This is a genomic window from Serratia sp. ID 25-353 (assembly GCF_054792795.1).
Window position 1 is genome coordinate 3,173,134 of sequence record NZ_CM139236.1, and the last position, 224,699, is coordinate 3,397,832.

General features: G+C 59.0%; 219 protein-coding genes, 9 tRNA genes, 3 rRNA genes, 1 pseudogene and 1 other annotated feature (2 of these 233 only partly in view). Of the genes and pseudogenes, 82 read left to right on the plus strand and 150 right to left on the minus strand.

Annotated elements, in window-relative coordinates; translation table 11 throughout:
* Window positions 1-289, plus strand: partial view of a 7-cyano-7-deazaguanine synthase QueC gene (gene queC / locus ACYF6X_RS15350; RefSeq protein WP_130018525.1) — the 3' portion only. The gene continues 410 nt to the left of window position 1, outside the view; only the last 289 of its 699 coding nucleotides appear in the window; the start codon falls outside the window, past its left edge; its stop codon occupies window positions 287-289.
* Window positions 290-324: 35 nt separating this feature from the next.
* Here queC and ACYF6X_RS15355 read toward each other — a convergent pair whose 3' ends face one another.
* The 9 genes from ACYF6X_RS15355 to bolA all read right to left on the minus strand — a co-directional run bounded on the left by ACYF6X_RS15355 (window position 325) and on the right by bolA (window position 10,972).
* On the minus strand, window positions 325-738 hold the full coding sequence (locus tag ACYF6X_RS15355) for an acyl-CoA thioesterase (RefSeq protein ID WP_063990977.1): 414 nt from the start codon (window positions 736-738) through the stop codon (window positions 325-327).
* Between the two features lie 154 nt (window positions 739-892).
* Window positions 893-1,270 carry a ComEA family DNA-binding protein gene (locus tag ACYF6X_RS15360; RefSeq protein WP_130018526.1) on the minus strand — a complete coding sequence of 126 codons (378 nt, stop codon included), beginning with the start codon at window positions 1,268-1,270 and terminating at the stop codon, window positions 893-895.
* Window positions 1,271-1,408: 138 nt separating this feature from the next.
* On the minus strand, window positions 1,409-3,292 hold the full coding sequence (gene ppiD, locus ACYF6X_RS15365) for a peptidylprolyl isomerase (protein ID WP_130018527.1): 1,884 nt from the start codon (window positions 3,290-3,292) through the stop codon (window positions 1,409-1,411).
* A 178-nt stretch (window positions 3,293-3,470) separates the two neighbouring features.
* A complete protein-coding gene (gene hupB, locus ACYF6X_RS15370; protein ID WP_004940351.1) occupies window positions 3,471-3,743 on the minus strand; it encodes a nucleoid-associated protein HU-beta in 273 nt (90 codons plus the stop codon).
* Window positions 3,744-3,959: 216 nt separating this feature from the next.
* Complete coding sequence (gene lon / locus ACYF6X_RS15375) at window positions 3,960-6,314, minus strand: endopeptidase La (protein WP_033647305.1); 2,355 nt, start codon at window positions 6,312-6,314, stop codon at window positions 3,960-3,962.
* A 194-nt stretch (window positions 6,315-6,508) separates the two neighbouring features.
* Complete coding sequence (gene clpX, locus ACYF6X_RS15380; protein ID WP_004940354.1) at window positions 6,509-7,780, minus strand: ATP-dependent protease ATP-binding subunit ClpX; 1,272 nt, start codon at window positions 7,778-7,780, stop codon at window positions 6,509-6,511.
* A gap of 143 nt (window positions 7,781-7,923) precedes the next feature.
* Window positions 7,924-8,547, minus strand: a complete 624-nt coding sequence (clpP, locus tag ACYF6X_RS15385; protein ID WP_016928858.1) for an ATP-dependent Clp endopeptidase proteolytic subunit ClpP — start codon at window positions 8,545-8,547, stop codon at window positions 7,924-7,926.
* 438 nt (window positions 8,548-8,985) lie between these two features.
* Window positions 8,986-10,290 carry a trigger factor gene (gene tig / locus ACYF6X_RS15390; protein WP_004940358.1) on the minus strand — a complete coding sequence of 435 codons (1,305 nt, stop codon included), beginning with the start codon at window positions 10,288-10,290 and terminating at the stop codon, window positions 8,986-8,988.
* 367 nt (window positions 10,291-10,657) lie between these two features.
* On the minus strand, window positions 10,658-10,972 hold the full coding sequence (gene bolA / locus ACYF6X_RS15395; RefSeq protein ID WP_004940361.1) for a transcriptional regulator BolA: 315 nt from the start codon (window positions 10,970-10,972) through the stop codon (window positions 10,658-10,660).
* A gap of 314 nt (window positions 10,973-11,286) precedes the next feature.
* On the opposite strand from bolA, the gene ACYF6X_RS15400 reads away from it, so the two are divergent.
* The 8 genes from ACYF6X_RS15400 (at window position 11,287) to ACYF6X_RS15435 (ending at window position 20,194) form a co-directional block, all read left to right on the plus strand.
* Entirely contained in the window at window positions 11,287-11,865 is a 579-nt protein-coding gene (locus tag ACYF6X_RS15400) for a lipoprotein (protein WP_004940363.1), read from the plus strand.
* A gap of 51 nt (window positions 11,866-11,916) precedes the next feature.
* Window positions 11,917-13,395, plus strand: a complete 1,479-nt coding sequence (gene ampG, locus ACYF6X_RS15405; RefSeq protein WP_130018528.1) for a muropeptide MFS transporter AmpG — start codon at window positions 11,917-11,919, stop codon at window positions 13,393-13,395.
* Window positions 13,396-13,835: 440 nt separating this feature from the next.
* Window positions 13,836-14,786 (plus strand): cytochrome o ubiquinol oxidase subunit II, encoded by a 951-nt coding sequence (gene cyoA, locus ACYF6X_RS15410; RefSeq protein ID WP_004940365.1) that lies wholly within the window; start codon window positions 13,836-13,838, stop codon window positions 14,784-14,786.
* 3 nt (window positions 14,787-14,789) lie between these two features.
* Window positions 14,790-16,781 carry a cytochrome o ubiquinol oxidase subunit I gene (gene cyoB, locus ACYF6X_RS15415; protein ID WP_063990972.1) on the plus strand — a complete coding sequence of 664 codons (1,992 nt, stop codon included), beginning with the start codon at window positions 14,790-14,792 and terminating at the stop codon, window positions 16,779-16,781.
* Window positions 16,771-17,385 (plus strand): cytochrome o ubiquinol oxidase subunit III, encoded by a 615-nt coding sequence (locus tag ACYF6X_RS15420; RefSeq protein WP_004940367.1) that lies wholly within the window; start codon window positions 16,771-16,773, stop codon window positions 17,383-17,385. The genes cyoB and ACYF6X_RS15420 overlap by 11 nt, the downstream gene beginning before the upstream one ends.
* Complete coding sequence (locus ACYF6X_RS15425) at window positions 17,385-17,723, plus strand: cytochrome o ubiquinol oxidase subunit IV (protein WP_063990971.1); 339 nt, start codon at window positions 17,385-17,387, stop codon at window positions 17,721-17,723. Before ACYF6X_RS15420 ends, ACYF6X_RS15425 begins: the two co-directional genes overlap by 1 nt.
* A gap of 17 nt (window positions 17,724-17,740) precedes the next feature.
* Window positions 17,741-18,631, plus strand: coding sequence for a heme o synthase (cyoE, locus tag ACYF6X_RS15430; protein WP_025301761.1), 891 nt, complete (start codon window positions 17,741-17,743; stop codon window positions 18,629-18,631).
* A gap of 198 nt (window positions 18,632-18,829) precedes the next feature.
* Entirely contained in the window at window positions 18,830-20,194 is a 1,365-nt protein-coding gene (locus ACYF6X_RS15435) for an MFS transporter (RefSeq protein WP_060423360.1), read from the plus strand.
* Window positions 20,195-20,228: 34 nt separating this feature from the next.
* Here ACYF6X_RS15435 and ACYF6X_RS15440 read toward each other — a convergent pair whose 3' ends face one another.
* On the minus strand, window positions 20,229-20,720 hold the full coding sequence (locus ACYF6X_RS15440; protein ID WP_033637310.1) for a YajQ family cyclic di-GMP-binding protein: 492 nt from the start codon (window positions 20,718-20,720) through the stop codon (window positions 20,229-20,231).
* A 182-nt stretch (window positions 20,721-20,902) separates the two neighbouring features.
* Between ACYF6X_RS15440 and panE the strand changes: the two genes are divergently transcribed.
* Window positions 20,903-21,814 (plus strand): 2-dehydropantoate 2-reductase, encoded by a 912-nt coding sequence (gene panE / locus ACYF6X_RS15445; RefSeq protein WP_033647309.1) that lies wholly within the window; start codon window positions 20,903-20,905, stop codon window positions 21,812-21,814.
* Complete coding sequence (gene yajL / locus ACYF6X_RS15450; RefSeq protein ID WP_063990970.1) at window positions 21,777-22,367, plus strand: protein deglycase YajL; 591 nt, start codon at window positions 21,777-21,779, stop codon at window positions 22,365-22,367. The genes panE and yajL overlap by 38 nt, the downstream gene beginning before the upstream one ends.
* Window positions 22,368-22,433: 66 nt before the next feature.
* On the opposite strand, the gene thiI is transcribed toward yajL, so the two are convergent.
* Window positions 22,434-23,882, minus strand: a complete 1,449-nt coding sequence (gene thiI, locus ACYF6X_RS15455; protein WP_130018529.1) for a tRNA uracil 4-sulfurtransferase ThiI — start codon at window positions 23,880-23,882, stop codon at window positions 22,434-22,436.
* Between the two features lie 160 nt (window positions 23,883-24,042).
* Here thiI and xseB point away from each other — a divergent pair, with 160 nt between their 5' ends.
* The 4 genes from xseB to ACYF6X_RS15475 all read left to right on the plus strand — a co-directional run bounded on the left by xseB (window position 24,043) and on the right by ACYF6X_RS15475 (window position 28,214).
* On the plus strand, window positions 24,043-24,306 hold the full coding sequence (gene xseB / locus ACYF6X_RS15460; protein WP_033642062.1) for an exodeoxyribonuclease VII small subunit: 264 nt from the start codon (window positions 24,043-24,045) through the stop codon (window positions 24,304-24,306).
* A 5-nt stretch (window positions 24,307-24,311) separates the two neighbouring features.
* Entirely contained in the window at window positions 24,312-25,232 is a 921-nt protein-coding gene (gene ispA / locus ACYF6X_RS15465) for a (2E,6E)-farnesyl diphosphate synthase (RefSeq protein WP_130018530.1), read from the plus strand.
* 34 nt (window positions 25,233-25,266) lie between these two features.
* The gene (gene dxs / locus ACYF6X_RS15470) at window positions 25,267-27,132 is read left to right on the plus strand and encodes a 1-deoxy-D-xylulose-5-phosphate synthase (RefSeq protein WP_063990967.1); all 1,866 of its coding nucleotides are present in this window, start codon (window positions 25,267-25,269) and stop codon (window positions 27,130-27,132) included.
* Between the two features lie 107 nt (window positions 27,133-27,239).
* Complete coding sequence (locus tag ACYF6X_RS15475; protein WP_130018531.1) at window positions 27,240-28,214, plus strand: aldo/keto reductase; 975 nt, start codon at window positions 27,240-27,242, stop codon at window positions 28,212-28,214.
* A gap of 33 nt (window positions 28,215-28,247) precedes the next feature.
* Here ACYF6X_RS15475 and pgpA read toward each other — a convergent pair whose 3' ends face one another.
* From pgpA to nrdR, 6 genes are all read right to left on the minus strand, one after another.
* Window positions 28,248-28,742 (minus strand): phosphatidylglycerophosphatase A, encoded by a 495-nt coding sequence (pgpA, locus tag ACYF6X_RS15480; protein WP_004940382.1) that lies wholly within the window; start codon window positions 28,740-28,742, stop codon window positions 28,248-28,250.
* The gene (gene thiL / locus ACYF6X_RS15485; protein WP_063990965.1) at window positions 28,735-29,727 is read right to left on the minus strand and encodes a thiamine-phosphate kinase; all 993 of its coding nucleotides are present in this window, start codon (window positions 29,725-29,727) and stop codon (window positions 28,735-28,737) included. Before thiL ends, pgpA begins: the two co-directional genes overlap by 8 nt.
* A gap of 51 nt (window positions 29,728-29,778) precedes the next feature.
* Entirely contained in the window at window positions 29,779-30,195 is a 417-nt protein-coding gene (gene nusB / locus ACYF6X_RS15490) for a transcription antitermination factor NusB (protein WP_004940384.1), read from the minus strand.
* A 20-nt stretch (window positions 30,196-30,215) separates the two neighbouring features.
* A complete protein-coding gene (gene ribH, locus ACYF6X_RS15495; protein ID WP_004940385.1) occupies window positions 30,216-30,686 on the minus strand; it encodes a 6,7-dimethyl-8-ribityllumazine synthase in 471 nt (156 codons plus the stop codon).
* Between the two features lie 107 nt (window positions 30,687-30,793).
* Entirely contained in the window at window positions 30,794-31,903 is a 1,110-nt protein-coding gene (gene ribD, locus ACYF6X_RS15500) for a bifunctional diaminohydroxyphosphoribosylaminopyrimidine deaminase/5-amino-6-(5-phosphoribosylamino)uracil reductase RibD (protein WP_063990964.1), read from the minus strand.
* Window positions 31,904-31,913: 10 nt separating this feature from the next.
* A complete protein-coding gene (gene nrdR / locus ACYF6X_RS15505; RefSeq protein ID WP_004940387.1) occupies window positions 31,914-32,363 on the minus strand; it encodes a transcriptional regulator NrdR in 450 nt (149 codons plus the stop codon).
* A gap of 176 nt (window positions 32,364-32,539) precedes the next feature.
* On the opposite strand from nrdR, the gene ACYF6X_RS15510 reads away from it, so the two are divergent.
* Window positions 32,540-33,100: a SadB/YajI family lipoprotein gene (locus tag ACYF6X_RS15510; protein ID WP_130018532.1), complete on the plus strand. Its 561-nt coding sequence runs from the start codon at window positions 32,540-32,542 to the stop codon at window positions 33,098-33,100.
* Window positions 33,101-33,164: 64 nt separating this feature from the next.
* Here the strand turns inward: ACYF6X_RS15510 and secF are convergent, their stop codons facing one another.
* The 5 genes from secF to queA all read right to left on the minus strand — a co-directional run bounded on the left by secF (window position 33,165) and on the right by queA (window position 38,649).
* The gene (secF, locus tag ACYF6X_RS15515) at window positions 33,165-34,133 is read right to left on the minus strand and encodes a protein translocase subunit SecF (RefSeq protein WP_004940389.1); all 969 of its coding nucleotides are present in this window, start codon (window positions 34,131-34,133) and stop codon (window positions 33,165-33,167) included.
* 10 nt (window positions 34,134-34,143) lie between these two features.
* A complete protein-coding gene (gene secD / locus ACYF6X_RS15520) occupies window positions 34,144-35,991 on the minus strand; it encodes a protein translocase subunit SecD (protein ID WP_071845295.1) in 1,848 nt (615 codons plus the stop codon).
* A gap of 24 nt (window positions 35,992-36,015) precedes the next feature.
* Window positions 36,016-36,348 (minus strand): preprotein translocase subunit YajC, encoded by a 333-nt coding sequence (gene yajC / locus ACYF6X_RS15525; protein ID WP_004940391.1) that lies wholly within the window; start codon window positions 36,346-36,348, stop codon window positions 36,016-36,018.
* A 33-nt stretch (window positions 36,349-36,381) separates the two neighbouring features.
* Complete coding sequence (gene tgt / locus ACYF6X_RS15530) at window positions 36,382-37,506, minus strand: tRNA guanosine(34) transglycosylase Tgt (protein ID WP_033647322.1); 1,125 nt, start codon at window positions 37,504-37,506, stop codon at window positions 36,382-36,384.
* A 72-nt stretch (window positions 37,507-37,578) separates the two neighbouring features.
* A complete protein-coding gene (gene queA / locus ACYF6X_RS15535; protein WP_016928878.1) occupies window positions 37,579-38,649 on the minus strand; it encodes a tRNA preQ1(34) S-adenosylmethionine ribosyltransferase-isomerase QueA in 1,071 nt (356 codons plus the stop codon).
* Between the two features lie 120 nt (window positions 38,650-38,769).
* Here queA and ACYF6X_RS15540 point away from each other — a divergent pair, with 120 nt between their 5' ends.
* The 3 genes from ACYF6X_RS15540 to ggt all read left to right on the plus strand — a co-directional run bounded on the left by ACYF6X_RS15540 (window position 38,770) and on the right by ggt (window position 42,181).
* Window positions 38,770-39,351 carry an ACP phosphodiesterase gene (locus tag ACYF6X_RS15540; protein WP_063990909.1) on the plus strand — a complete coding sequence of 194 codons (582 nt, stop codon included), beginning with the start codon at window positions 38,770-38,772 and terminating at the stop codon, window positions 39,349-39,351.
* A 229-nt stretch (window positions 39,352-39,580) separates the two neighbouring features.
* The gene (locus ACYF6X_RS15545; RefSeq protein WP_019454212.1) at window positions 39,581-40,183 is read left to right on the plus strand and encodes a peroxiredoxin C; all 603 of its coding nucleotides are present in this window, start codon (window positions 39,581-39,583) and stop codon (window positions 40,181-40,183) included.
* Between the two features lie 234 nt (window positions 40,184-40,417).
* A complete protein-coding gene (gene ggt, locus ACYF6X_RS15550) occupies window positions 40,418-42,181 on the plus strand; it encodes a gamma-glutamyltransferase (RefSeq protein ID WP_130018533.1) in 1,764 nt (587 codons plus the stop codon).
* A 53-nt stretch (window positions 42,182-42,234) separates the two neighbouring features.
* On the opposite strand, the gene malZ is transcribed toward ggt, so the two are convergent.
* Window positions 42,235-44,058 (minus strand): maltodextrin glucosidase, encoded by a 1,824-nt coding sequence (malZ, locus tag ACYF6X_RS15555; protein ID WP_130018534.1) that lies wholly within the window; start codon window positions 44,056-44,058, stop codon window positions 42,235-42,237.
* Window positions 44,059-44,305: 247 nt separating this feature from the next.
* Between malZ and ACYF6X_RS15560 the strand changes: the two genes are divergently transcribed.
* From ACYF6X_RS15560 to ACYF6X_RS15575, 4 genes are all read left to right on the plus strand, one after another.
* On the plus strand, window positions 44,306-45,562 hold the full coding sequence (locus ACYF6X_RS15560) for a mechanosensitive ion channel family protein (protein WP_063990906.1): 1,257 nt from the start codon (window positions 44,306-44,308) through the stop codon (window positions 45,560-45,562).
* A gap of 132 nt (window positions 45,563-45,694) precedes the next feature.
* Window positions 45,695-45,964: a hypothetical protein gene (locus tag ACYF6X_RS15565; protein ID WP_063990905.1), complete on the plus strand. Its 270-nt coding sequence runs from the start codon at window positions 45,695-45,697 to the stop codon at window positions 45,962-45,964.
* 85 nt (window positions 45,965-46,049) lie between these two features.
* Window positions 46,050-46,328, plus strand: a complete 279-nt coding sequence (locus ACYF6X_RS15570) for a type II toxin-antitoxin system RelE/ParE family toxin (protein WP_019454217.1) — start codon at window positions 46,050-46,052, stop codon at window positions 46,326-46,328.
* Window positions 46,328-46,615 (plus strand): HigA family addiction module antitoxin, encoded by a 288-nt coding sequence (locus ACYF6X_RS15575; protein ID WP_025160069.1) that lies wholly within the window; start codon window positions 46,328-46,330, stop codon window positions 46,613-46,615. The genes ACYF6X_RS15570 and ACYF6X_RS15575 overlap by 1 nt, the downstream gene beginning before the upstream one ends.
* Before the next feature lie 45 nt (window positions 46,616-46,660).
* Here the strand turns inward: ACYF6X_RS15575 and proY are convergent, their stop codons facing one another.
* From proY to phoB, 5 genes are all read right to left on the minus strand, one after another.
* Window positions 46,661-48,067: a proline-specific permease ProY gene (proY, locus tag ACYF6X_RS15580; protein ID WP_063991170.1), complete on the minus strand. Its 1,407-nt coding sequence runs from the start codon at window positions 48,065-48,067 to the stop codon at window positions 46,661-46,663.
* A 73-nt stretch (window positions 48,068-48,140) separates the two neighbouring features.
* Window positions 48,141-49,457, minus strand: coding sequence for a branched-chain amino acid transport system II carrier protein (brnQ, locus tag ACYF6X_RS15585; protein ID WP_038873241.1), 1,317 nt, complete (start codon window positions 49,455-49,457; stop codon window positions 48,141-48,143).
* A 486-nt stretch (window positions 49,458-49,943) separates the two neighbouring features.
* Entirely contained in the window at window positions 49,944-50,906 is a 963-nt protein-coding gene (locus ACYF6X_RS15590) for a PstS family phosphate ABC transporter substrate-binding protein (protein WP_107227177.1), read from the minus strand.
* Between the two features lie 14 nt (window positions 50,907-50,920).
* Window positions 50,921-52,237, minus strand: a complete 1,317-nt coding sequence (gene phoR, locus ACYF6X_RS15595) for a phosphate regulon sensor histidine kinase PhoR (RefSeq protein ID WP_038873234.1) — start codon at window positions 52,235-52,237, stop codon at window positions 50,921-50,923.
* 24 nt (window positions 52,238-52,261) lie between these two features.
* Window positions 52,262-52,951, minus strand: a complete 690-nt coding sequence (gene phoB / locus ACYF6X_RS15600) for a phosphate response regulator transcription factor PhoB (RefSeq protein WP_004940438.1) — start codon at window positions 52,949-52,951, stop codon at window positions 52,262-52,264.
* A 215-nt stretch (window positions 52,952-53,166) separates the two neighbouring features.
* On the opposite strand from phoB, the gene sbcD reads away from it, so the two are divergent.
* The 3 genes from sbcD to licT all read left to right on the plus strand — a co-directional run bounded on the left by sbcD (window position 53,167) and on the right by licT (window position 58,727).
* Window positions 53,167-54,399: an exonuclease subunit SbcD gene (sbcD, locus tag ACYF6X_RS15605; RefSeq protein ID WP_130018535.1), complete on the plus strand. Its 1,233-nt coding sequence runs from the start codon at window positions 53,167-53,169 to the stop codon at window positions 54,397-54,399.
* The gene (sbcC, locus tag ACYF6X_RS15610; RefSeq protein ID WP_130018536.1) at window positions 54,396-57,647 is read left to right on the plus strand and encodes an exonuclease subunit SbcC; all 3,252 of its coding nucleotides are present in this window, start codon (window positions 54,396-54,398) and stop codon (window positions 57,645-57,647) included. The genes sbcD and sbcC overlap by 4 nt, the downstream gene beginning before the upstream one ends.
* 231 nt (window positions 57,648-57,878) lie before the next feature.
* Window positions 57,879-58,727, plus strand: a complete 849-nt coding sequence (gene licT / locus ACYF6X_RS15615; RefSeq protein WP_049270780.1) for a BglG family transcription antiterminator LicT — start codon at window positions 57,879-57,881, stop codon at window positions 58,725-58,727.
* Here the strand turns inward: licT and ACYF6X_RS15620 are convergent.
* The 3 genes from ACYF6X_RS15620 to mak form a co-directional block, all read right to left on the minus strand.
* Entirely contained in the window at window positions 58,724-59,110 is a 387-nt protein-coding gene (locus ACYF6X_RS15620) for a type II toxin-antitoxin system VapC family toxin (protein ID WP_130018537.1), read from the minus strand. The two genes, licT and ACYF6X_RS15620, sit on opposite strands and share 4 nt — an antisense overlap.
* A complete protein-coding gene (locus ACYF6X_RS15625) occupies window positions 59,107-59,340 on the minus strand; it encodes a type II toxin-antitoxin system Phd/YefM family antitoxin (protein WP_130018538.1) in 234 nt (77 codons plus the stop codon). The genes ACYF6X_RS15620 and ACYF6X_RS15625 overlap by 4 nt, the downstream gene beginning before the upstream one ends.
* Before the next feature lie 102 nt (window positions 59,341-59,442).
* Complete coding sequence (mak, locus tag ACYF6X_RS15630) at window positions 59,443-60,357, minus strand: fructokinase (RefSeq protein WP_130018539.1); 915 nt, start codon at window positions 60,355-60,357, stop codon at window positions 59,443-59,445.
* A 215-nt stretch (window positions 60,358-60,572) separates the two neighbouring features.
* Between mak and rdgC the strand changes: the two genes are divergently transcribed.
* Window positions 60,573-61,484, plus strand: a complete 912-nt coding sequence (gene rdgC, locus ACYF6X_RS15635; RefSeq protein ID WP_004940461.1) for a recombination-associated protein RdgC — start codon at window positions 60,573-60,575, stop codon at window positions 61,482-61,484.
* A 64-nt stretch (window positions 61,485-61,548) separates the two neighbouring features.
* Here the strand turns inward: rdgC and ppnP are convergent, their stop codons facing one another.
* The 10 genes from ppnP to ACYF6X_RS15685 form a co-directional block, all read right to left on the minus strand.
* Window positions 61,549-61,839, minus strand: a complete 291-nt coding sequence (gene ppnP, locus ACYF6X_RS15640; protein WP_004940463.1) for a pyrimidine/purine nucleoside phosphorylase — start codon at window positions 61,837-61,839, stop codon at window positions 61,549-61,551.
* A 151-nt stretch (window positions 61,840-61,990) separates the two neighbouring features.
* A complete protein-coding gene (locus ACYF6X_RS15645) occupies window positions 61,991-62,779 on the minus strand; it encodes an energy transducer TonB (RefSeq protein ID WP_406880115.1) in 789 nt (262 codons plus the stop codon).
* A gap of 2 nt (window positions 62,780-62,781) precedes the next feature.
* Entirely contained in the window at window positions 62,782-64,113 is a 1,332-nt protein-coding gene (locus ACYF6X_RS15650; protein ID WP_107227171.1) for an HlyD family type I secretion periplasmic adaptor subunit, read from the minus strand.
* A complete protein-coding gene (locus tag ACYF6X_RS15655) occupies window positions 64,110-65,888 on the minus strand; it encodes a type I secretion system permease/ATPase (protein WP_063991169.1) in 1,779 nt (592 codons plus the stop codon). The genes ACYF6X_RS15650 and ACYF6X_RS15655 overlap by 4 nt, the downstream gene beginning before the upstream one ends.
* 72 nt (window positions 65,889-65,960) lie before the next feature.
* Entirely contained in the window at window positions 65,961-66,530 is a 570-nt protein-coding gene (locus tag ACYF6X_RS15660; protein WP_033647344.1) for a heme acquisition protein HasA, read from the minus strand.
* Between the two features lie 78 nt (window positions 66,531-66,608).
* On the minus strand, window positions 66,609-69,308 hold the full coding sequence (locus tag ACYF6X_RS15665; RefSeq protein WP_130018541.1) for a TonB-dependent receptor: 2,700 nt from the start codon (window positions 69,306-69,308) through the stop codon (window positions 66,609-66,611).
* A gap of 156 nt (window positions 69,309-69,464) precedes the next feature.
* A complete protein-coding gene (locus tag ACYF6X_RS15670; RefSeq protein WP_107227169.1) occupies window positions 69,465-70,418 on the minus strand; it encodes a FecR family protein in 954 nt (317 codons plus the stop codon).
* Window positions 70,419-70,494: 76 nt separating this feature from the next.
* Window positions 70,495-70,995 carry an RNA polymerase sigma factor gene (locus ACYF6X_RS15675; protein WP_063990895.1) on the minus strand — a complete coding sequence of 167 codons (501 nt, stop codon included), beginning with the start codon at window positions 70,993-70,995 and terminating at the stop codon, window positions 70,495-70,497.
* Between the two features lie 145 nt (window positions 70,996-71,140).
* Window positions 71,141-71,341 carry a YaiA family protein gene (locus ACYF6X_RS15680; RefSeq protein ID WP_004940491.1) on the minus strand — a complete coding sequence of 67 codons (201 nt, stop codon included), beginning with the start codon at window positions 71,339-71,341 and terminating at the stop codon, window positions 71,141-71,143.
* Between the two features lie 47 nt (window positions 71,342-71,388).
* Window positions 71,389-71,793, minus strand: coding sequence for a nuclear transport factor 2 family protein (locus ACYF6X_RS15685; protein WP_063990894.1), 405 nt, complete (start codon window positions 71,791-71,793; stop codon window positions 71,389-71,391).
* Window positions 71,794-71,889: 96 nt separating this feature from the next.
* Here ACYF6X_RS15685 and ACYF6X_RS15690 point away from each other — a divergent pair, with 96 nt between their 5' ends.
* The gene (locus tag ACYF6X_RS15690; RefSeq protein ID WP_130018542.1) at window positions 71,890-72,633 is read left to right on the plus strand and encodes a helix-turn-helix domain-containing protein; all 744 of its coding nucleotides are present in this window, start codon (window positions 71,890-71,892) and stop codon (window positions 72,631-72,633) included.
* A 36-nt stretch (window positions 72,634-72,669) separates the two neighbouring features.
* Here the strand turns inward: ACYF6X_RS15690 and aroL are convergent, their stop codons facing one another.
* The 4 genes from aroL to ACYF6X_RS15710 form a co-directional block, all read right to left on the minus strand.
* Window positions 72,670-73,194, minus strand: coding sequence for a shikimate kinase AroL (aroL, locus tag ACYF6X_RS15695; RefSeq protein WP_033637260.1), 525 nt, complete (start codon window positions 73,192-73,194; stop codon window positions 72,670-72,672).
* A gap of 109 nt (window positions 73,195-73,303) precedes the next feature.
* Entirely contained in the window at window positions 73,304-73,822 is a 519-nt protein-coding gene (locus ACYF6X_RS15700; protein ID WP_130018543.1) for a GNAT family N-acetyltransferase, read from the minus strand.
* A gap of 53 nt (window positions 73,823-73,875) precedes the next feature.
* The gene (locus ACYF6X_RS15705) at window positions 73,876-75,999 is read right to left on the minus strand and encodes a TonB-dependent siderophore receptor (RefSeq protein WP_130018544.1); all 2,124 of its coding nucleotides are present in this window, start codon (window positions 75,997-75,999) and stop codon (window positions 73,876-73,878) included.
* Window positions 75,992-77,107: an ABC transporter substrate-binding protein gene (locus ACYF6X_RS15710; protein WP_130018545.1), complete on the minus strand. Its 1,116-nt coding sequence runs from the start codon at window positions 77,105-77,107 to the stop codon at window positions 75,992-75,994. Before ACYF6X_RS15710 ends, ACYF6X_RS15705 begins: the two co-directional genes overlap by 8 nt.
* Before the next feature lie 219 nt (window positions 77,108-77,326).
* Here ACYF6X_RS15710 and ACYF6X_RS15715 point away from each other — a divergent pair, with 219 nt between their 5' ends.
* Window positions 77,327-77,788, plus strand: a complete 462-nt coding sequence (locus ACYF6X_RS15715; protein ID WP_063990889.1) for a GNAT family N-acetyltransferase — start codon at window positions 77,327-77,329, stop codon at window positions 77,786-77,788.
* On the opposite strand, the gene ACYF6X_RS15720 is transcribed toward ACYF6X_RS15715, so the two are convergent.
* Window positions 77,789-78,346, minus strand: a complete 558-nt coding sequence (locus tag ACYF6X_RS15720) for a class I SAM-dependent methyltransferase (RefSeq protein ID WP_130018546.1) — start codon at window positions 78,344-78,346, stop codon at window positions 77,789-77,791. It lies immediately after the preceding gene.
* Window positions 78,347-78,587: 241 nt separating this feature from the next.
* Window positions 78,588-78,872, minus strand: coding sequence for a YdgH/BhsA/McbA-like domain containing protein (locus ACYF6X_RS15725; RefSeq protein ID WP_063990888.1), 285 nt, complete (start codon window positions 78,870-78,872; stop codon window positions 78,588-78,590).
* 309 nt (window positions 78,873-79,181) lie between these two features.
* Here ACYF6X_RS15725 and ACYF6X_RS15730 point away from each other — a divergent pair, with 309 nt between their 5' ends.
* Window positions 79,182-80,357 carry a low temperature requirement protein A gene (locus tag ACYF6X_RS15730; RefSeq protein WP_063990887.1) on the plus strand — a complete coding sequence of 392 codons (1,176 nt, stop codon included), beginning with the start codon at window positions 79,182-79,184 and terminating at the stop codon, window positions 80,355-80,357.
* 200 nt (window positions 80,358-80,557) lie between these two features.
* Here ACYF6X_RS15730 and ACYF6X_RS15735 read toward each other — a convergent pair whose 3' ends face one another.
* Window positions 80,558-81,919 carry an esterase-like activity of phytase family protein gene (locus ACYF6X_RS15735; protein ID WP_063990886.1) on the minus strand — a complete coding sequence of 454 codons (1,362 nt, stop codon included), beginning with the start codon at window positions 81,917-81,919 and terminating at the stop codon, window positions 80,558-80,560.
* A gap of 426 nt (window positions 81,920-82,345) precedes the next feature.
* On the opposite strand from ACYF6X_RS15735, the gene aqpZ reads away from it, so the two are divergent.
* Entirely contained in the window at window positions 82,346-83,041 is a 696-nt protein-coding gene (aqpZ, locus tag ACYF6X_RS15740; RefSeq protein ID WP_025301712.1) for an aquaporin Z, read from the plus strand.
* A 56-nt stretch (window positions 83,042-83,097) separates the two neighbouring features.
* On the opposite strand, the gene ACYF6X_RS15745 is transcribed toward aqpZ, so the two are convergent.
* The gene (locus tag ACYF6X_RS15745; protein ID WP_130018548.1) at window positions 83,098-83,868 is read right to left on the minus strand and encodes a class I SAM-dependent methyltransferase; all 771 of its coding nucleotides are present in this window, start codon (window positions 83,866-83,868) and stop codon (window positions 83,098-83,100) included.
* Between the two features lie 117 nt (window positions 83,869-83,985).
* On the opposite strand from ACYF6X_RS15745, the gene ACYF6X_RS15750 reads away from it, so the two are divergent.
* From ACYF6X_RS15750 to ACYF6X_RS15760, 3 genes are all read left to right on the plus strand, one after another.
* A complete protein-coding gene (locus tag ACYF6X_RS15750) occupies window positions 83,986-84,771 on the plus strand; it encodes a helix-turn-helix transcriptional regulator (RefSeq protein WP_038873182.1) in 786 nt (261 codons plus the stop codon).
* A 125-nt stretch (window positions 84,772-84,896) separates the two neighbouring features.
* Window positions 84,897-85,643, plus strand: a complete 747-nt coding sequence (locus ACYF6X_RS15755) for a DUF2076 domain-containing protein (RefSeq protein ID WP_107227163.1) — start codon at window positions 84,897-84,899, stop codon at window positions 85,641-85,643.
* Window positions 85,644-85,738: 95 nt separating this feature from the next.
* Window positions 85,739-86,287: a GNAT family N-acetyltransferase gene (locus tag ACYF6X_RS15760; RefSeq protein WP_130018549.1), complete on the plus strand. Its 549-nt coding sequence runs from the start codon at window positions 85,739-85,741 to the stop codon at window positions 86,285-86,287.
* Here ACYF6X_RS15760 and ACYF6X_RS15765 read toward each other — a convergent pair.
* The 5 genes from ACYF6X_RS15765 to ACYF6X_RS15785 all read right to left on the minus strand — a co-directional run bounded on the left by ACYF6X_RS15765 (window position 86,278) and on the right by ACYF6X_RS15785 (window position 89,252).
* Window positions 86,278-86,529, minus strand: coding sequence for an ABC transporter ATP-binding protein (locus tag ACYF6X_RS15765; RefSeq protein WP_130018550.1), 252 nt, complete (start codon window positions 86,527-86,529; stop codon window positions 86,278-86,280). The genes ACYF6X_RS15760 and ACYF6X_RS15765 overlap by 10 nt on opposite strands.
* A gap of 86 nt (window positions 86,530-86,615) precedes the next feature.
* The gene (locus ACYF6X_RS15770) at window positions 86,616-87,068 is read right to left on the minus strand and encodes a thiol-disulfide oxidoreductase DCC family protein (RefSeq protein ID WP_107227161.1); all 453 of its coding nucleotides are present in this window, start codon (window positions 87,066-87,068) and stop codon (window positions 86,616-86,618) included.
* A gap of 73 nt (window positions 87,069-87,141) precedes the next feature.
* Window positions 87,142-87,471 (minus strand): hypothetical protein, encoded by a 330-nt coding sequence (locus ACYF6X_RS15775; RefSeq protein ID WP_063990881.1) that lies wholly within the window; start codon window positions 87,469-87,471, stop codon window positions 87,142-87,144.
* A 154-nt stretch (window positions 87,472-87,625) separates the two neighbouring features.
* Window positions 87,626-88,252 (minus strand): isochorismate family cysteine hydrolase YcaC, encoded by a 627-nt coding sequence (gene ycaC, locus ACYF6X_RS15780; protein WP_033653308.1) that lies wholly within the window; start codon window positions 88,250-88,252, stop codon window positions 87,626-87,628.
* Window positions 88,253-88,370: 118 nt separating this feature from the next.
* Window positions 88,371-89,252, minus strand: a complete 882-nt coding sequence (locus tag ACYF6X_RS15785) for a pirin family protein (RefSeq protein WP_107227160.1) — start codon at window positions 89,250-89,252, stop codon at window positions 88,371-88,373.
* 125 nt (window positions 89,253-89,377) lie between these two features.
* Here ACYF6X_RS15785 and ACYF6X_RS15790 point away from each other — a divergent pair, with 125 nt between their 5' ends.
* Entirely contained in the window at window positions 89,378-90,286 is a 909-nt protein-coding gene (locus ACYF6X_RS15790) for a LysR family transcriptional regulator (protein WP_063990879.1), read from the plus strand.
* Here ACYF6X_RS15790 and ACYF6X_RS15795 read toward each other — a convergent pair whose 3' ends face one another.
* Window positions 90,287-90,670: a VOC family protein gene (locus ACYF6X_RS15795; RefSeq protein ID WP_063990878.1), complete on the minus strand. Its 384-nt coding sequence runs from the start codon at window positions 90,668-90,670 to the stop codon at window positions 90,287-90,289. It lies immediately after the preceding gene.
* Between the two features lie 2 nt (window positions 90,671-90,672).
* Window positions 90,673-91,455 (minus strand): DeoR/GlpR family DNA-binding transcription regulator, encoded by a 783-nt coding sequence (locus tag ACYF6X_RS15800; RefSeq protein WP_063991168.1) that lies wholly within the window; start codon window positions 91,453-91,455, stop codon window positions 90,673-90,675.
* A gap of 33 nt (window positions 91,456-91,488) precedes the next feature.
* Here ACYF6X_RS15800 and ACYF6X_RS15805 point away from each other — a divergent pair, with 33 nt between their 5' ends.
* Window positions 91,489-91,779: a hypothetical protein gene (locus ACYF6X_RS15805; RefSeq protein WP_242512579.1), complete on the plus strand. Its 291-nt coding sequence runs from the start codon at window positions 91,489-91,491 to the stop codon at window positions 91,777-91,779.
* Complete coding sequence (locus ACYF6X_RS15810; protein ID WP_242512580.1) at window positions 91,721-92,245, plus strand: hypothetical protein; 525 nt, start codon at window positions 91,721-91,723, stop codon at window positions 92,243-92,245. The genes ACYF6X_RS15805 and ACYF6X_RS15810 overlap by 59 nt, the downstream gene beginning before the upstream one ends.
* A gap of 35 nt (window positions 92,246-92,280) precedes the next feature.
* Here the strand turns inward: ACYF6X_RS15810 and ACYF6X_RS15815 are convergent, their stop codons facing one another.
* The 4 genes from ACYF6X_RS15815 to ACYF6X_RS15830 form a co-directional block, all read right to left on the minus strand.
* Window positions 92,281-92,544 (minus strand): putative hemolysin, encoded by a 264-nt coding sequence (locus ACYF6X_RS15815; protein WP_130018552.1) that lies wholly within the window; start codon window positions 92,542-92,544, stop codon window positions 92,281-92,283.
* Window positions 92,545-92,593: 49 nt separating this feature from the next.
* A complete protein-coding gene (locus ACYF6X_RS15820) occupies window positions 92,594-93,082 on the minus strand; it encodes a YjjA family protein (RefSeq protein ID WP_015376789.1) in 489 nt (162 codons plus the stop codon).
* A 128-nt stretch (window positions 93,083-93,210) separates the two neighbouring features.
* Complete coding sequence (gene pagP / locus ACYF6X_RS15825) at window positions 93,211-93,801, minus strand: lipid IV(A) palmitoyltransferase PagP (RefSeq protein WP_049202316.1); 591 nt, start codon at window positions 93,799-93,801, stop codon at window positions 93,211-93,213.
* Between the two features lie 174 nt (window positions 93,802-93,975).
* Entirely contained in the window at window positions 93,976-94,437 is a 462-nt protein-coding gene (locus ACYF6X_RS15830; protein ID WP_107227156.1) for an adenine nucleotide alpha hydrolase family protein, read from the minus strand.
* A gap of 673 nt (window positions 94,438-95,110) precedes the next feature.
* Between ACYF6X_RS15830 and ACYF6X_RS15835 the strand changes: the two genes are divergently transcribed.
* On the plus strand, window positions 95,111-96,790 hold the full coding sequence (locus ACYF6X_RS15835) for an alpha-keto acid decarboxylase family protein (RefSeq protein ID WP_130018553.1): 1,680 nt from the start codon (window positions 95,111-95,113) through the stop codon (window positions 96,788-96,790).
* Window positions 96,791-96,842: 52 nt separating this feature from the next.
* Here the strand turns inward: ACYF6X_RS15835 and ACYF6X_RS15840 are convergent, their stop codons facing one another.
* On the minus strand, window positions 96,843-97,946 hold the full coding sequence (locus ACYF6X_RS15840; protein WP_063990874.1) for a DUF1615 domain-containing protein: 1,104 nt from the start codon (window positions 97,944-97,946) through the stop codon (window positions 96,843-96,845).
* 178 nt (window positions 97,947-98,124) lie between these two features.
* Between ACYF6X_RS15840 and tehB the strand changes: the two genes are divergently transcribed.
* Window positions 98,125-98,988 (plus strand): SAM-dependent methyltransferase TehB, encoded by an 864-nt coding sequence (gene tehB / locus ACYF6X_RS15845; RefSeq protein WP_130018554.1) that lies wholly within the window; start codon window positions 98,125-98,127, stop codon window positions 98,986-98,988.
* On the opposite strand, the gene ACYF6X_RS15850 is transcribed toward tehB, so the two are convergent.
* Both ACYF6X_RS15850 and ada read right to left on the minus strand, forming a co-directional pair.
* Window positions 98,983-99,696, minus strand: coding sequence for a 2OG-Fe(II) oxygenase (locus tag ACYF6X_RS15850; RefSeq protein WP_130018555.1), 714 nt, complete (start codon window positions 99,694-99,696; stop codon window positions 98,983-98,985). The two genes, tehB and ACYF6X_RS15850, sit on opposite strands and share 6 nt — an antisense overlap.
* A complete protein-coding gene (ada, locus tag ACYF6X_RS15855) occupies window positions 99,693-100,748 on the minus strand; it encodes a bifunctional DNA-binding transcriptional regulator/O6-methylguanine-DNA methyltransferase Ada (protein WP_063990871.1) in 1,056 nt (351 codons plus the stop codon). Before ada ends, ACYF6X_RS15850 begins: the two co-directional genes overlap by 4 nt.
* 237 nt (window positions 100,749-100,985) lie before the next feature.
* Here ada and leuE point away from each other — a divergent pair, with 237 nt between their 5' ends.
* Together leuE and ACYF6X_RS15865 are read left to right on the plus strand one after the other, a co-directional pair.
* The gene (leuE, locus tag ACYF6X_RS15860) at window positions 100,986-101,624 is read left to right on the plus strand and encodes a leucine efflux protein LeuE (RefSeq protein ID WP_016928933.1); all 639 of its coding nucleotides are present in this window, start codon (window positions 100,986-100,988) and stop codon (window positions 101,622-101,624) included.
* A 158-nt stretch (window positions 101,625-101,782) separates the two neighbouring features.
* Window positions 101,783-103,282: an aldehyde dehydrogenase family protein gene (locus ACYF6X_RS15865; RefSeq protein WP_060659902.1), complete on the plus strand. Its 1,500-nt coding sequence runs from the start codon at window positions 101,783-101,785 to the stop codon at window positions 103,280-103,282.
* A 33-nt stretch (window positions 103,283-103,315) separates the two neighbouring features.
* Here ACYF6X_RS15865 and feaR read toward each other — a convergent pair whose 3' ends face one another.
* From feaR to ACYF6X_RS15880, 3 genes are all read right to left on the minus strand, one after another.
* The gene (gene feaR / locus ACYF6X_RS15870) at window positions 103,316-104,215 is read right to left on the minus strand and encodes a transcriptional regulator FeaR (RefSeq protein WP_130018556.1); all 900 of its coding nucleotides are present in this window, start codon (window positions 104,213-104,215) and stop codon (window positions 103,316-103,318) included.
* A 138-nt stretch (window positions 104,216-104,353) separates the two neighbouring features.
* Window positions 104,354-104,995 carry a DsbA family protein gene (locus ACYF6X_RS15875; RefSeq protein WP_107227150.1) on the minus strand — a complete coding sequence of 214 codons (642 nt, stop codon included), beginning with the start codon at window positions 104,993-104,995 and terminating at the stop codon, window positions 104,354-104,356.
* Window positions 104,996-105,102: 107 nt separating this feature from the next.
* Window positions 105,103-105,507, minus strand: coding sequence for an Exc2 family lipoprotein (locus ACYF6X_RS15880; RefSeq protein ID WP_063990866.1), 405 nt, complete (start codon window positions 105,505-105,507; stop codon window positions 105,103-105,105).
* Window positions 105,508-105,699: 192 nt separating this feature from the next.
* On the opposite strand from ACYF6X_RS15880, the gene ACYF6X_RS15885 reads away from it, so the two are divergent.
* Window positions 105,700-105,948, plus strand: coding sequence for a hypothetical protein (locus ACYF6X_RS15885; protein WP_019454278.1), 249 nt, complete (start codon window positions 105,700-105,702; stop codon window positions 105,946-105,948).
* On the opposite strand, the gene ACYF6X_RS15890 is transcribed toward ACYF6X_RS15885, so the two are convergent.
* Entirely contained in the window at window positions 105,945-106,712 is a 768-nt protein-coding gene (locus tag ACYF6X_RS15890) for an NAD(P)H-dependent oxidoreductase (protein WP_130018557.1), read from the minus strand. The genes ACYF6X_RS15885 and ACYF6X_RS15890 overlap by 4 nt on opposite strands.
* 84 nt (window positions 106,713-106,796) lie before the next feature.
* Between ACYF6X_RS15890 and ACYF6X_RS15895 the strand changes: the two genes are divergently transcribed.
* On the plus strand, window positions 106,797-107,177 hold the full coding sequence (locus tag ACYF6X_RS15895; RefSeq protein ID WP_038873124.1) for a winged helix-turn-helix transcriptional regulator: 381 nt from the start codon (window positions 106,797-106,799) through the stop codon (window positions 107,175-107,177).
* On the opposite strand, the gene ACYF6X_RS15900 is transcribed toward ACYF6X_RS15895, so the two are convergent.
* Window positions 107,174-107,755, minus strand: coding sequence for a flavin reductase family protein (locus ACYF6X_RS15900; protein WP_063990864.1), 582 nt, complete (start codon window positions 107,753-107,755; stop codon window positions 107,174-107,176). The two genes, ACYF6X_RS15895 and ACYF6X_RS15900, sit on opposite strands and share 4 nt — an antisense overlap.
* Before the next feature lie 174 nt (window positions 107,756-107,929).
* Between ACYF6X_RS15900 and ACYF6X_RS15905 the strand changes: the two genes are divergently transcribed.
* From ACYF6X_RS15905 to ACYF6X_RS15925, 5 genes are all read left to right on the plus strand, one after another.
* Window positions 107,930-109,531, plus strand: coding sequence for an ABC transporter substrate-binding protein (locus ACYF6X_RS15905; protein WP_063990863.1), 1,602 nt, complete (start codon window positions 107,930-107,932; stop codon window positions 109,529-109,531).
* 230 nt (window positions 109,532-109,761) lie between these two features.
* Window positions 109,762-110,286: a cytochrome b561 gene (gene cybB / locus ACYF6X_RS15910; RefSeq protein ID WP_130018579.1), complete on the plus strand. Its 525-nt coding sequence runs from the start codon at window positions 109,762-109,764 to the stop codon at window positions 110,284-110,286.
* A gap of 53 nt (window positions 110,287-110,339) precedes the next feature.
* Window positions 110,340-111,626 (plus strand): hypothetical protein, encoded by a 1,287-nt coding sequence (locus tag ACYF6X_RS15915; protein WP_130018558.1) that lies wholly within the window; start codon window positions 110,340-110,342, stop codon window positions 111,624-111,626.
* Window positions 111,623-112,798, plus strand: coding sequence for a hypothetical protein (locus ACYF6X_RS15920; RefSeq protein ID WP_130018559.1), 1,176 nt, complete (start codon window positions 111,623-111,625; stop codon window positions 112,796-112,798). Before ACYF6X_RS15915 ends, ACYF6X_RS15920 begins: the two co-directional genes overlap by 4 nt.
* A 16-nt stretch (window positions 112,799-112,814) precedes the next feature.
* Window positions 112,815-113,519: a hypothetical protein gene (locus tag ACYF6X_RS15925; protein ID WP_130018560.1), complete on the plus strand. Its 705-nt coding sequence runs from the start codon at window positions 112,815-112,817 to the stop codon at window positions 113,517-113,519.
* 3 nt (window positions 113,520-113,522) lie between these two features.
* Here ACYF6X_RS15925 and ACYF6X_RS15930 read toward each other — a convergent pair whose 3' ends face one another.
* On the minus strand, window positions 113,523-114,638 hold the full coding sequence (locus tag ACYF6X_RS15930; RefSeq protein WP_242512581.1) for a hypothetical protein: 1,116 nt from the start codon (window positions 114,636-114,638) through the stop codon (window positions 113,523-113,525).
* A 484-nt stretch (window positions 114,639-115,122) separates the two neighbouring features.
* Here ACYF6X_RS15930 and ACYF6X_RS15935 point away from each other — a divergent pair, with 484 nt between their 5' ends.
* Window positions 115,123-115,653 carry a hypothetical protein gene (locus ACYF6X_RS15935; protein ID WP_130018561.1) on the plus strand — a complete coding sequence of 177 codons (531 nt, stop codon included), beginning with the start codon at window positions 115,123-115,125 and terminating at the stop codon, window positions 115,651-115,653.
* Window positions 115,654-115,703: 50 nt separating this feature from the next.
* On the opposite strand, the gene ACYF6X_RS15940 is transcribed toward ACYF6X_RS15935, so the two are convergent.
* The 8 genes and pseudogenes from ACYF6X_RS15940 to ACYF6X_RS15975 all read right to left on the minus strand — a co-directional run bounded on the left by ACYF6X_RS15940 (window position 115,704) and on the right by ACYF6X_RS15975 (window position 120,616).
* Window positions 115,704-115,922 carry a TM2 domain-containing protein gene (locus ACYF6X_RS15940; protein WP_015376761.1) on the minus strand — a complete coding sequence of 73 codons (219 nt, stop codon included), beginning with the start codon at window positions 115,920-115,922 and terminating at the stop codon, window positions 115,704-115,706.
* 700 nt (window positions 115,923-116,622) lie between these two features.
* A complete protein-coding gene (locus ACYF6X_RS15945; protein ID WP_406880118.1) occupies window positions 116,623-118,956 on the minus strand; it encodes a primase-helicase zinc-binding domain-containing protein in 2,334 nt (777 codons plus the stop codon).
* Window positions 118,957-118,967: 11 nt separating this feature from the next.
* On the minus strand, window positions 118,968-119,303 hold the full coding sequence (locus tag ACYF6X_RS15950) for a DUF5375 family protein (protein ID WP_076741054.1): 336 nt from the start codon (window positions 119,301-119,303) through the stop codon (window positions 118,968-118,970).
* On the minus strand, window positions 119,300-119,563 hold the full coding sequence (locus ACYF6X_RS15955) for a hypothetical protein (protein WP_016928972.1): 264 nt from the start codon (window positions 119,561-119,563) through the stop codon (window positions 119,300-119,302). The genes ACYF6X_RS15950 and ACYF6X_RS15955 overlap by 4 nt, the downstream gene beginning before the upstream one ends.
* A complete protein-coding gene (locus tag ACYF6X_RS15960) occupies window positions 119,560-119,751 on the minus strand; it encodes a host cell division inhibitor Icd-like protein (protein ID WP_047571706.1) in 192 nt (63 codons plus the stop codon). The genes ACYF6X_RS15955 and ACYF6X_RS15960 overlap by 4 nt, the downstream gene beginning before the upstream one ends.
* 24 nt (window positions 119,752-119,775) lie before the next feature.
* Window positions 119,776-120,105 (minus strand): annotated as a pseudogene (locus ACYF6X_RS15965) (ash family protein); the annotation flags it as partial.
* Between the two features lie 5 nt (window positions 120,106-120,110).
* Window positions 120,111-120,356, minus strand: a complete 246-nt coding sequence (locus ACYF6X_RS15970; protein WP_016929809.1) for a hypothetical protein — start codon at window positions 120,354-120,356, stop codon at window positions 120,111-120,113.
* Complete coding sequence (locus ACYF6X_RS15975; RefSeq protein WP_130054966.1) at window positions 120,353-120,616, minus strand: helix-turn-helix transcriptional regulator; 264 nt, start codon at window positions 120,614-120,616, stop codon at window positions 120,353-120,355. Before ACYF6X_RS15975 ends, ACYF6X_RS15970 begins: the two co-directional genes overlap by 4 nt.
* 531 nt (window positions 120,617-121,147) lie before the next feature.
* Here ACYF6X_RS15975 and ACYF6X_RS15980 point away from each other — a divergent pair.
* Both ACYF6X_RS15980 and ACYF6X_RS15985 read left to right on the plus strand, forming a co-directional pair.
* On the plus strand, window positions 121,148-121,873 hold the full coding sequence (locus ACYF6X_RS15980; RefSeq protein ID WP_406880119.1) for an NAD-dependent aldehyde dehydrogenase: 726 nt from the start codon (window positions 121,148-121,150) through the stop codon (window positions 121,871-121,873).
* The gene (locus tag ACYF6X_RS15985) at window positions 121,870-122,124 is read left to right on the plus strand and encodes an ogr/Delta-like zinc finger family protein (RefSeq protein WP_197765778.1); all 255 of its coding nucleotides are present in this window, start codon (window positions 121,870-121,872) and stop codon (window positions 122,122-122,124) included. The genes ACYF6X_RS15980 and ACYF6X_RS15985 overlap by 4 nt, the downstream gene beginning before the upstream one ends.
* Window positions 122,125-122,575: 451 nt before the next feature.
* On the opposite strand, the gene herA is transcribed toward ACYF6X_RS15985, so the two are convergent.
* The 9 genes from herA to gpt all read right to left on the minus strand — a co-directional run bounded on the left by herA (window position 122,576) and on the right by gpt (window position 132,140).
* The gene (gene herA, locus ACYF6X_RS15990) at window positions 122,576-124,366 is read right to left on the minus strand and encodes an anti-phage-associated helicase HerA (RefSeq protein WP_406880120.1); all 1,791 of its coding nucleotides are present in this window, start codon (window positions 124,364-124,366) and stop codon (window positions 122,576-122,578) included.
* A complete protein-coding gene (locus ACYF6X_RS15995; protein ID WP_406880121.1) occupies window positions 124,363-125,622 on the minus strand; it encodes a DUF4297 family anti-phage-associated protein in 1,260 nt (419 codons plus the stop codon). Before ACYF6X_RS15995 ends, herA begins: the two co-directional genes overlap by 4 nt.
* Before the next feature lie 2 nt (window positions 125,623-125,624).
* A complete protein-coding gene (locus tag ACYF6X_RS16000) occupies window positions 125,625-126,797 on the minus strand; it encodes a tyrosine-type recombinase/integrase (RefSeq protein WP_406880123.1) in 1,173 nt (390 codons plus the stop codon).
* A 164-nt stretch (window positions 126,798-126,961) separates the two neighbouring features.
* A tRNA-Thr gene (locus ACYF6X_RS16005) sits at window positions 126,962-127,037 on the minus strand.
* A gap of 187 nt (window positions 127,038-127,224) precedes the next feature.
* On the minus strand, window positions 127,225-128,478 hold the full coding sequence (gene proA / locus ACYF6X_RS16010; RefSeq protein WP_165384403.1) for a glutamate-5-semialdehyde dehydrogenase: 1,254 nt from the start codon (window positions 128,476-128,478) through the stop codon (window positions 127,225-127,227).
* A 9-nt stretch (window positions 128,479-128,487) separates the two neighbouring features.
* Window positions 128,488-129,591: a glutamate 5-kinase gene (gene proB, locus ACYF6X_RS16015; RefSeq protein WP_015376738.1), complete on the minus strand. Its 1,104-nt coding sequence runs from the start codon at window positions 129,589-129,591 to the stop codon at window positions 128,488-128,490.
* A 239-nt stretch (window positions 129,592-129,830) separates the two neighbouring features.
* A complete protein-coding gene (gene crl / locus ACYF6X_RS16020) occupies window positions 129,831-130,232 on the minus strand; it encodes a sigma factor-binding protein Crl (protein ID WP_033641981.1) in 402 nt (133 codons plus the stop codon).
* A gap of 60 nt (window positions 130,233-130,292) precedes the next feature.
* On the minus strand, window positions 130,293-131,540 hold the full coding sequence (gene frsA / locus ACYF6X_RS16025) for an esterase FrsA (protein ID WP_130018563.1): 1,248 nt from the start codon (window positions 131,538-131,540) through the stop codon (window positions 130,293-130,295).
* Window positions 131,541-131,681: 141 nt separating this feature from the next.
* Window positions 131,682-132,140: a xanthine phosphoribosyltransferase gene (gpt, locus tag ACYF6X_RS16030; protein WP_033637215.1), complete on the minus strand. Its 459-nt coding sequence runs from the start codon at window positions 132,138-132,140 to the stop codon at window positions 131,682-131,684.
* A gap of 339 nt (window positions 132,141-132,479) precedes the next feature.
* On the opposite strand from gpt, the gene pepD reads away from it, so the two are divergent.
* Window positions 132,480-133,940, plus strand: coding sequence for a beta-Ala-His dipeptidase (gene pepD / locus ACYF6X_RS16035; RefSeq protein WP_019454301.1), 1,461 nt, complete (start codon window positions 132,480-132,482; stop codon window positions 133,938-133,940).
* A 42-nt stretch (window positions 133,941-133,982) separates the two neighbouring features.
* Here the strand turns inward: pepD and dinB are convergent, their stop codons facing one another.
* Window positions 133,983-135,044, minus strand: coding sequence for a DNA polymerase IV (gene dinB, locus ACYF6X_RS16040; RefSeq protein ID WP_130018564.1), 1,062 nt, complete (start codon window positions 135,042-135,044; stop codon window positions 133,983-133,985).
* 182 nt (window positions 135,045-135,226) lie between these two features.
* Here dinB and ACYF6X_RS16045 point away from each other — a divergent pair, with 182 nt between their 5' ends.
* From ACYF6X_RS16045 to ACYF6X_RS16055, 3 genes are all read left to right on the plus strand, one after another.
* Window positions 135,227-136,123: a glycerophosphodiester phosphodiesterase family protein gene (locus ACYF6X_RS16045; protein ID WP_130018565.1), complete on the plus strand. Its 897-nt coding sequence runs from the start codon at window positions 135,227-135,229 to the stop codon at window positions 136,121-136,123.
* Between the two features lie 514 nt (window positions 136,124-136,637).
* Complete coding sequence (locus ACYF6X_RS16050) at window positions 136,638-137,030, plus strand: T6SS effector amidase Tae4 family protein (RefSeq protein WP_197817024.1); 393 nt, start codon at window positions 136,638-136,640, stop codon at window positions 137,028-137,030.
* Window positions 137,027-137,236 carry a hypothetical protein gene (locus ACYF6X_RS16055; RefSeq protein ID WP_033651022.1) on the plus strand — a complete coding sequence of 70 codons (210 nt, stop codon included), beginning with the start codon at window positions 137,027-137,029 and terminating at the stop codon, window positions 137,234-137,236. Before ACYF6X_RS16050 ends, ACYF6X_RS16055 begins: the two co-directional genes overlap by 4 nt.
* 149 nt (window positions 137,237-137,385) lie before the next feature.
* On the opposite strand, the gene ACYF6X_RS16060 is transcribed toward ACYF6X_RS16055, so the two are convergent.
* From ACYF6X_RS16060 to ACYF6X_RS16100, 9 genes are all read right to left on the minus strand, one after another.
* Window positions 137,386-137,805 carry a putative T6SS immunity periplasmic lipoprotein gene (locus ACYF6X_RS16060; protein ID WP_130018566.1) on the minus strand — a complete coding sequence of 140 codons (420 nt, stop codon included), beginning with the start codon at window positions 137,803-137,805 and terminating at the stop codon, window positions 137,386-137,388.
* Between the two features lie 176 nt (window positions 137,806-137,981).
* Window positions 137,982-138,209: a (Na+)-NQR maturation NqrM gene (gene nqrM, locus ACYF6X_RS16065; protein ID WP_004930244.1), complete on the minus strand. Its 228-nt coding sequence runs from the start codon at window positions 138,207-138,209 to the stop codon at window positions 137,982-137,984.
* A gap of 7 nt (window positions 138,210-138,216) precedes the next feature.
* Window positions 138,217-139,248, minus strand: coding sequence for an FAD:protein FMN transferase (locus tag ACYF6X_RS16070; protein ID WP_130018567.1), 1,032 nt, complete (start codon window positions 139,246-139,248; stop codon window positions 138,217-138,219).
* Window positions 139,249-140,472: an NADH:ubiquinone reductase (Na(+)-transporting) subunit F gene (gene nqrF / locus ACYF6X_RS16075; protein ID WP_033637209.1), complete on the minus strand. Its 1,224-nt coding sequence runs from the start codon at window positions 140,470-140,472 to the stop codon at window positions 139,249-139,251.
* 15 nt (window positions 140,473-140,487) lie between these two features.
* Entirely contained in the window at window positions 140,488-141,084 is a 597-nt protein-coding gene (gene nqrE, locus ACYF6X_RS16080; protein WP_004930235.1) for an NADH:ubiquinone reductase (Na(+)-transporting) subunit E, read from the minus strand.
* Between the two features lie 6 nt (window positions 141,085-141,090).
* A complete protein-coding gene (locus tag ACYF6X_RS16085; protein WP_004930232.1) occupies window positions 141,091-141,720 on the minus strand; it encodes an NADH:ubiquinone reductase (Na(+)-transporting) subunit D in 630 nt (209 codons plus the stop codon).
* Entirely contained in the window at window positions 141,713-142,507 is a 795-nt protein-coding gene (locus ACYF6X_RS16090; RefSeq protein ID WP_130018568.1) for a Na(+)-translocating NADH-quinone reductase subunit C, read from the minus strand. Before ACYF6X_RS16090 ends, ACYF6X_RS16085 begins: the two co-directional genes overlap by 8 nt.
* Window positions 142,497-143,738: an NADH:ubiquinone reductase (Na(+)-transporting) subunit B gene (locus tag ACYF6X_RS16095; protein WP_063990831.1), complete on the minus strand. Its 1,242-nt coding sequence runs from the start codon at window positions 143,736-143,738 to the stop codon at window positions 142,497-142,499. The genes ACYF6X_RS16090 and ACYF6X_RS16095 overlap by 11 nt, the downstream gene beginning before the upstream one ends.
* 3 nt (window positions 143,739-143,741) lie before the next feature.
* Window positions 143,742-145,091, minus strand: coding sequence for a Na(+)-translocating NADH-quinone reductase subunit A (locus tag ACYF6X_RS16100; protein ID WP_130018569.1), 1,350 nt, complete (start codon window positions 145,089-145,091; stop codon window positions 143,742-143,744).
* 555 nt (window positions 145,092-145,646) lie between these two features.
* On the opposite strand from ACYF6X_RS16100, the gene dpaA reads away from it, so the two are divergent.
* Window positions 145,647-146,417, plus strand: a complete 771-nt coding sequence (gene dpaA, locus ACYF6X_RS16105) for a peptidoglycan meso-diaminopimelic acid protein amidase (RefSeq protein ID WP_063990829.1) — start codon at window positions 145,647-145,649, stop codon at window positions 146,415-146,417.
* Here dpaA and ACYF6X_RS16110 read toward each other — a convergent pair.
* Together ACYF6X_RS16110 and lpcA are read right to left on the minus strand one after the other, a co-directional pair.
* Complete coding sequence (locus ACYF6X_RS16110; protein ID WP_004930222.1) at window positions 146,352-147,155, minus strand: class II glutamine amidotransferase; 804 nt, start codon at window positions 147,153-147,155, stop codon at window positions 146,352-146,354. The genes dpaA and ACYF6X_RS16110 overlap by 66 nt on opposite strands.
* A 93-nt stretch (window positions 147,156-147,248) precedes the next feature.
* Window positions 147,249-147,830 carry a D-sedoheptulose 7-phosphate isomerase gene (gene lpcA / locus ACYF6X_RS16115; protein ID WP_004930220.1) on the minus strand — a complete coding sequence of 194 codons (582 nt, stop codon included), beginning with the start codon at window positions 147,828-147,830 and terminating at the stop codon, window positions 147,249-147,251.
* A gap of 246 nt (window positions 147,831-148,076) precedes the next feature.
* On the opposite strand from lpcA, the gene fadE reads away from it, so the two are divergent.
* Window positions 148,077-150,533: an acyl-CoA dehydrogenase FadE gene (gene fadE / locus ACYF6X_RS16120; RefSeq protein ID WP_063990828.1), complete on the plus strand. Its 2,457-nt coding sequence runs from the start codon at window positions 148,077-148,079 to the stop codon at window positions 150,531-150,533.
* Between the two features lie 289 nt (window positions 150,534-150,822).
* Window positions 150,823-150,975 (plus strand): Hok/Gef family protein, encoded by a 153-nt coding sequence (locus ACYF6X_RS16125; RefSeq protein WP_063990827.1) that lies wholly within the window; start codon window positions 150,823-150,825, stop codon window positions 150,973-150,975.
* A gap of 73 nt (window positions 150,976-151,048) precedes the next feature.
* On the opposite strand, the gene mtnK is transcribed toward ACYF6X_RS16125, so the two are convergent.
* Window positions 151,049-152,248, minus strand: a complete 1,200-nt coding sequence (gene mtnK, locus ACYF6X_RS16130; protein WP_130018570.1) for an S-methyl-5-thioribose kinase — start codon at window positions 152,246-152,248, stop codon at window positions 151,049-151,051.
* A gap of 145 nt (window positions 152,249-152,393) precedes the next feature.
* On the opposite strand from mtnK, the gene mtnA reads away from it, so the two are divergent.
* Window positions 152,394-153,422, plus strand: coding sequence for an S-methyl-5-thioribose-1-phosphate isomerase (gene mtnA, locus ACYF6X_RS16135; protein ID WP_107228063.1), 1,029 nt, complete (start codon window positions 152,394-152,396; stop codon window positions 153,420-153,422).
* Between the two features lie 17 nt (window positions 153,423-153,439).
* Here the strand turns inward: mtnA and ACYF6X_RS16140 are convergent, their stop codons facing one another.
* From ACYF6X_RS16140 to ACYF6X_RS16150, 3 genes are read right to left on the minus strand one after another with little or no spacing between them, the layout of a single operon-like run.
* The gene (locus ACYF6X_RS16140) at window positions 153,440-153,982 is read right to left on the minus strand and encodes a 1,2-dihydroxy-3-keto-5-methylthiopentene dioxygenase (protein WP_063990824.1); all 543 of its coding nucleotides are present in this window, start codon (window positions 153,980-153,982) and stop codon (window positions 153,440-153,442) included.
* The gene (gene mtnC / locus ACYF6X_RS16145; RefSeq protein WP_063990823.1) at window positions 153,979-154,668 is read right to left on the minus strand and encodes an acireductone synthase; all 690 of its coding nucleotides are present in this window, start codon (window positions 154,666-154,668) and stop codon (window positions 153,979-153,981) included. The genes ACYF6X_RS16140 and mtnC overlap by 4 nt, the downstream gene beginning before the upstream one ends.
* The gene (locus ACYF6X_RS16150) at window positions 154,665-155,279 is read right to left on the minus strand and encodes a methylthioribulose 1-phosphate dehydratase (RefSeq protein WP_063990822.1); all 615 of its coding nucleotides are present in this window, start codon (window positions 155,277-155,279) and stop codon (window positions 154,665-154,667) included. Before ACYF6X_RS16150 ends, mtnC begins: the two co-directional genes overlap by 4 nt.
* Before the next feature lie 164 nt (window positions 155,280-155,443).
* On the opposite strand from ACYF6X_RS16150, the gene ACYF6X_RS16155 reads away from it, so the two are divergent.
* Window positions 155,444-156,604, plus strand: coding sequence for a pyridoxal phosphate-dependent aminotransferase (locus ACYF6X_RS16155; RefSeq protein ID WP_130018571.1), 1,161 nt, complete (start codon window positions 155,444-155,446; stop codon window positions 156,602-156,604).
* The gene (locus tag ACYF6X_RS16160; RefSeq protein WP_130018572.1) at window positions 156,592-157,365 is read left to right on the plus strand and encodes an amidohydrolase; all 774 of its coding nucleotides are present in this window, start codon (window positions 156,592-156,594) and stop codon (window positions 157,363-157,365) included. The genes ACYF6X_RS16155 and ACYF6X_RS16160 overlap by 13 nt, the downstream gene beginning before the upstream one ends.
* On the opposite strand, the gene hpxK is transcribed toward ACYF6X_RS16160, so the two are convergent.
* From hpxK to ACYF6X_RS16180, 4 genes are all read right to left on the minus strand, one after another.
* The gene (hpxK, locus tag ACYF6X_RS16165; protein ID WP_130018573.1) at window positions 157,357-158,610 is read right to left on the minus strand and encodes an allantoate amidohydrolase; all 1,254 of its coding nucleotides are present in this window, start codon (window positions 158,608-158,610) and stop codon (window positions 157,357-157,359) included. The genes ACYF6X_RS16160 and hpxK overlap by 9 nt on opposite strands.
* Complete coding sequence (locus ACYF6X_RS16170) at window positions 158,607-159,851, minus strand: pyridoxal-phosphate-dependent aminotransferase family protein (RefSeq protein WP_130018574.1); 1,245 nt, start codon at window positions 159,849-159,851, stop codon at window positions 158,607-158,609. Before ACYF6X_RS16170 ends, hpxK begins: the two co-directional genes overlap by 4 nt.
* Before the next feature lie 208 nt (window positions 159,852-160,059).
* Window positions 160,060-160,899, minus strand: a complete 840-nt coding sequence (locus tag ACYF6X_RS16175; RefSeq protein WP_107228057.1) for a MurR/RpiR family transcriptional regulator — start codon at window positions 160,897-160,899, stop codon at window positions 160,060-160,062.
* A 136-nt stretch (window positions 160,900-161,035) separates the two neighbouring features.
* Window positions 161,036-161,914 (minus strand): siderophore-interacting protein, encoded by an 879-nt coding sequence (locus ACYF6X_RS16180; protein WP_130018575.1) that lies wholly within the window; start codon window positions 161,912-161,914, stop codon window positions 161,036-161,038.
* A 229-nt stretch (window positions 161,915-162,143) separates the two neighbouring features.
* Between ACYF6X_RS16180 and ACYF6X_RS16185 the strand changes: the two genes are divergently transcribed.
* The gene (locus ACYF6X_RS16185) at window positions 162,144-164,384 is read left to right on the plus strand and encodes a TonB-dependent siderophore receptor (RefSeq protein WP_130018576.1); all 2,241 of its coding nucleotides are present in this window, start codon (window positions 162,144-162,146) and stop codon (window positions 164,382-164,384) included.
* Window positions 164,385-164,490: 106 nt separating this feature from the next.
* On the opposite strand, the gene ACYF6X_RS16190 is transcribed toward ACYF6X_RS16185, so the two are convergent.
* Together ACYF6X_RS16190 and dnaQ are read right to left on the minus strand one after the other, a co-directional pair.
* Window positions 164,491-164,567: transfer RNA gene (locus tag ACYF6X_RS16190), tRNA-Asp, on the minus strand.
* A gap of 150 nt (window positions 164,568-164,717) precedes the next feature.
* Window positions 164,718-165,461 (minus strand): DNA polymerase III subunit epsilon, encoded by a 744-nt coding sequence (gene dnaQ, locus ACYF6X_RS16195; protein WP_063990815.1) that lies wholly within the window; start codon window positions 165,459-165,461, stop codon window positions 164,718-164,720.
* Between the two features lie 71 nt (window positions 165,462-165,532).
* Here dnaQ and rnhA point away from each other — a divergent pair, with 71 nt between their 5' ends.
* On the plus strand, window positions 165,533-166,000 hold the full coding sequence (gene rnhA, locus ACYF6X_RS16200; protein WP_063990814.1) for a ribonuclease HI: 468 nt from the start codon (window positions 165,533-165,535) through the stop codon (window positions 165,998-166,000).
* Here the strand turns inward: rnhA and ACYF6X_RS16205 are convergent.
* Window positions 165,997-166,716 carry a class I SAM-dependent methyltransferase gene (locus ACYF6X_RS16205; RefSeq protein ID WP_063990813.1) on the minus strand — a complete coding sequence of 240 codons (720 nt, stop codon included), beginning with the start codon at window positions 166,714-166,716 and terminating at the stop codon, window positions 165,997-165,999. The two genes, rnhA and ACYF6X_RS16205, sit on opposite strands and share 4 nt — an antisense overlap.
* Window positions 166,717-166,760: 44 nt before the next feature.
* Here ACYF6X_RS16205 and gloB point away from each other — a divergent pair, with 44 nt between their 5' ends.
* Window positions 166,761-167,516 (plus strand): hydroxyacylglutathione hydrolase, encoded by a 756-nt coding sequence (gene gloB / locus ACYF6X_RS16210; RefSeq protein ID WP_074181258.1) that lies wholly within the window; start codon window positions 166,761-166,763, stop codon window positions 167,514-167,516.
* A 71-nt stretch (window positions 167,517-167,587) separates the two neighbouring features.
* Window positions 167,588-168,973 (plus strand): murein transglycosylase D, encoded by a 1,386-nt coding sequence (gene mltD, locus ACYF6X_RS16215; protein ID WP_107228082.1) that lies wholly within the window; start codon window positions 167,588-167,590, stop codon window positions 168,971-168,973.
* A 51-nt stretch (window positions 168,974-169,024) separates the two neighbouring features.
* Here the strand turns inward: mltD and ACYF6X_RS16220 are convergent, their stop codons facing one another.
* A complete protein-coding gene (locus tag ACYF6X_RS16220) occupies window positions 169,025-169,798 on the minus strand; it encodes an endonuclease/exonuclease/phosphatase family protein (protein WP_033634215.1) in 774 nt (257 codons plus the stop codon).
* A 352-nt stretch (window positions 169,799-170,150) separates the two neighbouring features.
* Here ACYF6X_RS16220 and yafC point away from each other — a divergent pair, with 352 nt between their 5' ends.
* A complete protein-coding gene (yafC, locus tag ACYF6X_RS16225; RefSeq protein WP_130018577.1) occupies window positions 170,151-171,038 on the plus strand; it encodes a DNA-binding transcriptional regulator YafC in 888 nt (295 codons plus the stop codon).
* A gap of 43 nt (window positions 171,039-171,081) precedes the next feature.
* Here yafC and dkgB read toward each other — a convergent pair whose 3' ends face one another.
* The 10 genes from dkgB to rluD all read right to left on the minus strand — a co-directional run bounded on the left by dkgB (window position 171,082) and on the right by rluD (window position 182,337).
* Complete coding sequence (dkgB, locus tag ACYF6X_RS16230; RefSeq protein WP_130018578.1) at window positions 171,082-171,885, minus strand: 2,5-didehydrogluconate reductase DkgB; 804 nt, start codon at window positions 171,883-171,885, stop codon at window positions 171,082-171,084.
* 213 nt (window positions 171,886-172,098) lie between these two features.
* A tRNA-Asp gene (locus tag ACYF6X_RS16235) sits at window positions 172,099-172,175 on the minus strand.
* Window positions 172,176-172,269: 94 nt separating this feature from the next.
* Window positions 172,270-172,385, minus strand: a 5S ribosomal RNA gene (gene rrf, locus ACYF6X_RS16240).
* 106 nt (window positions 172,386-172,491) lie between these two features.
* Window positions 172,492-175,399 (minus strand): 23S ribosomal RNA (locus ACYF6X_RS16245).
* Between the two features lie 207 nt (window positions 175,400-175,606).
* A tRNA-Ala gene (locus ACYF6X_RS16250) sits at window positions 175,607-175,682 on the minus strand.
* A 38-nt stretch (window positions 175,683-175,720) separates the two neighbouring features.
* A tRNA-Ile gene (locus ACYF6X_RS16255) sits at window positions 175,721-175,797 on the minus strand.
* 74 nt (window positions 175,798-175,871) lie between these two features.
* Window positions 175,872-177,413: ribosomal RNA gene (locus ACYF6X_RS16260) — 16S ribosomal RNA — on the minus strand.
* Together the 16S, 23S and 5S rRNA genes with 3 tRNA genes alongside form the textbook arrangement of a ribosomal RNA operon.
* Before the next feature lie 511 nt (window positions 177,414-177,924).
* Window positions 177,925-180,498, minus strand: a complete 2,574-nt coding sequence (gene clpB, locus ACYF6X_RS16265) for an ATP-dependent chaperone ClpB (protein ID WP_063991344.1) — start codon at window positions 180,496-180,498, stop codon at window positions 177,925-177,927.
* A gap of 130 nt (window positions 180,499-180,628) precedes the next feature.
* On the minus strand, window positions 180,629-181,360 hold the full coding sequence (gene yfiH / locus ACYF6X_RS16270; protein WP_130018471.1) for a purine nucleoside phosphorylase YfiH: 732 nt from the start codon (window positions 181,358-181,360) through the stop codon (window positions 180,629-180,631).
* Window positions 181,360-182,337 carry a 23S rRNA pseudouridine(1911/1915/1917) synthase RluD gene (gene rluD / locus ACYF6X_RS16275; RefSeq protein ID WP_063991346.1) on the minus strand — a complete coding sequence of 326 codons (978 nt, stop codon included), beginning with the start codon at window positions 182,335-182,337 and terminating at the stop codon, window positions 181,360-181,362. The genes yfiH and rluD overlap by 1 nt, the downstream gene beginning before the upstream one ends.
* Before the next feature lie 131 nt (window positions 182,338-182,468).
* On the opposite strand from rluD, the gene bamD reads away from it, so the two are divergent.
* From bamD to pheA, 4 genes are all read left to right on the plus strand, one after another.
* On the plus strand, window positions 182,469-183,200 hold the full coding sequence (gene bamD, locus ACYF6X_RS16280; protein ID WP_004932456.1) for an outer membrane protein assembly factor BamD: 732 nt from the start codon (window positions 182,469-182,471) through the stop codon (window positions 183,198-183,200).
* A 312-nt stretch (window positions 183,201-183,512) separates the two neighbouring features.
* Window positions 183,513-183,854 carry a ribosome-associated translation inhibitor RaiA gene (gene raiA, locus ACYF6X_RS16285; protein WP_060422373.1) on the plus strand — a complete coding sequence of 114 codons (342 nt, stop codon included), beginning with the start codon at window positions 183,513-183,515 and terminating at the stop codon, window positions 183,852-183,854.
* A 128-nt stretch (window positions 183,855-183,982) separates the two neighbouring features.
* Window positions 183,983-184,109, plus strand: a sequence feature (Phe leader region).
* Window positions 183,984-184,031, plus strand: coding sequence for a hypothetical protein (locus tag ACYF6X_RS16290; RefSeq protein WP_197687229.1), 48 nt, complete (start codon window positions 183,984-183,986; stop codon window positions 184,029-184,031). Its footprint overlaps the feature before it by 48 nt.
* A gap of 42 nt (window positions 184,110-184,151) precedes the next feature.
* The gene (gene pheA / locus ACYF6X_RS16295; protein WP_063991347.1) at window positions 184,152-185,309 is read left to right on the plus strand and encodes a bifunctional chorismate mutase/prephenate dehydratase; all 1,158 of its coding nucleotides are present in this window, start codon (window positions 184,152-184,154) and stop codon (window positions 185,307-185,309) included.
* 58 nt (window positions 185,310-185,367) lie between these two features.
* Here pheA and tyrA read toward each other — a convergent pair whose 3' ends face one another.
* A complete protein-coding gene (gene tyrA / locus ACYF6X_RS16300; RefSeq protein ID WP_063991348.1) occupies window positions 185,368-186,489 on the minus strand; it encodes a bifunctional chorismate mutase/prephenate dehydrogenase in 1,122 nt (373 codons plus the stop codon).
* Window positions 186,490-186,492: 3 nt separating this feature from the next.
* Window positions 186,493-187,569: a 3-deoxy-7-phosphoheptulonate synthase gene (locus ACYF6X_RS16305; RefSeq protein WP_038871801.1), complete on the minus strand. Its 1,077-nt coding sequence runs from the start codon at window positions 187,567-187,569 to the stop codon at window positions 186,493-186,495.
* Window positions 187,570-188,075: 506 nt separating this feature from the next.
* On the opposite strand from ACYF6X_RS16305, the gene ACYF6X_RS16310 reads away from it, so the two are divergent.
* From ACYF6X_RS16310 to ACYF6X_RS16325, 4 genes are all read left to right on the plus strand, one after another.
* Window positions 188,076-188,840, plus strand: coding sequence for a DUF481 domain-containing protein (locus ACYF6X_RS16310; RefSeq protein ID WP_063991349.1), 765 nt, complete (start codon window positions 188,076-188,078; stop codon window positions 188,838-188,840).
* A gap of 252 nt (window positions 188,841-189,092) precedes the next feature.
* On the plus strand, window positions 189,093-189,314 hold the full coding sequence (locus ACYF6X_RS16315) for an HP1 family phage holin (protein WP_063991350.1): 222 nt from the start codon (window positions 189,093-189,095) through the stop codon (window positions 189,312-189,314).
* Window positions 189,298-189,813 carry a lysozyme gene (locus ACYF6X_RS16320; RefSeq protein ID WP_130018472.1) on the plus strand — a complete coding sequence of 172 codons (516 nt, stop codon included), beginning with the start codon at window positions 189,298-189,300 and terminating at the stop codon, window positions 189,811-189,813. The genes ACYF6X_RS16315 and ACYF6X_RS16320 overlap by 17 nt, the downstream gene beginning before the upstream one ends.
* Window positions 189,814-189,878: 65 nt before the next feature.
* Window positions 189,879-190,106 carry an ogr/Delta-like zinc finger family protein gene (locus ACYF6X_RS16325; protein ID WP_063991352.1) on the plus strand — a complete coding sequence of 76 codons (228 nt, stop codon included), beginning with the start codon at window positions 189,879-189,881 and terminating at the stop codon, window positions 190,104-190,106.
* A 143-nt stretch (window positions 190,107-190,249) separates the two neighbouring features.
* On the opposite strand, the gene rplS is transcribed toward ACYF6X_RS16325, so the two are convergent.
* From rplS to ffh, 5 genes are all read right to left on the minus strand, one after another.
* Window positions 190,250-190,606, minus strand: coding sequence for a 50S ribosomal protein L19 (gene rplS / locus ACYF6X_RS16330; RefSeq protein WP_019455136.1), 357 nt, complete (start codon window positions 190,604-190,606; stop codon window positions 190,250-190,252).
* A 48-nt stretch (window positions 190,607-190,654) separates the two neighbouring features.
* Window positions 190,655-191,422, minus strand: a complete 768-nt coding sequence (gene trmD, locus ACYF6X_RS16335) for a tRNA (guanosine(37)-N1)-methyltransferase TrmD (RefSeq protein ID WP_130018473.1) — start codon at window positions 191,420-191,422, stop codon at window positions 190,655-190,657.
* A gap of 52 nt (window positions 191,423-191,474) precedes the next feature.
* The gene (gene rimM, locus ACYF6X_RS16340; RefSeq protein WP_019455135.1) at window positions 191,475-192,023 is read right to left on the minus strand and encodes a ribosome maturation factor RimM; all 549 of its coding nucleotides are present in this window, start codon (window positions 192,021-192,023) and stop codon (window positions 191,475-191,477) included.
* 18 nt (window positions 192,024-192,041) lie between these two features.
* Entirely contained in the window at window positions 192,042-192,290 is a 249-nt protein-coding gene (gene rpsP, locus ACYF6X_RS16345; RefSeq protein ID WP_004932501.1) for a 30S ribosomal protein S16, read from the minus strand.
* Window positions 192,291-192,504: 214 nt separating this feature from the next.
* On the minus strand, window positions 192,505-193,866 hold the full coding sequence (gene ffh / locus ACYF6X_RS16350; RefSeq protein WP_004932504.1) for a signal recognition particle protein: 1,362 nt from the start codon (window positions 193,864-193,866) through the stop codon (window positions 192,505-192,507).
* 169 nt (window positions 193,867-194,035) lie between these two features.
* Here ffh and ACYF6X_RS16355 point away from each other — a divergent pair, with 169 nt between their 5' ends.
* Window positions 194,036-194,827 (plus strand): cytochrome C assembly family protein, encoded by a 792-nt coding sequence (locus ACYF6X_RS16355; RefSeq protein WP_063991354.1) that lies wholly within the window; start codon window positions 194,036-194,038, stop codon window positions 194,825-194,827.
* A 42-nt stretch (window positions 194,828-194,869) separates the two neighbouring features.
* Entirely contained in the window at window positions 194,870-196,159 is a 1,290-nt protein-coding gene (locus tag ACYF6X_RS16360; RefSeq protein WP_060425324.1) for an HlyC/CorC family transporter, read from the plus strand.
* 66 nt (window positions 196,160-196,225) lie between these two features.
* On the opposite strand, the gene luxS is transcribed toward ACYF6X_RS16360, so the two are convergent.
* The 13 genes from luxS to pncC all read right to left on the minus strand — a co-directional run bounded on the left by luxS (window position 196,226) and on the right by pncC (window position 206,036).
* Window positions 196,226-196,741, minus strand: a complete 516-nt coding sequence (gene luxS, locus ACYF6X_RS16365) for an S-ribosylhomocysteine lyase (RefSeq protein WP_019455133.1) — start codon at window positions 196,739-196,741, stop codon at window positions 196,226-196,228.
* A gap of 166 nt (window positions 196,742-196,907) precedes the next feature.
* Window positions 196,908-198,470, minus strand: a complete 1,563-nt coding sequence (gshA, locus tag ACYF6X_RS16370; protein ID WP_107226787.1) for a glutamate--cysteine ligase — start codon at window positions 198,468-198,470, stop codon at window positions 196,908-196,910.
* Between the two features lie 82 nt (window positions 198,471-198,552).
* A complete protein-coding gene (locus tag ACYF6X_RS16375; RefSeq protein ID WP_004932520.1) occupies window positions 198,553-198,981 on the minus strand; it encodes a YqaA family protein in 429 nt (142 codons plus the stop codon).
* Complete coding sequence (gene yqaB / locus ACYF6X_RS16380) at window positions 198,978-199,544, minus strand: fructose-1-phosphate/6-phosphogluconate phosphatase (RefSeq protein ID WP_130018474.1); 567 nt, start codon at window positions 199,542-199,544, stop codon at window positions 198,978-198,980. The genes ACYF6X_RS16375 and yqaB overlap by 4 nt, the downstream gene beginning before the upstream one ends.
* Before the next feature lie 168 nt (window positions 199,545-199,712).
* A tRNA-Arg gene (locus ACYF6X_RS16385) sits at window positions 199,713-199,789 on the minus strand.
* A 53-nt stretch (window positions 199,790-199,842) separates the two neighbouring features.
* Window positions 199,843-199,919, minus strand: a tRNA-Arg gene (locus ACYF6X_RS16390).
* Between the two features lie 197 nt (window positions 199,920-200,116).
* Window positions 200,117-200,193: transfer RNA gene (locus tag ACYF6X_RS16395), tRNA-Arg, on the minus strand.
* A 3-nt stretch (window positions 200,194-200,196) separates the two neighbouring features.
* Window positions 200,197-200,289, minus strand: a tRNA-Ser gene (locus tag ACYF6X_RS16400).
* 310 nt (window positions 200,290-200,599) lie between these two features.
* Entirely contained in the window at window positions 200,600-200,785 is a 186-nt protein-coding gene (gene csrA, locus ACYF6X_RS16405; RefSeq protein WP_004091602.1) for a carbon storage regulator CsrA, read from the minus strand.
* Between the two features lie 252 nt (window positions 200,786-201,037).
* The gene (alaS, locus tag ACYF6X_RS16410; RefSeq protein ID WP_063991358.1) at window positions 201,038-203,665 is read right to left on the minus strand and encodes an alanine--tRNA ligase; all 2,628 of its coding nucleotides are present in this window, start codon (window positions 203,663-203,665) and stop codon (window positions 201,038-201,040) included.
* A 133-nt stretch (window positions 203,666-203,798) separates the two neighbouring features.
* The gene (gene recX, locus ACYF6X_RS16415; RefSeq protein ID WP_130018515.1) at window positions 203,799-204,311 is read right to left on the minus strand and encodes a recombination regulator RecX; all 513 of its coding nucleotides are present in this window, start codon (window positions 204,309-204,311) and stop codon (window positions 203,799-203,801) included.
* Window positions 204,312-204,371: 60 nt separating this feature from the next.
* Window positions 204,372-205,436, minus strand: coding sequence for a recombinase RecA (gene recA / locus ACYF6X_RS16420; protein ID WP_130018514.1), 1,065 nt, complete (start codon window positions 205,434-205,436; stop codon window positions 204,372-204,374).
* A 111-nt stretch (window positions 205,437-205,547) separates the two neighbouring features.
* Window positions 205,548-206,036: a nicotinamide-nucleotide amidase gene (gene pncC / locus ACYF6X_RS16425; protein ID WP_048794685.1), complete on the minus strand. Its 489-nt coding sequence runs from the start codon at window positions 206,034-206,036 to the stop codon at window positions 205,548-205,550.
* Window positions 206,037-206,279: 243 nt separating this feature from the next.
* Between pncC and ACYF6X_RS16430 the strand changes: the two genes are divergently transcribed.
* Complete coding sequence (locus tag ACYF6X_RS16430) at window positions 206,280-207,659, plus strand: MFS transporter (RefSeq protein ID WP_063991360.1); 1,380 nt, start codon at window positions 206,280-206,282, stop codon at window positions 207,657-207,659.
* 9 nt (window positions 207,660-207,668) lie between these two features.
* Here ACYF6X_RS16430 and chbG read toward each other — a convergent pair whose 3' ends face one another.
* The 6 genes from chbG to ACYF6X_RS16460 all read right to left on the minus strand — a co-directional run bounded on the left by chbG (window position 207,669) and on the right by ACYF6X_RS16460 (window position 213,874).
* On the minus strand, window positions 207,669-208,430 hold the full coding sequence (chbG, locus tag ACYF6X_RS16435) for a chitin disaccharide deacetylase (protein WP_130018513.1): 762 nt from the start codon (window positions 208,428-208,430) through the stop codon (window positions 207,669-207,671).
* Between the two features lie 148 nt (window positions 208,431-208,578).
* Window positions 208,579-209,427, minus strand: a complete 849-nt coding sequence (gene chbR, locus ACYF6X_RS16440) for a transcriptional regulator ChbR (RefSeq protein ID WP_063991362.1) — start codon at window positions 209,425-209,427, stop codon at window positions 208,579-208,581.
* Between the two features lie 15 nt (window positions 209,428-209,442).
* On the minus strand, window positions 209,443-210,828 hold the full coding sequence (locus ACYF6X_RS16445; RefSeq protein WP_063991363.1) for a glycoside hydrolase family 1 protein: 1,386 nt from the start codon (window positions 210,826-210,828) through the stop codon (window positions 209,443-209,445).
* 43 nt (window positions 210,829-210,871) lie between these two features.
* On the minus strand, window positions 210,872-212,233 hold the full coding sequence (gene chbC, locus ACYF6X_RS16450; protein WP_197773575.1) for a PTS N,N'-diacetylchitobiose transporter subunit IIC: 1,362 nt from the start codon (window positions 212,231-212,233) through the stop codon (window positions 210,872-210,874).
* A 12-nt stretch (window positions 212,234-212,245) separates the two neighbouring features.
* Window positions 212,246-212,563 carry a PTS sugar transporter subunit IIB gene (locus ACYF6X_RS16455; protein WP_004932561.1) on the minus strand — a complete coding sequence of 106 codons (318 nt, stop codon included), beginning with the start codon at window positions 212,561-212,563 and terminating at the stop codon, window positions 212,246-212,248.
* 417 nt (window positions 212,564-212,980) lie between these two features.
* Window positions 212,981-213,874, minus strand: coding sequence for a LysR family transcriptional regulator (locus ACYF6X_RS16460; protein WP_107226781.1), 894 nt, complete (start codon window positions 213,872-213,874; stop codon window positions 212,981-212,983).
* Between the two features lie 169 nt (window positions 213,875-214,043).
* Between ACYF6X_RS16460 and ACYF6X_RS16465 the strand changes: the two genes are divergently transcribed.
* From ACYF6X_RS16465 to mutS, 4 genes are all read left to right on the plus strand, one after another.
* Window positions 214,044-214,781: an SDR family NAD(P)-dependent oxidoreductase gene (locus tag ACYF6X_RS16465; RefSeq protein ID WP_242454843.1), complete on the plus strand. Its 738-nt coding sequence runs from the start codon at window positions 214,044-214,046 to the stop codon at window positions 214,779-214,781.
* 12 nt (window positions 214,782-214,793) lie between these two features.
* Window positions 214,794-215,765, plus strand: coding sequence for an aldo/keto reductase (locus ACYF6X_RS16470; RefSeq protein WP_130018512.1), 972 nt, complete (start codon window positions 214,794-214,796; stop codon window positions 215,763-215,765).
* Window positions 215,766-215,794: 29 nt separating this feature from the next.
* Window positions 215,795-216,787, plus strand: a complete 993-nt coding sequence (locus ACYF6X_RS16475) for a Vgb family protein (protein WP_233221887.1) — start codon at window positions 215,795-215,797, stop codon at window positions 216,785-216,787.
* Window positions 216,788-217,095: 308 nt separating this feature from the next.
* Window positions 217,096-219,651, plus strand: a complete 2,556-nt coding sequence (gene mutS / locus ACYF6X_RS16480) for a DNA mismatch repair protein MutS (protein ID WP_130018511.1) — start codon at window positions 217,096-217,098, stop codon at window positions 219,649-219,651.
* Window positions 219,652-219,730: 79 nt separating this feature from the next.
* Here the strand turns inward: mutS and rpoS are convergent, their stop codons facing one another.
* From rpoS to surE, 4 genes are all read right to left on the minus strand, one after another.
* Complete coding sequence (gene rpoS / locus ACYF6X_RS16485) at window positions 219,731-220,729, minus strand: RNA polymerase sigma factor RpoS (protein ID WP_004932578.1); 999 nt, start codon at window positions 220,727-220,729, stop codon at window positions 219,731-219,733.
* A 54-nt stretch (window positions 220,730-220,783) separates the two neighbouring features.
* Window positions 220,784-221,782, minus strand: a complete 999-nt coding sequence (nlpD, locus tag ACYF6X_RS16490) for a murein hydrolase activator NlpD (protein ID WP_063991367.1) — start codon at window positions 221,780-221,782, stop codon at window positions 220,784-220,786.
* A gap of 325 nt (window positions 221,783-222,107) precedes the next feature.
* Complete coding sequence (locus tag ACYF6X_RS16495; RefSeq protein ID WP_004932585.1) at window positions 222,108-222,734, minus strand: protein-L-isoaspartate(D-aspartate) O-methyltransferase; 627 nt, start codon at window positions 222,732-222,734, stop codon at window positions 222,108-222,110.
* Entirely contained in the window at window positions 222,728-223,489 is a 762-nt protein-coding gene (gene surE, locus ACYF6X_RS16500) for a 5'/3'-nucleotidase SurE (RefSeq protein WP_063991368.1), read from the minus strand. The genes ACYF6X_RS16495 and surE overlap by 7 nt, the downstream gene beginning before the upstream one ends.
* Before the next feature lie 440 nt (window positions 223,490-223,929).
* Between surE and ACYF6X_RS16505 the strand changes: the two genes are divergently transcribed.
* Window positions 223,930-224,699: the start of a hypothetical protein gene (locus ACYF6X_RS16505; RefSeq protein WP_130018510.1), read on the plus strand. 964 nt of this gene lie beyond the right edge of the window; the window shows 770 of its 1,734 coding nt (coding positions 1-770); it begins with the start codon at window positions 223,930-223,932; its stop codon lies beyond the right edge, outside the window.

Sequence of the window (224,699 nt, forward strand, 5' to 3'; positions counted from 1 at the left end):
CGAGTTCGTTAAAGCGTTGAACAAGGCGGTGACGCTGGGCATCGCCCGCGATATCCGCTTCGAAACGCCGCTGATGTGGCTGAACAAGGCCGAGATCTGGGCGCTGGCGGATTATTACCACCAACTGGATCGCGTGCGCCAGGATACGTTGACCTGCTACAACGGTATCAAGGGTGACGGCTGCGGCGAATGTGCCGCCTGCAACCTGCGCGCCAATGGCCTGATGCAGTACCGGGCCAACCAGGCGGAAGTGATGGCGGCGTTGAAACAGAAGGCCGCTCTGGCCTGAGGCAGTGACGGTGGCAGCCACTGCCACCCGTGAGCTTACTGCAGATTATCCTTCGGCGTGAGCACCTCCAGGTGCTCACGCAATTCTCCTTCGATCGGCAGCGCACGCTGCGTTTTCAGATCGACACACACGAAAGTCAGCAGCGCGTCGGCCACCGGCGTCCCCGCCGGATCCTGCGTCACCTTTTGGCTCAGCACCCCACTCTTGCCGTTGAGCTGCACCATCTGGCTGTCGATACGCAGCTTATCCCCCAATACCGCCGGGCTGCGGTAATTGATATTGATGTTCACCACGATGAAGGCGATGTTGTTTTCCGTCATCCAGCGGAATCCGGCCTCGTTCTCCAGCCATTCCCAGCGCGCCTCTTCCAGAAACTCCAGATAGCGGGCGTTGTTAACGTGCTGGTAAACATCAAGGTGATAACCGCGAACTTTGATAAAGGTTTGCATAGGGAACGATCGCTCCTGCCTGGTGATTACAGAAAAAGGGAGCCGCGGCGGCTCCCTCGCCCGTTTGGTCAATGCGCCAAACTGGTAAGACCTGTAAAATGTAGCAGAGGAGTCACGGCCTCAGCGGCATTTTGCCACGCAGCCGCGACCGGGATCACATTTTCAGCCGGGTGCGGTTCTTCTCAAACAGCGCCGGCCCGATGCCCGGCACCTCCTGTAACTGCTCAACCTGGGTGAACGGCCCGTTCTGCTCGCGGTAGCGCACGATGCCTTCCGCCTTCTTCAGACCGACGCCGCTCAAGGCGGCGGCCAGCTGTTCGGCGGTGGCCTGATTGATGCTGACCGCCGCCTCTTCGGTTGCCTTGGTCATCACCGATTGCCCGCCATTGCTCGCTGGTGTTGAGAGCATCGGCGCCTCGGTTTTATCCAGCGCGACGGCCGGCCCCGCCAGGCACAACAGCAGCGCGGTCAGCGCAGCTTTAATGTGATGCTGATAACCTGATAACGCTGATTTTTTCTCTGTATGTTGCATGCTGTATCCTCCTTGTGTGTGACAGCATGGCTACCTTGCCGCGGCGGCGGATATTCAGCAATCGGCCGATATCAGATATGGAAAAGGCCGCGAAAGCGGCCTTTGTTTGTTGCACTGCGTTGCAGAAAAATGCGGCGATTACTGCGGCTGTTGCTCAGCGGCGCCCATTTTGATCTTGGCTTCTTTACGCAGGCTCGCCAGCAGCGAATCGAAGGAAACGCCGGTCGCGCCCTCTTCCATCTTGCCGACGAAGGTTTTCATTTCGTCTTCCGGCAGCGTGCCTGGCTTCACCGCATCGAGTGCGATCAGCACCACGTTATCCTGGCGATCCTGCGACATGCCGTACACCGGTTTGCCGTCCTGCGGGTGCGGCAGCGCGAACACGCTCTCCACCAGCTGGCTGTCTTCCGGCGCGCGCGCCATCTTCTGCACGGCGCCAAAGCTCAGGCCGGCGGCTTTCATCGCCTCATCGCCCTTGCCCTGCTTCAACTCAACCAGCAGCTTCTCGCCCTGCAGCTTCGCTGCCTGCAGCGCCTTGTTGCGCTTCACCAGCTCAGCCACGCGATCTTTCACCTGGTCGAACGGTTCGATGCCTTCCGGCTTGTGGCCGCTCACGCGCACCACGAAAGCGCGGTCGCCGTCTACGGTGATCACGTCGGAGTTGCTGCCCGGCGCGCCGTTCTCGCCGATCAGCGAGCCGTCGAAGATCGCCTGCACGACCGGCTTGAAGTTCAGCGCGGCAGGAATGTTGTCACGGGTGAACCAGTCGCTTTGCGCCGCTTTCACGCCGGCCGCTTCTTCAGCCGAGGCCAGAGATTCGTTGTCGCTGGTCGCCGCTTCGCTCACCTTCTGCTGCAGCGCGTAATACGCGTCTACCGCTTTCTCCTGCTGCACCTGCTTGGCGATGGCGTCATGCACTTCGCTCAGCGGCTTCACTTTTTCAGGTGCGATATCGTTCAAACGCACGATCAGGTAGCCGACGGAAGATTTCACCACGCCGGACAGTTGCCCTTTCTCGGTCAGGTTAGCCTGCTTCAGCTCGTCGGCGGTGGTTTCCGGCTCCAGCCAACCCAGCTCACCGCCGGTACGGCGTGAGATGATGTCGGTGGATTTCTCTTTCGCCAGGGTGGCGAAATCGGCGCCCTTCTTCAGCTCGTCCAGCACCGCGTTGGCTTCCGCCTCGGTTTTCAGCTGGATCACGCTGTAGTTTTTACGCTCCGGCTGGCCGTAGCTGCTCTTGTGCTGGTCGTAGTAAGCGCTGATGTCCTCTTCGCTCACTTTCACCTTGTCCTGCATGGACGCGGCGTCCAGCGGGATATAGCTCACCTTCACCTGCTCAGGCGCGATGAAGCTGTTCTTGTTCTGATCGTAATACGCCTTCAGTTCGTCGTCGCCGGCGCTCTGTTTCGTTTGCAGCGCTTTCAAATCGATGGTCGCCAGGCGCACGTCGCGCTCCTGCAGCACCAACGCTGCCATGGCTTGCGATTCGGACGGCAGCACGAAGCCGGAGTCGCCGAAGGCCTGGATCACCTGCTGATTGACCAACTGCTGGCGCATCGACTGCGCGAAGTTGTCAGCGGTGTAGCCCATGCGGCCGATCAGATCGAGGTATTTGGCGTTATCGAACTGGCCATTGGTCTGGAAGTAAGGCGCCTTGCGGATGGCGTCCTTGATCTGATCGTCGCTGACCGCCAGGCCCAGCTTCTTGGCGTACTGGTCGAGCAGCATGTTGTCGATCAACTGGGACAACACCTGACGGCGCATCTGCTGCATGTAGCCTTCGTTGCCGGCCAGCGCAGAGAACTGGTCACCCAGCTGCTGCTGCATGCGGCTACGCTCGCTTTGGAAAGCCTGTTCCAGCTGAGCGCGTTCGATCGTCTGACCATTTACTTTCGCAGCATAATCGCCGGAGCCGCCGATCAGGTAGTTACCCACCCCGGTCAGAACGAATGACAGGATGATCAGGGCCAGGATGATTTTGAGCACGACGTGATTAGCAGCCGCGCGTAAATTGTCCATCATAGTGTGACAACACTCCGCTGTGATGTGGATTAACAACCCTTGTGCAGGCGCGTTCCCTGCGACAAAAATAAAAAAAGCGCATCAATCCGATGCGCCTTGTATCTTACCTTACCAGCACCGCTGCGTCAGGTGATTGTTTATTACAAAACCCTGTTACGCTAAACGGTTAGACGCTAAATCAGTTTACAGCGTCTTTCAGCGCTTTCCCTGCACGGAAGGCCGGTACTTTGGCTGCCGCGATTTTGATCTCTTTACCGGTCTGCGGGTTACGGCCGGTACGAGCCGAACGTTCACGCACGGTGAAGGAACCGAAACCTACCAGAGCCACGTCATCCCCTGCTTTCAGAGAGTCGGTAACGGAAGCGATTACTGCGTCTAAAGCACGTCCCGCTGCCGCTTTGGAAATATCAGCACCTGCGGCAATCTTGTCGATCAGTTGTGACTTATTCACTCTATCATCCCCTCTAGAATTCTATCGTCGCACCGAAAAATCCCTACGGTTGCGACAGCGCAGCTGTTATATCAATCCCATCGAACCTTGACAAGCCACCGACTGGGTGGCAAAACGCCGGCCGACAGAGATCTAACTTAGCGGTACAAAAAAATACTGGCAAGTCCGAAATGGCTTGCCAGTATAAGTTTTATCAATGGTTTTTGCGATTCGTCACTATTTTGCCGCTACCGGCAGTGCGCCGAAGGCCGGGTTTTGCAACGCAATGTTCAAAACTTCATCGATTCGCTGCACCGGATGAATCTCCAGATCGGCGATAACATTGTCCGGAATCTCTTCCAGATCGCGCTTGTTCTCGTAAGGGATCAGCACGGTTTTGATGCCGCCGCGATGCGCCGCCAACAGCTTCTCTTTCAGGCCGCCGATCGGCAACACCTGACCGCGCAGCGTGATCTCGCCGGTCATCGCCACATCGGCGCGTACCGGGTTGCCGGTCAGGCAGGAGACCAGCGCGGTGCACATCGCGATACCGGCGCTCGGGCCGTCTTTCGGCGTCGCCCCTTCCGGCACGTGTACGTGGATGTCGCGTTTCTCGTAGAAATCGGCGTTGATGCCCAATTTCTCCGCGCGTGCGCGCACCACGGTCAGCGCCGCCTGAATCGATTCCTGCATCACTTCACCCAGGGAACCGGTATAGGTCAGCTTGCCTTTGCCCGGCACGCAGGCGGTTTCGATGGTCAGCAGATCGCCGCCCACTTCCGTCCACGCCAGCCCGGTGACTTCACCCACGCGGTTTTCGGTATCCGCACGGCCGTAATCGACGCGCTGCACGCCCAGGTAATCCTTCAGGTTGTCGCCGTTGATCTCGATATGCTTGAGCTTCTTGTCCATCAGCAGCGTTTTCACCGCTTTACGGCACAGCTTGGAGATTTCACGCTCCAGGCTACGCACCCCGGCTTCGCGGGTGTAGAAGCGAATGATGCCGATGATGGCGCTGTCGTCGACCGTCAGCTCGCCTTTTTTCAGCGCGTTGCGCTCAAGCTGCTTCGGCAGCAGGTGCTGCTTGGCGATGTTGAGCTTCTCGTCCTCGGTGTAACCCGACAGGCGGATCACTTCCATACGGTCCAACAGCGGCGCAGGAATGTTCATCGAGTTCGAGGTGGCGACGAACATCACGTCGGACAGATCGTAATCCACTTCCAGGTAGTGGTCGTTGAACGCCACGTTCTGTTCCGGATCCAGCACCTCCAACAGAGCGGAGGCCGGATCGCCGCGCATGTCGGAAGACATCTTGTCGATCTCATCCAGCAGGAACAGCGGGTTCTTCACCCCAACCTTGGCCATCTTCTGGATCAGTTTGCCCGGCATCGAACCGATGTAGGTACGACGGTGACCGCGGATTTCCGCTTCGTCACGCACGCCGCCCAGCGCCATGCGCACGTACTGGCGACCGGTCGCTTTGGCGATCGACTGCCCCAGCGAGGTTTTACCCACGCCCGGCGGCCCCACCAGACACAGGATCGGCCCCTTGATCTTGCTGACGCGGCTCTGCACCGCGAGGTACTCGAGGATGCGATCCTTGACGCGCTCCAGGCCGTAGTGATCGGTATCGAGCACTTCCTGCGCCTTGTTCAGGTCTTTTTTCACCTTGCTGCGCGCATTCCACGGCACCTGCAGCATCCAGTCGATGTAACCGCGTACCACAGTCGCTTCCGCCGACATCGGCGACATCATCTTCAGCTTTTGCAGTTCCGCTTCGGTTTTCTCGCGCGCCTCTTTCGGCATTTTCGCCGCATCGATCTTGCGCTTCAGCGCTTCGTGCTCGTCCGGCGCGTCGTCCATCTCGCCCAGTTCTTTCTGAATCGCCTTCATCTGCTCATTCAGATAGTACTCGCGCTGGCTCTTCTCCATCTGCTTCTTGACGCGATTGCGGATGCGTTTCTCGACCTGCAGCAGGTCGATCTCCGATTCCATCATCGCCATCAGGTATTCCAGACGTTCGGTGATGTCGGACATCTCGAGCACCGACTGCTTGTCGCTGAGTTTCAGCGGCATATGGGCGGCGATGGTGTCCGCCAGGCGCGCGGCGTCGTCGATGCTGTTCAGTGAAGTCAGCACCTCCGGCGGGATTTTTTTGTTCAGCTTGATATAGCCTTCAAACTGATTGATCGCAGTGCGCACCAGCACTTCCTGCTCGCGCTCGTCGATCGCCGGCGACTCAAGGTATTCCGCCTGCGCGGCGAAATGCTCACCGCTGTCGGACAGCGTAGTGATGCGCGCGCGCTGCAGCCCCTCGACCAGCACTTTTACCGTGCCGTCCGGCAGCTTCAGCATCTGCAGGATCGACGCTACGGTGCCAACCGAGAACAAGTCGTTAATGCCAGGTTCATCCGTTGAGGCCTCTTTCTGTGCCACCAGCATGATCTTCTTATCGTGATCCATTGCGGCTTCGAGGCACCGAATCGATTTTTCCCGGCCAACAAATAACGGGATCACCATGTGCGGATAAACCACCACGTCGCGCAATGGCAGAACGGGGATTTCAATGCGTTCGGAACGCTCAGGGTTCATAGAGCTCTCTCTTAGTTTAATTTCCGCCAGGTTGAGGGGGAATCTCATGAGACGCAAGCATCTAACGTTTCATAAAATCTGGTTAATGAGTATATGGGGATGAATCGCTTACATTCAACGGCAAGAATGCAGGAAAAAGAAATGGGGGATGAAATCCCCCATTTTGCTGATAACGCTCTGGTTTGACTGGCTAATTATTCGCCAGACGCCTGGGCTTCCGGCTTGCCGTAAATCAGCAGCGGCTTGGATTGGCCGGCGATGACCGACTCGTCGATCACCACTTTGTCTACGCTGTCCATCGATGGCAGATCGTACATGGTGTCGAGCAGCGCGCCTTCCACGATGGAACGCAGGCCGCGGGCGCCGGTTTTGCGTGCCATGGCTTTCTTGGCGATGGCGTTCAGCGCTTCGTCGCGGAACTCCAGCTCCACGCCTTCCAGATTGAACAGCGCCTGATACTGCTTGGTCAGGGCGTTCTTCGGCTCTTTCAGGATCTGAATCAGCGCGTCTTCGCTCAGCTCGCTCAGGGTCGCCACCACCGGCAGACGGCCGATGAACTCTGGGATCAGACCGAACTTGATCAAATCTTCCGGTTCGGCCTGCAGCAGCAGTTCGCCTTCGGTCGCCTTCTCGGACTCGCCCTTGACGGTCGCGCCGAAGCCGATGCCCGAGCCGGTGTTGACGCGCTGGCCGATCACCTTATCCAGGCCGGCGAATGCGCCACCGCAGATAAACAGGATCTTGGAAGTGTCAACCTGCAGGAACTCCTGTTGCGGATGCTTGCGCCCCCCCTGCGGCGGAACCGCGGCGATGGTGCCTTCAATCAGCTTCAGCAGCGCCTGCTGCACGCCTTCACCCGAGACGTCACGCGTGATCGACGGGTTGTCGGACTTACGGGAAATCTTATCGATTTCATCGATATAAACGATGCCGCGCTGCGCTTTCTGCACGTCATAGTCACATTTTTGCAACAGCTTCTGGATAATATTTTCCACGTCCTCGCCCACGTAACCGGCTTCGGTCAGCGTGGTGGCGTCGGCCATGGTGAACGGCACGTCCAGGAAGCGCGCCAGCGTTTCCGCCAGCAGGGTTTTACCGCTGCCGGTCGGGCCGATCAGCAAGATGTTGCTCTTGCCCAACTCGATACCGTTGCTGGTATCGCCGTTGCGCAGGCGTTTGTAGTGGTTGTACACCGCAACCGCCAGCACTTTCTTCGCCTGCTCCTGGCCGATGACGTAGTCATCCAGGTGGTGGCGAATTTCGTGCGGCGTCGGCAGCGCACTGCGCTCACGATGCGGGGCAACTTCTTTAATCTCTTCGCGAATAATGTCGTTACACAGATCGACACATTCATCGCAGATATACACTGACGGCCCGGCAATCAGCTTACGCACTTCATGCTGGCTTTTGCCGCAAAAAGAGCAGTACAGCAGCTTTCCTGAACCGTCTTTGCGCTTATCTGTCATCAGTCAAACCTCTTCTTTAGTCTTGTCCCGCAGGAAAATCACGGCGGCAGTGCGCCCAAACTCATATCGGGAACGCCGAGGGGCCACAACAGAGCGAGCCCCTGCCCACTCTGATTACTATAGTCCATCGGCGCCGCGTGGTTCTAGCTGCGGTGTGTCAGAATGCCGTCAACCAGGCCGTATTCCACGGCTTCTTCCGCGGTCATAAAGCGATCGCGCTCGGTGTCGCGCTCGATCTGCTCCAGCGGCTGGCCGGTATGCTCGGCCATCAGTTCGTTCATGCGCGCTTTCACCTTGAGGATTTCACGCGCATGGATTTCGATGTCCGTCGCCTGGCCCTGGTAGCCGCCCAGCGGCTGGTGAATCATCACGCGCGAGTTCGGCAGGCAGAAACGTTTGCCTTTGGCACCCGCGGTCAGCAGGAAGGAGCCCATCGAGCACGCCTGGCCCATACAGATGGTGCTGACGTCCGGCTTGATGAACTTCATGGTGTCGTAAATCGACATGCCCGCGGTGATCACCCCGCCCGGCGAGTTGATGTAGAGGAAAATGTCTTTTTCCGGGCTTTCCGCTTCGAGGAACAGCATTTGCGCCACGATCAGGTTGGCCATGTGATCTTCCACCTGGCCGGTCAGGAAAATGATGCGCTCTTTCAGCAGGCGGGAATAGATGTCGTAAGAACGCTCCCCGCGTGAAGTCTGCTCTACCACCATCGGCACCAGCGCCATGTTCGGTGCAAATTGATCTCGTTCGCCACTGTATGACATTACCGTCTCCTAATAGAAATTGCCTTGGCGGCCAGGGTGTCACCCTAATACGCCGATTCTACTTGAGAACGGCCATGATGACTATGCTCAAGCATTCGACCCGCGCCACACGTACCCGACGGTTATTTCATCCCGCGCACTTTGGCAAACAGCCCCAGAATTATTCTTTACAGATTGGGGGATCCCGGCGCGATTTCAAGCCCAGGGGCCGATTTTCTCCGCGCGCCGAAAACGATGCCGTTAATCTGACCGTTATCATGCCAGCCAGTTCCCCAGGCAACAGGGTAAATATAGTGCATATTGCCCCGCTTAACCTGAGATTAATCAGCAACGTGGCAAAAAGAAAAGCCCGCAACCTCAGGTTGCGGGCTTTTTCATCGTGCGCCGGTTCGCCAGGCGAAACCGGGGGCGCCGTTCATCGCGCCCGGCACGCCGGCATTACGCCTGTTGAGTCTGGTTCATCAGCTCGCTGAAGGTAGTGGCTTTTTCAGTCACTTTCGCTTTTGCCAGCAGGGCTTCAACCGCTTGCTCTTCCAGAGCCACGTTGCGCATGTTGTTCATCAGCTCTTTGTTTTTGCTGTAGAACTCGATGACTTCGCTCGGATCTTCGTAGGCAGAAGCCATTTCTTCGATCAGCGTCTTCACGCGGTCTTCGTCAGCTTTCAGATCGTTGGTGCTGATCACTTCGCCCAGCAGCAGGCCAACCACTACGCGGCGCTTCGCTTGCTCTTCGAACAGCTCGCGTGGCAGTTCCAGCGCTTGCTTCTCGTTGCCACCGAAACGCTGTGCAGCCTGACGACGCAGTACGTCGATTTCGCCGTCGATCAGGGCAGCTGGCACGTCGATTTCGTTCGCGCTCACCAGGCCGTCGATCGCCTGAGACTTGATGCGGTTACGCACGGCGCCTTTCAGCTCGCGCTCCATGTTCTTGCGAACTTCGGTGCGCAGGCCGGCAACGGAACCGTCCGCCACGCCGAAACGCTTGATGAACTCTTCGGTCAGTTCCGGCAGCTCGCGCTCTTCAACTTTCTTCAGCACGATAGCGAATTTGGCCGCTTTGCCCTTCAGGTTTTCCGCGTGGTAATCTTCCGGGAAGTTCACGTCGATGGAGAACTCTTCGCCCGCTTTGTGGCCGACCAGACCTTCTTCGAAGCCTGGGATCATGCGGCCCTGGCCCATTGCCAGTACGAAGTCGGACGCTTTGCCGCCTTCGAACTCTTCACCGTCGATAGAACCGGTGAAGTCAACGGTCACGCGATCTTCAGCTTCCGCTGCGCGATCGGTTTCTTTCCAGGTCGCCTGCTGCTTGCGCAGGGTGTCCAGCATCGCGTCGACGTCTTCGTCGTTCACTTCAACCACAGGTTTTTCAACTTCGATGTTTTCCAGGCCTTTCAGCTCAACTTCTGGATACACTTCGAACTCAACGGCGAAAGTGAAGTCTTCACCTTCTTTGTACTCGCCCGGCACGTAGTTTGGTGCGCCGGCCGGATTAATCTTTTCTTTGATGATCGCGTCAACGAAGCTGCGCTGCATCGCTTCGCCCAGCACGTCCTGACGAACAGAAGCGCCGTAACGCTGTTCCACGATGTTCATCGGCACTTTGCCTTTGCGGAAGCCGTCGATACGCACGCTTTTCGCTGCGTTGATCAGCTCTTTCTTCACCGCCTGCTTGATAGTATCAGCCGGTACAGTAATAGAGAGACGGCGCCCAAGGCCTTGAGTGGTTTCTACTGAAACTTGCATCTTGTTACCTCAAAAAAATCACAGTGCTCGGTCAACTCCGTTCCAAGAACCAGGACGGCTACAAATAAGAACCGAGTTCCCTGATGACAGAAGCGTCCCGAAACCATTCCGGAAAAATAAGACGCGACATTATAGCGGCGCATGCATGGCGAGTCGAGGAAAGCTAGGCGGCGCAGGCGCGCTAAAACTCACACTTTTGCCGATTCGATCGCCAAAAGGCCGCCAAAACAGACCGAACGTTGGCCACATTGCGCATCGGCCGTGTCGTCGTCAAAAACAGAAACGGCCCGCAGGCCGTTTCAAAATTCGTCAGTAGTAATACCCTAATTCAAGGGCAAAGTTCCACTGATACCTGAAAATTTCCCCCTCAGGCCAGCGTCCCGGCGCCGCGGCACGGCGGCGAGGCCGGCACGGTATCCTGCAACCCTTCCCACTCCTTGAGCGTATAGGTGTGCAGCGCCAGCGCGTGTACGCCGTCCGCCAGCTCCTCCGACAACACGCCGTAGATGGAGCGGTGGCGCGTCAAAAAACGTTCGCCAACGAAGCGATCGCTGACCAATACCACTTTGAAATGGCTTTCTGAACCCGCCGGAACGTTATGACGATAGCTTTCATCAACGACTTCCAGATACGCGGGCTCAAACGCCGCCCTTAACTTTGCTTCTATTTGCTCGCGAATCATAGGATCTCCTTACAACACCGGCAGAGGACCGTGCCCATCTAGTTCAATATTAGCCGGTTTTCCCCCGTTTAGACCATCGCCGGGACAAATTTCTCTTTTCTGCGGTCAAATGATGAGCGCCATCCCCGTCGCTTGGGGGATTATCCGATTGAGCGGGCCAAAAAAGCGTGTTTTTATCAACGGCAGGTAAAAATTTGTCACTCAGGCGCCTTCCGCGCTTCCACCGCACGGCGGCGATGCTATGATGTCGGCAATTTGTTGTCGGCTATCCCGCTCTGATTATTGCTAAATCCATCGAGAATGAGACAGAAAACATGTTAAAGAAACTTTGTCTTCCTTTGCTGGCCGCCCTGCTGCTGGCTGGCTGCGCGACCAGCAGCAACACCCTGAACGTCACGCCGAAAATCGTTCTGCCGCAGCAGGATCCAACCCTGCAGGGCATCACCGTCAGCATCAACGGCGCGGATCAGCGCACCGATCAGGCGCTGGCCAAGGTGAATCGCGACGGCCAACTGGTCACGCTGACGCCATCGCGCGATCTGCGTTTCCTGCTGCAGGAAGTGCTGGAGAAACAGATGGGGGCTCGCGGCTACATGATCGGCGCCGACGGCCCGGTGGCGCTGCAGATCGTCGTGAATAATCTGTACGCGGACGTCGCCGAAGGTAACCTGCGCTACAACATCACCACCAAAGCCGACATCTCGATCATCGCCCAGGCGAAGAACGGCAACAAGCAGGTGAAGAATTACCGCTCGACCTATAACGTGCAGGGCGCCTTCACGGCGACCAACGAGAAGATCACCGACGCCGTCAACTCCGTGCTGGGCGACGTGATCGCCGACATGGCCCAGGACACCAGCGTCAACGATTTCATCAAGCAAAACGCGCGCTAATCACCGCGCCTTGTGCCGCCCGGCGGATCGGGCGGCACAGACAGGGACCTCATGTCGAAACACTATCTGAACATCTTCACCCAGCGTAACTCCGCCATTCTGCTGCTGCTGGGCTTCGCGTCGGGTCTGCCGCTGGCATTGACCTCCGGCACGCTGCAAGCCTGGATGACCGTCGAAAATATCGATCTGAAAACCATCGGCATCTTCTCGCTGGTGGGCCAGGCCTACGTCTTCAAATTCCTCTGGTCGCCGTTCATGGACCGCTATACCCCACCGTTCCTCGGGCGGCGGCGCGGTTGGCTGCTGATCAGCCAGCTGCTGCTGGTGGTAGCGATCGTGGCGATGGGCTTTATGCAGCCCGCGCAGCACCTGTGGTGGCTGGCGGCGTTGGCAGTGCTGGTGGCGTTCTGCTCCGCCTCGCAAGATATCGTGTTCGACGCCTACAAGACCGACCTGCTGAAAGCCGAAGAACGCGGGGCGGGTGCGGCGATCTCGGTGCTGGGCTACCGGCTGGCGATGCTGGTTTCCGGTGGCCTGGCGCTGTGGCTGGCGGATCGCTATTTCGGCTGGCAAGCCACCTACTGGCTGATGGCCGGATTGATGCTGATCGGCGTGGCCGCCACGCTGCTGGCGCCGGAGCCGGACGAAAGCATCCCGGCGCCGCGCACCATGGAACAGGCGGTCGTCGCGCCGCTGCGCGATTTCTTCGGCCGCAACAACGCCTGGCTTATCCTGCTGCTGATCGTGATGTATAAAATGGGCGACGCCTTCGCCGGCAGCCTGAGCACCACGTTCCTGATCCGCGGCGTGGGGTTCGACGCCGGTGAAGTCGGGTTGGTGAACAAAACCCTCGGCCTCTTCGCCACCATCGTCGGCGCCCTGTTCGGCGGCGTGCTGATGCAGCGTCTCAGTCTGTTCCGCGCGCTGATGCTGTTCGGCGTCCTGCAGGCGGTCTCCAACCTCGGGTATTGGATCCTGGCGGTGACCGACAAGAGCCTGCTCACCATGGGCAGCGCCATCTTCCTCGAAAACCTGTGCGGTGGCATGGGCACCGCGGCCTTCGTCGCGCTGCTGATGACGCTGTGCAACCGGTCGTTCTCCGCCACCCAGTTCGCGCTACTGTCGGCGCTGTCTGCCGTGGGGCGCGTCTATGTCGGCCCGATCGCCGGCTGGTTCGTCGAAGCCCACGGCTGGCCGTTGTTCTACCTGTTCTCTATCGCCGCCGCCCTGCCCGGCTTGCTGTTGCTCGGCATCTGCCGCCAGACGCTGGAGCACACCCAGCAGCATGACAACTTTATGCCGCGCACCGAGTTTTCAGAATCTTACCGTTGGGCGCTGCGCTTGCTGACGCTAGGCTGTTCGCTGTTGGGCCTGTGGTTGCTGTTGCTGATCGCCAATGCGCTGGACTGGACGCAGGCACCACTGTTGGCCGATCGGCTGCTGCAGGTCGGCGCCGCGCTAAGCCTGCTCGGCGTCGCGATGGGCAGCACGCTGGATTACCTGGCCCTGCGCCGCACCCGTTTGGCATAATCTGACCGGCCGGTGATTTCGCCGGCCGAAAAAAAAGCGATCCGGGGGTATATTTATTTCGCTAAAAAAAGATAATCGGTGCGGAAATTATTTTTTTATCCGACTGCGGCGCTCGGAAATAAAATTAAATTCACCTTTAAGACACAATTATTTTACATTAAATAAACCTTTTCTGCGTATTTCCCCGTCGCGCATTTCTTCGCCAAATTCATCATACCTTTAGTTTTCCTTAACATACGGGCTGCTCGTCACGATTCAGCGTGCCAACGCGTTGTTGTCATTGGTAAATTGTCACGCAGGGTTACATCTGTGACCCCCTTAACAGAAAGTGTCAACAAGCCGCTGACACTCCCTTAAGCATGTTTACAGTACTGCAACCTTCCCGTAAAATGCCCGCACACATGAAACGACAATTGAGCCTTTGTTATTGAGGTCGTTAGATGAGACTTAAGAAATACAATAAAAGTATTGGGATGCTGTCATTAATCGCAGGCACTGTATTGCTCAGTGGCTGCGATATGGTTTTGATGAATCCCAAAGGAGCAATTGGTGTTGAGCAACGGACACTGATTATCACTGCAATCGCGTTGATGTTGATCGTGGTGGTGCCAGTTATCTTCATGGCGTTCGCCTTTGCCTGGAAGTATCGCGCTTCCAACAAAGACGCCAAGTACAGTCCGAACTGGGCCCACTCCAACAAGATCGAAGCGGTCGTCTGGACCATTCCTATCATTATCATCGCCATCCTTGGCACCATTACCTGGAAGACCACCCACGAACTCGACCCGTTCAAGCCGATTGTCACCGACAAGAAGCCGATGACGATCGAAGTGGTGTCGCTCGACTGGAAATGGCTGTTTATCTACCCGGAACAAGGCATTGCGACCGTTAATGAGCTGGCTTTCCCGAAAGATGTTCCAGTCGAATTCAAGATCACCTCTAACTCGGTAATGAACTCGTTCTTTATCCCGCAGTTGGGTGGACAGATTTATGCGATGGCCGGCATGCAGACCAAACTGCACCTGATCGGCAACGAAGCCGGTGCCTACAAGGGCATCTCCAGCAGCTACAGCGGCGCAGGCTTCTCCGGTATGAAATTCACCGCGATCGTTACCCCGACCGAAGGCGACTTCGATCAGTGGGTGGCCAAGGTGAAGGCATCGTCTAAAAACCTGAACACCACCGACGACTTTAACAAACTGGCAGAGCCGAGTGAAAACAACCCGGTTGAGTACTTTGCCGCTGTCAAACCGAATTTGTTCAAAGAAACAATTGCCAAATTCATGGGCGACATGGATATGCACAAGGGCGCTGGCGCGCACGAAGGCATGGACATGAGCCAAGGTATGGACATGGGTGAACATGCTGCTCACGCCGGAGCCGAGGAATAACTGATGTTGGGAAAATTAACACTTGATGCGGTTCCGTACCACGAACCGATCATCATGGTCACCGTAGCCGCAATTATTGTCGGGGGCCTGGCAGTGCTGGCGCTGCTGACATATTTCGGCAAATGGAAGTGGCTGTGGAGCGAATGGCTGACTTCGGTCGACCATAAAAAAATTGGTATCATGTACATCATCGTGGCGATGGTCATGCTGCTGCGCGGCTTCGCCGACGCCATCATGATGCGTAGCCAGCAGGCGTTGGCGTCCGCCGGCGAAGCCGGGTTCCTGCCGCCGCACCACTACGACCAGATCTTCACCGCGCACGGTGTCATCATGATCTTCTTCATGGCGATGCCTTTCGTGGTCGGCCTGATGAACGTCGTGGTGCCGCTGCAAATCGGTGCGCGCGACGTCGCCTTCCCGTTCCTGAACTCCCTGAGCTTCTGGTTCTTCGTGGTGGGCGTTGTGCTGATCAACATCTCCCTGGGGGTTGGTGAGTTCGCTCAGACCGGTTGGCTGGCGTATCCGCCGCTGTCGGGTAAAGAGTACAGTCCTGGCGTCGGGGTCGATTACTGGATCTGGAGCCTGCAGATTTCCGGTCTGGGTACCCTGCTGACCGGCGTGAACTTCTTCGCCACCATTCTGAAGATGCGTGCCCCTGGCATGCCTCTGATGAAGATGCCGGTGTTCACCTGGGCGGCACTGTGTACCAACGTCCTGATCATCGTTTCTTTCCCAATTCTGACCGTCACCATCGCGCTGCTGACCCTGGATCGCTATCTGGGCACCCATTTCTTCACCAATGATATGGGCGGCAACATGATGATGTACATCAACCTGATTTGGGCCTGGGGTCACCCAGAGGTGTATATTCTGGTTCTGCCGGTGTTCGGCGTGTTCTCCGAAGTCACCGCAACCTTCTCCAGAAAACGCCTGTTCGGCTATACCTCACTGGTATGGGCAACCATCGCGATCACCGTTCTGTCGTTCATCGTCTGGCTGCACCACTTCTTCACCATGGGGTCCGGCGCGAACGTTAACGCCTTCTTCGGTATCGCGACCATGATCATTTCCATCCCGACCGGGGTGAAAATCTTCAACTGGCTGTTCACCATGTATCAGGGCCGTATCAAGCTCAACTCCGCGATGCTGTGGACCGTTGGCTTCATCATCACCTTCTCCGTGGGTGGTATGACCGGCGTTCTGCTGGCGGTGCCGGGCGCGAACTTCGTGCTGCACAACAGCCTGTTCCTGATCGCTCACTTCCACAACGTCATCATCGGCGGCGTGGTGTTCGGTTGCTTCGCGGGCCTGACCTACTGGTTCCCGAAATCCTTCGGCTTCACGCTGAACGAAAAATGGGGCATCCGCGCGTTCTGGTTCTGGATCATCGGCTTCTTCACCGCCTTCATGCCGCTGTACGCATTGGGCTTTATGGGCATGACCCGTCGTATCAGCCAGAACATCAACCCTGAGTTCCACCCTCTGCTGCTGGTTGCAGCCGGCGGTGCGGCGCTGATCGCCTGCGGCATCCTGTGCCAGCTGATTCAGATCTTCGTCAGTATCCGTGACCGCGAACAGAACCGCGATCTGACCGGTGACCCATGGGGTGCTCGTACTCTGGAGTGGTCAACGTCTTCTCCACCGCCGTTCTATAACTTTGCCGTAGTGCCGCAGATTCATGACCGTGATGAATTCTGGGACATGAAAGAAAAAGGCGAAGCGTATAAGAAACCGGCTAAATACGAACCGATTCATATGCCTAAGAACACCGGCGCCGGCGTTATCATCGCCTTCTTCAGCCTGGTCTTCGGTTTCGCAATGATTTGGGAAATCTGGTGGATGGCTCTGGCCGGCTTCATCGGTATGATCGTTGTCTGGATCGGCAAGAGCTTCGATCACGATGTTGACTACTATGTGCAAGTTGATGAAATCGAGCGCATTGAGAACCAACACTACGAACAAATCCGTAAAGCAGGCGTGAACCATGTCAACTGAAACTCTGACCAATCATAACGCAGCCCATGCAGAGCATGGGCACCACGACGCGGGAGAGACCAAAGTCTTCGGATTCTGGATCTACCTGATGAGCGACTGTATTTTGTTTGCGAGCTTGTTCGCGACTTATGCAGTCCTGGTGAACGGGACCGCTGGCGGTCCCTCAGGCAAAGACATCTTCGACCTGAAGTTTGTCCTGGTCGAAACTTTCCTGCTGTTGTTCAGCTCCATCACCTACGGCATGGCGATGATCGCCATGAACAAGGGTAAAGTTGGCGGTGTAAACACCTGGCTGTTCCTGACCTTCCTGTTTGGTCTGGGCTTCGTGGCGATGGAAATCTATGAATTCCATCACCTGATCGCCGAAGGCTTCGGTCCGGATCGCAGCGCGTTCCTGTCCAGCTTCTTCGCGCTGGTCGGCACCCACGGTCTGCACGTGACTTCCGGCCTGATTTGGATCATCGTGCTGATGATTCAGGTGAGCAAGTTCGGCCTGACCGCGACCAACAAAACCCGCCTGATGTGCCTGAGCCTGTTCTGGCACTTCCTGGACGTGGTCTGGATCTGCGTATTTACCGTTGTCTACCTGCTGGGGGTTATGTAATGAGCCATTCATCCCATGAAACCTCTCACGGCGGCGCAAGCCACGGCAGCGTGAAGTCATACCTGGTCGGCTTTATCCTGTCGATCATCCTGACGGTAATTCCATTTGCGATGGTAATGAACGGCTCCGCCTCTCATTCCACCATCCTGGCGGTTGTTGTCGGTATGGCGGTTATCCAGGTGATTGTTCACCTGGTTTACTTCCTGCACATGAACACCTCATCGGAAGAGCGCTGGAACCTGGTGGCATTGCTGTTCACCGCTATGATCATCGGTATCGTTGTTGTAGGTTCACTCTGGATTATGTACAACCTCAACATCAATATGATGGTCGATTAAGAGCTGAGCTGCACGTGATGATTAAGCAATACCTGCAAGTCACTAAACCAGGAATTATTTTCGGCAATTTAATTTCTGTCGTTGGGGGATTCCTGCTCGCTTCCAAAGGGAGCATCGACTATCCCCTGTTTCTCGCCACCCTGGTGGGTGTCTCGTTGGTGGTCGCGTCGGGCTGTGTGTTTAACAACTACATCGACCGCGACATCGACAAGAAAATGGAGAGAACGAAGAATCGGGTGCTGGTAAAAGGCCTGATCGCGCCGAGTGTCACCCTGGTTTATGCGACCGCTTTGGGTATTGTGGGCTTTGCGTTGCTGTATATCGCAGCCAACCCGCTGGCCATGTGGCTGGCGGTGATGGGCTTCGTGGTTTATGTCGGCGTTTACAGCCTGTACATGAAACGCCACTCGGTCTACGGCACGCTGATCGGCAGCCTGTCGGGCGCCGCGCCGCCGGTTATCGGCTACTGCGCGGTGACCAACGAGTTCGACGCCGGCGCGTTGATCCTGCTGGCTATCTTTAGCCTGTGGCAGATGCCGCATTCTTATGCGATCGCTATCTTCCGCTTTAAAGATTACCAGGCGGCCAACATTCCGGTCCTGCCGGTGGTGAAAGGCATTTCCGTCGCCAAGAACCACATCACGGTCTACATCCTGGCATTTATGATCGCCACGCTGATGCTGACCTTGGTGGGTTACGCCGGCTACAAATACCTGATCGTCGCTGCGGCGGTGAGCGTATGGTGGCTCGGCATGGCGCTGCGCGGTTACAAGACCGAAAACGACAGCGTCTGGGCGCGTAAACTGTTCGTGTTCTCGATCGTCGCCATCACCTCGCTGAGCGTGATGATGTCGATCGACTTCAGCGCCACGGCGGCGCCTGAAGCGCTGGTGACCTACGTTTGGTAAGCCAAATCATCTGTGAATGGGCCGCTTTTGCGGCCCATTTTATTTGTCACGCTGAAAAGCGGCCGAACTGTAATATCTGTTAAACAACATTCGATTTACCCCCCCTGCCCTGCACACTAAAATGACGCAGCTTTACAGAAATCATGCCATCAGGCGCTGTCGCAACGTCTGATGGCATGGTTTTTACCGAGGTTTGATGTGAACGATAATTCAATGACCCCGCAGGAGCGCCGCGCCACCTGGGGATTGGGCACCGTATTCTCCCTGCGCATGCTCGGCATGTTTATGGTACTGCCGGTGCTGACCACCTACGGCATGGCGCTCAATGGCGCCAGCGAAGCGCTGATCGGCATCGCCATCGGCATCTACGGCCTGGCGCAGGCGGTGTTTCAAATCCCGTTCGGCCTGGTGTCCGACCGCATCGGCCGCAAGCCGCTGATCGTCGGCGGCCTGCTGATCTTTGCCCTCGGCAGCGTGATCGCCGCCGCTACCGACTCAATCTGGGGCGTGATCCTCGGCCGCGCGCTGCAAGGCTCCGGCGCGATCGCCGCCGCGGTCATGGCGCTGCTCTCCGATCTGACCCGCGAGCAGAACCGCACCAAGGCGATGGCGTTTATCGGCGTCAGCTTCGGCATCACCTTTGCCATCGCCATGGTATTGGGCCCTATCATCACCCACGCCTTCGGCCTGCATGCGCTGTTCTGGATGATCGCCGTACTGGCGCTGGCCGGCATTGTCATCACCCTGGCAGTAGTGCCTTCCGCCGACACTCACCTGCTGAACCGCGAGTCCAGCATCGTGCGCGGCAGCTTCCGCAAGGTGCTGAGCAACTCGCGCCTGCTGAAGCTCAACTTCGGCATCATGTGCCTGCATATTCTGCTGATGTCGAGCTTCGTGGCGCTGCCGCTAGCGATGGAAAAAGCCGGACTGGCAGCCAGCGAGCACTGGATCGTTTACCTGGTCACCATGCTGGTGTCATTCGCCGCCGTGGTGCCTTTCATCATCTATGCCGAAAAATATCGCCGCATGAAGCAGGTCTTTATGGGCTGCGTGGCGGTGCTGTTTTGCGCCGAAGTGCTACTGTGGCTCTCCGGCGCGCACCTGTGGGGCATCATCGCCGGCGTGCAGCTGTTCTTCATGGCCTTCAACGTGATGGAAGCCATTCTGCCTTCTCTGATCAGCAAAGAATCGCCGGCCGGCTATAAGGGCACCGCAATGGGGGTCTACTCCACCAGCCAGTTTATCGGCGTGGCGATCGGCGGCAGCCTCGGCGGCTGGCTGTACGGTTTGCAGGGGGCGGGCTTGGTGTTTATCGCCGGCGCCGTGTTGGCCGCGCTCTGGTTCCTGGTCAGCAGCACCATGAAAGAGCCGCCGTATGTCAGCAGCCTGCGCATTACGCTGTCGGAACTGGCGGTGAAGGATTCGGCGCTGGAAAGCCGCCTGAAGGCGCAGCCCGGCGTGGCCGAGGCGATCGTGGTGCCGGAAGAGCGCAGCGCCTACGTCAAGGTGGATACCAAACAGACCAATCGCGGTCAGTTGGAAGCGCTGGTCAATTCGCTGTAAAGAAACGGGGCCGGCAATGCCGGCCCCGAAGAGATTAATCGCGGAAGTTCTTGAACTGGAACGGCTGCCCCAGATCGCCGCCGCGTACCAGCGCCATCACGCTCTGCAAATCGTCGCGTGACTTGCCGGTCACCCGCACTTCTTCGCCCTGGATCTGCGCCTGCACCTTCAGCTTGCTGTCTTTGATCAGCTTGACAATTTTCTTCGCTACAGAGGTTTCAATCCCCTGCTTCAGCTTGGCTTCCACGCTGTAGGTTTTACCGCTGTGGGTAAACTCTTCCGGGATCTCCAGCGCAGCGCCGTCGATACTGCGCTTGCTCAGCTTTTCGCGCAGAATGTCGAGCAACTGCTGTACCTGGAAATCAGACTCGCTGGCAACCTTGATGCTTTGGTCTTTCTCGTTTAGCTCAAAGCTGGCCGGCACGTTGCGAAAGTCCCAGCGGGTGCCGAGATCGCGGGTGGCGTTCTCAACGGCGTTACGCACTTCCTGCATATCAATTTCGGAAACGATGTCGAAAGATGGCATACTTCTTCCTCCTGAATGAGTGCCTAATAGCTTAGGCGATTTTGATGCCGAGCATGATAACCGCTTTGCCGCCTCAGACAAAATCTGCTGAACGCACGCAGGGATAGCGCTTCGGGCTGCCATACAGCCTATAGTTAATTCACGGTAATTGAGCGGTATTCCCGTGTTTCCAAGGAGACTGAATGAAAATAACCATTCTTGGTTGCGGCGCGCTCGGACAACTGTGGCTCTCCCGGCTGTATCAGCAGGGCCACGATGTACAGGGATGGCTAAGAGTGCCGCAGCCTTTTTGCGCGGTGAACGTGATAGAGCCGGAAGGCGTCTCGTTCAATCGCAACTTGCCCACCAACGATCCGGAGCACCTTGCGCAAAGCGAGCTGCTGCTGGTGACGCTGAAAGCCTGGCAGGTGTCCAGTGCGGTCAGCGCGCTGCTGCCGAAGCTGAACCCCCAGTGCGCCATTTTGCTGCTGCACAACGGCATGGGCACCCAGGAGGAGCTGCCGCCGAACGGCCAGCCGATCCTACAGGGCACCACCACCCACGCCGCGCGCCACGAAGGCAGCACCATTATCCACGTCGCCACCGGCATCACCCACATCGGCCCGACCTCGCCGGCCGCCCAGCACCTCAGCCACCTGGCGGAAGTGCTGCATCAGGCGCTGCCCGACGTTGCCTGGCACAACAACATCGCCTCGGCCAACTGGCGCAAGCTGGCGGTCAACTGCGTGATCAACCCGCTGACGGCGCTGTACGGCTGCCGCAATGGCGATCTGCAGCGCTACCCGGAACAGATCGAAACGCTGTGCCGTGAAGTCGCCAGCGTGATGGCGATGGAGGGCTACCACACCTCCTGCGAAGGCCTGATGCAATACGTGATGGACGTGATCCACAGCACCGCCGACAACGTTTCGTCGATGCTGCAGGACATCCGCAGCCAGCGGCACACCGAGATCGACTACATCACCGGCTATCTGCTGCGCCGCGCGCGCAGCCACGGCCTCACGTTGCCGGAGAATGCGCGGCTGTTTGAACTGATTAAACGAAAGGAAAATGAATATGAGCGTATCGGCGCTGGTCTGCCTGGCACCTGGTAGCGAAGAAACCGAAGCCGTCACTGCCATCGATCTGCTGGTGCGGGCGGGCGTAAAAGTCACTACCGCCAGCGTTGCCGGCGACGGCGAGCTGACTATCGTCTGTTCGCGCGGCGTCAAACTGCTGGCCGACGCGCCGCTGGTGGCGATCGTCGATGAGCCGTTCGACGCCATCGTGCTGCCTGGCGGCCTGAAAGGCGCGGAATGCTTCCGCGACAGCCCGCTGCTGGTGGAAAAGGTGCGGCAGATGCATCTGCAGGGCAACATCGTCGCCGCCATCTGCGCGGCGCCGGCACTGGTGCTGCAGCACCACGATCTGTTCCCGATCGGCAATATGACCGGCTTCCCGGGCCTGAAAGACCAGATACCGGCGGATAAATGGATGGAGCGCCGCGTGGTGTACGACGCACGCGTCAACCTGCTCACCAGCCAGGGGCCGGGCACCGCGATGGAGTTCGCGCTGAAGCTGATAGACCTGCTGCTTGGTAAGGCCAAGGCGGCGGAGATCGCCGCGCAGCTGGTGCTGATCCCGGGGATGTACGACTTCCGCGACTGAGCGGCTTACCGATAAAAAAAGGGCTGAACATCGGTTCAGCCCTTCACGTTTATGCCGCTCCGTGCGTTACGGGCGATAAACCTTCACGTTGTTGAAGCCCTGCTCCAGCAGGTACAGCGCCTGCAGGCGGCTCATCACGCCGCGCTCGCAGTACAGCAGGTAGGTTTTGCTCTGATCCAGATCGCCAAACTGGGTGCTCAGCTTGTAGAACGGCAGCGCTTTCACTTCAACCTGTTCCAACTGCAGCGGTTTTTCTTCCTGCTCGTCGTTGGAGCGGATATCCAGGATCACCTCGTCGGCGCCGAAGGCCACGACGGTTTCCACCTCGGTCACCTGCTCCTGTGCCTGCTCGGCGATAGAGCGGATATCGACGTTCTTCGCTTCGCTCACCACCCGGTCGAGAATGCTGAAATCGAAGTGGCTCTCTTCCTCTTCAATCTTGGCCTTGATCGCTTTCACCGTTGGGCTCTTCGAAATCACGCCGCAGTATTCCGGCATGGTTTTGGCGAAGTCTTCGGTGCCGATTTCGCGCGCCAGTTTGATGATATGCTCTTTATCGTGCGAGATCAGCGGACGCAGGATCAGGGTATCGGACGCATTGTCGATCAAACGCAGGTTGGTCAGCGTCTGGCTGGAGACCTGCCCCAGCGCCTCGCCGGTCACCAGCGCTTGAACGCCATAGCGTTCGGCCACTTGCGAAGCGGCGCGCACCATCATGCGCTTGAGCACCACGCCCATCTGGCCGTCGTCGACCTTCTCCAGGATCTCGCCCACCACCGGTTCGAAGTCGATAGCGACGAAGCGCACCTTGTGCGAGCTGGCAAAACGGTTCCACAGGTAGTGCGCCACCTGCTTCACGCCAATCTCGTGCGCAGCGCCGCCCAGGTTGAAGAAGCAGAAATGCACGCGGCAGCCGCGGCGCATCAGCATGTAGCTGGACACGCCCGAGTCGAAACCGCCGGAAATCAGCGACAGCACGTCTTCCTGAGTGCCGACCGGATAACCGCCGATGCCTTCGAGGCGGCGTTTGACCAGCATCAGCTTGTCGTCTTCAATCTCCAGGTTTACCGTGACCTGCGGGCGGGTCAGGTTAACGCGCGCGCTCTCGATATGCTGGTTCAGGCCGCCGCCGACGTAGCGCTCCACGTCCTGCGAGTTGAACGCCTGCTTGCCGCGGCGCTTGACGCGCACGCAGAAGGTTTTGCCTTCCAGCTGGGCGCGGTAGGCTTCCAGCGTCTGCTCGAAGATGTGATGGATGTCGGTATAAGCGCGGTCTTCCACTTCCAGAATATGGTGGATGCCGGGAATGCGCGTCAGGGCGTCGGCGATGACCGGCCGCTGGTTTTCATCTTTGGCGCGAACTTCGATATGATCCCAGTGACGGACGACCGCCAGCGTTTCATCATACTGCTTCAGGACGTTGCGAATATTGGTCGAGAGAATCTTGATAAAGCGCAAGCGCACAGATTGGCTCTTGATGGTGATTTCCGGGAACAATTTAATGATAAACTTCATGGCGGTCTTTGTTGTCAGATAAGAATTACGGCGCGGAGTATATCACCATATCACCGTGCTCTGCGCACAAAACCACACATGAGCGCCATGATTTGCTAATCAAGATCCGCTAGGATAGGCTCTGGCGCCACGGTTCACATGATGACGTAAAAAGAAAATTATGCCGAAAAAACCAGCACAATCAGCCAGTACAGAGCAAACAGCCAGCTTTGAAAGCGCCCTCGGCGAGCTGGAAAGCATCGTGACGCGTCTGGAATCAGGCGAACTGCCGCTGGAAGACGCGCTGAACGAATTCGAACGCGGCGTGCAGCTGGCGCGTCAGGGCCAGCAGAAACTGCAACAGGCGGAACAGCGTGTGCAGATACTCCTTAACGACAGCGCCGACGATGCCGCGCTGGCGCCTTTCACACCGGATACCGAGTAACCGACATGTCTGAGATCGCCCCATCGGCCGCTTTTGCCGATCAAATGCAGATTTTCCGCCAGCGCGCCGATCGCGCGCTGCTGGACTTCATCGCCCCGCTGCCGTTCAACGACGGCAACATGGTGGCGGCGATGCGTCATGGCGCCTTGCTGGGCGGCAAGCGCCTGCGCCCGTTCCTGGTCTACACCACCGGCCAGATGTTCGGCGTGTCGCTGAGCAACCTGGACGCGCCGGCGGCGGCGGTAGAATGCATTCATGCCTACTCGCTGATCCACGACGATCTGCCGGCGATGGACGACGACGATCTGCGCCGCGGCCAGCCGACCTGCCACATTAAATTCGGCGAAGCCAACGCGATCCTGGCCGGCGATGCGCTGCAAACGCTGGCGTTTTCGATCCTGGCCGATGCCGAAATGCCTGACGTAGCGTTGCGCGATCGGCTGGCGATGGTCTCCGAACTGGCGAGCGCCAGCGGCGTAGCCGGCATGTGCGGCGGTCAATCGCTGGATCTGGAGGCTGAGGGCAAGCACATCAATCTGCAGGCGCTGGAGCAGATCCACCGCCACAAAACCGGCGCACTGATCCGCGCGGCGGTGCGCCTGGGCGCGCTGAGCGCCGGCGAAGCCGGGCGAGCGGCGCTGCCGCAGCTGGATCGTTACGCCGCCGCGGTTGGTCTGGCGTTCCAGGTGCAGGATGACATTTTGGACGTTGTCGGCGAGACTGAAAAAATCGGCAAGCGCCAGGGCGCGGACCAACAACACGGAAAGAGTACCTACCCGGCGTTGCTCGGGCTTGACAGCGCGAAAGCAAAAGCGTGGGATCTCTATCAGGAAGCCTTAGCTGCATTAGACACTTTGGCAGCGCAATCTTATAACACAGCGCCATTGCGAGCGTTAGCCAGCTTCATTATTGAACGCGACAATTAACGTGTGACGTTAACTCCTCTGATATGAGTATCGAATGAGTCTTGATATAGCCAAATACCCAACCCTGGCGCTAGCGGAAAACCCCGAGGAACTCCGCTCACTGCCCAAAGAGAGCTTGCCGAAGCTGTGCGATGAGCTGCGGCAATACCTGCTGAACAGCGTCAGTCGCTCCAGCGGCCACTTTGCCTCCGGGCTGGGTACCGTCGAACTGACGGTGGCGTTGCATTTCGTCTACAACACGCCGTTCGATCACCTGGTGTGGGACGTCGGCCACCAGGCCTACCCGCACAAAATTCTGACCGGCCGCCGCGACCGCATCGCCACCATTCGGCAAAAAAACGGCCTGCATCCCTTCCCGTGGCGCGCCGAAAGCGAATACGACGTGCTGTCGGTCGGCCACTCGTCGACCTCAATCAGCGCTGGTCTCGGCATGGCGGTGGCGGCGGAGCGTGAAGGCAAAGGCCGCCGCACGGTGTGCGTGATCGGCGACGGCGCCATCACCGCCGGCATGGCGTTCGAAGCGATGAACCACGCCGGCGACATCAATCCGGACATGCTGGTGGTGCTGAACGACAATGAGATGTCGATCTCGGAAAACGTCGGCGCGCTGAACAACCATCTGGCGCAGCTGCTGTCCGGTAAGCTTTACTCCACCCTGCGCGAAGGCGGCAAGAAAGTGCTGGCCGGCGTGCCGCCGATCAAGGAGCTGGTGAAACGCACCGAAGAGCACCTGAAAGGCATGGTGGTGCCGGGCACGCTGTTCGAAGAGCTGGGCTTTAACTACATCGGTCCGGTAGACGGGCACGACGTGCAGGGGCTGGTTGCCACGTTGAAAAACATGCGCGATCTGAAAGGCCCGCAGCTGTTGCACATCATGACCAAGAAAGGCCGCGGTTACGCGCCGGCGGAGAAAGATCCGATCAGCTTCCACGCGGTGCCGAAGTTTGATCCTGCCAGCGGCACGCTGCCGAAAAGCGCCGGCGGTCTGCCGACCTATTCGAAAATCTTCGGCGACTGGCTGTGTGAAACCGCCGCCAAAGACAGCTCGCTGATGGCGATCACACCGGCGATGCGCGAAGGTTCCGGCATGGTGCAGTTCTCTCGTGACTACCCGCAGCAATATTTCGACGTGGCGATCGCCGAGCAGCACGCGGTCACCTTCGCCGCCGGGCTGGCGATCGGTGGCTACAAGCCGGTGGTGGCAATCTATTCCACCTTCTTGCAACGCGCCTACGACCAGCTGATCCACGATGTGGCGATCCAGAACCTGCCGGTGATGTTCGCCATCGATCGCGGCGGCATCGTCGGCGCCGACGGCCAGACTCACCAGGGGGCGTTCGATCTGTCGTTCATGCGCTGCATCCCGACCATGGTGATCATGACGCCGAGCGACGAGAACGAATGCCGTCAGATGCTGTACACCGGCTATCACTACAATGCCGGCCCGAGCGCGGTGCGCTATCCGCGCGGCACCGGCACCGGCGCGACGCTGGAGCCGCTCAACCAGCTGCCGATCGGCAAAGGCGTGGTGCGCCGCCAGGGAGAAAAGATCGCCATTCTCAACTTCGGCACCCTGCTGCCGGAGGCCGCGCAAGCGGCGGAGGCGCTCAACGCCACGCTGGTCGACATGCGCTTCGTCAAACCGCTGGACGAGCAGCTGGTGCTCGAATTGGCCGCCAGCCATGAAACGCTGGTCACGCTGGAAGAGAACGCCATCATGGGCGGCGCCGGCAGCGGCGTCAACGAACTGCTGATGGCCAAACGCCGTCCGGTGCCGGTGCTGAACCTCGGCCTGCCGGACAGCTTCGTCTCGCAGGGCAGCCAGGAAGAGCTGCGCGCCGATCTGGGGCTGGACGCCGCCGGCATTCAGCGCCAAATCGAAACCTGGCTGGCGCAGTAATCGCCACTCGCGCCTGACAAAACGCCCCCGCCTTCGGGGGCGTTTTCATTTCCGCCCTCCGGGATCCGCGCTACAGTTACTGTCTGAGCTGTGAATGGGAGGCAAGCATGAAGTACCTGAAACTGGGCAACACCGATCTGAACGTTTCGCGCATCTGCCTGGGTTGCATGACCTACGGCGAACCGAACCGCGGCAATCACGCCTGGACGCTGCCGGAAGAGAGCAGCCGCCCGCTGCTGAAACAGGCGCTGGAAGCCGGCATCAACTTTTTCGACACCGCCAACAGCTATTCCGACGGCAGCAGCGAGGAAATCCTCGGCCGGGCGCTGCGCGACTATGCGCGCCGCGAAGAGGTGGTGGTCGCCACCAAGGTGTATTTCCCGCTGAGTAACCTGAAGCGCGGTTTGTCGCGCGCCAACATCATGCAGTCCATCGACGACAGCCTGCGGCGCCTGGGTACCGACTACGTCGATTTGCTGCAAATCCACCGCTGGGATTACGAAACGCCGCTGGAAGAGACGCTGGAAGCGCTGCACGACGTGGTGAAAGCCGGCAAGGCGCGTTACATCGGCGCCTCCTCGATGTACGCCTGGCAGTTCGCCAAGGCGCTGTATACCGCCGATCTGCACGGCTGGACGCGCTTCGTCAGCATGCAGGATCAATACAACCTGATTCAGCGCGAAGAAGAGCGCGAAATGCACCCGCTGTGCGCCGCCGAAGGCATCGCCGTGCTGCCGTGGAGCCCGCTGGCGCGCGGCCGCCTGACCCGCCCGTGGGGCGAAACCACCGCGCGGTTGGTTTCCGACCAATTCGGCAAGAGCCTGTACGAGGAAACTGAAGGCATCGACGCCATTATCGCCGAACGCGTCGCCAGCCTCGCCGAGGAACGCGGTGTGCCACGCGCGCAGATCGCGCTGGCTTGGTTGCTGAACAAACCGGCGGTCAGCGCGCCGATCGTCGGCGCTTCGCGCAGCGAACAGCTGGATGACGCCATTGCCGCGGTCGATTTGAGTTTATCGCCGCAAGAGGTGGCGGAGCTGGAGACGGCTTACGTGCCGCACCGGGTGACGGGGTTTGAATAAAGAGAAGCGGGCGCGAAACAGCGCGCCCGTCTGTCAGAACAGCCCGATCGGCCAGTGATGCCCAATCAGGTAGATGATGCCGGCGGACAGCACGCCGGCGATGATATCGTCGACCATGATGCCCATGCCGCCATGTACGTTGCGGTCGAACCAGCGGATCGGCCACGGTTTCCACATATCCAGAATGCGGAAGATGACGAAACCGGCGGCGACCCAGCGCCAGTCGTTGACCGGCAGCGCCATCAGCGTGATCCACATGCCGACGAACTCGTCCCAGACGATGCTACCGTGATCGTGCACCTTCATGTCTTTTGCCGTACGGTGGCAAATATAGACGCCGATGCAGATGCTGAACATCACCGCCAGCGAGTAAAGCTGCCACGGCAGCTGGATCAGCAGCAGCCAGAACGGGATCGCCGCCAGCGATCCCATGGTGCCCGGCATCACCGGCGACAAACCACTGCCAAACCCGGTGGCCAGCAGGTGCCACGGATTGCTCATCCGCAGCCGACGCTTGGCTTCATCCATGGGTGCCCGGCTCCGCGTTGAAATGATCGAACCCAATCCAATCCAGCTCTACCGCTTCGTCGTCGCGATAATAGCGGATGCCCTCAGACAGCGGGCCAATTTGGCCGATGCAGGTGTAGTCAGCGCCGAGGTGACTCAGCGCCACTTCCAGCGCGCCGCGGTTGATCTCCGGCACGGTGAAGCACAGCTCATAATCTTCACCGCCCGCCAGCGCCCAACGCAGCGCCTGCTCGGCATCGGCGTGGCTGCTCAGTGCCTGCGACATCGGCAGCTCGTCCAGCACGATGCGCGCGCCACAGTCGCTGGCCTTCAGGATATGCTTCAGATCGGAAATCAGGCCGTCGGAGATGTCGATCGCCGAGCTGGCCAGATCGCGCAGCGCCTGCCCCTGCAGCACCCGCGGCTGCGGCCGCAGATGACGAGCGATCAGATAATCGCGCGCCGCCGCATCCGTCACCGCCAGGCGATCCTGCAGGATCGCCAGACCGGCGGCGCTGTCGCCCAGCGTGCCGGTCACATAGATCCAGTCGCCGATGCGCGCACCGCTGCGGGTCAGCGCCCGGCCGGCCGGGATCAGCCCCTGAATGGTCAACGTCATGCTCAGCGGCCCGCGCGTGGTATCGCCGCCGATCAGCTGCATGCCATAATAGTTGAGCTGATCGAACAGGCTGTCGCTGAAGGCCTTCAGCCACGGCTCGTCCACCTCCGGCAGGGTCAGTGCCAGCGAGAGCCAGGCCGGATCGGCGCCCATCGCCGCCAGATCGCTCAGATTGACCGCCAGCGCCTTATAACCGAGATCGGCCGGATCGATGTCCGGCAGGAAGTGAATGCCCGCGACCAACGTATCGGTACTGACGGCCACCAGCTGTTTTTCCGGCACTGCCAGCAGTGCGCAGTCATCTCCAATGCCCAACTGTACATCCCGGCGCACACGCTTAAACCGGTCAAAATAGCGGGCAATGAGGTCAAATTCGCCGCATGCCATATCGATATTCCACTAGAAGAAATTAAGGCCGGGAATGCCGGCCTTAATGTTTTACTTTTTCTTGCGAAGGGTTGGTGCCACTTTATCCAGCACCCCGTTCACAAACTTGTGGCTGTCTTCTGCGCCGAAGGTTTTCGCCAGTTCGATCGCTTCGTTGATCGCCACCTTGTAAGGGACATCCTCGCGCATTTTCAGTTCAAACAGCGCGACGCGCAGCACCGCGCGTTCCACCTGGCCCAGCTCTTCGAGCTGACGCGACAGGTAAGGCGCCATCAGTTCGTCCAGCATACCTGCATTCACTGCCGCGCCGGACAGCAACTCGCGAAAATAGGCGACGTCAACATCTTTGACATCCTGCTCCGTCAGGAACTGGTGTTCAACATCGGCAAGGTCGTTTTTAGACAACTGCCAAGAGTAAAGCGCTTGAACAGCGCACTCACGAGCGCGGCGACGAGCAGCAGGTTTCACGGAATTCCCCTTAACTAAATTCAGGCTTTAATAGCTTTGATAACATTAATCATTTCAAGTGCGGTCAGCGCGGCTTCAGCGCCCTTGTTACCCGCTTTGGTGCCGGCGCGTTCGATCGCCTGCTCGATGCTTTCGGTGGTCAGCACGCCAAAGGCAACCGGGATTTCGGCATTCATCGCAACGTTGCCGATGCCGGAGCTGGCTTCGCCCGCCACATATTCGAAGTGCGCGGTGCCCCCACGGATAACGGTGCCCAGCGCGATAACCGCGTCGTATTTGCCGGTTTTGGCCAATACGCTCGCCGTCAGCGGCAGCTCGTAAGCGCCCGGGACCCAGACAACGGTGATGTTGTCGTCAGCAACCTGACCAATGCGTTTCAGCGCGTCGATGGCACCTTCCAGCAGGCTGTCGTTGATGAAATTGTTAAAACGTGCAATTGCGATCGCCACACGGGCATTTGGAGTAGCAACAACACCTTCGATAACTTTCATGGGCTTTCCTTAAAAATGGGTTCAATACCCCGCAGGGGGGCGGATTCTATCATATTCTTTCATCGCCTGCGCGGCGCTTTTGTAAAACCGGCGCGCGGGCGCGAGATTCAGTGTTTCGCCCGCAGGCGCAAACGCAGATCGGGGCCGACCTGACGCACGTCGCTAAAGACGAATTCCGGCGCGTCGGCCAATCGCTCCAGGCCCGGCAGGTGGCACAGGCCACGGCCATTATCGCCCAACAGTTTCGGCGCGATGTACAAAATGAGCTCATCCACCAGGCCGGCCTGCAGCAACGCGCCGGCCAGCGATGCGCCCGCCTCCACCCAGATTGAATTCACCTGGCGCTTGGCCAACAGCATCATCATCACCACCAGATCGACGCCGCCGCCGTGCGCCGGGCAGATAAACTGCTCAACGTCTTGCGGCCAGGCCTGTTCATCCGCCTGCAGGCGCGCCAGCCAGGTGGCGCCGGGCTGCTGCACCACACGGTGCTGCGGGGTAATGCGGTTTTGGCTGTCGAGCAGGATGCGCAGCGGCTGGCGTAGATTGTCGCGCGGATAGAGGCGCTGCGTCTCGGCGTCCAGTTCATCCCAACGCACCGTCAGCGACGGATCGTCCGCCAGCACGGTGGCGCTGGTGCTGAGGATGGCGGCGCTCTGCGCGCGCAGGCGCTGCACGTCCTGACGCGCTTCGGGTGAGGTGATCCACTGGCTCTCGCCGGAGGCCATCGCCGTGCGGCCGTCCAGCGACGCGCCCAGCTTCAGCTGCACGTAAGGGAAGCCGGTGCGCATGCGCTTGAGGAAGCCCAGATTGACCGCTTCGGCCTCGGCCAGCATCAGGCCGTGCCGCACCTTGACGCCGGCCTGCTGCAGCTTGTACAGCCCGCGCCCCGCCACCTGCGGGTTAGGATCTTGCATCGCCGCGACCACCCGCGTCACCCCGGCGGCCACCAGCGCATCGGCGCAGGGCGGCGTGCGCCCGTGGTGGCTACACGGCTCGAGCGTGACATAGGCGGTGGCGCCGCGCGCCTTGTCGCCCGCCATGCGCAGCGCGTGCACTTCCGCGTGCGGCTCGCCGGCGCGCAGATGATAGCCTTCACCGACAATTTCGCCGTCGCGCACGATAACGCAACCAACGTTCGGATTGGGCGCGGTGGTAAAACGCCCCAGCCGCGCCAGTTCGAAGGCGCGCGCCATGTAAAATTCGTCGTGATGCATGAAAGATCCTTTAGTCTTGCAGGCGGGCAATCTCTTCGCCGAACTCGCGCACGTCTTCGAAGCTGCGGTACACCGACGCGAAGCGAATATAGGCGACCTTATCCAGCTTTTTCAGCGCGTCCATCACCAGATTGCCCACCAGTTTGGTCGGCACTTCGCGTTCGCCGGTGGCGCGCAGTTGGGATTTGATGTGATTAAGGGCGTTTTCCACGTCATCCGAGCTAACCGGGCGCTTTTCCAGCGCTTTCAGCATGCCGCGGCGCAGTTTGTCTTCGTTGAACGGCTCGCGCACCTCATCGCTTTTAATCACTCGCGGCATCACCAGCTCGGCCACCTCGAAGGTGGTGAAACGTTCATTGCACACCAGACACTGGCGGCGGCGGCGCACTTGCGAACCGTCCCCCACCAGGCGGGAATCAATGACTTTGGTATCAACGGCGGCGCAGAAAGGGCAATGCATAACACGTCCTGATAAACGTTTTTTATAGATAAAAGCAGTTTACCCCGAAGTGCAGCCACAACAAAGGGCGGCGGCCATTTGTTGCGACAGGCGGCGGAAAGGCGGCAACGATATGACTTTCACCGCCATGCGGACTAAGCTTGATAGCAGGAGACTCAGCATAGGAAATCGCCGTCATGACAACCTGTTACCCTAAAATCGCCCTGCTCGCCGCCGCTATTTTGCTGGCGGGCTGCGCGCACAACACCGCCGTGCCCCAGCTGCGCCATCAGGTCGCCGCGCTGAACCAGAAAGTGAGCGTGCTGACCGATCAGACCACTGCGCTGGAGCGGCAAAATCTGCTCAATCAGCACTCCGACAACGGCGTCTACCTGCTGCCGGCAGCCCGAAGCGCCGCCCGTTTGCAGAGCGGCATCGGCGAGCTGAGCGTTTCGCTGAGCCACATCAAGAACGAAGCCAACGGCACGCAGGCGCAGCTGCATGTGCGCATCCTCTCACAGGCCACGCTGCCGCCGTTCAAAGCCGTGGTGGAATGGGGCCAGTTGGACGAGGCCACCGGCCGGCCGCTGACCGCCGAGGCGCTGTCGCAACCGATCGCCAGCGCCGACTCGCTGCTGCCGAAGCCCGGCCAGGACTTCGAGCTGCGTTTCAGCGGCCTGACGCCGGAACAATTGGGCTATATCCGTCTGCACAGTCTGGTTTCGATCGCCCAACCGGCGGTGGTGCAGCAACACTGAAACCCGAGGCAAAAAAAAGGAGCGCCATCGGCGCTCCTTCTCATTTCGCTGAATACTGCGGCGGTTAAGGCAGAATCGAAGGCTGATCTGCGCCCTCTTTTTCCACTTTTTGCTGCAGCATGTGTTCGCGTTTCATCCCCAGCTTCAACGCCAGCGCGGACGCGACGTAAATGGAGGAAACGGTACCGATCGACACGCCGATCAGCATCGCCAGTGAGAAGCCTTGCAGCATCGCGCCACCGAAGATGTACAGCATCAGCACCACCATCAGGGTAGTCCCGGAGGTCATCAGCGTACGGCTCAGCGTCTGGGTCAACGACACGTTCATGATCTCGTAAGGCGTGCCGCGGCGGATCTTGCGGAAGTTCTCACGAATACGGTCGGAGACCACGATGCTGTCGTTCAGCGAGTAGCCGATAACCGACATCAGGGACGCGACGATGGTCAGGTCAATCTCGATGTGGAACAGCGACAACACGCCCAGCGTGATGATCACGTCGTGCGCCAGCGCGATAACCGCCCCCAGCGCCAGGCGCCATTCGAAGCGGAAACCGACGTAGATCAGGATACAGATCAACGCCACCAGCAGCGCCATGCCGCCGGTTTGCGCCAGTTCGCTGCCCACGCTCGGGCCGACGAACTCGATGCGCTTCACGGTGGCGTTTTTATCCACCGAGTCGTTGATCACGCCGATCACCTTGTTGCCCAGTTCCTGACCTGCGGTGCCGGTCGCCGGTGGCATGCGCACCATCACGTCGCGGCTGCTGCCGAAGTTCTGGATGATCGGATCCTGGAACCCGGCCTTCTCCAGCGTATCGCGCATCAGGTCGAGGTTAGCCGGTTTCTCCAGGTTGATTTCAATCACCGTACCGCCGGTGAAATCCAGACCCCAGTTAAACCCGCGCACCGACATGGTGACGATCGACGCGACCAACAGCAGCAACGAGATGCCGAAGGCCAAATAGTCCCAGCGCATAAAGTCGTAGACTTTACGGCCGTAGTTGAGTTGCTCAACAGTATAATCCTGTGCCACAACGCACTCCTCAGATAGACAGCTTGTTAATGCGTTTGCCGCCGTAAAGCAGGTTGACGATGGCACGGGTACCGACAATCGCGGTGAACATGGACGTCGCCACACCGATAGCGGTGGTGATCGCAAAGCCTTTGATCGAACCGGTGCCCACTGCGTACAGGATGACCGCGGTGATCAGCGTGGTGATGTTGGCGTCGACGATACTGGAGAACGCGCCTTTATAGCCCTCATGGATCGCCTGCTGAACGGACCTGCCGTTCTTCAGCTCTTCCTTGATACGTTCGTTAATCAGTACGTTGGCGTCGACCGCCACCGCCAGCGTCAACACGATCCCGGCAATGCCCGGCATGGTCAGCGTCGCCCCCGGCAACAGGGACATCACGCCGACGATCAGCACCAGGTTGGCGACCAGCGCCGTGGTGGCGATCACGCCGAACTTACGGTACCAGACCACCATGAAGACGATGGACGCCACCAGACCCCACAGACAGGCTTCCAGACCTTGGGTGATGTTCTGCTGACCCAGGGTTGGACCGATGGTGCGCTCTTCGACGATCTGAATCGGCGCGATCAGCGCGCCCGCACGCAGCAGCAGCGAAAGCTGACGCGCTTCGTTCGGGTTGCCGATACCGGTGATGCGGAAGCTGTTGCCCAGACGCGACTGAATGTTCGCCACGTTGATCACTTCTTCCTGTTTCACCAGCACCGCACGGCCGTTGGCGTCTTTCTTGCCGCTGTCCTTATACTCCACGAACAGGGTCGCCATCGGCTTGCCGATGTTGTCCTTGGTGAAGTTGGACATCGACGTGCCGCCGGCGCTGTCCAGCGAGATGTTAACCTGCGGCTGGTTGTATTCGTCGGTGCTCGAGGTGGAGTCGGTGATGTGGTCACCGGTCAGGATCACGCGCTTGTACAGCACGATCGGCTGGCCGTCACGGGTGTATTTCACCTCGGAGTCGCCCGGCACGCGGCCGTTGGCCGCCGCAGTGGCGTCCGCATTGGTGTTCACCAAACGGAACTCCAGGGTCGCGGTGGCGCCCAGAATTTCTTTGGCGCGCGCGGTGTCCTGAATGCCCGGCAGCTCGACCACGATGCGGTCAGCGCCCTGGCGCTGCACCAGCGGTTCGGCAACGCCGAGCTGGTTGACGCGGTTACGCAGGATAGTGATGTTCTGCTGGACGGCGTATTCGCGCGCTTCGCTCAGACGGGCGTCCGTCAGGCTGGCTTTCATGGTGTTGGCGCCGTTGGCGGACAGCACCAGATCGCGCTGACGCGGGCCGATGTAGCTGATGGCCTGGTCGCGAGCCGCATCGTCACGGAAGCGAACTTCCACACCGTTGTTGTCCAGCTTGCGGATAGACGCGTAAGGAATGCCCTTCTCACGCAGCTCGCTGCGCAGGGTATCCATGGTCTGTTCCTGCAGCTTGCTCAGCGCGGTGTCCATGTCCACTTCCATCAGGAAGTGCACGCCGCCGCGCAGGTCCAGGCCGAGTTTCATCGGCTCTGCGCCCAGCATGGCCAGCCAGGTCGGCGTGGCCGGCGCCAGGTTCAGCGCCACGACGAATTTGTCACCCAGCTCGGTCACCAGCGCTTCGCGGGCGCGCAGCTGAACGTCAGGATCTTTAAAGCGAGCCAGGATGGCGCCATTTTCCAGCGCAATCGACTTGCTCGCGATGTTGTCTTTTTCTAATACGGTACGGACCTGGTCCAGCGTAGTTTCACTGGCGGCGACGCCGCGCGCGCCAGTGATTTGTACGGCCGGATCCTCACCGTAGATGTTGGGAAGCGCATAAAGCAGACCGACGAGGATCACGACGATCAACATCAGATACTTCCACAAAGGATAACGGTTTAGCACGGCAATTCCCTTCGGGAAAAAAGATTACAGGGCCTTCATGGTACCTTTCGGCAGAACGGCCGCCACGAAGTCACGCTTGATCATCACTTCCGTGGTGTCGTTCAGCGCGATGGCGATGATGCCGGTGTCGGCCACTTTGGTCACGCGACCGATCAGGCCGCCGGTGGTCAGCACTTCGTCGCCTTTACCGATGGAGTCCATCAGCTTCTTGTGATCTTTAGCGCGCTTCTGCTGTGGGCGCAGGATCATGAAGTAGAAGATCAGGCCGAACACCACCAGCATAATGATCAGAGAGTACGGGCTTCCCTGAGCCGGAGCCCCTGCGGATGCGACGGCGTCAGAAATGAAAAAGCTCATTGAAATTCCCTCATTAAGTTATCAATTATTAGATCAAGCGTTTAAAGGCGGAATCGGCTTACCGATCCGACCATAGAAATCCGCAACAAACTGCTCTAATTTACCCTCTTCGATAGCCTGGCGTAAACCCGCCATGAGGCGCTGGTAGTGACGCAGGTTATGAATCGTGTTCAGTCGAGCACCCAATATTTCGTTGCAACGGTCGAGATGGTGCAAGTAGGCGCGGCTGTAATGGCGACACGTGTAGCAATCACAGTCCTTATCCAGCGGAGAAGTATCATCCTTGTGCTTGGCATTACGGATTTTTACCACACCGTCAGTCACGAACAGATGGCCGTTGCGGGCGTTGCGGGTCGGCATGACGCAGTCGAACATGTCGATGCCGCGACGCACGCCTTCCACCAAATCTTCCGGCTTGCCGACGCCCATCAAATAGCGTGGCTTATCTTCCGGAATTTGCGGGCAAACGTGTTCAAGAATGCGATGCATATCCTCTTTCGGCTCGCCTACAGCCAAGCCGCCCACAGCGTACCCGTCAAAGCCGATATCCACCAGCCCTTTGACGGAAACATCACGTAAATCTTCGTAAACACCGCCCTGAATGATGCCGAACAGCGCATTTTTATTTTCCAGCTCGTCGAAACGCTTGCGGCTGCGCTCTGCCCAGCGGAGCGACATTTCCATCGAACGCTTGGCGTAGTCCCAGTCGGCCGGGTACGGCGTACATTCGTCGAAGATCATCACGATGTCGGAACCCAGGTCATACTGGATTTCCATCGATTTTTCCGGGCTCAGGAACACCTTGTCGCCGTTGATCGGGTTGCGGAAGTACACGCCTTCCTCTTTGATCTTGCGCATCGCCCCCAGGCTGAATACCTGGAAACCGCCGGAGTCGGTGAGGATCGGCCCATGCCACTGCATGAAGTCGTGCAGATCGCCGTGCAGTTTCATGATCTCCTGGCCCGGGCGCAGCCACAGGTGGAAGGTGTTGCCCAGCAGGATCTGTGCGCCGGTCTCTTTCACTTCTTCCGGCGTCATGCCCTTGACCGTACCGTAGGTACCGACCGGCATAAAGGCCGGGGTTTCCACCACGCCGCGGTCGAAGATCAGGCGGCCGCGACGCGCGCGGCCATCGGTAGTTTGTAGTTCGTACTTCACAAAGCCTCCAGCATCAGAGAAACAGTCTGATGTCGTTGAAACGGGGCCGCGCCGTGGGCGCAGCCCGGGAAATTAACCGCCGACGGATTCGTTTTCCGCCTGCGGGTTACGGCTGATGAACATCGCATCGCCGTAGCTGAAAAAGCGATACTGCTCGGCCACCGCCTGCTGATAGGCATTCATGGTATTTTTATAGCCGGCGAAGGCCGACACCAGCATGATCAGGGTCGATTCCGGCAGGTGGAAATTGGTCACCAGCGCGTCGATCACCTGATAGTGATAGCCCGGATAGATAAAAATGCTGGTGTCGCCGAAGAACGGCGCAATCAGCGCCTCTTTGCTGGCCGCCGCGGCGCTTTCCAGCGAGCGCACCGAGGTGGTGCCCACCGCCACCACGCGTTTGCCGCGCGCCTTGCAGGCCAGCACCGCATCGACCACGTCCTGCGGCACTTCGGCGTATTCGGCGTGCATCACGTGATCTTCGATGGTCTCCACCCGCACCGGCTGGAAGGTGCCGGCGCCGACGTGCAGCGTCACGAACGCCATTTCCACGCCCTTGGCGCGTAGCGCCGCCAATAGCGGCTCGTCGAAGTGCAGGCCGGCGGTCGGCGCGGCGACCGCGCCGGGCTTCTCGCTGTAGACCGTCTGATACAGCTCGCGGTCGGCGTCTTCATCCGGGCGGGCGATATAAGGCGGCAGCGGCATGTGACCGGCGGCGTTGAGGATAGTGAACACGTCGCGCTCGTCGTTGAAGCGCAGCTCGAACAGCGTCTCGTGGCGCGCCACCATGGTCGCGGCGATGCTCTCGTCATCCCCCAACAGCAGCTCGGCGCCCGGCTTCGGCGCTTTCGACGCGCGCACGTGCGCCAGCACGCGATGGTCGTCCAGCACGCGCTCCACCAGCACTTCTATCTTGCCGCCGCTGACCTTGCGGCCGAACATGCGCGCCGGGATCACGCGGGTATTGTTGAACACCAGCAGGTCGCCGGCTTCCAGCTTATCCAGCAGATCGGTGAATACGCCGTGCGTCAGCGCCCCGCTCGGCCCATCCAGCTGCAGCAGGCGGCATGCGCTGCGTTCGGCCTGGGGATAGTGGGCAATCAGGGATTCGGGAAGTTCAAACGAAAAATCAGCGACGCGCATGGGTATTCACTTCTTCAATTTAGGGCTGGTTGGTAAAAAACAGGCGGCCTAGTCTAAAGCCGGGGGCGGTCAGCGGCAAGAAATAAGGAGGATTTGCCTGACTTCGGGTATAGTTGTGGGATGAATTTTCTCGCTCATCTTCATTTGGCCATGTTGGCGGACAGCTCGCTGCTGGGCAACCTGCTGGCCGATTTCGTGCGCGGCAACCCCGCCGCCGACTACCAGCCCGACGTGGTGGCCGGCATCATGATGCACCGCCGCGTCGACGTGCTGACCGACAGCCTGCCGCAGGTGAAAGCCTGCCGCGACTATTTCAGCGCCCCCTACCGCCGCGTGGCACCGATCACCCTCGACGTGGTGTGGGACCATTTTCTGGCGCGCCACTGGCAGCAGTTGGAGCCTTCGCGCGATCTGCACCAGTTTACCCAGGAAGCCCGCAGCCAGATCGAGCCTTATCTGCCGCTCACGCCGCCGCGTTTTCAGAACCTGAACGGCTACCTGTGGCCGGAGCGCTGGCTGGAGCGCTACGCCGAATTGCCGTTCATCGCCCGGGTGCTGCAGGGCATGGCCAGCCGCCGCCCGCGCCTCGAAGCGCTGGCCGGTTCGTTCGCCGACGTCGAGCAACATTATCATCAGCTTGAAACACAGTTCTGGCAGTTTTACCCGCAAATGATGCGGCAGGCGAAGGACAAAGCGCTCTGAGGTCAAGCCCAGGCCATTGAAATTGCAACGCCTTGCAAGAATTTACGTTTTGCCGCTTGCCCTTTTGTGGGAAAAGGTTATTTTTAAAGCTCGCTAAATTATATCAACGACTTTGATAGGTGAAAGCTATCTCATCGATTGGTCTTTTACCCTTTATTCACCAAGTCGCGGCCCCTATACTGGCCCTTGTTTTTACATCCACCCTTTAACACCTATTACAGGAGTAATTATGGTCCTGGTAACTCGTCAAGCCCCTGACTTCACTGCAGCTGCCGTACTGGGTAGCGGCGAAATCGTTGAAAACTTCAACCTGAAGAAGCACCTGAACGGCAAACCGGCCGTGCTGTTCTTCTGGCCAATGGACTTCACCTTCGTATGCCCTTCCGAGCTGATCGCTTTCGATCACCGCTATGAAGAGTTCCAGAAGCGTGGCGTTGAAGTGGTTGGCGTTTCCTTCGACTCAGAGTTCGTTCACAACGCATGGCGTAAAACCCCTGTCGACAAAGGCGGCATCGGTGAAGTGAAATATGCAATGGTTGCTGACATCAAGCGTGAAATCCAGAAAGCTTACGGCATCGAACACCCGGAAGCCGGCGTTGCGCTGCGCGGCTCCTTCCTGATCGACAAAGACGGCATCGTGCGTGCTCAGGTTGTTAACGACCTGCCAATCGGCCGTAACATCGACGAAATGATCCGTACCGTTGATGCGCTGCAATTCCACGAAGAGCACGGTGAAGTGTGCCCGGCTCAGTGGGAAAAAGGCAAAGCAGGTATGGGCGCTTCTCCAGACGGCGTTGCAAAATACCTGTCTGAAAACGCTGCCAAGCTGTAATTTCAGCCTGATAGTGAATCAACCGGCCCACGCGGCCGGTTTTTTTATGCCCCTTTATGGGGCAGACCGCCCACCTTCAGTGCTTTATTTCCCTGTTTCCGCTCACATTTCCCACCCAGTTCGCCGCGCGCACGCCCATCTGCGGCTACTATCAATAACGCTGGCTCGCGCTTTGCAAGCGAACAGCGGCAAGCAAACACAACACAATAAAAAACTGACAGGGTAGGAATAACTATGTTTTTACAGAAATGGAGCAAACCCCTGACCATGGCGGCGCTGCTGGTCAGCGGCAGCCTGTATGCGGCATCCAACCCGGCGGTGGAAGCCAAAAACGGCATGGTGGTCACCTCGCAACACCTGGCCTCGCAGGTCGGCGTGGATATCCTGAAGATGGGCGGCAACGCCATCGACGCCGCCGTGGCGGTGGGCTATGCGCAGGCGGTGGTTAACCCCTGCTGCGGCAACATCGGCGGCGGCGGCTTTATGACCGTCCACCTGGCGGACGGCACCGACACCTTCATCAACTTCCGTGAAACCGCGCCGGCGGCGGCCAGCGCCAACATGTATCTGGATGCCGACGGCAAGGTAAAGAAAGACGCCAGCCTGTACGGCTATCTGGCGGCGGGCGTGCCGGGCACCGTGCTGGGGATGGAAACCGCGCGTGAGAAGTACGGCAAGCTGAGCCGCGAACAGGTGCTGGCGCCGGCTATCAAGCTGGCGCGCGAAGGCTTTGTGCTGACCCGCGCCGATACCGATATTCTCGACACCACCATCGCGCGCTTCAAACAGGATCCCGAGTCGGCCAAAATCTTCCTGCGCCCGGACGGCAGCCCGCTGCAGCCGGGGGACAAACTGGTGCAAACCGATCTGGCCAATACGCTGGAAGCCATCGCCAAAGGGGGAACCGATGCCTTCTATAAAGGCAAGATCCCGCAGGCGGTGGAGGCGGCGGCCAAACAGGGCGGCGGCATCTTGACCGCCGCCGACTTCGTCAATTACAAGGTCACCGAAACCCCGCCGATTACCTGCAGCTATCGCGGCTACAAGTTCGTGTCGGCGCCGCCTCCCAGCTCCGGCGGCGTGACGCTGTGCGAAATCCTCAACGTGGTGGAAGGCTATGACCTGAAAAGCATGGGCTTCAACTCGGCGGCGGCCATTCACACCATGACCGAAGCGATGCGCCATGCCTACATGGACCGCAACACCTACCTCGGCGACCCGGAATTCATCAAGAACCCGATCGACCGGCTGGTGAGCAAGAGCTACGCCGAGCAGATCCGCAAGAAAATCGTCGCGGACAAGGCCACGCCGTCGGAAAACGTGCAGCCCGGCATGGAACCGCATGAAAAACCGGAAACCACCCACTATTCGATCGTCGATCACGACGGCAACGCCGTCTCCACCACCTATACCGTCAACGGCCGTTTCGGCGCCGTGGTGATCGCACCGGGCACCGGCTTCTTCCTCAACGACGAGATGGACGACTTTACGGTCAAAGTGGGCGAGAAAAACCTGTACGGGCTGGTGCAGGGCACCGCCAACAGCATTGCCCCCGGTAAGCGCCCACTATCGTCGATGAGCCCGACGCTGGTGACCAGGGACAACAAGATCTTTATGGTACTGGGCTCGCCGGGCGGTTCGCGCATCATCACCATTACCCTGCAGACCGCGTTGAACGTGATCGACCACGGCATGGCACCGCAGGAAGCGGTGGACGCGCCGCGCATCCATCACCAATGGTTGCCGGATAAGGTGTACTACGAACAGCGCGGCGTTTCCGCCGATACGTTGAAGCTGCTGAGCGGCATGGGCTATAAGATGGTCGAGCAAACGCCGTGGGGCGCCGCCGAACTGATTCTGGTCGGTTTGCCGGGCGCGGCGGGCGTCAGCCCGGCCAACTCCGGCAACGACTCGGCGGTTTCCGGCAAGGTGCGCGAAGGCTACCTGTACGGCGCCAACGACGTGCGTCGCCCGGCAGGTTCTGCGGTCGGTTACTGATGTAAACGCCTACTCACCTTGATCGCGGGGGCCCTTCGGCCCCCGCAGTTGCTTTAGCCTTCATAACGCCACACGCTGGCCGACGCTTCCGTCAGCTGTAGGCGCAGCCCGCCCGCCGTTTCGCTCAGCTCTCCCTGCCCTTCCACACGCCGCCACGGGCCGCGCGCCAACAGCGGGTTATGCGGCAACTGCGCCTGGCCACTGCCGTCGCGCTGCAGCGCCACCAGCACCTGCTCCTGTTGATACAGGCGCACGAACACCAGCGTTTCTCCGTTGGCATACAGCACCTGACAGCCGCCGCGGCGCAATGCCACGCTCTGTTTACGCAGCGCCGCCATGCGCTGGAACAGCGCCAACAGCGGCCGGTCCCAGTCGCCGACGTCCCACGGGAACGGCTTGCGGCAGAACGGATCGTTGCCGCCGTCCAGACCAATCTCATCGCCGTAATAGAGACAAGGCACGCCAATCCAGCTCAGCAACCACACCGCCGCCATCTGCATGCGCGCCGCGTTCCCCTGCAGCAGCGTGAGGAAACGCGCGGTATCGTGGCTGTCCAGCTGGTTGAATTGGATCAGCTGGCGGCCGTGCGGCAGCCCGGCGCGGTAACCGTCCATCCACTGCGCGCACCCGGCGGCGTCCAGCCGCACCGGGTGATAGGCCACGTCCAGCCCCGCCAAGAACGCCCGCACCGGCAGCGCGAACCCCATGTAGTTCATCGCCGCGTCCTCCACGCCGGCGTGCAGCCAGCGGCGCGCGTCGCCGAAGTGCTCGCCCAAGACGTAGGCCTGCGGGTTCTCCTGCTTCACCGCCTGATAGATGCCAGCCAGGTGGTTCAGGTTACCGGTGGCGCCGCCGTTCTCTCCCAGCATGTGCACCACGTCCAGCCGCCAACCGTCGATGCTGTACGGCGGGCGCAGCCAGTGGCGCACCACGCTGCCTTCTCCGCGATAGATCGCTTCCGCCACCTGCGGCTCGGCGAAATTAAGCTTCGGCAGGCTGGCGTTGCCCTTCCAGTCGAGCGCGCGGCCGTCCGGGTAAAAGTTGAACCAGCCGCGATACGGTGAATCGGGGTGGTGACAGGCGCCGTTTTCGCCCTGGCGATGGCGGTCGAACCACGGATGCGAGTCGCCGGTGTGGTTGAATACCCCGTCCAGCACCAGTTTCATGCCCACCTTGTGAGTGCTCACTCGCAAACGCTGCAGCGCCGCGTTGCCGCCGAAGTGCGGATCGACCTGGTAATAGTCCTCGGTATCGTACTTATGCACGCTCGGCGCGGTAAAAATCGGGTTCAGATACAGCGCCGTCACGCCCAGCTGCTGCAAATACGGCAGTTTGGCGCTGATGCCGTCCAGATCGCCGCCGTAAAAGGTCGAGGCGGCGTGGCGATCCTCCAACGGATACTGCCAGTCGCGCCGAATCACCTCGGCACCGGCCGCGTGATGGCGGTAGCTGCCGCTCTGGATGCCGTGTTCGCCGCCGCTGCTGGCGAACCGATCGGGGAAAATCTGGTAGAACAGCTGATCCGCCACCCACTCGGGGCCATTGTCAGGATCGTCGACGGCGAACTGCGCCAGCTGGCCCGGCGGCGTTGATGACCAGCCCTGCGGGCCGAACCACTGCTGGCGATCGGCCCACAGCAGCTTGAAGCAGTAACGCCGCGTCGGCTCGCCCTCATTCAGCGTCAGGCTGGCCTGGTAGCGCCGCATCCCCTCGTGGCGCTGCGCTTTCATCACCAGCAGCCACTCTTCGTTGTCCGGTTCGGCGCGCAAAAACACCCGCTCCGGCAGTTCATCCCCCTGTAACCACAGCGTGATATCCAAACGTTGCCCTTGCTTCACCACAAAAGGCGGGACCGGTTGATGCCAGGCGTTAAGCATACTGTTTCTCCTGCTGTACCAAACGAAATCGACGGCGTTCTTCAAGAAGCGAACAATGCCACGTTAAGTGCAACTCCCCCTCCTCTCTGGCCGCAAAACCCGGGGATGAGCCGGGGGGCGGAGACCGAAAAATAACGCTAACCCGATGTAAAAAAAGGTAAACAGGCACAAATCCTGCACGTTACCCCTTAGGCTAACGCGTTTTAAGTTTACAGGATATTTTTTGCGCATTTTTTAAGGAGCGGTAATGCAACAACAGATAACGCGCTGGCTGGAACAGTTTGGTTTGGAATTCGGCGGAGTGATGTCGCTGTTGATGGTATTGGGGTTGATTGTCCTGATCTCGGTGGTGATCCACCTGGTGCTGCACCGGGTGGTGTTGGCCGCCCTTCAGCGCCGCGGCCAGCAATCGCAGCGCGTCTGGCAACAGGCCATCACCCAATACAAACTGTTCCAGCGCGTGGCGCTGCTGCTGCAAGGGGTGATCATCAGCATCCAGGCGACGCTGTGGTTACAGAGCGGCAGCCAGACCCAGGCGGTGATCGTCACCGCCGCACAGGTGTGGATCCTCGCCTTCACCCTGCTGTCGCTGTTCTCGCTGCTGGATACGCTGCTGGCGCTGCTGCGCCAAAGCCCGATTTCCAATCAGCTGCCGCTGCGCGGCATTTTCCAGGGCCTGAAACTGGTGGCGGCGATCCTGATCGGTATCATGATCGTCTCGCTGCTGATGGGCAAATCGCCGCTGCTGCTGCTCAGCGGCCTGGGCGCCATGACCGCGGTCCTGATGTTGGTGTTCAAGGATCCGATCCTCGGGCTGGTGGCCGGCATTCAGCTCTCCGCCAACGATATGCTGAAGATCGGCGACTGGCTGGAAATGCCGAAATACGGCGCCGACGGCGCGGTCACCGACATCGGCCTGACCACGGTCAAAGTGCGCAACTGGGACAATACCGTCACCACCATTCCCACCTACGCGCTGATCTCCGACTCGTTCAAAAACTGGCGTTCGATGTCGGAATCCGGTGGGCGTCGCATCAAGCGCAGCCTGAATATCGACACCGGCAGCGTGCACTTCCTGTCGCAAGAGGAACAGCACCGCCTGCAGCGCAACCCGCTGCTGCACAGCTACCTGAACGTCAAGACCCAAGAGCTGAGCCAGCACAACCAGGAGATCGCCATCGATCTGGCCTCGCCGCTCAACGGCCGCCGCCTGACCAACCTCGGCACGCTGCGCGCCTATCTGGAAGCCTATCTGCGCGCTCACCCGCGCATTCACCAGAACATGACGCTGATGGTGCGCCAGCTGGCGCCGACGCCGGAAGGCCTGCCGCTGGAAATCTACGCCTTCACCAACACCACGGTCTGGGCGGAGTATGAAAGCATTCAGGCGGATATTTTCGACCATATTCTGGCGGTGATCGACGAGTTCGGCCTACGCGTGCATCAGACGCCAACCGGCAATGACCTGCGCGGCATGCTGCTACAAAACGCGAACGCTTCCTGACGTCGGCTGACGTAACTGTGTCTGCTGGTAATGATGTTCTTTCAATTGCCAGCAGATATCTCCATCCCCTTCTTTTCCCCGATGAAAACGGCGTTAATGCGCCATCACCTTCACCACCGAGAGGGAAAGCCCTTGCTGAAACGGTTACGTCATCGGCTGTTTACCCTGATGGCCACCCTGCTGTTTATCGGCTGCCTGCACAGCGCTTCGCTGGAGGAAAGCCGCATGCCCCGCAATCTGCAACCTTCGCTGAGCGCGCTCAGCAGCAATATGCAGGACATTCGCGAAGTGTTGGCGCGCTGCGCCGGCGAGGAAGAGGAGGAACGCCTTAACGGCGGCGACGTGCGCATCGAAGCGCGCGCCGCCGGGGAGGATGAAGTGGAAGACAAACGCTTGGCATAGTAGGTTAAAAAACGCCCCATCTTGTTGCGTCACACGCAACACCTGGCTATGATGCGTATAGCGCAACACTCATGGAGCCGTCAGGATGATAAGAAGCTTCAAGCATAAGGGACTCAAAAAGTTTTTCGAAACCGGTTCAACGGCGGGTATCGACGCCAAGCAGGCGAAGAAAATCGCGCTGCGGCTGAGCGTACTGGATCTGGCGAAAGTGATTGATGACGTAGATCTGCCCGGCTTCTTCTTGCACCCGCTAACGGGCGCTCGCAGCGGGCAATGGTCCGTCACCGTAACCGGCAACTGGCGTATCACGTTTGAACTGGTCGAGGGTGATGTTTATATCGTGAATTATGAGGACTATCACTAATGAACCGCATGCATAATCCCCCTCATCCTGGCGAGTTGATCAAAGAAACCATGGAAACGCTGAATCTCAGCGCGCGCGCGCTGGCTAAAGCGCTGGACGTCGCGCCCTCCACGGTTCAACGCCTGATCAGCGGAAAGTCCGATATCTCGCCGGAAATGGCCATCCGCCTGTCTATCGTGATAGGCAGTTCCGAACAGGTTTGGATGGGTATGCAGGATGCTTACGATCTGTGGCAGGCCAGGCAGTCCATCGACGTTTCGAAACTGCGCAAGCTGGACTTCGCTTGACGCCTGCCCCTAAAAAAACACCGGCCTTAGCCGGTGTTTTTCCATTTAGTCTTGCTGCGCCGCCAGCGGCGCGCGTTTTTTCTGATGGTTGACCTTGAACCAGTATCCCGCCAGCAGCAATACCACCCAAACCAGGCCGGCGTACAGCGAGACGCGCGTGGTCGGGAAGTAGCCGATCAGGCCGATGATGAACACCAGGAACACGATTGCCACCACCGAGGTGAACACTCCGCCGCGCAGCGGGAACGCCAGCTGCTTCACCTGCTCTTTGCTCAGGCTGCGGCGGAAGGCGATTTGGGAGAACAGGATCATGATCCACACCCACACGGTGGCGAAGGTCGCCAGGGACGCGATCACCAGGAACACGCTCTCCGGCATGATGTAGTTGAGATATACCGCCAGCAACAGCGCCAGCATCATCACCACCACCGTCACCCAGGGAATGCCGCGCTTCGATACCTTACTGAACATCTTCGGCGCATGGCCCTGCTCGGCCATACCGTGCAGCATGCGACCGACGCCGAACACGTCGCTGTTGATCGCCGACAGCGAAGCGGTGATCACCACGAAGTTGAGGATACCCGCCGCCACGGTGATGCCCATATGCTGGAAGGTCAGCACGAACGGACTGCCGTTGGTGCCCACCTGGTTCCACGGGTAGATAGACATAATGACGAACAGCGTGCCAACGTAGAACACCAGAATGCGCCAAGGCACCGAGTTGATGGCTTTAGGAATCGATTTTTTCGGATCTTTGGCTTCGCCGGCGGTGATGCCGATGATTTCAATGCCGCCGTAAGCGAACATCACCAGCTGCAGCGACAGGATCATGCCGATAAAGCCGTTGCTGAAGAAGCCGCCGTTCGACCACAGGTTATGAATGCCGGTCGGTTGCCCGCCGTTGCCGATGCCCCAGATGATGATGCCGATGCCGGCCGCGATCATGATGATGATGGTGGCGACCTTGAAGAACGAGAACCAGAACTCCAACTCGCCGAATACCTTGACGCTCATCAGGTTGATGGCGCCGATGATCAGCACCACGCTCAGCACCCAGATCCAGTGCGGCACTTCCGGGAACCAGACCCCCATATAGATGCCGAAGGCGGTCACGTCGGCGATGGCGACGATCAGGATTTCAAAGCAGTAAGTCCAACCGGTGATGTAACCCGCCATCGGGCCGAGGTAGTCCTGCGCGTAGCGGGAAAACGAGCTGGCCTGCGGGTTGTTGACCGACATCTCCCCCAGTGCGCGCATGATGATAAAGGCCACGATGCCGCCGATCAGGTAAGCCAGCAGCACGCTCGGGCCGGCCATTTTGATGGCGTCCGCCGAGCCGTAGAACAACCCGGTGCCGATGGCCGATCCCAGCGCCATAAAGCGGATATGACGCGTACTGAGGCCGCGTTTCAGCTTATTGTCGGGGGCCGTGGTGGGTGACTGTTGTTGCATGAAGATGACCCATAGTTTTAAACGTAAAAAAGCCACGGACATGTCCGTGGCCCTGGATTAAGCCGGGGGATTATCAGTGCGCGGTCACTTGGGAACGCGTGCACACCCGATCATAAATCGCGACCAGCACCAGCATCAGCAGCGAAGGCGGCAACCATGCCAACCCCTGCTCCGCCAGCGGCAGGTGAGTGGTCCAGGCCGGCAGCAGTTGCTGGAAACTGGAGGCTTTCACCGCGTCAAGGATACCAAACAACAGGCTGACAAGCATCACCGGCGCGATGATACGCGGCGCGCTGTGCCACCAACGCAGGGTGAAGCTCAGCACCACCAGCACGATGCACGGCGGGTAAATCGCGGTCAGCACCGGAATGGAGATCTGGATCAGGTGGCTCAGGCCGAGGTTGGACACCACCATCGAGAACAGGCCCAGGATAAATACCAGCGTCTTGTACGAGAACGGCAGGTATTGCGCGAAGAACTCGGCGCAGGCGCAGGTCAGGCCGACCGCGGTCACCATACAGGCGATGAAGATCAGCGCCGCCAGGAAGAAGCTGCCCAGGCCGCCGAAGGTGTTCTGAACGTAAGCGTGCAGGATCACCGCGCCGTTGGTGGCGTCAGGCACCAGCGCGCCGCTGCCGGAGCCCAGCTTGAACAGGCTCAGGTAAACCAGCGTCAGGCCCACGCCGGCGATCAAACCGGCCAAGATGGTGTAACGGGTCAACAGACCGGCGTCTTTCACGCCGCGCGAGCGCGCCGCATTGACGATAACGATGCCGAATACCAGCGCACCCAGCGTATCCATGGTCAGATAGCCGTTAACGAAGCCGGAGGAGAAAGGCACGCTCTGGTAAGCCGCCGTCGCCGGGATCGGCGCGCCGGCAGGCCACAGCAGCGCGGCGATGCCCAATACGGCCAGCGCCACAATCTTCAGCGGTGCCAGCACGTGGCCGACGGTGTCGAGCAGGCGGCCCGGATACAGGGAGATGCCGATCACCAGCGCGAAGTACACCAGGCTGTAAATGAACAGCGGCATGGCACCGTCGCCGGTCAGCGGGGCGATACCCACTTCAAAGGACACGGTGGCGGTGCGCGGCGTGGCGAACAGCGGGCCGACGGCCAGGTAGCAGACAGTCGCCAGCAGCAGGCCGGCGCCACGGCCGATCGGTGAGCTGAGGGCGTCGATGCCGCCGCCGACGCGCGCCAGCGCGATGACGGTAATGACCGGCAGACCGACCGCGGTGATCAGAAAGCCCAGCGCCGCGGTCCAGACGTGTTCACCGGACTGCAAGCCGACCATCGGCGGGAAGATGATGTTCCCGGCCCCAACGAATAAGGCAAAGGTCATGAAGCCCAGTGCCAGGATATCTTTTGACGTTAAACGATGACTCATACGATGTCGTGTTGCCTGTTCAAATGAAAAAATATGGTCCGATAGCGTGGTGGCGTGACGCCCCACCCGGTTGCCGGCATGCCCGATCGTTGCAGCACCAAATAAGCACCCTAAACGCAGTCGATCCGGCGTTTATGTCCCTATTCGAAAGTGGCCACTCATGAAGATGGGCAAAATTTTAGGAGTTATAAAAATGGAGGTTTAATCCGACAACGAGGGCTAAGGTAAACGTTTATAGCGCTTCAAGGCAAGACGCACGGCGAAAAGCAGAGCTATCGACCATATAAACTTTAGCCACCAGTCGATCATATTGGCTATCAATAAATATACACTACATGATTTGTATCATTTTTGAACAACAGATTCACGAAACGTGAAGCATATACCACTTTACCGCGCGAAAACGCCAATAAATGCCCGATTTTCGCGTGGCATAAGCTCCGTTCAGCCGTTAAAAAAGGCGAAAATTACGCCACATTTTGTCGCTTATTGCACCGTGGCCGACGCGAGCGGCTGCAAGCCGAGCGCCTGGCGGGTCTTCTGCAGGGCGGCCGGCGGCAGCGGCAGATAGCCGTCGTGATTGACCAGGTTCTGCCCTGCGGCCGACAGCACGCGGTCGAGGAACGCGGCGGTCAGCGGCTCGAGCGGTTGATTGGGGGCTTTGTTGATATAGATATAGAGATAGCGCGACAGCGGGTAGCGATCGTTGCGCACGTTGGCGGCGGTAGGCGCGACATAGTCCTCACCCGACTCTGCCAACGGCAGTAGCCGCACGCCGCTGGCGCGAAAGCCGATGCTGGCATAGCCGATGCCGTTGAGCGAACCGGCCACCGCCTGCACCACCGAGGCCGAACCGGGCAGCTCATTGACGCGCGGCATAAAATCGCCGCCGCACAGCGCGCGCAGTTTGAAATACCCGTAGGTGCCGGAAGCCGAATTGCGGCCGAAGCGCTGCAGCGAGCGCGTCGCCCAGTCGCCGCTGAGCCCCAGCTCGCCCCAACGCGTCAGCGGTTTGCTTTCTCCGCAGCGCCGGGTGGCGGAGAAAATGCGATCGAGCTGCTGCAGATTGAGGCCGCGCAGCGGATTGTCCTGATGCACCAACACCACCAGCGCATCCACCGCGACCGGCACCGCCAGCGGCGCATAGCCGTAACGGTGTTCGAACGCCGAGACCTCGGCCGCCTTCATCGGCCGGCTCATCGGGCCCAACTGCGCGGCGCCCGCCGCCAAGGCGGTCGGCGCGGTCGACGAGCCGGCGGCCTGGATCTGCAGGTTAACGTTGGGGTAATGCCGGCTGAAATCCTGCGCCCACAGCGCCATCAGATTCGCCAGGGTGTCGGAACCGACGCTGGACAGGTTGCCCGCCAGCATGCCGTCGGGCTGCGCCAGCGCGCCGCGTCCGGCCAGCAGCGCCAGGCAAAGCAACAGCCCTCGGGTTATTCGGGTCATACCGGTGTCTCGCGTTAATTTTTCACCGCATTCTCTGATAAAGCGGCGGGAACAATCAACCGGTTGGGTAAGGTAAAGATAAAGCGGGTGCCGATCCCCGGCTCGCTGAGGATCTCCAGCCGCGCGTCGTGATGGCTGAGCGCGTGTTTGACGATCGCCAGCCCCAACCCGCTGCCGCCGGTTTGGCGCGAACGGGCCTTATCGACGCGGTAAAAACGCTCGGTCAGGCGCGGCAGGTGTTCGGCGGCGATGCCCGGCCCGTTGTCGCTGACCTGGAACTGCGCACCATGCGCCGTCTGCTGCCAACTCACTTCGATGTGGGTGCCCTTCGGCGTGTGATTGACCGCGTTGTACACCAGGTTAGACACCGCGCTGCGCAACTGATCTTCATTGCCGAACACGTTGAGCTGTTCGTTCACCCGGAAGCTGATCTCGTGATTGCCACCGCTCAACGATTGCGCCTCGCGCTGCAACACTCGCAGCATCAGCGGGATATCCACCCGCTCGTTCATGTCGACATTGGGCGCCGCCTCGATGCGCGACAGCGTCAGCAGCTGCTTGACCAGCCCGTCCATCCGACGGGTCTGTTCTTGCATGGTGCCGAGCGCCTTGCTGCGCAGCGAGCCGTCCTGCTCTTCGTCGCCCATCATCTCCAGGTAGCCCTGCAGCACCGTCAGCGGCGTGCGCAGTTCATGGCTGACGTTGGCGAAGAAGTTGCGCCGCGCGCCTTCCAGCTGGCGCATCTGGGTGACGTCGCGCGCCACCATCAGCAGCTGCCCTTCGGAATAAGGCATCACGCGGAATTCGACGTAGTGTTCGTTGTTCAGCTGCAGCGTCAGCGGGCGCGAGAACTCCTGCTGTTGCAGGTAGTGGCTGAATTCCGGATAACGCAGCAGGTTGAGGATGTGCTGGCCGTTGTCTTCCGGCCAGCGAAAGCCGAGCAGATGCTGCGCCAGCCCATTACACCAGAAGATGTTGCCTTCGACGGTGGTCATCACCACCGCATCAGGCAGCGATTCGGCCCCGCTGCGAAAGCGCTTGATCAGCAGCGCCAGCTCGCGCCGGCGGCGGCGATTGCGCTGCTGCATCTGATACAGGCCATAGAACAGCGGCTCCCAGCTCCAGCGGCCGGGTGGCGGCGTCATGCTGCGGTCAATCCACAGCCAATGGGAGAGTTTGAGCTGGTTGTAGAAATTCCACACCAGCGCAGCCAGCGCGGAGGCCAGCAGGAACCAGGGCAGATAACCGAAAATCAGCCCCAGCAGTAAGGCGGGCAGGCAAAAAAGAGCCAGCTCCAGAGCCAGCCTCTTCCACGACAGACGTTCTAACACGGCATATTCTCCAGCGCAGCGCGATCAGTAGCGCGTTGAGAACCGGTAGCCGGTGCCCCGAACGGTTTGAACCATTTTATCATGCCCACTGGTTTCTAACGCCTTGCGGAGCCGACGGATATGCACGTCAACGGTACGGTCTTCCACATAAACGTTAGTGCCCCAGACGTGATTAAGCAACTGCTCACGGCTATAAACCCGCTCCGGGTGGGTCATAAAGAAGTGCAGCAGCTTGAACTCGGTCGGCCCCATGTCCAGCGCCTGATCGTTAGCCATCACGCGGTGGGAGGACGGATCCAGACTCAGCCCTTGCATTTCAATCACTTCTTCCACCGCCATCGGTGAAATGCGGCGCATGACCGCCTTGATGCGCGCCACCAGCTCCTTGGGCGAGAACGGCTTAGTGATGTAATCATCCGCCCCCACTTCCAGGCCGCGCACGCGGTCTTCCTCTTCGCCGCGCGCGGTCAGCATCATGACCGGAATATCGCGGGTCAGCGCTTCGCGCTTCATATGTTTGATAAACTGAATGCCGGAACCGCCGGGCAACATCCAGTCGAGCAACACCAAATCAGGGAACGGCTCAGACAGGCGCGTCACGGCGCTGTCATAATCCTCGGCTTCCAACGGTTGGTAACCATTCTGTTCCAACACAAAGCACACCATCTCACGGATCGGCGCTTCGTCTTCCACCACCAGTATGCGTCTTGCCATCGTCAATCCTGCCAATGTGTTAGCGACTTTGCGGGCGCCATTATGCGTCAGTTTTGTGACACTTTTATGAAAAAAAGCGGCTGTTATAGGCAGTAAGCATAGCGATTATTTCCCGGCGCAAAGAAAAATCATTCCGTGGTCATCGCCATTGCGCCGGGACAGCCGCCGCCGCGGCCTTTATAATCATCGCCATTACCTTTGCATCCGGGAGTGTCATGCGCCTGATCCACACCTCTGACTGGCATCTTGGCCAGTACTTTTTCACCAAAAGCCGTGCCGCCGAACATCAGGCTTTTCTGAACTGGCTGATCGAACAGATCGAGCAGCAGCAGGTGGATGCGCTGATCGTCGCCGGGGATCTGTTCGATACCGGCTCGCCGCCCAGCTACGCCCGCGAGCTGTACAACCGCTTCGTGGTGGAACTGCAGCGCACCGGCTGCCAACTGGTGGTGTTGGGCGGCAACCACGACTCGGTAGCGACGCTGAACGAATCGCGGGAACTGCTCTCTTGCCTGAACACCACGGTGATCGCGAGTGCGCAGGGCTCCCTTGAGCAGCAGATCGTGGTGCTGAATCGGCGCGACGGCCAGCCGGGCGCGGTGCTGTGCGCCATTCCTTTTCTGCGGCCGCGCGATCTGCTCACCAGCCGCGCCGGCGAATCCGGCGCGCAGAAACAGCAGGCGCTGCAGGAAGCCATCGCCGAACATTACCAAGCGCTGTATCAGGCGGCCTGCGAACGCCGCGATCGGCTGGGCCTGCCGCTGCCGATCGTCGCCACCGGCCACCTGACCACCGTCGGCGTCACCACCTCCGACTCGGTGCGCGACATCTATATCGGCACCCTGGACGCCTTCCCGGCGCAGGCCTTCCCCCCTGCCGATTACATCGCGCTGGGCCACATTCACCGCGCGCAGAACGTCGCCAAGTCGGAACATATTCGCTATAGCGGCTCACCGATTCCGCTCAGCTTCGATGAACTGGGCAAAGCCAAAAGCGTCTTCCTGGTCGATTTCGCCGACGGCGCCCTGCAGCAGGTAGAGGCGTTAACGATCCCGCAGTTCCAGCCCATGCAACTGATCAAAGGCGATCTGGCCGAGATCGAACGGCAGCTGCAGCAATTTGCCGACTATGCCGGCGAGCTGCCGGTTTGGCTGGATATCGAAGTGGCGACGCAGGACTACCTCAGCGATATCCAGCGCCGCATCCAGCTGATGGCGGATGAGCTGCCGGTGGAAGTGGTGCTGCTGCGGCGCAGCAAAGAGCAACGCCGCCAGGCGATCGCGCAGCAGGACAAGGAAACGCTGAACGAGCTGAGCGTCAACGAGGTGTTCGAACGGCGCCTGGCGCAAGAGGCCGACATGCCCGAAGCGCGCCAACGGCGGATGCATCAACTGTTCCGCCAGGTAGTCGATGCGGTGCAGCACAATCTTGAGGAGCCCCACCCATGAAGATCCTCAGCCTGCGGTTAAAAAACCTCAACTCGCTGCAGGGCGAGTGGAAAATTGACTTCACCGCCGAGCCGTTCGCCAGCAACGGCCTGTTCGCCATTACCGGCCCGACCGGCGCGGGCAAAACCACCCTGCTGGACGCCATCTGCCTGGCGCTGTACCACCAGACGCCGCGTCTCAACGTCACGCCGAGCCAGAATGAACTGATGACCCGCCACACCGCCGAATCGCTGGCGGAGGTCGAATTTGAGGTTAAGGGCATCGGCTATCGCGCCTTCTGGAGCCAGCGCCGCGCCAAAAACGCGCCGGACGGCAATCTGCAGGCGCCGAAGGTCGAACTGGCGCGCCGCGAGGACGGTAAGATCCTGGCGGATAAGGTGCGCGATAAGCTGGAGATCACCGCCGCCATCACCGGGCTGGACTTCGGCCGCTTCACCAAATCGATGATGCTTTCTCAGGGGCAGTTCGCCGCGTTCCTCAACGCCGACGCCAACGATCGCGCCGAGCTGTTGGAAGAACTGACCGGCACCGAAATCTACGGGCGGCTGTCCGAACAGGTGTTCGAATCCCACAAGCAGGCCAAAACTGACCTGGATGCGTTGCACCAGCGCGCCAGCGGCATCGAGCTGCTGAACGATGAACAGCGCTACTCCCTGACTGAACGGCTAGCGGCGCTGAGCGCGCAGGAAAGCGCTCTCGGCAAGCAAACCCAGCAACAGCAACAGGCGCTGAGCTGGCTGCAGCAATGGCAGCGCCTCCAGCAACAGCAAAACGAGGGGCAACGGCGGCTGGAAACCGCCCAGCGCGAGCAGGCCGAGGCCGCCCCGCAGCTGCAGCGGCTGGCGCTCAGCGAACCGGCCGAGAAATTGCGGCCGCTGCGCAGCGAACGCGATCGCTGCCGCGCCGAGCTGCAGACGATACAACAGCAGGCTGCCCAGCTGACGCAGCAACAGGAGCAGCACTCGGCGCAGCTGGCGCCGCTGCAGCAGGCGGTGGAAAAGGCCCGTCTGGCGCAGCAAGCCCATGCCGAGCATATGCGTCAGCAGCAACAGCTGATCGATGACCAGGTCGCTCCGCTCGACCATCAGATCGCCCAACTGCAGTCGACGCAGGCCGAGCGGCGACAGGCCGGCGATGCCGCCGCGCAGCAGTGCGCCCAGCAGCAGACCGCACTGGAGCAGCTCACCGCCCAGCGCAGCCAGCTGACGGCGCAGGCCGCACAGCATCAACAGCAGTTGAACGCACTGACCGAAGCGCTGGCCGCTCAACAGCAACAACGGCAGGCGTTGGAGGCGCAAACGCCGCTGGCCCCGCTGCGCCAGCGCCTGAGCGCTCTGGCGGATCTGCGCCCGACGCGCCAGCAGTTATTTACGCTCGCTTCCCTTAACCGTCAGACCCGCGAGCGTCTGGCCCGGCAACAGGCGGAGCACGCCGAACGGCAAACGCAGCTCGCCGGGCTGCAACACCAGCTGGAGAACGCGCGTCAGCAATTCAAACAGCACAAGGCACAGCTGCAGGAAGTGGAGCGGATCCACGAGCTGGAAAAACGCATCGTCAGCCTGGAAGCGGAGCGCGCCCTGTTGCAGAGCGGCGCCCCCTGCCCGCTGTGCGGCTCCACCAGCCACCCGGCGGTGGAGCAATATCAGGCGGTGCAGCCTTCGGCGACGGAACAACGCTTGGTTGAGATGCGCACCCTCGCCGAGAAACTGCAAACCCAGGGCACCGAGCTGCGCACCCGCTGTGAAGGCCTGCAAGAGCAGCAGCAACGCCAGCAGCAGGCTATCGCGCAGGATGAGCAGCAGCTGGCTGCCCAACAGCAGCAGTGGCAGCAGCTCAGCGCGCCGCTGGCATTCGACTTTACCCTGGCGGAGGGCGAGCAACTCAGCGCCTGGCTGAGCGGCTGCGACGACGAAGAGCGACACGGGCAGCACGCGCTGCAGCAGCACGAACAGGCGGCGCAGGCGGTGCAGCAGGCAAAAGACGCGCTCGCCGCCCTGCAAACGCAGCAGCAGCAGGCGCAGCAACAGCTGGCGCTGCTCGAAGAGCGCTTTACGCTGCTGCAAAAGACCCATGCCGACAGCCTGCAACAGCAGCAAGACCTGCAACAACGCTGGCAAGAAGGCGAGAAAACTCTTGCAGAACGGCGCGCGCAGCGGCTGGCGCTGTTCGGCGAACAGCGGATCGCCGAGGTGCGCGAACAGCTGCGCGCCAAACAAACCGCCTGTGAACAGGCCAGCTTGCAGGCCGCCGAGCAATGGCAAAAGGCGCAGGAACTGCGCGAGCGCCTGGCCGGCCAGCAGGCAGGGTTACAACAGCAGCACGCCCAAATGCAGGAACGGCTACAGCAGGCGCAGCAGCAATGGCAGCAGGCGCTGGCCGACAGCGAATTTACCGATGAAACCGCCTTCGCCGCCGCGCTGCTGGACGATGCCCTGCGCCGCGAATTGCAGCAGCGCAAAGAGCAGCTGCAACAGCGGCAGGTAGAGGCTGCGGCCCTGCTGGCTCAGGCGACGCAAACGCTGGAGCAGCATCGGCAGAACCGCCCGGAAGGGGTGGATGAGGCCAACGCGGATCTCGACGCGCTCACCCAATCGCTGGCCGATCTGGCACAGCAGTTGAAGGCGCTGCAGCTGAGCCAGGGCGAACTGCGCAACCAGTTGGAAAGCGACGCCGCCCGCCGTCTCAATCAACAGGCGCTGTTCGAGCAAATCGCCCGCAGCCAGCAAGACTACGACGACTGGAGCTACCTCAACCAGCTGATCGGCTCGAAAGAAGGCGACAAGTTCCGCCGCTTCGCTCAGGGGCTGACGCTCGATCATCTGGTTTATCTGGCCAACCTTCAGCTCGGCCGGCTGCACGGGCGCTACCTGCTGCAGCGCAAAACCAGCGACGCGCTGGAGCTGCAGGTGGTGGACACCTGGCAGGCCGACGCGCTGCGCGATACCCGCACCCTGTCCGGCGGCGAGAGCTTCCTGGTCAGCCTGGCGCTGGCGCTGGCGTTGTCCGATCTGGTCAGCCACAAAACCAGCATCGATTCGCTGTTCCTCGACGAAGGCTTCGGCACGCTGGACGCAGAAACCCTCGATACCGCACTGGACGCGCTGGACAGCCTGAATGCCTCCGGTAAAACCATTGGCGTGATCAGCCACGTCGAGGCGATGAAAGAGCGTATTCCGGTGCAGATCAAAGTGAAAAAGGTCAACGGGCTCGGCGTCAGCCGGCTGGAGGCGCACTTCAGGCTGGAATGATCCCGCGGCGCGCGGCGCAGAAGTGTGACCGCGGCGGCACTCCGCGGTGAAAAGCGTTGAGCCGCGGCGAGCACGGGTTATTATGCAGGCATAACAGGATTGTTACTGTATCCCCTCCGCCGCTCAGGCCGCAGGACAGAAACATAAAATACAGGCAAAACCTGACGCCCGGGATCGCTTCCGGGCGTCAGGTTTTTTCGTTTTCAGGATGCTGAAACACCGGGAAAGACCATGAAAATCGCTAAAATACTCAATAATAACGTGGTGATTACGCTGGACGACCGTCAGGAAGAGACGGTGGTCATGGGAAAAGGAATCGGCTTTAAAAAGAAGCCCGGCGACACGCTGGACGAAAGCCTGATCGAAAAGGTGTTCACCCATAACGGCGGCGAAATCGCCGAGCGCTATAAAGAGCTGCTCTCCGAGATCCCGCTGGCCTGCGTCACCACCGCCGACAGGATTATTACCCTCGCCCGCGAACGGCTGCCGGGCAAGTTGCATAACATCGTCTACATCACGCTGACCGACCACATCCATTTCGCTCTGCAGCGCCACGCGGAAGGGCTGGATATCAAAAATGCGTTGCTGTGGGAGATTAAAAAGCTCTATCCAGCCGAGTTCGCCGTCGGCCTGGAGGCACTGGCCCTGATCGCTCAGCGGCTGGATACCGCGTTGCCGGAAGACGAAGCCGGATTTATCGCCCTGCACCTGGTCAACGCCCAGCTTAACGACGAGATGCACAATACGCTGCATATCACCCGCGTGATGCAAGAGATCCTCAACCTGGTCAAATACCATTTCCGCTTTGATTACAACGAGGAAGCCCTGAGCTACCACCGTTTCGTCACCCATTTGAAATTCTTCGCCCAGCGCCTGCTGGGGAAAAACTACGTCGACAGCGACGACGACTCGCTGTATCAGGTAGTGAAAGAGAAATACCGTGAGTCATTCGCCTGCGCCGGCAAGATCAACCGCCACATCGAAAAGCACTATCAGCATCAGCTCACCACGGAAGAGATGATGTTCCTGACCATTCATATCGAACGGGTGCGCAGCGAAAGCGAGGAAAAACCGGCTTAACGGCGGGCGTCCGCCACTCGCACGCCGTACTGCGGAAACACCGCGTCGGCGGAGATCAGCGTCAGCCCCTCGGCCTGCGCCTGTGCGATCAGCATGCGATCGAAAGGATCCTGATGATAGGGCGGCAACTGCCCGGCCTGTTGGCAGTGAAAGGCGTCCATCGGCAGCGACAGAAAATCTTCGGCCTCGATGATCGCAAAGATATCTTCCGGCAGCGCCAGTTTACCCAGCGCCTGCTTGATCGAGATCTCCCAAATGCTGACCGCGCTAACGTACACCGCATTGCCCGGATCGGCGATCTGCCTTTTGGCGTTCGCGCCCAGGCAGGCACCATCAATCAGCCACCACAGCAATGTGTGGGTATCCAGCAGCAAGCGCTTCATTCATCGCCCTCAAACAGCGCCGCAATGGCCGCATCCCCCGCGTTGAAATCCGACGGCACGGTGAACTTGCCCTTGGCGGCGCCAGGGCGGCGCGCTTCGCCCTGGATGGCAACCAGCTGTACATACGGCTTCCCTGCTTTTGCAATAATCACGGTTTCTCCCTCCGCGGCTCTGTCCGCCAACTGGCTCAGATTGGATTTGGCTTCGTGCATATTGGCCTGAATTGCCATACGCGTTCTCCTTAGCTAAGTTAGCTAAAGCATAAAGCGCCGTCCAGTTTTTGTACAGGGAAGGGTTTAAAGCGCGAGCCTGCTCGCGCTTTGTTGCAACGCTTAGCGCTGCTGTTGCGGCCATAGCCAGGCCGCGCCACGTACGCCGCTGGAGTCGCCGTGGATCGCCTTGCGGATCGGCGTTTCACACTCGCCGCCGAACACCCAATCTTTCACCCTTTCAGGCACCGTGCGATACAGGCGTTCCACATTGCTCATGCCGCCGCCGAGCACCACCACGTCCGGATCCAGAATGTTGATCACGTGCGCCAGCGCTTTTGCCAGCCGCATTTCGTAGCGCACGATCGCCTGCTCCGCCAGCGCGTCGCCCCGCTCGCTCAGCGCCATGATCTCGTGCCCTTGCAGCGCGTTGCCGCTCAGGCGCGCATAGTCGGTGGCGAAACCGGTACCGGAAATAAAAGTTTCGATGCAGCCCGGTTTGCCGCAGTAGCACGGCACTTCGCGGGCGTAACGCAGCTCATCGTCATCCTGCCACGGCAGCGGATTGTGGCCCCATTCGCCGGCGATGCCGTTGCCGCCGGAATGCGCCTGGCCGTTCAGCGCCACGCCGGCGCCGCAGCCGGTGCCGATAATGACCGCAAACACGGTTTGCGCGCCGGCGCCTGCGCCGTCGGTAGCTTCCGACACCGCCAGGCAGTTGGCGTCGTTGGCGATACGCACCTCGCGCGCCAGCAGCGCCGACAGATCCTTGTCCAGCGGTTGGCCGTTGAGCCATACCGAGTTGGCGTTTTTCACCCGCCCGGTAAACGGCGACAGCGTGCCGGGAATGCCGATCCCGACCGATCCCCGCTCGCCGGTATGATCTTCCGCCAGTTTCACCAGCCCGGCGATCGCCGCCAGGGTTTGCCCGTAGTCATGGCGCGGCGTGGCGATACGATGGCGAAACAGCTCTCGCCCGTCGTCCGCCAACGCAATCACTTCAATTTTCGTCCCACCCAAGTCGATGCCAATGCGCACGTTTTTTCTCCTCGATGCAGCGCAGCGTTGCCACAGCCTAATGTAAGCGCGCGGATGAATCACCTGTTTCCCTCTCCCCGGCCAGGGCTTTACCGCTGCGTACGGCAACGCAATTCGGAGAGAATGGGGCGATTTTTCAGCGTCAATTCGTTATCATGCCGCCCTGCTTTTGACGAATCAGCGTGCCGAACGCACGCCCAGCCAGGGATAACATTATGCTGTGGTTTAAGAATTTGATGGTTTACCGTTTGAGCCGCGAAGTGGCGTTAAACGCGGATGAAATGGAAAAACAACTCAGCGCGTTCGCCTTCACGCCGTGCGGCAGCCAAGACATGGCGAAGACCGGCTGGGTCTCCCCGATGGGCTCGCACAGCGATGCGCTGACGCACGCGGTCAACGGCCAAATCGTCATCTGCGCGCGTAAGGAAGAGAAAATCCTGCCGTCGCCGGTCATCAAACAAGAGCTGCAGGCCAAGATTGAGCGCCTGGAGGCGGAACAACACCGCAAACTGAAGAAAACAGAGAAAGACGCGCTAAAGGACGAAGTGCTGCACAGCCTGCTGCCGCGCGCGTTCAGCCGCTTCAATCAGACCTTCATGTGGATCGACACCGTCAACGATCTGATCATGGTCGATGCCGCCAGTGCAAAACGCGCCGAAGATACGCTGGCGCTGCTGCGCAAAAGCCTCGGCTCGCTGCCGGTGGTGCCGCTGACAATGGAAAGCCCGATCGAACTGACGCTGACCGAATGGGTGCGTTCCGGCGAGATGCCGGCCGGCTTCGCCATTCAGGATGAAGCGGAATTGAAAGCGATTCTGGAAGAAGGCGGCGTGATCCGCTGCAAGAAACAGAATCTGATCAGCGACGAAATCGCGGTGCATATCGAAGCCGGCAAGCTGGTGACCAAGCTGGCGGTGGATTGGCAGGAACGCATTCAGCTGATGCTGTCGGACGACGGCTCGCTCAAGCGCCTGAAGTTCGCCGACACGCTGCGCGAGCAGAACGACGATATCGATCGCGATGACTTCGCCCAGCGCTTTGACGCCGACTTTATCCTGATGACCAGCGAGCTGGCGGCGTTGATCAAAAACACCATCGAAGCGCTCGGTGGCGAAGCCCAGCGTTAATCCCGCCGCAGAAACGACCAGGGCCCAGCATCCGCTGAGCCCTGCGTTCCCCTAACAAGCAACGTTATTTGCTCAGGTAGCGGCACAGATAGGCGGTCGCGTCGGCCACCTGCAGGTTGAACTCGCTGTGCCCCGGCACGAAGAACTTCTCGCCCGGCGTAAACACCTGCCAGTCCGGCGCCCCCGGCAGCAGCACTTTCAGCGCCCCGGTGATCACCGTCATTTCTTCCGGCTGCGCGGTGGAGAAGGTGTATTCGCCCTCTTCCATCACGCCCACGCTGGTAAGACCGATGCTGCTACTGTCAAAACCGATAGACTTCACTTTTCCGGCAAAATACTCATTCACTTTCAGCATAGACTGGCACCCGCGTAATCATCTTGATGGAAAATCCATATTGGGGGATTGCGGTTGATCTGTCACTGGTTTTTCGCGCGAAATGCGATCGCGGCGCAGAGGCAAAGGTTACCGTGCGCAACGCCCAGACCATCGGCATGAAACAGCCGCGTCAAAAACCCGCGCCGCGCAAACTGAAATCGATCGGCAACGTCAATTCCACCGTGCCATTGACGTAAGCGTCCGCCGGCGGCGTGGGCAGCGGCGAAGCGCGTTTGACCAGCGCCTGGATTTCGCGATCCAGCGACGGCAGCCCGGCGCTGCTGACCAGCGTCACCGCCAGCACATGGCCCTGCCTGTCCAACGTGAAACGCACCTGCCCGACGCCCTGGCGCTTTAGCCGCAATGCGTCTTTGGGGTAACGTTTAAAACGATTCAGGCGGCCGCTGATGCGGCTGCGCCAGTTGTCCACCCCCGCTTGAGCATAGGGCGTCAGGCGAGTTTGCGGCGCGGCCGTTTTATCCGCCCGGCCCGGCGGCGGCGCGCCGACGCTTTGCTCCTGAACCTTCGGCGGCGCGATCGTTTTCTCCTGCGGCGGTGTGCGCGGCAGGGGGGGATTCTTCACCGGCTTGGGCGGTTTTTTCTGCTTCGGCGGTACGGCGATGTTCGGCCGTATGGCTTCAGGCACCTTCACCGTCGGCAACGGCTCCGGCGGCGCCGGCGGTTCAACCTGAGGCGGCGTTCTTTGCCCCGGCGGTTGCTTTACTTCGGCTGGAGCCTGCGGTGCGGCAGCCATCACCACCATAACCGCCGGCGGCGGCACCCACGGCGGCTCAACCTTGTCCTGCCAGGGCCAGAACAACGCCGCGGCCAGCAGATGCAGCGCCAGCACCAATACCAGACAACGGCGCCAGGGCATGGCGGCGCCGGGCGCGGCGAAAGGCAGCGGCGAAACCGACATGCTCACTCTTCCGTCAGCGCCAAGTGAAGGCGATCGGTCAGCGGTTTGAACAGATAGTTCATCATCGAACGCTCGCCGGTGCGGATGAACCCTTCGACCGGCATCCCTGGGCGGATCTCCAACCCGTTCAAACGTTGCAATCCTTCTTCGCTGACCTTGGCGCGCACGCTGTAATAAGGCGCACCGCTTTTCTCGTCGGTCAGGCGATCGGCCCCGACCAGCGTCACTTCGCCCTCAACGCGCGGCGTGGTGCTTTGGTTAAACGCCGAGAACAACAGCTCGACCGGCAACCCCACCTGCACCTTGTCGATCAGCTCGACCGGGATACGCGCCTCCACCTGCAGCCCCCGATCGCTGGGCACGATCTCCATCAGTTGCTGGCCGGCGCCGATCACGCCGCCTTCGGTGAACACGCTCAGCCCCACCACGGTGCCCGCCACCGGCGCTTTCACCTGCGTATGGCCCAGATCGGCCTCCGCCTTGGCCAGGCGGTTATCCAGCTCGTCCAGCTTCATCCGCACCTCGGCCAGTTGGCTGCTGACCTCTTTCTGATACTCTTCCCGCCGCTGGATCGCCCGCAGCTTCAGCTCCAGGATCTGGCGCCCCAGGCGGCCGATATTGCCCGTGTCCTCGGACGCTTGGCCGTCGATCTGCGCATACTGCCCTTCCAGATCCAGCAGCCGATTGCGCGCCACATATCCCTGCGCCGCCAGCTTGCGCATGCCGCCCAGCTGCTCTTGCAACATGGCCTTTTGTCGCTGTTTGCTGGCGTAAGACTGCCGGATCCCCTCCAGCATCGCCTGCGATCCGGCGATGCTCTCCGCGATCGCCGCCAGCTCGCTCTGCAACGCCGCGCGGCGGCTGGTGAACAGCTGCTGTTGCAGCAGCATCAACGACATCACCTCCGGCTCCCCCCGCCGCGCCTGCAGCAATGCAGGGAAAGCGATCGCCTGCAGGCCGTCGCGCTCGGCCTGCAGCCGCGCCCGCTGCGCGGCGTTGCTCAACTGCTGGCTGCGCAGCGCATCGCGCTGGGTGCGGCTGTCGACGGTATCCATCAGCAACAGCACCTGCCCGGCGCGGACCCGGTCGCCTTCATGCACCTGAATTTGCGACACCACGCCGCCGCTCGGGTGCTGCACCGCCTTGCGGTTGCCGGCCACCACCACGCTGCCGGAAACCGGCACGCCCTTATCCAACGGTGCCAACAGCCCCCACAGCAGGAAGCCGCCAAATCCCAGCAGCACCAGCCAGCCGCCGAGCCGCAGATGGCGCCCTTCGTCGAACTGCCGGGAAAGGGCGTCGATATCGCCGAGGATCACACTCTGATTGCTCATACTTTTCGTTCACCGCTGGCCGTTTTGGCAAAGTTGGCGTAGTTGACGTTGAAGCCGCCGCTGCTGCGGCCGGCGTTGGCCGGTACGGCCGCGGGTGCAAAACCAGGCAGTTTTTTCAGGATGGCGTCACTGGGGCCGAAGTGCTGCACCTGGCCGGCGGCCAGCACCAGCAATTTGTCGGTCGTCGCCAGGATCGCCGGTTTGTGGGTGACCAACACGATGGTGGTACCGCGCGCCTTCAGCGCTTCGATCGCCCGCTGCAGCGCCTCTTCCCCTTCACGATCGAGGTTGGCATTCGGTTCGTCCAACACCACCAACGCCGGAGAGCCATACAGCGCGCGCGCCAGCGCCACCCGCTGACGCTGGCCGCCGGACAGGCCGCTGCCGCCCTCGCCCAGCTCGGTTTCATACCCTTTGGGCAAATGCAGGATCAATTGGTGCACGCCGGCCAGCGCGGCGGCGGCCACTACCTTCTCGGCGTCAACCTGGCCAAAACGGGCGATGTTTTCCGTCAGCGTACCGGCGAACAGCTGGATATCCTGCGGCAGATAGCCGATATGCGGCCCCAGTTGCTGTTTGTCCCACCGCCGGAGATCCGCACCGTCCAGCCGCACGTCGCCGCTGAGCGGCGTCAGCGCGCCGACCAGTTGGCGCATCAGCAGCGTTTTGCCGGAGCCGGACGCGCCAATGACGCCCAGCACCTCTGCGGCCTCCAGACGAAAACTGACGCCGTGCAACACCGGCGCGCTCCCGCCGGGCGCGCTGGCGGTCAGCTGATTCACGGCCAATGTGCCGCTGGGCGCCGGCAGCGGCAGGCTCGCCGCCTGCGGCGGGTTGGCGGCCAGCATCACCTCCAGCCGCTGCAGGGACTGGCGCGCCGACGACCACTGCTTCCAGGCGCCGATCAGCTGATCGATCGGCCCCAGCACCCTGCCGATCAGGATCGATCCGGCGATCATCATGCCCGGCGTAATGTCGCCGTTCACCGCCAGCAGCGCGCCGCAGCCCAACATCAGCGACTGCAGCGCCAGCCGCACGGTTTTCGACCAGGCGGTGACGGCGGCGATTTTCTCGCTGGCGCGGTTCTGCAACAGCAGGAACTGCTGGTGCTGCCGCAGCCAGCGCAGGCGCAAATCGGTCAGCATCCCCATGGCGGCGATGGCTTCGGCATTGCGCAGGTTGCCGTTGGCCTGCTGCGTGGCGCTCAGCGCGACCCGGCCGGCCTCCGCGAGCGGCGCCTGCGACACCCGCTGGTTGAGCCAGGCCAGCAGCACCAGCACGATCACCCCGGCGCTGGCCAACGCGCCAAGCCAGGGATGGAGCAGAAAAACCACCAGCAGATAAACCGGGAACCAGGGGGCATCGAAAAAGGCGAACAGCGCATTGCCGGTGGCGAACTGGCGCAGGTTGGTCAGATCGTTCAGCGCCTGTCCCGCCAGCGGGTTGCCGGTTTTCAGGTTGGTTTCGAAGGCGGCGTCGTAGACCCGCTGATTCAGGCGCATATCCATCTGGGCGCCGAGGCGGATCACCACCTGACTGCGCACCCACTCCAGCAGCCCCATAAACAGATAAAGGCCGACCACCATCAGGGTCAGCATCGCCAGCGTCATGCGGTTGCCCGACGGCAACACGCGATCGTAGACCTGCAGCATGTACAGCGCCGGGGCCAGCATCAACAGGTTGATCACCGCGGTAAACAGCGCGATGCCCCAAAACCCGCGCCGGTATGCGGCCAGCACGCTCATCACTTCTCCGCGCCTGACGGCGTTTTTCATGGCGTTTTCCATCGGCTAAAAACGAGAAAATGCCCGCCGGGGCGCGCGGCGCCGGCGGGCAAACGGCCGCAATCAGGCCGCCAGCAGTTCCGGGCTGTCGGCATGCTGCACGCCCACCGCCGTCGCCGCCGCCACCTGATCGAAGGTGGAGTTGACGCTCAGGCCGTAGTCGTCGAGGATGCCGTTCAGCGCGGTCTCCAGCGCGCCGGTATCGCCCGACATTAGGCCGTACACCACCTGGTGCACCACGCCATCGTGGCCCTGCGCCTGCAGGCTGCTGAGGTTCAGGCCGCCGAAGCTGACGTCAGGCACCTGAATGCTGTACGGTGATGTATCGCCACCGCTCAAACCGTCGCCGAACGACAGGGAATCCAGCTGGCCGTACAGGGTATGCGCCGGTTCATTGAACAGCGTGTAGGTCAGGTTGCCACCCGCCACGACCGACGTGACATGGTTATCCGTACTGGTCACGGCGTATTGGCTACCGGACAACCGGCCGCCGTAGAAGCCACCGCTGTTTGAGCCTTCGACGACATTGCCGTTGGTATGGTTGATATCACCAAATGTCGAAGCCCATTGGCCCAGATAGTCATGAATGCTGTAACCGCCAAAGCTGCTGTCATAGTTAACTGAAAATGCCATTTCTCTATCTCCATTGATGAACGGCGCCCCTTGCGGGGCGGCCCTTGTGCTCAAGGATGAGCAACGCCCTTTTACTGCTTAAAAACGGTATTCCACCCCGCCCTGCACGGTGCGGCCGCGCCCGAGGGTATTGGCCAGCGTCTCGCCGTAGCTGACGACATAGGCGCGGTTGGTCAGGTTCTCCACCGAGCCGCGCAGCGTCAGGCTGTCGGTCAGCTTGTAGCTGGCGTACAAATCGAACAGGGTGTACTTCGGCCAGTCGGCCAGGTACGGGTAGTTGGATGGCACCGAGCTGTCCTGATAGCCCGGCGCAAAGCGCACGGTCACCCCGGCGTCCAGCTTGCGATCGAAGGCGCGACCGCCCAGCGTCACCGAGCCGCGATCGCCTGGCAGGTAGGCGGCGGAGCCGAACTGCGTTCCCCCGTCACACGTGACGAAGTCATTGGAAGCGGCATCCGGCTCAACATAGAAGTTGCCGCGGCGCGATCCGTCGCCGTAGCGCAGACGCCCTCCCAACCAGGCCTTGTTCGAGCAGAACTCGTTTTTACCGATCATGTGGGTATAGGTCAGGTCGGCGTAGAATACCCCTGCGTCATAGTTGAGCTGGTACTCCAGCCCACGGAAGCGGGTTTTAGACAGGTTGTTGACGTAAGCGGCATTGCCGATGCTCGGCTGCACCAGCCCCGGTTTATTGCGGTCTATCGCCAGGTTGATGTAGTTATCCACTTTGGTGTCAAAGTAGGCCACCTTGGCCACCAACCGATCGCCCTCAAACCACAGATCCGGCTGCTGCACGTTGAACCCGACTTCCCAGGCGCGCGAACGCTCGGGCTGCAGGAACGGGTTGGGGTATTGCGTGGAAGAACTGTGCGCGCTGCCGTTGGTCAGCGTTTCGGTGATCGCCGGCGGCCGCCAGGATTTGCCGTAGGTGGTATACAGCTCAAGCCACTCCACGCCGGGGCGCACCGCCACCGCCAGCGTCGGCGACAGCTTGCCCTGATCGCGATCCACGTTCCAATCTTCACGGGTCGTGGTTGAACAGCCGGTCAGACGCAACTCTTTGCAAGGATTGTCAATCGTGTAGCGCTGCCCATCTTTGGCCAAATCCGGATAGCTCAGGCCGGTCTGGCCGCGCAGGCGATAGCGGTCGTAACGCAGCCCCCCCTCCAACGTCAGCCAGCCGTCGTAGTCGTAGGTCAGGTTGGCGAACAGGCTGGCTACCGAACGGTTGCCGGCCGGCGTCACCCCTTCCATGCCTTGGCGGGAAGAGTCGCTGGTTGCCTTGTCGTAATAGAACTCCAGCCCGTAGTTGGCGCGGAAGTCATGCCCCGGCGCCAGGCTGAAGCGCGAGGTGTTTTGCGCCTGCGCGCCGTAGGTACGCAGCCGGGTACGCGTCGCGTAGCCGTTGTCCAGCAGCGAGCTGGTGCTGTAGGTGTCGCTGTCGTCCTGAGTATCGACGTAATACAGCTTGGCCTGAAAATCGAGCCAGTCGACGTCTTCCGGCGCCAGGCTGTAGTCGAACGCCGCGTTGCGTGCCATCACGTCGCTGTAACCGGTGCGCTTCCAGCCCAGTTCATAGGGCGGGCGGGTGCCCAGGTTGGTCAACGTGCCGGCGATCGGCGACGCGGTCTGGGTCTGCAGATAGCTCAGCTGCAGGCGCTGGTTGGCGGGCAGATTCCAGCCCACCTTGGCCAGCCGCGAGTGCATGCGGTAATTTGTGTCGGGGATTTTGTTGTTCTTGATGCTCTCGGCGTAGCGATCGTAATTGCCGGTGTCGTTATTGATGCGAATGTTGCCGATGTCGCCCTGGTTGCCGGGCCAATAATCGCCGAGGTGGCGTTCGCTGGCGGCCAGCAGGATATCGCCGGTTTCGTTGCCCAATGCCAATATGCTGCTGCCGATGAAGTGGGTGCCGTTGTCGCCGGTGCTGGCGTGCAGCTTGCCGCCCAGCTCTTTGCCTGGCGCCAGGAAATCGCTCGCGCTGACGGTATTGAAGGTGGCGATGCCGCCGAGCGTGCCGGCGCTGCCCATACCGCCGGTGGTGCCCTTGTCGATGGTCACGCCGGACAGCAGTTCGGAATCGATGTACATGGTGCCGTTACGCTGGCCATGGCCGCTCTTTTGAAAATTCTGTCGCATGCCGTCGATGTTCATGTTCACCCGGCCATAGTCTTGTATGCCGCGGATGTTGACCGACAGCGCCGGATCTTGCTGGCTGACGCTGGAATAGGCTCCCGTCGTCTGCTCCAAAATATCGGCCGCGTGTCGCGCCGGGCGGTTGTCCATCTGCTCACGGCTGATGACGCTGACCGAGCGCGGTTCGTCGTAAACCCAATCGTTGGCGTTGATGCCGCCGGCGCCCAGCACCGTCAGGCTATCCAGCGCCAGCGCGCCGCCGTCGCCGTTCGCCGTCGGCAGCCGGCTCAATACGATCTGCCCCTGCGGCTGCAGGCGGAAAGCCACCGGATTGCCGCCGATCAAGCGCCGCAGGCCCTGTTCAACGCTCATGCTGCCGTCCAGCGCCGCCGCCTGCATGCCGTCGAGCTTCACCTCGTCGAAAAACACCTGCATGCCGGCCTGCTCGGCGAAGCGCAACATAGCGCTCTGCAGCGGCTGCGCCGCAATGTTGAAATGCTTTTGCTGTGCGGCCTGCGCGCCGCTCGCTTCAGCCTGGGCAGCGAGCGTCACAGCCGGCTGAGTCAACATCATCGCCGCCAGCGCGGCGCGTACCGCCGAGGCCAATCGGCCGGCCGGCGTGGTTCCCTTGTGAATAAGCATGCGTGTGTGTTCCACCCGAAAGAATGTCAAATCAAGTGATAATGGAAATCAATCTCGTTTAAACATAAGGACGTTCCGGGAGGCAAAAACCCGTAAAGATTTTTTACAGAAAGTGAAAATAGCGGCGAAACGGGCATCCCGGCCCGCCTTTGCCGCTCAGTAAAGCAGCGTGATGCCGGGGAGATTCAGCTGGCGGGCGGAGAGTTCCTGACGAATGGCGCCGACGCCGTCATCGAGTTTATTGAGCGCGAACACGCCGCTCACCGTGCGCGCTCTTAGCGCGGGATTGACCGCCACGATGCGGGTCTCGCGATAGCGGTTGAGCTGCGCGAGCGCCTGCGTCAGCGGTTGGCGGTCGATCACCAGCCAGCCGCGTCGCCAGGCGTCATCACCGGCCGTTTGCCGCGTCAGCTGCAGCTGCCCATTGCGGTAATGCGCCGCCTGGCGTTGCGCGACCACCAGCGAGCGCTCACCGCGATCAAGCGTTACCCGCACGCTGTGCTGATGTACGCTGACGTCGACGCCCCGTTCGGTGCGCGCCACGCTGAACTCAGTGCCCAACGCCTGGGTGACGCCGTTTTCCGCCTCCACCCTGAACGGGCGGCTTTCCGCCCCGCCCAACGGCGCGACGATAAAATAGGCGCCGCCGCTCAGCAGCCGCACCTTGCGTTCGCCTGCGGAATACGCCAGCGCGATCGCGCTGCCGCTGTCCAGCGCCACCCGGCTGCCGTCCGGCAGCGCGACTTCGCGCACTTCGCCGCGAACGGTTTGATAATCCGCCTGCAGGCCAATCCACAGATCCGGCCCGCGATAAACGCCGAAGGAAACGGCGATCGCCACCGCCGCCGCCACCGCCCAGCGGGGCCACCTGCGATGGGATGACGTTTTCAGCGCCGCCACCTGTGGTTGTAACGCCCGCCGCTGCTCTGGCGGCAGTTGCCCCAGCGTCGTCCACAGCAGGCGAGCCTGACGCAGCGCCGCCGGATGCTGCGGATCGGCGGCCAGCCAGGCGTCCAACGCTCGCCGCCGATCGGCCGGCAACGCCCCTTCGGCCAGGCTCACGGCCCAGGCGGCCGCCTGCTGTCGCGCCTGTGCGGTTAGCGGTTTCATAATGGCATAGACCTCTGTTTTTTCTGGTTATAGGTTAAGACGTCTGAGCGCGGATAAACCCGTAAAAAAATTGCCATTATTGTTCTTCCATCCGTGCCATCAGCCGCTCGAGCGCGCTGGCCAGGTGTTTTTCTACCGTGCTGAGCGACACGCCCAGCTGCGCCGCCACCTGCGCCTGGGTCAGGCCATCGAGCCGGTTAAGGCGGAAAATCTGCTGCGTGCGCGGCGGCATGTCCGCCAGCGCCTGCTGCAACAGCTGCAGCAATTGGCTGTCGATCGCCAGTTGTTCAAGCGCCGGTTCACCGGAGGGATACTGCGCCAGAATGTCGTCTTCGACCGCTTCGGTCTGCCGCCGCTGCTGCTGGCGCACATGGTCGAGCATCAGATTTTTGGCGGTTTTATACAGGTAGGCCTCGATATCGAGAATGTTACCCTGCGGATACTGCTCGGTAAGACGGGTAAAACTTTCCTGCGCCAAATCCGCGGCCAGCTGAGGGTCGCGCAGTTTGGCGTTCAAATAGGCTTGCAGCGGCCGCATATGGCGCAGAAACAGCGCCTGCAACTCGGAATTGGACATCTCTTTTCCCAGAAGTGAAACACCCAATAGGGGCGATAAAAATCACATAAATGATTATCATTATCAATATTGTTCTGGGAAATATGTGCTAAGGCGGGGGATAAACAGGAAACCGGCCTGGCGCCGGTTTCCGCTGGGCAGCAGGTCAGAGCTCTAGCGCCTCGTCCTCATAGCGGTGCTTGGCGTCGAGCGCTTCCTGCTCGGTTTCATGTTCACTGAGCAGCGTATTCGGCTCAATGTCGTCGGTGCGCACTTCAAAACGGCGCAGATGCAGGTTCGGGTCGCCCCGAAACACCTCTACGACGCGGGCGCTCCGTGGATAAGCAGGTTGATCATTTTCGCGCATGCCGTTCTCCCGTGTGTTTCACACAGTAGCAAGTATAGCAGCCGCCCTCATTCCGACACGCGCGAGCCAAGATCGCGATCGCCGGGGGCGCCCGCCAACAGCTCGGTCAGTTCGTCGCAGGCGCAAATGCGGCCTTCACGCACGGTGAAGTGCGCCAGCACCCGCACGCGGCTGCAGGAGCCGTCGCGCTTTTCCAGCTCGACCAAATGGTGGGTCAGCACCGCCTCGCCCTGCTCCGCCGCCGCGATCACGCTCAGCGTCATGCGGCGAGTTTGCCGCTTCAGCAGCGCCATGTGTTGCTCAAACTGCTCGAAGTTCAGCACCTTGCCATCCACCTGCTGGCGGTAGCCTGCACTGAAACGGGCGGCGAGCTGCGTCGGCCGATGTTCCGGGCTGGCGACGACCTGCTGCAGCGTATCGAGTACCAGATCCAGTGGGGTAAGTTGAGTCATCACGTTTCTCCGAAATAGGGTGAACGGCGATCCTATCCCGGTCCGGCGGTGGCATAATAACCACATTAAGACTTTTAATCACGTTAAACGGCCAATATGACGCAGATCCGCAGCCAACGCCTTCAGCATGAAAAAAAACACCTAACGCCCTGGCACCGGCACGAAGGCGGCCAGATCTATCTCTTGACGCGCGGCATGCTGGCAATGGAGCTCCCGGGCCGGCAATGGGCAATCACCGGCGGTACGCTGGGCTGGCTGCCGCCGGGATGCGCCCATCAGGCGCTGGCCTGCGGCGACGTGGCGGGCTGGAGTCTGTATCTGCCGGTGGAAAGCGTGCCGGAGATGCCGCCGCTGCCGCAGCTGTTCACGGCCTCTGCGCTGTTGCAGGCCCTGGTGGAGCGCATCGCGCAGTTCCCCGCCGGCCCGCTGAATGCGCCGCAACGGCGGCTGCTGCAGGTGCTGCTGGACGAAATGCACGCGGCAAGCCGCGCCCCTTTGCAATTGCCGCTGCCGCAGGACGCCCGGTTGCTGAACATCGCCCGGGCGCTGCTGAACGATCCCGCCAGCCTGCGCAGCCAGCGCGACTGGGCCGCCTGGGCCGGGCTCAGCCCGCGCACCCTGAGCCGCCGTTTTCTGCAGGAAACCGGCATCAGCTTCGCGCTGTGGCGCCAGCAGGCGCGGGTATTGCGTTCACTGGAGGGATTATCACGCGGCGAAGCGGTCGGCGAGGTGGCCGACGCCTGTGGCTATGACAACGTCAGCGCCTACATCGCCGCCTTTCGCCGCCGCTTCGGCGTCACGCCCGGGGCATACTTTGCGCCGGCTCGGCAAACGGAATAAGAAAACGGGCGCCCAGCGCCCGAAGAGAAGAAAGGGTTACTTCACCGTCTCACGCGGCAACACCGCGAGGATTTGTTCCACCACCCGCTGCGGATCGGCGGCGCCGTCTATCACGTAATGCGCGGCGTCCTGATACAGCGCTTCGCGCGCCGCCAGCACCTCGAGCATCTCCTCGGCGATCGGCCTGCCGGTGAGCGTCGGGCGCTGCGCATCTTCCGGGTACTCTTCCAACCGCTGCGCCAACACGCTGGCCGGCGCGCGCAGGTAGATAACGGTGCCGTGCTGACGCATAAACTGACGGTTCTCCTCCGCCAGGATCGCCCCGCCGCCGGTGGCAACTATAGTTGACGGTTTGGTCACGGTTTGCAACGCGATGGTCTCGCGCCGGCGGAACCCCAGCCAGCCCTCGCGCTCGACCATTTCCGCCACGCTCATCTGCGCCGCCTGCTGCATAAACAGATCGGTATCGACGAACTGATAGCCCAACGCCAACGCCAATGCGCTGCCTACCGTGGTCTTGCCGGCTCCGCGAGCGCCTATCATGAACAGGGTTTGTGTCATTACGGGTTGTCCCTTATGCGGTGACTTGAGTGCATTGCATACCAAAATACCGAGCGGGTGCGATGGCGTGGTGGCTGCATCATACCCTGCCCGCTCTGTATTTCAATATTTACGATAGTGTAAATTCCATGGCACAGCGACTGCCGACGGCAAAGCCGTGCGCCAGATCCTCATCCAGGTGCCGCCGCAGGGCAACCGTGAGCCGCGCGTCGTCGAGCGGCCGGAATCCCAGCCGCCGGTAGTAAGGCGCATTCCACGGCACCTCAATGAAGGTGGTGAGCGTCAGGCGACAGGCGCCCTGCCGTTTGGCCTCTTCCGCCACCGCGCCGATCAGGCGACGGCCGACGCCCTGCCGCTGCCAGGTGCCGGCGACCGACAATTCGGCGATGTGCCAATCTTCCCCCTGATCCTGCACGGCGATAAAACCGGCGCACTCGCCGCTGTCGCTTTCCGCCAGCCATTCACGGCGCTCGGCGATAAACGCGGCATGCTGCTGTGGGTCCATCACCTCACCTTCGGCGATAAAGCGCCATTCCGGCTGCTGGCGAAACAGCTGCGCCGCCGAACGTTCAACCGCCATCAAATGCACGATATCGCGTTGCTGCGCCAAACGAATCTGCAGGCTCATGGGTTCTCCTTAACGTTAGGGCGGTTATTTAAGCAAATTTCACCGCCCACGGCTTAAAAATCGATACTGCCGCGCAACACCACCTCACGCGGTTCCCCCACCGCCACGCGCAAGTTGCCCCCGCTGGACGGGTAGTAGGTTTTATCGAACAGGTTCTTCACGTTCAGCTGCCATTTCACCTGATAGCCGTTGATCGGCATAGTGTAAGCGGCGAACGCATCGGCAACGGTGTAATTATCCAGGTAGAAGCTGTTGGCGGCGTCACCCGGGCGGCGGCCCACATAGCGCGCGCCGGCGCCGATGCGCACTTCATCGCCGCTGTACAGGCCCAGGCTGCCCAGATTCTGGGTCAGAAACAGCGAAGCGGTATGGCGAGCCACGTTGGTCATCTCTTTACCCTTGTTGTCCGGATCGTCCACCACCCGCGCGTCGGTATACGCATAGGAACCGATCAGGCTCAGCGAATCGGTGAGATTGCCGGCCACGTCCAGCTCCACGCCCTGCGAACGCACGCGCCCGGCGGTGCGCGTCACGGTTTCACCTTCCACCAGCTCACTGACCATGACGTTGCGCTTGGTGATGTCGAACAGCGCCAGCGTGCCGGTAACGCCGTTCGGCAACGCCAGCTTGCCGCCGACTTCCCACGACTTGCCCTGCTCCGGCGGCAGCGAATCAATTTGGGTGGCGATGGAAGAGTTCGGCTTGAACGACTCGGTATAGCTGCTGTACAGCGACACGTAAGGCGTCAGCTTATAGACCACCCCGGCGCGCGGTACCACCTTGCTGTCCGAGCTGTCGGTATTGGTCTGGAACGGCCGCCCCTTGCCGGCATAGACGTCGAAAGCGTCGTAACGCAGCCCGCCCATCAGCAGCCATTTATCGGTCAGTTGGATGGAGTCCTGCATAAACCAACCGTAGCTGGTGAGGTTTTCCCGCTGGTCGCTGTCTTTGGCGCTGACCGCCGTCGACGGCGGCATCAGGCCGTATACCGGATGGTAGATATTGAAATCGCTGTTCTTTTTGCCGCGGATCATGTCGCCGCGGAAGGTACGGTTATCTTCAAAATCGAAGCCGAACAGCATCTGGTGGTTGATGCTGCCCCAGTCCACGTCGCCATTGAGCGTCAGCTGCACCGCGTTGGCGTGGCTGACGGCGTTGGCGGTCGAGTCGGCCTGGCGGCTCAACACGCCGGTCTCCGGGTTCAACGCCGTGGCGCGCGCCTGGTTGTCGCTGTAGCTGTTGCGGCTGTAGGCGTAGGTCAGCGAGCTTTTCCAGCGCTCATTGAGCGTTTGATCGATCTGCAGGGTAATGCTGTCCTGATCGCCACGGGTGGCGTTATAGGCTTCGTCGAAACGGCGATCGCGCGGCGTATTCACCGGTTTGCCGGTGCGCGAATCGATAATGGTGCCGCGATCGAACGGCACCAGATATTCCATATGTTCGTAGGCCAACCGCACGGTAGTGTTCTCGCCGTACCACATCAACGAGGGCGCGATCACCGTCTGGCGGTTGCGGCCAAAGTTGCGCCAGTAATCGGTTTCATCGTGATCGACGATCATCCGATAGGCAAACCCCGACGTGCCGAGCGGCCCGGTAACGTCGAGCTGGCCGCCGCCGCCGTTGAAGCTGCTGCCCCAGCCTTCCACATGGGTATGTTGCTGCAACTGGGGCTTTTTGGTGATCATGTTGATCATCCCGCCCGGCTCACCCATGCCGTACAGCATCGAGGCCGGCCCCTTGAGCACTTCCACCCGCTCGGTGGTCGGCGTAAAGTTGCGCGCCTGCACCGAGCGCACGCCGTCGCGCAGAATGGAGCCGTCGCGGTTGTCGCCGAAGCCGCGTTTCATGACCGCGTCCTGGGTGCCGCCCAGCGTGTTGGCCTGGGTAATACCGCTGACGTTGTACAGTGCTTCGTCCAGGCTGCTGACCGCCTGATCGGCAATCACCTGTTGCGGCACCACGTCGATCGCCTGCGGCACGTTCAGCAGGTTGGTTTCGCTGCGGGTGCCGGTGACGCTGGTCAACGGCTGATAGCTCTGCACGCCGTCGGCGTTTTTGCGGCCAATCACCACCAGGCTTTCTTCTTTCGATGCGGCTTTTTCCGCCGCCCACGTCGGCGATGTCGCGCAAGCCGCCAAGGGCAATGCGCACCACCAGCCACGCTTGTTGTTATTCATTATCTAACTGACTCCAATAGGTCCCTGAAAAAGGTAACGGCAAAAACTGCTGATAAAGCTGTTGGAAGGTCTGCTGCGGGTTAATGTCGGCGAACAGATCCGGGTAAAACGCTTTGGCGAACATCTCGACCAGCACCACGTGGTACGGGCTGAGGTAAAAATTGTGCCAGACGCTCCAGGCGCGATGGTTTTTCACCGCCTGCAGGCTGGCCAGCATCGGCTGTGTGGCGATCAGCCGCCGGAAGCTGTCGGCAGCGTCATGCTGGCTGACCTGCGGCCCGAGGCGCAGATCGGACAGCCGTTTGCCCTGTGGGCCGGCCATGCCGGTGGCAAGGTACACGTCAGGATTGGCGCTGAGAATGGTTTCCGGGTTCAGTTCGCCATACACCCCTTTCACGCTGGCGTTGGCGATGTTGTCACCGCCGGCGAAGGTCAGCAGATCGCCAAGGTTGCCGTGTGCGGCGGTGGTGCAACAGGTATCGCGCCGCCCCAGATGCAGGTGCAGCATCACTTTGGGCTTCGCCCCCTGATAGCCCGCCAGCCGTTGCTGAACCACCGCCATATGCTGCTGATAAAACGCGATGAACTGCTCGGCGCGCGGCTGGCGATTGAGCACTTCACCCAGCAGCCGCACGCTCGGCACGGTGTTGTTCAGCAGATCGATACGCAGATCGACGTAGATCACCGCCACGCCGGCCTTGTTCAGCGCGGAAACCAGCAGATCGTTGTCGCCGTCTTCACGCGCGTAGCGCGCCAGGATCACCAGATCCGGCTTCAGCTGCAGCAGGCTTTCGATGTTGACCTGGCGGAAATTATTGCCGCTGATAATGGGGATCGCGGCGATCTGCGGGAACCTCTGCGTATAAAGTTGCCAGCTTTGCGCATCGAAACGCGCCAGATCCGCCGGCCAGCCGACGATACGCTGCGCCGGGTTGCCCGGCTCGAGCAGCGCCAGCGTATACAGCATACGGCTCTCTCCCACCACGATGCGCTGCGGGTTATCCGGCACCACGACCTGACGGCCGGTGATATCGGTCACCGTCTTCGCCTGGGCGGAGAACAGGCCGAACCACAGGGAAAGCAGCAGTAAAATGAGGGAATTGCGCATGATTGAGCCGAAACGGGGGAAATAGTGTGCGCATGATAATCACTCTCATTAACACTTGCAATCCCACGCCGCGATTGCCAAAAGAAATCCGGGAAACGGCGCCGGACACGCGGTGAAACACCGTGAAACCGCTGAAATAGCGGCTTTAAAAAGTTAAAAAAATGGCGGAAAAATCGGTTAAATAGGAGGGGAAAACAGCAAAAAAACCGGGAGACCTCCATGACTCAACGCATCATTCCGCTGTCGGAGTGCCCGCAGTTTGCCGATGTGTGCGCCGCCTGGGCCTTCGGCCAATGGGGCTCACAGCGCGGCGGTTCGCTGGAGCGCACCCAGCTGCGCTTCGCCCAATGCAGCCGGCCAAGCGACGATCACCTGACGCTGATGATGATCGACGGCGATCGTCCGGTGGGCATGGCCAGCCTGTGGCCCAGCGACGACCATCAACGCCAGGATCTCACTCCGTGGCTGGCCGGCGTTTTTGTGCATCCCGATCACCGCCGCAAAGGCATTGCCCACCGCCTGGAGATGGCGATCGTCGAAGCGGCGCGACAGCGCCATCACTCGGTTTTGCATCTCATCACCGACAAATCTGAAGCGCTGTACGCCGGCTGGGGTTGGCAGCCTCTGGAACGCCGGCGGCAGCATGACGAAGACGTGGTGGTGATGGCGAAAACGCTGTAGTTAGCGCGGCGTACAGACATACACCAGCGCCGGCGGGAAGTTGCGTACCACCCGCAGGCGCTTCCAGTGAAAATAGCGGGACAGCAATTTCTCCGACAGGGGGCTGTATTGAAACAACACCAGCGTGCCGTTGCGCGCCAGCAGCCGCTGCCGGGCCTGCTGAAGAATGCGCACGCTGATCCTGACTGGGATCGACAGCAGCGGCAGGCAGGAAAACACCACGTCGTAATCCGTGGCCATCTGGGTCGCCGAATGGCCCATCACCTGCAGCCGCCGATCGTCTATCCCGCGCAGCCGATGCACGAAATGGGGTTGGATCTCGAAAGCCTCCAGCGCCGCATCGGCGCGCATCCGCCCCAAAATGCGTTTGGTCAGTACACCGTCCGCCGCCCCCAGTTCCGCGATCGACAGCGCCCGAGTCCATTCAACCTGGTTCAGCATCGCCTGGCACAGCCACGGGGAAGAAGGCGCCAGCGTACCGACGGTACGCGGTGAAGCCATAAATTGCTGCAGGTAAGCGAAGTGATTCATCAGTTGCAGTCGGGTCGCATTTAACATTGAGGCCTCCTTGGGTTAAGCCCTCAATGTGAGCCGAATATCTTAAGTAATCATTAACATGATTCCGAAAGCGGCGGACACAGTTGTAATAAAATGCAACCTCATCAGCGGCAGGCAAAGAAAAACGGCCGTAATAATGACCTGAGAATAAGCCGTTGATGCACCGCCTGTTCAGATAATTATTGCGACCGTTTATTTTATTGGCCGCGTTGCCGCGGCCAGAGCGTAAAAAAGCGAACGCTTAGCGATAAATTTCCGCATTGCCGCGCCAGTTGCTGGAGTCCCCGGGGGTGTCCAGACCGATAATGCGGTAATGGCTGGCGCCATCCGCCGCGGCTTTTTCTTTCAGGGCGGTGACGGCATCATGCGGTGAGCCGCTAATGCCGGAAACCGACACCACGCCGAGGCTTTGCAGATTGGCGGCCTGTTCACTGTTGACCTGTTTCACCGACGACAGCGGCGCGGCGAAAGTGGAGAAGGAAGCGGCGGCGATCAATACGGCTGCGATGCTTGGGATAAGTTTCATGATTGACTCCAGGTGTTCTTGTTTATTAGCTCGTTGTCAGTGATGTTAATTATCCGCTAGCCAATGAAAACGGACGTCATGCAACGTAAAGAACATCAATCATTGTGAGGAGAATAAGGAGGATGTGAGAGCGAGTGTGTATTTTCAGGCAGGAATGACTTTATAAAGCTCACCTTACCGCTATTTGATGAACAATTAAAGACGGGGCGAAAGAAAGAACGCGCGCCGCCGCTATTTAAGATTTTTTACCCGCCGAGGCGCGCTGAGCTACGCTGATTTTGTGGCTTACCCTTTTAAGGAAGAACGCTTATGTCGCAAAACCTGCTGCGCGTGCGTGACGGTCAGGGCGCTTCGGTCTCATTTTCCGAGCTGCTGTTCGATCTGATCTACGTTTTCGCCGTAACCCAACTTTCCCACTATCTGTTGCATCACCTGACGCTGACCGGCGCGCTGGAAACCCTGCTGCTGTGGTTCGCCGTCTGGCTGGCCTGGCAATACACCGCCTGGGTCACCAACTGGTTCAATCCGGATACCCGTCAGATCCGCCTACTGCTGTTCGCTATCATGCTGCTGGGGCTGTTCGCCGCCGCCGCACTGCCGCAGGCATTTGGCGAGCGCGGCCTGATCTTCGCGCTGTTCTATGTCGCCATTCAGGTCGGGCGCTCCGTCACGGTGCTGCGCCTGCTGGCACCCGGTCATCCGTTAAAACAAAACTTTCGCCGCATTCTCGGCTGGCTGTGCATCTCCGCCGTCTTCTGGATCGCCGGTGGGCTGGCGGAAGGCAACGCCCGCCTGGCGCTGTGGGCGATCGCCGTCTTGTGCGAATACGTCTCGCCGATGTTCGGCTTCCGGCTGCCGGTGCTGGGGCGCTCGGACAGCAGCAGCGAATGGACCATCGAGGGTCACCATCTGGCGGAGCGCTGCCAGCTGTTCGTGATCGTGGCGCTGGGGGAAACCATTCTGATCACCGGCGCCACCCTGAGTGAGATAGAAAGCTGGAGCCTGCCGGTGCTCATCGCCTCGTTGGTGGCCTTTCTCGGCAGCCTGGCGATGTGGTGGGTTTACTTCGACACCAGCAGCAAAGCCGGCAGCCACGCCATCAGCCAGGCGGAAAACCCCGGCCAGCTGGGCGCTTATTTCCATTACGTCCACGTCGCGCTGGTGGGCGCCATCATCGTCTGCGCCGTGGCCAACGAGCTGGTGATCGCCCATCCCGACGGCCGCATCCAACACGCCACGGCGGTGGTGCTGCTGCTCGGTCCGGCGCTCTACCTGTTCGCCAACGCGCTGTATAAACGGCTGGTGTATCATCGCTTCCCGCTGTCGCACCTGGTGGGGCTGCTGGCGCTGGCGGCATTGGCCCCCATCGCCTATTTAACCGATCTGCTGATGGTCAATGGCCTGACGACGCTGATCATGGTGGTGGTGGCGGTGTGGGAGAGCATCTCGCGCGGCAGAGCGCCGCAGCGGCACGCGGAAGCCTGAAGCAAACGGGGGCGTCACCGCCCCCGCTGTGAGATTGATGACAAACCTCATGCCATTGCCGGGTTTGCAGAGAGCAGCGGATAAAAAAACAAGGAAAATCAATTTATTGATTTTCGGCTGATGGCCACAAAGGAGGAAAAACCACGTTTTTTCCTCCTTTGTCAACGGCCTGACGGGGGCGCTATCGCCCCCGCTGTTTGTCACTTCAAAGGCTGCGGCAAGGTGAGCACCCAGAGCTCGCTCAGCGATTCCGGCTGCTCCAGCGGGCGCAATTCGATGCGGGCGTCGGTCTTGTCGCCGTCGAGGCTCAACCGCCCTTCTTTCTCCAGCTGATAGTCACCGATTTTCTTGCTCTTTGGCGACGCATCCACCAGCTTCGCCTGCAAGCCGAAATCGTTGTCGTTGATCACCGCCAGCGTGCGATCGTCGATCAGCGCCAATCCTTCCGCTTTCTCCTGGCGCCAGCCCAACTGGCGCAGGTCCGCCACTTCCCGTTTCTGCGCCAGCTTCACGCCGCGTTTGGCGAGATCTTTCGCATCGTCGAACTCCAGCGCTTTCCCCTGGCCGTCAAACGCGCTCAGATCGCTGGCCTGCGCGAGATCCACCAGATAGATCTTGTTGATCATCGTCTTGTCTTTACCGGTTCCTTGCTCAATCAACAGGATGCGCTGATTGTCCAACGCCACGACATCGCCAATCTTGGCGTCTTTGGCTTTTTTATAGCTATCGATATCGATGGGATAGCCGTACATGGCGGTTTTGCCACTGCGCGGATCGAAGCTCACCAGCCGGGTAAACTGCGCCTTGTTTTTGCTTTTGCCATCGACATCCAGCGTGCTCTGCACCGCCGCCAGAATGCGCCCATCCGGCATTCGGGTCAGCCCCTCAAAACCGCGGTTGGGCTGGCGCCACTTCAGGATGTTCGGCAAACCGCTCGCCACCGCCTGCTCGCCGGCCTGCGGCGTTGGGCCGTATTTGGCGAGAATTTTACCTTTACCGTCGACATGGATCAGAAACGGGCCGTACTCGTCACACAGCCAATAGCCGCCGTTGCCGTCACCGATGATGCCTTCGGTATCTAACCCGCGGCGATCGCCGGACAGTGGTTGCAACGCATCATTCAACGCCACTTCATTCGTGGAACCAATCAGCTCGCCTGGCAGCGGCAGCCCGCTGATCGGCCCTTTTTCGTCATGCAAGGGCCGCGCATTCTCGGCCACGGCCTTGCCGCCGCCAATACGAATGTCCATCAACAGGGGCACGAATTGCGGATTGGCGAAAATCTTGGCTTCTTGCTTGCCCACCGCAGGGGCATCGGCATTCGGGCCGCGATCGGTCAACGTCGTCAGCACCAGATCGTCGCCCTGCTTGCGATTGAACGTCAGCCCTGAGCCGATCCCCACCGGCAGTCCCTGCGGGAAATTCTTGGCGAACGCCCCCTGATAGGCGACGCGTTCCCCACCGGGGAAGCCGACCACATAACGCGCCACCTCAATGTCGGCAGCGTGAGCCAATACAGGAAACAGTGAAGCCAACAGCAGGGAGAGCGATTTTATTTTCATGGTTTTTACCCGAGGTTGAATGAAGCGTTATCAGGCAGAAGAAGATATTAATTTAGCATGACACTTAGATGACAACAGGCCATTCGTCAAATGCACAATCGGTAATAAGGTTGGCTGGCAAATAGAAATTAGCAATTAACCTGAGCGTATTGAATGGAGAAAACCGCTGGAAAAAATCGCCCGAAAATAGCCCACCATTACGCTTAGGGTAAATTCTTATGGCAAAGATAAAAAAAACGGCAAACACGCGCCGGCACGGCAAAAAACGGTGTTTTTCTCATAGACAAAATAAAATACCGGGGATTTAATACCGCCGTTATTCAAGGTGCATTAAGAAAATTCTATAGAATATCTGCATGAACTGAAAAAGCTGTTCTATAGTTTTTAGTGCTAACGCCCGTTAGTCAATTCCGCAGGATGGAATCTATGTCAAAGCGACTTTTTGCCGAATTTTTTGGCACATTTTGGTTGGTGTTTGGTGGTTGTGGTAGCGCAGTATTAGCAGCGGCATTCCCACAACTGGGTATTGGTTTCCTCGGCGTCGCGCTCGCTTTCGGTTTGACCGTGGTGACGATGGCCTATGCCGTCGGCCATATTTCCGGCGGGCACTTTAACCCGGCGATCACCGTCGGCTTATTCGCCGGTGGCCGTTTCGCGGCGAAAGACGTGATCCCTTACGTTATCGCTCAGGTGATCGGCGGTATCGCCGCAGCGGCGGTGCTGTATTTGATCGCCAGCGGCAAAGCCGGTTTCGACGCCACCGCAGGCGGTTTCGCCTCCAACGGTTACGGCGAACACTCTCCAGGCGGTTACTCTCTGCAATCAGCAATCGTGATTGAGCTGGTGCTGACGGCCTTCTTCCTGATCGTTATTCATGGCGTGACCGATAAGCGCGCGCCGGCAGGCTTTGCCCCGTTGGCGATCGGCCTGACGCTGACCCTGATCCACCTGATCAGCATCCCGGTGACCAACACCTCCGTCAACCCGGCGCGCAGCACCGGCGTAGCGATCTTCCAGGGCACCTGGGCGCTGCAGCAGCTGTGGGTATTCTGGCTGGTGCCGCTGGTCGGCGGCATTATCGGCGGCCTGATCTACCGCTGCCTGCTGGAAGACAAAAAATAAGCGCATCGCAGCCGAAGCGTTTCACGGGGCAGCCTTCATCGGCTGCCCCGTTGCTTTCAGCCCTTCGTCACTTCAAACATCATGATATCGCTGGTAAAGGAGCCATCCGGCTGAATGGCGAAGTGCGCCGCCACCTCCTGCGACACGCTTTGCTGCAGCGCACGGATCGCGGTCACGAAATGCGCCGGCGTGCGCATACGCGCCACCCAACTGCCAAACTCCAGCATCAACCGATCCGACGTCACCCCGCGCACCACCAGCCCGGCCTCGGTCAATAATGCCAGCCACTCGCCCGGCGCATAGTTGCGCACGTGTGAGGTGTCGCGCAGCACCTCCACGGTTTGCAGGTAGATATCCAACAGCGGATGCCCCGGCGAGACCACGTCCATCAAGATCGCTCTGCCGCCCGGCTTGAGTACCCGCCTGACCTCACGCAGCGCCTGGCCGACGTCGTGCCAGTGGTGCGCCGAATAGCGGCTGATGACCAGATCGAAGCCGGCGTCTTCAAACGGCAAAGACTCCGCCACGCCCTGCTGCAGCTGAATGTTGTTCAGGCCTTTTTCCGCCGCCGCCTGCTCCACCACCGCCAGCATCTGCGCCGACAGATCGTAGGCCACCACCTGCGCCACCCTGGCCGCCGCCGTGAAGCTGGCATGCCCGGCGCCGCAGCCCAGATCGAGCAGGCGCGCGCTGGCGTGCGGTTCCAGTAACTGTGCAAGGCGTTGCAAATCCTTGCCCTGCGCGTGTACCGCGCTGGTTAAGTAGGCGTTGGCCTGCTCGCCGAACTGCCGGTCTACTGCGTTTTTATGGCTGTTGCTGATGCTCATGTTTGCTCCCGTTATTATCCGGCTTGCGCCTGTGCCTGAAGGCTTTCGGCTACTATAATCAGGCTACTATACGGGTACAATATGAGCAGTTATCCTGGTATAAATAGGTACCACGCTATGTCATCAGAAGCCTTATCCGGGCCAAAGGCCCTCGGCGCTTTCCTGCGCGCGCACCGCGAACGCATCACGCCGGAAATGCTAGGCCTGCCCAGTTCCTCGCGCCGTCGCACCAGCGGCCTGCGGCGCGAAGAGCTGGCGCAAATCAGCGGCATCAGCGCCACCTGGTATACCTGGATCGAACAGGGCCGCGAGGTGTCCATTTCCCCCTATACGTTGGCACGCATCGCCAAGGCGCTGCGGCTCGGCCCCGCCGAACGCCACTACCTGTTTACCCTGGCGCGCGTCGCCGACCCCGAGCAGGAAACGCACCGAGAAACCGCCAACGACGCGGTGCTGCAAAGCGTGCACCAGATGACGGTGCCCTGCTACCTGCTGGACGTGACCTGGAACGTCGTCGCCTGGAACCCACAGGCGGCGGCGCTGTTCAGCGGCTGGCTAGATGTGGCCAACAGCCCCAATCTGCTGCACTTCATGTTCTTCCACCCGCTGGCGAAAACGCTGGTCAGCGATTGGGAAGAGCGCGCTCGCCGCGTGGTGGCCGAATTCCGCGCCGAAACCAGCCATCATCAAAACACTGAAGAGATGCGCGCCTTCGTGCGCAACATGACGCACAACAGCGCGGACTTTAATCACTGGTGGAAACAGCATGACGTGATGGCGCGCGAAGGCGGCGAGCGCGCGTTCGAGCACCCTCAGCAAGGTGCGCTGCGCTATCGCCAGCTCACCTTCCATCCGGCGGAGCACGGCGGTCTGAAGCTGGTGATGCTGATCCCGCTGCCGTAATTGGTAACAAATTCATAGACAGGTTTACCCGCCATTTATTTATTGGTTCATGTAAACGCGCTAGGGTGATTGTTACCGATGACAACGATCATCCAGCACCGTTTTTTATCTCCCGAGGTACGCCTATGCAATCCGAAGAACAACGCCTTATCGATGGTCTGTTTGGCCGCCTGAAAGAAGCCGAGACCAAGACGGGCCCACGGGATCTCCAGGCAGAACAGCAAATTAATCAGCATATTCGCGAGCAGCCTTCCGCCCCTTATTACATGGCGCAGGCGATGATCATTCAGGAAGCGGCGCTCAAACAGATGGACCAGCGAGTCAAAGAGCTGGAAGCCCAGGTCGCGCAGCTGCAGCAAACCGCCAACGGCCAACAGAGCAGCGGCGGCTTCCTGGCCGGCCTGTTCGGCGGCGGCAGCCGCAGTACGCCAAGCCCGCGTGAACAGTATCAGGCGCAGCAGCAAAATACGGCGGCCTGGAACAACGTGCAGCAGGGGGGCTACTCGCAGCCGCAGCAGCCTGCCTATGCCCAACCGCAGCAGGCGGCGCCTTCGCGCGCCGGCGGCTTCCTGGGTGGAGCATTGCAAACCGCGGCGGGCGTCGCCGGGGGCGTGGTATTGGCCGACATGCTGACCGGCATGTTCCGCCATTCGCAGCCGCAGGAAATCGTGAATATTATCGAAGAAACCCCGGCGCCGCTGGACGACAGCGCGATGCGCAATTTCGACGCCTCCAACAACCTTGATACCTTCAACAACGGCGACGGCGGCAGCTTCCTGAATCAGGACAACGCCTTCCAGAATGCCAACGACCAGGATGACACGGACTACGCCGACGACGATTACAACGACGACGACGATTCCTTCCTGTAATGCCCCTATCCCCCTCTCACTCGCAGAGGGGGATTTCCCGTTTCGCCGATCTGGACTACAGTGAACGCTGTCCATTTATCCGGCCAGGAGAAACGATGCAGAGCTTTAATCCTACCGCCCCTTTTTTTAGCGAACGCCTGCAGATGCGGCCGCCGGTGATGGCGGACCTCGAACGTTTCTACGCCATCTTTGGCGATCCGCAAACCCAACGCTTCAACCCCGCCGGCCCGCTCACCAGTGAAGCGCAGGCCGCTTCGGCGCTGCAGGACCGGCTCGCCGGCTGGCGGCAACACGGCTACGGCTCCTGGGCGCTCGCCCTGCGCGAACGGCCGGATTGGATTATCGGGTTTGGCGGGTTGTCCTGGAAACCGCTCGGCGCGCAGCGCACCGTCAACCTCGGCTATCGCTTCGACACCCGCGTGTGGGGCATGGGGCTGGCCACCGAGATGCCGCGGGCTTCATTGCAATACGGTTTTATCGGGCTGGAGGTGGGCGAGATTTCCGCCATTGTGCGCGCAGAGAATCAGGCTTCGTGGCGAGTGCTGGAAAAAATTGGCATGCAGCGTGTGGATACGCTGGATGACGTGCCCGGCGCGGCGCCGAGCCTGGTGTATACGCTAAAGCGCGGCGACTATCAGGGCTGATTGTCGCTGATTTTGGCCAACGCCATGCGGTAAGATTTGACCTTCTGACGCTTTTTCAGCCAGGTGGTGGTAGAAACGATGAACACCGCGCCCGACATCGCCAACACCCCTGTCGGGTGGCCGTAAAACACCATCAAGGCAAAGTACACGGCGGAAACGATCGCCACCCATTTTGCCGTATTGCCCATGTCGTTCTTCTCCTGGGTCAAACGGCGGATGTGCTCTTCTTCACTGATTCCCATACGCGCTCCTTGTTGGCTGATCGTTCCATTATATGGAGCTGGGGTGTTGATATTTCAAGCGGTTGGATGGTAAAGATGCGTAAAGCTCAGGCCGGCGGTTCCCGCCGCCGGGGCAGATAGCGCCCGGGCTGGTCGGTGCCCGGCAAATCGGTGCCGTCGTTACGGCCAAACAGCCGGTAGCGATTGCCGGCGACCGCATCGTAGACCTTGTCCGCCAGCCGCGGCGGCAGGTAACGCGCCAACGCCAGTACGCGGTACGGCCACCCCAATTGACGCAGCGCCTGGAACAGCGCCGCCGAACGCAGCCAATAATGCCCCTGCTCAACATAGACCACGGAATCGTAACGATCGGTCGGCAACCCCAACGCCTGCAGGATCGCCTGCCCTTCGACGGATTGCACCGTCGCCAACAGAATGCGCCGCTGTCGATCGGCGCGAATAAGATACCTCACCAGCCCGTGACACAGATTGCATGCGCCGTCGAACAACAGCGCGCGATCGCCGGGCTGGAGATAGGGCAATGGTGATAAAGGGGTCATCCCGCCTCCCGTTAAACGCACGCCTTAGCCTAACGCGCCTTGAGCGTGCGAACCAGAGCGGGATGACGGTTCGTTAACGCGCAGGCGGGGCGTCAGGCACGGCCACCACCGCGACGCGCACTTCGTAATGTTTGGCGCTGCCCGCCGGGATTACCGCCGTCAGTTTGTTGATGGTTTCCACCGGATTGTCGCTGGCCGAGGTGGCGCAGAACAATTCACCGCCGTGGCAGAACCCCGGCTTGGGCGGGTGCCCGCCCGGGAAAGGCGGCATGCGCATCGGTTCATCCGCCGCAGGCGGCAACGCTTTGGCCGCAGGCGCCTCGGGGGCCGACATCGCGCTCGCGCTGAACAACAGCGCCATGCCCATGCAGGGCAGCGCCAGGATCTTGATTGCTTGTTTCATTGAATTTGCCTCATTTGCCGGGTTCGGGATTACGCTACCCCGCCCCCGGCCCATGAGAAAGCCGCTTTTCACTACCTTTTCGCCCCGCTACGTTTTGCTTACATCCCGCGTCTAACGTGATGAAAGGCGAAAGGTGGGGTAAAGGACCGTCGTGTTACTTACCGTTAGTCAGCGTGTTGTAGCTGGTCATCAGATTGCGGTAGTCCGGGATATGGTTGGAGAACAGCGTGCCCAGACCTTCGATGTCGTTGCGCCAGTCGCGATGCAGCTCGCAGGCGACGCCGAACCAGGTCATCAACTGCGCGCCGGCAGCTTCCATACGGCTCCAGGCCGACTGACGCGTCAGCTCATTGAAAGTGCCGGAGGCGTCGGTCACCACAAAGACCTCGAAACCCTCATTGAGCGCAGACAGCGCCGGGAATGCCACGCACACTTCGGTCACCACGCCGGCGATGATCAGCTGCTTGCGGCCGGTGGCTTTCACTGCGTTGACAAAATCGTCGTTGTCCCAGGCGTTGATTTGGCCGGGGCGGGGAATGAACGGGGCATCGGGGAATTGGGCCTTCAATTCCGGCACCAGCGGGCCGTTGGGGCCGTTTTCAAAACTGGTGGTCAGAATGGTCGGCAGATTGAAGTACTTCGCTAAATCACCCAGCGCCAGCACGTTATTTTTAAACCGATCGGGATCGATATCGCGCACCAGCGAAAGCAGCCCTGCCTGATGATCCACCAGCAATACGGCGGCCTGGTCCTTGTCGAGGCGCTTGTAATTTGCAGTCATGGTTTTACTCCTGTGGGGGTTGATGTTGCGGATGAAACGCCCCGCCGCTGGGACGGGGCGTTGAGGTTTAAGTGTAGCGCCTGAGCCGGGGAACACGACCCGGCCCAGACGCCAAGGATCAACCGGCGGTCGCTTCGGCGTTCATGCTACCGAACTTGCCGCTGTTGAAATCGCGGAACGCCTGCTGGATTTCCGCGTCGCTGTTCATGACGAACGGGCCGTAGCCGACGATAGGCTCATCGATCGGTTCGCCGCTCAGCACCAGCAGCGCGACGTCGTTGTTGGCTTCGATAGTGATCGAATCCCCCGCCCGGTCGAAACGCACCATTTGGGTTTCGCGCACCACCTCTTCGCCATTGACCAGGATCGCGCCGTGCAGCATCACCAACGCCAGCGTATGGCCTTCTTTCACCGTCAGCGTGGTGGTGTGGCCGGCATTCAGCTTCATATCCCACACGTTGAGCGGGCTGAAAGTGCGTGCCGGGCCGGCGTGGCCGCCAAAGTCACCGGCGATCACCCGCACCTGCCCTGCGCCGTCCGCCAGCGGAACCACCGGAATATCGGCGTTTAGCAGCGTCTGGTAACCCGGCTTGGCCATTTTGTCTTTGGCCGGCAAGTTGACCCACAGCTGCACCATTTCCATAGTGCCGCCCTTGCGCGAGAAGTCCCGCGAATGGAACTCTTCGTGCAGAATGCCAGAGGCGGCGGTCATCCACTGGACGTCGCCGGGGCCAATCACCCCGCCGCTGCCGGTCGAGTCGCGGTGTTCCACTTCGCCCTGATAAACGATGGTCACCGTTTCAAACCCGCGATGCGGATGCTGACCCACGCCGCGGGTGCCGGAGGCAGAGCGGAATTTGGTTGGCGCCGCGTGATCCAGCAGCAGGAACGGGCTCATTTCCGCCCCCAAATCGTTATAAGAGAACAGCGAATTCACCAGGAAACCGTTACCGACCCAATGCGCTTCCGGGCTGTTGTGAATACCGAGGATTTTTTTCATCTTGAACTCCCGTTTCAGACCTCACGGCCTTAAGTTGATGGCAGAAGTTTAATCTGTCGGAGTTTGCTGCAGTAGTAGGCAAGATGTACACTCAGCGTTCTACTGGTAGAACGATAAGGGATACGATGCTGACCGATCTGAACGATCTGTTTTTTTTCGCCAGCGTGGTCGATCACCAGGGATTTGCCCCCGCCGGCCGGGCGCTGGGCATTCCCAAATCCAAGCTCAGCCGCCGCGTGGCGCTGCTGGAAGAGCGGCTGGGCGTGCGCCTGATCCAGCGCTCGACGCGGCGTTTCTCGGTGACCGAGGTCGGCCAAACCTATTACGCGCACTGCAAGGCGATGCTGGTGGAAGCGGAAGCGGCGCAGCAGGCGATCGAACAGACGCGCGCCGAGCCCTGCGGCACGGTGCGCATGTCGTGCCCGGTGGCGATCCTGCACACCCGCGTCGGCAGCATGGTGGCGGCCTTTATGGCCGACTATCCGAAGGTGACGGTGCATCTGGAGGCCACCAACCGCCGGGTGGACGTGGTGGGCGAAGGGTTGGATCTGGCGATCCGCGTGCGGCCGCCGCCGCTGGAAGACAGCGATCTGGTGCTGAAGATCCTGGCGCAGCGCACCTGGTGCGTCGCCGCCAGCCCGGCGCTGGTGCGCACCCTCGGGCCGGCGCGTACGCCGGAAGACCTGCGTAAATACCCGACGCTCGATCTCGGCCCGGCGCGCGGTCAGCACCAATGGCGGCTGACCGGCCCGCTGGGTGAGCGGGTCGAGTGGGAACACACGCCGCGGTTGGTCACCGACGACATGCTGATGCTGCGCACCGCCGCTATCGCCGGCGCCGGCATCGTTCAGCTGCCGGCGATGATGATGCGCGACGACATGCTGCGCGGCGAACTGGTTCAGTTGCTGCCCGGCTGGCAACCGCAAGGCGGCGTGGTGCATGCGGTCTACCCATCGCGCCGCGGTTTGTTGCCAGCGGTGCGGCTGCTGCTCGACTACCTGGGCGAGCAGTTCGCCAGCATTGAAGAAGAGTGATCAGGCGGTGATTTCGATCGCGTTGCCGTCCGGATCGCGGATGACGGCCTCATAGAAGCCGTCGCCGGTCCAGCGCGGCGCGGACAGCAAAATGCCCTCCTGCTGTGCGCGCTGCGCCAACCGGTCGACCTGCTGTTCATCCCCCAGCGACAGCGCGATGTGCGCCCAGCCCACCCGTTCCTCCTGGGCCGGTGCCGGCAACAGCGTCGGCACGCGCATGATCTCCAGCGTCGGCCCGGCCGCCAGGCTGACGAAACGGGAAACGAACCCCGGCCGGTTGCGGCTGACGTACTCCTCACCCGCCTCACCGTTGAAATAGCGCTGCCAAAACGCCAGCTGCGCGTCGATATCACGGGTCCACAGGGCAACATGGGCTATTTTCATCATCATTCTCCGGTCGGTAAATCGCTGTGCCAAACCTGGCCGCCGCCCTGCGCCACCTGCAGCTCGAGCTGCGGGTGCGCGCCGCGCGCCGTCACCAGATGATCCACCCGCCCGGCGGGCAGGAAGGGGTAAGGGGCGTAGGTATTGAGCTTGTCGCGGGTACACAGCACCGCCACGCTGCCGGCACGCGTCAGCAGCCGCTTTTTGAAGGTGGCGTCCTGGTAGCTCAGCGCGGAGAAGCCGCCGTCCGGGGCGTAGGCGCAGATGCCGGTGAACACCAGATCGAAGTGGAAACCGTCTATCTCTTCCGCCGCTTTGGCGTCCACGCAGCCGCCGACCTGCGCATCCAGCTCACCGCCGATCAGGATGGTGCGGATCCCCGGCCGTTCCAGCATTTTGCCGGCGATGCTCAATGCATTGGTCACCACCGTCAAACGCCGATCGCGCGGCAACAGATCCGCCAGATACAGGTGGGTACTGCCGGCATCGAGGAAGATCAGCTGCTCTTCACCGATCAACCCCAGCGCGGTCTGCGCCAGCGTCAGCTTCTCATCGCCGCTGAGCGCCATGCGCATCGCAACGGGGCCTTCGGCCGGCGTCGGCGCCAGCGCACCACCATAGATGCGTTTGCACAGGTTCTGCGCCGCCAGCTGGCGCAGATCGCGGCGGATGGTCGCTTCAGTGGTATTCAACCGTTGCGCCATCTCCAGGGCCAGCACCCGCCCCTGTTGGCGAAGCGCATCGAGAATGGCCTGGTGGCGCTCATTCGGTAACAGTTTGGACATCATGTCAATCCGGTGACGCTAAAGTGATCACAAATGTACACAAACAAACAAAAACGTACAATACAGAGCGAAAGAAAAATCGCCGGGCAGGATTTTCGCCTGCGGGATGTTGGCTATACTGAGGCAAGCGAAGTTACCGCAGACGTAACGGCTTGGACGCTAAGGGAAAACGATGTTATTGACGATCGCAAGGTGGCTGTTTCAACTCCCCGGGAAGCTGTTCGGGCTGATTTTCAAAAATCGCCTGAGGATATTTTTGTTCTTCATGCTGATCGCCGTTGGGGTGCTCGGCGCCAAGCGCTATTTGCGCGCCCACCAATATGACGACGAGTTCAGCCTCGCCGCCCCCACTGATTATAACCGCGCAATAAAGCGCGAAATGCCGCTGCGCGAGGCGCGTGAACAGTGCGGCGGTCCGCTGCATGACAATGCCGGGCAGCCGTGGCCCGCCTCAGCCGGTTATCTGCATCAGCCGACGCGGCTACCCGCGACCGGTCTGCATCGGCTGACGCTGGATAATCAGGGCAACGATTTCGCGGTGCTGGTCAAGCTGGAAACGCCGACGGCGCCGCAACAGCTGGCGGAAGTCTTTATTCCACCCGCCGGCAGCTTCGAGATAAAAATCAATGCGGACGCGGAACACGTCATGAAAATCAAGAACATCAAGACCGGCTGCATGTTCCGCTCCCGACCGTTCAACCTGGATAAACAGAGCGATTGGCGCATGCCGCTGACGCTACAGAAGGACGGCAGCCTGCAGCTGCAGCCGATAGGGGATCGCCAATTCTGATCGGGCGCCGGGCGGAAAAGCCGGCGCCGCGAGGGTTACTTTTTCACCGGGTGATCGCGGCGGAACAGTTTCCAGCTTTCAATTTCCTGCCCACTCGGCAAGGTGCAGGTGGAATACTGGCCTGCCGCATTCTCTTTGGCATTCAGCTTGCCGCCGATTTGGGTGCAGTACACGTCGGCCGGGTTCGCCATGCCGATCGGTTTCACCTGCGGCGGTGGCGGCGCATCGTTGGATTTCACGGAACACCCCTGCAACATCGTCATCCCTGCCAACAGGGAAAGCATCAACGTTTTTTTCATTTTTCCAGCTTATGCAAAAAGAACGGCGGAGCGCTCCGCCGTTCGTTGATCATGAAATAAAGGATTTGCCCTGTTTCAGCACCAGATCGCAGGCTTTTTGCTTCACCTTCTCGGTGATCTGCGAGGTGCCCAGGCTGTTCAGATCCAGGCTCTTGCCTTCGCCGGTCTGCAGCAAGCCGCCCAGGCCCTGCTGATAATCCTGACTCTTGGCGTTTTCGGTGCTGGTGATGCCCAGCTTGCTGAGCAGCTGATCTTTCACCCCTTCAGCGCCGTTAGCCGACAGCACGTTGTTTTTCACGCAGTACTGCAGGATACCGGCGGCATTGGTCATGCTGCTGGAGCTCAATGCCTTGTCGCCACCGTTCAGCAGGCCGGTCAACGAGGAAAGCGACATGCCGCCGCTGCTGTCGCCGCCCGACTTGCTCAGTTCGCCCGCCGCGCTGCTGAGGGAATCCATCAGCCCGGCGGCCTGGGTGGCGCCGCTGGCCAGGGTAGCGGACAGCGCCAAAGCCAGCAGTAAACGATGTTTCGTGATCATAGTGGTGAAACTCCTGTAATAACGGCATGCGATCGGCGCAGCGCGCCGGGATACCCTTCCGACGCCAGCGGCGGCGACAAGTTCCTTTTATCTCGCCGCCGCGCCGTTTTTTTCGGAATTCGGGAAGTTTAGAACTGCCAGCGCAGCCAGGCGAAGAACACGTTGCCGTTGTTATAGGTGCCGGGAATGTAGGTCGCCTGGAACGTCAGCCGCTGATAGCCGATAGAGGCCAGCGGCAGCGGCGCCGGGATGGGAATGTATTTCCAGTTGTCACGCGCGGTGACGCTGGCGGTGAAGCCCAGGCCCAGGCGGAAATCCTTGTCATCCAGCGGGCGCCAGATCTTCTCGTAGGCGTAGCCGCCGATCGGCTCCCACTTGTTGAAGGAGTCCTTGAACGCCATGATGTAGATGCCGTGCCAGTCACCGTCACTGTCGTAGCGGGAGATGCCGTAACCGGCGCCCCACGGGCGCTCGTTGTACTTATCGATATGTTCATCATCGTAAGTCCAACGGTTGTGCCAGGTGATGGCCGGGATATAGAGATCGTGGTTAGGCGAGTTGTTCCAGGTCTCCGCCACGTTATGGGTAAAACGCTGCCATAGACCCGGTTTTTCAGCCTGCGCGGTATTGCCACTTTCTGTACCAACCTCAGCGTAAGAAGGCAGTGCAGGAAATATCAACGCCAGAGAACATGCCAAAAGAGTCCGTTTGAGAAACATCGTAAAGCTCCTGTAAAAATACGGCCGCAGATTTTTACCGATAGCCCAGGCAAGATCAAGCTGTATCTAATTTATCCAACGCCCGTTGTGCTTTGGTTAAGTTTAGCACCGGAAAATTCCCAATAATTCATAACAAACTGTACCGATATCCGCATGCTATCGCCTTTAGGACGGCTAAACCGTGGGAAAAGTCCGCTTTGTCGCACGCGACTCGCGGGCAAGATGCTTGACCAACACATCGACATCGAGACGGTTCACAAACTCCAGAGAATATGAGGAATAGAGGCCGAACACGCGGTTTTGGTGCCCGACCACCACCAGATCGATGCCGGCCTGATGAATGAAATCGCTGACGTCCTTAAAGCGCCGGATGGTGACGATTTGCTTGACCGCAATCGGCGCATCGACGGCGCTCACCAACCGGCTCAGCATCGCCTTGGCGGCGATCACCTCCTGCGCCTGGCGATCTTTGACCAGCGCATCGCTGCCGTACTCCAGCTCCGCATAGTCGGCGTTAAGGTGGCCGACGGTGATGGCAATCGGCAGCCCGCGCACCATCGCCACCGTTTGACGCAGCAACGGCAGCCCATCGCGCTCATCGTGAATCAGTACCAGAATATGTCGATAGCTTTTCATCGCTCTTTCCCCCGTTGGCCAGTGCCACTGGGGCACCACCCTCTTGGTAGGTATACGCCATCTGCGCGCACGTAGAGAAAAGTTTACGTATCACTTCCCAAGGAATGTGATAGCCACCACGTTATATTAACGCCCGCAACGGCGTATTTTAACGCCGGCCCGACGTGGCGCGCACTGCGGCCCCCGTAAAGCAAAGCTGACGAAAACGGGCGAACAAAAAACGCCTGTTGTTAATTTTTTGTTTTTTATTGGTTACTGGATGGTTTCATGAAATAAGCGTGCGGCGGATCACCAAAATCCCCCTTTACGTCAGCTTCGGTTTTTCTTTTCCAGACCCACAGCCGGGTGCTACCAGGCAGGATTTAACGCAGCGTCAAAAGTACCGGATGATTCGCCCTGCATCATGATAAATGCCAATGCGCCGCCGCTTTTCTGTCGATATACCGCCAATGAAAAATACCGTCTCTTCCCAATATTCAATAACCCTACTTTTTATGCATTACTCAATCGCGTAAAGCGCCGAATACAAACCGCCTAATTACCGCCTGCCAGCCGTCTCTTGAACAAGCCGACGCTTTAAATAACTGTTAATGCTAACGACACAACATCGCCAGCAATTTATTTTTGCTGATTTTCGCCTGACAAATTAAAGATAAATAATCCGGAGCAATCAATGAAAATAACTATCGGGTCATTCATTCTGCAACAGCTGCACGCCCTGAAGGTCGATCGTATTTACGGCGTGCCCGGCGACTATAACCTCAGTCTGCTGGAGCTGCTGGAAAGCGACGAACGGCTGGCGTTTGTCGGCAACTGCAATGAATTGAACGCCGCCTACGCCGCCGACGGCTATGCCCGGATGAAGGGCGCCGGCGCGCTGATCGTCACCTACGGCGTCGGCGATCTGGCCGCGCTGTCCGGCATCGCCGGAGCCTATGCCGAATCCTCGCCGGTGGTCTGCATCGCCGGCACGCCGCCGCTGCACGCGATGAAGAATCATCAGCTATTGCACCATACCCTGGGCGACGGCAATTTCGACAACGTCATGAACTGTTTTAAACAATTCACCGTTGCTCAAGCCTTGATTACGCCGGAAAATGCCGCCCAGGAAATCCCTCGCGTTATTTCCCGCGCCTGGATAGAGAAGAAACCGGTCTATTTACAGCTGCCTTCCGATATTTGCGACGTCGAAATTGACGTCGCCGAAGCCGCAGCGGCGCCGCAGTTGCCGGCCAGCGATAAATATAATGTGCAATTAGCGGCAATGGCGCTGTTAACCAAAATAAAACGCGCGCAGCGCCCGATCATGTTGGTCGACCAAATGGTGGATCGCTATCAGCTGCAGCAGCAGGTTATCGAAGTCGCTCATCGCTTTGCCATTCCGCTGACCAATATGCCGACCGCCAAATGCATTATCCCGGAAGATACCGCCGGTTGGATGGGCGGCTACAGCGGCAACCTGTCGCGCCCCGAACTGTATGAACGCATGGCCCACTCGGACTGCGTGCTGAGCTTCGGCGTGCGTCTGGTGGACTCCACCACCGGCTATTTCTCGCAGCAAATTCCCGCCGCCGCTCAGGTGGATATCCAACCGTTCTCGCTGAAGCTGGACAACACCTCCTACCCGGCGGTGGCAACGACGGATCTGCTGCAGGCGCTGCTGGATCTGAGCGAAGACGCGCCGGTACAGCCCCTGGCGCCGCTGCCCGATCCCCGTGAAAAGCTGGCGACGCCGAGCGACGCCCCCATCGACCAGGCCTATCTGTGGCAACGGATCCAGCGATTTATCCGGGCGGATGACGTGGTGGTGGTGGAAAACGGCACCTCGGGCGCCGCCATCGGCGGCATGCGTATGCCGGGCGGCGTCAAGGTAGTCAACCAACCGATCTGGGGCTCGATCGGCTATACCCTGCCGGCGCTGCTCGGCACCCTGATGGCAGCCCCTGAGCGCCGTCACCTGTTGTTCATCGGCGACGGCTCCTTCCAGCTTACCGCACAGGAAGTGTCTACCCTGCTGCGCTGCGAGCAAAAGCCGATCATCTTCCTGATCAACAACGACGGTTACACCATCGAGCGTTATATCCTCGGCGAAAACTCGTCCTACAACGACATCGGCCCGTGGGACTACGCCAAACTGCCGGCGGTGCTGAATACCCAGGCGCAGCCGTTCAGCGTGGCGGTAGAGACCACGCAGCAGCTGGAAATGGCCCTGGAACACGCCTCGCGGCAGGATCGGCTGGCGTTTATCGAGGTGAAAGTGCCGATGATGGACACGCCGCCGGTGATGAAAGAGTTCTGCAACCGCTGCAACAGCTTTAACTTCGGCCTGACCAACCCGCGCCGCAGCGCCTGAGGCGCGATCGCGCCGCCGGTGGTTCAGGCCACCGGCGGCGTTTTCTTTTAGGTTACCCGCCGGCGCGCGCCATGCAGCGCTGGCGGCGTTCGTCCACCCGCTTGGCGAACCAGGCGGTGGTCAGCTTGCGGGTGATTTTCGGGCTTTCCAGCTGGATACCCGGCAGCATTTCGCGTGGCAACTTGCCGCCCGCCAGCGCATAGACCTTCTTATACAGATCGGTATCGGCAAAGTCAGCCGTATCGCCTTTCTCGAGCGCCCGGCGAATGGCGCTGTCGCTCATATTCAGGCGCTTGCCGAGCGTGCGTACCGCCAGCTCGGTCGAGCCGGGCTTGTCGCTGCCGAAGTCGATAAGATCGCCGTCCAGCGCCAGCGGAATAGCGCTCGCCCGGCTGACCGCGTTTTGGAACGCCGCGTTGCGGCTGGCGTACCAGCCGGCGTTGAAGTCGGCAAAGCGGTAAATCGGCCGGCTGTAATCGGCCGGGTACCCCAGCAAATGCATAATGCCGAAGTACATACCGCCGCGCCGGCTGAAAACTTCGCGGCGAATCGAGCCGTCGACCGGATAAGGGTACCCTTTGGCGTGCGCCTCGGCGAAGGCAATGCTCACCTGCATCGGGCCACCGGTATGTACCGGATTTAAATGACCGAACAGCTTCTGCCCCATCGGCACACGGTCGATCATGTCATCGAAGATATCGCTCAGATCCTTCTCGGTGCGCACCTTATCGAGCCGCTCGCTGTAGCTCTGCCCGTTCGACGACGAAATCTTCAACGCGGTGTGCACCAAAAAGTTCGGGATGTGCATCTGATCGGCGCGGCGGTCAATCTCCTTCCAGGCGATCTTCGGCAACCCCGGCACCTGCGGGTTAGCCTGGAACGTTGACTCCTGTTCGGCCACCGCCAGCACCGAACACAGGTTCTCATCGCTCGGCTCAATGCCCTGCGCGGCGAAGGCGGCGGTAATATCGGTGGCCCAGCCCTGACGATCGCCGGCGTTGGCCGGGATCAGCGTCATCAGTCGCGCTTTGACGTCGGCGGGGCGCGCCGTTGGCGCCGTGGTGGTGGTTTTGCTGGTACAGCCCGCCAGCGCCAGCAGCGCGGCCAGGCTCAGCCAACGGAAGGGCTGCGGGTGGAATAAACGAGGTATCGGCATCTTTTCCCTGAACGTGATGACATGAACAGCACTGAAATTAGCCCAGCCGCCGCGCACAATCCAGTATAAAGATATCGCCGCGCCTTTCCGTCAGGCCGCTATGTTCAAACGATCGATAAAGATGTATTTTATATGCATCATATAAATCACTTTGCTTGCCCAGCCAGAGGAGCCCCGTATGGAGCAGCAATTGCTTTGCTATAAAACCCTGCCGGAATGGAACAGCGACACGCTGCCGGAGGCCTTCCGCCAGCGCCATAACACCCAGAGCGGCACCTGGGCGAAGCTCACCGTACTGAGCGGCAGCCTGACGTTCGCCATGATGACCGAGGACGGTGCCACCACCGAGACCTGGCAATTCAGCCCCGAAAGCCAGCCGCCGTTTATCGCACCGCAGCAGTGGCACCGCATCGTTTCCTTCTCGGACGACATGACCTGCCGGCTGGCGTTTTACTGCACGCCGGAAGATTACTACCACAAGAAATACGAACTGACGCGCACCCACTCCGAAGTGATCGAGGCGGCAGCGCGCATCGCGCCGGGCAAGGCGCTGGATCTGGGCTGCGGCGGCGGCCGCAATTCGCTCTATCTCAATCTGAAAGGTTTCGACGTCACCGCCTGGGACAAGCACGCGCCGTCGATAGACCGCCTCAATCAAATCATCGACGCCGAGCAGCTGACCCGCCTAAGCGCCGGAGTGCAGGATCTCAATACCCACCGCTTCAGCGGCGAATACAACTTCATCCTGTCCACCGTGGTGATGATGTTTCTCGAACGCCAGCAAATTCCGCATATCGTGCAAAACATGCAGGACAGCACCGTGCGCGGCGGCCATAACCTGATCGTGGCGGCGATGGATACCGAGGATTATCCCTGCCCGCTGCCGTTTCCGTTCACCTTCAGCCCGGGTGAGCTGAAACGCTATTATCGCGACTGGGAGATCCTCAAATACAACGAGGACGTCGGCCAGTTGCACAAGACCGACGCCGCCGGCAACCGTATCTCGCTGCGCTTCGCCACCCTGCTGGCGCGCAAGCTATAGCGCGTCGTGAAAGATCACCCCCAGCGTGTGGCGTTGGCCGGCGCGTATCCGGCTGACGCCGTGGCGCAGATTGACCCGATAGTAGCCTTTCACTCCCGCCACCGGCCGATGATGCACGGCGAACACCACCGCGTCGCCCTGCTGCAGCGGCACCACTTCCGGCCGGCTCTGCATCCGCGGCCGTTGTTCGGTCAACACGAACTCGCCGCCGGTGAAATCCCGTTCGGGGGCGGAAAGTAAAAACGCCACCTGCAGCGGAAACACCCGCTCGCCGTACAGATCCTGATGCAGGCAGTTATAATCTCCGGCTTCGTAACGCAACAGCAGCGGCGTCGGCCGCCGTTGGCCGGCCCGGTGGCATTCGGCCAGGTAGGCCTCGTGTTCGGCGGGATAGCGCACCGCCTGGCCCAACAAAGCGTTCCAGCGGTTGGCCACCGGCGCCAGCCGTGCATACATCAGGCTGCGCACCTCGGCCACCGGAAGCGGCAGCGGATAGGCGAAATACCGGTACTCGCCGCGGCCAAAGCCGTGCTTCGCCATCACGATGCGGCTGCGGAAATACGCATCGTGCGGGTAGAGCGCCGCCAGCTCGCGGCACAGGTCTTGGCTGAGCACGCCTGGCAACCGCGCGCAGCCCTGCGCATCGAGTTCGCGTTCAATCGCCGCCCAGTCCAATTCGGCCAGCCGCGCCGCCAGCGGGCCGCTCATCGCTGCGCCTCTTTTTCCAGCAAGGCTTGCTTGCGCTCGACGCCCCAGCGATAGCCGGACAAGGCGCCGTCGTTACGCACCACCCGGTGACAGGGGATCGCCACCGCCAGCACGTTGGCGGCGCAGGCGCCGGCCACCGCGCGCACCGCTTTGGGCGCGCCGATGCGCCGAGCGATATCGGCATAGCTGACGGTTTCGCCGACCGGTATCGTCTGCAGCGCCTGCCAGACCCGCTGCTGAAACGCGGTGCCGCGAATATCCAGCGGCAGCGCCAACCCGTTCTCCGGCGCTTCAATCAGCCCCACCACCTGCGCCATCAGCGCTTCATACTGCGCGTCGCCGCCGATCAGCTCGGCATTGGGAAATTTGTCCTGCAGATCCTGCACCAACCGCTGCGCATCGTCCCCCAGCAAAATGGCGCAGATACCCACCTCGCTCTGTGCCGCCAGGATCTCGCCAAGCGAACAGCGCCCGACGGCGAAATGGATGCGCATACCTTTGCCGCCCGCCCGGTAGGCCTTCGGCGTCATGCCCAGCGCGGCGTTGGCTTGCTGGTAGAAGCGGCCGTTGGCGCCATAGCCGGCGTCGAAGATCGCGTCGGTCACCGTATCCTGCTGCGTCAGACCGGTGCGCAGCCGTTGGCCGCGCTGCGCGTCGGCATAGCCTTTCGGCGTCAGGCCGGTGATCGCTTTGAACAGCCGGTGGAAATGGTATTGGCTCAACCCGACGTGGCGCGCCAGCGTCTGCAGCGACGGCGCTTTCTCCGCCCGTTCGATATAGCGGCAAGCCTCGGCTATCTGCCGCGCATGCTGCTCCGTCAACGGCGTCAGCCCCTGGCGGCAGCGTTTGCAGGGCCGATAACCCGCCGCCTCCGCCTGCTCGGCGTCGTCGAACAGCTCCACGTTTTGCCGGTTCGGCTGGCGTGACGGGCAAGAAGGCGAGCAATACACACCGGTGGTTTTCACCGCGTAGATAAAGCGGCCGTCGGCGTGCTTGTCGCGGCTAACGATCGCCAGCCAGCGCGGATCGGCGCTGTCGATTACGTTTTTCATCATCCGTTCCTCACTGGGGTTTCGATGTTAACCAGCATAGTGACGGGCCGTTGGCGAAACACGCCGACTCTTGCTTTTTAATTCAGCGCCGACGTTTTCAACAATGTTTCGACAATTTTTAACCAACAACATGAAGTTTATTACGTTGCCAACCCGGTTGCACAGCGTTAGGATCGCGGCCGGCCACGGGCGTGGCCAGTGTTTTTGCCTGTTAGTTGCGCGCATGGAGAGGTTATTGTGTTAGAGAGTTTTGGCGTCCTGAATTTATGGACCTATTTGGCCGGGGTGGTCTTCATCATCATTCTGCCGGGGCCGAATACGCTGTACGTCCTGAAAACCGGCGTATCGCGCGGCGTGCGTGCCGGCTATACCGCAGCGCTGGGCGTGTTCATCGGCGATGCGATCCTGATCTTCTGCGCCTATATCGGCGTGGCTTCGCTGATCCGCACCACGCCGTTCCTGTTTACCCTGGTGCGTTTTCTCGGCGCGATTTACCTGCTGTTCCTCGGCGCAAAAATTCTCTACGCCACCTTCGTGCAGAAGGCGCAGGCGCAACAGCAGCAGATTGAGGGCGGCCACAGCATTCTGCGCAAGTCGCTGACGCTGAGCCTGACCAACCCGAAAGCTATCCTGTTTTACGTGTCGTTCTTCGTGCAGTTCATCGACTTCAACTACGCGCACACCGGGCTGTCGTTCACCATTCTGGCGCTGATCCTCGAGGCCGTCAGCTTTATCTACATGAGCACGCTGATCTTCTCCGGCGCGATGCTGGCGCATTTCTTCAATCACAAGAAAGGCCTGGCGAAGCTCGGCAACGGCCTCATCGGCCTGCTGTTCCTCGGCTTCGCCACCCGTCTGGCGACCCTGAGCTCGTGATCCCTCCCGGCCGGCGCCCGCCGGCCGCGGTTTACCCTTCCGTCACGGCAAAATGACACGCAGGACAAACCGAATGTCAGGCAGACCAAAGCCGCCGATTTCCCGCTGATCTAGACTTGCAGGGTAACGATAACCTGATGAGCCTGATCGGAGGATGTATGTCTGACAATACCGTAGCCGTGCTGGATAGCGTATCGCGTTTTCTCGATCGTCAGCATGGGCTGTATATCGACGGCCAGTGGCGCGCGTCCGCCGCGGAAGGCCGCCTGGCGGTGTATAACCCCGCCAATGGGCAGCAGATCGCCACCACCGCCGACGCGAATGAACACGACGTCGCGCTGGCGGTGCAGTCCGCCCACAAAGCCTTCAGCGAAGGCGTCTGGGCGCAGCGTCTGCCGGTCGAGCGCGAACGCATCCTGCTGCGCTTCGCCGATCTGGTGGAACAGCACGCCGAAGAGCTGGCGCAGCTCGAAACCCTGGAGCAGGGCAAATCCATCAACATCGCCCGCGCTTTCGAAGTCGGCAGCACCCTGAACTGGATGCGTTACACCGCCGGGCTGGCGACCAAAATCACCGGCCAGACGCTGGACGTGTCCATTCCAATGCCGCCGGGCGCCAAATATCAGGTTTATACCCGTAAAGAGCCGATCGGCGTGGTCGCCGGCATCGTGCCCTGGAACTTCCCGCTGATGATCGGCATGTGGAAAGTGATGCCGGCGCTGGCGGCGGGCTGCTCCATCGTCATCAAGCCGTCGGAAACCACCCCGCTCACCCTGCTGCGCATCGCCGAACTGGCGAGCGAAGCCGGCGTGCCGCCGGGCGTGTTCAACGTGGTCACCGGCCGCGGCACCGTGTGCGGCAAGGCGCTGACCGAACATCCGCTGATCGCCAAAGTCAGCTTTACCGGCTCCACCCCGGTGGGCAAAAGCATCGCGCGCGCGGCGGCGGATCGCCTGACCCGCGTGACGCTGGAGCTGGGCGGCAAAAACCCGGCCATCGTGCTGAAGGATGCCGATCCGCAGCAGGTGATCGAAGGCCTGATGCTCGGCAGCTTCCTTAACCAGGGGCAGGTGTGCGCCGCCAGCTCACGAATTTATATTGAAGCGCCGATTTATGATCGGTTGGTGGCCGGATTCGAACAGGCGGTGAAATCGCTGTCGGTCGGGCCGGGGATGGATACCGGCGCGCAAATCAACCCGCTGGTGTCGCTCGCGCACCGCAACAAAGTGGCGGCCTATCTGGACGACGCCCGGGCGAAAAACGCCGAGCTTATCGGCGGCGCGGCCGGGCCGGACAGCAACGGTTTCTACATTCCGCCAACGCTGGTGATCAACCCGGACGATCGGCTGAACCTGACGCGCGAGGAAGTGTTCGGCCCGGTGGTCAACCTGATTCGGGTGGCGAGCGCCGAAGAGGCGCTGAGCAAGGCCAACGACACTGACTTCGGGCTGACCGCCAGCCTGTGGACCACCAGCCTGCAGCAGGCGATGGCGCTGACGCCGCGCATTCAGGCCGGCACCGTGTGGGTCAACACCCATACGCTGATCGACCCGAATATGCCGTTCGGCGGGTTCAAACAGTCGGGCAGCGGCCGTGACTTCGGCCCGGATTGGCTGGATGCCTACACCGAATCGAAATCGGTCTGCATCCGCTATTGAGTGAAGCGGCGCGGGCCTGGCCCGCGCCCTGACTTACTGATACTGCCGACGGTATTCGCTCGGCGACATGCCGAAACGCTGCTTGAAAGCGGTCGAGAAATGGCTGTGATCGGTGAAGCCCCAGTCGAGGCCGACGCCGGCCAGCTTCTCCTGCCCGGCGGCGCTGCGCAGCGCCTGCGCGCACAGATCCAGCCTGCGGTTCCTGATGTACTGCGCTACCACCAGCCCCTGACGGGCGAACACCCGATACAGGCTGCGTAACGACACCCCCAACTCGGCCGCCACCCACTCAGGACGCAGCTGCGCCGACTGTATATGCCTGTCGATCAACGCCAGCGCCTTGTCGAAGACCGGTTGCTGCCCCTCCGGGCGCGCCTGCTCGAGCGCCAGCGCCGGGCGCAGCAGCGCCGCCAGCGCATTCAGCACCGCCTCGCTTTCCGCCGCGGCGAGCTGAGGATCCTGCATGCTGCTCAGCACCAGCTGGCGGCTGAGGCGCACCGCGCTGAGCTCTGCTCCGAGACGCTGGGCACAAGGCGGCGGGACCGGCAGGCAACCGCGCGGCAACAACAGGGAGATTTGGCGCGAATCGCGCTGGAAGGTAAAGCTGCTGGGCCGTGAGGCGTCGATCAGCGTGACATCGCCGGGAGAGAGCACCGTCTGGCGATCGCCCTGCTCCATCAACGCGCTGCCGCGCAGCTGGAAGACGGTAAAAAAGTGCGCGCCGTCACTGCGGGCGATCTCGCGCGGCGTGCGGTACAGCCGGGCCTGAGACACGTCGACCACGCTCAGTCGCAGGGCATGGGCGCGAAACTCCTGCATCGCCCCGCTGAAGCCCGGCCCCAGCGTTTTCGCGCAGAATCTGCCACAGGCGGTGTTGATTTTCCCCAGCCACTCTTCGAAGCCGACGTCCCGGAGCGTTGCCAATACCGTCATGATCTCTCCCTTCAAACAGCAGCGGTGCTGCGCCGTTGAACAGAAAACCACCATAACAATCCGTTAACACACAATCAATGGCGAGCCGGGGATTTGGCGCCGCGATCACAGATCATCGGGCGCCGGGGAGGAATCGCCTTAAGGCTGCGTATCCAACAGGTAGCGCACCACCGCCGCGTACTCTTTGGCGTAGCCTTCGACGCTGGTGCTGGCCATGCCGGCATTGTCTATCTTGTATTTGCCAGCCACGTAGAACGACGGGGTGCCGCGCACCTCGAACGCCTTTACCGCTTCGTTCTGCTTGGCGATCACCCCTTTGACCAGCAGGCTGTGGCGCGCGTTTTCATAGGTGGCGGCATCGATGCCGGCCGCCGTGAACACCCGCTGAATATCTTCGGCGCTATTGACGGCGCGCTGTTTCTGCACCGCGTCGAACATCGCCCCTTCAATCTTGTCTTCTACGCCCAGCACCGTCGCCACCGCCCAGGCTTCGGTCAGCTCATTGCCCAGTTTGCCCATCAGGCTGACGTGATACTTCGTAACCTTTTCGCCGGCGGGCAGCGCCTGCGCCACGGTGCTGCCTACGCGGTAGGTTTCGGCGAACTGATAGCAAGGGCCGCAGTAGAAGGAGAAAAACTCCACCACCGCCGGCGCGGTGGCCACCGGTTTATCCAGCCGGGTATATTGCTCGCCCGCACGGTAATCCGCGGCCTGGGCCGCGGGCAACGCCAACATCAATACGACGGCGGCGGCGAACGAACGCTTAACGTTTGCCAACATAAACACTCCTGGTTTCTTCTATGAACATCGTCCTTAGCGGCGGTTTTTATAATCAAATAACCGGCAGAAGGCCAGTGTTTATTACCTTCTGTTTATGTGGGATTCAGTCAACGGCCTTCGTACCCGTCCCAATAGGCGCCCACCGCTTCCTGCGACAGCACCTGGCGGCGTTTAGGATTGTCGGAACCGCTGTAGGCGCGATTGATGAAAATGGTTTTGTGTTCCATGTTCTGCTGGAATTCCGGGCTGGCCAGGTAATCGGCCTTTTTCTGCGCCTCGCTGCGCGCCACGCCCGCTACACGGTCCTTTTTCCCCTGCTGGTAGAACTGTTCGAACATCGGCACGGCGTTTTTAATGCTGCCGTTCACATCGGTGCGGAATTGCGGATCGAAGTCGTCGCGGGTTTGATAAACGTAGTGTTTGGCATGCTGCTCGGCGCTGCTGAGGTGATGAGTGCAGGCGCTGAGCGCCAACAGCGGCAACAACAGCGCCGCGCTTTTCAGTCTTTTCATGTCGTCTGTCCCTGTCAGTGAGGAAGGTTCCTTTAGCGCCACGAGCATAGCGCCGGCCCCCGGTGAACGTCAAACGACAAATCGTGCATCACTTTGTTTTATATTAATATTATATACATTGATTGGTATTCATTGCCTGAAACACTATGCTTTAACAGACAGGGTAAACACTCACCGACAGCGAGGCGGCCAATGAAACCGATCGACAAAAACGTGGGGGAGTACGACCTCACGGCGGAAAAAAAAGCGGGCATGATCACCGGCACTATCCGCGGCGAACTGCCGGACAGCGACGCCAATCTGCCGCTGCTGCCCTTCTCCGGCACCTTCGCCGGCCCGAGCGTGGCCGAAGCCATCGCCGATATCCAGCAACAGTTCCCCGACATCGAACCGGCGATTATCGATGACTTGCGCGAGGAACTGCTGAAGGCCGGGTTCTAAACCGGATCGCGGTGCCGCACGAACGGGCTGTAGACCGGCGCGTCGGGCTTCAGCGCCAGATCGGCGTCAAAATCGTTATTGCGGTTGAACGGCACCGCCGGCCAGGCGGCAAGATCGCTTAAATCATCCCGATATGCCTGCGTCACCTGCGCCAAAGCGGCGTTCTGCGCCTGCAGCGCCTCTCCCGTCAGCCCGCCGCGCACGCCATAGACCAGGAACGGCTCCAGCACGCTAAAGCCGATATAGTGCAGCGCATGCATGATTGGCCACAGCATCAGCCGCATATCGCCGTCGCGCCCGTCCGGGGCGCAGGCCTGTGCGGAGGCGCCGGCGGTCACGGTCAGCAGCGCCTGCTTACCGCGCATCACGCCGTTCTCATGGCGGTGGCGGCTGTCGTAGATCCCGCCGTAAACGAACACCCGATCCATCCAGCCCTTGATGATGGCCGGCGCGCCGAACCACCAGAAAGGGAACTGCAGCACCAGCGTATCCGCCCAGTGCAGCAGCTCGATATGCCGCCGGATTTCCGCCGGCAGCGCCTGATTCGTCCAGTGATGGCGCTGCTCCTGCATCGCATCGAACCTGTCCGCCTGCTTTCTGCTGGGGTAATGACCGGCGCCCTCGCGCGGATCAAACTCCTCCTGATACAGATCGACCGTCTTCACCTGATGCCCTTGCGCCAGATAAGCCTGCCGCGCCTGTTCGGCCAAATGGGCATTGAAAGAATGCGGCTCGGGGTGAGCCAGCACAATCAGCACGTTCATCCTGTGTCTCCCGTTGTAAGGTGGTGCTGTTATGCTGTGGCTTTATCGCCCCCTTGGCAATTACGCACCTGAAGGTAACCCCCCATGGCTTATCCCGGCGACGTCTATTCGAGCAAGTGTTCCGCGCGCGATGCGCTGGCGCTGATTTCCGGCAAGTGGGTGATGCTGATCCTGCCCGCGCTGGCGCAACGGCCGATGCGCAACGGCGAGCTGCTGCGCCGCATCGACGGCATTTCACAGAAGGTGCTGACGCAAACGCTGCGCCAGCTGGAACGCAACGGGCTGCTCGAACGGCTGGATTTAAGTGAAAAGAATCAGGCGCATGTGGAATACCGGCTCAGCGCCGTCGCCTGCTCGCTGGTCGAGACGCTGACGGCGCTGGACCGATGGGCGGAATACCATTTCCCCGAGCTGGACGCCGCCCGCGAGCGCTATGATGCAGACCGCAAGCGCGCGGCCGATTAAAGCGGTTTGGCCCGCAGCGTCTCGCCGCTGCGCACGAAGTTGCCCGCCCCCAGATGATGAAGGGTGTGCAGTTCCGCATTGGCGGCGGTGAAGTTCCAGCGCCCCTGTTGGAACACCCGCTCGTCCGCCGCCGCGCTCAGCACCTCGCCGAAGCAGGTGTCGTATTTTTCCTGCGCGCCGCTTTCCGGCAGTAAGCGGCACTCCAGCCACGCCACGCAGCCCTGTTCGATCAATGGCACCTGCAAGGTGGCGCTCGGCACCGCGGCGATGTGGAAGCGGGCGAACTTGTCGTCATCCAGCCCGGACACGCTGCCGACCGCGTAGGTGGCGTCGATGAACATGGCTGCCGGCACGCAAATGCCGAATGCGCCGCTCTCCTCGATCATTTGCCGGCTGTGCGCCCCTTTGTCCACCACGATGGCGATGCGCGGCGGGCTGAACTCCACCGGCATCGACCAGGCGGCGGCCATCACGTTGCGTTTGGCGCCGTTACGGCTGCGGCTGGTGATCAATACCGTCGGGCCGTGGTTCAGCAGGCGGCTGGCATGTTCGAGGGCGACAGGGCGAAAGTGGCTCATCGGGAAATCCTTGCGAGTGAGTGATTGCCCCGCAGTGTAGATCTACGCCGTAAAGGCAAGCAATGTGGGGCGCACAGAATGCGCAGATGAGACGCTTGTTCCCCGTCTCGCCATCCGTTATCTATAGTTAAATCAATTCGCCGCTAACGGCCCATTCCACCTGAGGATCTTGCCTTGACGTTTTTAAAACACCCTATCGCCGCGCTGGCGCTGGCTAGCGCCGGCCTGCTGTCGGCGGGCGGCGCGCTGGCCGCTTCCGATGCGCTGGTGTACTGCACTGTCGCCTCGCCGGAATCGTTCAACCCGCAGCTCTCCAGCTCCGGGCCGACCTTTATCGCCACCTCGCAGGTGCTGTACAACCGCTTGGTGACGCTGCGCGAAAGCGATAAAACCCCCGCCCCTTCGCTGGCCACCGAGTGGAGCGTCAGCCCGGACGGCAAGACCTACACCTTTACCCTGCGCCAGGGCGTGAAATTCAACAGCAATAAATACTTCACCCCAACACGCGATTTCAACGCCGAAGACGTGGTGTTCACCGTGATGCGGCAGAAGGATCCCGCTAACCCGTATCACAAGGTCTCCGGCGGCAACTATGAATACTTCACCGACATGGGCCTGGATAAGCTGATCGTCAAGGTGGAAGCGGTGGACGAGCATCACGTGCGCTTCACGCTGAGCCAGCCCAATGCCGCCTTCGTCGCCGACTGGGCGATGGATTTCGCCTCGATCCTGTCCGCCGAATACGCCGACGCCATGCTGAAAAAGGGCACGCCGGAATACGTCGACAACTGGCCGATCGGCACCGGGCCGTTCGCACTGCAGCAGTACAAGCAGGATTCGTTGATCCGCTACATCGCCAACCCGCACTACTGGCAGGGCGAAGTGGCCAGCAAACACCTGATCTTCTCGATTACGCCGGATCCGCAAACCCGGCTGGCCAAGCTGAAAACCAATGAATGCCAGATCATCCCCGCGCCGCTGCCGGAACAGTTCGCCGCCATCAGGGCCGACGGCAATCTGCAGTTGCACGACATTACCGGGCTCAACGTCGGTTATCTGGCGTTCAACACCCAGAAAAAACCGTTCGACAACCTGCTGGTACGCCAGGCGCTGAGCTATGCGGTGGACAAGAAAGCGATCGTCGCAGCAGTGTTCAAAGACAGCGGCACGCCGGCCAACTCGCTGCTGCCGCCGGGTATGCTGGGCTACAACGATAAACTGCCGGAGTACGCCTACGATCCGCAGAAGGCGCGCGAGCTGCTGAAGCAGGCCGGGCTGGAACAGGGCTTTGAGACCGACATCTGGTCGATGCCGGTGCAGCGCCCCTACAACCCGAACTCGAAGCGCATCGCCGAGATGATCCAGAGCGACTGGGCGAAGGTGGGCGTGAAAGCCAAGATCGTGACCTGGGAGTGGGGCCAGTATCTGGCCGGGCTGCGCAAAGGCGAACAGCAGAGCGCGCTGTACGGTTGGGTGTCGGACAACGGCGATCCGGACAACTTCGCCACCCTGCTCGGCTGCGCCGGGGTGCAGAGCGGCGCCAACGTGGCGCGCTGGTGCGATAAGGATTATGACCGGCTGATCCAGCAGGCGATCCAAGAGAACCAGCCGCAGGCGCGCGCCAAGCTGTATCAACAGGCGCAGGTGATCTTCGCCAAACAAGCGCCGTGGCTGCCGCTGGCCACCGGCAAAGTATTCTACGCCACCCGCAGCAATCTGAGCGGCTATGTGGTGGACGTGAACGGCAGCGATTTCGCCAAGGCCAAGTTGAACTGATCCCGGGCGCCGCGGCGAGGGCTGCGGCGCATTAACTTCGCAACTTACGATGCTCGCTGCCTCCCCTGCCACCAGGCACTTAACCCACTAAATTCATAGCTTATTAAGCGGTGTAACCCCTGGCATTTTGCTTAAACTGCACACGGGCGCTTTCCTCGCCTGTAACATTTCGTTACCATCGACACACAGACCCTTTAACATCAAAAGGTAACCCGGTGCAGAACACCTACATGCCGTGGCAAATTCGCCTGCACTGGCTGGTGGCGATCCTGCTGGTCATCACCTGCGTCACCATCGAGCTGCGCGGCTTTGCCGAACCGGGCAGCGCCCCCTGGTACGTACTGGTTGTCACCCACTTCAGCTGCGGCGTAACGGTGTTTGCGCTGATGATCGCCCGCCTGTTCCTGCGCTGGCGCCCCCCCTCGCCCGCCATCGCGCCCAAACCGCCGAAGTGGCAAACCGGCCTGGCGCACCTGACGCACACCCTGATTTACCTGCTGCTGCTGACGCTGCCGGTGCTGGGGGTGTACTCGCGTTATCTGGGCGGCAAGGAGTGGTATCTGTTCGGCCTGCCGATGCCGTTCGCCGACGTGGCCGATCGGCCGCAGGCGCGGATGATTATCGGCTGGCACAAAACGCTGGCGTCATTCGGCTACTGGCTGATCGGCCTGCATGCCGCCGCCGCGCTGTTCCACCACTATATCGTCAAGGACAATGTGTTGGTGCGCATGCTGCCGTTGATGAAAAAGCGCTGAATACCCGGCGCCAGGGATGAATTTTCGGGCCACGCCCGCCGACAGGGAATGACATGCAAACCCAATTTTTTCATGTGACCGTCGAACAATGCGCCTGCCAACAGACGGCGCCCGATAATCTGGTGAGGATCATCGCCTCCGGCCAGACGTTCTTTTTTTATCGTGACGACTTCAGCGACAGCGAAAATCTGCTGGCCAGGCTCGCCGCCGGCGATCGGGTGAAGATCGGCGCCCACCGCCTGCGGGACGGCAGCTACTGGCTGCACTGGCTGCTGCACGGCACTAAAGGCCGGCTGGAGCCTGACAGAACGCTGAAATACAAGCTGAAATACTTTGCCCTGCTGCTGCTGGGCGTCGTGCTGGCCGGCGGTTTCCCGGCGGGCTTTTTCATCATGGACCGGGAAGATTCCTGGCTGACTATTGTCCTGTTCTTTATCGCCATTATCGCCGGCCTTATCGGCATCGGCCTGGTGCTGTTCGTCGGTTCGGAGCTCCTGTTGATTGCGCACCGCGGCCGCAGGCGCCTGCTCAGGGCGCTGGATCGCGTGCTGCAGGGGCAAGACGTCACGCCGCCCGGCTCGCTCAGCCTGAAAATCCCAGGCATCAGATACCGGGCCGTCAGTGCAGAGGCCGCGTCAGAGCCCACAACGCAACAAACCGAGTTCCCCCTCCCTGGCGGCGTCGAGGCCTCCGGCATCGAGACGGTCAACGCCCTGAGCTACGAACTCTGCCACTATGAAATCCCGCGGCAGGTGCAGTATTTGGACACTTATGCGTGGCGCCAGAAGGAGACGCACTTCGCGTTGACGACCCGCGCGCTCAACGTCCCCAATACCAAACTGCATCCGGTATTTCGTCGGCAACATCCGCTTTTCATCGCCAAAGGCGATCCGCTGCAGGTGCTGTATTGCGAGAACGACACCGTCCCCGAGCTCCCTACGGTGCGTGGGATCATCAACCATCGCGATCGCCAGACCTATCTCATCGGCGGCAATCGCTACTTCACCGAAGCCGGCCTTAACCTGAGCGCGCGCGTTGTCTTCATTTTGGGCGCGATCGTGACGTGCTTTGTGCTCGGCCTGGCGGTGGTGGATAACGCCGATACCCCGGTGGGCTTTTACCTGGATGCCTGGACCCTGAAGCGTCTCGGCAGTGAATTGCCACCGATTCTTCTCTTGCTGATGCTGATGGTCAGCGGCCTGGCGCTGCTGATCGAGGGCTTCGCCCAGATCTGCCGCTTTTACTCTTTTGACCAGCACCGCACGTTTAAGACGTTCAAATACCTGCGCCATCTGCGCCGCAGGCTATGGCGGCAGGAACAGGTGACGGAGCTGAAATGATGACGTTAACGCTTTATAAAAGACCCCTTATTATCCTGACGCTGTTTTTGGCCAGCGCGCTGGGCGTCTATTTCCTCGCCCCTGAGCAACGCTATGCACAGTGGCAATGGACCCAGAGCGACGAGGCCTTGCCGACGATAACCCGTTACGATCTCATCCACAGCTACCCGGCGCAGGACGGCGCTCTGCTGCTCATCAGCAAAAGGAGTGAACGCGGGGCCTACAATAGCTTTTACGGCTGGGCGGCCAACTACCTCAGCCAGGTGTTATTCACCGGCCCTAAGGGGCTGCAGATGCTGGGGCAACTCGACGAGTTGATCTACGATGCGGTTTGCGTCGAGCAGGAGTGCGTGCTTTTTCTGTCCAAGGGGCGCAGGCTGGTCGATGTGCAACGGAGCACCATCGGGCCACTGATCCCCTGGCCGGAGGGTGACGACAACCTGCCTTCCTTTATCGGCGGCAAACTGGTGGCGCTGCCGGGGAAACGCGCGCTGTATTTCATCAGCACCGAAGGCGTATTCTACAGCCCGGACTTTGGCACCCATTGGCAGCAAACGCTGGATCTGCCGGCACAGCTGGACGCGCGGCAGCTGCTGGGCTTTGAGCGCGGCGAGGAGGACTCACCGACGGCTAACGCCTCCGGTAAGCGCAAATCCATGCCCGAGATCTTTACCGCCGTTGATGGCGAACGCGTGCTGTTCTGGATGAACCCGGTGCTCGGCTCCGGCGCCTTGCATATTGCCGTTAACGGCAAAACCGGCGAGGTGGCCGAACTGCATTGGCTCGCGGTGCGCGTGAAGGAAAGCGCGCAGGCTCCGGATGGCGGCATCTACCTGATCGCGCAAACGCTGGACAGAGGGCTGTATCAGCTTCTGCGTTATCAATCTGACGGGCAGCTGACGGTGCTGTTGGAAAACGGTGATAAATCGCTGTATCAGCTGTGGGCGGGCAACGACAAGCTGGTCGCCCAAACGGATAATGGCGATGCACGCCTTTCGCTGATTTTCGATCTGCGCTCATCCGACGTGCGCTACCGGCAGCCGTTGGAGTATCGCTACAACGGGCGCGACGACGCACGTCAGACCGTGATCGAACCGGAAAGCCACTATGGCGATGACGGAGAGACCCCGCCACTGCCCTACTTCGTTCGCTATCGCTCCACCACGCCGTGAACATAAGGAACTTGCCATGCTGTTAGGTTATGGCGCCGGCGCCGCAGGACTGCTGGCGCTGTTGTTGGCCCTGCTGCTCACCGGCATCCTGATCGCCTGGTGGGGATGGCGCTACGCTTCTGCCCGCTGCGGCCGCCCGCGACCGCCGCTCTCCTGGGGCGGCTATCTGCTGGCCTCGGCGCTGGCAGTCTACCCGGTGGCGTGCGCGCTGATGCTTATCGGCATCGTCATCCAGGATTTCAAGAGCCAACGGGCGGAAGATCGTTGGAATCAACGCAGCTACCTGACGCTCGACGAAGCAAAGCCGTTCGGTGAAACGACGCTACCGAAAGGCAGTTGGGTAAACCGCCAGGAGCCACGCCTGCCCGGCACCGAAGACAGCCCTATCACGATGGACGGCGTGACCGCCGTGCGTTTTCCTCAGCCGCAAAGCGTGGCCGGCGTGCCGATCATCGCCTTCGAGGTTTTACCGCCGGTGATGGAGCTGGCGAGCGCGCACACCTTTACCCGCCCGAGCGGCCAAAGGGTGCACTGCGAAGCCGGTTGGCTGATCTCTTTCTCTTTACCGCCGGATAAGCCGACCCCGCAGTGGGAGGAGTGGCAGGCCGGGCTGCCTGCGGCGGCGTTTCGGCCCAGCGACTGGATCTTTAGGGAGTGCTTCTCCGGCAGCCCGATCGCCTTACTGACCTTGCACAACGGCGAAGTCAGGGTGCTGCCTTAAACCTTACGCCGTGGCGTTGGGCAAGCGCACGGTCACGCGGTTATTGGCCGTGGGCAGCTGCAGCGGCGTTTCCTGCCAACTCACCGCGATAACCAAGACCGGCGGCGCCGCGACACGCGGCGCACGCCCGTCGGGCTCCACGCCGTAGGCATCCCATTCAATCACGAACACACCGCCGTCTTGCGGCTCGACCCGCTCGACGAAAAAAGTGGTGTCCGAACCGCGCCCGCCCGCCGGTTTGTGCGCGTAAGAGAGCAGGCTGAACCACTCGCCGGCGAAGTACAGATGGTACAGGCCATCGACAATATGCTCGCCGTGGAACTGGCAGCCACCGACGCTCAAGCCGTCACCCGCCGGGGATCCCGACACGCGCTCGAGATCGCGCACAAAGAGATTAGTCGGCCGGTTATCCAGCAACAGCTCATAAGGCGGCGCGTGCAGCAGCGCGGCAGGATCGTCCGCATGGCGCAGATCCGCCGGCAACATCGAGCGCGCCGCCAGCGCGCGGCCGTTGGGTAAGGCGATCTCCAGACGATCGGCCGGATCCTCTGTCCACAGCGGCACCCACAGACCGCGCACCGCATGCAACGGCGTGGCCTCCGCCTGCCGGCATTTCGCCCGCAGCCGCGCCAGCGCCTCAGCGGAACCGGCGGCCAACGCGCCCTGCTCGCAATCGGTCAATGCAGGCAGCGCGTACATCACCCGGGCGGCAGGCTCGTACACCGTCACCCCCTCACCCTCGCGGCTGCGGGTCGGGATCAGGCGCAGCTTGCCGCCGTCCACGTCCTGCGGCGCGGCACAGGCGCTATGCACAATCGCCCCGTCACGCAGCAGCAGCGTCCAAAAATTGGGGCCGCCCATGCCCAGCTCCCCCACGCCGCCAATCTGCCGATCGCTGTCGCCGGCGTGCGCCATCTCAATCGGCTGCGAGCGCCAGTCGGTCTTGCGCCATTCTGCCGCCTCTGCGGGGTCTTGCGCGCTTTTAGCGGCGTACTTCGCCCATTGCAGCACGGCAAACAGCGCGATGCACAGCACGCCGAAAACCGGGTGATCCTGCCAAATCAACAACCAACCGACGATCAAAAGGGCCCAGGCGGCCATGGCGATATCCTTTTCCACGAGAAAACCGCCTGATTCTAGCGCAGGCGGCTAGCGGGGTTGAAGCCTATGCCATGAATAATTAGCCGTTAAATAGAAAGGTAATAATTTCAGCGTTATTTCTGTGACTACAGAGATCACATAAATAACGCTTCACAGAGTGTTCCCAACGTAAAAAGATAACCCTCTGTATCTCAATGCAATATTCGCAACCCCATTAAAACACAAAAGATAAAAGAGGAAGAAAACCGCAATAATTTGTATATATTCTAAACATTGACTATGTTTAGACATACTCTTTATATGCAGGTAAAAATGCCAAATAAAAAAGAGAAAGGCATTTAGTAAAATTAAATCAACCCCGCTTCCCGCGAGGGTGGGAAACTATTTTATAGCAATATTCCGAGGGAATTTTATTTCTACGGAACGGGTAACCTTGCGTTTTATCAAGCCAATAGGCTACACACCGCAATTAATATCATTATTAGTATTCCGGAGAGCGACAATGAAAATCGTTACAGGCATTATCCTTACCTCTGTGGCCGCCTTCAGCGGCGTGGCTTACGCGGCCGATGCGCAGCCTACCACCGGCAGCGCGGCGGTGACGCTGGAACACGTGCACGCCGTGATGGAAAACGGCAGCCCGGCGCCGCAGCACGACGCCGCCTGCAAAAAAGAACTTTCCATGCCGGAATCAAAATATATTGGCATGAAGGTCAAAACCGATTACACCATCAACAGCAGCACCATGATGATGTCGGCCAAATCGATGTTCCCATCGCCAAACGACAAACAGCCTATGGAACTGACGGTCGATCTCTCCGCGCTGGGCCTGGCGGATGTGTATGCCTTCGGCGCCTTTAAACCGGCCGCGCTGCCGCAGGCCTATATTTATTTCACCATCGACAAAGATTTTAAAAATCCGGTCAGCACCTTTATGATCATTAACCAAGGCAAGCAATATAACTGCGTAATTTCCAGCTCGAATAAAATGATGAGTGAAGCAATGCGTGGCAAGATGATGAAGAAACAGTAGCGGAATGAAAAACGGCGCTTCCCGCAACGGGAAGCGCCGTCAGCAACGCCTTAAATCAGACCAGGATTGTATTTCTGGTTGAATTTCTCTTCCGATTGGAACAGATAAATAATGCCTTCGATAAAGCCGACAATCGCCGGGATCCCCGTCCAGCAGAACAGCAGGTAGAACAGCCCCCACCATTTCATGCCCAGGTAAAACTTGTGAATGCCCAGCCCACCCAGGAAGATGGCCAACAGGGCCGCCGCGAGCTTGTCTTTTCTGCTCATAGTGCACTTCTCCTTACTTCTCACCGAACCACCGGCATGTCCAAAAAACGGATGCTGCTCCGCAGAGCGCCGCATCGCAATGCTTGAGGAGAAAACATTCACCCATCAAGGCTCAACAGGGGTAATTATAACAGTGATTAATTAAACGGTTGTTTAACCGGCGAAAAGGTAAGCAAAGGGAGTCTAGAAGAGGTGATGGTGCGATAATAGGAGCGAAATAAATAAAGCAACCAACTGTTTTAAAACGATTTTTATAATCACAAAACAGCAATCTATACATATACCTATACACAATAAAATGGTGCACAATACATAGAATAAATTATAAGCAATTAGCACTAGCCCAGCGCTCATCATATTAAAAAAAGATTTATAGGAAAACTGTTCACCCTATACACCTTTTGATTTTATCCTTTTATTTCAAGGAATTGATGGGTGCATAGCTACCTTCTCGGTGTACACCTCTGTTCACCTACAGGGTGAACAGCCTGAAACGCAGGCACAAAAAAACCGGCCTGAGCCGGTTTGGGGAGCGCTTGTCGTTATGATATTGGCCGTTCAGCGGCCGATAGGATGCCCTGGTGTTGCTGCGTGTATTCGGGTCACTGCCACTATAGGCGGCGTGGCGATTGAGCGTCCAATGGGTTCGACAGATCAATAAATGCCTATTGATCGGCCCGGCCGATCGACTCGCTCATTGTCACACGGCGCCACACTTCGGCAACCAGTCCGCTTCGCAGTCGTCATTCAATATCAGGTTGGTCTGTATTCCCTGCTTGGTACGGCGTTTCAGCAACGTGTGTTCGTACTCTTTCAGCGTCTGCGGCACCGCCTGGCCGAACGCCGTCAGGTTCATCACGTGCTGATAGCCCCGTGCGGCCATAAACGACAGGTAGGCGTGGTACAGATAGCGGCGCGGGTTCGGCGGGGTGATGTTGGCATTGCCGATCATCATCCCTTCCGGGGTACCCAGCACCGTCAGGTAACCACAAAAATCAACCAGCGGATCGGCATGCCGTTTGATTTCCAGGGCTTCCGCCGAACTCTGCTGCGCCTGGAGCAGTGCGCGGGCGTCATTCGGATTGGTAAAGCGCTGCATCAGATGACGCACAATCACGGCCAGCTCTTCGGTGATCTTCGCCAGCAGCAGCGGATCGCGTTCTTCGGGAGCAATAGCCTCCGGGAATGGCAAAATAACGCGGCGGCGCGATATGCCGCCGCTGCGGTCGCTGAACTGCATCGGATTGTTGTTCACCGCCAGTATCACCGCCGGGATGTGCGCCGCGTAGGCGTCGCGGTATTTCGGGTCGATGGCGACCGCATCGCCGCCGGTGATGGCCTTGATGCCTGCGCCGTCACCGCTCCATTTCTCCTGGTCTGGCAGGAGTATCAGCGAGAAGCCGACCACGCTGGCACGCTCGCGCGCCGACTCCAGGTTATCGATGGTGGCGGAGGTGGTGTTGTCGGCTCCGGCCAACAACCGGGCGATGGCCGCCATCACGCTCTTGCCGCTACCGCCGGGTCCGGTCACTTCGAGGAACAACTGCCAGTCATAGCGGTTGGCCAGCACCATAAAGAGCGCCGCGAGGATACGCTCCTGCTTGTCGTGGTTGCCCGCGGCAGCCCGCGTCAACCACTGCCAGAAGTGCGGCGCATGGTCGGCCAGGTTCTCCCCGGCGCGCGGCGGCGTGTAATCCACGCTGTTGACGGTGCGCAGCCAGTGCTCTTGACTGTGGGCGCTGAACTGCCCGCTGACGGTATCGAATACCCCGTTACGAAAGCCTATCAACCGGCGGGCCGGGTTGCCCATCTGCGGCACCATCAGCTTGAGGGTATCCAGGATGCTGTTGATACCCGCAGCGGAGAACGGCGCGCGCACCTTCTGGAACAGTGCGGCAATCTCCCGGCTCAGCTGTCGCTGTGGCAGCACCTGCCAGGCGCCGCGCGTATAGCGGCACAGCTCTTCCCCCACCGGCGGCACCGCCAGGGTGTTGCCGTAGTGCTCGGCCAGCAGTTCGGCCTTCTCGCTGGCACTCATGGCTTTTAAGTCAGCATCGCTTAGCGTGTCGAACGGGCTCGGCTGCGGTGGCTGGCTGAACGCCTGGAACTGCGCGCGCGTGGCCTCAATCCCCTGATTACAGTAGACGTCGTTCCAGTCGCCTTCCGTGGGCGGCAGCGCCGGAATACCGCCGGTGAGTGCGGCCGCCTCGGCGGCGCGGGTCTGCCCGGTGCCGTTTCGGTCATTATCGGCCGCCAGCAGCAGCCTCGCATCCGGGTAGTGGCTGCGTACCTGCACCGCCACGGCCGTCAGGTTATTGGCGCTGAGCGCCACGCACACCGTTTCGCCGGTCAGGCGGTGCACGGTGAGGCCGGTGGCGTAGCCCTCGGTGAGCCAGATAACCGCGTTGTCCGGCCCACTCAAAGTGTGGCAGGCGGCTTTCACCTGCCCGCCTGCCAGCATGCGTTTATCACCGTTGGCGTTAATCAGCTGCACGTTGACCACCTCACCCCCGGCATTGTACAGCGGCAACAGCAGGTCACCGGGTTGGAAGGTGATCCCGCCAACGCGCAGCGGCTGGCCGTGCAGGGTCAGGGTTTCTGCCTCCGGCCAGCCTTTGGCGCTCAGGTAGGCATTGCCGGTCTGAGGCCGGGCAGCGGCCACCAGAGCCAGTGCCTGTTGCGCGGCCTTGCGCTGAGCCTCGGCCTTGTCTTGTGGTGAATGACCGGCCTCAGCGGTCGGTGGCAAAGAGTTAGTGTTACTCCCCATCACGGCGGCCACCTGTTCGGCGGCGGCCCTGGCAGACAGTGACAGGGCCTTTTCCACCAGGTTGAGGCCGTCACCGGCCCCGCACTGATTGCAGAACCAGGTGCCGCGTCCGTCCTGGTTATCGAAGCGGAAGCGGTCTTTACCGCCGCAGGTCGGACACGGCTGCGGCTTGCCGTTCGGCTGCAAGGCGATACCGAGAGCCGGGAGTATCACCGACCAGTGGCCGGTGGCGGTGCGTACGGTCTGGGAAACGAACTGGGCGCTCATCCTTTCTCTCCTCAGTGTACGGTGGCGTTCTGTGCCGCCGACAGGCGCTCGCAGCACAGCTCGTCCATCATCTTTTGCCCCAGCGCGGTCAAGCGCGGTGCGGCCACCAGAACGTCCGGCTGCACCATGTCGCTCAACATCGTGCACGCCATGTCCATGCCGTCATCCACGCCGTACTGCCGCACAAAATGTCCCTCCAGGCGCAGGGCAATCGTCATCTGCAGCTCGTCCAGCGTGTACCCCAGGCTCACCCGGTAAAAGGCGCAGGTATCCAGATAGGCTTGCGCCACGGCGCGGCGGAAAACGGCGGTACGGACTTCAATCGGTAAACAGGATGAGGTATTCATGCGGCGGTGGCCTCCATGCGGGCAAGAATTTGGGTTTCACAGGTGTTGACGACGTGGCCGAGCTGGTCGGTCAGCAAGGCAATGACCGAGGCAAACGATGCCTGTTGCACGGCATCAGGGCGCTGCCCGCCGAGGTCGAGGGTGTCCAGCAGGTCAAGGAACAGCACGCCGGTGGCGTGCGCATGCTGGAGACGCAGAAAATCGGCGTGCGGGATAGGGTAATGGGTGTCGCGGTAGTAACGGTCGGCCAGGGTGTTCATGCTGCCGCCTTAACCGGCAGACGACCGGCAAAGGACAACACATAATCACGGGCCAGCACGCGGCGAGCGTTGTGCTCAGAATCCGCCACGGTGCGCACGATACGCGGGGCGGCAGTCAACGCAGAACGGCGCACGGCCGCAAACAAAAAGCAGAATGTAGGATGAGTCGGGGTGAGGGTCGTAGCCATGGTGGCAGCCTCCAAGGTTAATGGATTACCGCTACCACCGAAGTTCTCACGCAAGGGTGGTAGCCCAGACGGGGGTGAGAAACCGGCAACCTTGGAAACCGGCCAGCACAAAGGCTGCCCCGCCTGAGCCACCATTGATTGACTGCTGCGGTAGCATAACATGCACCGCGCAAAAAATGAGCGCACTAAGGCTGTGACATAAAAAAACACGCGTGGCGCGTGTTCATTTGTCGCCAAGATTAAACTCGGGTTCTCACGCCCGGCTGCCGATTTTGCGACAGCGGGAGGACTATAGCGCAGGGCCAGACGTGGGGGCAAGCCGTAAGACGCCCCCGGACGTTCAATCGATCGCATAGTGATCAACAGTCGGTCAACTGGTCGTTGCGGGTATCGGCAGCCGCGCAAGTCAGCGGCACCGGCCCGGCACGGAACAGGCGCGGCTCAGCCTGGCGACTCGCCAGACGAATAACGCCGTGTTTTTCGCTGCGGTGCTCCGGCAAGACGACGCCAGGCTCTTTACGCTGCAACAGGATAGCTTCCGCCACAAACAGCGCGTCGCGCTCATCGAGGGTGAAATGCTGGCGACCCAAGGTTAACTGCATCATACGGCGGCCCCCTGGTGACGGTTGGCGATACGTTCGTCCATCCACTGCTCGACCTCGGAGGCCAGCCAGGCGACGTTTTTACCGCCGAGGGAGACCTGAGCCGGGAACTGCTTGCGGCTCATCATCTCGTACACGGTGGAGCGGGACAGGCCGGTGGTGTAGAGCACTTCCGGCAGGCGGATAAAGCGCTCGCGCGGGGTGTAACCACCAGGAAGCACCGGCGACAGAGTGGATGGGGCGGGGGTGGAAACGGTCAACATAAAAACGCTACCTCTTGGTGTCCGGCCAACGCTGGCCGGGACTGTGTGAACTTCGGTAGCGCCCTATTATGTGAATATTTATCGGGGTGGCAACAAGACGTTGTTGTGTGGCCCATTAAGAAATGATCATAAAAACAACAAATTATAATAGCTCAGCAATCCTCACCACTCCTCACCCTTCCTCAACATTACCCCATAGTTTGCAACAATGAATTCATTGCTAATAAATAGGTATAAACAGACTAACCACCGCTGGCCAGGGAAAAGGTTGTTTTGGGCCGGGTGAACAGTGGTGAACACCGAGTGAAGAGTTTAGCGAGAAGTGTTCACCCACTTATTTACTGATTTATCTATACTTTTTATTTAGGTGAACAGTAGTGAATAGTTTTAGGTAAAACTAAAAACGGCTTGATGGTTTTCTCATCAGTGCTCAAGGCTGTTGTCCTGGGGACAGTCCAACCGGGATGAATGGCGATGTTGTACGGCGGTCAGCAGAATAGCTTCACATTGACTGACACCGGAGACATGACCATGAGCACCACCGCCTTACCGAAATACATCACCGATAAACTGCAAGCCCTGCGTGACGCTCGCACCGCCCACGACAAAAACTATCAGGCGTTGACCGACGTCGTAACCGGCATTGCCCGCTGCCACCAACAGAAGAAAGACACCGAAGTGCAGAGCCTGGAGGCAGAAAGCCAGTGGCGCACCCTGTTTCGTAAACTGCGCGGAGAAATGACGCCGGAACTGCAAGCGCAACACCACAGCCGGATTTCCAAGCGGGAGCTGGCGAAAGAGTTCGACGGACTGATTGAGGAGATGGAGCTGGACAAAATGCAGCTTCACCTCAACTGCGGCGGCACAGCCCCGAAGGTGGTGAGCGCGCACAAAGACGCCCTCACTACCTTTGCAGCTCACGCGATGCATCAGGCCGTGGATGCGCTGAGCAAGGCGCTAATCAGCCCTGACGTTATCAAGGCGTGTGCACTGGCTTCACGGGCTTACGGCGTCTATGCGGACAATCCGATGAGGATGATTGAGCTACAGGTACAGGGCGCACTACAAGGCCGCATTCGCGCTACCATGGCTACGCAAAATATCGACCACCCGGTGCTTAATGAGATTGGCCTGACGATACCGCAAGAAACCGGCGTATTGCCGGAACTGCAAAGCAGCCCAATTCGCCGGACGCAAGTGGCAAGAGAACTGGCGGAAAAACGTCAACGCTTGCAGCAGAAGGGGGCCAAATCATGATGCGTTGCCCGCTGTGCACCCATGCATCCTATACCCGCACCAGTCGCTATATCACGGAGCGGACGAAAGAGGCGTATTACCAATGTCAGAGCCTGACCTGTTCTTGCACATTCAAGACGGTGGAAAGCGTCGATAAAATCCTTTGCCAGCCGGTACAGGCGCAACCGGTCGATGAGAACGCCTTGCCACCGCCGGAGAAACGGACGTTGAACCGTTATCGCCGTTACAACAGCAATCCTACACTGCACTAAGCATTCTCCGCCCCGCCGCTCTCGACAGCATCGCGGGGCATTCCCCTTCCGCCTCGCCCAAAACAGCCTTTTTCCTGGCTAGCCAGCCTCCAATTGCGCGTGCATGCATAGGGTGCATGATTTTGCATGCAAGAAAATGCACTTTTCATCCCCAGCGGCACCAGTGCTGGCGCGGCCTGCGGCCATTCATGCAACTGCATGAAAAGAGACACATGAAGCGCGCAGGCGAGGCGGGGGAAGTATTGCGCGCCAACAGTAATGAGCGTATTTATTTTCGCGGCCTGAGCGCTTTTCTGCGCTGTGCAGGTTTATGATAATGCCGGAGGGTGGTGAAGTAACCTCTGCAAGTATCGAGAGCTTCTGAGGTACCAAGACGAGGGAGAAGCCGCCCGGAGGCGGCAATCCACAAAGGACATTTAGAAAATCAGAATCTAACCAACGTCTAAAGCAATTATTTAAGCCAATGATCTTTAACACCTGAAAAATCTGCGTCATGCCATTGCTCTTTCCAGACTTCCCAGTATCGAATATCGTTTGAAGATGGCTGCCTATCTTCAGGACATAGATCAATCGATACTATAGAAGGTAGAACAATCGACTCCCCTATCACTAAGGCCTCACCTGCTTTAAGGGATGGCAAAGTATCAATAATGGATCCTAGTGTATCTGGCAGTAATCTCTTAACATAATTTTGATCTACAGGGTTTGTTAATCTCATGGCAATAAAATTATTGCACTGAGAGAAGATAGTCTCAGATATCTCGGATGGCCTTTGACTAGCTAAAAGTAATGTAACTCCATATTTTCGCCCTTCCTTAGCGATACGCTCGATTGATTTCTTTGAGGAACGATATCTCGCAAGGTCGCTATTCGGAACATATTTATGCGCCTCTTCATAAACCAAAAGAATAGGAAAGTCAGTGTCTTCCCCCTTAGACTCCTTCAGCTTTTTATATACATAACCATACTCAAAAACAAGTCTTGATATCAAGGAAACCGTAATACTCAACACTTCGAATGGTATACCACTAAGATCTAGGATTGTTACATTTTTATTGCCTCCCGGCTCTCCTTTTGCCCCTAGTAAATTTTTTATAACATCTTCAAATTGCTGGCTCCTAGATTCCTCAGAAAAAAGAAAAGATAGTCTATCTTGATTTATTTTTTCTGAAAATCTTGAAATGAATTTATCTAGCGTTCCATCAGCGTAAAATCCTTTTGTTACATTCGAATTTTTAGAATTGTAAAAACTGAATTTCTTCTCGAAATACTTTTCAATACGTTCTTTATCATCAAGCTTGCAGCCGCAATCTTGGGTTGTTGAGCTATCTCCCTTTTCGTCTGCCGCACCAGACTCGCCAACAATCATATACCTATCATTTGCCTTTGAGTTTTTCGTTTCATCTCTCAGGTTTTTTAAAGCATTTTCAACTTCATCTATATTAAAGAAAACAGGACTATCATAAAAAACTTTTGATAATGACTTATTGTGCTTTTTCTTGTTTGCTGTTACCAGCATTCTAAATACTGCAGACTGATTGTAATTATCCCTTTCCCCAGTATCTAATAGAATTTCCTCTAGTTCTTCACTGTTTAGCAACCAATATGGTAAACAAAGGTTGTTGACATCTAAAAAGTTAGCATCAGGAAAGGCTGAACGATACTCTGAATGAATGTCAAAAATAATCACATGAGAGTTATTTAAATTAAAATCACCACTCTTCCCATTAATTGCTGTTTGTATTACTTTTGAAACAGTATGCGACTTTCCAGAACCTGTTGATCCTATTATAGAAATATGTTTGTTAAAAAATTTATTCCCATCCAAGGGAATTCTTATACCTTCGTTATATGAAAGAGAGCAAAACTCAAAATGCTTGTTTTTTTCAACAGAATCTTTGTAGATATTACTAATATCTTCATATGTTGCAGGCGCAGCCTCTTTTGGAGGTAATGCTATTGAATCACCACCACGCTCAAACCTCCCATCTTTAATAATTCCCAATGGGTTAGCTTGTATAAGATACTTTCTTTCTCCAGTATCCTTAGCTTCAATTGAGAAGTTTTCAATAATGCCTATGAGCATCATAGTCCCATCATCAGAGGGCACCTTGATATATGAGCCAACTTTCAAATTTTGACCATCTTTAAAATCATTAAGATCAGTTACAAGTATCTTAATATTATTTGGATAAACCGATATAACCTCAGCGTTAACGTTGTTTGATTTTTCACTAGTCATTTTAATATCCTTTTACACATATCTAATGATTTAACTTGTATTTTAACAACCTTATCTTGTTTACTTTCATAATTGTAAACAGGCTCATTTACATAGAATTGATAAATTTCTTTTGTTTTAGTTGACCTTGCTAATACTTCGTCAATTACTTTAATGTCATTTATAAATCTAACTTTATAAAAAGAAATATCATTAACATCTCTCATTAATGAATCACAATTAAAAGTTGCACCTTGAAAATCATGTCCATCCATCGGAGGATAGCCAGCTCTTCTTAATGCCAGCTTCAATTCTAATAAATCTGAAGAAGACATTCCATGAATGTAAAAGTATGGACAAAACCTATCCTCTTCTTTTATTCTTATTTTAGTGGCAGACCATCTTTTTAAAATAACACCAATTAACTCAATCACTTCGTTAATTTTATATCCGTTATCTTCAATAATAAAAAAACGGTCAAAATTATTGGTATTCATTACCGAAGGGAAATATTTCTCTCTTAACGTCCTACAGTAAACAGCCTCTGACTTAAATATAGAGAACCAAATATCAAATAAGACACTCTTAGTGTCTATATTTTTCTTAAATTCAATCGGATAGATTCTCCTATTCTCCTCTCCTTCCAAGGCGGCATATTTCTTTATAAGTGAAACTGCATTATTGTAATAATAAAATTCCGCTTCAAACATAGAGCATGAATAAACATTCTGAATCTCTTCAAACACTTTACTTATTTGTTCATCATAAGATGGTGCATGGATATCAATAGTCAATAATTTTATGAAATCTGATAAATGCTGATCGGTAAGACCTAAATCAGTATGAGTTTCGATGGTTTTCTTTTTTCTTTCTTTATCACCCTCTTTATTTTTGTCTTTTTTTTCATATTCATTATATATCAAAAAATTATCTTTGAGATATTCAACCGTCAACGGAAGAGTCAGTTTATCGTGCCCTTTAGAATAGTATCCATACAATGTATACCTATAAGATTCCTTTTGCTTAAACGTTCTCTCAGCGAAATCCTTTAACATTAAGCGAATAGGTTTTGCTATGACAGATGAATTATATTCTGTACTCTCATAATATTTACATTGTATCGCCGTATTGTCATTGGCGGTTTTAAGATCAATATCTTCAACCCCCTCAATCAAAATCATATCATTATCGGAACGGCGTAATAACTCAAGAATAGTTTTATCAAATTGATAAAAATAACCTTTGATTGCATGTATAGCACTGCGTGGATTGTCCATGATCATCCCTTAATCAAAACGTAATTTGAATACCACTGCATCATACCCCGGCGTTTATCAAGGTATTGAGCATGATTATACGTGCCTCTGATATTATTCTTATCAATATGAGCAAGCTGCATTTCAATCCAAGCCGAATCGTATCCTCTTTCATGGAGAATAGTAGATAAGGAATGTCTAAAACCATGCCCAGTAACTTTGCCACCATATCCAATACGCTTGATAACCTGATTTATACTCGCTTCACTCATAGGTTTGTTCGGATCGTTCCGCCCCGGAAAAACATAACGATAGTTTCCTGTCATCATCTTGAGTTCACTTAGTAACTTTAGCGCGTGAGTCGATAATGGCACAAGATGGGGCCTGCGCATTTTCATCCTTTCAGCAGGAATTTCCCAAATAGCGTTATCCAGATCAAACTCTGACCATAATGCTGCACGTAATTCGATGGTTCTCACGCCCGAGATCATCAATAATTTCGTGGCAATCTGGACAAGCCTACTACCAGTGTAACCGTCTAAAGCACACAGAAAATCAGGTATCTCATCAGCTTTTAAGAACGGGAAGTGATTAGATTGATGTACTTCGAGGGCGCTTGAGAGATCTGCCGCAGGATTAAACTCAGCTCTCCCCGTAGCGATGGCATAACGAAAAACTTCAGCACAACGCTGCCGAACTTTACGCATTTTCTCTAGCGCCCCACGTTTTTCAATTTTACGCAGTACGTTCAACAGCTCTAACGGTTTAATCTCTCCTACTGGTCTTGTACCCACATAAGGAAAAATGTCGTTCTTAAACGCTTCCATGATATCTGAGGCATATCCTGCCGACCATTTGGCAGACTTAAGCTGGTGCCACTCTCTGGCTATCTTTTCGAAAGCGTTCTCTGACTCTGTTTGCAGAGCTAGCTTTTGCTCTTTTCGAACCTCACTAGGATTCTTTCCTTCTGCCACAAGTTTTCGAGCTTCATCACGGCGAGAACGAGCATCTGCTAATGTGATCGTTGGGTAGACGCCAAGCGAGATCATTTTGGGTTTACCGGCATAGCGATAGCGGAACCGCCAGCTCTTACTTCCATTAGGTTCTATAAGCAATGACAGCCCTTGCCCATCTCCAAGTGTATAGGCTTTAGCTTCAGGCTTAGCGCGGCGAATCTGCATATCGTTTAAAGGCATGTGTATAGAAATCCAAGACCGAACAGGAACATATACACAATCCTATACATATTAGATACCGGATTCCACTGGAACATTACGGACTAATACGGATTAAAAGATCAAAAATATCTTTATAAAACAGAGTGGTTATGGATGAGTACGGACATTGCAGGAAGAGAGGATGGTGCCGATAATAGGAGTCGAACCTACGACCTTCGCATTACGAATGCGCTGCTCTACCAACTGAGCTATATCGGCATTGAGCCGGGCCTGCGGGGCAAGCCGGAAGTGCGTTGAACAAGGTAGACCTGTGCACGAAATGAGTCAATAGCCGCCGGGGCGTTTGGTTGTTTTGCAAGCAGCCACACTGCCCCACGTTGACCCTTCCAAAAAAATCAGGGCACAGCACGCTGCGCCCTGACGTCTTTACTGTCGCAATGCGGCCTTAGCTGCGCACCAGATCGTCGCCGTAGCCGATCCACTTGTAGGTGGTCAGCGCGTCCAGGCCCATCGGGCCGCGGGCGTGCAGTTTCTGGGTGCTTACCGCCACTTCCGCGCCCAGGCCGAACTGGCCGCCGTCGGTGAAGCGGGTGCTGGCGTTAACGTACACCGCCGAGGAGTCCACCGCACGCACGAAGTGCTCGGCGCTGCTCAGCGATCGGGTAAGGATCGCGTCGGAGTGGTTGGTGCCGTGGGTGCGGATGTGGTCGATGGCCTGATCGATATCGTCCACCAGCAACACGTTCAGATCCAGCGACAGCCATTCGTCGTCGTAATCTTCCGCGTTCACCGGTACCACCGTCGCCGGGCCGCCCTGCAGCAGCAGCAGCGCGTTTTCCGCCGCGTGCAACGTCACGCCCACCGCCGCCATTTTGGCGCTCAGCGCCGGCAGGAACTCGGCGGCGATGCTGCGGTTCACCAGCAACGTCTCCAGCGAGTTACAGGCGCTCGGGCGCTGAATCTTGGCGTTTTCAATCACCGTCAGCGCCTTGTCGAAATCGACGTCGGCATCCACGTAGGTGTGGCACACGCCGATGCCGCCGGTGATCACCGGGATGGTCGATTGCTCGCGGCACAGCTTGTGCAGGCCGGCGCCGCCGCGCGGGATCAGCATGTCGACATAGCGATCCAGGCGCAGCAGTTCGTTCACCAGCGCGCGATCCGGGCTGTCGATCGCCTGCACCGCCGCCGCCGGCAGGCCGCACTGTTCCAGCGCCTGCTGGATCACTTTCACCGTCGCCTGGTTGGTGTTATGCGTCTCTTTACCGCCGCGCAGGATCACCGCGTTACCGGTTTTCAGGCACAGGCTGGCGACGTCGATGGTGACGTTCGGCCGCGCCTCGTAAATCACGCCAATCACGCCGAGCGGCACCCGGCGGCGCTCCAGCTTCAGCCCGCTGTCCAGCAGGTTGCCGTCCAGCACGTGGCCGACCGGATCGTTCAGGCGGCATACCTGGCGCACGTCGTTGGCGATCGCCGCCAGCCGCGCCGGGGTCAACAGCAGGCGATCGAGCAGCGCTTCGCTCATGCCGGTGGCGCGCGCCTGCGCCATGTCTTGTTCGTTCGCCAGCAGGATCGCTTCGCTGTTGGCTTCCAGCCTGTCGGCCATCACCGACAGCACCTGATTCTTCTTCGCCGTGCTCAGCACCGCCAGCTGCCAGGAGGCCTGCTTGGCGGCCTTCCCCATCTGCTCCAGCATGCTCACTCCTTAACTGACAATCATATCGTCGCGGTGCACTGCCACCGGACCGTATTCATAACCGAGGATCTCGCTGATTTCCTGCGAGTGGTGCCCGGCGATCATGCGCATCGCGTCGCTGTTGTAGCGGCTGACGCCGTGCGCCAGATCGCGCCCCGCCAGGTTGCGGATGCGGATCACTTCGCCGCGCGAGAAGTCGCCCTTCACTTCGCGGATGCCCTTCGGCAACAGCGAGCTGCCGCGCGCCATCATCGCTTCTACCGCGCCGTCGTCGACGGTGATCTCACCGGCCGGTGGCGCGCCGAAGATCCAGCGCTTGCGATTTTCCAGCGGAGTTTCCAGCGCGTGGAAACGGGTGCCCACCGGTTTGCCTTCGATCACGTCCGCCACCACGCCCGGCTTGCTGCCCGCGGCGATCACCACGTCGATGCCGGCGCGGCAGGCCACGTCGGCCGCCTGCAGCTTGGTGCCCATGCCGCCGGTGCCCAGGCCGGAGACGCTGTCGCCGGCGATGGCGCGCAGCGCGTCGTCGATGCCGTGCACCTCACGGATCAGTTCGGCCTGCGGGTTGTTGCGCGGATCGGCGGTGTAGAGGCCCTGCTGATCGGTCAGCAGCAGCAGTTTGTCGGCCCCGGCCAGAATGGCCGCCAGCGCCGACAGGTTATCGTTGTCGCCCACCTTGATTTCGGCGGTGGCGACGGCGTCGTTCTCATTGATTACCGGCACGATGCGGTTGTCTAGCAGCGCCGTCATGGTGTCGCGCGCATTGAGGAAGCGCTCGCGGTCTTCCAGATCGGCGCGCGTCAGCAGCATCTGCCCGACGTGGATGCCGTAAATGGAGAACAGCTGTTCCCACAGCTGGATCAGCCGGCTCTGCCCTACCGCCGCCAGCAGCTGCTTGGAAGCGATGGTGGCGGGCAACTCGGGGTAGCCCAGGTGTTCGCGCCCGGCGGCGATGGCGCCGGAGGTGACGATGACGATGCGGTGGCCCGCAGCGTGTTGCTGCGCGCACTGGCGCACCAATTCGACGATGTGGGCGCGGTTCAGACGCAGCGATCCGCCGGTCAACACGCTGGTGCCCAATTTCACAACCAATGTCTGGCTGCCGTTCATAGTATTTCTGCCGTGTAATATACCCGTCATCTTTCAAGCTGCAGCGTTGTTGGCTGCACGCACTCACCCCAGTCACTTACCTCAGTAAGCTCCTGGGGATTCCTCCGCTTGCCGCCTAGCCGCAACTCGAAAGCTATAGGGTATGATGAGAATAAGGGTGCAAAGGTCTTTGTAACAGGAGAGACGCGTTATGCCAACAGGCACAACGCGAAATCAGCACAATACGTGGTCAAACGGGGTCAGGCGGAGAGTTTGATCAGTTTTTCTTTGAAATCGTCGGCGGGTTCCAGCCCCAGCTCCATGGTCGCCAGCAGCTCGCCCAGGCGGCGATGGAAGTCGCGTAGGGTGTCTTCCAGCTTGGCACTCACTTCATCATCCTTAATGTTTTGCGCCGTCCAGTCGCCTTCCTTGTCGAACAGGCCGAATTGGTACGAATAGGTGAAGCGCGCCTCTTCCGCCTGCAGCTCCATCCACCAGCCCCAGAACTCACGCTTCTCCGGAGCGGGCTTTACATTGACGCAGACGGCCAAACAATCAAAGAAAAAACGGTCGTTTTCACATTGCCCTTCACGCAGGTACGGCCCCAAGCTGGCAAAACGTTTCATTAGTCGGCTTTTAGGGTGACCACTCGGTAACGTCATTCTCTAACCTCCTCAATGTAGACCACTCTTTTTAACAAACTGTTAAAATTTAGCAACTAATTAACGCATTTTGTCCCTCAGCCAACCGGACATCTGCAGCAACGCCCGGTGGAAGCTGTCGTAAACCGGGGTGCGCGGGATGGCGACCAGCTTGCCGCTCACCGAGGAGGTGACGATCAGCTGCGACTCTTCTTTCGGGCTGAGCGTATCGCGCTCCCAGTAGCCGGAGATCATCGGCGTCGGGCAACGGCGCCCCAGCAACCCCTGCATTTTCAGCGAGTAGCTGTTCAGCTCCACCTTCAGCACGTTGTCCGAGGCGTTAGCCATGCCCATGCGGCTGGCCAGCACGTCCATATACATGTCCGGCACGTTCAACTGGGTGCTGCTGTCACACAGCAGGCGATGCACCACCGGCCCCAGGCAGGCCACGCCGCGCAGCCGCTGCGGCTCCAGGTAGGCCAGCCGCACCGCCACGTTGGCGCCGAAACGGAAGCCGAAGGCGCTCACCCGCTGATGATCCACCCACGGCACCGAGGCCAGCTGGATCAGCACCTGTTGGTGCAGGTAGCTGGAGTCCTGCGTCAGCTTCCACTTGCAGGAGGAGCCGATCGACGGCATATCGAGCGTCAGCATGGCGATGCCGTGCGGCGCCAGGTAGTCACGGAACAGGCGGTGGTAGTCGGTCTGCAGCGTGTCGAGGCTGCCGCACATCAGCACCGTCGGGAACGGCGCCTCGCCCTTCTCCGGCATGTGCAGGAAGCCGGTGACGCTGGCGCCGCCTTCGATGCGAAACTCCAGCTCTTTCAGCTGATACGGCAGCAGCAGCGCCGCCTCTTCGTAAGCGCGGTTGGCGAGCATCTCCGCCTGTTCGGCCAGCTCGTCGCCCTTCAGGTGCGGGTAACCGGCGATGCTGTACAGGCTCGCGGCCTTCAGCCAGTATTCGCCGCCGAGCAGCGGATCCTGCTGTTCCGTCGCCCGCTGCTGCCACTGCATACCCTGATGGATCCACTCGTAGATCCAGTTGCCGTTGCGGTAGCCCACCACGGTATCCAGCCGCTGCGGATTGCTGCGCTCGGCGTCGGAGGCGGCGATGCGCGCCAGCACTTCGTGGATTTCGATCGGGCTGACGCCGCGCCAGGCCCACAGCAGCGGATTCAGCATGCGGTACCAGCTGCCGGTAGTGTCGCCTTCCAATGCGGAATGCATGGCGGCGCTCACTTTGTTGCGCGCGCGCAGCACCAGCGTCGAGGTTTCAGGGTGTTTGAATTTGGGCTTGAAAAGAATTTCAGAAAGGTTGGCCTGTGCCATGGTAACAACAGCCTCCGTAAATCTGGCGATAGGCCGCAAAAGGCCTACTTAACTGGAGGTAGTGTACCTAACTCTGGCGGGATAAACCAAGATAACGCAAACGCCCGGCATAACCGGGCGTTGACTTGGAGCTGGCTGGGCTTAACGGCCGCCGATCGGCGGAACAAAGCTGACGCCCATGTCCCACGGCTGTTCGATCCAGGTATCCTGCGGGATGTCGACCACGTAGTCGTCCACCAGCGGACGGCCCGCCGGTTTGGCGAAGATGGTGACGAAATGCGCTTTCGGGTACATATCTCGGATCGCTTTCGCGGTGCCGCCGGTATCCACCAGATCGTCCACGACGATGAAGCCTTCACCGTCGCCTTCGGCGCGCTTGAGCACTTTCATTTCGCGCTGGTTGTCATGGTCGTAGCTGGAAATGCAGACGGTATCCACATGACGGATGCCCAATTCGCGCGCCAGCAGAGCCGCCGGCACCAGGCCGCCGCGGCTTACGGCAATGATGCCCGTCCATTTGTCGGCAGGCAGCAGGCGGTGCGCCAGCTTGCGTGCGTGCATCTGCAGCATATCCCAGGTAACAACGTATTTTTCGCTCATAGAATCGTGTCCCAGCCGGCTGGTGAAGCGGCTTACTTTATAGTTCAGGGGAAAAAAGGTTGCGCGAGATTATAGAGACTGACCGCGTTGAATTCCAGTTGTACCGAGGAAAACCTCGCGATTTCCGCCATGCGGCTTTTCGGTGATTGATGCTGAAAAAGCGAACATTCCCGCAGCGAAGCCGTGTGATCAAGCGCTTAAACCGCACAATACGGTGCGCGCACCGCCGGAAATAAAGTGATATTCTCTGGTGATCGTGCCACGACGCACAGATACCCGCTCACCTCAACCGCGCGGCACGCCCGTCCTGTCGGAGCCTGCCGTCACAGGAGACTTATAGTGTCTGAATTGTCTCAGCTTTCGCCACAGCCGCTGTGGGATATTTTCGCCAAGATCTGTTCTATCCCGCATCCTTCTTATCATGAAGAAGCGCTGGCGCAGCACATCCTCACCTGGGCCAAAGAAAAGAACCTGCACGCCGAGCGCGATCAGGTCGGCAATATCCTGCTGCGCAAGCCGGCCACCAAAGGCATGGAAAACCGCAAGCCGGTTGCGCTGCAGGCGCACCTGGACATGGTGCCGCAAAAGAATAACGACACCGTACACGACTTCGCCAAGGATCCGATCCAGCCTTATATCGCCGGCGAGTGGGTGAAAGCGCGCGGCACCACGCTGGGCGCCGACAACGGCATCGGCATGGCCTCCGCCCTGGCGGTGCTGGCCGACGACAGCGTTGAGCACGGCCCGCTGGAAGTGCTGCTGACCATGACCGAAGAAGCAGGCATGGACGGCGCCTTCGGGCTGCAGCCGAACTGGCTGCAGGCGGACATCCTGATCAATACCGACTCCGAAGAAGAAGGCGAAATCTACATGGGTTGCGCCGGTGGTATCGACTTCATCACTACCCTGCCGCTGCAGCGCGAAGCGGTGCCGGCCGGTTACCAAACCCTGAAGCTGACCCTCAAGGGCCTGAAAGGCGGCCACTCCGGCGCCGAGATCCACGTCGGGCTGGGCAATGCCAACAAGCTGCTGGCACGCTTCCTGTTCGCCCATGCGGCGGCGCTGAACCTGCGCGTGCTGGATCTGAACGGCGGCACCCTGCGCAACGCCATCCCGCGTGAAGCCTCCGCGGTGGTTGCGGTGCCGGCAGACAAGGCCGACGCGCTGAAAGCGCTGAGCCAGGAGTTTCTGGCCGTGCTGCAGAACGAACTTTCCGCCAAAGAGAAGAACATCACCGTGCTGCTGGAGCCGACCACCAGCGCTTCGCAGGCGCTGAGCGCCGACAGCCAGCAGCGCTTCCTGGCGCTGCTGAACGGCACGCCGAACGGCGTGATCCGCATGAGCGACGCGGTGAAAGGCGTGGTGGAAACCTCGCTGAACGTCGGCGTGGTCACCACCAGCGAAAACGAAGCGGAAATCATCTGCCTGATCCGCTCCCTGATCGACAGCGGCAAAGACTACGTGGTCGAGATGCTGACCGCGCTGGGCCAGCTGGCCGGCGCCAAAGTGGCGCCGAAGGGCGGCTACCCGGGCTGGCAGCCGGATGCCGACTCGCCGGTGATGCACCTGGTGCGCGAGCTGTATCAGGATCTGTTCGACAAGACGCCGAACATCATGGTGATCCACGCTGGTCTGGAATGCGGTCTGTTCAAAAAGCCGTATCCAAACATGGACATGGTATCGATCGGGCCCACCATCACCGGCCCGCACTCGCCGGATGAGCAGGTGCATATCGAAAGCGTCGGTCTGTACTGGAAGCTGCTGACCTCGCTGCTGAAAGCGATCCCTGAGCGCGCGTAAGCTGCGCGCTTAACGCAAAAAGCCGGCGAGTCGCCGGCTTTTTTATTCCCAAGGCAGCGCCAACTGCCGCTCCAACTGCGGATCGAGCAGCGTCACATGCAGCCCCACCAGCCGCACGCCACGCCCTTCGCGCCGCTCGCGCCACGCCTGCCGCGCCACCTCCAGCAAATCCTGCCGATTCAACACCGGGAACACGTGCTCCTGGGTGGTTTGCTGAAAATCCTGAAACTTCAGCTTCACGCCCTGCCGGGCGATGTGCAGATCCGGTTTGACCTTGCGCAGCCGCATCTCCAGCTCGGGATAGAGTTTGTCGATAATCAGCGTTTCGCAGTCTTCCCAGTCGTGAATATCTTCCGCCAGCGTGCGCTCCACCCCCACCGATTTGCGCAGCCGCTCAGGAGAGATTTCGCGCCGATCGATGCCCTGACACCGCTCCCACAGCACCCGGCCGAACTTGCCGAAGCGCTTGAGCAACTGCGCCAAATCGTATTGCTGCACGTCGGCGCAGGTGATAAGCCCCACGTCCTCCAGCCGCTTGGCGGTCACCTTGCCGACGCCGGGGATCTTGCTGAGCGGCAGCTGTTGCAAAAACGCCGGCACCTGCGCCGGCGTGATCACGTACTGCCCGTTCGGCTTGTTCATCTCGGAGGCGATTTTGGCAAGAAACTTGATTGGCGCGATACCGGCCGACGCGGTGAGGTTCAGCTCGTCGGCGATAGCCTGGCGGATTTCCTGGGCGATCAGCGTCGCCGAACCGTTGCATTGCGGGCTGTCGGTCACGTCAAGATAGGCCTCGTCGAGCGACAGCGGCTCGATCAACGGGGTATAGCGAGCGAAGATTTCGCGGATGTGCAGCGAGGCCTCTTTGTAGGCCGCCATGCGCCCCGGCAGCAGGGTGAGATGCGGGCACAGCTTGAGCGCCATCGCCGTGGACATGGCGCTGTGCACGCCGTAGCGCCGCGCCGGGTAGTTGGCGGTGCTGATCACCCCACGCCGATCGGCGCTGCCGCCAATCGCCAGCGGGATATCGCGCAGGCTGGGATCGTCGCGCATTTCCACCGCCGCGAAGAAGCAGTCCATATCGACATGAATGATTTTACGCATCGCACCCTCCAGTGACACTGTATAAGTATACAGTTAGATACCGAAAGCTCAAGGCCGCAGGGTTCGATGAAAGCGCCGTTTCCGCCAGATATTTCCGCGTTGTTAAAAAAGCTTAATTTTTCAATAGTATGATTTCCGTATCCCGTGCGGCTCACCACAACGATAATGACAAGGTACCCAACATGATCAGATTTTCTCATTGGCTGCTGGCTTCCGCGCTATCCCTTAGCGCACTGGCGGCCAGCGCCGCCACCGGTCACGCGCCGGCGATCGTCGCCCACCGCGGCGGCACCGCCGATGCGCCGGAGAACACCCGCATCGCCATCGAAACCGCGCTGAAAAACGGCGCCGACGCCATCTGGATCACCCTGCAAGCATCCAAAGACGGCGTCATCGTGCTGTATCGCCCTTCGGATCTGAAAACATTGACCAACCGGCAGGGCCCGGTTTCTGCCTATACCGCCGCGCAGCTGGCCGAGACCGACGCCGGCTGGGCCTTCGCCAGGGGGGATGCGCACCCGTTCCGCGGCCAGGGTATCGGCATTCCCCGGCTCGACGACGTGCTTAAAGCGTTTCCTCACGTCACCTTTTATCTGGACATCAAATCCCCGGACGCCGATCCGGCGCAGTTTGGCCAGGCGCTGCTGGCGACGCTGGAAAGCACCGACAGCCTGCACCGCACCCGCGTCTACTCCACCGACGCCAAATACCTGCAGGCGCTGCCGCCGGCTATCCCACGCTTCGAAAGCCGCGACGAGACCCGCACGCTGCTGGCTAACGTCACCATGGCGCACCAGTGCGACGTCAAACCGGACAACCGGCAGCCGCGCTGGTACGGGCTGGAGTTGAAGCGCGAGGTGGAAGTGGTGGAGAAATATACCCTCGGCGAAGGGCGTTCGAAGGCATTTCTCACCTGGGATAAAGAGTCGATGGACTGCTTCCGCTCGCAGGGCCCGGCGCACATCATCCTGTTCGGCGTCAACTCGCCGCAAGAGTATCAGCAGGCGCTGGCGCTGGGCGCCGACGGCGTGATGGTCAACTCACCGGCCGAGGCAAAAAGCTTCCGCAAGGCGAAATAACAATAGAACACCGGAGAAAATCTGAGGAAATGGGGATACTCACGCTCCCCAATGAAGGGAATTTCTCCGGGATTTCACGATCAATCAATATTAATATTTTATTTTTTATCAATTAAATATATTAAAAATAAAACGTATAGCCACATAATATTCGGTGCATAAATATCCTCTTCTCATAATGCGATCAACGTCTATTTTTCGAACAAAACATCACCATTAGTGACGACAATACTCTAGGATCTGGCCATCTTTGGAAACACGCCAACAATCAGTCTTTCTTAGACTTTTCTAAATAGCACCTCCACTCATCTAAATAGCTCTACGGGTATCAACATATGTTATGGCATCGGAGGGCTAGAGAATAATGGAATGATTTAAAAGGAATTATATGTCGATAACTTTTAACAAACTTTAGGAAAAACATCCTCAAATCAATGGGGATGAGTATCCATGCCGCACTGCCCATGGTGATAAAGCCTTTGATGATCAGTGTGCTATACGCATCGGTGCAGCTTTGGTTCATTGTGGGTATGATGTCAGTAAATTGTCAGGCGTGAACTTTTGTTGGTTACACAAGAAAAGTGAGGGCCATATTTTGCGTGCTGAAGAACTGGCAAATGCATTAGCACGAACACCGATACCGGGGCTAGGATGCATGGTAAAAGTCACACCCAACCAGTTTGAGCGGGTGCTGAAAGGCAAAACCGGCATTATCTTTTTTAAAGATTACTGGCTGCGAGGGAATGAAAACTTTCGCAATCGCTCGGGAGATCATATAGATCTGTGGAATGGTTCTCGTTTAACCACACTATCGAGCTATTTTCGTATTCAATGGGGGCTTTCTTGGGATGGACGTTTTAGCGATTTCTTTAAATCAAAAGAAGTCTGGTTCTGGCAGGTGATATGAAACGGATAGCAGCAATTATTGCCGGTGCGATAATAGGTATCGGCCTCATGCTCCTGGCTTTTCCCTTTCTCTCAGACTGGATTATTGGCCACGTTGAGGGCGAGGATCAGATGTCGGCTAACTTCGAGTTGCTGGCGATTGGCCTAGTGTTGTGCTGTTTCGTGGGAGGTTCACTCGGCAACCTAGCCTATTCCAAAAGCAAATAACCCCTCATAAATGAATGCGGTAACATATTTTTGAACACTGATGCCTTACATAGATATGAAAAACTTCCGCAAAGCGAAATAAATAACCGGCTAACGGCATAAGGCGGTTCGACAAACTCGCCTTATGCCTGTCTGACTTTCAACGCCCATTAGTGGACAGGAACCACCTGGATGGTGCCATTTTCATTGCGTACACTAAACCCTGCCCCAAATAGCCGGGCGGCAGGCTCAAGACCTTTACTTCGTTTATCCCGCGACAACAGCGTCACCGATACCCCGTAAGACTTCCCGTCTTCGAATTTATAGTTATCGTCGGGAATACACGTAGCCGCAGTGACCACAGGCATCTCGTTATCCGCGAAGTTCTTGCCGAAGATAGCGTTGGCGTTGCCGATTTCTTCGATAATGACACCGGCCAACCGCTCGTCCCCTTCAGGTTGAACCCGCACACAAACGTGGTTATCAACGACAGTGACGTTGGCCGCGTAGTTCTTTGGCCTCGGATCGTTCATGTGCATGCAGCTGGCAAGCAGCAAAGTCAGCGTTCCAGCCAAAAAAATGCGGTTCATCCTGTTACCTCTGCTTAAGAAACTGAGAAAGCGCATATTCGTATTTTCTGGCGATCGTTTTATCCGTTACGCCCTGAAAATTCGCGCCATTGTTAATCGCGCCCAGCCCAACTTTCATACGCCTTTCGGCTAAGGCCCAAATAAAAAACCCGGCCAAGGCCGGGTTTTCGCTACAGCTACAGAATGCGGTGTTTGTCCAACTGCTCGCGCCGCTGTGCCGCTTTGGCTTCGCGCTTTTTGCGCGCATCGCACGGCTCTGGGCAGTCGCAGACTTTCTCCATCCCCAATGCGGTGATGCCGCCGCAGCTGCCCTGCAGGCTTTTGCGTTTGAACACGTAACCCAGCGACATCCCGCCGACGATCAGCAGGAACAACACGAAGGTGGCGGCGAATACCGTCAGCATAGCAACCTCACGAACGCTTTTTCAGGTAGGGTTTGAACGCGTCCGAATAGCGCTCCTCAAACCCGTCGGCGGTTTTCACGATCATGAACACCGGGATGCCCAGCAGATTGGCCAGCGCCAGGCCGCGCTCCGGCCCCATCACGTTCAGGCCGGTGGACAGGCCGTCGGCGGTCATACAGGTCGGGCTCAGCACGGTGATCGACACCAGGCGGTGGTTGATCGGCCGGCCGGTGATCGGATCGATAGTGTGCGAATAGCGCACCCCGTCCTGCTCGAAGTAGTTGCGATAGTCACCCGAGGTGGCAATCGACATCTCCCCCGGCTGGATCACCAGCTGCGCCTGCTGCTGCGCGCCGGCGGTCGGGCGCTCGATGGCGATGCGCCACGGCTTTTGCTCGCCGTTATGCCCGCGCGTGCGCACCTCACCGCCGATATCCACCATGTAGTTTTGCACGTGTTGCGATTGCAGATACTCCGCCACCACGTCCACGCCGTATCCTTTGGCGATCGACGACAGGTCGACATACAGCTCGGGGATGCTTTTCACCAGCGCGCTGCCCTGCACCGCCAGTTTATCGGCACCGGTCCAGGCGCGACGGTGCGCCAGCTCCGCCTCGCTCGGCACTTTATCCGGCCGCCCTTCCGGGCCGAAGCCCCACAGGTTGACCAGCGGCCCGACGGTCACGTCCAGCGCGCCATCGGTCACGCGGTTGATGCGCAGCGCTTCGCGCACCACCTCGGCGGTCGCCGGCGAAACAGGGAACGGCCGGTCAATGTCGCGGCTGGCGTTGAAGCGGCTCAGCTCGGAATCCGGCCGGTAGGTGGACATCTGGTCGTTCACCTGCTCCAGCCGTTTGTCGATCTCCGCCTGCATCTCGCGCGCCGACGGCGTATCGTCGCCGGTCACGTAACGGATCGAATACGAGGTGCCCATGGTTTTACCCGTCAGGTCCACCTGCTCCGGCCCGCAGCCGGTCAGCAGCAGGGTGGCGCTCAGCGCCACGCCCGTCAGCCAGTTCTTCATCGCCAATGCGCGCATTTAGCCACCAAAGTCATCCAGCATGATGTTTTCGTCTTCGACGCCCAGATCTTTCAGCATCTTGATCACCGCAGCGTTCATCATCGGCGGCCCGCACATGTAAAACTCGCAGTCCTCCGGCGCCGGGTGATTCCTCAGGTAGTTCTCCAGCAGAACATTATGGATAAAGCCGGTGTAGCCGGTCCAGTTATCTTCCGGCTGCGGATCCGACAGCGCCACGTGCCAGGTGAAGTTGTCGTTCTCCGCCTGCAGCTGGTTGAAGTCGTCTTCATAGAACATCTCGCGCAGCGAACGCGCGCCGTACCAGAAGGTGATCTTGCGCTTCGAGTTCAGGCGCTTGAGCTGATCGAAGATGTGCGAACGCATCGGCGCCATGCCCGCGCCGCCGCCGATGAAGATCATTTCGGCGTCGGTCTCCTTGGCGAAGAACTCGCCGAACGGCCCGGAGATCGTCACCTTGTCACCCGCCTTCAGCGACCAGATATAGGAAGACATGATGCCCGGCGGCACGTCCGGGTTGTTCGGCGGCGGCGTGGCGATACGCACGTTGAGCATGATGATGCCCTTCTCTTCCGGGTAGTTGGCCATCGAGTAGGCGCGCACCGTGGTGTCGTTCACCGTCGAGCGGTAGCGGAACAGGTTGAACTTGTCCCAGTCGCCGCGATACTCCTGCGGCACGTCGAAGTCGGCGTAGCTGATGTCGTGCGCCGGGGCTTCGATCTGGATGAAGCCGCCCGCGCGGAACGGCACGTCTTCGCCATCGGGGATCTTCAGCTTCAGCTCTTTGATAAAGGTGGCTTTGTTATCGTTGGAGATAACCTCGCACTCCCATTTCTTCACGCCGAAGATCTCTTCCGGCAGCTCGATCTTCAGGTTCTGCTTCACGTTCACCTGGCACGCCAGGCGGCAACCCTCTTTCGCTTCGCGCTTGTTGATGTGCGAGAGCTCGGTCGGCAGGATATCGCCGCCGCCCTCTTTGATCACCACCCGGCACTGGCCGCAGGAACCGCCGCCGCCGCAGGCCGAGGAGACGAAAATCCCCTGGCTGGAGAGCACGTTAAGCAGCTTGTCGCCCGCCGGCGCATGGAAGCTCTTATCCAGATCGCCGTTGATCTCCACCGCGATGTCGCCGGTGTTCACCAGCTTCGATTTGGCGAACAGGATCAGCAATACCAACACCATCACGATGGTGGTGAACATTGCTACGCCTAAAATAATTTCCATAAATTCTTCCCGCCTTTACAACTGAACACCGGAGAAGGACATGAAGCCCAGCGCCATCAGTCCGGTGGTGATAAAGGTAATGCCCAGGCCGCGCAGTCCCGCCGGCACGTTGGCATACTTGAGTTTTTCGCGGATCCCCGCCATGGCGACGATCGCCAGCATCCAGCCGGTGCCAGAACCAAAGCCGTACACCACCGATTCAGCAAAGTTGTAGTCGCGCTGCACCATGAAGGACACGCCGCCGAAGATGGCGCAGTTCACGGTGATGAGCGGCAGGAAGATGCCGAGCGCGTTATACAGCGACGGGAAGAAGCGATCGAGGATCATCTCCAAAATCTGCACCAGCGCCGCGATCACGCCAATGAAGGTGATGAAGTTGAGGAAGCTCAGATCGACGCCTTCCACCAGCGCACCGTCACGCAGGATCAGGTTGTAGACCAGGTTGTTCACCGGCACCGAAATGCCGAGCACGATGGTCACCGCAATGCCCAGGCCAAAGGCGGTCGAGACCTTCTTCGAGACCGCCAGGAAGGTACACATCCCGAGGAAGAACGCCAGCGCCATGTTCTCGACGAACACCGCGCGCACAAACAGGCTGATATAGTGTTCCATCGGCCTTTACTCCTTTTCGATCTGCGCCGGCTTCAGGGTGCGCAGCACCCAGATCAGCAGGCCGATGATGAAGAACGCGCTCGGCGCCAGCAGGAACAGGCCGTTCGGCTGATACCAGCCGCCGTTCTGCACCGTTTCCAGCACCGGGACGCCGAACAGCTTGCCGGAGCCAATCAGCTCGCGCAGGAAACCGACCAGCACCAGGATCACCCCGTAGCCCAGCCCGTTGCCGATGCCGTCCATAAAGCTCTCGATCGGCGGCGACTTCATGGCGTAAGCCTCGGCGCGCCCCATCACGATACAGTTGGTGATGATAAGGCCGACGAACACCGACAGCTGCTTGGAGATCTCGAACGCATAGGCGCGCAACAGCTGATCGACCACGATCACCAGCGAGGCGATGATCGCCATCTGCACGATGATGCGCACGCTGTTGGGAATATGGTGACGGATCAGCGAGATGAAGAAGCTGGAGAACGCCGTGACCAGCGTCACCGCAATGGTCATCACCACCGCCGTCTCCAGCTTGGTGGTCACCGCCAACGCAGAACAGACGCCCAGCACCTGCAGGGCGATCGGGTTATTGTCGAACAGCGGCCCCAGCAGGACCCGCTTTATCTCTTTGGAATCAGCCATTTTTCAGCGCTCCTTCACGAACTTTTTTCAGGAACGGGCCGAAGCCGTGCTCGCCCAACCAGAAATCAAACGTATGCTGCACGCCGTTGGAGGTCAGCGTGGCGCCGGACAGGCCGTCCACCCCGTGCACATCCCCCTGACGCGCGCCGCCTTTCACCACGCGGATCGCCGGCTGGCCGTTGTCGTCGAACAGCTGTTTGCCGACCCACTGCTGGCGCCAGGACGGGTTCTCGACCTCGCCACCCAGCCCCGGGGTTTCCCCCTGGTCGTAGTAGGTGATGCCCTTGACCGTGTTGCCGTCGTTATCCAGCGCCACGAAGGCGTACATCATCGACCACAGGCCGGTGCCGTATACCGGCAGCACAATCTTGTTCACCTGGCCGCTTTCATCGCGCACCAGGTAGATTTCCGCCTGATTGCTGCGGCGCTTGATGCCGGCCGGATCGTCGCCCGCCGCCAGCGCCACGCTTTTGGCGTCGTCGCGCAGCGCGGCGCCCAGATCGAACGTCGCCGCCTTGCCGGCGACAAACTCGCCGCTGTTGAGATCCACCAGGCGCGGTTCGATGCGCTCGCTGTACAGATGCTTGACCTGCTCGCTCTCCATTTTCGGCTGCAACAGGCCGGCTACATCGAGAATATTGCGCTGCTTGTCGAGCAGCTTTTGCTCCTGCTGTTTGGACTTCAGGCCGACGGCGGAGCCCGCCACCACCACTGAACACACCAGACACAGCAGCAGCACTACCAGCAGCGTTTTACCGATGCCGTCGTTTTTCGCTTCATTCGCCACGGGCTTTTCTCCGCTTGATGTTGGCCTGCACCACCAGATAATCGAACAGCGGTGCGAACAGGTTGGCGAACAGGATCGCCAGCATCATGCCTTCCGGATAGGCGGGGTTGACCACCCGAATCAGCACGCACATCACGCCGATCAGAATGCCGTACCACCATTTCCCCTTGTTGGTGAAGGAGGCGGAAACTGGGTCGGTCGCCATAAAGATCATGCCGAAGGCGAAACCGCCCAGCACCAGATGCCAGTGCCACGGCATGGCGAACATCGGGTTGGTATCGGAACCGATGGCGTTGAACAACAGGGCGGAAGCCACCATGCCGAGCATTACGCCGGCGACGATGCGCCAGGAGGCCACGCGGCCGAACAGGATAATCGCCCCGCCGATCAGGATCATCAGCGTGGAGACTTCCCCGATGGAGCCGGGAATGTTGCCGAGGAAGGCGTCCATCCAGCTGATGGACTGGCCGGTGGCCACGTTGCTCAGGCTGTGCGCCCCGCCTGCGCTCCACTGCGCCAGCGGCGTCGCGCCGGAGAAACCGTCCGCAGAGGTCCACACCAGATCGCCGGAGATCTGCGCCGGATAGGCGAAGAACAGGAAGGCGCGGCCGGCCAACGCCGGGTTGAGGAAGTTGCGCCCGGTGCCGCCGAAGATCTCTTTGGCCACCACCACGCCGAAAGTGATGCCCAGCGCCGCCTGCCACAGCGGCAGGGTCGGCGGTACGATCAGCGCGAACAGGATGGAGGTGACGAAGAAGCCTTCGTTGACCTCATGCTTGCGGATAATGGCGAACAGCACTTCCCAGAAGCCGCCGACGACGAACACCACGGCGTAGATCGGCAGGAAGTAACAAGCGCCCAGCACCATCTTGCTGACCCAGCCGGCGTCGGCCGCCAGCGAGGCGCCGAGCCACTGCGCCAGGCGATAATGCCAGTCGCCCGCCAGCACCTGTTGCAGCTCGTCGCCGCTGTACAGATGGTGCAGCGCCGGGATCGCCTGCTGGCCGACGTTGTACATGCCCCAGAACATCGTCGGGAACACTGCCAGCCACACCAGGATCATCATGCGTTTCAAATCGATGGCGTCGCGCACGTGCGAAGCGCCGCGCGTCACCGTGCCGGGGGTATAAAACACCGTGGTGGTTGCTTCATACAGCGGGTACCACTTTTCCAGTTTGCCGCCCGGCGTGAAGTGATGCTCTATCTTCTCAAAATAATTCTTCAGGCCCATCGGTTATCCTTCCTGCTCAATCTTGGTCAGCACCTCGCGCAGCACCGGCGCGTACTCATACTTGCCGGGGCAAACGAAGGTGCACAGCGCCAGATCTTCCTCATCCAGCTCCAGACAGCCCAGCGCCTGCGCGCTGTCGCTGTCGCCCGCCAGCAGATCGCGCAGCAGCAGCGTCGGCAAAATATCCAGCGGCATCACCCGCTCGTAGTTGCCGATCGGCACCATGGCGCGCTCGCCGCCGTGGGTGGTGGTCGAGAAGGCGAACAGTTTGTTCTTCAGGAAGTGGCCCAGCGTGGTGCGGGTAATGGAGAACTTGTTCGGCGAAGGCACGATCCAACCGAACAACTCTTTGTCGCGCCCTTCTTCCAGCACCGACACCTGCGAGTGGAAACGGCCGAGCCAGGCGTTCGGCCCGGCGGCGTGCATGCCGTTCAGCACCGAACCGGAGATCACCCGGTTCTCGCCGTCTTTCAGGCGGCCGGCGGTCAGCTCATCGAGGCTGGCCCCCAGGCGGGTGCGCAGCAGCGTCGGCTGCGCCACCTGCGGCCCGGCCAGCGCCACGACCCGGCGGGTATCGAGCTTGCCGGTGGTGAACAGCGTGCCGATGGCGATGACGTCCTGGTAGCCGATGTGCCAAACGGTTTTCTTCAGGCTGACCGGTTCCAGGAAGTGAATGTGAGTGCCCACCAGCCCGGCGGGGTGCGGGCCGGCAAATTCGCTGTAGGCGATCTGCGGGCTGCTCTGCTGGCCAACGGAGGCGCCGGCGGCGTGACATACGTGTACCTTGCCCGCCGTCAGGCGCGCCAACACCAGCAGCCCGGCGTTGAACGCCGCCTGCTGTTCGGCGATGATCACCTGCGGATCGGCGGCCAACGGCTGGGTATCCATCGCGGTGACGAAAATGGCGCGCGCTTCGCTGCCGGGGCTCGGCGTTTTGCTGAACGGACGGGTGCGCAGCGCGGTCCACAGGCCGCTGGCGATCAGTTCGCTCTCGACCTGTTCGCGCGGCAACTGGGCCAGTTCACCCAGCGGGTAGTGCGCAAACTCGAGCTGATCGTCGCCGCCGTTTTCCAGCGCAATCACCACCGATTGCAATACGCGCCGTTCGCCGCGGTTAATCGCGTCGATGCGGCCGCTGGCGGGAGCCGTGAAGAAAACCCCGGGGTTTTTCTTATCTTCGAACAACGCCTGGCCTTTCTTAACGGTATCGCCTTCCTGCACCAGCATGGAGGGACGCATTCCGACATACTCTTCCCCAAGCAGGGCGACATGCTGAATGTTCGGGCCGTCTTGGATCGCCTGAACCGGAGCCCCGGCTATCGGCAGATCTAACCCTTTTCTGATCTTAATCATAGGATTTATACGATGTAGTTGGGTTTACACGTCTGCCCGGCCCCAGAGGCGGGTGCTGACGATGCCAGGATTGCCGGGCAGTGCGCATGGCGGCACGCCCAACATGAACTTTCTCGCAGTGAAAAATTGGGGTAACGCGCATTCCCTTGATTCCCCCCTTTCCGTTGTTTGCTCGACAGTCGATGTGTTAACGGCCTGTAGCCAAATAACCATCAAAACGGCCGGGTTATATGCCATAACCCCTGCCGTTTCAATCGCCACAGCGCGTTAAATTGAAGAGGGAATATTAACATTGTTCGCAACATTGTTCTGCGTTCCGTCGTGACTTGGGTCAAGCAAACGCAATTAAATTTCGCCTGTTTTTCACTACTTATCGTTAAAATCTGCCGGTCATTTCACTTTTATCGAGCTTTGTCGTTTTTTTATACATATCACGTATTGCTAAAAATAAACGCGCTGGTAATCTGGCGGTGTTTTGCAGCAGTAAAAACAATAATCAGTGGCATGCTGGCCAACCTCAATTGCGCCGGCAGATAAATATAAGCAGGAATAATAATGAGCAAAATCGCGCTGTTGTTTGCGATGCTTGTTTCTATGCCGATGATCACGGCCTGCAGCGCCAGCGAGCAGGTACCCGAAGCGCCGGTAGTTAAACAGCAATTATTGGGTTCGCCGGTCTATATTCAGATCTTCAAAGAGGAACGCAAGCTGGAATTGTATGCCAAAATGGGCAATGAATTCCGCCTGGTCAACACGTTCCCGATCTGTAATTTCTCCGGCGGGCTGGGCCCTAAACGTCGTGAAGGCGATTTTAAAAGTCCGGAAGGCTTTTATAGCGTTGACGCACGCCATCTGAAACCCGACAGCAAGTATTATCGGGCGATCAATATCGGTTTCCCTAATGATTACGACAAGTCGCAGGGCTATTCCGGCGCTTATCTGATGATCCACGGCGAATGTAAATCGATCGGCTGTTACGCGATGACCAACACCTATATGGATGAGATCTATCGCTACGTCGAAGCCGCCTTCGCCTATGGACAAAGCCGCGTCGACATCAGCATCTACCCGTTCCGCATGACCGAGCAAAACCTCAAGCGCCATGCGTCATCCAGCTATATCGCCTTCTGGCGCCAGCTGAAGCCGGGCTACGATTACTTCGCGAAGAACCACCAGCCGCCGACAATGGGCGTGCTCAATGGCCAGTACGTCTTGGGTCAACCGTTGATGAGCAGCGGCGGCATGATGACGCAGTACGCGTCAGCCAGCCCGACGCCCAACACCAACCCCTTCGCTCAGAACAAGCCGCTCACCGAAGTGAAATAACGCGAACTCGCCTGGCTCAATCTTGTGCCAGGTTTCGTTGGCGGTCAGCGGTTGGGTGGCGATCACCGTGACCACATCGTTCGGTGTGGTCTGCTGCTGAAAATCGATTTCCACATCCTGATCGAGCAGCGTCGCCTTGCCGAACGGTGCGCGGCGCGTGATCCAATACAGGTTGGTGGAGCAATAGGCCATCACGAAGCGCCCGTCCGACAACAGCATGTTGAACACCCCTTTCTTGCGCAGCTGGCTCGCCAACAGGCCGATGTAGCGGAAAACCGCCGGCCACTGGCTCGGAGTGCGCGGGTATTTCAGCGCCAGCTGATGCAGCAGCCAGCAGAACGCGTATTCGCTGTCGGTCTGGCCGACCGGGCGAAACGTGCCGGTATCCAGCTGACGATAGCCTTTCAATTGGCCGTTGTGTGCGTAGGTCCAGTTGCGGCCCCACAGTTCGCGGGTGAACGGGTGGGTGTTTTCCAGCGCCACTTCGCCGCGGTTAGCCTGGCGAATATGGGACACCACCGCACAGGACTTGATCGGGTAATCCTGCACCAGGCGGGCGATCGGCGAGTTGAAGCTCGGCTGCGGATCCTTGAATGTGCGGCAGCCGTTCCCTTCATAGAAGGTAATGCCCCAGCCATCCTTATGCGGCCCGGTACGGCCGCCGCGCTGTACCAGGCCGGTAAAGCTGAAGCAGATATCGGTCGGTACGTTTGCGCTCATCCCGAGCAGTTCACACATCGCCAGCACTCCTTAACCACACTGACACAGGCTGTGCGGGCCATGCGGCGCCCGCAGTCTTATTCATGGGGAGCCGCAGCTCCCCGCAGGCTATCAAGCCTTAACCATCTCTTTTTCGATCAGCTGAATCAAGATGTGAATCGCTTTGATGTGGATTTCCTGAATGCGGTCGGCGTAGCCGAAGTGCGGCACGCGAATTTCCACATCGGCGGAACCCGCCATCTTGCCGCCGTCCTTGCCGGTCAGGGTGATCACTTTCATCCCCTTGGCGCGCGCCGCATCGATGGCTTTGATGATATTGCCGGAGTTGCCGGAGGTGGAAATGCCCAGCAGCACGTCACCTTCGCGGCCTACCGCTTCTACATAGCGAGAGAATACGTACTCATAGCCGAAGTCGTTGCTGACGCAGGACAGGTGGCTCACGTCCGAGATGGCAATCGCCGGGTAGCCCGGACGGTTTTCACGGTAGCGGCCGGTCAGCTCTTCGGCGAAGTGCATCGCGTCGCAATGGGAACCGCCGTTGCCGCAGGAAATCACTTTACCGCCGGCTTTGAAGGAATCCGCCAGCAGCACCGCCGCACGTTGGATGGCGTCGATGTTGGCGTCGTCATTGATAAATTTCGCCAGGGTATCAGCCGCTTCGTTCAGTTCACTGCGAATAAGGTCGTGGTACATGAGGAACCTCTTGTTATCGTCAAATCTTCCGCTTCGCAGTGTACCGGATCGCGGAAACAGCGAGAAGCATTCTCAGCCAAACAGCGCGCCGGTTAAGGAAGCGGAGAGGTTTTTGATGATTGGTGCTGTCAGTTTGTGACCTGAGTTGTAATTAAACTGTAAACGCATTGATAAAAATTCTGCCTTGTACTAAAACCTATTACATACACACAACAGGTCAGACCTCTTACTACTTCGGAGCTTCTTATGATGGTTCTTAGTATCGTCGTTTTCCTGGCTCTCCTCGGCGTGGTGTTCTACCACCGAGTGAACCTTACCCTCAGCAGCCTGATCCTGGTGGCGTACACCGCCGCCATGGGCGCTATCGGCCTGTGGAGCTTCTGGCTGTTGCTGCCGCTGGCTATCGTGCTGCTGCCGCTGAACCTTTCCTCTGTGCGCCGTTCCCTGCTCTCCGCGCCGGCGCTGCGCGCCTTCCGCAAGGTGATGCCGCCGATGTCCACCACCGAGAAGGAAGCGATCGACGCCGGCACCACCTGGTGGGAAGGCGATCTGTTCCGCGGCGCGCCGGACTGGAACAAGCTGCACAGCTACCCGAAACCGCGCCTGACGGAAGAAGAGCAGGCGTTTATCGACGGCCCGGTGGAAGAAGCCTGCCGCATGGCCAACGACTTCCAGATCACCCACGAACTGGCCGATCTGCCGCCTGAACTCTGGGCGTACCTGAAAGAACACCGTTTCTTCGCGATGATCATCAAGAAAGAGTACGGCGGTCTGGAATTCTCTCCTTACGCTCAGGCGATGGTGCTGCAAAAACTGGCCGGCGTTTCCGGCATCCTGGCGATCACCGTCGGCGTGCCGAACTCCCTCGGCCCGGGCGAACTGCTGCAGCACTACGGTACCGAAGAACAGAAAAACCACTATCTGCCGGGCCTGGCGCGCGGCGACGAGATCCCTTGCTTCGCCCTGACCAGCCCGGAAGCGGGTTCCGATGCCGGTGCCATTCCGGACGTCGGCACCGTGTGCATGGGCGAATGGCAAGGCAAGCAGGTGCTGGGCATGCGCCTGACCTGGAACAAGCGCTACATCACGCTGGCGCCGGTCGCCACCGTACTGGGCCTGGCGTTCAAACTGCATGACCCGAACCGCCTGCTGAGCGATAACGAATCCCCGGGCATCACCTGTGCGCTGATCCCGACCAGCACGCCGGGCGTGGAAATCGGCAACCGCCACTTCCCGCTGAACGTGCCGTTCCAGAACGGCCCGACCCGCGGCACCGACGTGTTCGTCCCGATCGATTACATTATCGGCGGGCCGAAAATGGCCGGCCAGGGCTGGCGCATGCTGGTTGAGTGTCTGTCGGTCGGTCGCGGCATCACCCTGCCGTCCAACTCTACCGGCAGCCTGAAATCCATCGCCCTGGCGACCGGCGCCTACGCGCACATTCGCCGTCAGTTCAAGATCTCCATCGGCAAGATGGAAGGGATCGAAGAACCGTTGGCGCGCATCGCCGGCAACACCTATGTGATGGACGCCGCCGCTTCGCTGATCACCTATGCGCTGGTGCAGGGCGAGAAGCCGGCCGTGCTGTCAGCCATCGTCAAATACCACTGTACGCACCGCGGCCAGCAGTCGATCGTTGACGCCATGGACATCGCCGGCGGTAAAGGCATCATGCTCGGCGAATCCAACTTCCTGGCTCGCGCCTATCAGGGCGCACCGATCGCCATCACGGTGGAAGGCGCGAACATCCTGACCCGCACCATGATGATCTTCGGTCAAGGCGCGATCCGCTGCCATCCTTATGTGCTGGATGAAATGGCGGCGGCGCAAAGCAACGATCTGAACGCCTTCGATAAATCGCTGTTCGGCCACTTGGGCCACGTCGGCAGCAACAAGGTACGCAGCTTCTGGCTGGGCCTGACTAACGGCCGCACCAGCGCCACACCGACCAAGGACGCGACCCGTCGTTACTATCAGCAGTTGAACCGCCTGAGCGCCAACCTGGCGTTGCTATCGGACGTTTCCATGGGCGTGCTGGGCGGCAGCCTGAAGCGCCGCGAGCGCATCTCCGCTCGCCTGGGGGACATCCTCAGCCAGATGTATTTGGCTTCCGCCGTGCTGAAACGCTTTGACGACGAAGGCCGTCAGAAAGAAGATCTGCCGCTGGTGCATTGGGGCGTGCAAGACAGCCTGCATAAAGCCGAACAGGCGCTGGATGACCTGCTGCGCAACTTCCCGAACCGCTTTATCGCCGGCGCGATGCGCTTCGTGGTCTTCCCGCTCGGCCGCGTGCATACCGCACCGTCCGATCGTCTGGATCACCAGTTGGCCAAGATCCTGCAGGTGCCTTCCGCCACCCGCAGCCGTCTGGGGCGCGGCCAGTACCTGACGCCGAGCGAACATAACCCAATCGGCCTGCTGGAAGCGGCGCTGGCCGACGTGATGGCCGCCGAGCCGATTCATGAACGTCTGTGCAAGGCGGTCGGTAAAAACCTGCCGTTCACCCGTCTGGATCGTTTGGCGGAACGCGCGCTGGAAGAAGGCAAGATCAGCGCCGACGAGGCGAAAATCCTGGTGAAAGCCGAAGAGAGCCGTCTGCGCTCCATCAACGTGGACGACTTTGCGCCGGATGCGCTGGCGGCCGCCAAGCCGGAAAAGCCGGCGGCGCAGTCTAAGCGCCAACAGCAGACCGAAGCGGCTTAACGCCAATTCCCACTCCACGTATCCAAGGGGCGATGATGATCGCCCCTTTTTCTTTTCTTGCATCACGAACTGCGCACCGCGCCGCAGGTTGGCGCAACGGCGGATTTCACGGGGAGGAAGTTCGAGTAGACTGCGCGGCGGGTGCTCTGGATCTTTCTGTCCGGAGCCTTGGCAAAGGAGAGAAAGAGAAAGGCCCCGAGTCGATATTATCAACCCGAGGCCACTCTGATGCCCAACAACATCAGGTTAGCCTCTTACCCGCCGCAAGGCAAGGATAGGGAGGTCAAAAATGCAGCAAAAACGGGTCGTACTTAAACTGGTGATCGTCTGTATGACGCTGATCCCGTTCATCTGGCTAACCCGCGGTTCGCTGTGCGAACTGCGCATCAGGCTGGGAGACTCGGAGGTTGCGGCCACTTTGGCTTACGAATCCGAACGGTAAGGCAACCCAACGGCGGGGTTCGCCCCGCCCGTTGGCTGATGGTGTCAGGCAGGATCCACGAGCACCCGCCTTTTCAACCTTGCTGGCGAATGCGCGCCAACAGCGCGTCGATATGCTCGATCTGTGGCGCATTGACGATCAGCGTGCGCCCCAGTCCCAGCGCATGACGCTGGCAGTCGAGGCGCATATCGGCGTCGGCGATGCTGTCCAGATCGGCGACGTGCGCCAGGCCGATGGTGCGCCGAATCAGTTCGGTGCCGCAATACCCTACTGCGTCAGTCCAGACCTGCTGCAGGAACTGCTCAGCGTAACCCGGCGTCGCCAACGCCGCATCCCGGCTTTGCTGATGGCACAGCGCCAGGAAGCGATCGGCGAAAATCAGCCACAGCTCGCGCACATCCTGCAGGCGCTGCTCGCGCCCAGCGGCGGCGTCGCGCGGCCCGAACAGCCCCGGCAGGCCGCAATAGTTGAGCAGCAAGTTGCCTAACGCAGTACCGATATCGAAACCGATCGGACCGTAGAAACCGAATTCAGCGTCGATCGCTTTCAACCGCCCTTCCGCCACGAAGATCGAACCGCTGTGAATATCGCCGTGCAACAGCGCTTCCGCCTTGCTGAGGAAGCGATGTTTCAGGTCGGCAACCGCCAGCTTCAGCGGCGCATCCTCACGCAGCGCCTGCACCTGCGGCAACAGCGCCGCCTCGAACTGATTGCGCTCATGATCGACATAGGGATCGGTAAAGAACAGATCTTCGGTGATCTGGCACAGCTCGGGGTTGGTGAAACGGCTGACTTCCGCCTTCTTCTGCTGTGCCGACTGATAAAAATCGGAGGTGTGGAACAGCGTTTGCGCCAGGTATTCCGCCAGCTGTCCGGCCGCCAGCGGGTGATAGTTGCCCTGCACCAGCTCACTGCGCCAGATGCGATGGTCGGAAAGATCTTCCTGCACCATCACCGCCAATTCGGGATCGTGATGCAAGACTTTTACCGTATGGCGTGGGCAGAAGCCGCCGTGGACCAGCAACGTTTCCGCTTCGATGCGCGCCCGATCCAGCGTCAGCGGCCAGGATTCGCCCACGCAGCGCACGTAGGGCAGCGCCTGTTTGACGATCACCCGGCTCACGCCTTCGCGATCGCGGATCTTGAACACCAGGTTCAGGTTGCCGTCACCGATCTCGTCGGCGCTGACCAGCGCCTGCGGTTCGGCCACCTGCCCGTACTGGCGGGCGTATTCAACGGCGTCGGCAGCCGTAAACGTACGATAAAGCGACATTCCCCAACCCCTCTGTTCTCTCTCACTGACCCAGCGATTCTGTTTATTTAGACGTAAAAGCATTTGGACGTCTATACATCTGGAAGTCATGTTGGCAGAATAGCGTTTCAGATGCAATAACCACGCAACAAGGAATTAACCGCCGATGCAAGCGCTTAACACCACCAGTTTGACCCTGCAAGACAACCGCCTTTGGATCCTCGATCAGCAAGCCCTGCCGCAGGAAAAGCGGTGGCGCGCCTGCGACAGCGTGGAAGAGTTGGTCGGGCACATTCACAGCCTGCGGGTGCGCGGCGCGCCGCTGATCGGGCTGTCCGCCAGCCTGCTGCTGGCGCTGCTCGCGGAACGCGGTCTATCGCGTGCCGAGTTGGAACAGGCGCTGCACACGCTGCGCGCCGCCCGCCCGACGGCGGTCAACCTGATGAATAATCTGGATCGCATGAAGCTGGCGCTGGCCGAGCCTGATTGGGCACCGGCGATGGCGAACGAAGCGCTGCGGTTGGTGGAAGAAGATCGCCTGCTGTGCGATCGCATCGCCGATCACGGCGCTGGGCTGGTCAAACCCGGCAGCCGCCTGCTGACCCACTGCAATACCGGCGGATTGGCCACCGCCGGCGTCGGCACCGCCCTCGGGGTGCTGCGGCGCGCCCACCGGCAGGGCAAGGTGCAACAGGTGTGGGTCGATGAAACCCGGCCGCTGCTGCAGGGCGGCCGCCTGACCGCCTGGGAACTGGGCGAGCTGGGCATTCCCTATCGCCTGATCTGCGATTCGATGGCCGCCAGCCTGATGGCGCAGGGCCAGGTCGATGCAGTGTGGGTCGGCGCGGATCGCATCGCCGCCAACGGCGACGTCGCCAACAAAATCGGCACTTACAGCCTGGCGGTGCTGGCGCACTATCACGGCATCCCCTTCTACGTGGCCGCCCCGCATACCACCCACGATCCACACTGCCCGGACGGCGCCGCCATCCCGATCGAGCAGCGCGCGGCGGCCGAAGTCACCGGCGTTTCAGGCAGCTTCGGCGCCTGCCAGTGGGCGCCTGCCGATGCGCCGGTCTACAATCCGGCGTTCGACGTCACGCCGGCGAAGCTCATCAGCGGATGGGTATTCGACAGCGGCGTGATTACACCGCAGCAGGTTGAAGCGGGGATCTTCCGGCGGGCGTTGGGTTAACGCCCGCCGATTGGCGATCAGTCCAGACGCGGGTAATCATCGGCGATCTTGTCGCCGGTGAAATGCGCCACCCAGCCTTCCGGGTTGTCGAACACCCGGATCGCGGTGAAATGCGGGGCCGAGCCCATATCGAACCAGTGCCGGGTGTTGGCCGGCACCGAGATCAGATCGTTCTTTTCGCACAGGATCTGGAAGATCTTGCCGTCCAGATGCAGGCAAAACAGCCCTGCGCCTTCGACGAAAAAGCGCACTTCATCTTCGCCGTGCGTATGTTCGGACAGGAATTTTTCGCGCAGCGCCTGGCGCTGTTCGTGGTCCGGCCGCATGCTGATCACGTCCCAGCTCTGGTAGCCCTTTTCCGCCACCAGCCGGTCTATCTCATGCTGATAGGCGGCGATCACCGCCTCCGGCTGCGGATTGTCGCCCAGCTCGCGATCTGCCTGCCAGCGCTCAAAGCGCACGCCGATTTGCGCCAACTGCCGCTGGATCTCCTGCGCATCGCGGCTCTGCCACAGCGGCTGCTGCGGCGCTGTATCGCTGAAAATGGTCAATCCACTCATGAGACGAACTCCCCTAAATCGATACGATCAAAACGGTTAACCTGCGGATGCTGGCTCTGGTCGTCCGCGTCATCGCGGATCAGCTGGCAGGTATGCCAGCCGGCGGTCTGCGCCGCATCCAGCTCCTGGTGGATGTCGGACAAAAACAGCAGCTCGTCGGGCGCGATGCCGATAGCCTGCGCGATGTTGCGATACGACGCGGTTTCACGCTTGGCGCCGACGTGCGTATCGAAATAGCCGCTGAACAGCGGCTGCAGATCGCCCGCGTCGCTGTGGCCGAACAGCAGCTTCTGCGCCTCCACCGAACCGGAGGAATAGACGTAAAGCTTCACTCCCTGCCGCTGCCAGGCGGCCAACTGTCCCGCGACTTCCGGATACAGATGCCCACGGAAGTCCCCTTCGCGGTAACCGCTGCGCCAGATAATGCCCTGCAACGCCTTGAGCGCGGTGGATTTGCGATCTTCATCCATAAAGCGGTACAGGGCGGCGATCAGCGTGTCGAGATCAGCCTGCGGCTGGTCAATTTCAGCGCGCAGCGCCGCCAGCGGTGCGGCGACTTCGCTCTCAGCGGCATGGCGGCGCACAAAATCTGCCAGCCGTTCGCGGGCGTAAGGAAACAGTACCTGATGCACGAAGCGAATATCGCTGGTGGTACCTTCAATATCGGTCACGATAGCGCGGATCATTTCGCCTCCAGTAAGCGGCGTTGCAGTTCACACTGGAACAAGAATTCCAGCCCTTCGAGATGACGGCGAGCTTCCGCCACCTGACTCCCCCAGCAATACAGACCGTGGCCGCGCACCAGAAAGCCGTATTGCAACGGCGTGGCCTCGGCATAGGCCGCCACGCGCGCAGCCAGCTGGGGAATGTCCTGATCGTTGTCGAAAATGGGGATCGCCACGCTGTCCAGGTGGCTGCGCTGGCCGGCCAGCGACTTCTGCATTTCGTACCCCTGCAACACCAGCGCATCGCCGCGTTCCACCCGCGACAAGACGGTAGCGTTGACCGAATGGGTATGCAGCACCGCGCCGATGTGCGCAGACAGGCGGTAGAGCAGCGTATGCAGCCCAGTCTCCGCCGATGGCGTGCGGCCGCTCGGCACATGATTGTCGGCGATATCCACCTGCAGAAAATCGGCGGCGCTCAGGCTACCCTTGTCTTTGCCGGACTCGGTGACCAGGCACTGACGTTCGTCCAGGCGCAGCGACATGTTGCCGCCGGTCGCCGGGCACCAGCCTTTGTCGCCAATCCAGTGGCAGGCCGCCAGCAATGCGGTAAGTTGCGGATTATCCGTCATTATTATCGTTTCCCGTTCGGTAAGGCGGCCGGCAGAAGAAGCTTTGCCTGCCGCGTGGCGGGCTAAGCACTTTTTCGAATTTAGCCATCTAAGCGTCTTGATTGCCAAATACTAGCATCGTGTTATATTGACGGCAATATAAGCGCCTGGAGTATTCACCTGCTATGAGCACTTCCGCATTGGTTCCCGAAAGCAAACTGCCCTCACTGGGCACCACCATCTTTACCCAGATGAGCGCGCTGGCGCAGCAGCACCAGGCGATCAACCTGTCTCAGGGCTTCCCCGATTTCGACGGCCCAGACTACCTGAAAGAACGTCTGGCCTGGCACGTCGCCCAGGGCGCCAACCAATATGCGCCGATGACCGGCGTGGCGCCGCTGCGCGAAGCCATCGCCGACAAAACCGCCGAGCTGTATGGCTGGCAGCCGGACGCCGCCGCCGAAGTGACCGTCACCGCCGGCGCCACCGAAGCGCTGTTTGCCGCCATCAGTGCGCTGGTGCGCCCCGGCGACGAGGTGATCTGTTTCGATCCCAGCTACGACAGCTATGCACCGGCGGTGACGCTGGCCGGCGGCATACTCAAACGCATCGCCCTGCAGCCGCCCGCGTTTGCCGTGGATTGGCCAAAGTTCGCCGCCGCGCTGTCACCGCACACCCGCCTGGTGATCGTCAACACGCCGCACAACCCGTCCGCTACCGCCTGGCAGGCGGAAGACATGCAGCAGCTGTGGCACGCTATCGCCGAACGCGAAATCTACGTGCTCAGCGACGAGGTTTACGAACACATCTGCTTCGCCAAAGGCGGGCACGCCAGCGTGCTGGCCCACCCGCAGCTGCGCCAGCGCGCGATCGCGGTGTCCTCCTTCGGTAAAACCTTCCACATGACCGGCTGGAAAGTGGGTTACTGCGTGGCGCCCGCCGCGCTGAGTGCCGAGGTGCGCAAAGTGCATCAATACCTGACCTTTTCGGTCAATACCCCGGCGCAGCTGGCGCTGGCGGATAGCCTGCGCGCCGAGCCGGAGCACTGGCGACAGCTTCCGGCGTTCTATCGCGCCAAACGCGACCGCTTTGTGCAAGCGCTGGCGAGCAGCCGACTGGAAATTTTACCCTGCGCGGGTACATACTTCTTGCTGGCAGACTACAGCGCCATCTCCGATCTGGACGATGTGGCATTCTGCCATTGGTTAACCGAGCACGTGGGCGTGGCGGCCATTCCGCTGTCGGTCTTCTGTGCCGATCCTTTCCCTCATAAATTGATCCGGCTGTGCTTCGCTAAACAGGACGCCACGCTGGATGCAGCTGCGGAGCGGTTATGTCGACTTTAAAAATTACCCTGTTGCAGCAACCGCTGGTCTGGCGCGACGGCCCCGCCAACCTGGCGGCTTTCGATGCGTTGCTGGCGCCGATCATTGGCCGAGATCTCATCGTCTTGCCGGAGATGTTCACCACCGGTTTCGCCATGGATGCCGGCGAGAGCGCGCTGCCCGAACAGCAGGTGATCGACTGGCTGCACGGTTGGGCGGTGAAAAGCCACGCGTTAATCGGCGGCAGCGTGGCGCTGAAAACCGACGAGGGCGCGGTCAACCGCTTCCTGTTGGTGGAGCCGGGCGGCCAGGTGCACGCCTATGACAAACGCCACCTGTTCCGCATGGCCGGCGAACACCTGCACTACCAGGCCGGCAACCGGCGTGAAATCTTCGAGTGGCGCGGCTGGCGCATCCTGCCGCAGATCTGCTACGACCTGCGTTTCCCGGTTTGGGCGCGCTATCAGCAGGATTACGATCTGGCGCTGTACGTCGCCAACTGGCCGGCGCCGCGCAGCAGCCATTGGCAAACGCTGCTGGCGGCGCGGGCGATTGAAAATCAGGTGTATGTGGCGGGCTGCAACCGGGTGGGCGAAGATCCCAACGGCCTGAACTACAGCGGAGACAGCTTGATCATCAGCCCTCAGGGCGAGATCCTGGCGGATGCGGAGCCCGGCGCGGCCACGCGGTTGGACGCCGAGCTGTCGCTGGAAACCCTGCAGAGTTACCGCAGCGCCTTCCCGGCCTGGCGCGATGCCGACAGCTTTCTGCGTTTAGACTGATTCCCCCTTCTCCCAGCCGGCGATCATCAGGCAATAGGCCCGGATCGCCAGCGCCACGTCCGCCGGCCGCACCGCTTCGTCAGGATGATGACTGACGCCGCCGGCGCAACGCACGAACAGCATGCCGACCGGCCAGTGCGCCGCCACGGCGATGGCATCGTGACCGGCGCCGCTCGGCAGCGCCAGGCCGCGCCCCTGTACCTGCTCGACGGCCGCCTGCCAACGGTGCTGCAGCTCCGCGTCGCAGGCGGTGACGTCAATGCGGTAAAACTCTTCACTGGCGAAGCGTACTCCGCGGCGTACGCAGATCGCCTGCGCCTGCGCCAGCAACGCCGACAATAGCGCCGCCAGTTGCGCATCCTGCGGGCCACGGACGTCGAGCGTCAATCGCACTTCGCCGGGGATCACGTTGACCGCGCCCGGCAGGCATTCAATACACCCCACGGTGGCCACCAAATGCGGATCGGCGGCGCGGGTCAGCGTTTCGACCGCCATCATCCATTCCGCCGCGGCCGCCAACGCGTCTTTGCGCTGCCCCATCGGCACCGTGCCGGCGTGGCCCGCCTCACCGTTGAAAGTGCAGGTAAGCCGGCGCGCGCCATTGATCGCCGTCACCACGCCCAGCGCCAAATCGGCTGCCTCCAGACACGGGCCCTGTTCGATATGCAATTCGAGATAGGCGCGAATTTCGTTTGGCGCGCGACGCGCCTGCGCAATCGCCGCCGGATCCAGCCCAAAGTCGCGCATGGCCTGTGCCACGCTGATGCCGTCGGCGTCGGTGCACGCCAGCCACTCTGCGGGCCACTGGCCGGTCAGGCCGCGGCTGCCGAGCAGCGTGACGCCAAAGCGCGCGCCCTCTTCGTCGGCAAAGCCGATCACCTCCAGCGCCAGCGGCAATCGACGCCCCTGGCGGTAATAGTGCGCCACCGTTTCCAGCGCCGTGAGCACGCCGAGCATGCCGTCATAGCGCCCGGCGTTGCGCACCGTGTCCAGATGCGAACCGAGCAGCAGCGCGGGGGCAGCGGGCGTGAGCCCTTCATAACGGCCGCAGATATTACCGACGCTGTCCTGCCAAACCTGCATCCCGCTCTCGCGCATCCACTCTCCGACCAGACGATTGGCGCGCCGATGTTCAGCAGAGAGATAAAGACGCGTCAGCCGATCGGGCTCTGCGCTGATCGCCGCCAGCTCGTCACAGCGCGCCATCACCCGTGCGGCAGCCTGCTGCGCCTCCACCGGCGTCATCCACGCTTGCCTGCGTCATAAACGTTCCAGGCGGCCTGCAACGCCTCGCCCTGCTTGCTGGCGAAGCCGAGACGATTCAACACCGCCTCCAGCGCCGCCAGGGTTTGCAGCACGCAATCCTTGCGCGCGTTGTAGCCCATGGTGCCGATGCGCCAGATCTTGCCCTGCAGCGGGCCGAACGAGGTGCCGATTTCGATGGCGAAGTCGTTCAGCATCATCTGCCGCACCTGTTCGCCGTGCACCTGCGGCGGGATCATCACGCCGAGCACGTTGTTCATGCGGTGATCGAGATCGCCGAACACCGCCAGCCCCATGCCCCGGATGCCCGCCAGCATTGCCGCGCCGTGCAGCCGGTGGCGAGCGATGGCGTGATCCAGCCCTTCTTCGAGGATCACTCGCGCGCATTCTCGCGCCGCGAACAGCATGCTGGTGGCTTCGGTATGGTGATTGAGACGCTCCGGCCCCCAATAATCCATGATCATGCCGAGGTCGAAATAGTTGGAGTAGATCATCTCGTCGTCGCCGTCGGCATGCTCGGCGGTACGGATCCCCTCCTCCACGCATTTACGGCGGCGCACAATCTCTTCAAACTGCGGGCTGAGAGTGACCGGCGAACTGCCGGAGGGGCCGCCCAGGCACTTCTGCAGCCCGGCGGAGACCGCATCCAGCCCCCAGGCATCGGTCTCCAACGGGTTGCCGCCGAAGGAAGCCGTTGCGTCGGTATAGAACAGCACGCCGTGGCGGCGGCAGATATCGCCCAGCTCATGCAGCGGCTGCAGCATGGTGGTGGAGGTGTCGCCCTGCACCGTCAGCAGCAGGCGCGGACGCACTCGCTTAATCGCGTCTTCGATGCGATCGGCGCTGAACACCTCGCCCCACGGTACCTCGATCGTGTGTACCTCGGCACGGCAGCGGCGGGCAATCTCGCACAGCAGATGCCCGAAACGGCCGAAGACCGGCACCAACACCTTATCGCCCGGCCGAATAGCGGAAACCAGCACCGCTTCGATGCCGGCGCGCGAGGTGCCGTCCACCAGCATCGTCCAGCGGTTTTCGGTGCGGAACAGCGCGCGGTACAGCGCCATGACCTGATTCATATAGCCGGTCATCGCCGGATCGTACTGGCCGATCAGCTGGCTCGACATGGCGCGCAGTACGCGCGGATCGGCGTTGATCGGCCCCGGCCCCATCAGCAGGCGCGCCGGCGGGTTAATCTGATCGAATTGCGAGATATCCAACATGTTCATTCCCTGTCAGCTTAGTAAGTTATTGAGTTATGCCTTCAGCGTCGACATGACGTTTGTTTGCTGCCCAATAGCCTACTCCCGATAGGAATTCAGTTGAAACAAAAGATTCTTATAACCAATAAATGAAACCAAAGTAACACAATGAGGTGACCGATCCGCCTTAAACGGCGGTAGGTGAAGGAAGGGAAATGACCTGCCGCGCTTAACGCAGCTCCAGTTCGTCCAGCGCCAGGAACAGTTCGGCGACGTGATGAATACGCTGCCGCCCCTGAGCCAGCCGCTCATGCAGCAACGCATTGCTGAGCAGGCTGGCCAGGCTCATGGCAGCGGCATAGCTGTCGAACGCCGACACGCTGTCGAGCGGCACGGTCAAGTGCCAGTTGGCCAACGGAAACAGCGCCTGCGCCTGCGGCTCGCAGATCAGCAGCGTCGGTACTCCGCGACTTTGCAACAGCGTCAGCACCGCCTTTATCTGACGCGGCCGGCGACGGAACGCCACCACCACCGCCATGTCCTGCGGCGTCAGCCCCGCCAGATCTTCCGCCAGCGTCTGCCCCGGCTGCGGCGCCAGCAGCACCTGTTCACGCACCTGCATCAGCTGCTGGCGCAGGTGCATCGCCACCGGATAGCTGTTGCGCAGCCCCAGCAGCAGTACGCCTCGCGCCTGCGTCAGTGCGGCGATCGCCGCGCTGAACTGTACCGCATCGATCTGCTTTACCCAGCGGGTGAGGTTGGCCATTTCCTGCTTACAGTGCCGCGCCAACAGCGTATCGCCCTGCACCGCATCGCGGCTGTCGGTCAGCGGCATGCCGCTCTGGCGCAGGGTGCGCAGCTCATCGCGCATGGCGCGGTAGTTGGGGTAGCCCAGCCGTTTGAACAAGCGGCTGACCGTGGCTTTGGAAACGCCGCTCAGGCGCGCCAGCTCGGCGCTGTTGTAACCGATCAAATCGTCATAGTGATCGAAGATGAAGTCGGCCACCCGCTGCTCCTGCGGCGTCAGCTGTGGGTAGTCGCGGCGCAGGCGTTCGTCGAACCGTTGCATTATCGTTCTCGCTGTAACCTTCGTTTCAGCGGAACATAACACGGTCGAACTACCCGCTGGCAAGCGATTATTCGTGGGTGGGAAATGGCAGCGGCATGCCCTTCTCCCGCGTCAATGCCGGAAAAGGGCCGCGCGTTCAGCACCAATAGGCCATGAAGTTGACGGTAGCGCGATCCAAATCGCGTTCGCCGATCAGATAACGCCGCAGCGTTTTCACCGTGGAAGACTCGGCCGCCACCCAAGCATAAAAAGCGTTACCGCCGGCCGCCCGCTCCCACAACACCTCATCGCTCAGGCTGCTTTCCGCCAGGGACTGCGCCTGCGCGCACGCCGACGCGGGAATGTCGACCCGCTGGCGCACCGCCTCCACCAGCAGCGTGCCGTGTGCCAGTTGGTGCCCTACGTCGCGCGGTAGCCAGTAAACCTCAGCGAACGGGAAACGGGCCAAATCCAGGCAATCCCCCGCCACCGGCACCTCGAAGAATGCCTGCACCCGCGGCGGATTGGCCTGCTGCGCCAGCTGCTCCAGAATACCCATCGCCGCCGGCACCGCCGTCTCATCGGCGATCAACAGCGCCTGCTGCAACTGCGCCGGCGGCACCCATTCGTAGCCGCCGCTGTCACCGTCGAAGTCAGCGTTGGGGGCGACCGTCTGAAGGGCGTCACCCGGCTCGGCGTGGGTCGCCCAGGCGGAGGCTGGGCCGTTCACGCCATGCAGCACGAATTCGACGTCCATCTGATTCTGCTCACGGCGCAGCGCACGCAGCGTGTAGGTGCGCATCACCGGACGCTGTTCTTTGGGGATCGCCATGTAATCGCCGTACCAGTCCGGGCCGTTGACCAACTGCGGGATCTTGCCGTCCGCCGCCGGGAACAACAGTTTGATGCGCTGATCCGGCGCTTCCAGCTTCATCCGATGAATATCCGCACCTTCAAACACGCAGCGCACCAGCGAAGGTGAAATCAGCGTTTTACTTTTCAAGGTGATATCAAAAATTCTGTAGCTGGCGGACATGTTCTCGATTCTCCGGCAACGCTGTCGCTTGTGCGTATGGCCGATCGGCTGCCGTGTTGACGGCGTGGGGTGCTCGATCGTGCAGCGGGTAAAATGTTAATAAAACTAATTAATTACGTTAATGTATCGCAAAAAATCATATCATGATTTTATTGATAACAAGAAACGTTATTGATAAAAGAATCATTCTCAAAAATAGAGTAATAACAATATCACCTGGGAAATAACGATGAAACGCAAACACCTTTGGGTATTGAACCCTTGTCTGCTGGCAATGCTTGCGCCGGCGGCTTGGGCAGAAGATCAGAAAGCCGGCAACGAAGAGCAGTTGGTGGTCTCCGCCAGCCGTTCGCACCGCAGCGTGGCGGAAATGGCGCAGACCACTTGGGTCATCGAAAGCCAGGAGATTGAACAGCAGGTTCAGGGCGGTAAAGAGATCAAAGACATGTTGGCGCAGCTGATCCCCGGCATGGACGTCAGCGGCCAGGGCCGCACCAACTATGGTATGAATATGCGCGGCCGTTCGATGATGGTGATGATCGACGGCGTACGCCTGAATTCATCGCGCAGCGACAGCCGCCAGTTGGATTCGATCGATCCGTTCAATATCGATCATATTGAGGTGATTTCCGGCGCGACTTCGCTGTACGGCGGTGGCAGCACCGGCGGCCTGATCAACATCGTCACCAAAAAGGGGCAACGGGAACAGCAGGTCGAGTTGCAGATCGGCGGTAAAACCGGCTTTGGCGGCCATAACGATCACGACGAGAACGTGGCGGCGGCGGTCAGCGGCGGCAACGACAATGCCTCGGGGCGCCTGTCCGTTTCTTACCAGCGCTATGGCGGCTGGTACGACGGCAAAGGCAATGAGGTACTGATCGACAATACCCAAACCGGCCTGCAGTATTCCGATCGCCTTGACGTGATGGGCACCGGCACCCTCAACATCGACGATCATCAACAGCTGCAGCTGACCACCCAATACTACAAAAGCCAATCCGACGGCGACCACGGCCTGTTCCTGGGGGAAAACTTCGCGGCGGTGACGGGCGGCGCCAAGGCATACAACAGCGGCAACTTAAATTCCGACCGCATCCCCGGCACCGAACGCCATCTGATCAACCTGCAGTATTCCAACACCGATTTCCTTGGCCAGGATTTGGTGGCGCAGGTCTACTACCGCGACGAAACCTTGACCTTCTACCCATTCCCGACGCTGGCGGGCAAAGCGCCGGACTATTACGTCAGCAGCATTGGCGCTTCGCAGCAAAAAACCGATTTCTACGGCGGCAAGCTGACGTTAAACAGCAAGCCTGTCGATGCGCTGACGCTGACTTACGGCATCGACGCCGAGCATGAGAGCTTCAACGCCAACCAACAGTTTTTCAACCTGGCGAAGGCCCAACAGTCCGGCGGTATGACGCTGGAGAACGCTTACAGCACCGGCCGCTATCCGAGCTATACCACCAGCAACCTGGCGTCGTTCCTGCAGGCCAGCTACGATATCAACCCGATCTTCACCCTGAGCGGCGGCGTGCGTTACCAATACACCGAAAACAAGATTGACGACTTCGTCGGCTATAACCAACAGCAGGCGATCGCCACCGGCGCCGCGACTTCTGCCGACGCGATACCGGGAGGGAAAACCGACTACAACAACGCGCTGTTTAATGCCGGCCTGTTGGCGCACCTGACCGATCGCCAGCAAACCTGGTTCAACTTCTCTCAGGGCTTCGAGATCCCGGATCCGGGCAAATATTACGGCAACGGCACCTACGCGTTGAACGGCGGCCATTACCAGTTGCTGAAGAGCGTCAACGTCGGCGATTCCAAGCTGGAAGGCATCAAGGTCAATGCCTACGAGTTGGGCTGGCGCTATACCGGCGATAACCTCCGCACGCAAATCGCCGCCTACTACTCGCTGTCCGACAAGAGCATCGCCATCAACAAAACCGACATGACCATCAACGTCAATGCGGACAAGCGCCGCATCTACGGGGTGGAAGGCGCGGTGGATTATTTCTTTGAAGACAGCGACTGGAGCGCCGGCACCAACTTCAACGTTATCCGTTCCGAAACCAAGGTCAACGGCGAATGGAAGAAGTTGGTGGTGGATACCGCCAGCCCATCGAAAGTCACCGCTTATGTCGGCTGGGCGCCGGGCGACTGGAATCTGCGCTTACAGTCGCAGCAAACCTTCGACGTGTCGGACGACGGCGATTACACCAAGGCCAACTCCACTCAGGGCCGCAAGATCGATGGCTACAACACCCTCGATTTTCTCGGCAGCTATAGCCTGCCGGTGGGGAAAATCAGCTTCAGCGTGGAAAACCTGCTGGACAAGCAGTACACCACCGTTTGGGGCCAACGCGCGCCGATCCTGTACAGCCCGACCTACGGCTCGCCTGAGCTGTACAGCTATAAAGGCCGCGGACGCACCTTCGGTTTGAACTACTCGGTGTTGTTCTGAGGAATAAGGGGCCGGTCCGCCGGTCCCTTTTATTGGGCCGCACCGTTTTTCAGAGAGCAGAAACGACAAAGCCCCGAGTTATCGCTAACTCAGGGCTTCTGAATAGTGGCGGAACGGACGGGGCTCGAACCCGCGACCCCCTGCGTGACAGGCAGGTATTCTAACCAACTGAACTACCGCTCCGCGCCATTCCCTCTTGCGGGGGAACGAGGCGCATATTACGGACGCCTCTCGGTTCCGTCAACGCCTTTTTCTCACCAAATGAACCGTTTGCACAGTTTTTCAACGAAGCTTCATCCGGTGCGTTTTTTTCGTGCAAAAATGCCGTTACTCCTACTCCGCCGGCGCACCGCGCCACAGGCAACTGCCGCCCTTTTTCGCCACCAGATCCAGACGCGCCTCGTGCGCCTTCACTTCTTCGTCGCTGGCGTAGACCACTTTCATCGCCGTCGCCGGGCGGACGATGCGCTGAATTTCTTGCGCGGCGTCGTTTTGCTGGGTATCACCCTCCATCTGGAACGCTATCGAGGTCTGACCGCCGGTCATCGCCAGATAAACTTCCGCCAAGATCTCGGCATCGAGCAATGCGCCGTGTAGCGTACGCTTGCTGTTGTCTATCTCATAACGGCTGCACAAGGCATCGAGGTTGTTGCGCTTGCCCGGGAACAGGCGACGCGCCATCAGCAGGCTGTCGGTGATGGTGCAGAAGGTCTCGGTCTTCGGGATGCCCTGCTGCAACATGCGGAATTCGTGATCCATAAAGCCGATATCGAACGCCGCGTTATGGATCACCAGCTCGCCGCCGCGGATGAAGTCGAGGAATTCCTCGGCAACCTGATCGAAGGTCGGCTTGTCGACCAGGAAATCGTCGCTGATGCCGTGTACGCCGTAGGCTTCCGGATCCACCAGCCGATCCGGCTTGATGTAAACGTGGAAATTGCGCCCGGTCAGGCGGCGGTTAATCACCTCCACCGCACCGATTTCGATGATGCGGTGCCCTTCGTAGTGCACCCCAAGCTTGTTCATACCGGTGGTTTCGGTATCGAGGACAATCTGTCTGGTGGTTGTAGAGATCATATTGCAGTGCTCGCAGCGCTCGTTTATGTCAGACTTGGCTTTTAAAAACTGATAGGAAGAGTCTACCAGAGATGCTCAAACAGGTAGAAATTTTCACCGACGGCTCCTGCCTTGGCAACCCCGGCCCCGGTGGCTACGGTGCGATATTACGCTATAAGCAGACGGAAAAAACCTTCAGCGAGGGTTTTCGTCTGACCACCAATAACCGCATGGAAATGATGGCGGCGATCGTGGCGCTGGAAGCGCTGACCGTGCCCTGCGCCGTGACGCTCAGTACCGACAGCCAGTATGTGCGTCAGGGCATCACCAGTTGGATCCATAACTGGAAGAAGCGCGGCTGGAAAACCGCCGACAAAAAGCCGGTCAAGAATGTCGATCTGTGGCAGCGGTTGGATCAGGCCATTCAGCGCCACGAGGTGAGATGGGAATGGGTCAAGGGCCACGCCGGCCACCCGGAAAACGAACGTTGTGACGTATTGGCGCGCGAAGCGGCCGGTAAGCCGACACAGGAAGACGTCGGTTACCAACCGGAAGCCTAAGGCAGTTTGCGATAGCTCTTGGTCGCGCCCACCGCGCGGCTGAGAGACGGTTTTCTCGCCCCCAGTTTCATCGGCGTGGGCGTCAGCGGCAAAGTGCGTTTACGCGCCACAATCACGCTCATGCAGCCCAGCGCCGGCAAATGGGTGCATAAAAACTTGCCGCCCTGGCGATGCCACGGCAGCACGTGAAAACGCGCCTGGTGCAGCACCTCATAATTCAGCAGGCTAAGCCAATCCAGCAACCGCATCTGGGTAAACATGCGGCTGACATAGGGCTGACGGCGACGCAATCCGGGCACCAGCTTACCCAATCCCAGCAGGCTGAACGGATTGAAGCTACTGATAACCACCCAGCCGTCGTCGATCAACACCCTGTCGACTTCACGCAGCATGCGGTGCGGATCGTCTGCATAGGACAGCGTATGCGCCAACAGGCAGGCATCCACCGACTTGGCGGCAAACGGCAGTTGATAAGCATCGGCGATCACCTGCAGCCCTTCTCCCTCCAGCCCTACGTTGACCTGATGGGAAATCGCGCACTTGTCCGTGGCCAGCTCGGCGCTGAGCATGCCCATCTTCAGCAGATGGAAACCGAACAGCTTTGGCCACCAGGGTTGCAACTGCCGCTCGAGCGCTTCACGATAATACTCCCCCCACGGCAGCTCGGCCCAGGACTGCGGGCCGGTGAGCTTTTGTAGAGTATGGGCTGGTTTCATGATTTATTATCTTCTTTCAAGCCGTTGCCAACGAGAGGTACACCATGAATCTTATCAGCATTCCCGCCTTCCAGGACAATTACATTTGGTTATTGGATGACCGACAGGGGCGCTGCATTATCGTCGATCCGGGTGAGGCGCAGCCGGTGCTCGAAGCGCTGCAGCGCCTGCAGCTGGTGCCGGCGGCGATCCTGCTGACCCACCATCATCACGATCACGTCGGCGGCGTGGCGCAGATCGTGGCCCAGTATCCCGGCATGGCTGTCTATGGGCCGCAAGAAACCGCTGACAAAGGCGCCAATCACATCGTCCGCGACGGCGACACCTTTAACATCGATGGGCGCCAGTTCAGGACTTTCGCCGTCCCCGGCCATACATTGGGCCATGTGGCATTCTATAGTGCCCCTTATCTGTTCTGCGGCGACACAATTTTTTCCGCCGGCTGCGGCAGACTGTTTGAAGGCACCGCCAAACAAATGTACGACTCATTTCAACAACTCGCGCAACTTCCCGATAACACCTTAATTTGCTGCGCGCATGAATATACTCTTTCAAATCTTAAGTTTGCGCGGGCTATTTTGCCGGAAGATCGAGAGATTGAAACATATCAACAACATGTTGAAGCGTTAAGGGCAAAAGGCCAAGCCAGTGTGCCGACCACATTGCAATTAGAGCGCAAAATTAACCTGTTTTTACGTTGCCATGACACTGATTTACAAAAGAAATTAGGCTTTAATTCACCACCAGAAAGCCTTCATTCAGTTTTTTCTGAATTACGCCTGCGGAAAGATAACTTCTAAGCTTTTAGTTGTGTTATTTGGCGAAGCAAAGTATTATTGCTCGTCTTTTAAGCAACTACATTGACACACACATGAAGGCTAAAGCGATATTTCTCGCCTCAGTCTTGCTAGTGGGTTGCCAGTCGTCCAGGCAGGACGCACCGGCGCCAGAACAGCATGCACAGAGTTTGTCTTCGGCTGGTCAAGATGGTGAAGCAGGAGAGTACACAGCAAATGGCCGAGCGAGCTCGGCGCGGTGGTTGGATAACAACAGTCCCGCCGCGCAACAGGACCTGTGGAACTTCATTAGCGACGAGCTGAAGATGGAGGTTCCGGAAAATTCCCGGATCCGTGATCAGAAAAGAAAGTACTTAAAAAGTAAGAGCTATCTCCACGATGTAACATTACGGGCAGAGCCGTACATGTACTGGATAGTCGGGCAGATTAAGAAACGTAATATGCCGATGGAACTGGTACTGCTACCCATAGTGGAGAGCGCTTTTGACCCACACGCCACGTCAAGTGCCAACGCCGCAGGGCTATGGCAAATCGTGCCGCAAACGGGTCGCAATTATGGTTTGAAAAACAATCAGTGGTATGACGGTCGACGCGATGTCGTCGCCTCGACAACCGCTGCGCTGAACATGATGCAACGCTTGAACCGCATGTTTAACGGCGACTGGTTACTGACCGTAGCCGCCTATAACAGTGGTGAAGGCCGCGTGATGCAAGCGGTGAAGGCAAACAAACGCCAGGGTAAGCCAACCAATTTCTGGGCACTGTCGCTTCCGCGTGAAACGTCAATCTATGTCCCGAAAATGCTGGCGCTGAGCGACATCATCAAGAACAGCAAGAAGTACGGCGTGAAACTCCCGAAAACGGATGAAACCCGTGCACTGGCGCGTATCGATGTCGGGCAGCAGATCCAGCTGACTCAGGCGGCTGAGATGGCGGGGCTTTCAGTCACCAAGATGAAAGCGTATAACCCAGGCTACAAAAAAGGCGTTACGGCACCCAACGGGCCCCATTACATCATGGTTCCCAAAGGACATGCCGAGCAACTGAAAGACTCGCTGGCCGATGGCCAGATCGCCGTGACTCAGCCAACGACGCAGTTGGCGAAGAACAGCGGTTTGACCGGTGGCAGCTCGTATAAAGTGCGCTCCGGCGACACCTTATCGGGCATTGCCAAGCGGCTGAACGTTAAGACCAGCGATTTGCAGAGTTGGAACAACTTACGCGCCAAGAGCGCCATAAAAGTTGGGCAAACCCTGCAAGTGGCCAGCAATACTGGCAGTAATAGCAGTATCACCTATCAGGTTCGTAAAGGGGATTCGCTTGCCAGTATCGCACGTCGTCACGGCGTCGATATTAACGACGTGATGCGTTGGAATTCAACGCTCGGTAAAGGCAACAGCCTTCAACCCGGTCTGAAGTTGACCCTGTTTGTCGGCAACAAGCTGACGCCGGACACCTAAGTTTCGGCACAAAAAAAGCACCCCTCGGGGTGCTTTTTTATTACCTGTGATTCACCAGACGGGGGAGTCTTTTTCCGGGTGGAACTCCACCAACAGCGGATTGTGATCCGACGCGCTGGTCACCAGTACCGACGCCTCTACAACCCCAAGATTACGGTAAAACACGAAGTCCAACGGACGGCCAAAGGCCTTACGGCGGTGATCGTCGGCGAAACTCACTTCGCGCAGCGCCATCTCGCCGGCGAAGTCATACAAGGCATTGATACGTTTGCGGCTCCAGGCGTTAAAGTCCCCGGCCATGATCACCGGCCCCCGGTGGCTGGCGATCTGCTCGCCGATCGGCCCCAGCTGTTTGCTGTAGACGTCGACTCCCAGGCTAAAGTTCACCGCATGGATGTTCACCACCATCAACAACTCGCCGTTGTACAGCGGATAAACGGTGATCAGGGCCGACTTGGACAGCCGCAGCAGCGGCTCTCGCTCGCGCAGCGGGCAGCAGTAAACCGGATGAGCGGCCGCCAGCGTCATCACGCCGGAAGGGTGCTGCGGCAGCACAAAGGCCGGCACCTGATCGGCCGCCAAATAGTTGGCGGTCGCGTAGCTCACCAGCTCCGGCGTGGTTTGCGCCTCTTGCAACAGCACCAGCTGCGCATCTTTGCCATGATTTTTCAGCACCGAAAGCCAGTCGGCTCGCTGCTGTTTGAAAATATTCCACACCATAACGCGCAAGGCGCCGGTCGTCGGCAGCGCCGCCCCTGGCGGCAACGGCTGGTTAACGGCGCCAGGAAAGATTCGCTCAACTGGCTGTCCTGCAACATACCTCATTGCATAAGTTCGTTTCGGCACGCGATTCGCCTATTACCCATTAGCATGAAACTGGCGATGAAGACTTCGCCAACGGTGAATTGATTATACGCCTGCCCCGCACAGAGGGCATGGCTTTTACAGGCATAACCTTTTCAGTTATAGGGGCCGTCTGCGGCGATTTCAATCTTCTGAGGGTATAGCTGTGTAAAGGTGGTGCAGCAGAGGTGAAAAATGCGAAAGGGCCAGCAAAATGCAAACGGGGAAACAGGAATATGCGCAATCACGTTCATGTGGGTGACGAGGATGCTCCGACGTGCTTAAATGACTAAATCGCTAAAAATTTAGAATAGAGCTTGCCTGTGGAGCAAAAATGAAAGCGAATTCGGACGAGCTTATCACCTTCGTTACCGTAGTGGAAAGCGGCAGCTTCAGCCGGGCGGCGGAGCGCCTGCAGCAGGCCAACTCCGTGGTCAGTCGGACGGTAAAAAAGCTGGAGAGCAAGCTGGGGGTAACCCTGCTCAACCGCACGACACGCCAAATCAGCCTGACCCAAGAAGGCGAAAACTACTTTCGGCAGGTGCAGAAAGTATTGAGCGATATGGCCGCAGCGGAAAATGCGTTGATGGAAAGCCGTCAACGCCCGCAGGGGCTGCTGCGCGTCGATGCCGCAACGCCGGTCGTCTTGCATCTGTTGACGCCGCTGGTCGCCGAGTTTCGTGAACGCTATCCGGAAATGTCGCTATCGCTGGTCTCTTCGGAAAACTTCATCAATTTGATCGAACGAAAAGTGGATATCGCCATACGCGTCGGCGAGCTGACGGACTCTACGCTGAAAGCGCGCAAGCTGATGGCCAGCTATCGGCGCATCCTGGCCTCCCCCGCCTACCTGACGCAGTATGGCGCACCAAAGACGGTAGCCGATCTGGAGCACCATTGCTGCATCGGCTTCAACGATCTGCCCAACCTGAACCGCTGGCCGCTGACCTGTGCCGATGGTCGACAACTGGAGATCGTTCCAGGTCTGACTACCAACAGCGGCGAAACCCAGCGCCACCTGTGCCTGCACGGCAACGGCATCGCCTGCCTATCGGACTTTATGAGTGATGAAGACGTCAAACGCGGAGACCTGGTCCCCCTTCTACTGGAAGACACGTTGCCACTCGAAATGCCGATCAACGCGGTGTACTACAGCGATAGCGCCGTCAGTAACCGCCTGCGCAGTTTTATCGATTTTATCAGCGATCGGCTAAAGCGATAAAAAAGGCGCCCTCTTGGGCGCCTGACGTCGTGATGTCCAGAGATTAATCCCAGTTGGGTGCCAGACCTTCCGGGCTGACCAATCGGCCGTTGCTTTCAAGCGCCGCAATCTGCGCCATATCGTCGTCACTCAGCGCCAGCTGCTGTGCCAACAGGTTGCTTTTCAGGTTTTCACGCTTGGTCGAGGAAGGGATCACCGCATAGCCCAGCTTCAACGCCCAGGCTAAAACCACCTGTGCAGGCGTCGCATTGTGACGTGCGGCGATGCTTTTGATCGTCTCATCCTGCAACGCTTTGCCATACGCCAGCGTCATATAAGAGGTGATGGCAATACCATGCTGCCGTGCGAACGCCACCACTTTTTCATTCTGCAAGAACGGTGACAGCTCAATCTGATTAGTCGCTATCTGATCGGCGCCGACCGAGTCAATCGCCTGCTGCATCAGATCGACCGTGAAATTGGATACCCCTATTTGACGGGTCAGCCCCAAGCGCTTGGCTTCCAGCAGTTCAGCCATAAACTCCGCGACAGGCACCTCATCATTTGGCGATGGCCAGTGAATCAGCGTCAGATCGACATATGAGGTCTGCAGCTTGACCAGGCTGTCTCGCAGGCTGGGAATTAATGCACCCTTTGCCAGATTCGCGATCCAAATCTTGGTCGTGATGAACAACTCGTCACGCGGCACACCGCTGGCGGCGATAGCCTGGCCGACGGCCGCTTCGTTTTCATAGATCTGTGCGGTATCGATAGCCCGATAGCCCAGTTCCAGCGCCGTGCTTACCGAGTCGATAACGACCTGATCCTGAAGGCGGAAAGTACCTAAACCAAATGCAGGAATGCTCACAATGTTTACTCTCTCATTAGTGGATAAATAGCGATGCAAGAGAGTATGGCAATATTTTTAGTGAGCAAAAACGCCAGGTTCGGCATAATACTTTTGACCAGCAGGCAACAATATTGAGAAAAAGCGGCAGGAGCGGTGGCAAATTCGACGATATTTCGTGAATTTTGCATATGAAAAAGCCCTGAGTCTCTGACTCAGGGCTTATCAATTAAGTGGCGGAACGGACGGGGCTCGAACCCGCGACCCCCTGCGTGACAGGCAGGTATTCTAACCAACTGAACTACCGCTCCACCGATTCTTTTACGTCGCATCTCTCGATGCCGGCAAATTCGCGCTCTGCGATTTGCGCATTACCAGTCGTCACACTGATAACGTTTATTTGATGCCTGGCAGTGTCCTACTCTCGCATGGGGAGACCCCACACTACCATCGGCGCTACGGCGTTTCACTTCTGAGTTCGGCATGGGGTCAGGTGGGACCACCGCGCTATTGCCGCCAGGCAAATTCTGTTTCATTCCAACCGCTTCACTCTCGTGTCGCCATCAGAACCAATCTGTAAACAAGCTGAATATTGTCTCGGTCTCACCAAAACACCTTCGGTGTTGTAAGGTTAAGCCTCACGGATCATTAGTACTGGTTAGCTCAATGCATCGCTGCACTTACACACCCAGCCTATCAACGTCTTAGTCTTAAACGTTCCTTCAGGGGCCTTAAAGGCCCAGGGAAGACTCATCTTGAGGCAAGTTTCGCGCTTAGATGCTTTCAGCGCTTATCTTTTCCGCACTTAGCTACCGGGCAATGCCATTGGCATGACAACCCGAACACCAGTGGTGCGTTCACTCCGGTCCTCTCGTACTAGGAGCAACCCCTCTCAATCTTCCAACGCCCACGGCAGATAGGGACCGAACTGTCTCACGACGTTCTAAACCCAGCTCGCGTACCACTTTAAATGGCGAACAGCCATACCCTTGGGACCTACTTCAGCCCCAGGATGTGATGAGCCGACATCGAGGTGCCAAACACCGCCGTCGATATGAACTCTTGGGCGGTATCAGCCTGTTATCCCCGGAGTACCTTTTATCCGTTGAGCGATGGCCCTTCCATTCAGAACCACCGGATCACTAAGACCTACTTTCGTACCTGCTCGAGCCGTCACTCTCGCAGTCAAGCTAGCTTATGCCTTTGCACTAACCTCACGATGTCCGACCGTGATTAGCTAACCTTCGTGCTCCTCCGTTACTCTTTGGGAGGAGACCGCCCCAGTCAAACTACCCACCAGACACTGTCCTCACCCCGGATCACGGGGCCGAGTTAGAACATCAAACATTAAAGGGTGGTATTTCAAGGATGGCTCCACGCAGACTGGCGTCCACGCTTCAAAGCCTCCCACCTATCCTACACATCAAGGCTCAATGTTCAGTGTCAAGCTATAGTAAAGGTTCACGGGGTCTTTCCGTCTTGCCGCGGGTACACTGCATCTTCACAGCGAGTTCAATTTCACTGAGTCTCGGGTGGAGACAGCCTGGCCATCATTACGCCATTCGTGCAGGTCGGAACTTACCCGACAAGGAATTTCGCTACCTTAGGACCGTTATAGTTACGGCCGCCGTTTACTGGGGCTTCGATCAAGAGCTTCGCCTTGCGGCTGACCCCATCAATTAACCTTCCAGCACCGGGCAGGCGTCACACCGTATACGTCCACTTTCGTGTTTGCACAGTGCTGTGTTTTTATTAAACAGTTGCAGCCAGCTGGTATCTTCGACTGGCTTCAGCTCCATCCGCAAGGGACTTCACCTACATGCCAGCGTGCCTTCTCCCGAAGTTACGGCACCATTTTGCCTAGTTCCTTCACCCGAGTTCTCTCAAGCGCCTTGGTATTCTCTACCTGACCACCTGTGTCGGTTTGGGGTACGATTTAATGTTACCTGATGCTTAGAGGCTTTTCCTGGAAGCAGGGCATCAACTACTTCTGCACCGTAGTGCATCGTCATCACGCCTCAGGGTTAGTATGCAACCGGATTTACCAGGTCACACCCCCTACACGCTTAAACCGGGACAACCGTCGCCCGGCTAGCCTAGCCTTCTCCGTCCCCCCTTCGCAGTAACACCAAGTACAGGAATATTAACCTGTTTCCCATCGACTACGCTTTTCAGCCTCGCCTTAGGGGTCGACTCACCCTGCCCCGATTAACGTTGGACAGGAACCCTTGGTCTTCCGGCGAGCGGGCTTTTCACCCGCTTTATCGTTACTTATGTCAGCATTCGCACTTCTGATACCTCCAGCAACCCTCACAGGCCACCTTCAACGGCTTACAGAACGCTCCCCTACCCAACAACGCCTAAGCGTCGCTGCCGCAGCTTCGGTGCATGGTTTAGCCCCGTTACATCTTCCGCGCAGGCCGACTCGACCAGTGAGCTATTACGCTTTCTTTAAATGATGGCTGCTTCTAAGCCAACATCCTGGCTGTCTATGCCTTCCCACATCGTTTCCCACTTAACCATGACTTTGGGACCTTAGCTGGCGGTCTGGGTTGTTTCCCTCTTCACGACGGACGTTAGCACCCGCCGTGTGTCTCCCGTGATAACATTCTTCGGTATTCGGAGTTTGCATCGGTTTGGTAAGCCGGGATGGCCCCCTAGCCGAAACAGTGCTCTACCCCCGAAGATGAGTTCACGAGGCGCTACCTAAATAGCTTTCGGGGAGAACCAGCTATCTCCCGGTTTGATTGGCCTTTCACCCCCAGCCACAAGTCATCCGCTAATTTTTCAACATTAGTCGGTTCGGTCCTCCAGTTAGTGTTACCCAACCTTCAACCTGCCCATGGCTAGATCACCGGGTTTCGGGTCTATACCTTGCAACTATTCGCCCAGTTAAGACTCGGTTTCCCTACGGCTCCCCTATACGGTTAACCTTGCTACAAAATATAAGTCGCTGACCCATTATACAAAAGGTACGCAGTCACACCACGAAGGTGCTCCCACTGCTTGTACGTACACGGTTTCAGGTTCTATTTCACTCCCCTCGCCGGGGTTCTTTTCGCCTTTCCCTCACGGTACTGGTTCACTATCGGTCAGTCAGGAGTATTTAGCCTTGGAGGATGGTCCCCCCATATTCAGACAGGATGTCACGTGTCCCGCCCTACTCATCGAACTCACGACCTGTGCATTTTAGTGTACGGGGCTATCACCCTTTGCTGCGCGACTTTCCAGACGCTTCCACTAACACACAAGCCGATTCAGGTTCTGGGCTCCTCCCCGTTCGCTCGCCGCTACTGGGGGAATCTCGGTTGATTTCTTTTCCTCGGGGTACTTAGATGTTTCAGTTCCCCCGGTTCGCCTCATGCCACTATGTATTCATGACATGATAGTGTGTCGAAACACACTGGGTTTCCCCATTCGGGTATCGCCGGTTGTAACGGTTCATATCACCTTACCGACGCTTTTCGCAGATTAGCACGCCCTTCATCGCCTCTGACTGCCTAGGCATCCACCGTGTACGCTTAGTCACTTAACCTCACAACCCGAAGATGTTTCCATCGTTCGCGCTGCAAACATTTGAGAGACTCTATGACAGGTTACTCTTTATCCCAGTACTTCTACGGAGGGATAAATTTCAGCCGTCATGTTTCAATTTTCAGCTTGTTCCAGATTGTTAAAGAGCAAAATACTTCGCAGCATACTGTTTCCAATATACTCTGAAGTATTGAAATACCGGACTATATGGTGGAGCTAAGCGGGATCGAACCGCTGACCTCCTGCGTGCAAGGCAGGCGCTCTCCCAGCTGAGCTATAGCCCCATACAGTCACGTGCAGTACCTTTTCCACTTCGAAGAAGTGGTAGGCCTGAGTGGACTTGAACCACCGACCTCACCCTTATCAGGGGTGCGCTCTAACCACCTGAGCTACAAGCCTATAAAGGTATTTCTGCTCGTTACTTTCTATCAGACAATCTGTGTGAGCACGCCACTCGAACTAATATCTTTAGGTAAGGAGGTGATCCAACCGCAGGTTCCCCTACGGTTACCTTGTTACGACTTCACCCCAGTCATGAATCACAAAGTGGTAAGCGCCCTCCCGAAGGTTAAGCTACCTACTTCTTTTGCAACCCACTCCCATGGTGTGACGGGCGGTGTGTACAAGGCCCGGGAACGTATTCACCGTAGCATTCTGATCTACGATTACTAGCGATTCCGACTTCATGGAGTCGAGTTGCAGACTCCAATCCGGACTACGACATACTTTATGAGGTCCGCTTGCTCTCGCGAGGTCGCTTCTCTTTGTATATGCCATTGTAGCACGTGTGTAGCCCTACTCGTAAGGGCCATGATGACTTGACGTCATCCCCACCTTCCTCCAGTTTATCACTGGCAGTCTCCTTTGAGTTCCCGGCCGAACCGCTGGCAACAAAGGATAAGGGTTGCGCTCGTTGCGGGACTTAACCCAACATTTCACAACACGAGCTGACGACAGCCATGCAGCACCTGTCTCAGAGTTCCCGAAGGCACCAATCCATCTCTGGAAAGTTCTCTGGATGTCAAGAGTAGGTAAGGTTCTTCGCGTTGCATCGAATTAAACCACATGCTCCACCGCTTGTGCGGGCCCCCGTCAATTCATTTGAGTTTTAACCTTGCGGCCGTACTCCCCAGGCGGTCGATTTAACGCGTTAGCTCCGGAAGCCACGCCTCAAGGGCACAACCTCCAAATCGACATCGTTTACAGCGTGGACTACCAGGGTATCTAATCCTGTTTGCTCCCCACGCTTTCGCACCTGAGCGTCAGTCTTCGTCCAGGGGGCCGCCTTCGCCACCGGTATTCCTCCAGATCTCTACGCATTTCACCGCTACACCTGGAATTCTACCCCCCTCTACGAGACTCTAGCTTGCCAGTTTCAAATGCAGTTCCCAGGTTGAGCCCGGGGATTTCACATCTGACTTAACAAACCGCCTGCGTGCGCTTTACGCCCAGTAATTCCGATTAACGCTTGCACCCTCCGTATTACCGCGGCTGCTGGCACGGAGTTAGCCGGTGCTTCTTCTGCGAGTAACGTCAATTGATGAACGTATTAAGTTCACCACCTTCCTCCTCGCTGAAAGTGCTTTACAACCCGAAGGCCTTCTTCACACACGCGGCATGGCTGCATCAGGCTTGCGCCCATTGTGCAATATTCCCCACTGCTGCCTCCCGTAGGAGTCTGGACCGTGTCTCAGTTCCAGTGTGGCTGGTCATCCTCTCAGACCAGCTAGGGATCGTCGCCTAGGTGAGCCATTACCCCACCTACTAGCTAATCCCATCTGGGCACATCTGATGGCAAGAGGCCCGAAGGTCCCCCTCTTTGGTCTTGCGACGTTATGCGGTATTAGCTACCGTTTCCAGTAGTTATCCCCCTCCATCAGGCAGTTTCCCAGACATTACTCACCCGTCCGCCGCTCGTCACCCAGGGAGCAAGCTCCCCTGTGCTACCGCTCGACTTGCATGTGTTAAGCCTGCCGCCAGCGTTCAATCTGAGCCATGATCAAACTCTTCAATTAAAAGCTTGATTTGCTTCCACTCGAGAAGCGATGCTCAAAGATTTACTGCATGAATTTTACTTCAGTTAGTCACTCTTCAAGACTTGATATTTTTTTGCATCCGAAGATGCTGGATATCGTCTTGTGGAGTGCCCACACAGATTGTCTGATAAATTGTTAAAGAGCAGTGCCGAGAAACTCATCGGCGCGGGCTGCGTATATTACGCTTTTCGCCCTGAGAGTCAAGCGTTTATTTCGCTTTCCTCTCGCTGACCCGGCGGCTTGTCAGTCGTTGTTCCCGGTCAGTGGAGGCGCATTATAGGGAGTTCTCGGCGGGCCGCAACCCCTAAATGCAAAAAACCTCTCAAGCGCTCAAATAATCACCCAAAATGCCTTTTTAGGATGTTTATTAGTCAAAAAACACCGGTTTTAGCACAGCAATAGCGGCAAACCCCGTAAATAGAGACAAACGAAGATAAAGAAAAGGGAGCGGTCACCCGCTCCCTTTCATCTTTATGACGCTCGATTGCCGTTATTGGCGTGCAACGATATGGTCGTTTTCCACATCCAGCGTCACCAGCTTGCCGGGGATCAGCTTACCGGACAGGATTTGCTGCGCCAGCGGGTTCTCGATCTCCTGCTGAATAGCGCGTTTCAACGGACGTGCACCATACACAGGGTCGTAACCGGTTTTGCTCAACAGCGCCAGGGCCGGTTCGGTCATGGTCACTTCGTAACCGCGCTCTTCCAAACGCTTGTACAGACGCGACAGCTGAATCTTGGCAATTGCAGCAATGTGTTTCTCGCCCAGCGGATGGAACACCACCACTTCGTCGATACGGTTGATGAACTCCGGACGGAAGTGGTGACTCACCATCTCCATCACCGACTCTTTCATCTGTGCGTAATTCATCTGACCGAAATGCTCCTGGATCAGATCGGAGCCCAGGTTGGACGTCATGATCACCACGGTATTGCGGAAATCGACGGTACGGCCTTGACCATCGGTCAGTCGGCCATCATCCAACACCTGTAACAGAATATTGAATACGTCCGGGTGCGCTTTCTCGACTTCATCCAGCAGAATCACCGAATAAGGCCGGCGGCGCACGGCCTCCGTGAGGTAACCGCCCTCTTCATAGCCGACATAACCCGGAGGCGCGCCAACCAGACGAGAAACGGAGTGTTTCTCCATAAACTCGGACATGTCGATACGCACCATGGCGTCGTCGCTGTCGAACAGGAACGAAGCCAGCGCTTTGCAGAGCTCGGTTTTCCCCACCCCGGTCGGGCCGAGGAACAGGAACGAACCGATCGGCCGGTTAGGATCAGACAACCCGGCGCGGCTGCGGCGGATAGCATTAGAAACCGCGCTGACCGCTTCGTCCTGGCCGATAACCCGCGAATGCAGCTCTTGCTCCAGGCGCAGCAACTTGTCGCGCTCCCCTTCCAGCATTCTGGCCACCGGGATCCCGGTCGCACGCGCCAGCACTTCGGCAATCTCCGCATCGGTCACCCGATTGCGCAGCAGTTTCATGCTCTTACCTTCGGCCTGCGTAGCGGCAGCAAGCTGTTTCTCCAGCTCAGGGATTTTGCCGTATTGCAGTTCTGACATCCGTCCCAGATCGCCGACGCGGCGCGCCTGCTCCAGGGTGATTTTGGCCTGCTCGAGTTCAGCCTTGATGTTCTGGGTGCCGGAGAGCGAGGCTTTTTCCGCTTTCCACTCTTCTTCCAGCTCCGAATATTCGCGCTCTTTCTGCCCCAGCTCATCGCTGAGCATGTCCAGGCGTTTCTTGCTGGCGTCGTCAGACTCTTTATTCAGCGCCTGCTGTTCCAGCTTCAACTGAATGATGCGGCGTTCAAGCCTGTCGAGAGACTCCGGCTTGGAGTCCATCTGCATGCGAATGCTGGACGCCGCTTCGTCGATCAGGTCGATAGCCTTGTCCGGCAATTGACGATCGGCGATATATCGGTGCGAAAGCGTTGCCGCCGCCACGATGGCCGGGTCGGTGATCTGCACGTGGTGGTGCAGCTCGTAACGCTCTTTCAGGCCGCGCAGGATAGCGATGGTGTCTTCCACGCTCGGCTCCGCCACATACACTTTCTGGAAACGACGTTCGAGGGCCGCATCCTTCTCTATATATTGGCGGTACTCATCCAGCGTGGTGGCACCGACGCAGTGCAGTTCGCCGCGCGCCAGCGCCGGCTTGAGCATGTTGCCCGCATCCATCGCGCCGTCCGCCTTACCGGCGCCGACCATGGTGTGCAGTTCGTCGATAAACAGGATAACGCTGCCTTCCTGCTTGGCCAGATCGTTGAGCACGCCTTTCAGTCGTTCTTCAAACTCGCCGCGGTATTTGGCGCCGGCGATCAAGGCCCCCATATCGAGAGACAGTACGCGCTTGTGCTTCAGCCCTTCCGGCACTTCGCCGTTGATGATGCGTTGCGCCAGGCCTTCGACGATGGCGGTTTTACCCACGCCAGGTTCGCCGATCAGCACCGGGTTGTTTTTGGTACGGCGTTGCAGCACCTGAATGGTGCGACGGATCTCTTCGTCACGGCCGATCACCGGGTCAAGTTTGCCCTGCTCGGCGCGTTCAGTCAGATCGATCGTGTATTTCTTCAATGCTTGCCGCTGGTCTTCGGCGCCTTGATCTTCCACGCTGTCACCGCCTCTCATTTGTTCAATGGCTTTGCTGATTTTGTCGGCCGTTGCGCCGGCCGCTTTTAACAAATCGGTCAACGAACCGCGGTCTTCCAGCACCGCAAGCACAAACAGCTCGGAAGAAATGAATTTATCCGCACGCTTCTGTGCCAGCTTGTCGCACAAGTTCAAAACGCGCACCAGCTCGTGAGACGGTTGAACGTCGCCACCGGTGCCTTCTACCTGCGGTAAACGGGACAGCGCCTGTTCGAGCTCGGTGCGCACGCGCCCGGCATCGATACCTGCGGAAGTTAAAAGTGGACGAACCGTGCCCCCTTCCTGATTGAGCAGGGCGCTCATCAGATGTAGCGGTTCAATAAACTGGTTGTCGTGCCCAAGGGCTAGTGACTGGGCATCGGCGAGGGCAAGCTGGAATTTGTTGGTAAGACGATCCAGACGCATAACACCTCCAAGATGGGTCGAAATTGCTACTGGAGATTAAATGAGGTCATCCCTCAAATTTTCAAGGTTATCTCGACGCTAAATTTTCGGTACAACGCCATGCGTCGTTGGATCGTCCTAATTCAATAGGTTATATCAGCCAGATTAAACTTGCCAGACGTCCGGTTATTCCATCGCGTCGATAGGAGAAAAAATGGCTCGTTTCGTTAACCGTGCAGCGGTCGCCGCCATAGATGGCCTGAACACCTGCACGCAACAAGCGTTGGCGAGCCAGCAAGTAGATATTAGCCAAAAACTTATCGCCGTGCGGCGTAAATGCCAACGCGGCTTCAGCATCTTCCGCCATGAAAGCGGTGCGCACCTCCGACCCGACCTCAAACTGCTGCGGACCGATCGCCGGCCCCAGCCAGGCGCTGATCTGGCCCGGCGCGGCGCTGAACGCCGCCACGGTTTGTTCCAGCACGCCGTGGCACAACCCACGCCAACCGGCGTGGGCGGCGGCCACTTCGTCGCCGTGCTGCGAACAGAACAGCACCGGCAGGCAATCCGCCGTCATCACTGCACACACCTGCCCCGGCACGTTGCTGTACACCGCATCCGCCCGCAGATCGGCGGGCGCTTGTCCCGTCAACGGCACCACGCGGGTACCGTGTACCTGCTCGAGCCATACCGGCATCTGTGGCAAGCCGGCGGCGGTAACCAGCCTTTCCCGATTGCACTTCACCGCTTGCTCCTCGTCACCGACGTGGGTGCCGAGGTTCAGCGAGTCATAAGGCGGCAGGCTGACGCCGCCGCCGCGCGTGGTGCTGCAAGCTTTAACGCCGGGAGGCAACGGCCAGTCGGGCAGAATGAGCGGGTTCATTACCAGTCCATCTGATCTTTGAATTCTTCGGTGTCTGCCTTCAGCGCGTTGATCAGATCGACCATGTCCTGCGGCAGCGGCGCATGCCACTCCATCTGGATGCCGCTGATCGGGTGGTACAAACGCAGCATGGTGGCGTGCAGCGCCTGACGGTCAAAGCCGCGCAGCGTGTTGATGAAGGTTTCCGAAGCGCCTTTCGGCGGACGTGGACGGCCGCCGTACAGCGGATCGCCCACCAGCGGATGGCTGATATAAGCCATGTGTACGCGGATCTGGTGAGTACGGCCGGTTTCCAGACGCAGACGCAGGCGGGTGTGTGCGCGGAAGTGCTCCATGATGCGGTAGTGCGTCACCGCCGGTTTACCCATCGGATGCACCGCCATGTGGGTGCGCTTGGTGGAGTGACGCGCGATTGGCTCTTCTACCGTGCCGCCGGCGGTCATGGTGCCGATCGCCACCGCTTCGTATTCACGGGTAATTTCACGCGCCTGCAGCGCTTCCACCAGCCGGGTTTGTGCCGGCACGGTTTTCGCCACCACCATCAGACCGGTGGTGTCTTTATCCAGACGGTGCACGATGCCGGCACGCGGCACGTCGGCGATTTCCGGGTAATGATACAGCAGCGCATTGAGCACCGTGCCGTCCGGGTTACCGGCGCCAGGGTGCACCACCAAATCGCGCGGCTTGTTGATCACCAGGATGTCGCTGTCTTCATAGACGATATCCAACGCGATATCCTGCGGCTCCCAACGCGCCTCTTCTTCAATCTGTGCATCGATGGCGACGGTCTCTCCGCCCAGCACCTTCTCTTTCGGTTTATTTGACGTTTTGCCATTGACCTGCACCCGATCGCCCAGGATCCACTCTTTTATGCGAGATCGTGAATAATCAGGGAACAATTCGGCCAAAGCCTGATCTAAACGTTGTCCGAGTTGAGATTCGGCCACCGTTGCGGTGAGTTGTACTTGTTGTGCCATATGCAGCTTCTTCGTTAACGTTGGGTTTTCACGGCGATGCCGTTTAATATAATGTGCTATTGTACCTGGTCTTTGTCGGGAGCTTAACGGACAGTCTCCCGGAATAACACCCTGAGGATAATCAAAACGTCATGACGCGTATGAAATATCTGGTGGCGGCAGCCACGTTGAGCCTGGCGCTGGCAGGTTGCTCCACATCCAAGGATGCGGTTCCCGACAACCCACCTTCGGAAATCTATGCTACCGCGCAGCAAAAGCTGCAGGACGGTAACTTCAAGGGCGCGATTACGCAACTCGAAGCGTTAGATAACCGCTATCCTTTCGGGCCGTATTCCCAGCAGGTCCAGCTGGATTTGATTTACGCCTACTATAAGGCCGCCGACTTGCCGATGGCTCAGGCATCCATCGATCGCTTCATGCGCCTGAACCCGACGCACCCGAACATCGATTACGTGATGTACATGCGCGGCCTGACCGACATGGCGCTTGATGACAGCGCACTGCAGGGCTTCTTCGGGGTTGACCGTTCAGATCGCGATCCTCAGCACGCTCGCGCTGCGTTCCGCGACTTCAGCCAGCTGATTCAGCAATACCCGAACAGCCAATACGCGACCGATGCCAACAAGCGTTTGGTGTATCTGAAAGACCGCTTGGCCAAGTATGAGCTTTCGGTGGCGGAATACTACACTAAACGCGGTGCTTACGTCGCGGTCGTTAATCGCGCCGAGCAGATGTTGCGTGAATTCCCGGATACCAAAGCGACGCACGACGTGTTGCCGCTGATGGAAAATGCCTACAAGCAGCTGCAGCTGAACGGCCAAGCTGACAAAGTGGCCAAAGTGATCGCCGCCAACCCGCAATAACCGCGCGTCGGCATCGGCAGAAAAACCAAACGGCAGCCTCGGCTGCCGTTTTCATTGGCGTCGACCGGGTTTTTACTGGGGAAATACACAAGTAAAAACACGGTGTTAGCTAACGCTCCTCACCGGTCAACTCATCGATAATGCGCCATCCGGCGGCAACTCTCAAGCATTAGATAACCAATTCAAATGCTGAATCACAGATTGAACTAACTTTGCAAAAAGTGACAAAAAATCGTGATTTACATCACGCATTTAAACAAAAAGCGGGGTATGCTGGATTCACCAAGACGGAAAGACAGAGAGGTAAGTTATATGACATTGAACATTACCAGCAAACAAATGGATATCACTCCCGCAATCCGCAATCACGTCGAAGACCGTCTCACCAAACTGGAAAAATGGCAGACCCAGCTGATAAACCCGCACATCGTCTTATCCAAAGAACCGCAGGGGTTTGTCGCCGACGCTACCATTACCACGCCGAACGGCCCGCTGGTCGCCAGCGCCAAACATGATGACATGTATACCGCCGTTAATGAGCTGATCGCCAAGCTGGAGCGCCAGCTGAACAAGGTGCAACACAAAGGTGAAGCGCGCCGCTGCAACGCCAGCGTGAAAGACATCGTGCCGGAAGTCACACCGGAAGAAGAATAACTGTCCGAGTCCGACTACGGTTACCGCATCAAACGCGCCCGAGGGCGCGTTTTTTGTCGGGTATTTTTGTTGACGGGGTAAAAGCCAGCGGTTACTTTAAAACCTGTTCGCATCAACCTTAGGTAGACCATGCTACGTACATCGTTTTTCTTCGCATTCTTTTTTACCTTCCCCTGACTGGGAGGCGTTTCGTCGTGTGAGAAAGAATGCGAAGACGAACAACAAGGCCTCCTGGAAACAGGGGGCTTTTTTTATGGCTGTTTTATAACGAATAAGAACTGAAGGCGGAAGCTGATTATGACTGACAACCCGTTATTGGTGCTGCGCGAGCGCATCAGCGCACTGGACTTGAAACTGTTGGCCCTGCTGGCGGAACGCCGTGAGCTGGCGATCGAAGTCGGCAAGACCAAGCTGCACTCTCACCGCCCGATCCGCGACAAAGAGCGCGAGCGCGATCTGCTGGATGCGCTGATCGCCGCCGCCAAGCCTTACGACCTGGACGGTTTCTACGTCACTCGCCTGTTCCAACTGATCATTGAAGACTCCGTTCTGACCCAACAAGCGCTGCTGCAGCACCAGCTCAATCCCGTCAGCCAGCACTCCGCCCGCATCGCCTTTCTCGGCCCGAAAGGCTCTTACTCGCATCTGGCGGCGCGCCAATACGCTGCCCGCCACTTCGATCAGCTGATTGAATGTGGCTGCCAGAAGTTTCAGGATATCTTCGCCCAGGTGGAAACCGGCCAGGCGGACTACGCGATTCTGCCGATCGAGAATACCAGCTCCGGCTCGATTAACGAGGTGTACGATCTGTTGCAGCACACCAGTCTGTCGATCGTCGGTGAACTGACCAACCCGATCAACCACTGCGTTCTGGTAGCCGGCGACAGCGATCTTAGCCAGATTGAAACCGTCTACAGTCATCCGCAGCCGTTCCAGCAGTGCAGCCAGTTCCTTAACCGTTTCCCACACTGGAAAATCGAATACACCGAAAGCACTGCAGCCGCGATGGAGAAAGTCGCCAAGCTGAATTCGCCGAAAGTGGCCGCGCTGGGCAGCGAAGCCGGTGGCGCGCTGTACGGTCTGCAGGTGTTGGAACACAACCTCGCCAACCAGCAGCAGAACATCACCCGCTTTATCGTCCTGGCGCGCAAAGCGATCGAGGTTTCTGAGCAGGTGCCGGCCAAAACCACGCTGATCATGGCGACCGGTCAGCAATCCGGCGCCTTGGTCGAAGCGCTGCTGGTGCTGCGCGACAACGGCATCATCATGACCAAGCTGGAATCACGCCCGATCAACGGCAATCCGTGGGAAGAGATGTTCTACATTGATGTGCAGGCCAACCTACGTGCCGACGCGATGCAGAAAGCGCTGCGCGATCTGGCGTCGATCACCCGTTCGCTGAAGGTGTTGGGTTGTTACCCGAGCGACACCGTAGTGCCGGTCAACCCTTCCTGACGCGATAAAAAAGGGTTCGGCCAAGCCGAACCCTTCATTTTTATTTACCGCCAGTATTTTACTGCCGACTGTCGTTGGCCTGCCGCAACAGCGTGCGGCTCTCCACCAGGAAACGCTGGGCGTAATCGCCGAACCAGTGTTCCACCTTGCGGAAACTGTCGATAAACGCCTGTTTGTCGCCATGCTCCAACAGCTTTATCGCCTCGCCGAAGCGCTGGTAGTAACGTTTGATTAACGCCACGTTTTCTTCCGACGACATGATGATGTCGGCATACAACTGTGGATCCTGCGCGAACAGGCGGCCAACCATCGCCAACTCCAGCCGGTAAATCGGCGAGGAGAGCGCCAGCAGCTGCTCCAGCTGTACGTTCTCTTCCGCCAGGTGCAGCCCGTAGGCGAAGGTGGCGAAGTGCCGCAGTGCCTGAATAAACGCCATATTCTGATCGTGTTCGACCGCGCTGATGCGATGCAGCCGCGCGCCCCACACCTGCAGCTGTTCAAGCAACCATTGGTAAGCCTCCGGCTGGCGGCCGTCGCAGTAAACCACTACCTGCTTCGCCACGCTGCCCACGTCCGGGCCGAACATCGGGTGCAGCCCCACCACCGGGCCGCTGTGCGCCGCCAGCATCGCGTGCAACGGGCGGTTTTTCACCGATGCCAAATCCACCAGAATACAGTCGTCGGGCAACGGCGGCAGGTGGCTTATCACCTGCTCTGTCACATGGATCGGCACGCTGACGATCACCATGCCGGCGTCTGCCAACAGCGGCTCCGCCTGCGGCCAATCTTCCTGATCCAATACCCTGACCTGATAACCCGACAGCGTCAGCAGACGGTTGAACAGCCGGCCCATCTGGCCGTTGCCGCCGATGATGACGATCGGCCGCAGCTGCGGGCACAGGGTTTTAAAGCCTTTATCGTTCTCGCTGACGTACGATTCGCGCATCACGCGGCGCAAGACGTCCTCGATCAAATCCGGCGGCACGCCGAGGTTTTCCGCCTCCTGACGGCGCGAGGCCAGCATCGCCGCCTCACGCTCCGGCACATAAACCGGTAAACCGTGGCGGCTTTTCACCTCCCCCACTTCCGCTACCAGATGCAGGCGTTTTGCCAGCAGATCCAGCAACGCTTTATCCACCTCGTCGATTTGATCGCGCAACGCGGTCAGTTCTGCCACCATAACTTACTTTTCTCCCGTGCGTGCCGTCAGCGCAGCGCCGAGTTCCTGATGCATATGACGCAGCAGCGTTTCCGTGCTCTCCCAGTCGATGCAGGCGTCGGTGACGGACACACCGTAACGCATGTCTGCACGCGGCTGTTCGGAAGACTGATTGCCCTCATGCAGATGGCTCTCCAGCATGATGCCGGTGATCGAGCGGTTGCCCGCCTTAATCTGCTCCACCACGGACTCGGCCACCGCCGGCTGACGGCGATAGTCTTTATTCGAGTTGCCATGGCTGCAATCTATCATCAAGGACGGGTGGAGTCCCGCCTCGAGCATCTGTTTTTCACAGGCCGCAACGTGCTCGGCGCTGTAGTTCGGGGTTTTGCCGCCGCGCAGGATCACGTGCCCGTCCGGGTTGCCCTGCGTCTGCAGCAGGCAAACCTGGCCCGCCTGGTTGATGCCGACGAAACGGTGCGGCATGGCGGCGGCGCGCATGGCGTTGATGGCGGTGCCCAAACTGCCGTCGGTGCCGTTTTTGAAGCCGACCGGCATCGACAGGCCGGAAGCCATTTCACGGTGGGTCTGCGATTCGGTGGTACGCGCACCGATCGCCGACCAGCTGAACAAGTCCCCCAGGTACTGCGGGCTGTTCGGATCCAACGCTTCGGTAGCCAACGGCAAGCCCATGCCCACCAGATCCAGCAACAGGCGACGCGCGATATGCAAGCCTGCTTCAACGTCAAACGAACCGTCCATGTACGGATCGTTGATTAAACCTTTCCAGCCGACAGTGGTTCTGGGTTTTTCAAAATAGACGCGCATAACGATGTACAGCTGATCGCTCAAGTCAGCCGCCAGGGTTTTCAAACGACGGGCGTAGTCCAGCGCCGCATCCGGATCGTGGATCGAACAAGGCCCGCACACCACCAACAGGCGATGATCGCGCCCCTGCAAAATGTTGGCGATGGTGTTACGCGCAGTGGCAATTTCATTTTCGTCGTCTGCACTGAGCGGGAACTGGTTCTTCAGCTCCTCCGGTGTGATGAGAACCTGTTCTGCACTGATGTGTACGTTATTGAGCGCGTCTTTTTGCATGATGCTATTCCTGTCGTTTGGCGTTATGCGTTGAAATGGAACATTGAGCGTTTCAGGGCTCTACCTTACCACGCAATGTAAAGTTTTCAATCCAATTTCCGTAAATAAAAAATTACCGTACTTAACCTTATGAAAAAGCATTCGTAAAAACCTTAAGGTATCAAAATAAAACACAATAAATTCAATTAAATAATCAAGAGTAAAGATCATCGTAATGCGCCTGTGCGCCTTCCCAATCAAAACCCCTACCTGTAAATATATTTGTACAATTGATTTTACAGGGAAGCCACGCCGCCCGTCTCGGCGCCAGCGAATGGGCAGCAGCGGATACCGTTAGACTCAGCACGAAATGCCGCCGAAAGCGATGAATTTAAGTAGAAGAAAAGCGAATAAATGAGGAATAAAAACTAAAAACTTAAGCTAATGGCGGCTATTTTTGTCGCCGAAATGAACCGATATAATGTGACCGTCATCAACAATAACCACCCTTAACAACTGGATCCAAGATGCTCTCTTCTCGCGCTCGTCGCGCTTTTCCGCTGTATATTTGCTGCTTAACGACTTTCACCAGTGTTTCAGCTCTTGCCGATAATACGCTTTTCACCGCGATGGACGATCCGGCCACCGCCAAGAAACCGTTCGAAGGCAACGTGCAGGCGGGCTATAACGCCCAGTCAGGCAACTCGCAGAGCTCCACCCTGCTGGCCAACACCAACATGACCTGGTTCAACAGCGACACGGCGTATAGCCTGTGGGGGGCGGCCAATAATACTACCTCCTCCAACGTGCGCTCGTCCGAAAAGTACCAGGCCGGTGGCCGTACGCGCTATAACCTGACCGATCGCAACTATCTGTTCGGCCAGGCGAGTTGGCTGAGCGACCGTTTCAACGGTTATGACTCGCGCTCCACGCTGACCGGCGGTTACGGCCGTCAACTCCTCAACGGGCCGCTCAGCGATCTGCGGGTGGAATTCGGTCCCGGCGTGCGCCATGACGAATACCATGGCGGCGGCCGCTCGACCAAAGGGCTGGCCTACGGTGCGGCCAACTACTCCTATCAGCTGACCGACAACACCAAGTTCATTCAGGGCGTTTCCGCGCTGGCGAACGAGGAAACCACGCTGAACTCGGAAAGCGCGTTGAACGTGGCGATCAACGATCGCTTCTCACTGCGCGTGGCCTACACCGTGACCTACAACAGCAAACCGCCGGCCTCAGCGCCCAAGAACACCGATACCACCACCTCGGTCACGCTGGTCTACGGCCTGTAACTTCCCCCACCCAGAATTTCTCGAAGCCCATCATCGATGGGCTTTTTTTATGCCCGCCGCCCTCTTTTGCACAATCTGCTAAAAATATTCATCCCGCCCATTGACGACTTTAGCAAATAGCTTAATACTGTATGCATATACAGTTATTATTATACAGCCTCGGGCCATGATGGATTTCGATAGAGAGCGACCAGTAACGCATCGATGACCACCACAGCTCCCGAGATGCTGTAAACAAAGCGAGCATAAGCTATGGAGAAAATCACCTCATTCATCACCTACGCCATGGCGCTGTTTCTCGCCTGGCTCGGCAAGCTCTCTCCGCAGGACATTGCCTTTTTAGTCGGTGCGGCGGTAGGCATCGGCACGTTTCTGGTGAACTGGTACTACCGACGTAAAAGCCTGCAGATCTTGAAGGCTATTGAGCGCAATGCGGTATCACGGAGGAAAATTTACGATGAGTGCAATCGTTAAGCGCTGCAGCGTCGCCGCCGTTTTGGCCATTGCCGTGCTGTTACCGTCATTTGGCGAGCTGCAAACCTCAGAAGCCGGTCTCAGGCTGATCGCCGATCTCGAAGGTTGCCGCCTGTCGCCTTACCAGTGCAGCGCCAGAGTGTGGACACAGGGCATTGGGCACACCGCCGGCGTCATCCCGGGCAAAGCCATCGATGAACGGCAAGCCGCTGTGGATTTGGTCGACGATATTCGCCGTACCGAGCGTGGCATGGCCGCCTGCCTGCCGCAAACGCTCCCACAAGAAACCTATGACTCGGTGATCGCCTTCGCCTTCAACGTGGGCATCAGCGCTGCCTGCCACTCCACGCTGGTCACGCTGCTGCAGCAGCGCCAGTGGCAGCAGGCTTGCGATCAGTTGCCACGCTGGATTTACGTAAACGGAAAGAAAAACAAGGGGCTGGAACAGCGACGCGCCACGGAACGCGCACTGTGCTTGCAAGGCATTGCCTCATCATGACGGGCTCGCTCGCCTAAGTGGTGATGCCACAACAATTTCACTTAATTTGTTCAAGGGGGGTTCTTATGATGCACTGTCCACTCTGCGGTCACGTGGCCCACACTCGCTCCAGTCGCTATCTGAGCGAGTCGACCAAAGAGCGTTACCATCAATGCCGCAACATCAACTGCAGTTGCACGTTCGCCACGCACGAATCCGTTGCACGGGTGATCGTCAAGCCCGGCGATGACATTGTCCCGGCGCAGCCGCATCCGCCGGAGAATCAGCATAAACAAAACGCCGCCGCGCTGTAATGCAAAAAGCCTGCTGATGCAGGCTTTTTTAATGTCGCTACAAGGCGGTCAAATCTCGAAAATGCAACGCAACTGGATTTTCAGATAAAAAAAGGGGTTGGCATAGGCCAACCCCTGATAACTATTAACTTTTGGATGCAGCGTTAGTTAACGCGGTTCAGACGCTCTTTGATACGAGCAGACTTACCAGTACGTTCACGCAGGTAGTACAGTTTAGCTTTACGAACGGCACCACGACGTTTAACAGTAATGCTGTCGATTACTGGGGAGTGAGTCTGGAATACGCGCTCAACACCTTCGCCGTTGGAAATCTTACGAACAGTGAATGCAGAGTGCAGACCGCGGTTACGGATAGCGATAACCACGCCCTCGAATGCCTGCAGACGTTTTTTGCTACCTTCAACGACCCATACCTTCACTTCCACGGAATCACCCGGACGGAATGCAGGTACGTCTTGTTTCATCTGCTCTTGTTCAAGTTGCTTAATAATGTTGCTCATAATATGTCTCTTACCCTAGGTAAACTGATATATCGGTCCCGTCTGATGTCAGACGTTTCCTTCATAGTCCTGTTGCCTGGCCTGATGTTCCCGTTGGAACTCACCCAGCAACACCGCTTGCTCGTCAGTCAGAGCTAGGCTTTCTAGAAGTTCAGGTCTTCTAAGCCAGGTTCGGCCCAGCGACTGCTTTAAGCGCCAGCGACGTATCTCGGCATGGTTGCCCGACAGCAGAACCGGCGGTACTTCCATCCCTTCCAACACCTCTGGGCGGGTATAGTGCGGGCAGTCCAGCAATCCGTCGGCAAAGGAGTCTTCCTCCGCTGAGGCCTGATGGCCCAGCACACCCGGTATGAAACGGGCGACTGAATCAATCAGGGTCATCGCCGGCAGTTCCCCGCCGCTGAGAACGTAATCGCCGATTGACCATTCTTCATCAATTTCGGTTTGGATTACGCGCTCGTCTATCCCTTCGTAACGGCCGCACACCAGAATCATCTTCTGATTGGCCGCCAGTTCGCACACGCCGGTTTGATCCAGCTTGCGCCCCTGAGGTGACAGATAAATCACCTTTGCTCCCTCGCCTGCCGCTGCTTTCGCCGCATGAATGGCTTCCCGTAAAGGTTGCACCATCATCAGCATTCCCGGGCCGCCGCCATAAGGGCGATCGTCCACGGTACGATGCCGGTCGTAGGTGAAGTCGCGAGGACTCCAACACTGCACGCTCAGCAGGCCATTTTTTACTGCCCGGCCAGTCACCCCGTAATCGGTGATAGCGCGGAACATCTCAGGAAACAGGCTTACAATACCGATGAACACAAGCCAATCCCCTTACCGTTATTCCACTTGCTTCGACCGTTTGATCCGGGGGTCAAAAACCAGGATCCCAATCTGCCTCAATCACGCGGGCAGTGAGATCGACTTTCTTGATAACCTGCCCATGAAGAAACGGAATCAACCGCTCCTTCATGCCGAACGCATCTTTCAGGTTCGCTTTCACAACCATCACATCGTTCGAGCCGGTTTCCATCATATCGATGACTTTACCCAGCTCGTAGCCCGCAGTGGTGACTACCTGGCAGCCCATCAGGTCTTTCCAGTAGTAATCGTCACCCTCCAGCGGAGGAAGTTGCTCAGAATCCACCATAATCTCGCGATTAGTCAGCAGATTCGCCGCGTCCCGATCGTCAATGCCTTTGACCTTGATGATCAGATCCTGACTGTGGCGCTTCCAGTCTTCCAACTCGATATGCTGCCACTGACCCGCCTGCTGGATAAACCACGGCTGATAGTCAAAAATGCTTTCGGCGTTCTCGGTGGATGAAAACACTCTGAGCCAACCACGAATGCCGTAAGCGGACCCCATTTTACCGAGTACAATCGGCTGCTTAGGCGCTACCGGTTTGAGTTGCTTGCTCATTGCCACCACCGCGACAGATTAAGCTGCTTTCTTAGCGTCTTTGATCAGCGCGTGAACGCGATCAGAAACGGTTGCACCCAGACCAACCCAGTGCTCGATGCGGTCCAGGTCCAGACGCAGTGCTTCAGCCTGACCGGAAGCGATCGGGTTGAAGAAGCCTACGCGCTCGATGAAACGACCATCACGAGCGTTGCGGCTGTCGGTCACTACTACTTGATAGAACGGACGCTTTTTAGCGCCGCCACGTGCCAAACGAATTGTTACCATAACATCCTCTTTAGTTAATAAAACAGCCGGGCCCCATTGAGGGACGGGGCCCGGTTGCAATATAAAAAGCCCGAAAATTTTACTCATTTTGGCGCAAAAAGCAATCTAAAGCGTCGATCGCAGAGGACAACTTTTGCAGCCTGTCAAATTTCGGGCGGTTTTCACCGCGAACGGCGAATGCTGAAAGCGCCCGCACTCGGCGTGCGGAGGCCCATCAGCGGCCTGGGAAGCCCGGCGGCATCATACCTTTCATGCCGCGCATCATCTTCGCCATACCGCCTTTCTTCATCTTCTTCATCATACGCTGCATTTCGTCGAACTGCTTCAGCAAGCGGTTGACGTCCTGCACCTGCATGCCGGCCCCCATCGCGATGCGACGCTTGCGCGAGCCTTTGATGATTTCCGGTTTGGCGCGCTCTTTCAGCGTCATCGAGTTGATGATCGCCTCCATGCGCACCAGCACTTTGTCGTCCATCTGCGATTTGACGTTATCCGGCAGCTGGCCGGCACCCGGCAGCTTGCTCAGCATGTTGGCCATGCCGCCCATGTTGCGCATCTGCTTGAGCTGCTCCAGGAAGTCGGTCAGATCGAAACCGTCGCCCTTCTTCAGCTTGTTGGCCAGTTTTTCCGCCTGCTCGCGGTCGACCTTGCTTTCGATATCTTCGATCAGCGACAGCACGTCGCCCATGCCCAGGATGCGCGATGCTACGCGATCCGGGTAGAACGGCTCCAGCGCTTCGGTCTTCTCGCCCACGCCAAGGAACTTGATCGGCTTGCCGGTGATATGACGGATGGACAGCGCGGCACCGCCGCGCGCATCGCCGTCGACCTTGGTCAGCACCACGCCGGTCAGCGGCAGCGCTTCGTTAAACGCTTTGGCGGTATTGGCGGCATCCTGGCCGGTCATGGCGTCGACCACGAACAGGGTTTCTACCGGCTTGATCGCCGCATGCACCTGTTTAATCTCGTCCATCATCGCTTCGTCAACGTGCAGACGGCCGGCGGTATCGACGATCAGGACGTCGTAGAACTTCAGCTTGGCCTGTTGCAGCGCGCGATTGACGATGTCGATCGGTTTTTCTTTGACGTCAGACGGGAAGAAATCGATACCGACACCTTCCGCCAGCGTTTCCAGCTGTTTGATCGCCGCCGGGCGATAAACGTCCGCGGAAACCACCAACACTTTCTTCTTCTGCTTTTCCTTCAGGAATTTGCCGAGCTTACCGACGCTGGTGGTTTTACCGGCGCCCTGCAGGCCCGCCATCAGCACCACCGCCGGCGGCTGGGCCGCCAGGTTCAGCTCGGTGTTCACTTCGCCCATCGCGGCGATCAGCTCGCCTTTGACGATCTTGACGAACTCCTGCCCCGGCGTCAGGCTCTTGTTGACTTCATGGCCAACAGCGCTCTCTTTGACGCGGTTGATGAAGTCGCGCACCACCGGCAGCGCGACGTCCGCTTCCAGCAATGCCATACGCACTTCACGCAGGGTTTCCTTGATATTCTCTTCGGTCAGCCGCCCGCGGCCGCTGATATTGCGCAACGTGCGCGACAATCGATCGGTTAAATTTTCAAACATCGTCTCATGCTCAACGTGTAATGACAGGCCGCTCCGGCGACACAATTGCGCCGATGATAACACGAAGCGCGGCGGATCTCTGCCTCAGCGTTGGAGATAGGTTGGAGTGAAACGCGCGCAACGTTATACTGACACTCCAATTAACCACGCCGAAGCAAAATTAAACGCTATGCCAGTTTTCTCCATTGTGGCTTTGATGGCCTACCTGCTCAGCCTTGGACTGATCATTCCCAGTTTGTTGCGGAAGAACAGCGCATACCGTCGGCTTGCCCTCGTCTCGGCGGTGGTGGCGCTGATTTGCCATGCCATCGCGCTGCAGCAGCGCATCTTTGACGTCAGCGCCGGGCAGAATCTCAGCCTGCTGAACATTGGCTCCATCGTCAGCCTGATCATCTGCTCGGTGATGACCTTCGTCGCCTCGCGCGACCGCGGCTGGTTCCTGCTGCCGATCGTCTACAGCTTCGCGATGATCAACCTGGCCTTCGCCAGCTTTATGCCCGGCGAGTTCATCACTCATCTGGAGGCCAGCCCGGAACTGATGGTGCATATCGGCCTGGCGCTGTTCTCTTATGCCACCTTGATCATCGCCGCGCTCTACGCCTTGCAGCTCGCCTGGCTCGACTACCTGTTGAAGAACAAGAAGTTGACCTTTAGCGCCGACATGCCGCCGCTGATGAGCATCGAGCGCAAGATGTTCCATATCACCCAGATCGGCGTGGTGCTGCTGACGCTCACCCTGTGCACCGGCCTGCTGTACATGGATAATCTGTTCAGCAAAGAGAACGTGCATAAAGCCGTGCTGTCGATCATGGCCTGGTTCGTGTATATCGTGTTGTTGTGGGGCCATTACCATGAAGGCTGGCGCGGCCGCCGCGTCGTCTGGTTCAGCCTCGCCGGTGCCTTCCTGCTGACGCTCGCCTACTTCGGCAGCCGTCTGATTCAGCAGGTGATGGTGCGCTAAGCCAGCCCGGTTCAATTCTCCCTCTCTATAAGGAATACTGCATTGGAGCATGTGTCGACGGGGACCCTCATCATTATCCTGGTGATCATGATCGTGGTCTCCGCTTACTTCTCCGCTTCCGAAACCGGCATGATGACGCTCAACCGTTATCGCCTGCGTCACCTGTCCAAACAGGGCAACCGCTCGGCGCGTCGGGTGGAGAAGCTGCTGCAAAAACCGGATCGGCTGATCGGCCTGGTGCTAATCGGCAACAACCTGGTCAACATCCTCGCCTCGGCGCTGGCGACCATCGTCGGCATGCGGCTGTATGGCGATCTCGGCGTGGCGATCGCAACCGGCATACTGACCTTTGCCGTGCTGCTGTTCGCCGAAGTGCTGCCGAAGACCTTCGCCGCCCTCTATCCGGAACGCATTGCCTTCCCCAGCAGCGTCCTGCTGGCTCCGTTGCAAAAGGTGATGTTCCCGCTGGTCTGGTTGCTCAACGGCATCACCAGCCTGACCTTGCGCCTGTTCGGCATCCGCACCAACGTGCGCATCAGCGACGCCGTCAGCAAGGATGAGCTGCGCACTATCGTGCGCGAATCTCAATCGCAAATCTCCCGCCGCAATCAGGACATGCTGATCTCGGTGCTGGATCTGGAAAAGGTGACGGTTAACGACATCATGGTGCCGCGCACCGAGATCGTCGGCATCGACGTCAACGACGACTGGAAGTCGATCATGCGCCAGCTGACCCACTCGCCGCACGGCCGCATCGTGCTGTATCGCAGTTCGTTGGACGACGCGATCGGCATGCTGCGCGTGCGCGAAGCCTACCGCCTGATGACCGAGAAAAAAGAATTCAACAAAGAGAACCTGCTGCGCGCCGCCGACGAGATTTACTTCGTGCCGGAAGGCACGCCGCTCAACGTGCAACTGGTGAAGTTCCAGCGCAACAAAGAGAAGGTCGGCATCGTGGTCGACGAGTACGGCGACATTCAGGGCCTGGTCACAGTGGAAGACATTCTCGAAGAGATCGTCGGCGACTTCACCACCTCGATGTCACCGACGCTGGCGGAAGAGGTCACGCCGCAGAGCGATGGCTCGGTCTTGATCGACGGTACCGCCAACGTGCGCGAGCTGAACAAGGCCTTCAACTGGACCCTGCCGGCCAGTGAGGCCCGCACCGTCAACGGCATGCTGCTGGAAGAGCTGGAAGAGATCCCCGAAATCGGCACCCGGGTGCGTATCGGCCATTACGATATCGACATTCTCGACGTGCAGGGCAACATGATCAAACAGGTGCGGGTCACGCCGATCACCTCGCTGCAGTCCAGCGTCGGCCATCACTGACCGCCGGCCTGAACGTAAAAAAGACGCGAAATCGCGTCTTTTTTTATCTCTGCGGAAAATGCGCGGCTAGATATGCAGTTCCTGCAGCTTCTCTTTCGGCAGCGCCAACTCGTCGTTGTGGTTAACCACCACGTCGTTATCCAGGATGTGCTTGGCGATCTCCTGCGCTTCTTCCAGCGAGTGCATATGGTAAGTGCCGCACTGGTATTCGTTCAGTTCGGGGATTTTGCGCTGATCGGTCACTTTCAGCACGTCGGCCATCGCCGCTTTCCAGGCGTCGGCTACGCGCTGCTCTTCCGGCACGCCGATCAAGCTCATGTAAAAACCGGTACGACAGCCCATCGGGGAGATGTCGATAATCTCCACGCCCTGGCCATTCAGATGGTCACGCATAAAGCCGGCGAACAGGTGCTCCAGCGTGTGAATGCCGCGCTCGGGCATCACTTCCAGGTTCGGGCGGCAAAAGCGCAGATCAAACACCGTAATGGTATCGCCATGAGGCGTTTTCATGGTTTTCGCAACGCGGACAGCCGGAGCTGCCATACGGGTATGATCGACGGTAAAGCTATCCAGCAATGGCATTTCGCTACCTCCTCGTAAAAGAGCATTTATTTCGAAACTTTTTTTCCTAACCGGGAAACCTTTTCCAACCCTGCGAGTCTGAGTATGTGAAAGACGCGCATTTGTTATCATCATCCCTGTCATCAGAGATGCATATTTGGCCACATTGATGTGGCCTTTTTCTTTTTCAGCTTCCGCCGTTTTGCTTCAGGAACGCTTCAAAGCTTAGCGTATCATTGGCTTCTATGTCGCGTTGGCGCTGCCATGAGGCTTCCCGCTCTTTATCCAGCTCGGCTTCGTTCAGGATTTCCAACGGCTCTTCCAGCAACGTCTGGCGATACTGCTCCGCCAGCTGCAACCCGACGCGCCCGGTGCCTTCCTCCTTCATCGCCTTCAGAATGCGCGCGGAGAAGGTCAGCTCAGGATCGTCGAACGCGGCGACCAGCTCATCACACACCTGCTGGTATTGACGGTTGCCGGCTTCGCTGTCCAACACTTCCGCCACCCGACGCAGATCGGCGAACAGCGCCTTACCCACTTTTTCGAGCGGTTCATGGCTGGCGCCACAGCCGATGCCGATGGTCTGGCCCGGCTTACGCCCTTCCAGAATCACCCGGTTCCAGTTCTTGCGCGTGCACAGCAGTTCATCGCTGCTCATCTCCGGCGCATCGGCCAGCGCGCACCACACCAGGAACAGATCCAGGAAACGCGCCTGCACCGCGTCCACGCCGATCGGCGAGAACGGATTGATATCCAGCGAACGCACTTCGATGTATTCGATACCGCCACGCAGCAGCGCGTCCGACGGTGTCTCGCCGCTTTGGGTCACGCGCTTCGGCCGGATCGGCGCATACAGCTCGTTCTCGATTTGCAGCACGTTGCTGTTCAGCTGCAGGTAGCGATCGCCCTCTTTCACGCCCAGCTTGGCGAACTCTTCGGAAGGCGTAGCAATCGCCCGCTTCAGACCGGCCACATAGCTGTGCAGATCGTTGAAGGTGATGCCCAAATTGCTCTGCGACTTGTTGGTGTAACCCAGGTCGCTCAGTCGCAGCGAGGTGGCGTACGGCAGGTAGCACATCCCCTGCTCGGTGCGCTCGAACGGCAGATTAGTCTCGCGCCCCTTGAGGAACGAAGAACAAATGGCCGGCGATGCGCCGAACAGATACGGGATCACCCAGCCGAAACGGTAATAGTTGCGGATCAGGCGGAAATACCCCGCCGAGATCTGCTCTTTGCCGCTTTCAGCGTCCTGCACGCCGGCCCACGCCTGCCAAAACTCCAGCGGCAGCGAGAAGTTGTAATGCACGCCGGAAATGGTCTGCATCAGCGCGCCGTAGCGATTCTTCAACCCTTCGCGATACAGCGTCTTCATGCGGCCGATGTTCGACGAACCGAACTGCGCCAGCTCGATATCCTGCTCGGCTTCGATAAAGCACGGCATGCTGAGCGGCCACATGCGCTCATCGCCGATATTACGCGCCACGTAGCGATGAATATCGCGCAGGAACGTCAGCAGGTGATCGATGTTGTCATCAACCGGCGTAATGAACTCTAACAGCGCTTCGGCGAAATCCGTGGTGATCCAGTGGTGCGTCAATGCCGCGCCCAGCTTCTCCGGATGCCCGGTGGTCGCCAAGGTGCCGTTCGGCGTGACCCGCAGCGTTTCACGCTCGATGCCGCGACGAATGCCTTTTAATGCCTGGGGATGGGCTTCCAACCAAGAAAGCGCCTGTGATACGTCCGGGATCAAATTGACCTCCCGCTTCTAAAAACAATAACTCGTAAGCATACTGAATCCGCACCCGAGAGAATATTGAGTTATATTCACTTGGTTACTGCCACCAGGCGATACCCTGTACCGTTATCATAGCCAACACGATGTAACGCAGCGCCTTTCCGATACACAGAAACAGCGCGACAGAGCCCCAGGGCATGCGCAGCCAACCTGCCAACACGCACAACAAATCGCCCACCACCGGCACCCAGCTGAGCAGCAGCGCAGCCGGGCCGAAGCGTTGCAGCCACCCGAGCGCCGTTGCCAGCCCCCGCTGTGGTTTCAACGCCGGTAACAGGCGCCCGATAATGACATTGGTCAAGCCACCCAGCGTGTTGCCCAGGGTCGCGGCCAATACCAGCAACTCTGGCGAGACGCGACTCTGGGTCAGCAAGGCGACCAGAACGATTTCTGAATTTCCCGGCAGCAGCGTCGCACTGAGGAAGCTACTGCCAAATAACGATATTACGGCTAGCGTACTACTCACAGCGTGCGGACGTCTACCACAGCCATACCGGCACTTTTCGCCGCCTGAATGCCGAAATCGGCGTCTTCAAACACCACGCATTTTTCCGGCGGTACGCCGATCAGTTCGGCACAGCGCAGGAAGGTGTCCGGCTCCGGTTTATGGCGCTGCACGTCGTCCGCGCCGACGATCGCGTCGAAGCAGTTGAACAGGCCGAGATGACGCAGCAGCATTTCCGCCATGCGGTGCTCACTGCCGGTACCGACCGCCATCGGACGGCGACCACGATAGGACTTCACCACCTCGATCAGCGGCAATGGACGCACGCTATCCAGCAGCATCGCTTCCACCGCGCGCGTTTTCTCCGCGGCCAGGTGATGCGGATCGAGGTCGGCCTGGTGGCTGGCGATAATCGCCTGAGCGATGCGCCATGTCGGTGAACCGCTCAGCGCCACCATGGCCGCTTCATCAAACGTCATGCCATAACGGGACAGCACTTCACGCCACGCTTTGCGGTGCGTTGGCTCGGTGTCCAGAATCGTACCGTCCATGTCGAAAATAAGACCCTGATAGCGGTCGTACATCGTTACTCCATGATCGTAGAGGAAAGAAAACTACTTTAGCGTAAAGCCGTTGGGTTGTCGCTGACTGCGTCATAACGGAATGTGCTGTGCCCGAACGGGCGCAAAGGGGAAAAGGGGAATGGAAAAAGCTGAAAAGCGAAAAACCCGCCGTAGCGGGTTTCTCTTAGATGGTGCATCCAGGAGGATTCGAACCTCCGACCGCTCGGTTCGTAGCCGAGTACTCTATCCAGCTGAGCTATGGATGCATGTCTATTTTTTACTGCTTGCCTGCTTCACTAACGAAGCATGACGGAAAGAATGGTGCATCCAGGAGGATTCGAACCTCCGACCGCTCGGTTCGTAGCCGAGTACTCTATCCAGCTGAGCTATGGATGCACAGGAATTCTTTTTTGATACCGTATGGTACGTTGTTACTACCCCACCATACCGCAAAATATGGTGCATCGAGGAGGATTACTCGGCGCTAGCGCCTCGCCCTACGGGCCATTGCTTAAGCAATGTTATCCTCCTTCGAGCACTTTCTTGCTCGTCATCTGTCTGAAACTCTCGCTTCGCGACACATGAGGAAAATATGGTGCATCCAGGAGGATTCGAACCTCCGACCGCTCGGTTCGTAGCCGAGTACTCTATCCAGCTGAGCTATGGATGCAAATGGCGGTGAGGCGGGGATTCGAACCCCGGATGCAGCTTTTGACCGCATACTCCCTTAGCAGGGGAGCGCCTTCAGCCTCTCGGCCACCTCACCATACGCTTCTTTCGAATTGTGCCTAACTTGCTTTAGAGAAGCTCATCGGCACTGCGTGGCGCACATATTACTTTCTCCGACTTTTAAGTCAAACAATTTTTCCCAACTCATGCGCGTTTGCACAATTCGCACCCAACATGGGCGATTTCACGGCAAAAAGGGCGTTTTATCAACAGGCAACTGCAGCGTTTGTGGCAACAAAGCAGAAAACTAACCGGGAAAATAATCACGAAAAAGAGAGAGGAGAACGAAAGAAGTGGGTAAAACGATGCAGTAGCGTCTCGTCTGGCAACGAGACGCTGCTTCGGAATCAGTAAGTCGTCTGCTGAGACTTCTCTGCCTGAATGCGCTGATAGATTTCTTCACGGTGAACCGAAACCTCTTTGGGGGCATTCACACCAATACGCACCTGGTTGCCTTTTACCCCTAGCACAGTGACCGTAACCTCATCGCCAATCATGAGGGTTTCACCAACTCGACGAGTCAGAATTAACATTCTTTGCTCCTTGAAAGATTAAAAGAGTCGGGTCTCTCAGTTTCCCCGTCATTATCCATCATATGTGGTGAAAACGTAAGCCGCGCAACCCACAATAAGTGTAAGCAGACTTGGTCCCACCTCAGATAATGGTAAGTTTAGCCGACCTGAAAAACTTTGTTCCCGCAATTGTAACTAAATTGTGTTAGCACAGTATGAAAACGCCATAATCAACAAAGTATTATGGCGTTTGTGCGTGCTATTTATTTATGTTCACAGCTTCGAGGCCACCCAGGCTTCTACGCTGTTTAACGCCGCTGGCAGGGCGTTGATATCCGTCCCCCCCGCCATCGCCATATCCGGGCGACCACCGCCCTTACCGCCTACCTGCTGCGCCACGTTGCCGATCAACTCGCCGGCTTTCACGCGGTCAGTCAGATCCTTGGTCACGCCTGCAACCAGGCTGACTTTGTCATCAGCCGTCGTTGCCAACACGATGATGGCCGAACCCAATTGATTTTTCAGGTCATCCACCATGGTGCGCAGCATTTTGGCTTCGACCTTGTCCAACTGGCTGACCAACAGCTTCACACCGTTAACCACTTTTGCCTGGCTGGACAACGACGCACTTTCCTGCGCCGCCTGCTGATCTTTCAGCTGCTGCAGTTCTTTTTCCAGCACGCGGGTGCGATCGAGCACCGAGCGCACTTTATCGGTCAGGGTGTTGCTGTCGCCCTTAACCAGCTGCGCAACGTCTTGCAACAAATCGCTTTGCTGGTGCAGCGTGGCGATAGCGCCTGCGCCGGTCACCGCTTCAATACGACGGATGCCCGCCGCGGTGCCCGACTCGCTCAGAATGCGGAACAGGCCAATATCGCCGGTGCGGCTGGCATGAGTACCGCCACACAGTTCGGTGGAGAAGTCACCCATGGTCAGTACGCGCACGTTGTCATCGTACTTCTCGCCGAACAGCGCCATCGCGCCCTTCTCTTTGGCATCTTCCAACGCCATCAGCTCGGTCTGTACCGGCAGGTTACGACGCACCTGCTGGTTCACCAGATCTTCCACCGCGCGGATTTGCTCCGGCTTCATCGCTTCGAAGTGCGAGAAGTCGAAACGCAGGTATTTGTCGTTAACCAGCGAGCCTTTCTGCGCGACGTGGTCGCCCAGCGTTTGACGCAGCGCGGCGTGCAGCAGGTGAGTCGCGGAGTGGTTCAGACGAATGCTGTTGCGACGCTCAGCGTCGATCTGCGCATCCACGCGATCGTTCAGCTTCAGCGAGCCCTGCGCCAGTTTGCCCTGGTGGCCGATAGCCTGGCCGTATTTCTGGGTGTCGTTGACCACAAACTCTACGCCGGCGGCTTTCAGCACGCCTTTATCGCCGACCTGGCCGCCGGATTCGCCGTAGAACGGCGTCTCATCCAGCACCACCACCGCCTCTTCGCCAGCGTTAATCTGATCGACCGGCTGGCCGTCGCGGAACAGCGCGATGACAGTTGCCTGCTGCTCGTCGTGATCGTAACCGCTGAACTGGCTGCTGCCGTCCACGCGGATCAGGCTGTTGTAGTCGGCGCCGAAGCCGCTGGATTCACGCGCGCGGCGGCGCTGCGCTTCCATCGCTTCTTCAAAGCCCGCTTCATCGACTTTCAGACCGCGCTCGCGGCAGACGTCAGCGGTCAGATCGACCGGGAAGCCGTAGGTATCGTACAGACGGAAAGCGGTTTCGCCGTCCAGGGTATCACCCTTCAGCTTGGCCAGCTCTTCGTCCAACAGCGCCAGACCACGCTCCAGCGTGCGGGCAAACTGCTCTTCTTCGGTTTTCAGCACCTGCTCCACCAGCGATTGCTGGCGTTTCAATTCGTCGGCCGCCGGGCCCATCACGTCGATCAGTGGCGCCACCAGCTTGTAGAAGAAGGTATCTTTCGCGCCCAGCATGTTGCCATGGCGGATCGCGCGACGAATGATGCGGCGCAGCACGTAGCCGCGGTTTTCGTTAGACGGGATCACGCCGTCCGACACCAGGAAGGCGCAGGAACGGATGTGGTCGGCGATAACGCGCAGGGATTTGTTGTCCAGATCGGTCGCGCCGGTCACTTTCGCCACGGCGGCGATCAGGGTACGGAACAGGTCGATTTCATAGTTGGAGTTCACATGCTGCAACACCGCCGCGATGCGCTCCAGCCCCATACCGGTATCCACCGAAGGTTTCGGCAGCGGCAGCATGGTGCCGTCGGACTGACGGTTGAACTGCATGAAAACGATGTTCCAGATCTCGATGTAGCGGTCGCCGTCTTCTTCCGGGCTGCCCGGAGGGCCGCCCCAGATGTGATCGCCGTGATCGTAGAAAATTTCGGTGCACGGGCCGCATGGGCCGGTGTCGCCCATCTGCCAGAAGTTGTCGGAAGCGAAAGGCGCGCCCTTGTTGTCGCCGATACGGATAATGCGCTCGGCCGGTACACCAATTTGCTTCTGCCAGATGTCGAACGCTTCGTCATCGGTTTCATACACGGTGACCCACAGTCTCTCTTTCGGCAGGTTGAACCAGTTTTCACCGGTCAGCAGTTCCCACGCGTAGCTGATCGCGTCGTGCTTGAAGTAATCGCCGAAGCTGAAGTTGCCCAGCATTTCAAAGAAGGTATGGTGGCGTGCGGTATAACCGACGTTTTCCAGGTCGTTATGCTTGCCGCCTGCGCGCACACAGCGCTGTGAGGTGGTGGCGCGGGAATAGGCGCGTTTGTCGAGCCCCAGGAAAACATCCTTAAATTGGTTCATGCCGGCATTGGTAAACAGCAATGTCGGATCATTGTTAGGCACCAGGGAGCTGCTCGCTACAACCTGATGACCCTTACTATGAAAGAAATCGAGAAACGCTTGACGGATCTCAGCGGTGCTCTTGCTCATAATTTTCCTGGAAAGGCTAGAATAACGACACGTGAGCCGGTGACGCGTCACCCCGACGATGACAGCCAGCTCACGAACAAAAAGTGGGGATAAGATAAATTTTCTTCAGAGGGAAGTAAAACCCCGTGTGCGCTCATTGCGCAAAATCACGGTAAATTGACTGAATTTCTTCCTGGAAGAAGCCGCGATAGAGCAGATAACGCTGCACTTTGGCTTTCTCTTTCCAGTCGGTTGGCAACGCATCGCCAAATTTTCGCTGCGCCACCTGTTTTGCCTGTTCGCACCAATCGATATCGCATTCCGCCAGCGCGTCCTGCACCAGCGCTTTGTCGACGCCCTTTTGCATCAGTTCGCTGCGGATGCGCTGCGCGCCGTAACCTTTGCGGCTGCGGCTGCCGATGTAGCTGTGAGCGAAACGCTTATCGTCTAGCCAGTTATGCTGGTAACAGTAGGCAATAACCTGCTCGATCAGCGCAGGATCCACCGGCTCTTCAGCCACCGGCGGTAATGCCGGCGCATGTGGCCTCTTGCCGCCAAAACGGGCTTTCGCCACAAACGGCTGCGCCGCAAGTTTGCGGCGCAGTTCAGCTTCACTATGATCGCGTTGCGACAGCAGGCGCATGGCGCGGCTTAGCAAGTCATTCATCATTCAAGCCTGAATTTATGGGATATGCGCCACACGAACGGCGGCGCACATCTTCAGCGATTAGAACTGCTCGCTGGTTTCCGCTTCATCGTCTTCGAAGTCGTCACCGGAAGCGGCCACCAGTTCACCGCCGCTGTGCAGCAGCAGGTCACGCAGCTTCTTATCCAGCTCGGCGGCGATAGCCGGGTTTTCTTTCAGGAAGTTACAGGCATTCGCCTTACCCTGGCCGATCTTATCGCCGTTATAGCTGTACCAGGCGCCGGCTTTTTCGATCATCTTGTGTTTCACGCCCAGATCGACCAGTTCGCCACGGCTGTTAATGCCTTCGCCGTACATGATTTGGAACTCAGCCTGCTTGAACGGCGCAGCGATTTTGTTCTTCACCACTTTCACGCGGGTTTCGCTGCCCACCACTTCGTCGCCCTCTTTGATGGCGCCGATGCGGCGGATATCCAGACGCACCGAAGCGTAGAACTTCAGGGCGTTACCGCCGGTCGTCGTTTCCGGGTTGCCGAACATCACGCCAATTTTCATACGGATCTGGTTGATGAAGATCAGCAGGGTATTGGCGTTTTTCAGGTTGCCGGCCAGCTTACGCATCGCCTGGCTCATCATGCGTGCCGCCAGACCCATGTGCGAATCGCCGATTTCACCTTCGATTTCCGCCTTCGGCGTCAGTGCCGCCACGGAGTCGACGATAATGACGTCAACCGCGCCGGAGCGGGTCAGCGCATCACAGATTTCCAGCGCCTGCTCGCCGGTGTCCGGCTGGGAGCACAGCAGGTTGTCGATATCGACGCCCAGCTTTTTCGCATAGATAGGATCCAGCGCGTGCTCGGCGTCGATGAACGCACAGGTTTTGCCTTCACGCTGCGCTGCGGCGATCACCTGCAGCGTCAGGGTGGTTTTACCGGATGATTCCGGGCCGTAAATTTCGACGATGCGGCCCATCGGCAGGCCGCCGGCGCCCAGAGCGATATCGAGTGACAGTGAGCCGGTGGAGATCGTTTCCACGTCCATGGAGCGGTCTTCACCCAGGCGCATGATGGAGCCTTTGCCGAACTGTTTCTCAATCTGGCCCAGTGCCGCAGCTAACGCCTTTTGCTTGTTCTCATCAATAGCCATTTTTGCTCCTTCGTTTCGCAATGCCGGTGTTACCCCACACTGCCACTGAATGTATGTTGTGCAGGAAATGTCACTAATTATACTGTATGGTCATACAGTATCAAGCCTAATTTACAAAAATTCGTCGATGGCGGTTTGCAGCGCGAAAATCGTCGCCTGCAGCCGCACCGCGTCGCGGTCGCCCTCAAATTGCATCTTGCGCGACAGCCCCCGGCCATCGCTGCCGGCGAAGCCGAACCACACGGTACCGACCGGCTTTTCCGCGCTGCCGCCGTCCGGGCCGGCGATGCCGCTTACCGACAGCGCCAGATCGGCCTGTGCCGCCCGCAGCGCCCCTATTGCCATCTCGCGCACTACCTCTTCGCTGACCGCGCCGTGCGCCGCCAACGTGGCTTCGCTCACCCCCAACAGGTCATGCTTCGCCGCATTGCTGTAGGTGACGAAACCGCGATCGAAATAGGCGGAGCTGCCGGCGATATCGGTAATGGCCTTGGCGATGCCGCCGCCGGTGCAGGATTCCGCGCAGGTGATCCAGCGGCCCTGAGCCTTCAGTTTTTCCCCCGCCAGCACGCTGAGCCGGCGCAGTTGGTTTTCACTCATAACCCCTCCCTCGCGAATTCAGGTATATGCGCCCGATAGTAGCATTTATCAAGGCGACGCGGCGGCTGGCGCGCAGAAATGCGCAGCGCCTCGCAGGAGGTGCGGTTTTAAGCGCCCGGCCAAGCTGCTAGTATCAAAAGAAGCGCCCCATTGAGCGGCGGCGCACCAGCACAAGGAACATCACGGAGGCGGCACGCGGCGGCGGCGGCCTCAGGGCGCACCAGAAGAGATTAGGATGATAGCGTGAAAAAAACGTTGGGCGTATTCTTGCCGTTGTACACCACCACCCTGCTGCTGCTGTTGGGCTCAGGCCTGCTCACCACCTACGTCTCGCTGCGGCTGACCTCCATCCACGTCAGCAGCGCGCTGATCGGCGCCATCATCGCCGCCAACTACATCGGGTTGGTGATCGGCGGCAAGGTCGGCCACTTTCTCATCGCCCGCGTCGGGCATATCCGCGCCTACGTGGCCTGCGCCGGCATCATCACCGCTGCGGTGCTGGGGCACGGCCTGACGGAGTTCATTCCCGCCTGGGTCGCGCTGCGTCTGGTGATCGGGCTGTGCATGATGTGCCAGTATATGGTGCTGGAAAGCTGGCTGAACGACCAGGCGGAATCCAACCAGCGCGGCATGGTGTTCGGCTTCTATATGGCGGCGACCTATCTCGGCATGTCGCTGGGCCAGATCGTGTTGATGCTGCAAAGCAATCTGGGCATCACCACGCTGCTGGTGATCGCACTGTGTTTCGCGCTCTGTCTGGTGCCGATCGCTCTCACCACCCGCACCAATGCACGCCACATGTCGCCGGCCCCGATGGAGCTGCGTTACTTTGTCGGCGCCATTCCCAAGGTGCTGGCCACCACGTTGGTGATCGGCATGGTGGTGGGCTCGTTTTACGGCCTGGCGCCGGTCTACGCCAGCCTGCAATCCTTAACCACTCAGCAAACCGGCCTGTTCATGGCGCTGGCCATCTTCGCCGGGCTGGTGGCGCAGTTCCCGCTCAGTTGGCTGTCGGATCGCTATAACCGCCCGTTGCTGATGCGCTTCAACGCCATTCTGCTGATCGTGGCGGCGCTGCCGCTGGCGCTGCTGCCGCACATCGATTTTCCGTTGCTGCTGGCGGTGGGCTTTGTCGTCAGCATGTTGCAGTTTACGCTCTATCCGCTGGTGGTGGCATTGGCCAACGATCTGATCGAGCCGGAGCGCCGCGTCTCGCTGGCTGCCTGTCTGCTGATGGCGTTCGGCGTCGGCGCCAGCATCGGGCCGTTGGCGGTCGGCGCACTGATCGAGCCGCTTGGCGGCAATATCCTGTACGCTTTCTTCGCTCTGTGCGGCGTACTGCTGGCGGCCCTCGGCCGTACGGCGAAAGCGGAGGAACCGCAGCTGGCGCAAGATGCGCCGGTGCCACACATTGCGCTGCCGGACAGCCTCGCCAGTTCACCGCTGTCGCCGGCGCTCAATCCGACCTTCGATGAGCAGATCATTCACGACACCATGCCGCCGCCGGAAGCGGCGCCCGATGTCGACGAGCCGCAGTCTGAAGAACAGGAGGCGGAGCCCCTGCCTCAGGGGGCCGATCCGCAAGAGGACACCGGCCTGAAAAAGGCGCACGCCATGCTGTGAACGGCGGCGCTACAGATCCTGGAAGGAGCCCAGCATAAAACCGCGTTCGGCGATCGCCGCTTTCAGCGTCGGCGCGGTCAACACATCCAGCTCGACAAGGCGCGGGTGGCAGTATTTGCTCTGCAGGATCGTCGCGTCGAGGAACGCCGGGTGGCACATCATTTCCAATGACTCGGCGCCCTGCTCGTCGGCGCGCGCCAACCTCTGCAGGAATAAGGCTTCGGAAATCGTTTCGCCGTAGAATCCCGCATCAAACGCGTCGGTGCTGCAGGGCGTCTGCAACGCAATATCGCGCCGTTTCGCCTCTTCGCGATCGAGGCGCAGCGGCAGCCCCTGCGCCTGCGCAAACGCCTCCACCAGCGGGTAAATCTGCGGCTGCATATGCACATGGTGGTGGCTGTCGATGTGCGTCGGTGGCCTGCCGAACAGCGTCATAAACCGCGTGAACTGGCGCTGCAGCTCCTCCTGAATCTCGTCCAGCTGCAGCTCACCGGCCTCGGCGCGGCGCCACAGCCATTTGCCCAATTCGCCATGCTCGTTGACCAGCGAAGGCATGGCGCCCAGCGGCCTGCCATAGGTCAAAACGAAATGCAGCCCGATCGGCAGCCCCGGGTGTTGCCGGCTGAGCGCCGCCGCGTGCTGTGCGCCGCCGCCGTTCACCATCGCCGTGGTGGAGGTGACGACGCCATATTGATACGCCTCGATGACGCCGTAGTTTTGCCCCTTGCTCAGGCCGAAGTCGTCGGCATTCACGATCAGTAGTTTTTCCATAGTGGCTCCCGCGAGATGGATTTTTGACAAGGGAAGTCCGTCCGACCGACGCGGCATTCCCTTTCGCTAAGGTAAAAATCGAATGACTAACCGGCCGGCGGCCTGAAGCTCATCGGCATATCGGCATTGAGACTGATCGGGAGCGGCCCTAAAGAGGGCCGTAGCACTTTTTTCGGTAGTTGCCTGGGGTCACCTCGGTGAGCCGCTTGAAGTTTTTGATGAACAAACTGACATCACCATAGCCGGAATCGAAGGCGATATCGGACACCGAAGAGTTGGTGACCTCCAGCTGCGTCTTGGCGAAATTGATGCGGATCTCATTGATCACCTGCATCGGCGTCTTATGGTAGTAACGCCGCATCGCCCGGGTCAGATACTCCTGAGTCTTCCCCGACAGCGCCACCATGTTCGCCAACGCCCTCTCGCCGAACATCGCCTTGTCATGCATGCCGGCCAGGGTGTTCTTCAGCCACTGCGGGATATCATCGCCGCCGTCATTTTCTTCTTTATAATGACGAATGCGGCTGATCACATAGAAGGTCAGCGTTTCGAGAAACTCGGCGAAATCATCCTCACGAAACTGCGGCGAACTCACCACCGATTCGATATAGGCCAGAAACTCGCTTCTCAGGCTGTAGGCCTGCGAGGCAACAAAGCAGCGCGGAAGCTGCTGCAAATAGTGCTCTTCAAAAAACGCTTTGCTGACCGCCACGTTGAAGATTTTTGTCGCGCCGAACTCGTAAAAGCTCTGGTGATAGGAGCCGATAGGGATAAAGACGAAATCACCGCGTTCCAGCAGCACCCGCTTACCGTTGATCTCCTGATAGCATTTGCCGCTCAGCACGATGGTGAACTCGTAATAGTCGTGCTGATGCAGGCCGGTGGCGCTTTCCACCTTGTTGTAGATAAACAGGTGAAAATCTTTGCAGTTAAAGAAATCCTGCTCGCGAATCAGCTTCACATCGTTGGCACTCAGCGAAATTCGGTTGTCGGACACGGCGTCGGCCTCCCGTTAGTCAAATCCGTTGCGTCTGGCCGCCTCGGCAAACCAGTAGCCGCTTTTCTTGATGGTGCGGCGCTGATCCGCCCGATCCAATCGCACCAGCCCATAACGATTCTTGTAGGCGTTCAGCCAGGACCAGCAGTCGATAAAGGTCCACAGATGATAGCCTTTGCACTGCGAGCCTTCTGCCAGCGCGCGGTGCAGCCACTTCAGGTGCTCGCGAATAAAGTCGATGCGGTAATCGTCCTCCACCCGCCCATCGGCGCCGATAAACGCCTCTTCTCCCTCGACGCCCATGCCGTTTTCCGAAATATAACAAGGCAGATTGCCGTAGTTCTCTTTCAGGTCCATCAGGATGTCGTACAGCCCCTTCTCATAGATCTCCCAGCCGCGGTGCGGATTGATTTTGCGGCCCGGCATCGCATAGTAACTGAACAAATCCTCCGGCGATGCGATCGGCCCCTCGGCACGACGCCCCTCTTTCGCCTGCACCCTGCGCGGCTGGTAGTAGTTGACGCCGAGGATATCCACCACGCCGCCTTCGATCAGCCGCGCATCCTGCGGCTCGCAGCAGGGCATCAGCCCATGCCGTTCCAGTAGCTGCAGTAACGCCGCCGGATAACGCCCTTTGGCGACCGGATCGAGGAAACTGCGGTTGAGCAGCAGATCGGCGTCGTGCGCAGCCTGCCGATCCTCCGGCGCGTCGGAACGCGGGTAGGTCGGGCTCAGATTCAGAATGATGCCGATGCTCCCCGGCAGCTCACGTGCTCTGAAACGCTGCACCGCCATGGCGTGCGCCAGTACGCTGTGATACGCCACGGTGACCGCCCGTTTGAAGTCCACCACGCAAGGGTAGTGCAGGTCATTCAGGTAACCTGCCTCTACCGGCACGATCGGCTCGTTGAAGGTGAACCAGTGGGTGACCCGATCGCCAAATAGATCGAAGCAGATATCGGCGTAACGCGCGTAGGCTTCGACCACCGCCCGGCTTTCCCAGCCACCGCGCTGCTGCATGCGCAGCGGCATATCGAAGTGGTAGAGATTGATAAACGGGGTGATGCCCTGCGCCAGCAGCTCGTCGATCATCGCGTTATAGAACGCCACCGCCTGCGGGTTAACCTCGCCGTCGCCGTCCGGGATCAGCCGCGACCACGAGATCGAGGTTCTAAAGGTATTGTGGCCCAGCGTTTTGAGCAGCCCGATATCGGTACGGAAATGGTCGTAAAAGGTCGAAGCCTCAGCCGGCCCCACCCGATCGTGAAAGCGCTCGGGCGCGATCTCGTACCAATAGTCGAAGATATTGCGGCTCTTGCCGTCCCGCGCGGCCGCCCCTTCAGACTGCGGCGCGGAGGTGGCGCTGCCCCACCAGAACCCGTCGGCAAATTGATATTCCATACTCGCGTCCCTCGCGGGGCGGCCGCGCCGCCCCGTTCCACAGTTAGAATTTCAGCGCCTTGGCGATGTCTTCTTCGCTTTCCGTCGCCGCGTCGATCTGACTCTGCGCCTTGTTGGAGATCGCCACAAACGGCAGATAAATCACGGTGGCGACCGCCAGGTTGAACAGGCTCAGCAACATGGCCATGATGCTGCCGTTGGTGTTGAAGAACGCCCCCAGGCCGACCGGCATGGTCCAGGGCGCAATGTTGGTGATAGGCGGGATCAGCCCGGAGTAATAAGCCAGCGAGGTGATGATGGTTAGCACCGGCTGCACCAGGATGAACGGAATGAACATCACCGGGTTCATGATCACCGGCAGGCCGAACAGAATCGGTTCGTTGATCTGGAAAATGCCGGACGGCGTCGCCAGCTTGGCGACCTGGCGGTAATCTTCGCGGCGCGAGGCGATGAAGATGGCGATGATCAGGCCCAGCGTCGAGCCGGTTCCGCCAAGGTAGATGTAGGAGTCGACGAACGGTTTCGCCCACATGTGGAACTCTTTGCCGGCGGCCACCGCCGCTTCGACCGAACCGTATTTGTTATACAGCTCCACGTTTTCCAGCGCGAACGGCGTCATGATGCCGCTGTCCAGCGCCGCCAGCGCCATGGAGCCGTGCACCCCAAAGAACCACAGCAGCGAGGAGAACAGCACGTACACCCAGCCCACCACGCTGCCCATCTTGGCCAGCGGCGCCGAGATGCCGTCCATGATGATCTGGTGGAAGTTGGTGCCCCAGTGCGCCAGCGCGAACGCCACCAGCCCCATGATGGAGAGGATGATGAAACCGGGGATCAGCGCCGAGAAGGAGCGCGACACCGAAGCCGGCACGCTGTCCGGCAGGCTAATCACCCAGTTGCGCCGCACGATGAAAGCAAACATCTCGGCCACCGCCAGCCCGATCACCATACCGGAAATGATGTTGGCGCCGCCCAGCCAATTGGCGCCCACCGCATAGGCTTCGCCAACGTTGAACGGCGTGACGGTCATAAAGGCCGCCACCGCCAGCAGCGCCGAAGCCAGCGGATCGACCTTACGCTCTTCGGCTAACGCCATGCTGATAAAGAACGGCGTCATCAGGGACATGATCCCCAGCGTACCGTTGTAAACGCTGCCGCCGATGCTCTTCAGACCGTTCAGCGTCTCGATGGTGGAGGCATCCAGGCGCACGCCCAGCGAATAGAAGAACGATCCTTCGCCGAAGCTCAGGAACACGTTGTTGATCAACACGAACATCGCCCCGGTCAAGGTCAGCGGCATCAGGCGGATAAAGCCGTTCTTGATGGCGTTGACGTGGGGCTGCTTACCGATTTTTACGGCGAAAGGCAGGATAACCTTCTCGAGCGAGGCAATGAGGGTATTCACGGCGGCCTCCTGTTATTGATTGGCTTTCTTGATGGCGGCCACCGCGGCCTTCAGCACCCCCAGCCCATCGACCTTGCCGTACAGCAGCGGATCGATGACTTCAACAGGTTTGTTGGGCAGCTGTTTTTGCACCTCCGGCAAGGTGTAGGCGATCTGCGGCCCCAGCAGGATCAGATCCGCTTCAACGCCTTTCTCCGCGGCCAGCGCCTCCGGGTAGGCGGCGATGATCACCGGTACTTCGTATTTCTCGGCCTGCGCCTTCATTTTTGATACCAACAGGGAAGTGGACATACCGGCAGAACAAAACAGATAGATTTTTTTCTTTTCCATACCAAGCACCTCAGATAATCAAAAAAACCCCGTGTTATTTGTATGCCAGATGCAATCACGATTGCTTCACGCACATTCCTTATGAAAATTTCCGTCACGTTGCCCTGGTTGCAGACAGTATACGGAGCATGAAAAACGGATCGGTAAGCCAGCGGGGATAATAACCGTCTCTCCTTGACCTACCGGCTTGACCCCCTTCACATTTCACATAAAAAAATAGTGTGACCGGGCTCTCAAATAACCGATAAAAACTCGGAATATTCGCAATAAATACACAAATAACAATTATAAACAGCCAGTTACAAACTCGCTGAGAATTTAAGGGTTTATTTGCGCCCGAACAAGCGAAGGGGGAATTAAAATAGTTCAAGCTTGATTCGCCTGCTGCTCTCCGAACGCGATGGCAGGCGAAGAGGATTAGGTGGGCAGACGGAGCAACTCGATCACTGTGGCCAGCGCCACGGAATGGTTCCTGCGGTTGGGGTAATAGAGGTAAAAACCGGGAAACGGCGCGCACCAGTCGGCCAACACTCGCCGCAGCCGCCCGCTCGCCAAGTGTTCTTCCACCTCCTGCTCGATGGCGAAAGCGATGCCGACGTGTGCCAACGCCGCTTGCAGCAACAGCCTGGCGTCATCCACGATAAGCGGGCTGTTGACCGCCACGGAAAACCGCTGCTCGCCCTGCTGAAAAGTCCATTTGTAGCGCTCGCCCGAAGAGGCCTTGCGCCAACCGATGCAGCGGTGCTGCAGTAAATCCTGCGGGTGCGTCGGTTCGCCGTGCCGTTGAAAATAGTCCGGCGTGGCGACGATGGCAAAACGCAGATCCGGCGTCAGGCGCACCGCACGCATATCGTTGTGCAGATCCTCGCCGAGCCGAATACCGGCATCAAAGCCTTGCTCGACGATATTGGTGAACCCTTCGTTCGCTACCACCTCCAGCGTAATGCCGGGATACTCACTTGCCAACCGCCCCAGATGCGGCACGATGGCGAGATCGATCGCCGAACGCGGCGCGTTGATGCGCACCAGGCCGCGTGGCCCTTCTCGAAACGCATTCAGACTCTCCAGCGCGGCGTCGATGTCGGTAAAAGCCGGCACCAGCTGTGCCAGCAGATGCTCACCGGCCTCCGTCGGCGAGACATTGCGGGTGGTACGGTTCAGCAGGCGAATGCCCACCTGCGCTTCCAGTTCACGCAGGGTGTGGGTCAGCGTCGGCGGCGTCACGCCCAATCGGGCAGCGGCGCGGCGGAAGCTGCGTTCACTGGCGATAGCCACGAAGGCCGCCAGGCCGGACAATTCGGGTTTCTTCATGCTATTAATATAAATTATCTAATAGTGAGATGAATTTTTAGCGGATAGTTATTCGTCATCTAACAACATAGCATTGCGATCGACCCCATTACCAGGTATCGATGCGATGATTAATGCTACAGCTCCAACTCATGAAACGCCGCGCCGTCTGGCTGACAAAGTCGTGCTGGTGAGCGGCGGCGGCACCGGTATCGGCCGCGCGGCCGCATTGGCCTATGCCCGCGAAGGCGCCAAAGTCGCGCTGGCCGGCCGGCGCGCGGCGGAAATAGAAGCCACGGCGCGCGACATCGCGCTCGCAGGCGGCGACGCCCTGCCCATCGTGGCCGACGTCTCCCAGGAAGACGATATCCGTCGGCTGCTCGCCACGGTGACGGCCCACTACGGCCGGCTCGACGTCGCCTTCAACAACGCCGGCATCATCGGCAACTTCGCCCCCATCACCGAACAGAGCAGCGAGGATTTTGACCGCGTGATCGCCATTAACCTCCGAGGCGTCTGGCTGGCGATGAAATACGAGATTGAAACCTTCCTGGCTCAGCGCTCGGGCGGCGTGATCGTTAACACGTCCTCCTGGCTGACCCACGGCGCGCTGGCCGGCTCGTCCAGCTACTCCGCCAGCAAAGGCGCGCTCGATGCGATGATCCGCGCGGTGGCGCTCGAATACAGCGGCCAGGGCATCCGCGTCAACAACATCAACCCCGGCATCATCGACACGCCGATGGCGCGCGGCAGCGTGGCCGACAGCGCGGCGTTCGCGCCCTTTATCGCCCACACGCCCGCCGGCCGCCTGGGCGAATCGGAAGACATCGGCGATGTGGCTTTGTGGCTGGCGACAGACGAAGCCCGTTTCATCACCGGCCAAAGCCTGCTGGTGGACGGCGGCTACACCATCGCCGGCATGCGCTGAGGAGACGACGCCATGAACTACGTTCGGCTTGGCGGCAGCGGCCTGCAGGTATCTCGCCTCTGCCTGGGCTGCATGACCTACGGCGATCCGGCCTGGCGGCCCTGGGTACTGAAAGAGGATCAAGCGCGCCCCTTTATCCGCGAGGCGCTGGAGGCGGGCATCAATTTTTTCGATACCGCCAACATTTACTCCGGCGGAGAAAGCGAGCGCATTCTCGGCCGTGCGCTGAAAGCGTTCGCCCGCCGTGAAGACGTGGTGATCGCCACCAAAGCCTACTTTCCGATGGATGCGCAACCGAACAGCCGCGGGCTGTCGCGCAAACACCTGCTGCACAGCGTCGACGCCTCCTTGCAGCGGCTGGGAACGGATTACCTCGATTTGTTCGTACTGCACCGCTTCGACACAGAAACGCCGATCGAAGAAACTGCCGACACCCTCGACGGCCTGGTGCGGGCGGGCAAGATCCGTTATCTCGGCGCGTCTTCACTGCACGCCTGGCGCCTGATGAAAATGCTGGCCTTTCAACGTCAGCACCGCCTGGCGCCGTTTATTTCGTTGCAAAGCCAATACAACCTGGTGACGCGTGAAGACGAAGAAGAATTGATCCCGCTGTGCCTGGAAGAAGGTCTTGGCCTGACGCCCTGGTCGCCGCTGGCCCGCGGCATGCTGGCCGGCTCCGGCAGTGGCAGCACGCTGCGCGCCGCCACCGACGAACAGACGCCCCGTTGGTACGGCGGCAGAAACGAGGTAGAACGCACCGTCGCCGCGGTAGCGGAGGTGGCGGCCGCGCGCGGCGTTCCACCGGCGCAGATTGCGCTGGCCTGGCTGTTGGCCAAACCCGGCGTGGCGTCGCCGCTGGTGGGCATGTCCAAGCCACACCATCTGCAGGATGCGCTGGCGGCGCTCGACCTCAGGCTATCGTCAGAAGACGTGGCCGCGCTGGAGGCGCCAATGGCACACGCTGCCCGCCCCGAGCGCTGGTAGCCCCTTTTACCTCATTCCCGGAGAGAAACATGTCATACGCTGTTACCGCGCGAGCGGCGTTGTTCACCCTCGCTACCGCACTCACCCTTAACGCGCCGGCGCAGGCCGCCATCAGCGCAGACTGCACAGAAAGCAGCATGACGCTGCCGCCCGGCGCGCTTTACCCCAACGGCATCGCCCGTGCGGCGGACGGCACGCTGTATGTCGGGCTGATCACCAGCGGCAACGTGCTGCGCAAACGGCCGGGTCAGGCGTGGGAAACCTTCTTCCCCGGCGCTGACACGGTGTTCGCCTCAAACGCGCTGCGGCTGGACGAACGGCGCGGGTTGCTGTGGGGAAACTCGCCGGACTTCCTCTCCGGCGGCAAAACGCGCGCCAACCGCATTTATGCGCTGAACGTCGCGGATGGCACCCTCAACCGCAGCCTGGCACTGCCGACGGGGGAAATGGGCAACGATATCGTGCTCGGTGCAGACGGTACAGTGTACGTGACGGAAACCCGCGGCGGCGGCATCCTGCGCCTGCGGCCGGGCGAAGCGGCATTCAGTACGTTGTATCAGGATGCGCGGTTAGCGGCCCCCAGCGGGCTGGGCGCCGCCGGTATCGTACTGCTCGACAACCGGCAGATGGCTGTCGCCAATTTCGGCACCGGTAAGCTCTATACCCTCAGCTATAACGATCCAAAGCCGCAGCTGACGGAAATGCAGCTGCCGCGCCTGATTGAAAACCCGGACGGAATGGGATTGGCACCGGACGGCGCGCTGATCGTGCTGGAGAACGGGATCCAGAGCGGCCAAGGGCGGATCCTGCGGATCCCGTCCCCCAAGGCGGCAGGCTCGCACCGGATTGAGGTCTTGCGCGAAGGCATGGAATCACCGGTCAATCTGACTATCACACCACAAGGCTGTGCCTTCGTCAGCGAATCGCGCATCCGCCACCGCCTGCTGCCCGGCCATGAAACCGAAGTGCCCGACAGCTTCCGCCTTTATCAACTGCCCCTGCCTCTCACCGCCGCACAATAAATTCGCCGCCTCACTGCGGGCGGCGACTTGCGTTGTTGCCCGCAGGCAAACGACAATCTCGCTTCGTTGCAACCTCGCCTTGCGCAGCGCTTCCCATTTTTACCTGTGACAGCCGATTGCCCGCTGGGCTAGTATAAGCGTCTGTGCAAACCTCAGGTTTGAGCGCGCCGTCTGGCGTTTTGATGATTTGATTTGCGCCGCCCGCCAAGCGCTGAATGGGGCGGCGCCTGCTGAAACAATGTGATAGCGAATGACGACAATGAAAATCACAGTTCCCTTTACATTCAATGGATTGGAAAAATAATCGCATGAATAGCACCGATAAACTCGATTCGCATACGCCGATGATGCAGCAGTACCTGCGCCTCAAGGCCCAGCATCCTGAAATCCTGCTGTTCTACCGCATGGGCGACTTCTACGAGCTGTTTTACGACGACGCCAAGCGCGCTTCCCAGCTGCTGGATATCTCGCTGACCAAACGCGGCGCCTCGGCGGGTGAACCGATCCCGATGGCCGGCGTGCCGCACCACGCAGTGGAGAACTACCTAGCCAAGCTGGTGCAGCTCGGCGAGTCCGTCGCCCTCTGCGAGCAGATCGGCGATCCGGCCACCAGCAAAGGGCCGGTCGAACGCAAAGTGGTGCGTATCGTCACTCCCGGCACCATCACCGACGAAGCGCTGCTGCAAGAGCGCCAAGATAACCTGCTGGCGGCAATCTGGCAGGACGCGCGCGGCTTCGGCTACGCCACCCTGGACGTCAGCTCCGGCCGCTTCCGCGTCGCCGAGCCGCAGGATCTGGAAACCATGGCCGCCGAGCTGCAGCGCACCAATCCGTCCGAGCTGCTCTACCCGGAAACCTTCGAACAAATGGCGCTGATCGAACAGCGCCACGGCCTGCGCCGCCGCCCGCTGTGGGAATTCGAGCTTGAGACCGCGCGTCAGCAGCTCAACCTGCAATTCGGTACCCGCGACTTGACCGGTTTCGGCGTCGAACAGGCGCACCAGGCACTGCGCGCCGCCGGCTGCCTGCTGCAGTACGTCAAAGATACCCAGCGCACTTCGCTACCGCACATTCGTGGCATCACCATGGAGCGCCAGCAGGACGGTATCATCATGGACGCCGCGACCCGCCGCAATCTGGAGCTGACGCAGAGCCTGTCCGGCGGCAGCGACAACACGCTGGCGGCGATCCTCGATCGCACGGTCACGCCGATGGGCAGCCGTATGCTGAAACGCTGGCTGCACATGCCGACCCGCGATATCAAGGTTCTCACCGCCCGCCAACAGGCGATCGGCGCATTGCAGGACCTGTTCACCGATCTGCAGCCTTCGCTGCGTCAGGTGGGCGATCAGGAGCGAATTTTGGCGCGTTTGGCGCTGCGCACCGCCCGGCCGCGCGATCTGGCGCGCATGCGCCATGCTTTCCAGCAACTGCCGGACATCCGCGCGCTGCTGCAAGATGTGGATACCCCACACGTGCAGCAACTGTTGTCGCAGGTGGGCCAGTTCGACGAGCTGCGTGAGCTGCTGGAACGCGCGGTCATTGAGTCGCCGCCGGTGCTGGTACGCGACGGCGGCGTGATCGCCCCCGGTTACAACAGCGAACTGGACGAGTGGCGCGCACTGGCCGATGGCGCCAGCGATTATCTCGATCGGCTGGAGATCCGCGAGCGTGAAAAACTGGGGCTGGATACGCTCAAGGTCGGTTTTAACGGCGTACACGGCTACTACATTCAGGTCAGCCGTGGCCAAAGCCACCTGGTGCCGATCCACTATGTGCGCCGTCAGACGCTGAAAAACGCCGAGCGCTATATCATCCCGGAATTGAAAGAGTACGAAGACAAAGTGCTCACCTCCAAGGGCAAGGCGCTGGCGATCGAGAAAAGCCTGTACGACGAGCTGTTTGATCTGCTGCTGCCGCACCTGGCGGAACTGCAGCAAAGCGCCGCCGCACTGGCCGAGCTGGACGTGCTGGCCAACCTGGCCGAGCGCGCCGATACCCTAAACTACGCTTGCCCGACCATGAGCGAGCAGCCGGGGATCCGCATTACCGAAGGCCGCCACCCGGTGGTTGAGCAGGTGCTGAGCGAGCCGTTTATCTCCAACCCGCTCACCCTGTCGCCACAGCGCCGCATGCTGATCATCACCGGCCCGAACATGGGGGGTAAAAGTACCTATATGCGGCAAACGGCGCTGATCGTGCTGATGGCACACATCGGCAGCTACGTGCCGGCCACCAAGGCCACCATCGGCCCGGTGGATCGCATCTTCACCCGCGTCGGCGCGGCGGACGATCTGGCTTCCGGCCGCTCCACCTTCATGGTGGAAATGACCGAAACCGCCAACATCCTGCACAACGCCACCGAGCACAGCCTGGTGTTGATGGATGAAATCGGCCGCGGCACCTCCACCTACGACGGCCTGTCGCTGGCTTGGGCCTGCGCCGAAAACCTGGCCAACCGCATCAAGGCGATGACGCTGTTCGCCACCCACTACTTCGAGCTGACGACCTTGCCGGAGAAAATGGAAGGCGTGGTCAACGTGCATCTGGACGCGCTCGAACATGGTGATACCATCGCCTTCATGCACAGCGTACAGGACGGTGCCGCCAGCAAAAGCTATGGCCTGGCGGTCGCCGCGCTGGCCGGCGTGCCGCGCGACGTCATCAAGCGCGCCCGTCAGAAGCTGCGCGAGCTGGAGTCAATCTCCAGCCACACCGCCTCGGGCAGCGTCGATGCTACCCAGATGACGCTGCTGCAGGAAGAAACCTCGCCGGCGGTAGAAGCCCTGGAGGGGCTTGATCCGGATTCCCTGTCGCCACGCCAGGCGCTGGAATGGATCTACCGGCTGAAAAATATGGTGTAACCTGGCGCCAAACGCGGGCATAAAAAAACGGTGAGCATCATGCTCACCGTTTTTATTTGATGCGGTTCAACAACCGGCGTTATTCGCGGAACAGCGCCTCAATGCTCAGGCCCTGCATCTGCAGAATCTCACGCAGACGGCGCAGACCTTCAACCTGAATCTGACGGACGCGCTCGCGCGTCAGGCCAATCTCCCGGCCTACGTCTTCCAGCGTCGCCGCTTCATAGCCCAGTAGGCCGAAACGACGCGCCAACACTTCACGCTGTTTGGCGTTCAGTTCGAACAGCCATTTGACGATGCTTTGCTTCATATCGTCGTCTTGCGTGGTGTCTTCAGGCCCGTTGTCCTTTTCGTCGGCCAGAATGTCCAGCAGCGCTTTCTCAGAATCCCCGCCCAACGGCGTATCCACCGAGGTGATGCGCTCATTCAGGCGCAGCATGCGGCTGACGTCATCCACCGGCTTGTCGAGTTGCTCGGCAATTTCTTCAGCGCTCGGTTCATGATCCAGCTTGTGGGAAAGCTCGCGCGCGGTGCGCAGATAGACATTCAGTTCTTTGACGATATGGATAGGCAAACGAATGGTACGGGTTTGGTTCATGATCGCCCGTTCAATCGTCTGACGGATCCACCAGGTTGCGTAAGTGGAGAAGCGGAAACCGCGTTCCGGGTCGAATTTTTCCACTGCGCGAATCAGACCGAGGTTACCCTCTTCGATCAAATCCAGCAGCGCCAGACCGCGGTTGCTGTAGCGGCGGGCGATTTTCACCACCAGCCGCAGGTTGCTTTCAATCATGCGGCGGCGGGACGGCACGTCACCGCGCAGAGCACGCCGCGCAAAATAGACTTCTTCCTCTGCGGTCAGCAGAGGTGAATAACCGATCTCACCCAGATAGAGCTGCGTCGCATCCAATACGCGTTGCGTAACGCCTTGAGACAACAGCTCTTCTTCCGCTAAATCGTTCTCGCTGGTCTCTTCTTCTACCAGCGCTTTTTCATCAAACGACTCGGCCTCAGCTCCATTCTCGTCGAAATCCGCATCATCATGTAACTCGTTAACTTTCAGCGTATTTTGGCTCATATGCTGCTCCTACCCGTGATACCGCGAGCAGAATCTCAGCGTATTCTGCCCAATCTATCGCTGCGGAAGATAACGCAGCGGGTTTACGGATTTCCCCTTGTAACGAATTTCAAAATGCAAACGTACTGAACTGGTACCGGTGCTACCCATGGTGGCTATTTTTTGACCCGCCTTCACTTCTTGTTGTTCCCGGACCAGCATTGTGTCGTTATGAGCGTAGGCGCTCAGGTAATCATCATTATGTTTGATGATGATTAGATTACCGTAGCCCCGTAAAGCGTTGCCTGCATACACTACACGACCATCGGCGGTAGCGAAGATAGGCTGCCCACGGGAACCGGCGATATCGACACCCTTATTCCCACCTTCTGATGAGGAAAAGTTATCAATAACCTTACCGTCAGTCGGCCATCTCCAGGTACTGACCGGAGCGCTGTTGCTGACGGTGCTGCTCACTGGTGGAGCGGCTTCCGGCGCGGTAACAGGCGCAGTCGCGGTCCCAACCGCTGCGGCACCTGCTGCAGGTAACATCTTACCTACATTCTGTTTACCCGAGTTTTCAGAATACGCGTTAGTTGATTGAGAATCAACCGTTGCCGTCTGGATCTGGGAGCTGGAAGGTGGCTTCGGAACACCGCCTTTGGTCGCGTCTGTCGTCGCCAACATGCCGCCGCCGCCGTTAGCAGAACCATTACCAAGCTGAATGGTTTGGCCAACATTCAGGCTGTATGGCTCGGGAATATTGTTGCGCTGCGCCAGGTCGCGGAAATCATTGCCGGTGATCCAGGCGATGTAAAACAGCGTGTCGCCGCGCTTGACCGTATAAGTTTCACCGCCGCTGTAACTCCCTTTAGGAATGGCGGTATAACTGCGATTATAGACAATGCGGCCCTCTGGGCTGGCCTGCTGCACTCCGCCATTATTATTGCCGGATGGAACGGCACCGCCGCCGCCCACGCTGCTGATAGGGGCCGACGTCGAGGCCGTATTCGTACAACCCGCCAACCACAAACTTACCATCGTACACACCGCAACCCGGCGTAACGTAATCATTGGGCTTCCCGTGCTCATGCTTCCCCCATGACAGCAATATCAGTGATATATCCAAAATACCCTTTACATCGTAGCCGAGCTTTTGCCACTTCCCAGTTTCTGCGATGTAAAGGCGCCGCCGGCCGATCCCTGAACGCCAGGTCATCTCCCGCCGGAGCATCAAAACGCGCGCCAATGCTAACCACATTGACGTCGCCGCACCATAAGACAACTACGTAGAAAGGCCAATTCTAGTGAAAATTAGCCTGATTGGAACGAGAAAACCTTATCCGGACGTGATGAAAGTGCAACAGATTTTGCCGACGGTCGAAAATTCAGACAATCGCTAGGCCAATTCGCCTTTCACCAGCGGAACAAAGCGCACCGCTTCGACTGCATCGACAACGAAATCGTTGCCATGACGCTGAATGCGTTTGAGGGTTTGGGCCTGCTCGCCCACCGGCAACACCAAAATGCCGCCGTCGTCCAGCTGCTCCACCAGCGCCTGCGGGATCTCCGGCGGTGCGGCGGTGACGATGATCGCATCGAACGGGCCGCGCGACGCCCAGCCCTGCCAGCCGTCGCCGTGGCGGGTAGAAACATTGTGGAGATCGAGCTGCTTCAGCCGGCGCTTGGCCTGCCACTGCAGCCCCTTGATGCGCTCGACGGAACAAACGTGTTGCACCAGATGCGCCAGGATAGCGGTTTGATAACCGGAACCGGTGCCGATCTCCAGCACCCGTGAAGTGGGCTTCAAATTCAGCAGCTCGGTCATCCGCGCCACCATATAAGGCTGGGAAATGGTCTGGCCGGAGCCGATCGGCAATGCGGTGTTTTCGTAGGCTTTGTGATCCAGCGCTTCGTCGACAAAACGCTCGCGCGGCACCGCTTCGATCGCCCGCAGCAGCTTTTCGTCCCGGATCCCCTGCTGACGCAGCTGCGTCAGCAATGTTTGCATACGCTTGTTCACCATTCCCCGCTAACCTCTGCCTTGGTTAACCATGTTGTCACGACTTCCTGCGCCGCGTAGGCGGTCAAATCCACCTGCAGCGGCGTGATCGCCACATAGCCTTGTTCCACCGCCGCAAAGTCGGTATCCGGCCCGGCATCAAATTTATCACCAGGCGGCCCGATCCAGTAGAGATTTTGTCCGCGCGGATCCTGCTGGCAGAAAACCGTGTCGGCGGGATGGCGGCTGCCGCAGCGGGTAACGCGCAGGCCTTTGATCTCCGCCAGCGGCAGATCCGGTACGTTGATATTCAGGATTTTTCCGGTACGCAACGGCTCACGCTGCAACGCGCGCAGAATACGGCAGGTAATGACGGCGGCGGTCGCATAGTGCTGGTGGCCGTTCAACGACACTGCCAACGCGGGCAGCCCCAGATGCCGCCCCTCCATCGCCGCCGCGACGGTGCCGGAATAGATGACGTCGTCGCCCAAATTCGGCCCGGCGTTGATGCCGGAGACCACAATATCCGGCGCCGGGCGCATCAAGGCGTTGACGCCAAGGTAGACGCAGTCGGTCGGCGTCCCCTGCAGCACCGCAATATCGCCGTTGGCCAGCGTCTGCGTGCGCAGCGGCGACTCCAGCGTCAGGGCATTAGAAGAGCCGCTGCGGTTACGATCCGGCGCCACGACCTGCACCTCGGCGAATTCCCGCAGCGCCGCCGCCAGCACCTGAATGCCCGGGGCGCTAACGCCGTCATCGTTACTCAACAATATCCGCATTGTAGACTCAACCCCTTGTTGTCATAACAAGCAAACTTAAAACCGCACTCTTGTTATCCGGTTATTGTCCGGCTGCGGATTCATTGGATCACCCTGGTTCACTTTGCCCCGAATTATAACCGAACTTGCTTGTGTTACTAGCGCATCGAATTCATGCCGGCGGCATCCGAACTCGCCGTAAAAACGGCGAGCACAGCATAGCGGCGGTAAACCGTGCCTGCACAGCATGCGTCGCCGCTCTCGCCAACACGGCATACGGAGCCCCCGGTCATGCCCGAAAACGCCCCATGGAAAATAAATTCAATTTAAATAATAACCAATACAAATAGAAAACAAGGAACTTTCTCAGCATACATGCTGCTTCCCATCTATATTTTATTGGTTCGTAATCTTCAGTTCTTTAAATACTTAACTTCATTATTTACAAAGGGAAAACCATTATGACTCATTTATCAATGACTGATTACCTCGTTGAACTGACACCGGAAACAGAAAATCTGTCGTTCACCAACATCAACAATACCAATGTCATTATCACTCCAACATCAGACTTAACGATGTCCAAAGCCCATATAAAGATAGGCAGTGGTTTTAATATGCTGAGCTGGGCAGGCAACTCGACTAACGATGGGCCAAACATTGTCAACGCCAATTTCCGCGCCAATGGCAGCGCCGAATTCGGCACAAATAACACGACGATTCTGTCCGCTAACTTCATCACCAAAGATATCCTGATCGCGACCGCTGCCAATGGCACGAAATCCGCGGTCATCAACAGCAACATCGGCAACTTCGATCAATTTAGCTATATCGATCTCGCCGGCTATGTCGGCACCGGCAGCATACACCTCGATGGACAACCCGTAGCGACCGAGGGAGCCCACACCTTCGATGCCGGCGTTATCTTCGGCAGCGCCATCATCAACCACACCGCTTATGCCGATGTCAGCAACATCGAGCAATCCCCTTACTTCCCCAGCGCGCCGCTCGCATTCTCCCTGAGTGGATTTGCAGACAACGTCCACTTAATTAATGCCAACGCCTCTTACTCGGCCGGGCAATATATTCCCACCACCATTCGTATATTTGATGACGCAACGGCCGCCAGTAAATTACATGTCGAGCTAGCGAAAGTTCAGGGTGAAAATGTCACAACCGATCTTAATATTGATATTGGCAAAGAGTTTAATCCTTATACCGATACGCCTCC

What these genes read in the sequence shown, in the direction of transcription:
- ACYF6X_RS15590 (WP_107227177.1), bottom strand. Translation starts at nt 50,906, where the DNA reads ATGACCCGAATAACCCGAGGGCTGTTGCTTTGCCTGGCGCTGCTGGCC.
- ACYF6X_RS16085 (WP_004930232.1), bottom strand. Translation starts at nt 141,720, where the DNA reads ATGGCTGATTCCAAAGAGATAAAGCGGGTCCTGCTGGGGCCGCTGTTC.
- pagP (WP_049202316.1), bottom strand. Translation starts at nt 93,801, where the DNA reads ATGTTTCTCAAACGGACTCTTTTGGCATGTTCTCTGGCGTTGATATTT.
- proB (WP_015376738.1), bottom strand. Translation starts at nt 129,591, where the DNA reads ATGAACGGCAGCCAGACATTGGTTGTGAAATTGGGCACCAGCGTGTTG.
- ACYF6X_RS16180 (WP_130018575.1), bottom strand. Translation starts at nt 161,914, where the DNA reads ATGTCCGCCAGCTACAGAATTTTTGATATCACCTTGAAAAGTAAAACG.
- ACYF6X_RS15575 (WP_025160069.1), top strand. Translation starts at nt 46,328, where the DNA reads ATGAACCGCATGCATAATCCCCCTCATCCTGGCGAGTTGATCAAAGAA.
- ACYF6X_RS15730 (WP_063990887.1), top strand. Translation starts at nt 79,182, where the DNA reads ATGTCGCAAAACCTGCTGCGCGTGCGTGACGGTCAGGGCGCTTCGGTC.
- ACYF6X_RS15360 (WP_130018526.1), bottom strand. Translation starts at nt 1,270, where the DNA reads ATGCAACATACAGAGAAAAAATCAGCGTTATCAGGTTATCAGCATCAC.
- mutS (WP_130018511.1), top strand. Translation starts at nt 217,096, where the DNA reads ATGAATAGCACCGATAAACTCGATTCGCATACGCCGATGATGCAGCAG.
- ACYF6X_RS15570 (WP_019454217.1), top strand. Translation starts at nt 46,050, where the DNA reads ATGATAAGAAGCTTCAAGCATAAGGGACTCAAAAAGTTTTTCGAAACC.
- gpt (WP_033637215.1), bottom strand. Translation starts at nt 132,140, where the DNA reads ATGAGCGAAAAATACGTTGTTACCTGGGATATGCTGCAGATGCACGCA.
- ACYF6X_RS16045 (WP_130018565.1), top strand. Translation starts at nt 135,227, where the DNA reads ATGATCAGATTTTCTCATTGGCTGCTGGCTTCCGCGCTATCCCTTAGC.
- ACYF6X_RS15765 (WP_130018550.1), bottom strand. Translation starts at nt 86,529, where the DNA reads ATGGGAATCAGTGAAGAAGAGCACATCCGCCGTTTGACCCAGGAGAAG.
- ACYF6X_RS15755 (WP_107227163.1), top strand. Translation starts at nt 84,897, where the DNA reads ATGCAATCCGAAGAACAACGCCTTATCGATGGTCTGTTTGGCCGCCTG.
- ACYF6X_RS16355 (WP_063991354.1), top strand. Translation starts at nt 194,036, where the DNA reads ATGCCAGTTTTCTCCATTGTGGCTTTGATGGCCTACCTGCTCAGCCTT.
- mtnC (WP_063990823.1), bottom strand. Translation starts at nt 154,668, where the DNA reads ATGATCCGCGCTATCGTGACCGATATTGAAGGTACCACCAGCGATATT.
- pncC (WP_048794685.1), bottom strand. Translation starts at nt 206,036, where the DNA reads ATGAGTGAAAACCAACTGCGCCGGCTCAGCGTGCTGGCGGGGGAAAAA.
- ACYF6X_RS15820 (WP_015376789.1), bottom strand. Translation starts at nt 93,082, where the DNA reads ATGATCACGAAACATCGTTTACTGCTGGCTTTGGCGCTGTCCGCTACC.
- ACYF6X_RS15790 (WP_063990879.1), top strand. Translation starts at nt 89,378, where the DNA reads ATGCTGACCGATCTGAACGATCTGTTTTTTTTCGCCAGCGTGGTCGAT.
- ACYF6X_RS16460 (WP_107226781.1), bottom strand. Translation starts at nt 213,874, where the DNA reads ATGAAGAAACCCGAATTGTCCGGCCTGGCGGCCTTCGTGGCTATCGCC.
- ACYF6X_RS15985 (WP_197765778.1), top strand. Translation starts at nt 121,870, where the DNA reads ATGATGCGTTGCCCGCTGTGCACCCATGCATCCTATACCCGCACCAGT.
- ribD (WP_063990964.1), bottom strand. Translation starts at nt 31,903, where the DNA reads ATGCATCACGACGAATTTTACATGGCGCGCGCCTTCGAACTGGCGCGG.
- ACYF6X_RS16140 (WP_063990824.1), bottom strand. Translation starts at nt 153,982, where the DNA reads ATGAGTGGATTGACCATTTTCAGCGATACAGCGCCGCAGCAGCCGCTG.
- feaR (WP_130018556.1), bottom strand. Translation starts at nt 104,215, where the DNA reads ATGACGGTATTGGCAACGCTCCGGGACGTCGGCTTCGAAGAGTGGCTG.
- cyoA (WP_004940365.1), top strand. Translation starts at nt 13,836, where the DNA reads ATGAGACTTAAGAAATACAATAAAAGTATTGGGATGCTGTCATTAATC.
- lon (WP_033647305.1), bottom strand. Translation starts at nt 6,314, where the DNA reads ATGAACCCTGAGCGTTCCGAACGCATTGAAATCCCCGTTCTGCCATTG.
- ACYF6X_RS15875 (WP_107227150.1), bottom strand. Translation starts at nt 104,995, where the DNA reads ATGTTGGCAAACGTTAAGCGTTCGTTCGCCGCCGCCGTCGTATTGATG.
- ACYF6X_RS15795 (WP_063990878.1), bottom strand. Translation starts at nt 90,670, where the DNA reads ATGAAAATAGCCCATGTTGCCCTGTGGACCCGTGATATCGACGCGCAG.
- ACYF6X_RS15770 (WP_107227161.1), bottom strand. Translation starts at nt 87,068, where the DNA reads ATGACCCCTTTATCACCATTGCCCTATCTCCAGCCCGGCGATCGCGCG.
- mltD (WP_107228082.1), top strand. Translation starts at nt 167,588, where the DNA reads ATGAAGGCTAAAGCGATATTTCTCGCCTCAGTCTTGCTAGTGGGTTGC.
- frsA (WP_130018563.1), bottom strand. Translation starts at nt 131,540, where the DNA reads ATGGCACAGGCCAACCTTTCTGAAATTCTTTTCAAGCCCAAATTCAAA.
- recX (WP_130018515.1), bottom strand. Translation starts at nt 204,311, where the DNA reads ATGAATGACTTGCTAAGCCGCGCCATGCGCCTGCTGTCGCAACGCGAT.
- ACYF6X_RS15975 (WP_130054966.1), bottom strand. Translation starts at nt 120,616, where the DNA reads ATGTTGACCGTTTCCACCCCCGCCCCATCCACTCTGTCGCCGGTGCTT.
- rimM (WP_019455135.1), bottom strand. Translation starts at nt 192,023, where the DNA reads ATGAGCAAGCAACTCAAACCGGTAGCGCCTAAGCAGCCGATTGTACTC.
- ACYF6X_RS16445 (WP_063991363.1), bottom strand. Translation starts at nt 210,828, where the DNA reads ATGGAATATCAATTTGCCGACGGGTTCTGGTGGGGCAGCGCCACCTCC.
- ppnP (WP_004940463.1), bottom strand. Translation starts at nt 61,839, where the DNA reads ATGCTGAAAGTGAATGAGTATTTTGCCGGAAAAGTGAAGTCTATCGGT.
- ACYF6X_RS16455 (WP_004932561.1), bottom strand. Translation starts at nt 212,563, where the DNA reads ATGGAAAAGAAAAAAATCTATCTGTTTTGTTCTGCCGGTATGTCCACT.
- ACYF6X_RS16475 (WP_233221887.1), top strand. Translation starts at nt 215,795, where the DNA reads ATGTCATACGCTGTTACCGCGCGAGCGGCGTTGTTCACCCTCGCTACC.
- yfiH (WP_130018471.1), bottom strand. Translation starts at nt 181,360, where the DNA reads ATGAACCCGCTCATTCTGCCCGACTGGCCGTTGCCTCCCGGCGTTAAA.
- ACYF6X_RS15510 (WP_130018532.1), top strand. Translation starts at nt 32,540, where the DNA reads ATGACAACCTGTTACCCTAAAATCGCCCTGCTCGCCGCCGCTATTTTG.
- ACYF6X_RS15775 (WP_063990881.1), bottom strand. Translation starts at nt 87,471, where the DNA reads ATGAAACAAGCAATCAAGATCCTGGCGCTGCCCTGCATGGGCATGGCG.
- ACYF6X_RS15710 (WP_130018545.1), bottom strand. Translation starts at nt 77,107, where the DNA reads ATGCGCAATTCCCTCATTTTACTGCTGCTTTCCCTGTGGTTCGGCCTG.
- ACYF6X_RS16070 (WP_130018567.1), bottom strand. Translation starts at nt 139,248, where the DNA reads ATGCGCGCATTGGCGATGAAGAACTGGCTGACGGGCGTGGCGCTGAGC.
- ACYF6X_RS15355 (WP_063990977.1), bottom strand. Translation starts at nt 738, where the DNA reads ATGCAAACCTTTATCAAAGTTCGCGGTTATCACCTTGATGTTTACCAG.
- ACYF6X_RS16155 (WP_130018571.1), top strand. Translation starts at nt 155,444, where the DNA reads ATGAGCACTTCCGCATTGGTTCCCGAAAGCAAACTGCCCTCACTGGGC.
- proA (WP_165384403.1), bottom strand. Translation starts at nt 128,478, where the DNA reads ATGCTGGAGCAGATGGGGAAGGCCGCCAAGCAGGCCTCCTGGCAGCTG.
- ACYF6X_RS15700 (WP_130018543.1), bottom strand. Translation starts at nt 73,822, where the DNA reads ATGAGCCTGCAGATTCGTTTGGCGCAGCAACGCGATATCGTGCATTTG.
- ACYF6X_RS16095 (WP_063990831.1), bottom strand. Translation starts at nt 143,738, where the DNA reads ATGGGCCTGAAGAATTATTTTGAGAAGATAGAGCATCACTTCACGCCG.
- ACYF6X_RS16055 (WP_033651022.1), top strand. Translation starts at nt 137,027, where the DNA reads ATGAAACGGATAGCAGCAATTATTGCCGGTGCGATAATAGGTATCGGC.
- ACYF6X_RS16170 (WP_130018574.1), bottom strand. Translation starts at nt 159,851, where the DNA reads ATGTTGGATATCTCGCAATTCGATCAGATTAACCCGCCGGCGCGCCTG.
- ACYF6X_RS15670 (WP_107227169.1), bottom strand. Translation starts at nt 70,418, where the DNA reads ATGAAACCGCTAACCGCACAGGCGCGACAGCAGGCGGCCGCCTGGGCC.
- licT (WP_049270780.1), top strand. Translation starts at nt 57,879, where the DNA reads ATGAAAATCGCTAAAATACTCAATAATAACGTGGTGATTACGCTGGAC.
- ACYF6X_RS15680 (WP_004940491.1), bottom strand. Translation starts at nt 71,341, where the DNA reads ATGCGCGAAAATGATCAACCTGCTTATCCACGGAGCGCCCGCGTCGTA.
- ACYF6X_RS15750 (WP_038873182.1), top strand. Translation starts at nt 83,986, where the DNA reads ATGTCATCAGAAGCCTTATCCGGGCCAAAGGCCCTCGGCGCTTTCCTG.
- ACYF6X_RS15690 (WP_130018542.1), top strand. Translation starts at nt 71,890, where the DNA reads ATGACGCAGATCCGCAGCCAACGCCTTCAGCATGAAAAAAAACACCTA.
- recA (WP_130018514.1), bottom strand. Translation starts at nt 205,436, where the DNA reads ATGGCTATTGATGAGAACAAGCAAAAGGCGTTAGCTGCGGCACTGGGC.
- ACYF6X_RS15895 (WP_038873124.1), top strand. Translation starts at nt 106,797, where the DNA reads ATGGCTTATCCCGGCGACGTCTATTCGAGCAAGTGTTCCGCGCGCGAT.
- sbcD (WP_130018535.1), top strand. Translation starts at nt 53,167, where the DNA reads ATGCGCCTGATCCACACCTCTGACTGGCATCTTGGCCAGTACTTTTTC.
- ACYF6X_RS15900 (WP_063990864.1), bottom strand. Translation starts at nt 107,755, where the DNA reads ATGAGCCACTTTCGCCCTGTCGCCCTCGAACATGCCAGCCGCCTGCTG.
- clpP (WP_016928858.1), bottom strand. Translation starts at nt 8,547, where the DNA reads ATGTCATACAGTGGCGAACGAGATCAATTTGCACCGAACATGGCGCTG.
- ACYF6X_RS15920 (WP_130018559.1), top strand. Translation starts at nt 111,623, where the DNA reads ATGATGACGTTAACGCTTTATAAAAGACCCCTTATTATCCTGACGCTG.
- queA (WP_016928878.1), bottom strand. Translation starts at nt 38,649, where the DNA reads ATGCGCGTCGCTGATTTTTCGTTTGAACTTCCCGAATCCCTGATTGCC.
- ACYF6X_RS15945 (WP_406880118.1), bottom strand. Translation starts at nt 118,956, where the DNA reads ATGAGCGCCCAGTTCGTTTCCCAGACCGTACGCACCGCCACCGGCCAC.
- ACYF6X_RS16100 (WP_130018569.1), bottom strand. Translation starts at nt 145,091, where the DNA reads ATGATTAAGATCAGAAAAGGGTTAGATCTGCCGATAGCCGGGGCTCCG.
- dxs (WP_063990967.1), top strand. Translation starts at nt 25,267, where the DNA reads ATGAGTCTTGATATAGCCAAATACCCAACCCTGGCGCTAGCGGAAAAC.
- luxS (WP_019455133.1), bottom strand. Translation starts at nt 196,741, where the DNA reads ATGCCATTGCTGGATAGCTTTACCGTCGATCATACCCGTATGGCAGCT.
- ACYF6X_RS15950 (WP_076741054.1), bottom strand. Translation starts at nt 119,303, where the DNA reads ATGAATACCTCATCCTGTTTACCGATTGAAGTCCGTACCGCCGTTTTC.
- ACYF6X_RS16110 (WP_004930222.1), bottom strand. Translation starts at nt 147,155, where the DNA reads ATGTGTGAACTGCTCGGGATGAGCGCAAACGTACCGACCGATATCTGC.
- malZ (WP_130018534.1), bottom strand. Translation starts at nt 44,058, where the DNA reads ATGCTTAACGCCTGGCATCAACCGGTCCCGCCTTTTGTGGTGAAGCAA.
- ACYF6X_RS15850 (WP_130018555.1), bottom strand. Translation starts at nt 99,696, where the DNA reads ATGAGCGGCCCGCTGGCGGCGCGGCTGGCCGAATTGGACTGGGCGGCG.
- ACYF6X_RS16220 (WP_033634215.1), bottom strand. Translation starts at nt 169,798, where the DNA reads ATGAGGTATGTTGCAGGACAGCCAGTTGAGCGAATCTTTCCTGGCGCC.
- ACYF6X_RS15885 (WP_019454278.1), top strand. Translation starts at nt 105,700, where the DNA reads ATGAAACCGATCGACAAAAACGTGGGGGAGTACGACCTCACGGCGGAA.
- thiL (WP_063990965.1), bottom strand. Translation starts at nt 29,727, where the DNA reads ATGGCATGCGGCGAATTTGACCTCATTGCCCGCTATTTTGACCGGTTT.
- ACYF6X_RS15735 (WP_063990886.1), bottom strand. Translation starts at nt 81,919, where the DNA reads ATGAAAATAAAATCGCTCTCCCTGCTGTTGGCTTCACTGTTTCCTGTA.
- ACYF6X_RS15925 (WP_130018560.1), top strand. Translation starts at nt 112,815, where the DNA reads ATGCTGTTAGGTTATGGCGCCGGCGCCGCAGGACTGCTGGCGCTGTTG.
- rpoS (WP_004932578.1), bottom strand. Translation starts at nt 220,729, where the DNA reads ATGAGCCAAAATACGCTGAAAGTTAACGAGTTACATGATGATGCGGAT.
- ACYF6X_RS16310 (WP_063991349.1), top strand. Translation starts at nt 188,076, where the DNA reads ATGCTCTCTTCTCGCGCTCGTCGCGCTTTTCCGCTGTATATTTGCTGC.
- ACYF6X_RS15980 (WP_406880119.1), top strand. Translation starts at nt 121,148, where the DNA reads ATGAGCACCACCGCCTTACCGAAATACATCACCGATAAACTGCAAGCC.
- ACYF6X_RS15835 (WP_130018553.1), top strand. Translation starts at nt 95,111, where the DNA reads ATGAAAATAACTATCGGGTCATTCATTCTGCAACAGCTGCACGCCCTG.
- ACYF6X_RS16125 (WP_063990827.1), top strand. Translation starts at nt 150,823, where the DNA reads ATGCAGCAAAAACGGGTCGTACTTAAACTGGTGATCGTCTGTATGACG.
- bamD (WP_004932456.1), top strand. Translation starts at nt 182,469, where the DNA reads ATGACGCGTATGAAATATCTGGTGGCGGCAGCCACGTTGAGCCTGGCG.
- ffh (WP_004932504.1), bottom strand. Translation starts at nt 193,866, where the DNA reads ATGTTTGAAAATTTAACCGATCGATTGTCGCGCACGTTGCGCAATATC.
- ACYF6X_RS15620 (WP_130018537.1), bottom strand. Translation starts at nt 59,110, where the DNA reads ATGAAGCGCTTGCTGCTGGATACCCACACATTGCTGTGGTGGCTGATT.
- ACYF6X_RS15425 (WP_063990971.1), top strand. Translation starts at nt 17,385, where the DNA reads ATGAGCCATTCATCCCATGAAACCTCTCACGGCGGCGCAAGCCACGGC.
- ACYF6X_RS15800 (WP_063991168.1), bottom strand. Translation starts at nt 91,455, where the DNA reads ATGTCCAAACTGTTACCGAATGAGCGCCACCAGGCCATTCTCGATGCG.
- ada (WP_063990871.1), bottom strand. Translation starts at nt 100,748, where the DNA reads ATGAAAAACGTAATCGACAGCGCCGATCCGCGCTGGCTGGCGATCGTT.
- mtnA (WP_107228063.1), top strand. Translation starts at nt 152,394, where the DNA reads ATGCAAGCGCTTAACACCACCAGTTTGACCCTGCAAGACAACCGCCTT.
- ACYF6X_RS15865 (WP_060659902.1), top strand. Translation starts at nt 101,783, where the DNA reads ATGTCTGACAATACCGTAGCCGTGCTGGATAGCGTATCGCGTTTTCTC.
- rplS (WP_019455136.1), bottom strand. Translation starts at nt 190,606, where the DNA reads ATGAGCAACATTATTAAGCAACTTGAACAAGAGCAGATGAAACAAGAC.
- ACYF6X_RS16320 (WP_130018472.1), top strand. Translation starts at nt 189,298, where the DNA reads ATGAGTGCAATCGTTAAGCGCTGCAGCGTCGCCGCCGTTTTGGCCATT.
- sbcC (WP_130018536.1), top strand. Translation starts at nt 54,396, where the DNA reads ATGAAGATCCTCAGCCTGCGGTTAAAAAACCTCAACTCGCTGCAGGGC.
- nlpD (WP_063991367.1), bottom strand. Translation starts at nt 221,782, where the DNA reads ATGATTACGTTACGCCGGGTTGCGGTGTGTACGATGGTAAGTTTGTGG.
- tehB (WP_130018554.1), top strand. Translation starts at nt 98,125, where the DNA reads ATGGAGCAGCAATTGCTTTGCTATAAAACCCTGCCGGAATGGAACAGC.
- dpaA (WP_063990829.1), top strand. Translation starts at nt 145,647, where the DNA reads ATGAGCAAAATCGCGCTGTTGTTTGCGATGCTTGTTTCTATGCCGATG.
- ACYF6X_RS16315 (WP_063991350.1), top strand. Translation starts at nt 189,093, where the DNA reads ATGGAGAAAATCACCTCATTCATCACCTACGCCATGGCGCTGTTTCTC.
- ACYF6X_RS15760 (WP_130018549.1), top strand. Translation starts at nt 85,739, where the DNA reads ATGCAGAGCTTTAATCCTACCGCCCCTTTTTTTAGCGAACGCCTGCAG.
- nqrM (WP_004930244.1), bottom strand. Translation starts at nt 138,209, where the DNA reads ATGCTGACGGTATTCGCCGCCACCTTCGTGTTGTTCCTGCTGATCGTC.
- ampG (WP_130018528.1), top strand. Translation starts at nt 11,917, where the DNA reads ATGTCGAAACACTATCTGAACATCTTCACCCAGCGTAACTCCGCCATT.
- ACYF6X_RS15625 (WP_130018538.1), bottom strand. Translation starts at nt 59,340, where the DNA reads ATGGCAATTCAGGCCAATATGCACGAAGCCAAATCCAATCTGAGCCAG.
- ACYF6X_RS15400 (WP_004940363.1), top strand. Translation starts at nt 11,287, where the DNA reads ATGTTAAAGAAACTTTGTCTTCCTTTGCTGGCCGCCCTGCTGCTGGCT.
- ACYF6X_RS16305 (WP_038871801.1), bottom strand. Translation starts at nt 187,569, where the DNA reads ATGCAAAAAGACGCGCTCAATAACGTACACATCAGTGCAGAACAGGTT.
- ACYF6X_RS15655 (WP_063991169.1), bottom strand. Translation starts at nt 65,888, where the DNA reads ATGAAAAACGCCGTCAGGCGCGGAGAAGTGATGAGCGTGCTGGCCGCA.
- pgpA (WP_004940382.1), bottom strand. Translation starts at nt 28,742, where the DNA reads ATGGATGAAGCCAAGCGTCGGCTGCGGATGAGCAATCCGTGGCACCTG.
- brnQ (WP_038873241.1), bottom strand. Translation starts at nt 49,457, where the DNA reads ATGAGTCATCGTTTAACGTCAAAAGATATCCTGGCACTGGGCTTCATG.
- ACYF6X_RS15960 (WP_047571706.1), bottom strand. Translation starts at nt 119,751, where the DNA reads ATGGCTACGACCCTCACCCCGACTCATCCTACATTCTGCTTTTTGTTT.
- surE (WP_063991368.1), bottom strand. Translation starts at nt 223,489, where the DNA reads ATGCGGATATTGTTGAGTAACGATGACGGCGTTAGCGCCCCGGGCATT.
- ACYF6X_RS16205 (WP_063990813.1), bottom strand. Translation starts at nt 166,716, where the DNA reads ATGAAACCAGCCCATACTCTACAAAAGCTCACCGGCCCGCAGTCCTGG.
- nqrF (WP_033637209.1), bottom strand. Translation starts at nt 140,472, where the DNA reads ATGGAAATTATTTTAGGCGTAGCAATGTTCACCACCATCGTGATGGTG.
- rdgC (WP_004940461.1), top strand. Translation starts at nt 60,573, where the DNA reads ATGCTGTGGTTTAAGAATTTGATGGTTTACCGTTTGAGCCGCGAAGTG.
- herA (WP_406880120.1), bottom strand. Translation starts at nt 124,366, where the DNA reads ATGACTAGTGAAAAATCAAACAACGTTAACGCTGAGGTTATATCGGTT.
- ACYF6X_RS15745 (WP_130018548.1), bottom strand. Translation starts at nt 83,868, where the DNA reads ATGAGCATCAGCAACAGCCATAAAAACGCAGTAGACCGGCAGTTCGGC.
- ACYF6X_RS16060 (WP_130018566.1), bottom strand. Translation starts at nt 137,805, where the DNA reads ATGAACCGCATTTTTTTGGCTGGAACGCTGACTTTGCTGCTTGCCAGC.
- ACYF6X_RS15715 (WP_063990889.1), top strand. Translation starts at nt 77,327, where the DNA reads ATGACTCAACGCATCATTCCGCTGTCGGAGTGCCCGCAGTTTGCCGAT.
- yajC (WP_004940391.1), bottom strand. Translation starts at nt 36,348, where the DNA reads ATGAGCTTTTTCATTTCTGACGCCGTCGCATCCGCAGGGGCTCCGGCT.
- clpX (WP_004940354.1), bottom strand. Translation starts at nt 7,780, where the DNA reads ATGACAGATAAGCGCAAAGACGGTTCAGGAAAGCTGCTGTACTGCTCT.
- pheA (WP_063991347.1), top strand. Translation starts at nt 184,152, where the DNA reads ATGACTGACAACCCGTTATTGGTGCTGCGCGAGCGCATCAGCGCACTG.
- ACYF6X_RS15675 (WP_063990895.1), bottom strand. Translation starts at nt 70,995, where the DNA reads ATGTCCAATTCCGAGTTGCAGGCGCTGTTTCTGCGCCATATGCGGCCG.
- ACYF6X_RS15890 (WP_130018557.1), bottom strand. Translation starts at nt 106,712, where the DNA reads ATGAACGTGCTGATTGTGCTGGCTCACCCCGAGCCGCATTCTTTCAAT.
- ppiD (WP_130018527.1), bottom strand. Translation starts at nt 3,292, where the DNA reads ATGATGGACAATTTACGCGCGGCTGCTAATCACGTCGTGCTCAAAATC.
- ACYF6X_RS15995 (WP_406880121.1), bottom strand. Translation starts at nt 125,622, where the DNA reads ATGGACAATCCACGCAGTGCTATACATGCAATCAAAGGTTATTTTTAT.
- cybB (WP_130018579.1), top strand. Translation starts at nt 109,762, where the DNA reads ATGCCGTGGCAAATTCGCCTGCACTGGCTGGTGGCGATCCTGCTGGTC.
- ACYF6X_RS16325 (WP_063991352.1), top strand. Translation starts at nt 189,879, where the DNA reads ATGATGCACTGTCCACTCTGCGGTCACGTGGCCCACACTCGCTCCAGT.
- csrA (WP_004091602.1), bottom strand. Translation starts at nt 200,785, where the DNA reads ATGTTAATTCTGACTCGTCGAGTTGGTGAAACCCTCATGATTGGCGAT.
- yqaB (WP_130018474.1), bottom strand. Translation starts at nt 199,544, where the DNA reads ATGTACGACCGCTATCAGGGTCTTATTTTCGACATGGACGGTACGATT.
- rpsP (WP_004932501.1), bottom strand. Translation starts at nt 192,290, where the DNA reads ATGGTAACAATTCGTTTGGCACGTGGCGGCGCTAAAAAGCGTCCGTTC.
- ACYF6X_RS15880 (WP_063990866.1), bottom strand. Translation starts at nt 105,507, where the DNA reads ATGAAAAGACTGAAAAGCGCGGCGCTGTTGTTGCCGCTGTTGGCGCTC.
- lpcA (WP_004930220.1), bottom strand. Translation starts at nt 147,830, where the DNA reads ATGTACCACGACCTTATTCGCAGTGAACTGAACGAAGCGGCTGATACC.
- aroL (WP_033637260.1), bottom strand. Translation starts at nt 73,194, where the DNA reads ATGACACAAACCCTGTTCATGATAGGCGCTCGCGGAGCCGGCAAGACC.
- chbG (WP_130018513.1), bottom strand. Translation starts at nt 208,430, where the DNA reads ATGGAAAAACTACTGATCGTGAATGCCGACGACTTCGGCCTGAGCAAG.
- ACYF6X_RS15420 (WP_004940367.1), top strand. Translation starts at nt 16,771, where the DNA reads ATGTCAACTGAAACTCTGACCAATCATAACGCAGCCCATGCAGAGCAT.
- ACYF6X_RS16185 (WP_130018576.1), top strand. Translation starts at nt 162,144, where the DNA reads ATGAAACGCAAACACCTTTGGGTATTGAACCCTTGTCTGCTGGCAATG.
- ACYF6X_RS15560 (WP_063990906.1), top strand. Translation starts at nt 44,306, where the DNA reads ATGCAACAACAGATAACGCGCTGGCTGGAACAGTTTGGTTTGGAATTC.
- ACYF6X_RS15660 (WP_033647344.1), bottom strand. Translation starts at nt 66,530, where the DNA reads ATGGCATTTTCAGTTAACTATGACAGCAGCTTTGGCGGTTACAGCATT.
- ACYF6X_RS16495 (WP_004932585.1), bottom strand. Translation starts at nt 222,734, where the DNA reads ATGGTGAACAAGCGTATGCAAACATTGCTGACGCAGCTGCGTCAGCAG.
- panE (WP_033647309.1), top strand. Translation starts at nt 20,903, where the DNA reads ATGAAAATAACCATTCTTGGTTGCGGCGCGCTCGGACAACTGTGGCTC.
- fadE (WP_063990828.1), top strand. Translation starts at nt 148,077, where the DNA reads ATGATGGTTCTTAGTATCGTCGTTTTCCTGGCTCTCCTCGGCGTGGTG.
- ispA (WP_130018530.1), top strand. Translation starts at nt 24,312, where the DNA reads ATGTCTGAGATCGCCCCATCGGCCGCTTTTGCCGATCAAATGCAGATT.
- ggt (WP_130018533.1), top strand. Translation starts at nt 40,418, where the DNA reads ATGTTTTTACAGAAATGGAGCAAACCCCTGACCATGGCGGCGCTGCTG.
- ACYF6X_RS16150 (WP_063990822.1), bottom strand. Translation starts at nt 155,279, where the DNA reads ATGACGGATAATCCGCAACTTACCGCATTGCTGGCGGCCTGCCACTGG.
- ACYF6X_RS15840 (WP_063990874.1), bottom strand. Translation starts at nt 97,946, where the DNA reads ATGCCGATACCTCGTTTATTCCACCCGCAGCCCTTCCGTTGGCTGAGC.
- ACYF6X_RS15540 (WP_063990909.1), top strand. Translation starts at nt 38,770, where the DNA reads ATGAATTTTCTCGCTCATCTTCATTTGGCCATGTTGGCGGACAGCTCG.
- xseB (WP_033642062.1), top strand. Translation starts at nt 24,043, where the DNA reads ATGCCGAAAAAACCAGCACAATCAGCCAGTACAGAGCAAACAGCCAGC.
- ribH (WP_004940385.1), bottom strand. Translation starts at nt 30,686, where the DNA reads ATGAAAGTTATCGAAGGTGTTGTTGCTACTCCAAATGCCCGTGTGGCG.
- dnaQ (WP_063990815.1), bottom strand. Translation starts at nt 165,461, where the DNA reads ATGATCTCTACAACCACCAGACAGATTGTCCTCGATACCGAAACCACC.
- yafC (WP_130018577.1), top strand. Translation starts at nt 170,151, where the DNA reads ATGAAAGCGAATTCGGACGAGCTTATCACCTTCGTTACCGTAGTGGAA.
- ACYF6X_RS15545 (WP_019454212.1), top strand. Translation starts at nt 39,581, where the DNA reads ATGGTCCTGGTAACTCGTCAAGCCCCTGACTTCACTGCAGCTGCCGTA.
- ACYF6X_RS15935 (WP_130018561.1), top strand. Translation starts at nt 115,123, where the DNA reads ATGAAAATCGTTACAGGCATTATCCTTACCTCTGTGGCCGCCTTCAGC.
- rluD (WP_063991346.1), bottom strand. Translation starts at nt 182,337, where the DNA reads ATGGCACAACAAGTACAACTCACCGCAACGGTGGCCGAATCTCAACTC.
- ACYF6X_RS15940 (WP_015376761.1), bottom strand. Translation starts at nt 115,922, where the DNA reads ATGAGCAGAAAAGACAAGCTCGCGGCGGCCCTGTTGGCCATCTTCCTG.
- aqpZ (WP_025301712.1), top strand. Translation starts at nt 82,346, where the DNA reads ATGTCAAAGCGACTTTTTGCCGAATTTTTTGGCACATTTTGGTTGGTG.
- ACYF6X_RS16470 (WP_130018512.1), top strand. Translation starts at nt 214,794, where the DNA reads ATGAACTACGTTCGGCTTGGCGGCAGCGGCCTGCAGGTATCTCGCCTC.
- phoB (WP_004940438.1), bottom strand. Translation starts at nt 52,951, where the DNA reads ATGGCAAGACGCATACTGGTGGTGGAAGACGAAGCGCCGATCCGTGAG.
- ACYF6X_RS15685 (WP_063990894.1), bottom strand. Translation starts at nt 71,793, where the DNA reads ATGACTCAACTTACCCCACTGGATCTGGTACTCGATACGCTGCAGCAG.
- dinB (WP_130018564.1), bottom strand. Translation starts at nt 135,044, where the DNA reads ATGCGTAAAATCATTCATGTCGATATGGACTGCTTCTTCGCGGCGGTG.
- cyoE (WP_025301761.1), top strand. Translation starts at nt 17,741, where the DNA reads ATGATTAAGCAATACCTGCAAGTCACTAAACCAGGAATTATTTTCGGC.
- ACYF6X_RS15440 (WP_033637310.1), bottom strand. Translation starts at nt 20,720, where the DNA reads ATGCCATCTTTCGACATCGTTTCCGAAATTGATATGCAGGAAGTGCGT.
- rnhA (WP_063990814.1), top strand. Translation starts at nt 165,533, where the DNA reads ATGCTCAAACAGGTAGAAATTTTCACCGACGGCTCCTGCCTTGGCAAC.
- ACYF6X_RS15665 (WP_130018541.1), bottom strand. Translation starts at nt 69,308, where the DNA reads ATGCTTATTCACAAGGGAACCACGCCGGCCGGCCGATTGGCCTCGGCG.
- raiA (WP_060422373.1), top strand. Translation starts at nt 183,513, where the DNA reads ATGACATTGAACATTACCAGCAAACAAATGGATATCACTCCCGCAATC.
- yajL (WP_063990970.1), top strand. Translation starts at nt 21,777, where the DNA reads ATGAGCGTATCGGCGCTGGTCTGCCTGGCACCTGGTAGCGAAGAAACC.
- ACYF6X_RS15650 (WP_107227171.1), bottom strand. Translation starts at nt 64,113, where the DNA reads ATGAGCAATCAGAGTGTGATCCTCGGCGATATCGACGCCCTTTCCCGG.
- clpB (WP_063991344.1), bottom strand. Translation starts at nt 180,498, where the DNA reads ATGCGTCTGGATCGTCTTACCAACAAATTCCAGCTTGCCCTCGCCGAT.
- ACYF6X_RS15720 (WP_130018546.1), bottom strand. Translation starts at nt 78,346, where the DNA reads ATGTTAAATGCGACCCGACTGCAACTGATGAATCACTTCGCTTACCTG.
- ACYF6X_RS15815 (WP_130018552.1), bottom strand. Translation starts at nt 92,544, where the DNA reads ATGAAAAAAACGTTGATGCTTTCCCTGTTGGCAGGGATGACGATGTTG.
- ycaC (WP_033653308.1), bottom strand. Translation starts at nt 88,252, where the DNA reads ATGACTGCAAATTACAAGCGCCTCGACAAGGACCAGGCCGCCGTATTG.
- ACYF6X_RS15970 (WP_016929809.1), bottom strand. Translation starts at nt 120,356, where the DNA reads ATGATGCAGTTAACCTTGGGTCGCCAGCATTTCACCCTCGATGAGCGC.
- ACYF6X_RS15805 (WP_242512579.1), top strand. Translation starts at nt 91,489, where the DNA reads ATGTACACAAACAAACAAAAACGTACAATACAGAGCGAAAGAAAAATC.
- gloB (WP_074181258.1), top strand. Translation starts at nt 166,761, where the DNA reads ATGAATCTTATCAGCATTCCCGCCTTCCAGGACAATTACATTTGGTTA.
- mtnK (WP_130018570.1), bottom strand. Translation starts at nt 152,248, where the DNA reads ATGTCGCTTTATCGTACGTTTACGGCTGCCGACGCCGTTGAATACGCC.
- tyrA (WP_063991348.1), bottom strand. Translation starts at nt 186,489, where the DNA reads ATGGTGGCAGAACTGACCGCGTTGCGCGATCAAATCGACGAGGTGGAT.
- ACYF6X_RS15785 (WP_107227160.1), bottom strand. Translation starts at nt 89,252, where the DNA reads ATGAAAAAAATCCTCGGTATTCACAACAGCCCGGAAGCGCATTGGGTC.
- alaS (WP_063991358.1), bottom strand. Translation starts at nt 203,665, where the DNA reads ATGAGCAAGAGCACCGCTGAGATCCGTCAAGCGTTTCTCGATTTCTTT.
- ACYF6X_RS15725 (WP_063990888.1), bottom strand. Translation starts at nt 78,872, where the DNA reads ATGAAACTTATCCCAAGCATCGCAGCCGTATTGATCGCCGCCGCTTCC.
- nrdR (WP_004940387.1), bottom strand. Translation starts at nt 32,363, where the DNA reads ATGCATTGCCCTTTCTGCGCCGCCGTTGATACCAAAGTCATTGATTCC.
- ACYF6X_RS15475 (WP_130018531.1), top strand. Translation starts at nt 27,240, where the DNA reads ATGAAGTACCTGAAACTGGGCAACACCGATCTGAACGTTTCGCGCATC.
- ACYF6X_RS15645 (WP_406880115.1), bottom strand. Translation starts at nt 62,779, where the DNA reads ATGTCGGTTTCGCCGCTGCCTTTCGCCGCGCCCGGCGCCGCCATGCCC.
- nqrE (WP_004930235.1), bottom strand. Translation starts at nt 141,084, where the DNA reads ATGGAACACTATATCAGCCTGTTTGTGCGCGCGGTGTTCGTCGAGAAC.
- hpxK (WP_130018573.1), bottom strand. Translation starts at nt 158,610, where the DNA reads ATGACGCCGGTGGAGGCGCAGCAGGCTGCCGCACGGGTGATGGCGCGC.
- crl (WP_033641981.1), bottom strand. Translation starts at nt 130,232, where the DNA reads ATGACGTTACCGAGTGGTCACCCTAAAAGCCGACTAATGAAACGTTTT.
- ACYF6X_RS15705 (WP_130018544.1), bottom strand. Translation starts at nt 75,999, where the DNA reads ATGAATAACAACAAGCGTGGCTGGTGGTGCGCATTGCCCTTGGCGGCT.
- bolA (WP_004940361.1), bottom strand. Translation starts at nt 10,972, where the DNA reads ATGATTCGCGAGCAAATAGAAGCAAAGTTAAGGGCGGCGTTTGAGCCC.
- ACYF6X_RS16000 (WP_406880123.1), bottom strand. Translation starts at nt 126,797, where the DNA reads ATGCCTTTAAACGATATGCAGATTCGCCGCGCTAAGCCTGAAGCTAAA.
- tig (WP_004940358.1), bottom strand. Translation starts at nt 10,290, where the DNA reads ATGCAAGTTTCAGTAGAAACCACTCAAGGCCTTGGGCGCCGTCTCTCT.
- ACYF6X_RS15830 (WP_107227156.1), bottom strand. Translation starts at nt 94,437, where the DNA reads ATGAAAAGCTATCGACATATTCTGGTACTGATTCACGATGAGCGCGAT.
- ACYF6X_RS16160 (WP_130018572.1), top strand. Translation starts at nt 156,592, where the DNA reads ATGTCGACTTTAAAAATTACCCTGTTGCAGCAACCGCTGGTCTGGCGC.
- proY (WP_063991170.1), bottom strand. Translation starts at nt 48,067, where the DNA reads ATGCAACAACAGTCACCCACCACGGCCCCCGACAATAAGCTGAAACGC.
- ACYF6X_RS15955 (WP_016928972.1), bottom strand. Translation starts at nt 119,563, where the DNA reads ATGAACACCCTGGCCGACCGTTACTACCGCGACACCCATTACCCTATC.
- thiI (WP_130018529.1), bottom strand. Translation starts at nt 23,882, where the DNA reads ATGAAGTTTATCATTAAATTGTTCCCGGAAATCACCATCAAGAGCCAA.
- ACYF6X_RS15810 (WP_242512580.1), top strand. Translation starts at nt 91,721, where the DNA reads ATGCTGATCGCCGTTGGGGTGCTCGGCGCCAAGCGCTATTTGCGCGCC.
- cyoB (WP_063990972.1), top strand. Translation starts at nt 14,790, where the DNA reads ATGTTGGGAAAATTAACACTTGATGCGGTTCCGTACCACGAACCGATC.
- ACYF6X_RS15915 (WP_130018558.1), top strand. Translation starts at nt 110,340, where the DNA reads ATGCAAACCCAATTTTTTCATGTGACCGTCGAACAATGCGCCTGCCAA.
- ACYF6X_RS16175 (WP_107228057.1), bottom strand. Translation starts at nt 160,899, where the DNA reads ATGCAACGGTTCGACGAACGCCTGCGCCGCGACTACCCACAGCTGACG.